The 225,983-nt window shown below is 72.0% G+C and carries 232 protein-coding genes and 2 riboswitches (2 of these 234 cut by a window edge); of the genes, 155 read left to right on the forward strand and 77 right to left on the reverse strand.

What is annotated here, in order from left to right; all coding sequences use genetic code 11:
* Both AB0H12_RS06125 and AB0H12_RS06130 read right to left on the reverse strand, forming a co-directional pair.
* On the reverse strand, positions 1–528 hold the 5' portion of the coding sequence (locus AB0H12_RS06125) for a pentapeptide repeat-containing protein (protein WP_499621205.1). Its footprint begins 504 nt before the window's first position; 528 of the gene's 1,032 nt are visible here — the first part of the coding sequence; its start codon is at positions 526–528; the stop codon falls past the left edge of the window.
* Positions 529–551: 23 nt separating this feature from the next.
* Complete coding sequence (locus AB0H12_RS06130; RefSeq protein WP_499621206.1) at positions 552–1,451, reverse strand: EamA family transporter; 900 nt, start codon at positions 1,449–1,451, stop codon at positions 552–554.
* Between the two features lie 73 nt (positions 1,452–1,524).
* Here AB0H12_RS06130 and AB0H12_RS06135 point away from each other — a divergent pair, with 73 nt between their 5' ends.
* Positions 1,525–2,433, forward strand: a complete 909-nt coding sequence (locus AB0H12_RS06135) for a LysR family transcriptional regulator (RefSeq protein ID WP_499621207.1) — start codon at positions 1,525–1,527, stop codon at positions 2,431–2,433.
* A 306-nt stretch (positions 2,434–2,739) separates the two neighbouring features.
* Here AB0H12_RS06135 and AB0H12_RS06140 read toward each other — a convergent pair whose 3' ends face one another.
* Positions 2,740–3,411 carry a FadR/GntR family transcriptional regulator gene (locus tag AB0H12_RS06140; RefSeq protein WP_499621208.1) on the reverse strand — a complete coding sequence of 224 codons (672 nt, stop codon included), beginning with the start codon at positions 3,409–3,411 and terminating at the stop codon, positions 2,740–2,742.
* A 125-nt stretch (positions 3,412–3,536) separates the two neighbouring features.
* Here AB0H12_RS06140 and AB0H12_RS06145 point away from each other — a divergent pair, with 125 nt between their 5' ends.
* Positions 3,537–4,751 carry a CynX/NimT family MFS transporter gene (locus AB0H12_RS06145; RefSeq protein ID WP_499621774.1) on the forward strand — a complete coding sequence of 405 codons (1,215 nt, stop codon included), beginning with the start codon at positions 3,537–3,539 and terminating at the stop codon, positions 4,749–4,751.
* Positions 4,752–4,882: 131 nt separating this feature from the next.
* Here the strand turns inward: AB0H12_RS06145 and AB0H12_RS06150 are convergent, their stop codons facing one another.
* Together AB0H12_RS06150 and AB0H12_RS06155 are read right to left on the reverse strand one after the other, a co-directional pair.
* The gene (locus AB0H12_RS06150) at positions 4,883–6,259 is read right to left on the reverse strand and encodes a mycothione reductase (RefSeq protein WP_499621209.1); all 1,377 of its coding nucleotides are present in this window, start codon (positions 6,257–6,259) and stop codon (positions 4,883–4,885) included.
* 55 nt (positions 6,260–6,314) lie between these two features.
* On the reverse strand, positions 6,315–6,842 hold the full coding sequence (locus AB0H12_RS06155) for a YbhB/YbcL family Raf kinase inhibitor-like protein (RefSeq protein WP_499621211.1): 528 nt from the start codon (positions 6,840–6,842) through the stop codon (positions 6,315–6,317).
* 196 nt (positions 6,843–7,038) lie between these two features.
* Between AB0H12_RS06155 and AB0H12_RS06160 the strand changes: the two genes are divergently transcribed.
* The 3 genes from AB0H12_RS06160 (at position 7,039) to AB0H12_RS06170 (ending at position 10,215) form a co-directional block, all read left to right on the forward strand.
* Positions 7,039–7,869, forward strand: coding sequence for a polysaccharide deacetylase family protein (locus tag AB0H12_RS06160; RefSeq protein ID WP_499621213.1), 831 nt, complete (start codon positions 7,039–7,041; stop codon positions 7,867–7,869).
* 103 nt (positions 7,870–7,972) lie between these two features.
* A complete protein-coding gene (locus tag AB0H12_RS06165; RefSeq protein WP_499621775.1) occupies positions 7,973–8,461 on the forward strand; it encodes an AMIN-like domain-containing (lipo)protein in 489 nt (162 codons plus the stop codon).
* A gap of 116 nt (positions 8,462–8,577) precedes the next feature.
* The gene (locus AB0H12_RS06170; protein WP_499621215.1) at positions 8,578–10,215 is read left to right on the forward strand and encodes a PstS family phosphate ABC transporter substrate-binding protein; all 1,638 of its coding nucleotides are present in this window, start codon (positions 8,578–8,580) and stop codon (positions 10,213–10,215) included.
* Positions 10,216–10,383: 168 nt separating this feature from the next.
* On the opposite strand, the gene lon is transcribed toward AB0H12_RS06170, so the two are convergent.
* Positions 10,384–12,756 (reverse strand): endopeptidase La, encoded by a 2,373-nt coding sequence (gene lon, locus AB0H12_RS06175; protein ID WP_499621217.1) that lies wholly within the window; start codon positions 12,754–12,756, stop codon positions 10,384–10,386.
* 153 nt (positions 12,757–12,909) lie between these two features.
* Between lon and AB0H12_RS06180 the strand changes: the two genes are divergently transcribed.
* The gene (locus AB0H12_RS06180) at positions 12,910–13,710 is read left to right on the forward strand and encodes an SAM-dependent methyltransferase (RefSeq protein WP_499621219.1); all 801 of its coding nucleotides are present in this window, start codon (positions 12,910–12,912) and stop codon (positions 13,708–13,710) included.
* Between the two features lie 9 nt (positions 13,711–13,719).
* Here AB0H12_RS06180 and AB0H12_RS06185 read toward each other — a convergent pair whose 3' ends face one another.
* The gene (locus AB0H12_RS06185) at positions 13,720–15,630 is read right to left on the reverse strand and encodes a patatin-like phospholipase domain-containing protein (RefSeq protein WP_499621220.1); all 1,911 of its coding nucleotides are present in this window, start codon (positions 15,628–15,630) and stop codon (positions 13,720–13,722) included.
* A 213-nt stretch (positions 15,631–15,843) separates the two neighbouring features.
* Positions 15,844–16,485, reverse strand: a complete 642-nt coding sequence (locus AB0H12_RS06190) for a CatB-related O-acetyltransferase (protein ID WP_499621221.1) — start codon at positions 16,483–16,485, stop codon at positions 15,844–15,846.
* 75 nt (positions 16,486–16,560) lie between these two features.
* Between AB0H12_RS06190 and AB0H12_RS06195 the strand changes: the two genes are divergently transcribed.
* Entirely contained in the window at positions 16,561–17,142 is a 582-nt protein-coding gene (locus tag AB0H12_RS06195) for a TetR/AcrR family transcriptional regulator (protein ID WP_499621222.1), read from the forward strand.
* Between the two features lie 7 nt (positions 17,143–17,149).
* Here AB0H12_RS06195 and AB0H12_RS06200 read toward each other — a convergent pair whose 3' ends face one another.
* A complete protein-coding gene (locus AB0H12_RS06200; RefSeq protein ID WP_499621223.1) occupies positions 17,150–17,572 on the reverse strand; it encodes a hypothetical protein in 423 nt (140 codons plus the stop codon).
* Positions 17,573–17,589: 17 nt separating this feature from the next.
* On the reverse strand, positions 17,590–18,507 hold the full coding sequence (locus tag AB0H12_RS06205; RefSeq protein WP_499621225.1) for an MBL fold metallo-hydrolase: 918 nt from the start codon (positions 18,505–18,507) through the stop codon (positions 17,590–17,592).
* A 93-nt stretch (positions 18,508–18,600) separates the two neighbouring features.
* Between AB0H12_RS06205 and AB0H12_RS06210 the strand changes: the two genes are divergently transcribed.
* Together AB0H12_RS06210 and AB0H12_RS06215 are read left to right on the forward strand one after the other, a co-directional pair.
* Complete coding sequence (locus AB0H12_RS06210; protein WP_499621227.1) at positions 18,601–19,542, forward strand: LysR family transcriptional regulator; 942 nt, start codon at positions 18,601–18,603, stop codon at positions 19,540–19,542.
* Positions 19,539–20,375, forward strand: a complete 837-nt coding sequence (locus AB0H12_RS06215; RefSeq protein WP_499621228.1) for a serine hydrolase — start codon at positions 19,539–19,541, stop codon at positions 20,373–20,375. The genes AB0H12_RS06210 and AB0H12_RS06215 overlap by 4 nt, the downstream gene beginning before the upstream one ends.
* A gap of 24 nt (positions 20,376–20,399) precedes the next feature.
* Here the strand turns inward: AB0H12_RS06215 and AB0H12_RS06220 are convergent, their stop codons facing one another.
* Positions 20,400–21,332 carry an alpha/beta hydrolase gene (locus tag AB0H12_RS06220; protein WP_499621229.1) on the reverse strand — a complete coding sequence of 311 codons (933 nt, stop codon included), beginning with the start codon at positions 21,330–21,332 and terminating at the stop codon, positions 20,400–20,402.
* 70 nt (positions 21,333–21,402) lie between these two features.
* Here AB0H12_RS06220 and AB0H12_RS06225 point away from each other — a divergent pair, with 70 nt between their 5' ends.
* Both AB0H12_RS06225 and AB0H12_RS06230 read left to right on the forward strand, forming a co-directional pair.
* Positions 21,403–22,425, forward strand: coding sequence for a M48 family metallopeptidase (locus tag AB0H12_RS06225; protein WP_499621230.1), 1,023 nt, complete (start codon positions 21,403–21,405; stop codon positions 22,423–22,425).
* Positions 22,426–22,497: 72 nt separating this feature from the next.
* Positions 22,498–23,268, forward strand: a complete 771-nt coding sequence (locus AB0H12_RS06230) for a S1 family peptidase (RefSeq protein WP_499621231.1) — start codon at positions 22,498–22,500, stop codon at positions 23,266–23,268.
* Positions 23,269–23,357: 89 nt separating this feature from the next.
* Here the strand turns inward: AB0H12_RS06230 and AB0H12_RS06235 are convergent, their stop codons facing one another.
* Positions 23,358–23,981, reverse strand: coding sequence for a LysE family translocator (locus AB0H12_RS06235; protein WP_499621232.1), 624 nt, complete (start codon positions 23,979–23,981; stop codon positions 23,358–23,360).
* A 161-nt stretch (positions 23,982–24,142) separates the two neighbouring features.
* Here AB0H12_RS06235 and AB0H12_RS06240 point away from each other — a divergent pair, with 161 nt between their 5' ends.
* Together AB0H12_RS06240 and AB0H12_RS06245 are read left to right on the forward strand one after the other, a co-directional pair.
* Positions 24,143–24,862: a serine protease gene (locus tag AB0H12_RS06240; protein WP_499621233.1), complete on the forward strand. Its 720-nt coding sequence runs from the start codon at positions 24,143–24,145 to the stop codon at positions 24,860–24,862.
* Positions 24,863–24,942: 80 nt separating this feature from the next.
* The gene (locus tag AB0H12_RS06245) at positions 24,943–25,401 is read left to right on the forward strand and encodes a GNAT family N-acetyltransferase (RefSeq protein WP_498780643.1); all 459 of its coding nucleotides are present in this window, start codon (positions 24,943–24,945) and stop codon (positions 25,399–25,401) included.
* Here AB0H12_RS06245 and AB0H12_RS06250 read toward each other — a convergent pair.
* Positions 25,355–26,533, reverse strand: coding sequence for an 8-amino-7-oxononanoate synthase (locus tag AB0H12_RS06250; RefSeq protein ID WP_499621235.1), 1,179 nt, complete (start codon positions 26,531–26,533; stop codon positions 25,355–25,357). The two genes, AB0H12_RS06245 and AB0H12_RS06250, sit on opposite strands and share 47 nt — an antisense overlap.
* A 36-nt stretch (positions 26,534–26,569) precedes the next feature.
* On the opposite strand from AB0H12_RS06250, the gene AB0H12_RS06255 reads away from it, so the two are divergent.
* Positions 26,570–27,811 carry a cytochrome P450 gene (locus AB0H12_RS06255; protein WP_499621236.1) on the forward strand — a complete coding sequence of 414 codons (1,242 nt, stop codon included), beginning with the start codon at positions 26,570–26,572 and terminating at the stop codon, positions 27,809–27,811.
* Here AB0H12_RS06255 and AB0H12_RS06260 read toward each other — a convergent pair.
* A complete protein-coding gene (locus AB0H12_RS06260) occupies positions 27,731–28,630 on the reverse strand; it encodes a quinone oxidoreductase family protein (RefSeq protein WP_499621237.1) in 900 nt (299 codons plus the stop codon). The two genes, AB0H12_RS06255 and AB0H12_RS06260, sit on opposite strands and share 81 nt — an antisense overlap.
* 115 nt (positions 28,631–28,745) lie before the next feature.
* Between AB0H12_RS06260 and AB0H12_RS06265 the strand changes: the two genes are divergently transcribed.
* The 10 genes from AB0H12_RS06265 (at position 28,746) to cobA (ending at position 39,464) form a co-directional block, all read left to right on the forward strand.
* Positions 28,746–29,330: a TetR/AcrR family transcriptional regulator gene (locus tag AB0H12_RS06265; protein WP_499621239.1), complete on the forward strand. Its 585-nt coding sequence runs from the start codon at positions 28,746–28,748 to the stop codon at positions 29,328–29,330.
* A gap of 244 nt (positions 29,331–29,574) precedes the next feature.
* Positions 29,575–29,646, forward strand: a riboswitch (cobalamin riboswitch).
* A gap of 57 nt (positions 29,647–29,703) precedes the next feature.
* Positions 29,704–31,671 carry a putative cobaltochelatase gene (locus AB0H12_RS06270; protein WP_499621241.1) on the forward strand — a complete coding sequence of 656 codons (1,968 nt, stop codon included), beginning with the start codon at positions 29,704–29,706 and terminating at the stop codon, positions 31,669–31,671.
* Positions 31,672–31,682: 11 nt separating this feature from the next.
* Positions 31,683–32,297: a cob(I)yrinic acid a,c-diamide adenosyltransferase gene (cobO, locus tag AB0H12_RS06275; protein WP_499621242.1), complete on the forward strand. Its 615-nt coding sequence runs from the start codon at positions 31,683–31,685 to the stop codon at positions 32,295–32,297.
* On the forward strand, positions 32,294–33,667 hold the full coding sequence (locus AB0H12_RS06280; RefSeq protein ID WP_499621243.1) for a cobyrinic acid a,c-diamide synthase CobB: 1,374 nt from the start codon (positions 32,294–32,296) through the stop codon (positions 33,665–33,667). The genes cobO and AB0H12_RS06280 overlap by 4 nt, the downstream gene beginning before the upstream one ends.
* 65 nt (positions 33,668–33,732) lie before the next feature.
* Positions 33,733–34,848: a cobalt-precorrin-4/precorrin-4 C(11)-methyltransferase gene (locus tag AB0H12_RS06285; protein WP_499621244.1), complete on the forward strand. Its 1,116-nt coding sequence runs from the start codon at positions 33,733–33,735 to the stop codon at positions 34,846–34,848.
* 1 nt (position 34,849) lies between these two features.
* Positions 34,850–35,692 (forward strand): bifunctional cobalt-precorrin-7 (C(5))-methyltransferase/cobalt-precorrin-6B (C(15))-methyltransferase, encoded by an 843-nt coding sequence (locus AB0H12_RS06290; protein ID WP_499621245.1) that lies wholly within the window; start codon positions 34,850–34,852, stop codon positions 35,690–35,692.
* Positions 35,689–36,948 (forward strand): cobalamin biosynthesis protein, encoded by a 1,260-nt coding sequence (locus AB0H12_RS06295; protein WP_499621246.1) that lies wholly within the window; start codon positions 35,689–35,691, stop codon positions 36,946–36,948. The genes AB0H12_RS06290 and AB0H12_RS06295 overlap by 4 nt, the downstream gene beginning before the upstream one ends.
* A 99-nt stretch (positions 36,949–37,047) precedes the next feature.
* A complete protein-coding gene (locus AB0H12_RS06300; RefSeq protein ID WP_499621247.1) occupies positions 37,048–37,839 on the forward strand; it encodes a S1 family peptidase in 792 nt (263 codons plus the stop codon).
* 71 nt (positions 37,840–37,910) lie between these two features.
* Positions 37,911–38,195, forward strand: coding sequence for a hypothetical protein (locus AB0H12_RS06305; protein ID WP_499621248.1), 285 nt, complete (start codon positions 37,911–37,913; stop codon positions 38,193–38,195).
* A gap of 51 nt (positions 38,196–38,246) precedes the next feature.
* On the forward strand, positions 38,247–39,464 hold the full coding sequence (gene cobA, locus AB0H12_RS06310) for a uroporphyrinogen-III C-methyltransferase (RefSeq protein ID WP_499621249.1): 1,218 nt from the start codon (positions 38,247–38,249) through the stop codon (positions 39,462–39,464).
* Here the strand turns inward: cobA and AB0H12_RS06315 are convergent.
* Positions 39,409–40,350 carry a hypothetical protein gene (locus tag AB0H12_RS06315; RefSeq protein WP_499621250.1) on the reverse strand — a complete coding sequence of 314 codons (942 nt, stop codon included), beginning with the start codon at positions 40,348–40,350 and terminating at the stop codon, positions 39,409–39,411. The genes cobA and AB0H12_RS06315 overlap by 56 nt on opposite strands.
* A gap of 114 nt (positions 40,351–40,464) precedes the next feature.
* Here AB0H12_RS06315 and AB0H12_RS06320 point away from each other — a divergent pair, with 114 nt between their 5' ends.
* Entirely contained in the window at positions 40,465–41,319 is an 855-nt protein-coding gene (locus tag AB0H12_RS06320) for an ArsR/SmtB family transcription factor (RefSeq protein ID WP_499621252.1), read from the forward strand.
* Here AB0H12_RS06320 and AB0H12_RS06325 read toward each other — a convergent pair whose 3' ends face one another.
* The gene (locus AB0H12_RS06325) at positions 41,320–41,820 is read right to left on the reverse strand and encodes a hypothetical protein (protein ID WP_499621253.1); all 501 of its coding nucleotides are present in this window, start codon (positions 41,818–41,820) and stop codon (positions 41,320–41,322) included. It abuts the gene before it with no gap.
* Between the two features lie 24 nt (positions 41,821–41,844).
* Here AB0H12_RS06325 and AB0H12_RS06330 point away from each other — a divergent pair, with 24 nt between their 5' ends.
* Positions 41,845–42,426 (forward strand): 4Fe-4S binding protein, encoded by a 582-nt coding sequence (locus tag AB0H12_RS06330; RefSeq protein ID WP_499621254.1) that lies wholly within the window; start codon positions 41,845–41,847, stop codon positions 42,424–42,426.
* 61 nt (positions 42,427–42,487) lie between these two features.
* Here the strand turns inward: AB0H12_RS06330 and AB0H12_RS06335 are convergent, their stop codons facing one another.
* Positions 42,488–43,966: a DEAD/DEAH box helicase gene (locus tag AB0H12_RS06335; RefSeq protein ID WP_499621256.1), complete on the reverse strand. Its 1,479-nt coding sequence runs from the start codon at positions 43,964–43,966 to the stop codon at positions 42,488–42,490.
* 186 nt (positions 43,967–44,152) lie between these two features.
* A complete protein-coding gene (locus AB0H12_RS06340; protein ID WP_499621258.1) occupies positions 44,153–44,674 on the reverse strand; it encodes an HXXEE domain-containing protein in 522 nt (173 codons plus the stop codon).
* Positions 44,675–44,700: 26 nt separating this feature from the next.
* Here AB0H12_RS06340 and AB0H12_RS06345 point away from each other — a divergent pair, with 26 nt between their 5' ends.
* Positions 44,701–45,258 (forward strand): TetR/AcrR family transcriptional regulator, encoded by a 558-nt coding sequence (locus AB0H12_RS06345; protein ID WP_499621260.1) that lies wholly within the window; start codon positions 44,701–44,703, stop codon positions 45,256–45,258.
* On the opposite strand, the gene AB0H12_RS06350 is transcribed toward AB0H12_RS06345, so the two are convergent.
* The 3 genes from AB0H12_RS06350 to AB0H12_RS06360 form a co-directional block, all read right to left on the reverse strand.
* Positions 45,221–46,198: a serine protein kinase RIO gene (locus AB0H12_RS06350; protein ID WP_499621261.1), complete on the reverse strand. Its 978-nt coding sequence runs from the start codon at positions 46,196–46,198 to the stop codon at positions 45,221–45,223. The genes AB0H12_RS06345 and AB0H12_RS06350 overlap by 38 nt on opposite strands.
* 224 nt (positions 46,199–46,422) lie before the next feature.
* Positions 46,423–46,959 (reverse strand): hypothetical protein, encoded by a 537-nt coding sequence (locus AB0H12_RS06355; protein ID WP_499621263.1) that lies wholly within the window; start codon positions 46,957–46,959, stop codon positions 46,423–46,425.
* Between the two features lie 66 nt (positions 46,960–47,025).
* The gene (locus tag AB0H12_RS06360; RefSeq protein WP_499621265.1) at positions 47,026–47,973 is read right to left on the reverse strand and encodes a helix-turn-helix domain-containing protein; all 948 of its coding nucleotides are present in this window, start codon (positions 47,971–47,973) and stop codon (positions 47,026–47,028) included.
* Positions 47,974–48,059: 86 nt separating this feature from the next.
* On the opposite strand from AB0H12_RS06360, the gene AB0H12_RS06365 reads away from it, so the two are divergent.
* On the forward strand, positions 48,060–48,296 hold the full coding sequence (locus AB0H12_RS06365) for a hypothetical protein (protein ID WP_499621266.1): 237 nt from the start codon (positions 48,060–48,062) through the stop codon (positions 48,294–48,296).
* 3 nt (positions 48,297–48,299) lie between these two features.
* Here AB0H12_RS06365 and yaaA read toward each other — a convergent pair whose 3' ends face one another.
* Both yaaA and AB0H12_RS06375 read right to left on the reverse strand, forming a co-directional pair.
* Entirely contained in the window at positions 48,300–49,037 is a 738-nt protein-coding gene (yaaA, locus tag AB0H12_RS06370; RefSeq protein WP_499621268.1) for a peroxide stress protein YaaA, read from the reverse strand.
* A gap of 262 nt (positions 49,038–49,299) precedes the next feature.
* Positions 49,300–49,653 carry a VOC family protein gene (locus AB0H12_RS06375; protein ID WP_499621269.1) on the reverse strand — a complete coding sequence of 118 codons (354 nt, stop codon included), beginning with the start codon at positions 49,651–49,653 and terminating at the stop codon, positions 49,300–49,302.
* Between the two features lie 140 nt (positions 49,654–49,793).
* Between AB0H12_RS06375 and AB0H12_RS06380 the strand changes: the two genes are divergently transcribed.
* Positions 49,794–51,539 (forward strand): proline--tRNA ligase, encoded by a 1,746-nt coding sequence (locus AB0H12_RS06380; protein WP_499621270.1) that lies wholly within the window; start codon positions 49,794–49,796, stop codon positions 51,537–51,539.
* A gap of 44 nt (positions 51,540–51,583) precedes the next feature.
* Here AB0H12_RS06380 and AB0H12_RS06385 read toward each other — a convergent pair whose 3' ends face one another.
* Genes AB0H12_RS06385 through AB0H12_RS06395 form a run of 3 tightly spaced genes read right to left on the reverse strand, consistent with a single transcriptional unit; the run spans position 51,584 to position 53,876 of the window.
* Positions 51,584–52,270 (reverse strand): HAD family hydrolase, encoded by a 687-nt coding sequence (locus AB0H12_RS06385; RefSeq protein WP_499621271.1) that lies wholly within the window; start codon positions 52,268–52,270, stop codon positions 51,584–51,586.
* Positions 52,267–52,968: a DUF8017 domain-containing protein gene (locus AB0H12_RS06390; protein ID WP_499621273.1), complete on the reverse strand. Its 702-nt coding sequence runs from the start codon at positions 52,966–52,968 to the stop codon at positions 52,267–52,269. The genes AB0H12_RS06385 and AB0H12_RS06390 overlap by 4 nt, the downstream gene beginning before the upstream one ends.
* Complete coding sequence (locus AB0H12_RS06395) at positions 52,965–53,876, reverse strand: DUF8017 domain-containing protein (RefSeq protein ID WP_499621274.1); 912 nt, start codon at positions 53,874–53,876, stop codon at positions 52,965–52,967. Before AB0H12_RS06395 ends, AB0H12_RS06390 begins: the two co-directional genes overlap by 4 nt.
* A gap of 126 nt (positions 53,877–54,002) precedes the next feature.
* Here AB0H12_RS06395 and AB0H12_RS06400 point away from each other — a divergent pair, with 126 nt between their 5' ends.
* On the forward strand, positions 54,003–55,034 hold the full coding sequence (locus AB0H12_RS06400; protein ID WP_499621275.1) for a YhgE/Pip domain-containing protein: 1,032 nt from the start codon (positions 54,003–54,005) through the stop codon (positions 55,032–55,034).
* Here the strand turns inward: AB0H12_RS06400 and AB0H12_RS06405 are convergent.
* On the reverse strand, positions 54,930–55,337 hold the full coding sequence (locus tag AB0H12_RS06405; protein ID WP_499621277.1) for a YjbQ family protein: 408 nt from the start codon (positions 55,335–55,337) through the stop codon (positions 54,930–54,932). The two genes, AB0H12_RS06400 and AB0H12_RS06405, sit on opposite strands and share 105 nt — an antisense overlap.
* Positions 55,338–55,386: 49 nt before the next feature.
* On the opposite strand from AB0H12_RS06405, the gene AB0H12_RS06410 reads away from it, so the two are divergent.
* The 4 genes from AB0H12_RS06410 to AB0H12_RS06425 are packed head-to-tail and all read left to right on the forward strand — an operon-like array spanning position 55,387 to position 58,489.
* Positions 55,387–56,172, forward strand: coding sequence for an SDR family NAD(P)-dependent oxidoreductase (locus tag AB0H12_RS06410; protein ID WP_499621278.1), 786 nt, complete (start codon positions 55,387–55,389; stop codon positions 56,170–56,172).
* Positions 56,173–56,213: 41 nt separating this feature from the next.
* Complete coding sequence (locus AB0H12_RS06415; RefSeq protein ID WP_499621279.1) at positions 56,214–56,693, forward strand: DUF4442 domain-containing protein; 480 nt, start codon at positions 56,214–56,216, stop codon at positions 56,691–56,693.
* Between the two features lie 7 nt (positions 56,694–56,700).
* Positions 56,701–57,708, forward strand: coding sequence for an aminotransferase class V-fold PLP-dependent enzyme (locus AB0H12_RS06420; RefSeq protein ID WP_499621280.1), 1,008 nt, complete (start codon positions 56,701–56,703; stop codon positions 57,706–57,708).
* 25 nt (positions 57,709–57,733) lie between these two features.
* Positions 57,734–58,489: a hypothetical protein gene (locus AB0H12_RS06425; protein ID WP_499621282.1), complete on the forward strand. Its 756-nt coding sequence runs from the start codon at positions 57,734–57,736 to the stop codon at positions 58,487–58,489.
* 152 nt (positions 58,490–58,641) lie between these two features.
* On the opposite strand, the gene AB0H12_RS06430 is transcribed toward AB0H12_RS06425, so the two are convergent.
* Positions 58,642–59,076, reverse strand: a complete 435-nt coding sequence (locus AB0H12_RS06430) for a ferritin-like domain-containing protein (RefSeq protein WP_499621283.1) — start codon at positions 59,074–59,076, stop codon at positions 58,642–58,644.
* Between the two features lie 37 nt (positions 59,077–59,113).
* On the reverse strand, positions 59,114–59,557 hold the full coding sequence (locus AB0H12_RS06435) for a hypothetical protein (protein ID WP_499621285.1): 444 nt from the start codon (positions 59,555–59,557) through the stop codon (positions 59,114–59,116).
* A 233-nt stretch (positions 59,558–59,790) separates the two neighbouring features.
* On the opposite strand from AB0H12_RS06435, the gene rimP reads away from it, so the two are divergent.
* From rimP to AB0H12_RS06540, 21 genes are all read left to right on the forward strand, one after another.
* The gene (gene rimP, locus AB0H12_RS06440; RefSeq protein ID WP_499621286.1) at positions 59,791–60,333 is read left to right on the forward strand and encodes a ribosome maturation factor RimP; all 543 of its coding nucleotides are present in this window, start codon (positions 59,791–59,793) and stop codon (positions 60,331–60,333) included.
* Positions 60,330–61,352 carry a transcription termination factor NusA gene (gene nusA / locus AB0H12_RS06445; RefSeq protein WP_230570289.1) on the forward strand — a complete coding sequence of 341 codons (1,023 nt, stop codon included), beginning with the start codon at positions 60,330–60,332 and terminating at the stop codon, positions 61,350–61,352. Before rimP ends, nusA begins: the two co-directional genes overlap by 4 nt.
* Entirely contained in the window at positions 61,294–61,719 is a 426-nt protein-coding gene (locus AB0H12_RS06450) for a YlxR family protein (protein ID WP_499621287.1), read from the forward strand. The genes nusA and AB0H12_RS06450 overlap by 59 nt, the downstream gene beginning before the upstream one ends.
* Positions 61,720–61,807: 88 nt before the next feature.
* Positions 61,808–64,912: a translation initiation factor IF-2 gene (gene infB, locus AB0H12_RS06455; RefSeq protein ID WP_499621289.1), complete on the forward strand. Its 3,105-nt coding sequence runs from the start codon at positions 61,808–61,810 to the stop codon at positions 64,910–64,912.
* Between the two features lie 72 nt (positions 64,913–64,984).
* A complete protein-coding gene (locus AB0H12_RS06460) occupies positions 64,985–65,281 on the forward strand; it encodes a DUF503 domain-containing protein (RefSeq protein WP_230570286.1) in 297 nt (98 codons plus the stop codon).
* Between the two features lie 49 nt (positions 65,282–65,330).
* Positions 65,331–65,780 carry a 30S ribosome-binding factor RbfA gene (gene rbfA, locus AB0H12_RS06465; protein ID WP_123746043.1) on the forward strand — a complete coding sequence of 150 codons (450 nt, stop codon included), beginning with the start codon at positions 65,331–65,333 and terminating at the stop codon, positions 65,778–65,780.
* Between the two features lie 97 nt (positions 65,781–65,877).
* The gene (locus tag AB0H12_RS06470; RefSeq protein WP_499621777.1) at positions 65,878–66,867 is read left to right on the forward strand and encodes a DHH family phosphoesterase; all 990 of its coding nucleotides are present in this window, start codon (positions 65,878–65,880) and stop codon (positions 66,865–66,867) included.
* Between the two features lie 106 nt (positions 66,868–66,973).
* The gene (locus AB0H12_RS06475; RefSeq protein WP_499621290.1) at positions 66,974–68,272 is read left to right on the forward strand and encodes an MATE family efflux transporter; all 1,299 of its coding nucleotides are present in this window, start codon (positions 66,974–66,976) and stop codon (positions 68,270–68,272) included.
* 102 nt (positions 68,273–68,374) lie between these two features.
* Positions 68,375–69,724, forward strand: coding sequence for an MFS transporter (locus AB0H12_RS06480; RefSeq protein ID WP_499621291.1), 1,350 nt, complete (start codon positions 68,375–68,377; stop codon positions 69,722–69,724).
* A gap of 68 nt (positions 69,725–69,792) precedes the next feature.
* Positions 69,793–70,653, forward strand: coding sequence for a tRNA pseudouridine(55) synthase TruB (gene truB, locus AB0H12_RS06485; RefSeq protein ID WP_499621293.1), 861 nt, complete (start codon positions 69,793–69,795; stop codon positions 70,651–70,653).
* Between the two features lie 17 nt (positions 70,654–70,670).
* The gene (locus tag AB0H12_RS06490; RefSeq protein ID WP_499621294.1) at positions 70,671–71,084 is read left to right on the forward strand and encodes a hypothetical protein; all 414 of its coding nucleotides are present in this window, start codon (positions 70,671–70,673) and stop codon (positions 71,082–71,084) included.
* A gap of 46 nt (positions 71,085–71,130) precedes the next feature.
* Positions 71,131–72,072, forward strand: a complete 942-nt coding sequence (locus AB0H12_RS06495) for a bifunctional riboflavin kinase/FAD synthetase (protein ID WP_499621296.1) — start codon at positions 71,131–71,133, stop codon at positions 72,070–72,072.
* Between the two features lie 91 nt (positions 72,073–72,163).
* Positions 72,164–72,652, forward strand: coding sequence for a helix-turn-helix domain-containing protein (locus AB0H12_RS06500; protein WP_230570278.1), 489 nt, complete (start codon positions 72,164–72,166; stop codon positions 72,650–72,652).
* A 17-nt stretch (positions 72,653–72,669) separates the two neighbouring features.
* Entirely contained in the window at positions 72,670–73,122 is a 453-nt protein-coding gene (locus tag AB0H12_RS06505) for a 2'-5' RNA ligase family protein (RefSeq protein WP_230570277.1), read from the forward strand.
* 122 nt (positions 73,123–73,244) lie between these two features.
* Entirely contained in the window at positions 73,245–73,514 is a 270-nt protein-coding gene (gene rpsO / locus AB0H12_RS06510; RefSeq protein ID WP_230570276.1) for a 30S ribosomal protein S15, read from the forward strand.
* Between the two features lie 223 nt (positions 73,515–73,737).
* On the forward strand, positions 73,738–75,975 hold the full coding sequence (locus AB0H12_RS06515; protein WP_230570275.1) for a polyribonucleotide nucleotidyltransferase: 2,238 nt from the start codon (positions 73,738–73,740) through the stop codon (positions 75,973–75,975).
* A gap of 95 nt (positions 75,976–76,070) precedes the next feature.
* Positions 76,071–77,378 (forward strand): M16 family metallopeptidase, encoded by a 1,308-nt coding sequence (locus tag AB0H12_RS06520; RefSeq protein ID WP_499621778.1) that lies wholly within the window; start codon positions 76,071–76,073, stop codon positions 77,376–77,378.
* Positions 77,375–78,133 carry a 4-hydroxy-tetrahydrodipicolinate reductase gene (dapB, locus tag AB0H12_RS06525; RefSeq protein WP_499621298.1) on the forward strand — a complete coding sequence of 253 codons (759 nt, stop codon included), beginning with the start codon at positions 77,375–77,377 and terminating at the stop codon, positions 78,131–78,133. Before AB0H12_RS06520 ends, dapB begins: the two co-directional genes overlap by 4 nt.
* A 37-nt stretch (positions 78,134–78,170) precedes the next feature.
* Entirely contained in the window at positions 78,171–78,626 is a 456-nt protein-coding gene (locus AB0H12_RS06530; protein ID WP_499621300.1) for a tetratricopeptide repeat protein, read from the forward strand.
* A gap of 226 nt (positions 78,627–78,852) precedes the next feature.
* Positions 78,853–79,632 carry a cellulose-binding domain-containing protein gene (locus tag AB0H12_RS06535; protein ID WP_499621302.1) on the forward strand — a complete coding sequence of 260 codons (780 nt, stop codon included), beginning with the start codon at positions 78,853–78,855 and terminating at the stop codon, positions 79,630–79,632.
* 64 nt (positions 79,633–79,696) lie between these two features.
* Complete coding sequence (locus AB0H12_RS06540) at positions 79,697–80,074, forward strand: hypothetical protein (RefSeq protein WP_499621303.1); 378 nt, start codon at positions 79,697–79,699, stop codon at positions 80,072–80,074.
* Here the strand turns inward: AB0H12_RS06540 and AB0H12_RS06545 are convergent.
* Together AB0H12_RS06545 and AB0H12_RS06550 are read right to left on the reverse strand one after the other, a co-directional pair.
* Positions 80,022–80,522 carry a YqaA family protein gene (locus AB0H12_RS06545; RefSeq protein ID WP_230570271.1) on the reverse strand — a complete coding sequence of 167 codons (501 nt, stop codon included), beginning with the start codon at positions 80,520–80,522 and terminating at the stop codon, positions 80,022–80,024. The genes AB0H12_RS06540 and AB0H12_RS06545 overlap by 53 nt on opposite strands.
* A gap of 21 nt (positions 80,523–80,543) precedes the next feature.
* On the reverse strand, positions 80,544–81,095 hold the full coding sequence (locus AB0H12_RS06550) for a GNAT family N-acetyltransferase (RefSeq protein ID WP_499621304.1): 552 nt from the start codon (positions 81,093–81,095) through the stop codon (positions 80,544–80,546).
* 123 nt (positions 81,096–81,218) lie between these two features.
* Between AB0H12_RS06550 and AB0H12_RS06555 the strand changes: the two genes are divergently transcribed.
* The 4 genes from AB0H12_RS06555 (at position 81,219) to AB0H12_RS06570 (ending at position 85,051) form a co-directional block, all read left to right on the forward strand.
* Positions 81,219–82,115: an EamA family transporter gene (locus AB0H12_RS06555; protein ID WP_499621306.1), complete on the forward strand. Its 897-nt coding sequence runs from the start codon at positions 81,219–81,221 to the stop codon at positions 82,113–82,115.
* Entirely contained in the window at positions 82,105–83,316 is a 1,212-nt protein-coding gene (locus AB0H12_RS06560) for a winged helix-turn-helix domain-containing protein (protein WP_499621308.1), read from the forward strand. The genes AB0H12_RS06555 and AB0H12_RS06560 overlap by 11 nt, the downstream gene beginning before the upstream one ends.
* A gap of 63 nt (positions 83,317–83,379) precedes the next feature.
* A complete protein-coding gene (locus tag AB0H12_RS06565; RefSeq protein WP_499621309.1) occupies positions 83,380–84,393 on the forward strand; it encodes an aldo/keto reductase in 1,014 nt (337 codons plus the stop codon).
* 70 nt (positions 84,394–84,463) lie between these two features.
* A complete protein-coding gene (locus AB0H12_RS06570) occupies positions 84,464–85,051 on the forward strand; it encodes a TetR/AcrR family transcriptional regulator (protein ID WP_499621310.1) in 588 nt (195 codons plus the stop codon).
* Between the two features lie 59 nt (positions 85,052–85,110).
* On the opposite strand, the gene AB0H12_RS06575 is transcribed toward AB0H12_RS06570, so the two are convergent.
* Positions 85,111–86,001, reverse strand: a complete 891-nt coding sequence (locus AB0H12_RS06575) for a DUF4097 family beta strand repeat-containing protein (RefSeq protein WP_499621312.1) — start codon at positions 85,999–86,001, stop codon at positions 85,111–85,113.
* A gap of 9 nt (positions 86,002–86,010) precedes the next feature.
* Positions 86,011–86,529 (reverse strand): toxin-antitoxin system HicB family antitoxin, encoded by a 519-nt coding sequence (locus AB0H12_RS06580; RefSeq protein ID WP_230570263.1) that lies wholly within the window; start codon positions 86,527–86,529, stop codon positions 86,011–86,013.
* Positions 86,530–86,694: 165 nt separating this feature from the next.
* On the opposite strand from AB0H12_RS06580, the gene thyX reads away from it, so the two are divergent.
* The 9 genes from thyX (at position 86,695) to AB0H12_RS06625 (ending at position 96,293) form a co-directional block, all read left to right on the forward strand.
* Complete coding sequence (gene thyX / locus AB0H12_RS06585; RefSeq protein ID WP_499621314.1) at positions 86,695–87,444, forward strand: FAD-dependent thymidylate synthase; 750 nt, start codon at positions 86,695–86,697, stop codon at positions 87,442–87,444.
* 6 nt (positions 87,445–87,450) lie between these two features.
* Entirely contained in the window at positions 87,451–87,840 is a 390-nt protein-coding gene (locus AB0H12_RS06590; protein WP_499621316.1) for an ACT domain-containing protein, read from the forward strand.
* A 67-nt stretch (positions 87,841–87,907) separates the two neighbouring features.
* On the forward strand, positions 87,908–89,359 hold the full coding sequence (locus AB0H12_RS06595) for a serine/threonine-protein kinase (RefSeq protein WP_499621318.1): 1,452 nt from the start codon (positions 87,908–87,910) through the stop codon (positions 89,357–89,359).
* 9 nt (positions 89,360–89,368) lie between these two features.
* A complete protein-coding gene (locus AB0H12_RS06600; RefSeq protein WP_499621320.1) occupies positions 89,369–89,989 on the forward strand; it encodes a TIGR03085 family metal-binding protein in 621 nt (206 codons plus the stop codon).
* Between the two features lie 38 nt (positions 89,990–90,027).
* A complete protein-coding gene (gene dapA, locus AB0H12_RS06605) occupies positions 90,028–90,924 on the forward strand; it encodes a 4-hydroxy-tetrahydrodipicolinate synthase (RefSeq protein ID WP_499621322.1) in 897 nt (298 codons plus the stop codon).
* Positions 90,921–92,603 carry a ribonuclease J gene (locus tag AB0H12_RS06610; RefSeq protein ID WP_499621323.1) on the forward strand — a complete coding sequence of 561 codons (1,683 nt, stop codon included), beginning with the start codon at positions 90,921–90,923 and terminating at the stop codon, positions 92,601–92,603. Before dapA ends, AB0H12_RS06610 begins: the two co-directional genes overlap by 4 nt.
* Before the next feature lie 26 nt (positions 92,604–92,629).
* Positions 92,630–93,199, forward strand: coding sequence for a dienelactone hydrolase family protein (locus AB0H12_RS06615; protein WP_499621325.1), 570 nt, complete (start codon positions 92,630–92,632; stop codon positions 93,197–93,199).
* Between the two features lie 268 nt (positions 93,200–93,467).
* Positions 93,468–94,691 carry an MFS transporter gene (locus AB0H12_RS06620; protein ID WP_499621326.1) on the forward strand — a complete coding sequence of 408 codons (1,224 nt, stop codon included), beginning with the start codon at positions 93,468–93,470 and terminating at the stop codon, positions 94,689–94,691.
* Between the two features lie 396 nt (positions 94,692–95,087).
* Positions 95,088–96,293 carry an MFS transporter gene (locus AB0H12_RS06625; RefSeq protein ID WP_499621328.1) on the forward strand — a complete coding sequence of 402 codons (1,206 nt, stop codon included), beginning with the start codon at positions 95,088–95,090 and terminating at the stop codon, positions 96,291–96,293.
* 18 nt (positions 96,294–96,311) lie between these two features.
* On the opposite strand, the gene AB0H12_RS06630 is transcribed toward AB0H12_RS06625, so the two are convergent.
* The gene (locus AB0H12_RS06630; RefSeq protein ID WP_499621329.1) at positions 96,312–97,091 is read right to left on the reverse strand and encodes a lysophospholipid acyltransferase family protein; all 780 of its coding nucleotides are present in this window, start codon (positions 97,089–97,091) and stop codon (positions 96,312–96,314) included.
* A 198-nt stretch (positions 97,092–97,289) separates the two neighbouring features.
* On the opposite strand from AB0H12_RS06630, the gene AB0H12_RS06635 reads away from it, so the two are divergent.
* Positions 97,290–99,749, forward strand: coding sequence for an FtsK/SpoIIIE family DNA translocase (locus tag AB0H12_RS06635; protein WP_499621331.1), 2,460 nt, complete (start codon positions 97,290–97,292; stop codon positions 99,747–99,749).
* A gap of 250 nt (positions 99,750–99,999) precedes the next feature.
* The gene (locus AB0H12_RS06640) at positions 100,000–100,686 is read left to right on the forward strand and encodes a glycoside hydrolase family 12 protein (protein ID WP_499621332.1); all 687 of its coding nucleotides are present in this window, start codon (positions 100,000–100,002) and stop codon (positions 100,684–100,686) included.
* Positions 100,687–100,792: 106 nt separating this feature from the next.
* Here the strand turns inward: AB0H12_RS06640 and AB0H12_RS06645 are convergent, their stop codons facing one another.
* The 5 genes from AB0H12_RS06645 to AB0H12_RS06665 all read right to left on the reverse strand — a co-directional run bounded on the left by AB0H12_RS06645 (position 100,793) and on the right by AB0H12_RS06665 (position 103,574).
* Positions 100,793–101,230, reverse strand: coding sequence for a phospholipase (locus AB0H12_RS06645; protein WP_499621333.1), 438 nt, complete (start codon positions 101,228–101,230; stop codon positions 100,793–100,795).
* A 320-nt stretch (positions 101,231–101,550) separates the two neighbouring features.
* Positions 101,551–101,808, reverse strand: coding sequence for a hypothetical protein (locus tag AB0H12_RS06650; protein WP_499621334.1), 258 nt, complete (start codon positions 101,806–101,808; stop codon positions 101,551–101,553).
* Positions 101,805–102,095: a hypothetical protein gene (locus AB0H12_RS06655; RefSeq protein ID WP_499621335.1), complete on the reverse strand. Its 291-nt coding sequence runs from the start codon at positions 102,093–102,095 to the stop codon at positions 101,805–101,807. Before AB0H12_RS06655 ends, AB0H12_RS06650 begins: the two co-directional genes overlap by 4 nt.
* 61 nt (positions 102,096–102,156) lie before the next feature.
* Positions 102,157–103,011: a MerR family transcriptional regulator gene (locus AB0H12_RS06660; RefSeq protein ID WP_499621336.1), complete on the reverse strand. Its 855-nt coding sequence runs from the start codon at positions 103,009–103,011 to the stop codon at positions 102,157–102,159.
* 62 nt (positions 103,012–103,073) lie between these two features.
* Complete coding sequence (locus AB0H12_RS06665) at positions 103,074–103,574, reverse strand: amino-acid N-acetyltransferase (RefSeq protein WP_308257318.1); 501 nt, start codon at positions 103,572–103,574, stop codon at positions 103,074–103,076.
* A 159-nt stretch (positions 103,575–103,733) separates the two neighbouring features.
* Between AB0H12_RS06665 and AB0H12_RS06670 the strand changes: the two genes are divergently transcribed.
* From AB0H12_RS06670 to AB0H12_RS06705, 8 genes are all read left to right on the forward strand, one after another.
* Positions 103,734–104,198: a hypothetical protein gene (locus AB0H12_RS06670; RefSeq protein ID WP_499621337.1), complete on the forward strand. Its 465-nt coding sequence runs from the start codon at positions 103,734–103,736 to the stop codon at positions 104,196–104,198.
* Between the two features lie 318 nt (positions 104,199–104,516).
* Positions 104,517–105,893, forward strand: a complete 1,377-nt coding sequence (gene rimO / locus AB0H12_RS06675) for a 30S ribosomal protein S12 methylthiotransferase RimO (RefSeq protein WP_499621780.1) — start codon at positions 104,517–104,519, stop codon at positions 105,891–105,893.
* A 47-nt stretch (positions 105,894–105,940) separates the two neighbouring features.
* A complete protein-coding gene (gene pgsA, locus AB0H12_RS06680) occupies positions 105,941–106,474 on the forward strand; it encodes a CDP-diacylglycerol--glycerol-3-phosphate 3-phosphatidyltransferase (RefSeq protein WP_499621783.1) in 534 nt (177 codons plus the stop codon).
* A complete protein-coding gene (locus tag AB0H12_RS06685) occupies positions 106,471–106,950 on the forward strand; it encodes a CinA family protein (RefSeq protein ID WP_499621338.1) in 480 nt (159 codons plus the stop codon). Before pgsA ends, AB0H12_RS06685 begins: the two co-directional genes overlap by 4 nt.
* A 151-nt stretch (positions 106,951–107,101) precedes the next feature.
* Positions 107,102–107,527, forward strand: coding sequence for a helix-turn-helix domain-containing protein (locus AB0H12_RS06690; RefSeq protein ID WP_123746079.1), 426 nt, complete (start codon positions 107,102–107,104; stop codon positions 107,525–107,527).
* Between the two features lie 284 nt (positions 107,528–107,811).
* Positions 107,812–108,675 carry a PspA/IM30 family protein gene (locus tag AB0H12_RS06695; protein WP_499621339.1) on the forward strand — a complete coding sequence of 288 codons (864 nt, stop codon included), beginning with the start codon at positions 107,812–107,814 and terminating at the stop codon, positions 108,673–108,675.
* 16 nt (positions 108,676–108,691) lie between these two features.
* The gene (gene pspM / locus AB0H12_RS06700; RefSeq protein ID WP_499621341.1) at positions 108,692–109,471 is read left to right on the forward strand and encodes a phage shock envelope stress response protein PspM; all 780 of its coding nucleotides are present in this window, start codon (positions 108,692–108,694) and stop codon (positions 109,469–109,471) included.
* Positions 109,472–109,692: 221 nt separating this feature from the next.
* On the forward strand, positions 109,693–110,937 hold the full coding sequence (locus AB0H12_RS06705; protein ID WP_499621342.1) for a uracil-xanthine permease family protein: 1,245 nt from the start codon (positions 109,693–109,695) through the stop codon (positions 110,935–110,937).
* 31 nt (positions 110,938–110,968) lie between these two features.
* On the opposite strand, the gene AB0H12_RS06710 is transcribed toward AB0H12_RS06705, so the two are convergent.
* Genes AB0H12_RS06710 through AB0H12_RS06725 form a run of 4 tightly spaced genes read right to left on the reverse strand, consistent with a single transcriptional unit; the run spans position 110,969 to position 114,251 of the window.
* Positions 110,969–111,991, reverse strand: coding sequence for a quinone-dependent dihydroorotate dehydrogenase (locus AB0H12_RS06710; protein ID WP_499621343.1), 1,023 nt, complete (start codon positions 111,989–111,991; stop codon positions 110,969–110,971).
* A gap of 10 nt (positions 111,992–112,001) precedes the next feature.
* Positions 112,002–112,796, reverse strand: coding sequence for a DNA-formamidopyrimidine glycosylase family protein (locus AB0H12_RS06715; RefSeq protein WP_499621344.1), 795 nt, complete (start codon positions 112,794–112,796; stop codon positions 112,002–112,004).
* Complete coding sequence (locus AB0H12_RS06720; RefSeq protein WP_499621345.1) at positions 112,783–113,418, reverse strand: LysE family translocator; 636 nt, start codon at positions 113,416–113,418, stop codon at positions 112,783–112,785. Before AB0H12_RS06720 ends, AB0H12_RS06715 begins: the two co-directional genes overlap by 14 nt.
* Complete coding sequence (locus AB0H12_RS06725; protein ID WP_499621346.1) at positions 113,415–114,251, reverse strand: ParA family protein; 837 nt, start codon at positions 114,249–114,251, stop codon at positions 113,415–113,417. Before AB0H12_RS06725 ends, AB0H12_RS06720 begins: the two co-directional genes overlap by 4 nt.
* A gap of 34 nt (positions 114,252–114,285) precedes the next feature.
* Here AB0H12_RS06725 and AB0H12_RS06730 point away from each other — a divergent pair, with 34 nt between their 5' ends.
* The 3 genes from AB0H12_RS06730 (at position 114,286) to AB0H12_RS06740 (ending at position 116,484) form a co-directional block, all read left to right on the forward strand.
* A complete protein-coding gene (locus tag AB0H12_RS06730; protein WP_499621347.1) occupies positions 114,286–115,008 on the forward strand; it encodes a class I SAM-dependent methyltransferase in 723 nt (240 codons plus the stop codon).
* A 78-nt stretch (positions 115,009–115,086) separates the two neighbouring features.
* A complete protein-coding gene (locus AB0H12_RS06735; protein WP_499621348.1) occupies positions 115,087–115,677 on the forward strand; it encodes a sigma-70 family RNA polymerase sigma factor in 591 nt (196 codons plus the stop codon).
* Positions 115,678–115,872: 195 nt separating this feature from the next.
* A complete protein-coding gene (locus AB0H12_RS06740) occupies positions 115,873–116,484 on the forward strand; it encodes a sigma-70 family RNA polymerase sigma factor (RefSeq protein ID WP_499621349.1) in 612 nt (203 codons plus the stop codon).
* A 6-nt stretch (positions 116,485–116,490) separates the two neighbouring features.
* On the opposite strand, the gene AB0H12_RS06745 is transcribed toward AB0H12_RS06740, so the two are convergent.
* Complete coding sequence (locus tag AB0H12_RS06745; RefSeq protein ID WP_499621350.1) at positions 116,491–117,822, reverse strand: glutamine synthetase family protein; 1,332 nt, start codon at positions 117,820–117,822, stop codon at positions 116,491–116,493.
* A 36-nt stretch (positions 117,823–117,858) separates the two neighbouring features.
* Between AB0H12_RS06745 and AB0H12_RS06750 the strand changes: the two genes are divergently transcribed.
* The 6 genes from AB0H12_RS06750 (at position 117,859) to AB0H12_RS06775 (ending at position 123,861) form a co-directional block, all read left to right on the forward strand.
* Entirely contained in the window at positions 117,859–118,959 is a 1,101-nt protein-coding gene (locus tag AB0H12_RS06750; RefSeq protein ID WP_499621351.1) for an amidohydrolase family protein, read from the forward strand.
* A gap of 38 nt (positions 118,960–118,997) precedes the next feature.
* Positions 118,998–120,281, forward strand: a complete 1,284-nt coding sequence (locus tag AB0H12_RS06755; protein WP_499621352.1) for a DNA polymerase IV — start codon at positions 118,998–119,000, stop codon at positions 120,279–120,281.
* A gap of 98 nt (positions 120,282–120,379) precedes the next feature.
* Positions 120,380–121,021, forward strand: a complete 642-nt coding sequence (locus AB0H12_RS06760; RefSeq protein WP_499621353.1) for a Crp/Fnr family transcriptional regulator — start codon at positions 120,380–120,382, stop codon at positions 121,019–121,021.
* An 84-nt stretch (positions 121,022–121,105) separates the two neighbouring features.
* Entirely contained in the window at positions 121,106–121,363 is a 258-nt protein-coding gene (locus tag AB0H12_RS06765; protein ID WP_230570232.1) for a hypothetical protein, read from the forward strand.
* A 179-nt stretch (positions 121,364–121,542) separates the two neighbouring features.
* A complete protein-coding gene (locus AB0H12_RS06770; RefSeq protein WP_499621354.1) occupies positions 121,543–122,466 on the forward strand; it encodes a hypothetical protein in 924 nt (307 codons plus the stop codon).
* A gap of 1,011 nt (positions 122,467–123,477) precedes the next feature.
* Positions 123,478–123,861, forward strand: a complete 384-nt coding sequence (locus AB0H12_RS06775) for an SCO2097 family morphological protein (protein WP_033437744.1) — start codon at positions 123,478–123,480, stop codon at positions 123,859–123,861.
* 300 nt (positions 123,862–124,161) lie between these two features.
* Here AB0H12_RS06775 and AB0H12_RS06780 read toward each other — a convergent pair whose 3' ends face one another.
* The 3 genes from AB0H12_RS06780 to AB0H12_RS06790 are packed head-to-tail and all read right to left on the reverse strand — an operon-like array spanning position 124,162 to position 129,037.
* Entirely contained in the window at positions 124,162–126,630 is a 2,469-nt protein-coding gene (locus tag AB0H12_RS06780) for a transglutaminase TgpA family protein (protein WP_499621356.1), read from the reverse strand.
* Positions 126,631–127,896, reverse strand: a complete 1,266-nt coding sequence (locus AB0H12_RS06785) for a DUF58 domain-containing protein (protein WP_499621357.1) — start codon at positions 127,894–127,896, stop codon at positions 126,631–126,633.
* 1 nt (position 127,897) lies between these two features.
* Positions 127,898–129,037, reverse strand: coding sequence for an AAA family ATPase (locus AB0H12_RS06790; RefSeq protein ID WP_499621359.1), 1,140 nt, complete (start codon positions 129,035–129,037; stop codon positions 127,898–127,900).
* Between the two features lie 460 nt (positions 129,038–129,497).
* Between AB0H12_RS06790 and mraZ the strand changes: the two genes are divergently transcribed.
* The 9 genes from mraZ to murD all read left to right on the forward strand — a co-directional run bounded on the left by mraZ (position 129,498) and on the right by murD (position 139,773).
* Positions 129,498–129,929, forward strand: coding sequence for a division/cell wall cluster transcriptional repressor MraZ (gene mraZ, locus AB0H12_RS06795; RefSeq protein ID WP_053715381.1), 432 nt, complete (start codon positions 129,498–129,500; stop codon positions 129,927–129,929).
* Between the two features lie 170 nt (positions 129,930–130,099).
* Positions 130,100–131,047, forward strand: a complete 948-nt coding sequence (gene rsmH, locus AB0H12_RS06800; protein WP_499621360.1) for a 16S rRNA (cytosine(1402)-N(4))-methyltransferase RsmH — start codon at positions 130,100–130,102, stop codon at positions 131,045–131,047.
* On the forward strand, positions 131,044–131,655 hold the full coding sequence (ftsL, locus tag AB0H12_RS06805; RefSeq protein ID WP_499621361.1) for a cell division protein FtsL: 612 nt from the start codon (positions 131,044–131,046) through the stop codon (positions 131,653–131,655). Before rsmH ends, ftsL begins: the two co-directional genes overlap by 4 nt.
* A 64-nt stretch (positions 131,656–131,719) precedes the next feature.
* Positions 131,720–133,630 carry a peptidoglycan D,D-transpeptidase FtsI family protein gene (locus AB0H12_RS06810; RefSeq protein ID WP_499621364.1) on the forward strand — a complete coding sequence of 637 codons (1,911 nt, stop codon included), beginning with the start codon at positions 131,720–131,722 and terminating at the stop codon, positions 133,628–133,630.
* Between the two features lie 57 nt (positions 133,631–133,687).
* On the forward strand, positions 133,688–134,173 hold the full coding sequence (locus AB0H12_RS06815) for a hypothetical protein (protein ID WP_499621366.1): 486 nt from the start codon (positions 133,688–133,690) through the stop codon (positions 134,171–134,173).
* 146 nt (positions 134,174–134,319) lie between these two features.
* Positions 134,320–135,849: a UDP-N-acetylmuramoyl-L-alanyl-D-glutamate--2,6-diaminopimelate ligase gene (locus AB0H12_RS06820; protein WP_499621368.1), complete on the forward strand. Its 1,530-nt coding sequence runs from the start codon at positions 134,320–134,322 to the stop codon at positions 135,847–135,849.
* Positions 135,846–137,306: a UDP-N-acetylmuramoyl-tripeptide--D-alanyl-D-alanine ligase gene (locus tag AB0H12_RS06825; RefSeq protein WP_499621369.1), complete on the forward strand. Its 1,461-nt coding sequence runs from the start codon at positions 135,846–135,848 to the stop codon at positions 137,304–137,306. Before AB0H12_RS06820 ends, AB0H12_RS06825 begins: the two co-directional genes overlap by 4 nt.
* Entirely contained in the window at positions 137,303–138,391 is a 1,089-nt protein-coding gene (mraY, locus tag AB0H12_RS06830) for a phospho-N-acetylmuramoyl-pentapeptide-transferase (RefSeq protein ID WP_230570221.1), read from the forward strand. Before AB0H12_RS06825 ends, mraY begins: the two co-directional genes overlap by 4 nt.
* Before the next feature lie 2 nt (positions 138,392–138,393).
* Complete coding sequence (murD, locus tag AB0H12_RS06835; RefSeq protein ID WP_499621371.1) at positions 138,394–139,773, forward strand: UDP-N-acetylmuramoyl-L-alanine--D-glutamate ligase; 1,380 nt, start codon at positions 138,394–138,396, stop codon at positions 139,771–139,773.
* Here murD and AB0H12_RS06840 read toward each other — a convergent pair.
* A complete protein-coding gene (locus AB0H12_RS06840) occupies positions 139,761–140,081 on the reverse strand; it encodes a hypothetical protein (protein ID WP_499621372.1) in 321 nt (106 codons plus the stop codon). The two genes, murD and AB0H12_RS06840, sit on opposite strands and share 13 nt — an antisense overlap.
* 97 nt (positions 140,082–140,178) lie before the next feature.
* Between AB0H12_RS06840 and AB0H12_RS06845 the strand changes: the two genes are divergently transcribed.
* The 15 genes from AB0H12_RS06845 (at position 140,179) to ileS (ending at position 155,710) form a co-directional block, all read left to right on the forward strand.
* Positions 140,179–141,027, forward strand: coding sequence for a helix-turn-helix domain-containing protein (locus AB0H12_RS06845; protein ID WP_499621374.1), 849 nt, complete (start codon positions 140,179–140,181; stop codon positions 141,025–141,027).
* Between the two features lie 19 nt (positions 141,028–141,046).
* Complete coding sequence (locus AB0H12_RS06850) at positions 141,047–141,223, forward strand: DUF397 domain-containing protein (RefSeq protein WP_499621376.1); 177 nt, start codon at positions 141,047–141,049, stop codon at positions 141,221–141,223.
* Positions 141,224–141,284: 61 nt separating this feature from the next.
* Positions 141,285–142,733 carry a putative lipid II flippase FtsW gene (gene ftsW / locus AB0H12_RS06855; protein ID WP_499621378.1) on the forward strand — a complete coding sequence of 483 codons (1,449 nt, stop codon included), beginning with the start codon at positions 141,285–141,287 and terminating at the stop codon, positions 142,731–142,733.
* A gap of 42 nt (positions 142,734–142,775) precedes the next feature.
* Positions 142,776–143,879 (forward strand): undecaprenyldiphospho-muramoylpentapeptide beta-N-acetylglucosaminyltransferase, encoded by a 1,104-nt coding sequence (gene murG / locus AB0H12_RS06860; RefSeq protein ID WP_499621379.1) that lies wholly within the window; start codon positions 142,776–142,778, stop codon positions 143,877–143,879.
* Positions 143,876–145,273, forward strand: coding sequence for a UDP-N-acetylmuramate--L-alanine ligase (murC, locus tag AB0H12_RS06865; protein ID WP_499621380.1), 1,398 nt, complete (start codon positions 143,876–143,878; stop codon positions 145,271–145,273). Before murG ends, murC begins: the two co-directional genes overlap by 4 nt.
* A gap of 75 nt (positions 145,274–145,348) precedes the next feature.
* Entirely contained in the window at positions 145,349–146,110 is a 762-nt protein-coding gene (locus AB0H12_RS06870) for a cell division protein FtsQ/DivIB (protein ID WP_499621381.1), read from the forward strand.
* 84 nt (positions 146,111–146,194) lie between these two features.
* Complete coding sequence (locus tag AB0H12_RS06875) at positions 146,195–146,707, forward strand: DinB family protein (RefSeq protein WP_499621382.1); 513 nt, start codon at positions 146,195–146,197, stop codon at positions 146,705–146,707.
* A 209-nt stretch (positions 146,708–146,916) separates the two neighbouring features.
* Positions 146,917–148,269: a cell division protein FtsZ gene (gene ftsZ / locus AB0H12_RS06880; protein ID WP_499621383.1), complete on the forward strand. Its 1,353-nt coding sequence runs from the start codon at positions 146,917–146,919 to the stop codon at positions 148,267–148,269.
* Positions 148,270–148,475: 206 nt separating this feature from the next.
* Complete coding sequence (pgeF, locus tag AB0H12_RS06885) at positions 148,476–149,180, forward strand: peptidoglycan editing factor PgeF (RefSeq protein ID WP_499621385.1); 705 nt, start codon at positions 148,476–148,478, stop codon at positions 149,178–149,180.
* The gene (locus tag AB0H12_RS06890; RefSeq protein WP_499621386.1) at positions 149,177–149,875 is read left to right on the forward strand and encodes a YggS family pyridoxal phosphate-dependent enzyme; all 699 of its coding nucleotides are present in this window, start codon (positions 149,177–149,179) and stop codon (positions 149,873–149,875) included. Before pgeF ends, AB0H12_RS06890 begins: the two co-directional genes overlap by 4 nt.
* Positions 149,876–149,945: 70 nt before the next feature.
* Positions 149,946–150,563 carry a cell division protein SepF gene (locus AB0H12_RS06895; RefSeq protein WP_499621387.1) on the forward strand — a complete coding sequence of 206 codons (618 nt, stop codon included), beginning with the start codon at positions 149,946–149,948 and terminating at the stop codon, positions 150,561–150,563.
* Between the two features lie 20 nt (positions 150,564–150,583).
* The gene (locus AB0H12_RS06900) at positions 150,584–150,868 is read left to right on the forward strand and encodes a YggT family protein (protein ID WP_033437765.1); all 285 of its coding nucleotides are present in this window, start codon (positions 150,584–150,586) and stop codon (positions 150,866–150,868) included.
* Between the two features lie 45 nt (positions 150,869–150,913).
* Positions 150,914–151,729: a DivIVA-like cell division protein Wag31 gene (wag31, locus tag AB0H12_RS06905; protein WP_073899667.1), complete on the forward strand. Its 816-nt coding sequence runs from the start codon at positions 150,914–150,916 to the stop codon at positions 151,727–151,729.
* A gap of 346 nt (positions 151,730–152,075) precedes the next feature.
* Positions 152,076–152,282, forward strand: coding sequence for a hypothetical protein (locus AB0H12_RS06910; protein WP_499621389.1), 207 nt, complete (start codon positions 152,076–152,078; stop codon positions 152,280–152,282).
* 320 nt (positions 152,283–152,602) lie between these two features.
* On the forward strand, positions 152,603–155,710 hold the full coding sequence (ileS, locus tag AB0H12_RS06915; RefSeq protein ID WP_499621390.1) for an isoleucine--tRNA ligase: 3,108 nt from the start codon (positions 152,603–152,605) through the stop codon (positions 155,708–155,710).
* Positions 155,711–156,176: 466 nt separating this feature from the next.
* On the opposite strand, the gene AB0H12_RS06920 is transcribed toward ileS, so the two are convergent.
* The 3 genes from AB0H12_RS06920 to AB0H12_RS06930 all read right to left on the reverse strand — a co-directional run bounded on the left by AB0H12_RS06920 (position 156,177) and on the right by AB0H12_RS06930 (position 157,932).
* The gene (locus AB0H12_RS06920) at positions 156,177–156,743 is read right to left on the reverse strand and encodes an RNA polymerase sigma factor (RefSeq protein ID WP_499621784.1); all 567 of its coding nucleotides are present in this window, start codon (positions 156,741–156,743) and stop codon (positions 156,177–156,179) included.
* A 98-nt stretch (positions 156,744–156,841) separates the two neighbouring features.
* Complete coding sequence (locus tag AB0H12_RS06925; RefSeq protein WP_499621391.1) at positions 156,842–157,402, reverse strand: RNA polymerase sigma factor; 561 nt, start codon at positions 157,400–157,402, stop codon at positions 156,842–156,844.
* Positions 157,403–157,470: 68 nt separating this feature from the next.
* A complete protein-coding gene (locus AB0H12_RS06930) occupies positions 157,471–157,932 on the reverse strand; it encodes an SRPBCC family protein (RefSeq protein WP_499621787.1) in 462 nt (153 codons plus the stop codon).
* A 58-nt stretch (positions 157,933–157,990) separates the two neighbouring features.
* On the opposite strand from AB0H12_RS06930, the gene AB0H12_RS06935 reads away from it, so the two are divergent.
* The 7 genes from AB0H12_RS06935 (at position 157,991) to AB0H12_RS06965 (ending at position 165,175) form a co-directional block, all read left to right on the forward strand.
* A complete protein-coding gene (locus tag AB0H12_RS06935) occupies positions 157,991–158,539 on the forward strand; it encodes a TetR/AcrR family transcriptional regulator (protein ID WP_499621392.1) in 549 nt (182 codons plus the stop codon).
* Positions 158,532–158,813: a DUF167 domain-containing protein gene (locus tag AB0H12_RS06940; RefSeq protein WP_499621394.1), complete on the forward strand. Its 282-nt coding sequence runs from the start codon at positions 158,532–158,534 to the stop codon at positions 158,811–158,813. Before AB0H12_RS06935 ends, AB0H12_RS06940 begins: the two co-directional genes overlap by 8 nt.
* A 345-nt stretch (positions 158,814–159,158) precedes the next feature.
* Positions 159,159–160,640, forward strand: coding sequence for a potassium/proton antiporter (locus tag AB0H12_RS06945; protein WP_499621395.1), 1,482 nt, complete (start codon positions 159,159–159,161; stop codon positions 160,638–160,640).
* Positions 160,641–160,758: 118 nt separating this feature from the next.
* Positions 160,759–160,873: riboswitch (SAM riboswitch) on the forward strand.
* Positions 160,874–160,913: 40 nt separating this feature from the next.
* A complete protein-coding gene (locus AB0H12_RS06950; protein WP_499621397.1) occupies positions 160,914–162,233 on the forward strand; it encodes an aminotransferase class V-fold PLP-dependent enzyme in 1,320 nt (439 codons plus the stop codon).
* Positions 162,234–162,256: 23 nt separating this feature from the next.
* On the forward strand, positions 162,257–162,841 hold the full coding sequence (gene lspA, locus AB0H12_RS06955; RefSeq protein WP_499621399.1) for a signal peptidase II: 585 nt from the start codon (positions 162,257–162,259) through the stop codon (positions 162,839–162,841).
* A gap of 73 nt (positions 162,842–162,914) precedes the next feature.
* Positions 162,915–163,850: an RluA family pseudouridine synthase gene (locus AB0H12_RS06960; RefSeq protein WP_499621400.1), complete on the forward strand. Its 936-nt coding sequence runs from the start codon at positions 162,915–162,917 to the stop codon at positions 163,848–163,850.
* Between the two features lie 110 nt (positions 163,851–163,960).
* Entirely contained in the window at positions 163,961–165,175 is a 1,215-nt protein-coding gene (locus AB0H12_RS06965) for a multidrug effflux MFS transporter (protein WP_499621402.1), read from the forward strand.
* Between the two features lie 41 nt (positions 165,176–165,216).
* On the opposite strand, the gene AB0H12_RS06970 is transcribed toward AB0H12_RS06965, so the two are convergent.
* On the reverse strand, positions 165,217–166,104 hold the full coding sequence (locus AB0H12_RS06970) for an oxidoreductase (RefSeq protein ID WP_499621403.1): 888 nt from the start codon (positions 166,102–166,104) through the stop codon (positions 165,217–165,219).
* Positions 166,105–166,201: 97 nt separating this feature from the next.
* Between AB0H12_RS06970 and AB0H12_RS06975 the strand changes: the two genes are divergently transcribed.
* Positions 166,202–166,765 carry a TetR/AcrR family transcriptional regulator gene (locus AB0H12_RS06975; protein ID WP_499621404.1) on the forward strand — a complete coding sequence of 188 codons (564 nt, stop codon included), beginning with the start codon at positions 166,202–166,204 and terminating at the stop codon, positions 166,763–166,765.
* 12 nt (positions 166,766–166,777) lie between these two features.
* On the opposite strand, the gene AB0H12_RS06980 is transcribed toward AB0H12_RS06975, so the two are convergent.
* The gene (locus AB0H12_RS06980; RefSeq protein ID WP_499621405.1) at positions 166,778–167,689 is read right to left on the reverse strand and encodes an AsnC family protein; all 912 of its coding nucleotides are present in this window, start codon (positions 167,687–167,689) and stop codon (positions 166,778–166,780) included.
* A gap of 213 nt (positions 167,690–167,902) precedes the next feature.
* Here AB0H12_RS06980 and dnaE point away from each other — a divergent pair, with 213 nt between their 5' ends.
* The 3 genes from dnaE (at position 167,903) to AB0H12_RS06995 (ending at position 174,006) form a co-directional block, all read left to right on the forward strand.
* Positions 167,903–171,433: a DNA polymerase III subunit alpha gene (gene dnaE / locus AB0H12_RS06985; RefSeq protein ID WP_499621406.1), complete on the forward strand. Its 3,531-nt coding sequence runs from the start codon at positions 167,903–167,905 to the stop codon at positions 171,431–171,433.
* An 82-nt stretch (positions 171,434–171,515) separates the two neighbouring features.
* Positions 171,516–172,751 (forward strand): cytochrome P450 family protein, encoded by a 1,236-nt coding sequence (locus AB0H12_RS06990; protein WP_499621788.1) that lies wholly within the window; start codon positions 171,516–171,518, stop codon positions 172,749–172,751.
* Complete coding sequence (locus AB0H12_RS06995) at positions 172,738–174,006, forward strand: adenosylmethionine--8-amino-7-oxononanoate transaminase (RefSeq protein ID WP_499621408.1); 1,269 nt, start codon at positions 172,738–172,740, stop codon at positions 174,004–174,006. The genes AB0H12_RS06990 and AB0H12_RS06995 overlap by 14 nt, the downstream gene beginning before the upstream one ends.
* Here AB0H12_RS06995 and AB0H12_RS07000 read toward each other — a convergent pair.
* Both AB0H12_RS07000 and AB0H12_RS07005 read right to left on the reverse strand, forming a co-directional pair.
* Positions 173,986–174,603 carry a hypothetical protein gene (locus tag AB0H12_RS07000; protein WP_499621410.1) on the reverse strand — a complete coding sequence of 206 codons (618 nt, stop codon included), beginning with the start codon at positions 174,601–174,603 and terminating at the stop codon, positions 173,986–173,988. The genes AB0H12_RS06995 and AB0H12_RS07000 overlap by 21 nt on opposite strands.
* Positions 174,604–174,849 carry a glutaredoxin family protein gene (locus AB0H12_RS07005; protein WP_499621411.1) on the reverse strand — a complete coding sequence of 82 codons (246 nt, stop codon included), beginning with the start codon at positions 174,847–174,849 and terminating at the stop codon, positions 174,604–174,606. It abuts the gene before it with no gap.
* Between the two features lie 60 nt (positions 174,850–174,909).
* On the opposite strand from AB0H12_RS07005, the gene bioD reads away from it, so the two are divergent.
* The 4 genes from bioD (at position 174,910) to AB0H12_RS07025 (ending at position 177,592) form a co-directional block, all read left to right on the forward strand.
* On the forward strand, positions 174,910–175,626 hold the full coding sequence (gene bioD / locus AB0H12_RS07010; RefSeq protein ID WP_499621412.1) for a dethiobiotin synthase: 717 nt from the start codon (positions 174,910–174,912) through the stop codon (positions 175,624–175,626).
* Positions 175,627–175,732: 106 nt separating this feature from the next.
* Positions 175,733–176,749, forward strand: a complete 1,017-nt coding sequence (gene bioB / locus AB0H12_RS07015) for a biotin synthase BioB (protein WP_499621413.1) — start codon at positions 175,733–175,735, stop codon at positions 176,747–176,749.
* Entirely contained in the window at positions 176,746–176,955 is a 210-nt protein-coding gene (gene bsaP, locus AB0H12_RS07020) for a biotin synthase auxiliary protein BsaP (RefSeq protein WP_499621415.1), read from the forward strand. The genes bioB and bsaP overlap by 4 nt, the downstream gene beginning before the upstream one ends.
* 40 nt (positions 176,956–176,995) lie before the next feature.
* Positions 176,996–177,592: a DUF2567 domain-containing protein gene (locus AB0H12_RS07025; RefSeq protein ID WP_499621416.1), complete on the forward strand. Its 597-nt coding sequence runs from the start codon at positions 176,996–176,998 to the stop codon at positions 177,590–177,592.
* A gap of 6 nt (positions 177,593–177,598) precedes the next feature.
* Here AB0H12_RS07025 and AB0H12_RS07030 read toward each other — a convergent pair whose 3' ends face one another.
* The 9 genes from AB0H12_RS07030 to AB0H12_RS07070 form a co-directional block, all read right to left on the reverse strand.
* Complete coding sequence (locus AB0H12_RS07030) at positions 177,599–178,360, reverse strand: putative hydro-lyase (protein WP_499621417.1); 762 nt, start codon at positions 178,358–178,360, stop codon at positions 177,599–177,601.
* Entirely contained in the window at positions 178,357–179,616 is a 1,260-nt protein-coding gene (locus AB0H12_RS07035) for an MFS transporter (RefSeq protein WP_499621419.1), read from the reverse strand. The genes AB0H12_RS07030 and AB0H12_RS07035 overlap by 4 nt, the downstream gene beginning before the upstream one ends.
* A 256-nt stretch (positions 179,617–179,872) precedes the next feature.
* Positions 179,873–180,652 (reverse strand): 3-deoxy-7-phosphoheptulonate synthase, encoded by a 780-nt coding sequence (aroF, locus tag AB0H12_RS07040; protein WP_499621420.1) that lies wholly within the window; start codon positions 180,650–180,652, stop codon positions 179,873–179,875.
* A gap of 30 nt (positions 180,653–180,682) precedes the next feature.
* On the reverse strand, positions 180,683–181,486 hold the full coding sequence (locus tag AB0H12_RS07045; RefSeq protein ID WP_499621422.1) for a sugar phosphate isomerase/epimerase family protein: 804 nt from the start codon (positions 181,484–181,486) through the stop codon (positions 180,683–180,685).
* A 5-nt stretch (positions 181,487–181,491) separates the two neighbouring features.
* On the reverse strand, positions 181,492–182,244 hold the full coding sequence (gene aroD / locus AB0H12_RS07050) for a type I 3-dehydroquinate dehydratase (RefSeq protein ID WP_499621424.1): 753 nt from the start codon (positions 182,242–182,244) through the stop codon (positions 181,492–181,494).
* A gap of 73 nt (positions 182,245–182,317) precedes the next feature.
* The gene (locus AB0H12_RS07055) at positions 182,318–183,247 is read right to left on the reverse strand and encodes an ROK family protein (RefSeq protein ID WP_499621425.1); all 930 of its coding nucleotides are present in this window, start codon (positions 183,245–183,247) and stop codon (positions 182,318–182,320) included.
* Entirely contained in the window at positions 183,228–184,043 is an 816-nt protein-coding gene (locus AB0H12_RS07060; protein WP_499621426.1) for a hypothetical protein, read from the reverse strand. The genes AB0H12_RS07055 and AB0H12_RS07060 overlap by 20 nt, the downstream gene beginning before the upstream one ends.
* A gap of 71 nt (positions 184,044–184,114) precedes the next feature.
* Positions 184,115–184,795, reverse strand: a complete 681-nt coding sequence (locus AB0H12_RS07065; protein WP_499621427.1) for an LON peptidase substrate-binding domain-containing protein — start codon at positions 184,793–184,795, stop codon at positions 184,115–184,117.
* Positions 184,792–185,481 (reverse strand): NUDIX hydrolase, encoded by a 690-nt coding sequence (locus AB0H12_RS07070; protein WP_499621428.1) that lies wholly within the window; start codon positions 185,479–185,481, stop codon positions 184,792–184,794. The genes AB0H12_RS07065 and AB0H12_RS07070 overlap by 4 nt, the downstream gene beginning before the upstream one ends.
* Before the next feature lie 64 nt (positions 185,482–185,545).
* On the opposite strand from AB0H12_RS07070, the gene nadA reads away from it, so the two are divergent.
* The 3 genes from nadA to nadC are packed head-to-tail and all read left to right on the forward strand — an operon-like array spanning position 185,546 to position 189,011.
* Positions 185,546–186,565, forward strand: a complete 1,020-nt coding sequence (gene nadA / locus AB0H12_RS07075) for a quinolinate synthase NadA (RefSeq protein ID WP_499621429.1) — start codon at positions 185,546–185,548, stop codon at positions 186,563–186,565.
* Positions 186,562–188,184, forward strand: a complete 1,623-nt coding sequence (locus tag AB0H12_RS07080) for an L-aspartate oxidase (protein WP_499621430.1) — start codon at positions 186,562–186,564, stop codon at positions 188,182–188,184. The genes nadA and AB0H12_RS07080 overlap by 4 nt, the downstream gene beginning before the upstream one ends.
* The gene (nadC, locus tag AB0H12_RS07085) at positions 188,181–189,011 is read left to right on the forward strand and encodes a carboxylating nicotinate-nucleotide diphosphorylase (RefSeq protein WP_499621431.1); all 831 of its coding nucleotides are present in this window, start codon (positions 188,181–188,183) and stop codon (positions 189,009–189,011) included. The genes AB0H12_RS07080 and nadC overlap by 4 nt, the downstream gene beginning before the upstream one ends.
* 60 nt (positions 189,012–189,071) lie before the next feature.
* On the opposite strand, the gene AB0H12_RS07090 is transcribed toward nadC, so the two are convergent.
* Both AB0H12_RS07090 and AB0H12_RS07095 read right to left on the reverse strand, forming a co-directional pair.
* Positions 189,072–189,977 (reverse strand): DUF2382 domain-containing protein, encoded by a 906-nt coding sequence (locus tag AB0H12_RS07090; protein ID WP_499621432.1) that lies wholly within the window; start codon positions 189,975–189,977, stop codon positions 189,072–189,074.
* 113 nt (positions 189,978–190,090) lie between these two features.
* Positions 190,091–190,870 carry a carbon-nitrogen hydrolase family protein gene (locus AB0H12_RS07095; protein ID WP_499621433.1) on the reverse strand — a complete coding sequence of 260 codons (780 nt, stop codon included), beginning with the start codon at positions 190,868–190,870 and terminating at the stop codon, positions 190,091–190,093.
* A 29-nt stretch (positions 190,871–190,899) separates the two neighbouring features.
* On the opposite strand from AB0H12_RS07095, the gene AB0H12_RS07100 reads away from it, so the two are divergent.
* Positions 190,900–192,444, forward strand: coding sequence for an ABC transporter substrate-binding protein (locus tag AB0H12_RS07100; protein ID WP_499621434.1), 1,545 nt, complete (start codon positions 190,900–190,902; stop codon positions 192,442–192,444).
* Between the two features lie 64 nt (positions 192,445–192,508).
* On the forward strand, positions 192,509–193,642 hold the full coding sequence (locus AB0H12_RS07105) for an aminotransferase class V-fold PLP-dependent enzyme (protein WP_499621436.1): 1,134 nt from the start codon (positions 192,509–192,511) through the stop codon (positions 193,640–193,642).
* Here AB0H12_RS07105 and AB0H12_RS07110 read toward each other — a convergent pair.
* The 3 genes from AB0H12_RS07110 to AB0H12_RS07120 form a co-directional block, all read right to left on the reverse strand.
* Positions 193,635–194,627: a hypothetical protein gene (locus AB0H12_RS07110; RefSeq protein ID WP_499621438.1), complete on the reverse strand. Its 993-nt coding sequence runs from the start codon at positions 194,625–194,627 to the stop codon at positions 193,635–193,637. The genes AB0H12_RS07105 and AB0H12_RS07110 overlap by 8 nt on opposite strands.
* Positions 194,624–195,232: an RNA polymerase sigma factor gene (locus AB0H12_RS07115; protein ID WP_499621440.1), complete on the reverse strand. Its 609-nt coding sequence runs from the start codon at positions 195,230–195,232 to the stop codon at positions 194,624–194,626. Before AB0H12_RS07115 ends, AB0H12_RS07110 begins: the two co-directional genes overlap by 4 nt.
* Positions 195,233–195,418: 186 nt before the next feature.
* The gene (locus tag AB0H12_RS07120) at positions 195,419–196,732 is read right to left on the reverse strand and encodes a M14 family metallopeptidase (protein ID WP_499621442.1); all 1,314 of its coding nucleotides are present in this window, start codon (positions 196,730–196,732) and stop codon (positions 195,419–195,421) included.
* Positions 196,733–196,903: 171 nt separating this feature from the next.
* Between AB0H12_RS07120 and hisD the strand changes: the two genes are divergently transcribed.
* The 5 genes from hisD (at position 196,904) to AB0H12_RS07145 (ending at position 200,848) form a co-directional block, all read left to right on the forward strand.
* Positions 196,904–198,220 (forward strand): histidinol dehydrogenase, encoded by a 1,317-nt coding sequence (gene hisD, locus AB0H12_RS07125; RefSeq protein WP_499621443.1) that lies wholly within the window; start codon positions 196,904–196,906, stop codon positions 198,218–198,220.
* Positions 198,217–199,320, forward strand: a complete 1,104-nt coding sequence (locus tag AB0H12_RS07130; RefSeq protein ID WP_499621444.1) for a histidinol-phosphate transaminase — start codon at positions 198,217–198,219, stop codon at positions 199,318–199,320. The genes hisD and AB0H12_RS07130 overlap by 4 nt, the downstream gene beginning before the upstream one ends.
* A complete protein-coding gene (hisB, locus tag AB0H12_RS07135) occupies positions 199,317–199,916 on the forward strand; it encodes an imidazoleglycerol-phosphate dehydratase HisB (RefSeq protein WP_499621445.1) in 600 nt (199 codons plus the stop codon). Before AB0H12_RS07130 ends, hisB begins: the two co-directional genes overlap by 4 nt.
* Positions 199,917–200,072 (forward strand): CG2302 family histidine operon protein, encoded by a 156-nt coding sequence (locus tag AB0H12_RS07140; RefSeq protein ID WP_499621446.1) that lies wholly within the window; start codon positions 199,917–199,919, stop codon positions 200,070–200,072.
* Between the two features lie 185 nt (positions 200,073–200,257).
* Complete coding sequence (locus tag AB0H12_RS07145; RefSeq protein WP_230567159.1) at positions 200,258–200,848, forward strand: TetR/AcrR family transcriptional regulator; 591 nt, start codon at positions 200,258–200,260, stop codon at positions 200,846–200,848.
* Here the strand turns inward: AB0H12_RS07145 and AB0H12_RS07150 are convergent.
* Both AB0H12_RS07150 and soxR read right to left on the reverse strand, forming a co-directional pair.
* Positions 200,820–201,335, reverse strand: a complete 516-nt coding sequence (locus AB0H12_RS07150; protein WP_499621790.1) for an RNA 2'-phosphotransferase — start codon at positions 201,333–201,335, stop codon at positions 200,820–200,822. The genes AB0H12_RS07145 and AB0H12_RS07150 overlap by 29 nt on opposite strands.
* Before the next feature lie 51 nt (positions 201,336–201,386).
* Positions 201,387–201,848 (reverse strand): redox-sensitive transcriptional activator SoxR, encoded by a 462-nt coding sequence (soxR, locus tag AB0H12_RS07155; RefSeq protein WP_499621447.1) that lies wholly within the window; start codon positions 201,846–201,848, stop codon positions 201,387–201,389.
* Positions 201,849–201,901: 53 nt separating this feature from the next.
* Between soxR and AB0H12_RS07160 the strand changes: the two genes are divergently transcribed.
* From AB0H12_RS07160 to priA, 5 genes are all read left to right on the forward strand, one after another.
* Entirely contained in the window at positions 201,902–202,597 is a 696-nt protein-coding gene (locus AB0H12_RS07160; RefSeq protein WP_499621449.1) for a thiamine pyrophosphate-binding protein, read from the forward strand.
* Entirely contained in the window at positions 202,594–203,493 is a 900-nt protein-coding gene (locus AB0H12_RS07165) for a transketolase family protein (RefSeq protein WP_499621451.1), read from the forward strand. The genes AB0H12_RS07160 and AB0H12_RS07165 overlap by 4 nt, the downstream gene beginning before the upstream one ends.
* A 9-nt stretch (positions 203,494–203,502) precedes the next feature.
* Entirely contained in the window at positions 203,503–203,973 is a 471-nt protein-coding gene (locus AB0H12_RS07170; protein WP_499621452.1) for a hypothetical protein, read from the forward strand.
* Between the two features lie 107 nt (positions 203,974–204,080).
* Positions 204,081–204,716 carry an imidazole glycerol phosphate synthase subunit HisH gene (gene hisH / locus AB0H12_RS07175; RefSeq protein ID WP_499621453.1) on the forward strand — a complete coding sequence of 212 codons (636 nt, stop codon included), beginning with the start codon at positions 204,081–204,083 and terminating at the stop codon, positions 204,714–204,716.
* 9 nt (positions 204,717–204,725) lie between these two features.
* Entirely contained in the window at positions 204,726–205,460 is a 735-nt protein-coding gene (gene priA, locus AB0H12_RS07180; protein WP_499621454.1) for a bifunctional 1-(5-phosphoribosyl)-5-((5-phosphoribosylamino)methylideneamino)imidazole-4-carboxamide isomerase/phosphoribosylanthranilate isomerase PriA, read from the forward strand.
* On the opposite strand, the gene AB0H12_RS07185 is transcribed toward priA, so the two are convergent.
* From AB0H12_RS07185 to AB0H12_RS07195, 3 genes are all read right to left on the reverse strand, one after another.
* Positions 205,423–206,148: a Clp protease N-terminal domain-containing protein gene (locus AB0H12_RS07185; RefSeq protein ID WP_499621456.1), complete on the reverse strand. Its 726-nt coding sequence runs from the start codon at positions 206,146–206,148 to the stop codon at positions 205,423–205,425. The genes priA and AB0H12_RS07185 overlap by 38 nt on opposite strands.
* Before the next feature lie 49 nt (positions 206,149–206,197).
* Positions 206,198–206,563 (reverse strand): PPOX class F420-dependent oxidoreductase, encoded by a 366-nt coding sequence (locus AB0H12_RS07190; protein WP_499621458.1) that lies wholly within the window; start codon positions 206,561–206,563, stop codon positions 206,198–206,200.
* 79 nt (positions 206,564–206,642) lie between these two features.
* A complete protein-coding gene (locus AB0H12_RS07195; RefSeq protein ID WP_033437808.1) occupies positions 206,643–206,846 on the reverse strand; it encodes a cold-shock protein in 204 nt (67 codons plus the stop codon).
* Between the two features lie 330 nt (positions 206,847–207,176).
* On the opposite strand from AB0H12_RS07195, the gene hisF reads away from it, so the two are divergent.
* The 3 genes from hisF to hisI are packed head-to-tail and all read left to right on the forward strand — an operon-like array spanning position 207,177 to position 208,677.
* Positions 207,177–207,950, forward strand: coding sequence for an imidazole glycerol phosphate synthase subunit HisF (gene hisF, locus AB0H12_RS07200; protein WP_499621459.1), 774 nt, complete (start codon positions 207,177–207,179; stop codon positions 207,948–207,950).
* Positions 207,950–208,327: a hypothetical protein gene (locus tag AB0H12_RS07205; protein ID WP_499621460.1), complete on the forward strand. Its 378-nt coding sequence runs from the start codon at positions 207,950–207,952 to the stop codon at positions 208,325–208,327. The genes hisF and AB0H12_RS07205 overlap by 1 nt, the downstream gene beginning before the upstream one ends.
* Positions 208,324–208,677 carry a phosphoribosyl-AMP cyclohydrolase gene (hisI, locus tag AB0H12_RS07210; protein ID WP_499621462.1) on the forward strand — a complete coding sequence of 118 codons (354 nt, stop codon included), beginning with the start codon at positions 208,324–208,326 and terminating at the stop codon, positions 208,675–208,677. The genes AB0H12_RS07205 and hisI overlap by 4 nt, the downstream gene beginning before the upstream one ends.
* 32 nt (positions 208,678–208,709) lie before the next feature.
* On the opposite strand, the gene AB0H12_RS07215 is transcribed toward hisI, so the two are convergent.
* Complete coding sequence (locus AB0H12_RS07215; RefSeq protein WP_499621464.1) at positions 208,710–209,324, reverse strand: TetR/AcrR family transcriptional regulator; 615 nt, start codon at positions 209,322–209,324, stop codon at positions 208,710–208,712.
* A gap of 96 nt (positions 209,325–209,420) precedes the next feature.
* Between AB0H12_RS07215 and AB0H12_RS07220 the strand changes: the two genes are divergently transcribed.
* The 8 genes from AB0H12_RS07220 (at position 209,421) to AB0H12_RS07255 (ending at position 216,926) form a co-directional block, all read left to right on the forward strand.
* A complete protein-coding gene (locus tag AB0H12_RS07220; RefSeq protein ID WP_499621465.1) occupies positions 209,421–210,962 on the forward strand; it encodes an anthranilate synthase component I in 1,542 nt (513 codons plus the stop codon).
* The gene (locus AB0H12_RS07225; protein ID WP_499621466.1) at positions 210,955–211,434 is read left to right on the forward strand and encodes a Trp biosynthesis-associated membrane protein; all 480 of its coding nucleotides are present in this window, start codon (positions 210,955–210,957) and stop codon (positions 211,432–211,434) included. Before AB0H12_RS07220 ends, AB0H12_RS07225 begins: the two co-directional genes overlap by 8 nt.
* Positions 211,435–211,644: 210 nt before the next feature.
* Positions 211,645–212,454: an indole-3-glycerol phosphate synthase TrpC gene (gene trpC / locus AB0H12_RS07230; protein ID WP_499621467.1), complete on the forward strand. Its 810-nt coding sequence runs from the start codon at positions 211,645–211,647 to the stop codon at positions 212,452–212,454.
* Positions 212,455–212,475: 21 nt separating this feature from the next.
* Positions 212,476–213,699 carry a tryptophan synthase subunit beta gene (trpB, locus tag AB0H12_RS07235; RefSeq protein ID WP_499621468.1) on the forward strand — a complete coding sequence of 408 codons (1,224 nt, stop codon included), beginning with the start codon at positions 212,476–212,478 and terminating at the stop codon, positions 213,697–213,699.
* Positions 213,696–214,481: a tryptophan synthase subunit alpha gene (gene trpA, locus AB0H12_RS07240; RefSeq protein WP_499621469.1), complete on the forward strand. Its 786-nt coding sequence runs from the start codon at positions 213,696–213,698 to the stop codon at positions 214,479–214,481. Before trpB ends, trpA begins: the two co-directional genes overlap by 4 nt.
* 418 nt (positions 214,482–214,899) lie before the next feature.
* Positions 214,900–215,205: a Uma2 family endonuclease gene (locus AB0H12_RS07245; protein ID WP_499621470.1), complete on the forward strand. Its 306-nt coding sequence runs from the start codon at positions 214,900–214,902 to the stop codon at positions 215,203–215,205.
* Positions 215,206–215,210: 5 nt separating this feature from the next.
* Positions 215,211–216,245 (forward strand): prolipoprotein diacylglyceryl transferase, encoded by a 1,035-nt coding sequence (lgt, locus tag AB0H12_RS07250; protein ID WP_499621471.1) that lies wholly within the window; start codon positions 215,211–215,213, stop codon positions 216,243–216,245.
* Positions 216,246–216,251: 6 nt separating this feature from the next.
* Positions 216,252–216,926 (forward strand): response regulator transcription factor, encoded by a 675-nt coding sequence (locus AB0H12_RS07255; RefSeq protein WP_499621472.1) that lies wholly within the window; start codon positions 216,252–216,254, stop codon positions 216,924–216,926.
* Here the strand turns inward: AB0H12_RS07255 and AB0H12_RS07260 are convergent, their stop codons facing one another.
* A complete protein-coding gene (locus AB0H12_RS07260) occupies positions 216,927–217,460 on the reverse strand; it encodes an AMIN-like domain-containing (lipo)protein (RefSeq protein ID WP_499621473.1) in 534 nt (177 codons plus the stop codon).
* A gap of 76 nt (positions 217,461–217,536) precedes the next feature.
* Between AB0H12_RS07260 and AB0H12_RS07265 the strand changes: the two genes are divergently transcribed.
* Positions 217,537–218,904, forward strand: a complete 1,368-nt coding sequence (locus tag AB0H12_RS07265; protein ID WP_499621474.1) for a sensor histidine kinase — start codon at positions 217,537–217,539, stop codon at positions 218,902–218,904.
* A gap of 387 nt (positions 218,905–219,291) precedes the next feature.
* On the opposite strand, the gene AB0H12_RS07270 is transcribed toward AB0H12_RS07265, so the two are convergent.
* Positions 219,292–220,236 (reverse strand): TAXI family TRAP transporter solute-binding subunit, encoded by a 945-nt coding sequence (locus AB0H12_RS07270; protein ID WP_499621475.1) that lies wholly within the window; start codon positions 220,234–220,236, stop codon positions 219,292–219,294.
* 140 nt (positions 220,237–220,376) lie between these two features.
* On the opposite strand from AB0H12_RS07270, the gene dctA reads away from it, so the two are divergent.
* Both dctA and gltB read left to right on the forward strand, forming a co-directional pair.
* Positions 220,377–221,747, forward strand: coding sequence for a C4-dicarboxylate transporter DctA (gene dctA / locus AB0H12_RS07275; RefSeq protein WP_499621477.1), 1,371 nt, complete (start codon positions 220,377–220,379; stop codon positions 221,745–221,747).
* A gap of 361 nt (positions 221,748–222,108) precedes the next feature.
* On the forward strand, positions 222,109–225,983 hold the 5' portion of the coding sequence (gltB, locus tag AB0H12_RS07280) for a glutamate synthase large subunit (protein ID WP_499621478.1). Its footprint extends 664 nt past the window's final position; only the first 3,875 of its 4,539 coding nucleotides appear in the window; it begins with the start codon at positions 222,109–222,111; its stop codon lies off the right edge, out of view.

A 225,983-nucleotide genomic window follows, 5' to 3' on the forward strand; every position in this document is an offset into this window, starting at 1 on the left:
CTCCTGGAACCGGTGCGCGTCGCGCGGCCCGATCCGCGTCCTGGCCCGGACCTCCGGCGGCGGGGTGAACGGCATCCGCAGGTAGGCGCAGATCAGGTTCACGATCGTCTGCCGGTGCGCGGGGTTGCCCTGCGCCAACCGCTCCAGCGCGTACAGCCCGGCCAGCCGCACCGGCGCCTTGTCGCTGCCGAGCTGGTCGGCGGCCTTGCCGTACAGCTCGGTGACGCGGCGCTCGGTCGCGTCGTGGTCCTTCTGCACGAGGTCCAGCTCCGCGTAGCGCTGGCGGCGCGCCGTGAGCAGCAACGCCGCCGCGCCGCCCGTGCCGAGCACGATGCTGGACGCCGTGCGGACGACGTCCAGGCGGACCCCGTCCTGCGGCTCGCCGGACCCCAGCGTGACCAGCAGGACCACCACGGACCCCACCGCCACCACACCGAGCCCGACCGCCCAGAGCACGATCGTCCTGGCCGACAGCACGCGGTGCTCCACGCCTCCAGCCCAGCGGAACGCCGGCAGGTCGTCAATCACCGATGCGGGCGGTACCACCGCACTTACCGGGCGGCTGACCCGACGAGCACCGGTCCGGGCACGCGGGGCGCACGCCGCTTCACCGTCGTGGCCGCCATGCCGATGATCACCAGCGCCGCCGCGCCGAGGCGGACCGCCGTGATCGTCTCGTCCAGCAGCAACCAGCCGGACAACATCCCCGCCACCGGCACCAGCAGCGCGAACGGCACGACGGCGCTCGCCTCGTAGGTCCGCAGCAGCAGGTTCCACAGCCCGAAGCCGAGCAGCGTCGACACCCACGCGATGAACAGGATCGCGCCGACACCGGTCCAGTCCATCCCGCGCAACGCGGCCAGATCCGCGGCCGGGCCCTCGAAGACCAGCGACAACCCGAGCAGGGGCAGCACCGCCAACGCGCTGACCCACACGATGAAGTTGATCGGGTCCGGCGGCCGGGCGTAGCGGGTGGCGACGTTGGCCAGGCCCCACGCCACCGCGCCGAGGACCACCAGCAGGAAAGCCGAGATCGGGCTGCCGACCCCGTAGTCGAACGCGATCACCACGATCCCCGCCGCAGCCACGCCCATCCCCAGCAGCTGCACGGGCCGCGGCCGTTCCCGCAGCAGCACGGCCGCGAACAGCACGGTGAAGAACACCTGGCTCTGCAACACCAAGGACGACAACCCGGCGGGCATCCCGGCCGCCATGCCGACGAACACCAACCCGAACTTGGCTACGCCGAGCGCCAACGCGACCGCGACGACCCACTTCCACGCCACCTTGGGCCGGCCCACGAACCACAGCGCGGGCACGGCGGCGGCCAGGAACCGCAGCGCGGAGAAGAACAACGGCGGGAAGTCGCGCAGGCCCACCTTGATGACGACGAAGTTGATCCCCCAGATGGTGGCGACGAGCACCGCGACAGCGACGTGGCGTGGTTTCACACCCCCGAGTCTCAGCGCTGTCATCGTTTAGGACTAGCGACGAGTGCTGAAGGTTTCAGTTTAGTATTGCTACATGCTGGATCTCGGACGGCTCCGCGCCCTGCACGCGGTGGCGCAGCACGGCTCGGTCGGCGCGGCGGCCACGGCGTTGGGCTACACGCCGTCGGCTGTGTCGCAGCAGATCGCCAAGCTGGAACGGGAGACGCGCACCACGCTGCTGGAACGCCGTGGCCGCGGCGTCGCGCTGACCGACGCGGCCCACCTGCTGTCGGCCACCGCCGGGCAGGTGCTCGCGCTGGTCGAGCACGCCGAGGTGGCGTTGGAGGAGCAGCGCGGCGCGGCCGTCGGCGAGTTGCGGGTCGGCGCGTTCGCCACCGCCGCGCGCGGCCTGCTGCCGGCGGCGTTGGTGCGGCTGGCCGAACGACACCCGCAGCTGGACGTGCGCCTGGTCGAACTCGACCCGCCGGACTGCCTGGAGGCGGTGGCGCGCGGCGAGCTGGACCTGGCCGTCACGCACGACTGGGTGAACGCGCCGCTGGCCGTGCCCGAGCCGGTGTCGCGGGCGCGGCTCGGCGAGGACGTCGCCGACGTGCTGCTGCCCGTCGCGCACCCGTTGGCGGAGCGGGAGTCCGTGGTGCCGGAGGACTTGGCGGGCGAGCGGTGGATCTGCCAGCCGGAGGGCACGATCTGCCACGACTGGCTGGTGAACACCTTCCGCGGCGCGGGCATGGAACCCGACCTGGCCTACCGGATCGCCGAGTACGAGACGCAGTTGGCGTTGCTGGCCAAGGGGATCGGCGTGGCGCTGCTGCCCCGGCTCGGCCGCGGCGCGTTGCCGGACTCGGTGCGCGCGGTGCCGTTCCGGCCGACGCCGACGCGTCGGGTGTTCGCGGTGTGGCGCACGCAGGCCGGCCGCCGTCCCGCCGTGACCGCGACCCTGGCGGCGTTGCGGGACTGCTGGGAGCAGCGGGAGACCGCTTGACGCCCGCGTCGGGCAACAGATAACGATCGGGCATCCCACGGTTGCGGTGGGCGCAATTGCGACGACTATCGAAGTGGGTCGTCGGGGGTAGTGGGTCTGGGCCCGGTCAAGCCATTCACCAGGAGGCCTCCTGCGGAAATCCGCCGCCGTGGGAGGTCTCCGCCCCGTCGTGAAAGCCCTTGCCGGCCTGGCGCGCCCCAGGAGGGCGCACGCCGGTGAGACCCGCCCGCAGGTCGTCGTCAACCTGCGGGACCTCGACCCCGCAACGGCGTGATGGCCTCGGCTGCCTCGGTCGCGGACCGCGGCTCAGTCCTTGTGCCGCTCCAGCAACTCCTCCAGGAAGCCTCCCGCCTCCGCCGCGGCACGGGTCGCGTCACGGTCGCGGACCGCGTCGAGCAGTCCGGTGTGCGACACGTGGTCGTCCTCGTGGTCGGTTTCCACGGTGGCCGTGATGCTGGCCCGGACCGCCTCGGTCAGGCCCTGGTACAGCTCGGCCAGCAGGGTGTTGTGCGAGCACTGCACGAGCATCACGTGGAACGCGGTGTCCCGCTCCACCAGCCGGGCCCACTCCTTCGCGGCCAGTGCGGCGTCCCGCTCGGCCAGCAGCTCCTCGAGCTTGCGGACCTCCTCGTCGGTGCGGTGGGTCGCGGCCAGGCGGGCGCCCTCCACCTCCAGCGTCCGGCGCACCTGCAGCACCTCGCGCAGCTCGCTGCCGCACATCCGGCGGACCGCGCCGGAGATCTCGCTGGTCGCGCGGACGAACGTGCCGTCGCCTTGGCGCACCTCCAGCAGCCCGGCGTGCGACAACGCGCGCACCGCCTCCCGCACGGTGTTGCGACCCACGCCCAGGGCGGTGACCAGCTCCGGTTCCGGTGGGATGCGGCGGCCGACCGGCCATTCACCGGCGGCGATCGCTCCCCTCATCTGGTCGATCACCTGGTCGACGAGCCCGGCCCGCCGAGTAGTGGCCAACGGCACAGCGTCATCCTTTCATCCGAACATCCCATGTCTGCGATAGTAATCCGGTGCCAATCCAGCAGACCCGGCCAGACTGGTCACCGTCGACTGCCCACATTGCCACCGATGGCGATGCCAATGCGACGATCGCCGACCATCCTGGCCGCACTGCCGTGGGTGAGGGGCGTCGGAGCCGCCAAGTTGCCCTGGTCGGCAGCACCCTGTTGGCGATCGGCGTAGCGCTGGCCGCCGCGAACCTCCGCCCGGCCGTGACGAGCCTGGCCTCCGTGCTCGGCGACGTGCGCGCGTCGCTCGGCGTGTCGACCGCGTGGACGAGCCTGCTGACCGCCGTGCCGACGCTGTGCTTCGGGTTCGCCGCGTTCCTCGCGCCCTGGTTGGGGCGGCGGTTCGGGATGGCCCGCGCGGTCGCGCTGTCGTTGTCGGTGCTGACCGTCGGCTTGGTGTTGCGGGTGGTGGACGGCCCGGCGGCGGTGCTCGGCGGCACGTTCGTGGCGTGCGCGGGCATCGCGGTGTGCAACGTGCTGATCCCGGTGGTGGTGAAGGAGTCGTTCCCGGGCCGGGTCGGCCTGGTGACCGGCGTCTACACGGCCGCGTTGGCGGCCGGCGCGGCGGTGGGCGCGGCGTTCACACCGGGGCTGGAGTCGGCGTTCGGGTCGTGGCGCCTGGCGGTCGGCGCCTGGGCGTTCCTGTCGGCGGCGGCGCTGCTGGTGTGGCTGGCGGGCGCTCGGCACGGGTTGGCCGCACGGCCGGGTGTGCGGCCGGCGAGGGTGGGACGGCCGTTGTTCCGCAGCCCGTTGGCCTGGGTGATCACGGTGTTCTTCGGGCTCCAGTCGCTGCTGGCCTACACGGTCATGGGCTGGTTGCCGCAGATCCTCGTCGACGCGGGGGTGGACCGGACGACGGCCGGGCTGCTGCTGGCCATCACGATGGTGCTGGGTGTGCCGGTCAGCTTGATCGTGCCCCCGTTGGCGGCGCGGTGGTCCGGGCAGTCGTGGCTGGTGCTGGCGCTGGGCGTGCTGTCGGTGGCGGGCGTGCTGGGGCTGGCCCTCGCGCCGGGTGCGGCGCCCGGGTTGTGGGTCGTGCTGATCGGCGTGGGGATGGGCATGTTCCCGCTCGCGCTGGTGATGATCTCGTTGCGCACGTCGACCGGCGCGGACACGGCTCGGCTCTCGGCGATGGCGCAGAGCATCGGCTACCTGATCTCGGCCGCCGGGCCGTTCGCGTTCGGGGTGCTGCGCGGTGTGACGGGCACCTGGACGGTGTCGATGCTGGTCCTGGTGGGGTTGCTGGTCGTGCTGACCGGGCTCGGGTGGATCGCCGGGCGGCCACGCACGGTGTAGGTGATAACGCCTCGTCTTCTCGGCGCGATGTGTCGGTTACGGACAGAACGGAGACCCGGTCGCACGAGGGGTACGACCGGGTCTCCATCTTGTGGTCCTGTCTCGTGGTCCTGCCGTCCGCGCCGCGGGGGTCAGTCCGCCAGCGGCAGGTTGAGCAGCGCGTTCTCGACGACCTCCGGCATCGCCGGGTGGATCCAGTACTGCCCGCGCGCCATCGTGCGCGCGTCCAGGCCGAAGCTCATCGCCTGGATCACCGGCTGGATCACGCTCGACGCCTGCGGCCCGATCACGTGCGCGCCCAGGATCAGGCCCGTGTCGGGGTCGGCCAGCACCTTCGCGAACCCGGTCGTGTCCTCCATCGCCCAGCCGTACGCGATCGACGCGTAGGCCTGCGACGCCTTCACGTAGCGCACGCCGCGTTCGACGGCCTGCTCCTCGGTCAACCCGACCGACGCGATCTGCGGCGACGAGAAGACGGCCGCCGGCACGAACCGGTGGTCCGAGGAGATCGGCTCGTCCGGGTGCAGCAGGTTGTGCTGCACGACCCGCGCCTCGTGGTTGGCCACGTGCTTGAGCTGGTACTCCGAGCTGACGTCGCCCAGCGCGTAGATGCCCTCGACGGACGTGCGCTGGCGCTCGTCCACGACCACGCGGCCGTCGGGGCGCACGTCGACGCCGGTGGCGGCCAGGTCGAGCAGGTCCGAGTTCGGCGTGCGGCCGACCGCGACCAGCAGCTCCTCGGACTCCACGACCTCCGCGCCGTCCGGGCCCTCCAGGTGCAGCCGCACCACGCCGTCGACCCGTTCGGCCCGCACCGCCTTGCGCTTGAGCCGCACGTCCCACTTCTGCGCGGCGGTCTCGGTGAACCGGGTGGCGACTTCGTGGTCCTCGTGGCGCAGGAGCAGGTCGGACCGCCCGACCACGGTCACCCGCACGCCGAAGGACGAGAACACGTGCGCGAACTCGGCCGCGACGAAACCGCTGCCCAGGATGGTGAGGCGAGGGGGCAGGGCGTCGAGCCTCATGATCGTGTCGCTGGTGTGGTAGCCGACGGAGTCGAGGTCGGCGACGTCCGGGACCACCGGCCTGCTGCCCGCGGCGAGCACGAACCGGTCCGCGGTGATCACCTCGCCGGTGCCCGTGTCGAGGGTCTTGGGACCGGTGAACCGGGCCGTGCCCTCGTAGACGGTGACGTTGGCGTTCTCCTCGGCCCGCCAGTGGCGTCCGCCCTCGGAGATGGGGTCGATCCGGCCGAAGATCCGGTCGCGCACGTCGGTCCACCGCACGCCGTCCACGTGGGCGTCGACGCCGAGCCGCGCGCCCGAGGCGGGTGCGGCGGCGACGTCGGCGGTGTGCACGAACATCTTCGTGGGGATGCACCCCACGTTCAGGCACGTGCCGCCGAACACGCCCTTCTCGACGATCGCGATGTTCCAGCCGGCGAACCGCCCGTCCGCGATGGAGTTGCCGGAACCGGTGCCGATGATGACCAGGTCGAAGTGCCTCACGTCGTGCTGCAACCCGCGACGTGAGGCACTTGTTCCCAGGGTCGGGTCCGCTCGCTCAGTGGGCGTAGGTCGGCACCAGGATCGCGCGGGCCAGGGTGTGGAACGCCAGGTTGAAGCTCACCACGGCGGGCGAGGCGTCGCCGTCCACGTCCAACTTGTCGACGTCGACGGCGTGCACCACGAAGTAGTACCGGTGCACCTGGTCGCCGGGCGGCGGGGCGGCCCCGCCGAACGCGCGGGCGCCGAAGTCGCTGCGCACGTGGAACGCGCCGGCGGGCAGCGTGTCGTCCGAGGCGCCCGCGCCGGTGTCGAGGGAGGTGACGGACGCCGGGAGGTTCACCACGACCCAGTGCCAGAAGCCCGAGGGCGTTGGCGCGTCCGGGTCGAAGCAGGTGACCACGAAGCTCTTGGTCTCCTCCGGGAACCCGGTCCAGCTCAGCTGCGGCGAGGTGTTGCCGCCCTCGTGCACCTGCGCCTCCGCCAGGGGTTGGCCGTCGGACACGTCGGTCGAGCTGAGGGTGAACGACGCCACCTGCGGCAACAGCGCGTAGGGATCGGGCGCGACGGGGCGTTCGAGGCTCATCAGGTCCTCCACACGTGATCTTGCGGGACAGACCCGCACGACCCTATCTCCGGGGTGGGAGCGCCGCAGCCAGGGTGCGCCGAAGGCCTCGCCGGGTGAGGCTCGAACTCGTGAGCAACCTGAGTGATCCTCGTGGCGTCTCCAATCGAGTGAGCGTCACCTGGATGGGTGACGCCCGTTCGAGGGGGAAGTCCGGATGAGACCCAGGGGAGTGGCGGTCCTGGCCGCCGTCGTCATGGTGCTGTGCGCGTGCACGCCGCAGCCGGAAGGCCGGCAGGTCCCGTCGGCGGCGGCCGTTGCCGCGACGACGACTGCCGCGACGACCACGACGACCACGCCGCCGACGGCCGTGCCCGGCCCCGGCGGGACCACCATTCCCGTGTTCCAGCGGCCGTACGCCTTCGGCACGCCCCAGCGGCACGTGCCGCCGACCGTGGACGGCATGGTGCCGGTGGTCCGGCGGATCGAGACCGACCGGCCGTACGTGTTCGTCACGATCGACGACGGCGCGGTCCGTCATCCGGCCGCGGCCGAGCTGATGCGCAAGAGCGGTGTCGAGCCGACCCTGTTCCTGAACTCGAAGCACGTGGACGGGCACGCCGACTACTTCAAGGGGTTCGAAGGTCTCGCGACGGTCCACGCGCACACGGCGACGCACCCCGACCTGACGGGCACGTCGTACGACTTCCAGCGCGGTGAGATCTGCGGCAACGCCGAGCTGCTCCGGGCGCAGCTCGGGGCGCGGCCGAAGCTGTTCCGCCCACCGTTCGGCAACTTCGACCACACGACGCGCCGGGCCGCCGCCGACTGCGGGTTCACCGCGCTGGTCATGTGGACGGCGGCGGTCAACGACGGCGTCGTGCAGTTCCAGGCCGGTGGTCGGCTGAACGCGGGCGACATCGTGCTGATGCACTTCCGGCACACGTTCGTGGAGGACTTCCTGGCGTTCCTGGAGCGCTGCAAGCTGGACGGGGTGACGCCGGTCGTGCTGGGGGACTACCTGGCCGATCCGCAGGCAACCGTGTGACGTGCGACACGTCTTTGAGGGTGTACCGGCATTCAGCCGGATGAGCCCTTGGAGGACCGCCATGAACAGCCGCTTCAGGAAACTCGCGTTGCTCGTCTTCGCCATGGCCGCGGTCGGGGTCGCGGTTCCGGCCGCGTCCGCGGCGTCGGGCGCGTCGGGTGCGTTCGGTGGGTCTGCCGCGTCCGGTGCGTCTTCGATGACGCAAACGCCGGTGTTGACCGGCGTCCGCACGGGCAGACACGTCGGGTTCGACCGCGTCGTGCTCGACCTCAACGGTCACCGGCCGGAGTTCTTCATCCGGAGCGTCGACCAGCTCTACGAGGACGGTTCCGGCCACCCGGTCTCGTTGCCGGGCGCCTACTTCCTCGAGGTGCGGCTCGCGCCGGCCGCCGCGCACGACGACAACGGCAACCTCACCTACACCGGTCCCCGGAAGTTCGAGACGCCCGCGTTGACCAACGTCCGGGCGTTCGCGATCACGGGTGACTTCGAGGCCAACCTCACCGTCGGGCTCGGCATGCGGCGCGACTCGTGGCACCGCGTGTTCCTGCTCGACTCGCCGACGCGCGTGGTCATCGACGTCGGGCACTGATGGGTGGTTCGAGCGTGCGTGGTTCGAGCGGCGAGTTCCCTTGACGTCCGGTGAAGTCACGGTGAACTCGCGGAGATGACCCGGTTCTCGGTCGGTCCGCCGACCGAGAATTCGGTGTGCAGGTGCTGCAATCCGCGTTGGACTTCCTCGGTGGTCCCGGCCCGGTGCTGCTCGCGATCGGGTTGCTGTTCGCGACGCCGGTCATCGACCGCCTCTTCGTGCGCCGCAAGCGGCTCGGGTTCCGGGTGCTCTACAACTCCAAGATCGGTCTCGGGCCGGAGCAGTTGCACGACGGGACGGACCCGAACTCGCCCCAGCTGAGGGAACTGGTGCGGGTGCTGGACCGGATGAGCATCGTGGTGATCCGGGTCCGCAACACGGGTAGCTACGACATCGACGGCGAGGACTTCGACAAGCCGCTGACGTTCACCTTCGGTGATCGGGTCGTGTGGAACGCCAGGGTGTCCGAGGCAGGCTCCGAGGAGATGAAGGCCGAGATCCGGCGGAGCCTGCAGTTCTTCGGCTCGGAGGCGAGTCCGGCGAAGGCGTCGCTGCCGACGGTGCGGGAGCGGATGGCGCAGCGCGTGGCCAAGTGGGGCGGGCTGGCGGTGCCGGCGAACCCGCCGGGCGAGCCGGTGTGGCACGGCGTGCGGCTGGAGAAGCTCGCGTTGCGGCGCAAGCAGAAGTTCAAGCTGCTGGTGGTGCTGCGTGAGCCGGACGGCAAGTCGAAGGGCGAGCTCGGCAAGGACGTGAAGGTCGTCGGCAGCCTCGGAGGCGCGGGGATCGTGCACGACGAGCGCCCGGAGCGGCTGCTCACCCTGCCCCGGCTGACCGGTGGCCTGGCCGCGTTGCTGGCGGCGGTGCTGGTGCTGGTGCTGGCGTGGCCGCCGAGTTCGAACGACGCGACGGTGGCGTGCGCGTCGGGCAAGTTGCGGGTGGAGGGGTCGAGCGTGTTCATGCCGACCATGGCCACCATCGCCGACCAGTACGAGCGGGCCTGCCCCGGTGCGGAGATCACCACGTCCGCGACGGGGAGCATCCAAGGCGTGCGCGAGGTGGCCGGGGGTGAGGAGGGGGTGGTGGCGCTGTCGGACGGCAAGCAGGAGGTGCAGGGCGTTTTCGCGCAGCAGCTGGCGATCGTGGTCTACCACGTGGTGGTGCACAGCTCGGTCGGGCTCGACAGCATCACGGTGGAGCAGCTGCGCGGGATCTACGCGGGTGTGTACACGGATTGGAGCCAGCTGCGGGGCGGTTCGCCGTTGCCGATCCGGATCGTGGGCCGGGGTGGCGAGTCGGGGACGCGGGAGCTGTTCGAGCGGCGGGTGCTGGGGGCGAGTGAGAGCGCGTTGTCGTCCAACGACTGCCGGGTGAGGGATCGGGCGCCGGAGGCGCCGGTGATCCGGTGCGAGCGGGACAAGAACGCGGACGTGGTGCGGGAGATCGGCGCGGTGGAGGGTGCGATCGGGTACGCGGACGCGCCTTCGGTGGCCGAGGCGCGCAAGACGAACGCGTTGACCGCGTTGTCGTTGGGCGGGAAGGTGTTCGACGCCGCGGCGGGGGTGGAGGCGGGCTACCCGTTCTGGACGGTGGAGTACTTGTACACGCGGTCGGAGCCGGCGGCGGGGTCGTTGGTCGGGCGGTTCGTGGCGTACGTGCGGGAGCACGACGGTGCTCGGGTTCGGATGAAGGATGCCGGGTACCTGCCGTGCGTGACGGCGGATGGCGTGCCGTTGGACTTGTGCAATCTGAGGTGAGGGTTCGGGGGAGGGTTGGGTCAGGGCGGGTTCGGTCCGATGGTCACGCTCAAGGCCGGCCCGACTTGACATGGGTTCGGGTGCTTCAGGCTGGTCGAAGCCATGTCAAATCGGGCCTCTGCGGGGGTGTGGCGGGTCCGTTGTGGTCGGGTTGGGTCGGGTTGGGGGTTAGGCGGCTGCGGTGGTGGTGCGGTTCGGGTTGTTGGTGTTGGTGGCGGGTTCGAGGGCGAGGGTCAGGGCTTCGCGGACGTCGGCGACGAGGTGGACGGTCAGTTCGGCCAGGACGGAGTCCGGGACGTCGTCGAGGTCGGGTTCGTTGCGCTTCGGCAGGAGGACCGTGGTGATGCCTGCGCGGTGGGCGGCCAGCAGTTTTTGCTTCACGCCGCCGATCGGCAGGACGCGGCCCGTGAGGGAGACCTCGCCGGTCATCGCGACGTCCGAGCGGACCGGTCGGCCGGAGAGCAGTGATGCGAGCGCCGTGGTCATGGTGACGCCCGCGGACGGGCCGTCCTTCGGCACTGCGCCGGCTGGGACGTGGATGTGGACGCCGCGGTCCGCGAGCACTTCGGCTCGGTCGTCGTTGGAACGCAGGTAGGAGAGGGCGATCTGAGCCGACTCCTTCATCACGTCGCCCAGTTGGCCGGTCAGGGTGACGCCGGATGCGCCGGTCTCCGCGGAGGCCAGGGAGGCCTCGACGAAGAGCACGTCGCCGCCGGCTCCGGTGACGGCCAGGCCCGTTGCGACACCGGGGACGGCAGTTCTCTCAGCGGATTCCGGGATGTGCTTGGGCGAGCCCAGGTAGGTCCGGAGGCTCGGGATGTCGACGGTGACCGGCAGGGTGGACTGGTCCAGGGCCACGCGTGCGGTCACCTTGCGGAGGATGCGGCCCAGCGAGCGTTCCAGTTGGCGCACGCCGGCCTCGCGGGTGTATTCGCCGGCCAGCTTGCGCAGTGTCGGCTCGGTGATGGTGACGTCCTCGGGGGTGAGGCCGGCGCGTTCGACCTGGCGCGGCAGGAGGTGGTCGCGGGCGATGGTGACCTTCTCGTCCTCCGTGTAGCCGTCGAGCTGGACCAGTTCCATGCGGTCCAGGAGGGGGCCCGGGATGGATTCCAGGACGTTGGCGGTGGCCAGGAAGACCACGTCGGAGAGGTCGAGTTCGACTTCCAGGTAGTGGTCGCGGAACGTGTGGTTCTGGGCTGGGTCGAGGACTTCCAGCAGCGCCGCCGTGGGGTCGCCGCGGTAGTCGGCGCCCACCTTGTCGATCTCGTCCAGCAGCACGACCGGGTTCATCGAGCCCGCTTCGGAGATGGCGCGGACGATCCGGCCGGGCAGTGCGCCGACGTAGGTGCGGCGGTGGCCGCGGATCTCGGCCTCGTCGCGGACGCCGCCCAGGGCTACCCGGACGAACTTGCGGCCCATGGCGCGGGCGACGGACTCGCCGAGGGAGGTCTTGCCCACGCCGGGAGGACCGACCAGGGCCAGGACCGCGCCGGAACGACGTCCGCCCACGACGCCGAGACCGCGGTCGGCGCGGCGGCGGCGGACGGCCAGGTACTCGGTGATGCGTTCCTTGACGTCGTCCAGGCCCGCGTGGTCGGCGTCGAGGACGGCGCGGGCGCCCGCGATGTCGTAGGCGTCCTCGGTGCGTTCGTTCCAGGGCATGTCGAGGACGGTGTCGAGCCAGGTGCGGATCCAGCCCACCTCGGGTGACTGCTCGGAGGTCCGTTCGAGCTTGTCGACCTCGGCCAGCGCGGCCTTGCGGACGTTCTCGGGCAGGTCGGCGCCGTCGACGCGGGCTCGGTAGTCCTGCTCGTCGGTGGCGGGCTTGCCGTCGAGCTCGGCCAGTTCCTTGCGGATCGCGGCCAGTTGCCGGCGCAGCAGGAACTCGCGCTGCTGCTTCTCCACGCCTTCCTTGACGTCCTTGCGGATGGTCTCGGCGACGTCGAGTTCGGTCAGGTAGTCGCGGCCCCACTCGAGCAGCTTCTCGAGCCGCTCGGTGATGTCGCTGGTCTCCAGCAGCCAGACCTTCTGCTCGTCGCTGAGGTACGAGGCGTAGCCGGCGAGGTCGGCGAGGGCGGACGGGTCGTCCACCTGCTGGACCGAGTCGACCACCTGCCACGCGCCGCGCTGCTGGAGGATCGTGGTGACCAGCCCCCGGTACTCGCGGGCCAGTTCGTGGGTCCGGTCGTCGATCGGTGATTCGTCCGCGATGGTCGCCTCGACCCACAGCGCCGCGCCGGGGCCGGTCGTGCCGGTGCCGATGCGGACCCGCTCGGTGCCGCGCACGACGGCCGCGCGCTCGCCGCCGGAGAGCCTGCCGACCTGCTCGATCAGGGCCAGCGTGCCCACCTTGGCGTACTTGCCGTCCAGCCGTGGCACCAGCAGGACCTTCGACTGACCGCCCGTCGCCATCGCGGCCTCGATCGCGGCGCGCGCCTCGGCGGTGGCGTCCGAGCCGCTGAGGCGGATCGGCACGACCATGCCCGGCAGCACGACGACGTCGTCCAGCGGCAGCACCGGCAGCGCCACAGTCTCGCCCATGATCCCTCCAAAGTTGAGTCTGACTGGCTCAACCAAGATGAGCGGGGGTTTGTTTCCGGTAGGTGTTCGCCCAGAGCGAGCGTCCATTCGGGGGTTGTGCCCGGTAGGCGACGCCGCGACGATCACGCGGTCGGCTGACGAGGAGATGTGCGCATGGAGCAGGCGAGCTGGGTTCCGTCATCGGTGGACCTGGACCGGCCGAGCGCGGCCCGGATGTACGACTACTTCCTGGGCGGGTCGCACAACTTCGCGGTGGACCGCGAGGCGGCGAAGTCGGTCGAGCAGATCTTCCCCGGCATGTCCGGCGCGGCCAGGGCCAACCGGTCGTTCCTGCGGCGGGCGGTGCGGTACCTGCTGTCGCAGGGCATCGACCAGTTCCTCGACCTGGGGTCGGGCATCCCGACGGTCGGCAACGTGCACGAGATCGCCCAGCAGACCAACCCGGCGGCACGGGTGGTGTACGCGGACGTCGAGCCGGTGGCCGTGGCGCACAGCACGGCGTTGCTGGCGGACAACCCGCTGGCCAGCGCGATCCAGGCGGACCTGCGCGACCCGGACTCGGTGCTGGGGAACGAGGAGGTCCGGGCGGTGCTCGACTTCGACCGGCCGATCGGGCTGCTGATGGTCGCCGTGCTGCACTTCGTGCCGGACGAGGACGAGCCGGGCGCGGCCATCGCCCGGTACCGGCAGGCGCTGGCGCCGGGCAGCTTCGTGGCCGTCTCGCACGCGAGCTGGGACGGCGTGTCGCAGGAGGGGCGGGAGAGCGGCGAGCAGGTGAACGCCATCTACCGCCGCACGGACAGCCCGTTGGTGCTGCGGACCGGCGCCGAGGTCGCCGCCTTCTTCACCGGGCTGGAGGTCGTGGAGCCGGGCGTGGTGCCGTTGAGCGAGTGGCGTCCGGATTCGGACGACGCCTACATCAGCGCGTACGCGGGGGTCGGGAAGAAGGTCTGACGGCGCCCGTCACTCGGGCGGGGTGAGGCGGAGGTCCGGGTCGATCGGCGGCTCGCCGTCGAACGGGCCGTCGGGCACGGCGCCCAGCGCGTCGAGGGTGAGGCCGATCTCGCGCGCGTTCGGGTCGGTGTCGGGTGGCGTGGTGAACCAGGCGTGCAGGTCCTCGGGGATCCGGTAGCGGTCGGTGAGGTCGCGGTAGAGGGCGGCGCGGTCGCCGGCCTGCTCGGCCAGTTGCCGGTACTCGCGCATGGCCAGGCGCATCCGGATCCAGCGGTGGCGGTCGGTCTTGGTGGCGTCGTCCTCGGTGAACCGGGTGCGCAGGAGTCGTCCGGCCTCCGCGCCGCGTTCGGCCAGGGCGCGGATCGTCTCCGGGCGCATGAAGAGGTTCGTGCCGCCCTCCAGGGCGCCGACGCGGACGTGCGCGATCCGTCCCCGGTAGCCGGGCAGGGCGGACTGCATGGTGTCGCGCCAGTCGAGCATGGTGTTGAGGATCGCGGACGCGAAGTGCTGCACGAGTCCGATGCCGCGCCACGGCGTGCCGCCGGTGGACGCGTCCTGCTCGGGCAGCCAGACGTCCCGGTCGTCGCCCGGCGGGTAGGACTGGAGGCTCAGGCCGAACGTCGGCCAGCGCGGCAGCAGGTTGTCGAAGAAGTGGATCGGGAAGTTGCTGGTGATGCCGCCGTCGGAGAACCAGTGGACGCGCGGCTCCGGCTCGGCGCGCACCAGCGGCACCGCGGCGATCAGGCCGGGCAACGGCATGCTCATCCGGACGGCCAGCGCGACCGGCAGGTTCTTCGGCAGTGAGTTGAGGGTCTCGGCGGGGTGCAGCGGGCAGTGGTGCGGCGTGGCGTCTCGGCCGAGCTTGTCGACGGTCCGCGGCGGGAGGACGGTCCCCAGGCACGTGGGGCAGAACAGCCACGCGGCCGACGGTTCGGTGAACGGCAGGCGGTAGGGGCGGCCCTCGGACAGGTCCGTGGTCATCAGCACCAGGTTGGTGGTCAGGTCGTCGAACGTCAGGTCCGTCGTCCCGGACAGGTCGTCCAGCACGTCGGCGATCCAGTCGCTGAACGGCGGCACGCCGGTCGACGCGGGCACGCCGCACCGTCGGTCCCAGAAGTTCGGCCGGAACGCGCCGGTGCCCGGCACGAGTCCGAAGTGGACGGTGCTGGCCATCCGGTCGAGGAACCGCTTGGCGCTCAAGCCGTACGTGACCGCGACCGCGCTGACGAACGCGAACCCGAGCACCAGCCACCACACGGCGGCGGTGGCGGCGCTCGCCAGGCTCGGCGCCGTCCAGCGCGTGCTCAGGGCGACCGGGATCAGCGGGATGACCAGGAGCAGCCCGGTGCCGATGCGGCGCAGCCACGCGTCCCGGCCGTTCGGCAGGACTCTCAGCACGGTGCCGGGCACCGCGACGAGGGCCGCGACGGTGAGGCTGATCAGCGCCCACGTCGGCGTGGAGCGCCAGTCGATCGAGTGAAACCACAGCGTCGGGCCGGTGAGCCACAGCCCCAGGGCCACGGCGAGGAAGACCCGTGCCCGCCAACCGATCGCGCTGATCAGGGCGAGCAAGAGGCAGGTGAGCGGGCTGCGCCCGGTGGAGTCGCGGCGTTGCATCGAGGCCGCCACGATCCGGTACAGCTTGCGGGTGTGCTCGCTGGGCTGGAAGAGCTGCGCCAGTCGCCAGCCGGGCGCGGCGAACCAGTCGACGACCTCCGCGAGCTTGCGGAAACCGCCCCGGTCCCGGCCCTTCTCGGCGGCGGCGGTGAACGCGGCCCCGATGGCACCGGCCGACGCGCCGCCCAACGACCGGAACCGGTAGTGCCCGGCCAGCTCCACGACCGCCAACGGGTAGACGACGCCGCTCGCCGCGCCGCCCCGCATGGTCAGGTCGCAGTACCGGTTGAAGTCCTCGGCCATGGCGAACCTCCCGGCAACCATGATCTCCCGTCGCCGCCGTGCGTGGCGCTAGACCAATCGGCTGTAGACGCGCGTGTCGAACGCTCACGGCCCGCGTGTCGAACGCTCAGAACCCCCGAATTCCACGTTCAGGTACCGCGCACGGGGACCTGAACGTAGAACTCGGGGTCCTGGCGGTTCGACACGCGGGACCTGAGTGTTCGACACGCGCGTCTACAACCGGGTTCGCGCGATGTGCTCGATCTCGGCGGGTGTGCCGGACATGATCGTGCGGACGCGTTCGGTCACCAGCCCGATCGGCCAGTCCCACCACTTGGCGCGCAGCAACCGGGCCACGTCCTCGTCGGCGTAGCGCTGCTTCACGGGCTTCGCCGGGTTGCCGCCCACCACCGCGTACGGCGGCACGTCCGACGTCACCACCGCACCGGTCGCGATGATCGCGCCGTCGCCGATCGTCACGCCGGGCATGACGATCGCGTGGTAGCCGAACCAGACGTCGTTGCCGACCACCGTGTCGCCGCGCGTCTCCATGCCGGTCATCAGGTCCATCGTCTTCTCGGCCCACGTGCCGCCGAAGATCGTGAACGGGAACGTCGACACGCCGATGTTGAGGTGGTTCGCGCCGGCCATGATGAACGTGGTGCCGGTGGCCAGCGCGCAGAACCTGCCGATGACCAGCTTCTCGGCGCCGTACCCGTAGAGCACGTTGCGGGTCTCGAACTCCAGCGCGTGCTCCGGGTCGTCGTAGTACGTGTACTCACCGACCTCGATCGTCGGCGACGTCACCAACGGCTTGAGCTGGACGACGCGGTCCGCGTGCGGCAGCGGGTGCAGGACGGTGGGGTCTGGGATCAAAGCGAAGGGCTCCTAACGCGACTCGTGTTGCGTTAGAGTGGCACACCTCGCCCACTAACGCAACTGGAGTTGCAGTTGACCTCACGACCGGGTGGACGCTCGGCCCGCGTCCGCGAAGCCGTCCTCGAAGCCGTGCACGCCGAGCTGACCCGGCACGGCTACGCCGGCACGACGGTGGAGAACGTCGCCGAACGCGCGGGCGTGCACAAGACCACCGTGTACCGCCGTTGGGGAACGGTCGACGTGCTCATCGCCGACGCCCTCGACCACACCCGCGAGACCGAGTGGCCGGTGCCCGACACCGGCACGCTGGAGGGCGACCTGATCGCCGTCGCCACCGAGATCGCGGACACCTTCGCCGACCCGCAGCACCGACTCGTGCCGATCGCGATCGTCGTCGCGGCACAGCAGTCCACCCGTGCCCAGGACGCGAAGCGCCGGTTCTACGCGGCCCGGCAGGCCGAAGCCGCCAAGGTCGTCACCCGCGCCGTCGACCGCGGCGAACTCCCGCCGCAGGCCGACCCGGTCGAACTGATCCGCCTCACCTGCGCCCCGCTGTACCACCGGATCTTCATCACCGGCGAGCCTGTCGACCGCGCCACCGCCGAACGCTCCGCCCGAGCCGCCCTGGCCGCCGCCCGAGCCGGCCTGCTCTGAACCGGGATCAAGCGCCGGACAACCGGAGATCACCCTCCCAACTCCGGCACCGCACGCGGCCCGACGGGAACACGAGGTCGAGCGCTATCCGCCCGGTGCGCGGTTCGTGCTCCTGGGCGACCGCGAGCACCTCTTCCCCGAGGTGACGGGCGAACGGCGTCGCACCGCCGATCGGCCCGACCTCGACCCGCCCGTACTCCTGCATGTCATAGCCCTCGTGGGGCGGTGACTCCGCCACGATCAGGCACCAGTCCGGACCGGTCGTGACGTGGGTGCACCCCTCGTGGTCGTCCACCAGCCACACGTCCAGCGGATCGGTCGGCGCCTCCGAACCGTAGTGGTGCCAAGCCGCGATCACCCGCTCCAGCCGTCGACCGACCAGCCGACGGGGGTCCGTGCCGGCGCCGTGCAGTCGGCATTCCGGTTCCATGCGCGAACCGTACGCCGCTACAGCTCGTACCAGCGCAGGATTTCCGGGTCCAGCACGCGGGCCGCGAGACCGATCCGCCGCGCCGTCTCCGCCAACTCCGCTGCCGCCGCCGGGTTGCCGCGCGGTGGCAGGGCGGGATCGTCCAACTGCGTCACCATGTCGTCGTGGTGGCTCGGGACCAGCACCTTGGGCCGGGTCGCCCGCAGCGCCCGCGCGGTGTAGTCGTGCACGTTCGCGTGGCCGCTCATGCCCAGCACGAGGACGTCCGGCCGCAGTCCCGCGACCTCCCGCTCGACGTAGTTCGCCGTGCCGGACAGGAACAGCACCGAGAACCCGCGCACGGTGATCATGTACGCCAGCGAGCCGCCTTCCACGAGGTCGCTGATCGTGGCCGGCGCCTTCGGCGGCGCGGTCAGGCTGCCCGGCGCGAAGTACCCGTACGAGCCGAACTGGCTGTGCAGGCTCCGGAACACCTGGACGGTGAAGCCGTGGAAGTCCAGGTGCTCCCCGCCGGACGCCACGACCACGTCGTCCCCCGGCACGCCCTGCGCCACCAACAGATGCCGGTGCGTCTCGGTGCCGATCACCCGGGAACCGTGCTTCTCCACCACGTACGGGATCTCCGACAAGTGGTCGTAGTGCCCGTGCGTCGCCAGCACCAACTCCGGCCGCTCACCGAGGTGCCGGTCGACCAACTCCCTCCGCACCGCCAGCGGGTGGTCGGCGATGAACCCGCCGTCCTCGTCGAACACCGGCAACCGGCTCAGGTACGGGTCGATCAGCACCCGCCGACCGTCGAACAGCACCTCCCACCCGGCGACGCCCAACCAGCGCAGGCTCACCCCGCTGCGCCCCGACGCGAACGCCACCCCCGGCAGCCCCGCACCCGCCACCGCGACGGCCGCCGACCCGATCAACACCTGTCGTCTGCTCACGCACATGCCACCCACAAGACCAGCGCCCGGCCCCACGTGTCCAAGTCCGATATCACCACGCCTGCGATATGCGGACGGCTATCATCCCAGCTCGTGGACCTCCTCAGGCACCTGCGGTACTTCCTGGCCGTGGCCGAGGAACTGCACTTCGGCCGTGCCGCGGCCCGCCTCCACATGTCCCAGCCACCGCTGTCGCAGAGCATCCAACGCCTGGAACGCGAACTCGGCGTCCGCCTCTTCGACCGCGACGCCCGGCACGTCGCCCTCACCGACGCGGGCCGCCAGATCCTCACCGAAGCCCGCGGCCTGCTCGCCGGCGAAGACCGGCTCCGCGCCCTCGCCGGACGATTCCGCCACGGCGAAGCCGGATCACTGCGCGCGGGCGTCCCACCGGACCTGGGCGGACGAGCGGTGGCCGCGCTCCTCCCCGCGTTCCGCCACCGCAGCCCCGTCGAGCTCAAGCTCCGGGAGATCGGCACCGCCGAACAACTGCGCGCCCTGGCCGACCGAAGCCTGGACGTCGGCGTCCTGCGCTTCCCGTTCGACGTCTCCTGGCTGAGCCTCGGCCCGGTCCTGACCAGCCCACTGGGCGTCCTCCTGCCCCGCGAGCACCCCCTCACCACCACCCCGGACGTCCGCCTGGCCGACCTGAACGGCCTGGCCCTCGTCCTCTTCCCCCGCACCACCGCGCCCGCGCTGCACGACGAGGTGCTGACCACGTGCGCCCGACACGGCTACACACCCACCGACGTCCACCAAGCCGGCAACCCGGAGTTCGCGCTGGGACTCGTCCTCGCCGGCGGCGCGGTCGCCCTGCACGACGGCATCACCCCACCACCGGACGCCGCCTGGCGACCACTGCGCGGCAACCCCATCCTGTGGCGGACCTCGGCCGCCTGGCCACGTGGCCGCCGAACACCCGCCGTCACCGCCTTCGCCGACGCCGTCACCGAAGTCCTGACCGCACAAGGAATGCGCCACGCCGAGGGCACGCTGCCCCGCTACCCCCGCCCGGCCGCGGAGTACCTGTCATGACCGCCGCCCGCGTGCGCGCCGCCTTCGCCGACGCCGGCGTCACCGGCAAGCTGCACGCCATCGACCTCGACCACCCCGACCGCGAACTCTCGGTCGGCGCGGACGACCCCGTCGTCCTCGCCAGCGTCTTCAAAGTCCCGCTGCTCGTCGCCCTGCACCACAGCACGCACGACCTGACCGGGCGGATCACCCTCGACCACGACCGCAGCACCGGCCCCACGGGCATCGGCGGCATGCTCGACCCGGTCACCATCTCCCTGCGCGACCTGGCCTACCTGGCCATCACCGTCTCCGACAACGCCGCCGCCGACGCCCTGGTCGACGTCATCGGCCTCGACACCGTCAACCAGACAGCCCACGACCTGGGCCTGACCCGAACCCGAATCGTCCACCGGGCACGGGACTTCATGCGCACCATGGCCGAAGACGCCGCCCCCGCCGAACCACCGGCCGCCCTCACCGACCCCGTCGTCCTGTCCCGACTGCGTGCCCTGGACCCCGACCAGACCAACCGCGGCACCGCACGCGACCTGACCACCCTGCTGCGACACATCTGGCACCACGGAGAATGCGCCCCGATCCGCCGCACCATGGCCCTTCAAGTCTGGCCACACCGCCTGGCCTCCGGCTTCCCGTTCGACGACGTCCGCGTAGCCGGCAAGACCGGCACCCTCCCGACCATCCGCAACGAGATCGGCGTCGTCGAATACCCGGACGGCGGCCGTTACGCAGTAGCCGTCTTCACCCGCAGCGCGAGCACCGCCTTCACCCTGCCACCGGCAGACGCCGTCATCGGCAAGACCGCCAGACTGGCCATCGAGCACCTCCGCTGACCCTCGCCACCCCACCGCACCCCGTCAGATCCCGTCCAAGAACTCGTCCACCTCGGCCAACGCCCTCAACCGCACCGGCTCCGCGGACAGGAACAGGTCGTGCATACCGCCCTCCACCTGCACCACCCGCACCTGCCGGCCGATCTTCGGCCCCCACACCCGCATGTGCTCCACGTCCAGCACGGTGTCCGCCGTCATCGCCTCGGGCGTCCACCGCTTCGCGTGGAGATGACTGCGCCCCGACCGCAGCACCAGCACCGGCGCCTCCACCTCCAACCCCCGGTGCAGCCGGGCATGACCACGACGGATCGCGCGCAACCACCCCGCGTGCACCGGGAACGCCTCGATCGGCTTCCACGTCGTGTCGAAATCCCACTCCCCGTGGTGGTCGCGGTGGATGCTCTCGCCGTACACCGGTCCCAGGCCGGGCTTGAGCACCAGCTTCGGCGCCACCCGGCCGACACCCCGGATCAACGCCGTCCCCACAGTCCGCACCAGCCACGGCTCGGCCAGGTCCAACCAAGGGCTGTTGAGCACCAACGCGTCCAGCACGTCGTCCGAGCGCCGCTCGTGCGCCCACAAACCCGTGATGAGCCCACCGGTCGAATGTCCCATCACCACCAGGTGCCGGTGACCGTCCTCCTCGCGGATCACGCGCGCCGCGGCGTCGATCTCCTCGAAGTGCTCGGCCAGGTCGGTCACGTAGTTCGCCACCTGCCCCGGCCGCAACGACCGCCCGTACGCGCGCAGGTCGATGGCGTAGAAGTCGAAGCCGCGCGCGGTGAAGTGCTCGGCCACGTGCCGCTGGAAGAAGTAGTCCGCGAAACCGTGCACGTACAGCACCGCGCCGCGGATGGCCGGCTGCGCGCGGCGGCGGACCAGGGTCGCGGTCGTGTCACCGCCGCCCAGGGGCAGCGCGCGGGTCTCGTAGTCGGTGCCGAGCACGTCTGCGTTCACCAGGTCAGTGTGCACGCCGATTCGTCCGATCGGGGAGATGTGGGGCGCGGGTCGTGGCACTGTGGGAACCATGAGCAGCGAGGAGATCGAACGGTCGAGCGCGCGTGTCCGGTTCCCCGGCATCAGCCCGCGTGCGTACGAACACCCGGTCGACCGGGGGGCGTTGGCGGTCTTGCGCGCGGTGCCGGGCATCGGCCCGGTGTTGCAGGCGGTGGCGGGCGCGTTCACGGAGCGCGGTGAGAGGTTGGGTTACCTGGCGTCGAGCATCCGGGTGGGCCCCGGGCAGTACCCGGAGCTGGACCGGCTCCGGCTCGAGGTGGCGGCGACGCTGGACGTCGACCCGGTGCCGGAGCTGTTCGTCAAGCGCGACCCGGTGCCCAACGCCATGACGCTGGGCATCGACAAGCCCTTCATCGTGCTCACCACGGGCCTGATCGAGCTGCTGGACGCAGAGGGTCTGCGGTTCGCCATCGGGCACGAGATGGGGCACGTCCTGTCGGGGCACGCGCTGTACCAGACGATCCTGCAGCGGCTGATGCAGCTGCAGCACGGTCTCGGCTGGATGCCGGGCGGCTACTGGGCGATCACCGCGATCATCGCCGCGCTGCGCGAGTGGTACCGCAAGACCGAGCTGTCCTGCGACCGCGCCGGCCTGCTGTGCGGGCAGGACCCGGCCGCCGCGCTGCGCGTGCACGTCGCCATGGCGGGCGGCATGGACCTCAGCCAGGTCGACACGGCCGAGTTCCTCAAGCAGGCCAAGGAGTACGAGCAGGTCGAGGACGTGCGCGACAGCGTGCTCAAGCTGATCCGCACGTGGCCGCTGACCCACCCGATGGCCGTGGTCCGAGCCGCGGAGCTGCAGAAGTGGGCGGCGGGTGAGGAGTACCGCGCCATCCTGACCGGCTCGTACCAGCGGCGCGAGGACGACCGGCCGACGAGCTCGTTCACGGAGGACATCAAGTCCGCGGCCCGGTCGTACAAGGAGTCGGCGGCCGAGTCCGAGGACCCGCTGATGAAGGTGTTCAACGAGGTCGGCGACGTGCTCGCGGGCGCGGCGGGCAGGGTGCGCAGCAAGTTCACCGGGGCGGACTAGTCCGCTTGGCCCAGCGGAACCGGCCATTCTGGCTAACCTCCTCCTGACGCCTTTGATCAGGAGGAGGGGCCGATGCGGCTTGGCGCGTTGTTGATGACGTTGTTGATGACTCTCGCGGGCACCGCCACGGCGGACGCGGACGTGAGCGCGGACGCGGGCGAGCGCGTGGTGGGCGGTGAACGGGTGTCGATCGCGGACCACCCGTGGGTGGTGTACGTGGCCGATGCCACCGGCAACCAGTTCTGCGGCGGCACTCTGGTCTCGCCGACCAAGGTGGTCACCGCGGCCCACTGCGCGACCACCCGGACGCCCCGCAACACGCGGGTCGTGCTGGGTCGAGAGGACCGCAAGGGTGACGAGGGCGTGGTCGCCCGGCTCTCCGCGATCTGGATCCACCCGGAGTACGTGTCCGCGGACCAGGGCGCGGACGTCGCCGTGCTGACCTTGCGCTCACCGGTGGACTACACGCCTCTCCCGTTGGCGCAGCCGTCGGACGGCGTGCTGTACGAGCCGGGCACGAGCGGTCGGGTGTTCGGCTGGGGTCGGACCAGTGAGCAGGGCCCGGCCTCGCGCTACCTGCTCGGCGCGACCGTGCCGGTGACGGATCACGAGTACTGCCGCACCGCTTACCCCCAGTACGACCCGGACGAGATGACGTGCGCCGGTTACCCGGAGGGCGGTGTCGACACGTGCCAGGGCGACTCGGGCGGTCCGTTCGTGGCCGGCGGGAAGCTGATCGGCGTCACCTCTTGGGGTGAAGGTTGCGCCCGGGAGGGCAAGCCGGGCGTCTACAGCAACATCGCCGCCTACTCCCAGGCGATCGAGGAGCAACTGGTTGCCTGACCAACCGGCGTGCGGGCCTCTCGGGGTCCGCACGCCGACTCGGCCCGACCTCGCCCTCGTCGGGCACCCGACCGGATCGGGACCTCGACCTACAGCACGAGCCCGATCGACATCGTGACGAACACCGCCGCGCACACCGCGTCCAACGCCGTGGTCACACCGGGCCGCCGCAACGAGCCCGCCACCCGCGCCGCCGCCACCACGATCGTCAGCTCCCACAACGCCGCGAGCCCCAGGAACACGGCGGCGAGCATCCCGAGCTGCCACGTCGGGTCGCCCGTGCCGATGAACTGCGGCAGGAACGCCAGCGAGAACAGCAGCATCTTCGGGTTGGTGATGTTCGTCAGGAACCCCTGCCGGAACGGACGGGGAGGCGCGACCGCGGCCACCTCGCCGCCCGAACGCCGCAGCAGCCCGCGGGTGATCGTCACGGCCAGGTAGAGCAGGTACGCCGCGCCGACCCAGCGCAGCCCGGTCAGCACGGCCGGGTAGCGGGCGATCACCACGCCCAAGCCCGAGATCACCAACGCCACCTGGACGAAGGCGGCGGTGTGGATGCCCGCCAGCGCCAGCAGTCCGGCCCGCGTGCCGGACCTCATCGAGGTGCGCAGCAGGAGGAAGGCGTCCACGCCGGGCGTCAGCACGACCACCGCGCAGGCGATCAGGAACGCCGGCAGCTGGGTGAAGTCCAAGTGCACGGAAACCTCCCTCATGTTCCGGACAGAACGCCGTGATCTGTCTCACTGACCGTTGAATCTTCGGTCACGCAGCACTCTAACAACAGATTTTACGGATCTCATACCCGAATCCTGCCCGCAGTGATCTTCCGCTACGGTCGGTGCCCGTTCGGCCACATGACGTAGAGAGGTGCTCCATGCGCATCAGCGCGCCGGTCTTCGCCGTTCTCGTTCTGGTCCTGTCGGCGCTGCCCGCGGACGCGATCGTCGGCGGCCGGGACGCGCCCGCGACGCCGTGGGCCGTCGCGTTGTTCGACGGGGGCACCTTCTTCTGCGGCGGCGCGCTGATCGCGCCGGACAAGGTGGTCACCGCCGCGCACTGCACGGTCGCGCGCACCGCGCTCGGCGTCCGCGACCGGGTGCCTGACGACGTGACCGTCGTCGCCGGCCGCGCCGACCTCGACACCACCGAGGGCCGGGCGGTGGGTGTCGCCGCGCTCTGGCGCCACCCCGCGTTCACCGAGGTGTCCGCGGGCGACGACGTGGCCACCCTCACCCTCGCCACCCCGCTGCCGTACCGGCCGGTCCGGATCTCGGACGCCGCGTCGGGCCAGGCCGCGGTCTACGGCTGGGGCCGCACGGCCGAGCTGAGCCCGCCGAGCCGCCGCCTGCGCGTGGTCGACGTGCCGATCCGCGCGGACGACGAGTGCGCCGCCGAGGTGCCCGACTACCGGCCGGGCGGGATGCTGTGCGCGGGCTACCCGGAGGGTGGCAAGGACGCCTGCGAGGGTGATTCCGGCGGACCGCTCACCGTGGCGGGGGAGTTGGTCGGCCTCGTGTCCTACGGCCGCGGCTGCGCCCGACCGGGCCAACCCGGCGTCTACACGCGCTTGAGCCGCTACCAGAACCAGCTCTAGAGATCACCGCACTACCGGAGCCGCAGCACCGCAGAGCCGACCCCCGGGACCGACCCGGGACCGTGTGGTACCACGGTGGGGTGCGTTCACACCCGTACCCGGCGACGCTGCGACGGCAGTGGTCGGCCGACCTGACCCCCGACCAGCTCTACGCCGTGCTCAAGCTGCGCTCCGACGTCTTCGTCGTGGAGCAGAACTGCGTCTACCCCGAACTGGACGGGCGTGACCTCGAACCGGGCACCCGGCACTTCTGGCTGGAAGCCGACGACCTGCCCGGCCCGCAGGCCTACCTGCGACTGCTGGAGGAGCCCGGCGGCACCTTCCGCGTCGGCCGGGTCTGCACGGCCCGCGCCGCCCGCGGTCGCGGCTACAGCCGTCGGCTGATGGAGGCGGTGCTGGCCGAGATCGGCCAGGTGGAGTGCGTGCTGGACGCGCAGACCTACGTGGCCGACTTCTACGCGTCGTTCGGCTTCGAGCCGCAGGGCGCGGAGTTCATCGAGGACGGGATACCGCACCTGCGGATGCGCCGGTCTCCGTGATCACCCGCACGGCGCGCTCGATCTCGCCCTCGGACAGGTCGGCGCGGGCGGTGAGGCGGAGCCGGGAGATCCGGTCGGGCACCGACGGCGGCCGGAAGCAGCCGACGACCACGCCCTGCGCGCGGCACGCCTCGGCCCAGTCGAACGCCGCCTCCGGCGACGGCGCCTGCACGGACACGACCGCCGCGGTCGGCGTGCTGACCCGCAACCCCGCCTCCTTGAGCCGGAACGCCAGGTCCTGAGCCACTTCCAGGGCACGCGCGGGCCGCTCCGGCTCGTCCCGCAACACCTTCAACGCGGCCAACGACGCCGCCGCGCTGGCCGGTGCGAGCCCGGTGTCGAAGATGAACGTGCGCGCGGTGTCGACGAGGTGCTTGATCACCCGGCTCGGGCCGAGCACCGCGCCGCCCTGCGCGCCGAGCGACTTGGACAGCGTCACCGTGGTGACCACGTCGGGGGCCTTGGCCAGACCCGCCGCGTGCACCGCGCCACGCCCGCCGTCGCCGACGACGCCGAGGCCGTGCGCGTCGTCCACGACCAGCGCCGCGTCGTGCTCGCGGCAGGCGGCGGCCAGTTGGGCCAGCGGCGCGAGGTCGCCGTCGACGGAGAACACCGAGTCCGTCACCACCAGCGCCCGCCGCTTGCCGCGCGTGGCGAGGGCGTGCGCGACCTGCTCGACGTCGCAGTGCCCGGCGACCACGACGTCCGCTTTGGACAGTCGGGTGCCGTCGATCAGGGAGGCGTGGATGTGCTGGTCGGCGACGATCGCGGTGCCGGGACCGGACAACGCGGTCAGCGCGCCCAGGTTCGCCGCGTAGCCCGAGGAGAACACCAGCGCGGACTGCGCGCCGCAGAAGTTCGCGAGCTCGTACTCCAGCTCGGTGTGCAGCTCGATCGAGCCGGTGACCAGCCGCGACCCGGTCGAGCCCGCGCCCCAGCGCAACGAGGCCGCCGCGGCGGCGCCCGTGACCCGCTTGTCGCGGGCCAGGCCGAGGTAGTCGTTCGAGGCGAGGTCGAGGTTCGTCGAGTCCGCCGGTCGTGGCCGGACCCGGCGGGCGAGACCGGCTTTCGCGCGCGCCTCGGCACGCGTGTCGATCCAGTCGAACACCGAGTCACCTGTGCGCACACTCACGCCGGCAGTGTCGCATCCGACGGCTACGGTGCCGGCGTGGACCTCTTCCAGCCGGAGCCTGCCGACCTGCGCTCGTTGCGGGAGAACGCGCCGGTCCACCGCGACGAGCGCACCGGGATGTGGCTGGTCAGCCGCTACGACGACGTGCGCGCCGTGCTGGCCGACCCGCGTCGCTTCCACCCGGACAACGCGTTGACCGCGGTGACCCCGATCCCGGGGCCGGTGCTGCGGGTGCTGGCCCGGGCCGGGTTCTCGCTGCCGCCGACGTTGGCCAACAACGGCACCGAGACGCACGCCGACCTGCGCCGACTGGTGTCCCGGTTCCTCGCCCCGGCCCGCGTCGCGGCGATGGGGCCGCGGATCGCGGAGCTGACCGCGGAGCGCCTGAGCCGGCTCACCCACCGGGACGGACGTGCCGACCTGCACCCGGCGCTGGCCCGCGACCTGCCCGCGATCGTGCTGCTGGAGGTCATGGGCATCCGGGACGTCGACGTCGAGGCGCTCAAGGCCTGGAGCACGGCGTCGTTGGAGCTGTTCTGGGGTGACGTCACGCCCGAGCGGCAGCACGAGCTGGCCCGTCCCGCCGCCGCGTTCCACCAGTGGCTGACGGCGCGGATCAAGGCCGCCGACCCGGAGGGCGACGACCTGTTCGGCGCGCTGCGGGCGCAGGGCGTGCCGATCCGCGACGCGGCCGGGCTCTGCTACTTCCTGCTGATCGCGGGCCAGGAGACCACGACCCAGCTGCTGTGCGCGGCGTTCCACGCGGTCCTGCGGCAGGACGACCTGTGGTCGCGGCTGGACGAGCCCGGCGTGGCCGGCGCGTGCGTGGAAGAGGTGCTGCGCCGTGACCCGCCGGTGAGCACGTGGCGGCGGATCACGGCCGAGCCGGTCGCCCTCTCCGGGGTCGCGATCCCGGTGGGCGAGCCGCTGCTGCTCATGCTCGCGGGCAGCGGCTCGGACCCCGACGTCTTCGACGAGCCCGAGCGCTTCTGCCCGGCCAGGCCGAACGCCCGCAAGCACCTGGCGTTCGGCTTCGGCAGGCACTTCTGCCTCGGCGCCGGCCTGGCGAGGCTGGAGGCGGAGGTGGTGCTGCGGGAGACCGCGCGGCGGTTCCCGGACCTGCGCCTCGCCTCGACCGGGCCGCCGCCGATGCTGGGCCTGCTGTCGTTCCGCGCGCCGTTGAGCGTGGAGGTCGAGCTAGGGGACCAGCACGACCTTGCCGGTCGAGGCCCGGGTCTCCAGCAGTTCGTGGGCGCGGGCGGCGTCGGCCAGCGGTAGCGCTTCGCCCAGCACCGGGCGCAGCCCCGAGGTGAACGCCCGCCGCACCGTGTCGGGGGTGACGGGGTTGCCGAACCCGAGCACCGCGACGCCCTTGCGGAACACGTCGGACGCGGTCACGTCCAGCGGCTCGCCGCTCGCGAAGCCGAAGACGGCCAGCCGGCCGACCCGGTCGCGCAACAGCTCGAACGACTGCCGCGCCACCGCGCCGCCGACCGACGAGAACACCACGTCGACCGGCTCGACCCGGGTCGGCCAGTCCGGCTCGCCGTAGTCCACGACCTCGTGCGCGCCCAGCTCACGGGCCAGCGCCAGCTTCCGCCCGCCCCGCGCGGCGGCCACGACCGTCGCGCCCGCCCGTGCCGCGACCTGCACGAGCAGGCTGCCGACACCGCCCGCCGCCGCCTCGACCAGCACCCGTTCGCCCGCGGCGAGCCGGACCGCGTCGGCGGCGGCCACCGCCGTCGCGCCCTGGAGGTACAGGGCCAGCGCCTCGTGGTCGGACACGTCGTCGGGCACCTCGGTCGCGTCCTCGGGCAGCAGGGCCAGTTCGGCGTAGCCCTCGCCGAGCGCGAAGCCGATCAACCGCCTGCCGTCGGGGCCCACCCCGACCACCTCGCCGCCGAGCGCGCCGGGTGCGAGGTCGTACCAGGGCACCACCCGCGCGCCCGTGCCCGACCGGATGATCGTCTCGCCGTAGTTCACGCCGATCGCCGTGACGCGAACCAGGACCTGGCCCGGCCCGGCGACCGGATCGGGCACCTCCGCCACGCCGAGCACGTCCGCCGGACCGAACTCGTGGAACCGCACTGCTCGCACAACGCCTCCCGACCTTCAAGCGGACCGTCGGTCCGCTTCCTGTGCGTTACCATACGGACTGCTGGTCCGCTTTTGTCAAGCGAGTCGATCGAGCCGCGGGTCGAGGAGGTCCACGATGCGGAAGGACGCCGAGCGCAACCGCGCCGCGGTCCTCGCCACCGCCGCGCGCCTGATCGCCGAACGCGGGCCGGACGGGTTCTCGATGGACGACGTCGCCGCCGCCGCGGGCGTGGGCAAGGGCACCGTGTTCCGCCGCTTCGGCGACCGCGACGGCCTCGTGCAGGCGGTGGTCGACGAGGCCTCCGAGTCGTGGCGTGCGGAGGCGGAGGCGTTGCTGGAAGCGGGCGACGTCCCGCCGGAGGAGCGGGTGATCACGTTCGTGGCGACCCTGTTCGACCACGTGATCGCCGCCCTGCCCCTGGTGATCGCGTTCGAGCGGGTGACCACGCGCAGCATCGCGTGCGACGCGGACGCCAAGCTCACGCACCAGCGACTCGTCGCGTTGATCTCCCAGGTCAAGCCCGGTGCGGACGCCGAGTACCTCGCACACGCCCTGATCGCGCAGGTGCGTGCCGACACGCTGCGCCACATGGTCGACCAGTGCGGTCTGGACGTGGCGCGGGTGCGTGCCGGTGTGATCTCGCTCGCGCGCGGCGTGCTGGCGGGCGGCCCGGCGCCGGCCGCGTCCCCCGTCGGCTGACGAGCTGGAACACCCCGCTCCGGCGGTCGCGCGGGCGGTCTGGCTCCCGTCGGGAATCGGCACCCCGAACACCCCCCGATGAGCGCCGTGGGGACGTTCGGCGCGAGGTCCGCCAAGACACGCCCCGACCTCCGGCCCGGTCCCCGACCCGGTCCGACGCGACCCGGTGTGATCGTCCTCGCCCGCCCGGGACTTGGAGCCCGCCGGCGGAAGTGCGACGATGCCCAGGCTTGAGGGGGTGCGCGAGGAAGCCGGTGTGAATCCGGCACGGTCCCGCCACTGTGACCGGACCGAGGAGCCCGGGAGTCAGGAACTCGACCCCCGACTCATCGACCGGACACGGGCGTGGACACCCGAGGAAGGACACCGCCGCATGGGCGCGCGTTTCCCCTTTTCCGCTGTCGTCGGCCACGACGACCTCCGCACGGCTCTGCTGCTCAACGCCGTGCACCCCGGTATCGGCGGGGTGCTCGTCCGAGGCGAGAAGGGGACCGCGAAGTCGACCGTGGTCCGCGCCCTCGCCGCACTGCTCCCCGAGCTGGACGTGGTGCCGGGCTGCCGGTTCGGCTGCGACCCGGCGACACCGACCGACTGCCCCGACGGGCCGCACGGCCACGGCGCGGAGCGGCGGCCGGCACGGCTGGTCGAGCTGCCGGTCGGCGCGACCGAGGACCGGCTGATCGGCTCGCTCGACCTGGAACGCGCGTTGACCGAGGGCGTCCGCGCCTACCAGCCCGGTCTGCTGGCCGCCGCGCACCGGGGCGTGCTGTACGTGGACGAGGTGAACCTCCTGCACGACCACCTCGTCGACCTGCTGCTCGACGCCGCAGCCATGGGCCGCGCGCACGTCGAGCGCGAAGGCGTGTCCGTGTCGCACGCCGCGTCGTTCCTCCTGGTCGGCACCATGAACCCGGAGGAGGGCGAGCTGCGCCCGCAGCTGCTGGACCGCTTCGGCCTCACGGTCGCGGTCCGCGCCTCGCGGGACGTGCCGACGCGGACCGAGGTCGTGCGGCGGCGGTTGGCGTACGAGGCCGACCCCGACGGCTTCGCCGCCCGCTGGGCCGAGGCCGACCAGGAGCTGGCCCGGCGGATCGTCGCCGCCCGCGACCGGCTCGCGGACGTGGTGCTGCCGGACGCGGAACTGCGCCGCATCTCCGGCATCTGCGCCGCGTTCGAGGTGGACGGCATGCGCGCGGACCTCGTCGTGGCCCGCACCGCGACCGCGCACGCCGCCTGGAGGGGCGCCGACGAGGTGGCCGAGGAGGACGTGGAGGCGGCCGTGCGGCTGGCGTTGCCGCACCGCAAGCGCCGGGACCCGTTCGACGAGCCGGGGCTGGAGGAAGAGCAGCTCAACGACGCCCTCCAGCAGGGCGCGGAAGCCGCCCAAGAGCCCGAAGACGGCCCGGACGACGACCCCGGAGGCCCCGACGACGACGGTGGCGGCTCGGAGCTGCCCGGCGAGCCGCCGCAGTCCACTTCGGACGCTGAGGGCAAGGGCAAGGGGAACGGTTCGGCCGACCGGTCGCACGCCCCCGCCCCGGCGTTCCGCGCCCGGCTGTTGGAGGTGCCGGGGGTCGGCGAGGGCGCGCCGGGCAAGCGGTCACGTGCCCGTGCCCGCACCGGCCGCGTGGTCCGCTCGTCCACAGTGGACGGCGCGGGCCTGCACCTGGTCGGCACGCTCGGCGCCGCCGCGCCGCACCAGGCCGCCCGGGGCCGCAGCGGTCCCGGCCTGGAACTGCGCGGCGCGGACCTGCGGCTCTCCGTGCGCGAGGGCAAGGAGGGCAACCTCGTGCTGTTCGTCGTCGACGCGTCCGGCTCGATGGCGGCCCGGCAGCGGATGTCGGCCGTCACCGGCGCGGTGATCTCCCTGCTCCGCGACGCCTACCAGCGGCGGGACAAGGTCGGCGTGGTGACGTTCCGCGGCCGGGAGGCCCAGGTCGCCCTGCCGCCGACGAACTCGGTCGACGCGGCGGCGGCCCGGCTGCGCGCCCTGCGCACCGGCGGCCGGACCCCGCTGGCCGACGGCCTGCTGCGCGCCCGCCGCGTGCTGGACACCGAACGCGTCCGCGACCCCCGCCGCCGACCGCTGCTCGTGCTGCTCACCGACGGCCGCGCGACGGCGACCGGCACGGGCGGCGACCCGATGCGCGACGCCCTGCGCGCGGCCGGCCTGCTGGCCGCCGACCGGGTGGCGTCCGTCGTGGTGGACTGCGAGCACGGCCCGGTCAGGCTCGGCCTGGCGGCACGGCTGGCGGGCGCGCTGGAAGCGGCGTGCGTGCGCTTGGAGGAACTGTCCGCAGAACAGGTGGCGGGCGTCGTCCGCGCCGCCCGAGCCGCTTAGGAGCGTCGAAAGTGCCTCAAGGACAACCGTCCGTCGTCCCCGACGACGGCCTCAGCACCCGTCAGCGCCGCAACCGGCCGTTGGTCGTGCTGCACACCGGCGAGATGAAGGGCAAGTCGACCGCCGCCTTCGGACTGGCGCTGCGCGGGTGGAACCAGGGCTGGTCCATCGGCGTCTTCCAGTTCGTGAAGTCAGCGAAGTGGAAGGTCGGCGAGGAGTCGGCGTTCCGCGCGCTCGGCCGCCTGCACGAGCAGACCGGCGAGGGCGGCCCCGTCGAGTGGCACAAGATGGGCGAGGGCTGGTCCTGGACCCGCAAGCAGGGCACCGAGGACGACCACGCCGCCGCCGCGCGCGAGGGCTGGCAGGAGATCGCCCGCCGGCTGGCCGCCGGGCAGCACGGCCTCTACGTGCTGGACGAGTTCACCTACCCCATGCACTGGGGCTGGATCGACGTGGACGAGGTGGTCGACACCCTGGCCGACCGGCCCGGCCACCAGCACGTCGTCATCACCGGCCGGCACGCGCCGGACAAGCTGGTCCAGGCCGCCGACCTGGTGGTGGAGATGACCAAGGTCAAGCACCCGATGGACGCGGGCCAGAAGGGCCAGAAGGGGATCGAGTGGTGAACCGGCTGGTGGTCGCCGCGCCCGCGTCGGGCAGCGGCAAGACCACCGTGGCCACCGGCCTGATGGCGGCGCTGCGGCGCGCGGGCGACAAGGTCGCGCCGTTCAAGGTCGGCCCGGACTACATCGACCCCGGCTACCACTCGGTGGCCACCGGCAGGCCGGGCCGCAACCTCGACCCCGTCATGGTCGGCGAGCACCGGGTGGCGTCGCTGTTCGCGCACGGCGCGCGCGGCTGCGACGTGGCCGTGGTGGAGGGCGTGATGGGCCTGTTCGACGGGCGGGTGGACACCGAGGGCATCGGGTCCACCGCGCACGTCGCCAAGCTCCTGTCCGCGCCGGTGCTGTTCGTGGTCGACGCGCGGGGTCAGAGCCGCAGCCTCGCCGCCCTGCTGCACGGCTTCCGCGGCTACGACCCGACCGTGCGGCTCGGCGGCGTGGTGCTCAACCAGGTCGGCTCGGCCCGGCACGAGCACGTGCTGCGCGGCGCGTGCGCCGAGGTCGGCCTGGAAGTGCTCGGCGTGCTGCCGCGCGACCCCGAGTTCGCGCTGCCGTCACGCCACCTCGGCCTGGTCACGGCCGCCGAGCACGGACCGGCCGCCACGGCCGCCGTGGACGCCATCGCCGCCGCCGTCGCGCGGCACGTCGACCTGGACGCCGTGCGCCGGCTCGCCGCCGAGGTGCCCGCGATGGCCGTGCCGACGTGGGACCCGCACGCGGAGGTCGAGCACGTCGACCGCACGCCGACGGTCGCGGTCGCGGGCGGCGCGGCGTTCACGTTCGGCTACGCCGAGCAGGTCGAGCTGCTCACCGCGGCCGGCGCGGACGTCGTCGTGGTCGACCCGCTGCGCGACGAGTCGCTGCCCGAGGGCACGTCCGGCCTCGTGCTGCCCGGCGGGTTCCCCGAGCAGCACGCGGCCGAGCTGTCGGCCAACGAGAAGCTGCGCGCCGCCGTCGCCGCCCTGGCCCGCGGCGGCGCGCCCGTGCACGCCGAGTGCGGCGGCCTGCTGTACCTGGCGAACTCGTTGGACGGCGCGCCGATGTGCGGCGTGATCGACGCGGACGGCTCGATGACGTCCCGGCTCACCCTGGGCTACCGCGACGCCGTCGCGCCGCAGGACTCCGTGCTGGCCCGCGCGGGCTCGCGGATCACCGGGCACGAGTTCCACCGCACCGCGCTGAGCGTCCCGCACGGCGCGAAGCCCGCCTGGCAGTGGCGCGGCCACGACCTGCGCCCGGTGGCCGAGGGATTCGTCCTCGGCCGGGTGCACGCGTCGTACCTGCACACCCACCCGGCGTCCGCGCCGGAGGCCGTGACCCGCTTCGTCCGGGCCTGCGCGAACGAGTCCGCGCGCTCCGAGGCCACTCGTTAGTGGATCGCGCTCGCGCGGTACGGTCCTTGCCCACCAAGCCGAACACGTCGTGGGGAGCAGTTGTGATGACTGGTCGGGTCTCCTTCGTGGGCGCCGGTCCTGGCGCCGCCGATCTCATCACGGTGCGCGGCGCGAAGCGGATAGCCGAGGCCGACGTCGTGCTGTGGTCCCCCGGGGTGATCGAGGTGGAGTGCGTGCGCGAGCACGCCCGCGCCGACGCCGAGCTGGTCGACTTCTCCCGCGTCACCGAGGCCGAGGTGGTCGAGGTGTACCGGCGCGCGTCGGCGGGCAGGCTCAAGGTGGTGCGGCTGCACGCGGGCGACCCGTCGCTGTGGGGCGGTTTGCGCGACCAGCAGGACGCGTGCCGGCGGCTCGGCTTGGAGACCGACGTCGTGCCGGGCGTGTCCCAGGTGTCCGCCGCGGCGGCGGCCGTCGGCCGCGAGCTGACCACTTCGGACGTCGCCCAGTCGTTGCTGCTGGTCGGGCCCGACACCGCCGAGCACGTCGCGGAGTTCGCCGCGCACGGCACCACGATGGCGATCTCCGCGTCCGGCTCCCGGGCCGGCCTGCTGGTCGAGCGGTTGCGCGCGGGCGGTTGCGCCGATGACACGCCGGTCGTGGTGGCGTACAAGGTCTCCCTGCCCGACGAAACGGTCGCGCAGACGACGGTGGGCGAGCTGGAGGCGTGCGTCAAGGAGCACAAGCTCTACCGCACCACGCTGTTCCTGGTCGGCAAGGTGCTCGCGCAGCCCTCGTCGCGCCGCCGTTCACCGGTGGTCGAGGGCGACGAGCCGGTGCGCAGGCCGCGGGCGTCGAAGTGGGCCGCGCGCGCGAACCGCCCGGTGGTGAAGTCGGCCGGCGACTCGCCGTCGGCGGCGGCGTGGTCGGCGGTGCACGACTGGCAGGAGACCGCCCGCACCAAGCGTTCCGCGCCCGCGAAGCCGAAGCCCGTGCCGGTCGGCGAGCCGCTGTTGGAGCTGGTCGTCGACGCGCCGGAGAACATGCCGGAGAACGCGTCGGAGAACGCGTCGGAGAACGCGCCGGTGGAGCACGACGCCAAGCCGAAGCCCAAGCCCGTGGTCGCCGCCGCCGCGAAGCGCAAGCCCACCACCGTGCAGGCGAGCACGACGCCGCGCAAGCTGTCCGGGTCGCGGGCCAAGAAGAACAAGCGCGTGAACTGACATGGACGTCGTCGCGCTGCACCGCTTCGTCACGGCCGCCGGCCGTACGTGGGACGACGTGACCGTCGTGGACGCCGGCGCCGTCGGCCTGCGGCACGCGCTGAACGTGTGCCGGGCCGACCCCGCCGTCGTCGTGTCCGGCGCCGACCCGGCGGAACTGGCCCGCGGGTTGGCCGGGTGGCGGCGCGCGCTGGTGGTCGAGTCGGCCGCCGGTCTGTCCACTGTGGACCCCGCGGACGCGGTCGCGCGCCCGTGGTCCGAGCCCGGCGCGATCCTGTGCCTGGCCGAGCAGAACTTCGCGCCCGCCGGCGAGGGCTGGGCGCTGCCGGACGGCGACTTCGCGCAACGCGACGGCATGATCGCCGTCGCCGAGGTGCGGGCGCTGGTGCTGGCCAGGCTCGCGCCGCGCCCCGGCGTGCTGGTGTGGGACGTCGGCGCCGGCCCCGGCGCGATCGGCGTCGAGTGCGCCCGGCTCGGCGCGGCCGTCGTCGCGGTCGAGCGCGACCCCGTGCAGTGCGTGCGGATCATCGCCAACGCCTCCGCGCACGGCGTGGACGTGCGCGTGGTCGAGGCCGAGCTGGGCGACGCGGGTGAGCTGCCCCGGCCGGACGCGGTGTTCGTCGGCGGCGGTGGCGCGGACGTGGTGCGGCGGTGCGTGCGGTCGGGCGCCCGGCGGGTCGTGGTGGCGACCCCGGACCTGGACCGCGTGCTGCCCGCGCGTGACGCGCTGCTGGAGGCCGGGTACGAGGTCGAGGGCAGCCAGGTGTCCGCCGCGCGGCTCACCGGCGGCACGTTGCTGGCCACCAACCCGGTGACCGTGCTGTGGGGAGTGAAGAAGGCGTGATCGGTGTGTTCGCCGCCGGCGAGCGGGGGCGGCGGGCCGCGGTCGAGCTGGCCGGGTTCCTCGGGCCCGACGCGGTGGTGCCGGACGGTCCGATCGGGCCCGCGTTGCGCGCGTTGTGGCCCCGGCTGGGCTCGGCGGTGTTCTTCCTCGGCACGGAGGCGACCGTGCGGCTGGTGGCGCCGTTGCTGCGCGACGAGCGGGCCGACCCGGGCGTGGTGTGCGTGGACGGCGGGTTCGCCGTGTCGCTGCTCGGCGGCGCGGACGCCCTGGCCGAACGGGTCGCCGACGTGCTCGGCGCGCAGGCCGTGATCACGGCGGCGTCGGCGGGTTCGCCGCTGGACGAGCTGGTCGAACTGCTCGACGCCACCGTGGAGGGCGACCTGGCCGCCTGCGGCGAGGCGGTCCGGTCGGGCGAGCTCGTGCTGCTGGCCAACCCGCTCGGCTTCCCGTTGCCCGCGCTGCCGGACAACGTCGTCTCCCACGGCCACGGGGCGGCGTGGAGCGTCCTGGTGGACGACCGCGTGCCCAAGGGCCCCGCCGACGACCGCGTGGTGCGGGTGGTGCCGCGCACGCTCGTCGTGGGCGTCGGGTCGAGCACGGGCGTGTCGGCGGCGGCGGTGTCGGCCGCGCTGGCGGCGTTGGAGGAGGAGCGCGGGCTGGACCTGCGCGCCGTCCGGGCGTTCGCCACGCTGGACCGCAAGGTCGCCGAGCAGGGCATCGCGGACGCGTTGGAGGACTGGGGCTTCTGGCACGACTCGACCACCGCGCCGCTGCTGTCCTACCCGGGCGAGGAGCTGGCGGTGATCCCGGTGCCGAACCCGGCGGAGCTGGCCATCGGCATCCCGAGCGTGGCCGAGGCGGCGGCGCTGCGCGGCGCGGTGGAGCTGTCCGCCGGCGGCCGGGTGGAGATCGCGGCCGAGAAGGTGAAGGGCGCCGGCGTGACGGTCGCCGCCGCACGGGTGCGGCCACGCGGCCGGTTGGCGCTGGTGGGGCTGGGTCCGGGTGACGCGGACGAGCGCACGCCGCGCGCCGAGGCCGAGCTGCGGCGGGCCTCGGTCGTGGTGGGCAGCGCCGAGTGCGTGGCGCAGGTGCGGCACCTGCTGCGGCCCGGCACCAAGGTGGTGTCGGACGGCGCGGTGCGGCTGGCCGAGGACGGCGCGGCGGTGGCGTTCGTCGAGGCGGGCGCCGGGCCGGATGTTGCCGGGCCGGTTCGCGCCGATGTCGTCCGCGTGACGGGTGTCACTCGTCAACTGTGAAGTGCCGACGAGCCGTCTAAAGGCGGTTGTCGGCTCCGTCGTCTTGGTCCTAGCTGGAGGTGCGCCCGCACAGGGCGTCCCTGCACTGGAAGGATCGACATGGCGAAAACCCTGCGTCGCCTGCTCACCGTCCTGGCCGCGACGGTGGCCGCGATCGGTCTGATGACCACCGCGCCCGCCTCGGCCGAGACCTCCTCCGACACCGGCGTGTCGCCGTTCATCGTCGGCGGCTCCCGCGTGTCCACCAGCACCTACCCGTGGGTCGTCTACCTGGCCACCAGCACCGGCGGCCAGTTCTGCGGCGGCACGCTGGTCAAGGCCAACAAGGTCGTCACGGCCGCGCACTGCGTCAGCGGCCGGAGCGCGTCGAGCACCCGCGTGGTGCACGGCCGCGACGACAAGCAGAGCACGGCGGGCACCGTGGCCACGGTGAGCCGGATCTGGGTGCACCCCAGCTACCGGACCGCGAGCTCGGGCTACGACGTCGCGGTGCTGACCCTGGGCACCAACATCAGCTCCACCTACCTGCCGCTGGCCACCCCGTCCGACACCGCGCTGTACGCGGCGGGCACGAGCGCCCGGATCTACGGCTGGGGCACCACGTCCTCCGGCGGCTCGGCCTCGCGGTACCTGCTCGGCGCGACCGTGCCGGTGACGTCCGACGCGACCTGCCGCACGGCCTACTCCAACTACAGCCCGACCTCCATGGTGTGCGCCGGCTACCCGAACGGTGGCACCGACACCTGCCAGGGTGACTCGGGCGGCCCGCTGGTCGCGGGTGGCAAGCTGATCGGCGCCACCTCGTTCGGCCGAGGCTGCGCGCTCGCCGGCTACCCCGGCGTGTACGCGCGGATCGCCTCGTACTACTCCACGATCACCGCGCAGCTGTAATCACCCCGCGACGGGCCCACGACCGGGTGATTTGCCGGTCGGGGGCCCGTTCGGCGTGTTCGATCCCGGACATGCGCCGACTACTGCTCGTGATGCTGGTCGTGTGGTCCGCCGTGCCGGGTGTGGCGTCCGCGGCGGAAGGTCTGCACTCGTGCTCCACGTCGATCGAGGGCAAGACCGCCTCGGGGCGGTGCGAGGGCCGCGGGTCGTTCCGCCTGGTCGTCTCCTGCGAGAACGGCTCGACCGTCACCAGCTCGTGGCTCACCGTCATCAACGGCTTCGCCAAGACCAAGGTGCACTGCCGGTCGAACGCCCTGCACGCCGGGATCGAGCAGCGCGAGCTGAGGTTCCCATGATGTGAAGCACCCGGGTTGGACAGGACATGTCCGGTGTGGATGCTTCTACCCATGCACGGTGAACAGCACTACCTCGTGGGCCTGGACCTGACCGGTCGGCGGGTCGTCGTCGTCGGCGGTGGCACGGTCGCGCAGCGCAGGCTGCCCAGGCTGGTCGCGGCGGGCGCCAGGGTGGAGGTGATCTCGCCCGAGGTGACCCCGGCGGTCCAGGGCCTCGTCGACGGCGGCGAGGCGGTCTGGCACGCCCGCGAGTACGCCGACGGCGACCTCGACGGCGCCTGGTACGTGCTGGCCTGCACGTCCTCGCCCGAGGTGAACGCGCGGATCACGGCGGACGCCGAGGAGCGCCGCGTGTTCTGCGTGCGCGCCGACGTCGCCGTGAAGGGCACCGCCGTGACGCCGGCGGTCGGCGAGCACGACGGCCTGCTGGTCGGCGTCCTCGCGGGCGGGCAGCACCGCCGTTCCGCCGGGGTCCGCGACGGCCTGCTCTCGGCGTTGCGCGACGGCTCCATCGCCGACCACCACGACCAGCCGGCGGGCGTCGCGCTGGTCGGCGGCGGCCCCGGCGACCCGGACCTGATCACCGTGCGCGGGCGCAGGCTGCTGGCCAGGGCGGACGTCGTGGTGGCCGACCGGCTCGCGCCGCGCGAGCTGCTGGACGAGCTGCCGCCGCACGTCGAGGTGGTGGACGCGGCGAAGATCCCGTACGGCCGCGCGGCGACGCAGGACTTCATCAACACCACCCTGGTCGAGCACGCCAAGGCCGGCCGGTTCGTGGTCCGCCTCAAGGGCGGTGACCCGTACGTGTTCGGCCGTGGCTTCGAGGAGCTGATCGCCTGCGCCGAGGCGGGCGTCCCGGTCACCGTCGTGCCCGGCGTGACCAGCGCGTTCGGCGTGCCCGCGCTGGCGGACGTGCCGGTGACGCACCGGGGCGTGGCGCACGAGGTGGTGGTCGTGTCCGGGCACGTGGCGCCGGACGACGAGCGGTCGCTGGTCGACTGGTCGGCGTTGGCGCGGCTGAGCGGCACGGTCGTGATCCTCATGGGGGTGGAGCGGGCGGCGGCGTTCGCGGACGCCCTCATGGCGGGTCGTCCGGGGGACACCCCGGTGTCGGTGATCCAGGAGGGCGGCACCCGCACGCAGAAGGTCGTGCGGTCGACGCTGGCGTCCCTGGCCGCGGACATCGCCGAGCACGGCATCCGCCCGCCCGCGATCATCGTTGCGGGACCGGTTGCCGCGCTGGCGGACGAGCTTCCGTTCCGCTCCTGAGCGCCAACCCCGCCCCGGCGGCCACGACCACCGCCAGCCCGCCCAGGGCTGCCCACGTCGTGGCGCCGGGGTGGACCAGCGGCTCACCGCGCAACGCCTGCCAGACCAGCACCGCGAACAACCCGGCGTAGCCGAGGGCGGCCACCGCGACCAACCGGGTGCGGACCCGTTCGGCGAGCCCGACCGCCGCGAGGGCGAGCACCAGCAGGACCATCACCTGCAACCCGTGCATCCCGACGAAGTGCGGCACGCGCAGGTCCCCGCCGGTCGTGCTCCACCCCGTGATCGGCATGCCCGCCCCGCCGTCGAGCACGCCGACGCTGTGCCCGCCCACCAGCTCGACTTCCCGCCCACCCGCGTCGACCGCCGTGACGGGCTCGCGCGGACCCACCATCAGGTAACCCGACGCCATGCCGAGGACGGCCAGGTAGAGCCCGCCCCGCACGGCCCACCGCACGTCCGGCCGCCCGAAGCGCTGGAACGACAGCACGAGCGCCAGCACCACGTTGGCCAGGAACATCGCCGGGATCAACGTCGCGAAGGTCTGCTGCACGAAGCGGTTCAGCGGGTCGTCGGAGCCGTTGAAGTGGGTGAACATGCCCCGACCCGCCTGGAGGACGATCAAGCCGACCTCCAGGAGCATGATCCCCGCGATCACCGTCGCCGTCCCGGACGTCCACCTCCGCCCGCGGTGGGGCAGGGAGAGCATCCACGACAGCGTCGCCGAGTAGATCGCCAACGACAACGTGAACTTGAACGGCTTGGCCCACAACGGCACGTCCTGCAGCACCCGCCCGTCGACCACCATCGCCACCGCGCACCCCAGCGCGCCCACCGCCATCACCACGGCCAACCACAGGGTGGGCCGGTGCCAGGTCTTCGTCATGCCGACCAGCCTCGGCCGTCGACCGATCAAGATCACTGGTGCCGGCCGGCCACTGCGCGGTAGGGCCGGCCATGCCCTCGGTGGGACAATGGCGGCGAGTGGAACGGGGACGTCGTGGCGGTGTGGGTGCGGCTCGCCGGGGTGGGGCTGGCCAGGGTGAGGTTCGCCTACTCCCCGGTGTTCGAGACCGTGATGGCGGTCGACGGCCTGCGGACACCGGGTGCGCACGCCGTGCACCTGCCGTGGGTGCGGTGGGCGCGGGAGCGGGTCGAGGGGATCGCCGGGCTGGACGCGTTGCTGGCCCGGCTGGAGGGTCCGGCGAAACCGGCCGACCTGATGCCCGTGCCGGACGTGCGGATGCCCGACCTGGAGGCCGAACTGCGCCACGTGCCCCGACCCGAGGCCGATGTGATCCGCCGCTGCCACGACCGCCTCGTCGCGCCGCACTGGAAGCGCATCACGGCCGTCCTCGAAGCGGACATCGCGGCACGTGCGGCGACCCTGGCCGACCAGGGCGTGGAGGCGGTGTTCCACGACCTCCACCCGGAGGTCACGTGGGCCGACGGCGAACTGGTCCTGCACCGCAAGCCCGAGCACCGCGTCGACCTGGCCGAGCGTGGTCTGGTCCTGTGCCCGAGCGTGTTCTGCTGGCCGAAGGCGTGGATCGCGATCGACCCGGTGGGCCAAGGGGTGCTGCGCTACCCGGCCCGAGGCATCGGCACGCTGTGGGAGGACCGGGAGGCGCCGCACGACCTGGCGGCCCTGATCGGCCGGACCCGCGCCCACCTGCTCACGTTGCTGGAAGCGCCGAGGAGCACGACGGACCTGGCGGCGGCACTCGGCGTCACGGCGGGCGCGGTGTCGCAGCACATCGGCGTCCTGCGAGCCGCCCGCCTGGTCACCACGCGCCGCGAAGGCCGGCACGTGCTGCACATGCGCACCGCTCGGGCCGACACGCTCATGAGCTGATCACGACCCGGGCCAGGGCGTGGCCGAACCGAGCCGGAGCCCGAGCTCCCGCGCGGGCTCCACCACGTGCCCGTGCTCGCACACCGGCACGAGCGACACCTTCCCGCCGCACCCGACGTGCTCCGGCTCGACCGGCGGCGGCCCGTCGGCCAGGTGCCGGTCGCGAGCCGAACTCCTGGTGTGGCACGCGTTCCAGCAACCCGGCGGCGGGGCGGACGACGTCGGTTTCGTGTCCGTGGACTCGCCGTACGTCGAGGTGGACCGGGAGCACGCGCGGACGGCGTTGCCGGGCGCCCGGACCCACATCGCGTTCTGCGTGCGGATGAACCGGGACAACGTGCCCAGCCCGCTGCGCAGCATCGCCAACACCGAGTCCCACCAGACCCTGGACGACGCGGACGCGGTGGGGCACCGGCTGACCGAGGCCCTCCAGCGGGCCGGGCACCGCGCCGTCCACCCGGCCGCCGCGTCCCGCAGGAGATCGACGACTTCCCCGGGCACGGGTGGGTCGTCTCGCACAAGCTGGTGGCGCAGGCGGCGGGCCTCGGCCGGATCGGCATCCACCGCAACGTGATCCACCCGAGGTTCGGCAACTTCATCCTGCTCGGCGCCGTCGTGGCCGACTTCGACGTGGACGAGCACCCGCGGCCGACCGACTTCAACCCGTGCCTGGAGTGCAAGCTGTGCGTGTCTGCGCGCCCGGTCGGCGCGACCTCGAAGGACGGCGCGTTCACCTTCCGGGACTGCTACACCCACAACTACCGGGAGTTCATGAGCGGCTTCACCGACTGGGCGGAGAACGTCGCCGACAGCGCGGACCGCGACGACTACCGCCGCCGCGTGACGCCGGCGGAATCGGCGTCGATGTGGCAGAGCCTGGCGTTCCGCCCGAACTGCAAGGCCGCGCACTGCATGGCCGCGTGCCCGGCGGGGGAGGACGTCATCGGTCCGTTCCTGGACGACCGCGGGGCCTTCCTCGCCTCGGTGGTGAAACCCCTGCAGGACAAGGAGGAGCAGGTCTGCGTGGTGCCGGGCTCGCCGGCCGAGGCCCACGTCCGCAAGCGCTTCCCCCACAAGACCGTCCGCCGGGTGTCGAACGGCCTGTGACCCGCGCACGACAACGGCACCCCGCCCGGTGGACGAGGTGCCGTTGCCGAAGATCGCCGGACTAGTGCTGGGCCACCCGGCGCGGGCGACCCGAGTTGCCGCCGCGGTCGCGCTCGGAACGGCCGCCGCGGAAGCCGCCGAAGCCACCACCGTTGCCGCCGCCGCTGCGCCGTGGCCCACCGCCGCCGCCTCGACGGGCGCGGACCGGGACCTCGGGCTCGACCACGGGGATGCCGCTCGGCACGCGGGCGCCCGTGATGCGAACCAGCTCCTCGTCACCGGGGCGGACCTTGGTCGAGGTCGGGCGGACGCCCGCCCGCGCGGTCAGGCCCTGCACGGTGCGCCGCTGGTCGTGCGTGACCAGGGTGACGACCGTGCCGGACTGGCCCGCGCGCGCCGTGCGACCGGCGCGGTGCAGGTAGTCCTTCGGGTCGGCCGGCGGGTCGACGTGGACCACGAGGCTCACGTCGTCCACGTGGATGCCGCGCGCCGCCACGTCGGTGGCGATCAGCACCGGCATGCTGCCCTCGCGGAACTGGGTGAGGACGCGCGTGCGCGCGCTCTGCGCCTTGCCGCCGTGCAACGCGCCGGCGTGCACGCCCATGGACCGCAGCTTCTTGGCCAACCGGTCGACGTGGTGCTTGGTGCGCACGAACATGATCGTGCGGCCCTCGCGCGCGGCGACTTCGGTGACCACGTTCTGCTTGTCCTCGGCGGACACGAACAGCAGGTGGTGGTCCATCGTGGTGACGCTGCCGGTGGGCGGTGAGACCGAGTGGACCACGGGGTCGTGCAGGTACTGGCGGACCAGCTTGTCCACGTCGCCGTCGAGCGTCGCGGAGAACAGCAGCCGCTGGCCGTCCTGCGGCGTCAGGTCGAGGATCGCCCGGACCTGCGGCATGAAGCCCATGTCCGCCATCTGGTCGGCCTCGTCCAACGCGGTGAACATGACCTCGGACAGGTCCGCCGTGCCCTGCCGCACGTGGTCGGACAACCGGCCGGGGGTGGCGATCAGCAGGTCGACGCCACGGCGCAGCGCGTCGACCTGACGCGGGAACGACGTGCCGCCGACGACCGTGCGGCACCACAGGCCCAGCGAGCGGGCGAACGGGTTGAGGGCTTCCTCGACCTGCATCGCCAGCTCACGGGTGGGCACGAGCACGAGCGCGCGCGGCTTGAGCGGCTTGGCCCGGCCACCGGTCAGGCGGGACAGCAGGGCGAGGCCGAACGCCAGCGTCTTGCCGGAGCCGGTCTGACCGCGACCGAGGAGGTCGCGACCCGCCATGGCGTCCGGCAGCGTGGCGGCCTGGATCGGGAACGGCTCGGTGATGCCCGCCTGCTCGAGCGCGCGCAGCAGCTCGTCGGACAGGCCCAACTCCGCGAACGAGGGCAGCGGGCCCTCGGGCATGGTGCTCTCGACGTGGTCGGGAATGGTGGTCGCCAGCTCCGCGGCGGGAGCGGGACGACGGTTGCCCTGGCCTGGGCGCCTGCTGCTGCGGGACTTGCGGAACTGCGGGCGCTCGGAACGGCCTTGGGACATTGTCGGCAAAACAAACCTCCGGGACACGGCACGTCTCGAGGATTGCTCTGCTTGAGCAGGCGCGATCGCGGGGACGGGCCCGGCGCGCGGATCGCGCCGATAGTGGTTGGGAAGCACCACCGGCCACTCTGGCGGCCTGGGGCACTCAGTGGCGCCACCGGGCGGTGCACCACTCAGTCTAGCTGATCACGCGGCGGAGTTCGTCACCCCGGCGGTGTTCTCGCGCACACGGGTGGCGAGCCGGGCGATCACGTGGGCTCCGCCGACGATCACCGGGAACCACAAAAGGCCACGTGGCGACGGGTTCACCTCGATCCCCGCGCGCCGGAGCCGACGCAGCGCCCACCAGCTGAACGGAGCAACGACGGTCGGTGCGGTGAGCACTCCGGGCGTATAACCGCGGAACAGCGCGCTGCTCGCCACGTGCATGACGGCGTGCAGCCCGAAACCGGTGAGCGCCGACTGGAAGAACTTCGACCTCCCGCAGGTGCGCGCGCCATCCGCCGCCGCCGCGGCGATCACGACCCCGACCACGCCGATGGCGATCGCCGCCTCCGTCGTCGTGGTCGTCGGCACGTGCTTCCGCCCGCGCGTCCAGCGGGCCATGGTCGCCAGCTCTTCGAGGTCGTGCACGACCCACGCGGCGAGCAACCCCCAGGTGACCCTCTTGCCGACCTCCTCGCCGACCGCACCGCTCTTGCTGGGCATGGCAATTACGTTACATGATGTAACGCATGGCAGGACGCCCCCGCAACGCCGAGATCGACCGCGCGCTCACCCGAGCCACCCTCGACCTGCTCCAGGAGGTCGGCTTCGACGCGTTGACGCTCGACGCCGTCGCCGCCCGCGCGGGTGTGAGCCGACCGGCCCTGTACCGGAGGTGGCCGACCAAGCTGCACCTCGTCGCGCACGTCCTGCTGACCGACGTCGTGCCGATGGCCGACCCGGACACCGGCAGCGCGCGCGAGGACCTGCTCCGGCTGGCGACCGCGCTGGTCGACGGCCTGTCGTGGGTGGTGCTCGCGGCGCACGCCGAGGCCAGGCGCGTGCCCGGCCTGGTCGACGGCTTCCTGGCCGACCGGCACGCGCTGGTCGACGAGGTCGTGCGGCGCGGGGTGGCGCGCGGCGAGCTCCGGGCCGGTGTCGACCCGGAGCTCGTGCGCGACCTGCTGTTCGGCCCGCTCGTCTACCACTGGCTGGCGACGGACGGGCGCCGTTCGCCGGACGCGGTCTTCGACCTCGTCTGGCCCCTGTTCACCGCAGTCCGGCCAGGTCCAGCAGCATCTCGGTGACGTCGCGCGGCTCGGCCAACTCCGGTGACAGGCCGTGCGAGGTGAACCAACCGGCCACGTTGCGCACGTCCCGTTCCAGGAACTCGGGCCCGCGCGGGTTCGCCACCAGGTCCACCACCTGCGGCAGGTCGATCACGATCAGCCGCCCGTCGTGCACCATGAGGTTGAACGCGGACAGGTCGCCGTGCCCGAGCCCGGCGGACGCCATCACGCCCAGCGCGTCCACCAGCTGCCGCCAGAGGTCGGGCAACTCGTCCGGCTCCGGCCGCAGCTGCGCCAACCTCGGCGCCGCCGCGCCGTCCGTGCCGACGAACTCCAGCAGCAGCTCGGTGCCGTCGCGCTGCACCGGGTAGGGCACCGGCGCGCCCAACTGCCAGAGCCGGGCCAGCGCGGCGAACTCGGCCACCGCCCACCGCTCGGCGATGAGGTTGCGGCCGAACGCGCTGCGGTTCGCCATCGCGCGCATCTCGCGCGACCGGCGCATGCGCCTGCCTTCGAGGTAGCCCGCGTCCCGGTGGAACAGCCGGTGGTCGTTGCTGCGGTACCGCTTCGCGGCCAGCAAGCACGACCGGTCGGTGCCGGGCATCGCGCGTTCCAGCAGGAAGACGTCCGCCTCCTTGCCGGTCTTCACGATCCCCAGCTCGCGGTCCACCGCGGACAGGTCGGTGACCAGCCACTCCGGGTGCGGCTTCGGGCCCTGGTCGGCGTCGCCCCAGGTGGACCAGCGGTCGCCGTCCTCCGGGGTGTCCGCCGCGACGGCGTCCTCCCGCATCTGGGCGAGGCGGTCCTTGGCCTCCTCGGTGAGCCGGCCGCGACGGCCCGGCTCGACCTCTCCCTCACGGCGGGAGGCGGCCTTCTTCGCTTTTTTGGCACGCCACTTCAGGTCGTCGGCGTGGTCGAACTCGGATTCGAACTCGGTGTGCTGATCGTGCTCGCGCACTGGATGGGCTCCAGGTGAAGAGGGGGTGATCGCCCCCACCCGGCGCGGTGTGGTCTTTCGCGCGGGTTCGCGTCAGGCGCGTGGGGCGAGCGGACGGGTCGGTGCCACGTCCCGGACAGCTGTCGCCATCTGGCACCTCCTCGACTCCGCCGTGGTCTGCCACCACCGGCGCTCTGCGCGTACGGGCACAGGTTGCCCGGCCCCGCGGCACGGCCGCAACCGAATTACCGCGAGCCCAGCCCGCCGCTCTGGCGCGACTCCGCGCGGTAGCTGCCGCGCTCGCCCATCCAGGCCGCGGCCAGCTGGGCGATCACCAGCGAGTCGTGCCGCAGCACGCGTTCGTCGTGCCACTGGGCCGCCCTCGGCGCGACGGCCAGCATCCGCTGCCGGGCCGTGCCGCTGAACTCCACCAACGCGGCCACCGCCTCGTCGACCTCGTCCGGCGCGAGCGGCCGGGGCGTCGCGGTGTCGGGCAGCGAGAGGGCGGTGTCGGTGAATGTCGCCGAGGTGCCGAGGTCGCGGGCGAGCTGGTGCTCCACCGACTCCGCGTTGACCTGCCGCTGCTGCCACGTGGAATCGGCCAAAGCGAGCCGCAGGCCGAGCAACCGGGCCAGGCACACACCGGACCACACCCGCTCCAGCGCTTCCGGCGCGCCGAGCGCGTCGGTCCGCAGGTCCTCGGTGATGCCCCGCAACTGGGCCGGGGTGACCGGTTCCGAGAACGTGGTGCTCGGGGTGTCGCGGGGTGTGTCGGGGGTCACCCGGTCATTCTGGCACCACCCTCGCGAGTGGTGACAATACGTGGGGTTCGGTCACGCAGATGGCCGTCAGCGGTGCGAGAACGACCGGCGGTAATCCTTCGGCGCAACTCCCACCACGGACGTGAAGTGGTGGCGCAGCAGCGCGGCCGTGCCGAAGCCCGAGCGGTGGGCCACGTCCTCCACGGTCAGGCGCGTCTCCTCCAGCAGCTGGCGGGCGCGCAGCACCCGCTGGGTGGTGAGCCAGCGGTGCGGTGTCGTGCCGGTCTCGGCGGCGAAGCGGCGGGCGAAGGTGCGTTCGGACATGCTCGCCCGTTCGGCCAGGCTCGCGACGGTGTGCTCCTGGTCGAGCTGGTCCTGGAGCCAGGCGAGGAGCGGCTGGAGGCTGTCGGCCTGGTGCGGCGTCGGCAGTTCGACGAACTGGCGCTGCCCGCCGTCGCGCTGCGGCGCGACGACCATGCGGCGCGCGATGACCGCCGTGGCGGCTGCCCCGAACTCGCGGCGGACCACGTGCAGGCTCGCGTCGATGCCCGCGGCCGTGCCGGCGCTGGAGACGATGTCGCCGTCGTCCACGAACAGCACGTCCGGGTCGACCTCGGCGCGGGGGAAGCGCTCGGCCAGCGCGGCGGCGTGGCGCCAGTGGGTGGTGCAGCGGCGGCCGTCCAGCAGGCCCGCCGCGCCGAGGACGAACGCGCCGCTGCACACCGACAGCAGCGTGGCGCCGCGCCGGTGGGCGTCGCGGAGGGCTTCGAGGAGGTGCGGCGGGTACTCGTCGCGGACCTTCGCGGCGGCCACGGCGACCAGGTCGGCGTCGGCCAGCGCGTCGAGGCCGTGGTCGGCGATCAGGGACGCGCCGACGTCCGTGCGGATCGGCTCGCCGGGGCGTTCGCCGCAGACCCGGAAGTCGATCAGCGGGACGCCGTCGTCGGTGCGGTCCGCGCCGAAGACCTCGCAGAGCACGCCGAACTCGAACGGGGTGGCGCCGTCGATCAGGACGGCCGCAACGGTGCGCAGCATGCCGTCACAGTACTTGGCAGGATTTTGATGCACAACGGCAAGACTGCCAGTTGTGGCAGATTCTTGCGCACCGCACAGTTAGTGCCATGACTGAGATCCTGTTCGCCCTGGCCGTCGTCGCGCTGGTCGTCTACGGCCTGGAGCGCAACCACCGGCGTCGACTCGGTTTCGGCTCCCGCCTGGCGGGCAGCACGGACACCGAAGACCGCGACCTGCCGCGCGTGGCGGCCGACCTGCACGCCATCGCCGCGCACCCGACGGCGAACCGTCCCGCCGCGCACCGGCGTCAGGTCGCGCCCGTGCGCTCGATCCGTCCGGCCTGACTGTCAGACGACCAGGTCGGCGGTCCGGGTGCCGGTCGGCTCCACCCGCAGCCCGGCCCGGCCCGCGAGCCTGACCAGGCCCTTGAGGTCGGTCGGCTCGGACCGCGACTTGACGATCGCCTGCGCGAGCCGGCCCTTGTGCGCCTTGTTGAAGTGGCTGACCGCGTTGCGCCGCCCCTTGCCGTCCTCCGTGACCACGCGGATCACGGCGGCGGCGGGGATGCGGGCCAGCGAGGTGTACGGACTCGAACGCAGGTCGACGACGAACTCGTCGACGGCGGCCAGCACCGGTTCGAGCGCGGGCCGCCACAACCCGCCGAGCGGACCGACGGACGGCGGCACGCTGCCACCGGACAGCCGGTAGGCCGGAATCGGATCGCCGCCGCCGACCACGCCGAACAGCGCCGAGGCCACCGAGAGGCGCGCGAACGCCCGTGACTTCTCGGCCTTCGTCAACGCGTCGAGGCCGAGCGCGTCGTACAGCACCCCGGTGTACCTGGCCAGCGCGGGCAGGGTGGGTGAGCGGCGCAGTGCGGCGTTGCGCTCGACCTCGCCGGCCTGGCGTTCGGAGAGCCCGAGCACGGCGAGGCTCGCGGGGACGTCGGCGGCGAGCTCGACGAGCGCGTCGACGAGCTTGCCGCGCACCGGCGTGAGCTCCGGGTGCGACAGCAGGTCGAGGTCGAGGGGTGCGCCGGACCCACCAGGGGCTTTGGTCTCCGACGGGGGGAGCAGTACCAACACGAGGGCCCAGCCTATGCGCCCACCACCAGCCACTCCCGCCCCTGCTCCCTCCCGCCACCGTTCCCTGCGCCTGGGCGCAGACCGCTCTCGCGCGCCGACCGGGCCTGCCCGATGCCGGCCGCCACGCCCGCCCGATCCGCCCGCGAACCGACCGGCCCAGTCCTGCGCGCCGGCTGCTCCACCCGGCTCCCGACCAGTCCCCGGCCGGCCGCCCCCGTGACCTCCCCGTGGTGACCGCCCCCCGGCGGCCACTCGCCGTGGGTCAGCCGGCCTGGCCGACGCAGAACTGGTTGCCGTCCGGATCGGCCAGGACGGTCCAGGTCAGGCCCGGCACGGTGTGCTCGCTGATCTCCGTCGCGCCCAGCCCGACCAGCCGGGCCACCTCAGCCGCGCGGTCCTCGACGTGGGCGTCGAGGTGCACCCGGTTCTTGCCGGGCGTCGGGTCGTCGACGCGTTGCAGTCCCAGCAGCGGTCCGCCCTCGCCGCCCACCGCCGCCAGGACCAGGAACTCGCCCCAGTCGTGCTGGATCGAGGTGCCGAGCGCCTTCGTCCAGAAGTCCGCCAGCCGCTGCGGGTCCGTCGTGTCGATCGTGATCATGCCGATGGTGAGCGTCATGGCCCGGCACGCTAGCGACGACCACCGACAATTCCGCCGCGAACTCCCACCGCCCGCGTCCACCGAGCTAACCCGTTGGAACTGATCAGGGCACGTTCACTACCCTTTCCCGGACAACCCGCCCACGAGGAGCACCCACCGTGATCACGAGGATGTCGTCGCTGTTCCTGCGCACCCTGCGCGAGGACCCGGCCGACGCCGAAGTACCCAGCCACAAGCTGCTGGTCCGCGCCGGCTACGTGCGCCGCGTCGCGCCGGGCGGTTACTCGTGGCTGCCGCTGGGGCTGCGGGTGCTGCGGAACATCGAGCAGGTCGTGCGCGAGGAGATGGACGCCTTCGGCGCGCAGGAGATCCAATTCCCCGCGCTGCTGCCGAAGGAGCCCTACGAGGCGACGAACCGGTGGACCGAGTACGGGCCCAACCTCTTCCGCCTCAAGGACCGCAAGGGCGCCGACTACCTGCTCGGCCCCACCCACGAGGAGCTGTTCGCGCTCACCGTGAAGGGCGAGTACTCCTCGTACAAGGACTACCCGGTCACGCTCTACCAGATCCAGACCAAGTACCGGGACGAGGCGCGTCCCCGCGCGGGCATCCTGCGCGGTCGCGAGTTCCTGATGAAGGACTCCTACTCCTTCGACCTCGCCGACGAAGGGCTGGCGCAGTCCTACCAGCAGCACCGCGAGGCCTACGTCCGCATCTTCGAACGGCTCGGCCTGGAGTACGTGATCGTCTCCGCCACGTCGGGCGCGATGGGCGGCTCGGCGTCGGAGGAGTTCCTCGCGGTCGCGCCGACCGGCGAGGACACCTTCGTCCGCAGCACGGAGTCGGACTACGCGGCGAACGTGGAAGCCGTCGTCACGCCCGCGCCCCCCGAGCAGGACCCGGCGGCGCACCCCGCGGCGCAGGTGCACCACACGCCGAACACGCCGACGATCAAGACGCTGGTCGACTTCCTCAACGCCAACACCGACCGCACCTTCACCGCCGCGGACACCCTGAAGAACGTCCTGGTGAAGACGCGCGCGCCCGGCGAGGAGGACTGGTCGCTGCTGGCCATCGGCCTGCCCGGCGACCGCGACGTCGACGTCAAGCGCCTGGAGGCGGCGGTCGAGCCCGCCGAGGTGGCGATGCTGGAGGAGGCGGACTTCGCCCGCAACTCCTTCCTGGTCAAGGGCTACATCGGCCCGGCGGCGATCCAGGACAACGGCGTGAAGTACCTCGTCGACCCGCGCGTGGTGCGCGGCACGGCGTGGGTGACCGGCGCGGACAAGGCCGACCACCACGTGGTCGACCTGGTCGTCGGCCGCGACTTCACCCCCGACGGCACGATCGACGTGGCCGAGGTCCGCGAGGGCGACGCGTCGCCCGACGGCAAGGGCCTGCTGGTCGCCGCGCGCGGCATCGAGATCGGGCACATCTTCCAGCTCGGCCGCAAGTACGCGGACGCGTTCGCGCTGGACGCGCTCGGTCCGGACAGCAAGCCGATCCGGATCACCATGGGCTCGTACGGCATCGGCGTGTCCCGCCTGGTCGCCGTGATCGCCGAGCAGAGCCACGACGACCGCGGCCTGATCTGGCCGCGCAACGTCGCGCCCGCCGACGTGCACGTGGTCGTCGCGGGCAAGGACGAGACGCTGCTCGCGGGCGGCGAGAAGCTGGCGGGCGAGCTGTCCGCGGCGGGCCTCACGGTGCTGCTGGACGACCGCAAGGCGAGCCCGGGCGTGAAGTTCGCCGACGCCGAGCTGATCGGCGTGCCGACGATCCTGGTGGTGGGCCGCGGCCTGGCGAACGGCCTGGTCGAGGTCAAGGACCGCCGCACGGGCGAGCGCGAAGAGGTGCCGGTCGGCGACGCGGTCCAGCACCTGGTGAACGTCGTCAAGGGCTGAGCGCAGCCCCGTCCGGGCAGGTCGAACGAGGACCTGCCCGGACTCTAGGACCGGGTCAGCACCGCTGCCAGCACGGCCGCCGTGTCGGACAGGTCGTCCAGCACGACGTGCGCGCCGGCTTCCCGCAGTTCCGCGACGCCACTGCGGCCCGTCGCCACGCCGATGGCGACGGCGCCGTGGTGCAGCGCGGCGTCCACGTCGTGCGGTGTGTCTCCGATGACCACGGACCGGAACTCGCGGGCGTGCTTGGCCGTGGCCAGCCGCACCGCCTCCAGCACCAGCGCGGGCCGGTGCTCGGACACCGAGCCGTAGCCGCCGATCTCGAAGTCCAGGTGCTCGTCGAGCCCGAACGCCGCCAGCTTGTGCCGGGCGATCTCCACGAGGTTCCCGGTGACCAGCGACTGCACGACGTCCTCCCTCGCCGCCAATGCCTTCAGCGCGGCCAAGGCGCCCGGGAGCGCGTGCCCGCGGGCCGGCAGCAGGTCGCGTTCCCGCGTGGCCACGTCGATCAGCTCGGCGTGCAGCCGGGCCACCAGTTCCTCGGTCGGCTCCAGGTCGTGCGCCGTCAGCAGCTCACGCGTGATGGCGCGCTCGGTGCGGCCGGGGAAGCTGGGCACGTGCACGAGGTCGAGGCCCGACGTCGCGCGGAACGCGGTGCGGTACCACTCGTGCCCGAGGCCCCTGGCGTCGATCAACGTCAGGTCGATGTCCCACAGCACCAGCGTGTTCACGGCAGCCGCACGCTGTCCAGGATGCGCTTCACGTCCTCGTCCGAGGGTCCTTCGGCCACGTGCGGCCCGCCCTCGGCGACGTTGAGCGCGAACACCGCCACCTCGGACCCGTTGCGCACGGCGACCGCGCTGACCGTGGCCCTGGGCGCGTAGCAGGCGCTGGCGGACTGGGGCGTCACCTCGACGCTGAGCCGGACCACCCCGTCGTCACCGGACTCGACGCGCGGCTCGCCGATCTCGGGCGGCGCGTCGTTCACCGTGTACCCGCCGGCGGCGATCCGGTTCACCAGCTCGGTGGCGACCTGCTCCGGGTCGTCGTGGACGACCGAACCGGCCATCGCCTGCGCCTGGATCATGCTGCGGCCCTGGCACTGGAACGGCCGCGACACGTACGTCGTGCTCAGCTTGACCCGCCCGGACGAGCCGGCGCCGCTGGACTCCCAGGACGGCGGCAGCTCGTAGGACAGGCCCGCCTTCTCGTCGTCCACCGCCTGCCAGTCCGGCTCGGCGGTGGTCGACGTGGTCGACGTCGAGGTGGGCCGCGCCGCCTGACCGTCGCCGGAGTCGAGCACCACGATCGCCGTGACGCCGCCGCCGACGACGAGCAACGCGACCACGCCCAGCGCGATCCACAGCGGCGCGCGGCTCGGCCGCTTCGGCGGTTGCTGCTGGTAGACGCCCAGTCCGGAGTAGCTCACCGGCTCAGCGGCTTCACGGAGTCGACCATGCCCTGCAGATCGGCCTCGGCCGGCGACTTCGGCTCGGCCGGGCCGCCTTCGAGGTCGCCGTTCGCCATGAACACGTGGAAGCCCTTGTCCCCCTTGAGGACCAGGACCTTGACCATGCCCTTGGTGGCCAGGCACTCGTCGCCGGACGTGGTGGCGGTCGCGTCGACCTGCACGCCCTCGATGTCGCCCAGCGGGCTCGGCAGCTTCACCGGCTTCGGCTCACCCAGCTTGACCTCGGACTTCGGCGCGGACTTGTAGTACTGCGTGGCGAGCTTCTGGGCGAAGTCCTTGGCCACCGCGGTGAGGTCGGTCTGAGGCACCACGACACCGCCCGCGCCGCCGCGGGTGAAGCCCTTGCCGCCGCAGTCGTACGCGCCGTTGACGGTGAGGCCGGTCAGCTTCACGTCCGGCATGGCCTCGACCGGCGCGCTGCCCGGCGAGGGCGACCAGCCCTTGGGCACGTCGTAGCTGTACGACAGGGCGGTCACCGGCAGGCAGTTCCAGCCCTGCTTGACGGGCTCGCAGGTGGAGTTCGGCGGGGTCGACGGCGTGGTCTTCGTGGTCGTGGTCGTCGACGTGCTGCTCGTCGTGGTGTTCTGCGCGACCGGCGGCGTGTCGTCCGGCCTGGTCAGCACGAACGCGGTCACGCCGCCGCCGACCAGCACGACGACGACCGCCCCGATCACGAGCCACAGCTTGGCCTTGCTCTTCTTCTCGGGCGGGGGTTCCTCACCGCCGGAGAAGACGCCGAGACCGCCGTACGAGCCGCCGTAGTTCTGCGGGAAGACCTGCTGCGGGTAGCCCTGGTCCTGCCGGCCCCAATCGCCCTGGTTGGGCTGGCCGCCCCAGCCGGACTGCCCGTCACCTGGGTAAGTCACGGCCCAAACCGTACCCGGTGCCGCTCGCGGCCCGGACCGCTCCGATCAATTCAGCGCACGTTGACTTCCGTGGGCGGCCGGTCGTAGGCTCTAATTCAACACTTGATGAACTACCTGGGAGGCACCATGGCCGCACTGCACGACCGGCCGCCGTCGGTCATCGCGGTGGCCACCGCCGTCGTGGGCGCGTTGATCGCGCTCGTGCTGGGCCTGCTGACGTTCGGGGTCCAAGCGACGGTCCACCCCGACGCCGTGCCGCTAGCGGTCGCCGTCGGCGCCGACGCGCCACCGCCGCTGCGCGGTGTCGCCGACAAGGTGGCCGGCAGCGACGTGGCGGAAGTCTCGTGGCGGGTGACCACGCCGGAGGACGCGCGGGAGCTGCTGTCCCGCCAAGAGGTATACGGAGTGCTCGAACTCGCGCCCGACGGCGCGACCGTGCTGCTGTCCGGCGCGGTGAACCCGTCCGGCACGCAGGTCGCCCAGCAGGTGCTCGGCGGCGTCGTCCGAGGTGCCGGGATGGAGGCGAAGGTCGTCACGCTCGACCCGGCGTCCGCCGCCGGTCGCACGGCGCCGTTGGCCGCGAGCGCGCTGCTGTGGATCGCCGGTCTGATCGCCGCCGCGGCGTTCACGGTGCTGGCCCGCAAGCCGACCCTGGTCGGCCGGCTCACGGGCATCGCCACCACGACCGTTCTCGGCGTGGCCGTGGTCGCGGGCCTCTTCGCCCTGTGGGACTCGTCCCTGCCCCTCACCACCACCGTGCTCGGCTACCTCGCCCTGGTCGGCGCGGCGTTCGCGCTGGTCCAGGGTGCGCTGCTGAGGCTGCTCGGCATCCGCGCGATGGCCCTGCTCGGCCCGCTGTACCTGATCGCGCCCGCCGTCGCCGGTCAGGTGCCGGAGCTGATCGACCCCGTCTACCGCGCCCTGCTGTGGTCCTGGACCCCGTTCCGCTTCTCCACCGAGGGCGTGCGCGCCCTGCTGCACGGCGGGTCGCTCGACACCGCCCAGGTCTGGGTGTTCGTGGGGCTGGCCGCCGCGGGGCTGCTCGTCCTGCTGCTACCCGGCCAGAAAGCTCAGCCGGACCTTGCGGACGGGGTTGTCGACGTTGGTGTCGACGAGGCAGACCGACTGCCAGGTGCCGAGCGCCAGCACACCGCCTAGCACCGGGATCGTCGCGTAGGGCGGCACGAGCGCGGGGAGCACGTGGTCACGGCCGTGACCGGGCGACCCGTGGCGGTGCCGCCACCGCCCGTCGGCGGGCAGCAGCTCGCGCAACGCGGTCAGCAGGTCGTCGTCGCTGCCCGCGCCGGTCTCCAGCACCGCCAGGCCCGCGGTCGCGTGCGGCACCCAGACGTGCAGCAGGCCGTCGCCGTCCACGTCGGCCAGGAAGTCCTCGCAGGCGCGGGTCAGGTCGTGGACGACCTCGGCCGAGCCGGTGCGGATCTCGATCTCTTCGCTGCGCATGCCTCCAGAGCTTAAATCGCGGTGCGCCACCGCCGCCCGATCAGGCACGATGCCCCACGTGATCCACACCGCGATCGTCACCGGGGCCAACCAGGGCATCGGGGCGGCGACCGCCAAGGCGCTCGCCGCCCGGGGCGTCAACGTCCTCATCTCGTTCCTGCGCTTCGCGCCCGCGCCGGACCCGAGCCTGCCGCGCGAGTACTTCACCGCCCGCGAGTCGGACGCGGCCGACGTGGTCGCCGCCATCACCGAGGCCGGCGGCAAGGCGCACGCGCTGGAGGTCGACCTGACCGACCCACTCGCGCCCGCCACGCTCTTCGACACCGCGGAGAGGGTCTTCGGACCGGTCGACATCCTGGTCAACAACGCCTCCAGCTGGGTGCAGGACACGTTCCTGGCCGTCGAGACCGACCAGTTCGGCCGCGTCCTCCAGGCCGTCACGCCCCAGACGTTCGACGCGCAGTTCGCCGTGGACGCCCGCGCAGGCGCGCTCCTGATCGCCGAGTTCGCCCGCCGGCACATCGCCCGCGGCGGCAACTGGGGCCGCATCGTCGGCCTGACCTCCGGCGGCCCGCTCGGCTTCCCCAGCGAGGTGTCCTACGGCGCGGCGAAGGCGGCGCTGGACAACTACGCCATGTCCGCGGCGGCCGAGCTCTGGCCGCACGGCATCACGTCCAACGTCGTCAAACCGGGCGTCACCGACACCGGCTGGGTCAACGACGCGGTGCGCGCCGAGCACGACGTCTCCCAACCCGAGGACGTGGCCGACGTGGTCGCGTTCCTCTGCTCGGACGCCGCCGCGAAGGTGACGAAGAACGTCATCACCCTGCACTGATTCCACCCGACGGGCTATTACCCGCTGGTAACATAGGTGCCGTGAAAGCATCGCGACTGCGCCGCGGCATGAACCTGTGGCCACCGTTCCTGTTCGCCGGCATCCGCGTGGTCGAGCTGTCCGACGACTACCGCCACGCCAAGGTCCGGATGCGGATGCACTGGTGGAACCGCAACTACGTGGGCACGCACTTCGGCGGCTCGCTGTTCGCGATGACCGACCCGTTCTGGATGCTGCTGGTGCTGCACCACCTCGGCCGCGAGCACCTGGTGTGGGACCGGGCGGGCGAGATCGAGTTCGTCAAGCCGGGCCGCGGCACCGTCCACGCCGAGTTCCACCTGACCGACGAGCACCTCGACGAGCTGCGCACCCGCGCCGCCGCCGACAGCAAGGCCCTGCTGTGGTTCTCCACCGACGTCGTGGACTCCGCGGGCGAGGTGGTCGCCCGCACCCGCAAGCAGGTCTACGCCCGCCGCAAGAACCGCAAATCGGTGGACGACGGGGTCACCGAGAACGTGTGATCACCCCATGCGCTCAGCCTTCGGCACGACCTTCGACGTACCCCTCGGCTACCTGAACACCGCCAGCATCGGCGTCCCGCCCGCCCCCGCCGCCACGGCCGTCGCGGACGCCGTGCGCCGGTGGTCGGCCGGCGCGGACGGCCCGGGCGCGGTCGACGAGCACGTGACGACGGCGCGCAGGGCGTTCGGCCACCTCGTCGGCGTGCCGTCCGAGCGCGTCGCGATGGGCGCGTCGGGCTCCCAACTCGTGTCCCTCGTCGCCGCCGGACTGCCGGCCGACGCCTCGGTCCTCGTCGCGCGCGGCGAGTTCACCAGCCTGACGTTCCCCTTCGCCGCCCGCGGCTTGCGGGTCACCGAAGTCGATCTCGACGAGATCGTCGCCCACGCCGGCGCGCACGACCTCGTCGCGGTCAGCGTCGTCCAGTCCGCCGACGGGCGCATCGTCGACCTGGACGGCCTGCGCGCGACCGGCGTGCCGGTCCTGCTGGACGCGTCCCAGGCGATCGGCTGGCTACCGCTCGACCTGGGGTGGGCCGACTGGGTCGTGGCCGTCGGTTACAAGTTCCTGATGGCGCCACGCGGCTGCGCCTGGCTGGCGTGCTCTCCTGCGGCCCTGGAGCGCACGGTGCCCGTGGCGGCCAACTGGTACGCCGGCGACGACCCCTGGAGCACGGTCTACGGCCTTCCGCTCCGCCTCGCCCCCGACGCCCGCCGACTCGACCTCTCCCCGGTCCTGCTGTCCCAGTTCGGCGCCGCCGTCTCCCTGCCCCTCCTCGCCTCGCTGGACCAGGGGGCGGTCCGCGACCACAACGTGGCCCTGGCCGACGCCCTGCTCACCGGCCTCGACCTGCCGCCACGGGGAACGGCGATCGTCTCCCTCGACCTCCCCGACGCCGCCGACCGACTCGCGGCGGCCGGCGTGCGGTCCAGCGTCCGAGCCGGCCGCGTCCGCCTGGCCTTCCACCTCTACAACACCGTCGAGGATGTCGATCAGGTGCTCACAGCGCTCGCCTGACCCTCTTCCGTTACCGTGGGTCTTTGTGTCGGTTCCTCCCGAATCACCCGAAGAGGTGACGCAGCGGATCCCGCCCATCCGACCGTCGGACACCGCCCCGCTGTGGCGGTCGGAGATCGGGCAGTTGGACTCGCTGCTGAGCTCACCTCCGCCCCCGCCACGCCGCGAGCCCGCCGCTCCCACAGCGCACCCGCGTCGCGGGATGGTGCTCAAGGGCCTGGGCCTGCTCGGCGTGGCGGTGGTGTCCGGCCTGGTGTGGCTGGTCGTGATGCCGAAGAACACCCCGACCGGCACCCCCGCCACCACGTCCGCGCCGTCGGGCGAGTTCTCCTTCGCCGCGTCGTCCGACGTCCCCGAGCCCTTGAAGGACAGCGACTGCGCGGCGCACGCGTACGGGCAGACCAAGACGTTCCTGACCAACACGCCGTGCCAACAACTCACCCGCGGCCTGTACACGACGACCACCCCTGACGGGGTGACGGTCTACACGTCCGTGTCAATCGTGCGGATGAAGACGACCGAGGACGCCGCCACCCTGAAGGACCTGACCACCCGCGACGGCACCGGCAACGTCAACGACCTGGTCAAGGACGGCGCAGTCCGCGTCCCGAACCTGACCACCCTGGCCAACGGCGGCTTCGCCGCCCGCCTCCAAGACCGCGACGTGATCATCATCGAATCGGACTCCGTCAAACACGGCCCCGACGAGACCGCTCACAACCAGCTGATGAAGCGGATCAGCAACGACGCCTTCCGCCTCGCCGCCGACCTCAACGCCTGACCCACCCCGCCGCCCCGCCACGCTCGCCCTTCCCCAAAGGAGGGCTTCGTGTCGTCCCGCCGACCTGGCCCCGCCCTACCGCGCGTGTCAACTTGATCCTCAAGCTCTCGGACCCCGATCAGGGCTCTTGGACCCCGCCGCCCTGGCAGCCCTCACCCAACCCCCGCCCCGGGAAACGCGATCGACGCCGGCGTCACCCCCGCCACCTTCCTCCACCGCGTCGCCCGCACCGCCGACACCGTCAACGCGTCCAACGCCGACGTCCGCAACGCCCCGTCACCGGTCCGCTCCAACACCCCGCGCCAAGCCACGCACGCATCCGTCTCCACCGTGATCAACGCCGCGATCGCCGACGCCGCGCTGTCCACCGGCTGAGGCGGCAGGTACGCCGCCGCCGGAGGCCTGGGCGTCGCGCCGGCATCGCGCAACCACCGCTCCGTCACATCCCGCCGCGCCCGGTGCGCGTTCGCCCCGTCCGCCACCGCCGCCGACTGCTGGGGCACCGAGATGAACGCGCTGACCAGCCCGTACGTCCACACCGCCGCGTGCTCCGCCGCCAACGCGTCCTGCACCGCATCCACACTCACGACAAACCCCCACCACTCGTGACAGCGCCCCCACCGCTCACGACAGCGCCTCCACCAAGCTGGCGCACCCCGCCGCCACCGAGGCGACCAACCCCACCCGGTGCGACTCCACCTTCACCACCAGCTCACCCGCCTGCTTCTGCGCCGCCTGCAACGCCGGCGCCAACGCCTCCCGCGTCGCCCCCGCCTGGGGCGCCACCGAAGCCGACGTCGTCGGCGCCACCGACGACCCCGGCACCCGCGGCGTCGCCCGGTCGACCTCCGCCTGCAACCGCGTCGCGTGCTCGGTCCGCGCCGCGGCGGTCTCAGGCGCTCCGACCGCCGCGGCGAGCGCGGCGTCCGACAGCGCCGCCTTCACCAACTCCGCCAGCGGGTCCGGTGGCGGCGGAGGAGGAGGGGGTGTGGTGCACGCGACTGCCAACGGCGCCGTCGCCGTCGCCAGCAGCACCGCGCGCCTGCTGAACGCCGTTCTTCCGATCACGTGTTCCGATCCTGCCAGAGCCACGCCTCCCCACCACATCGCCCGCACCACCCACCGCCGCCCCACCCACCGCCGCTCATCCCTCCGGGATCCCTCCCCACGCGCCGCCGCCTTCGCCCGCGGCACGTGGGAGGCCGCCGAACGAGATAGTCTGGGCGACCACGGCCGGCGAAGTGCAGCGTCGGCCGGGGTTGCCGTGCCCTCTGCACTCGAACAGAACCTGGAGTCACCACATGTCCAGCCCGCCGCGCGGAGAACTCGCCGCGCAGCTAACACCCGTCGTGCGGGAGGCGGTCGAAGCGATCGGCTTCGACCTCGAGCTGCTCGACGTGAACCAGGCTGGGCGTCGCAGGCTGGTCAAGGTGGTCGTGGACGGCGACGACGGGATCGGGTTGGACGAGGTGGCGCAGGCCAGCCGCGCCGTCTCCGCCGCCCTCGACGCCAACGAGCACCTTATCGCCGGGCCGTACACGCTCGAGGTCACCTCGCCCGGCGCGGACCGCCCGCTCACCAAGCCTCGCCACTGGAAGCGCAACCGGCTGCGCCTGGTGAAGGTCAAGCCGCAGGCTCCTGCCAAGGAGCCGGAGCCGGTCGAGTTCTTCGGCCGGGTCGGCGATGCCGACGACACCGGCGTCGTGCTGCTGGTCAAGGGCGAGCTGCGCCGCGTCGAGTACCGGACGATCGAGCGCGCCGTCGTCGAAGTCGAGTTCAAGCAGCCGCCGGTCGACGAGCTCGCGCTCCTCGAAGGCAAGCACCCGAAGGAGGAGTCGGAGTGAACGTCGACATCGCCGCTCTCAGGGCGATCGAACGGGACAAGGACATCCCCTTCGACACCGTTCTCGAAGCCATCGAGACAGCCCTGCTGACCGCCTACAAGCACACCGAGGGCCACCACGCGCACTCCCGCGTCGAGATCGACCGCAAGAGCGGCGCGGTGCGCGTGCTCGCGCAGGAGCTGAACCCGGACGGCACCGTGGCCGAGGAGTGGGACGACACCCCCGAGGGGTTCGGCCGCATCGCCGCCACCACCGCCCGCCAGGTCATCCTCCAGCGCCTGCGCGACGCCGAGCACGAGCGGACGTTCGGCGAGTTCTCCGCAAAGGAGGGCGAGATCATCGCCGGGGTGGTGCAGCGCGACGCCCGCGCCAACGCCCGCGGCATGGTCGTCGTCCAGGTCGGCGACACCGAGGGCGTGCTGCCGCCCGCCGAGCAGGTGCCCGGCGAGTCCTACGAGCACGGCTCGCGGCTCAAGTGCTACGTCGTGGGCGTGTCCCGCGGCTCACGGGGCCCGCAGATCACCCTTTCGCGCACGCACCCGAACCTGGTGCGCAGGCTGTTCGCGCTCGAGGTGCCCGAGATCGCCGACGGCACCGTGGAGATCCCCGCGGTGGCACGTGAGGCAGGTCACCGTTCGAAGATCGCGGTCCGCACCACCGTCCCCGGCGTCAACGCCAAGGGCGCGTGCATCGGGCCGATGGGCGCCCGGGTGCGCAACGTGATGAGCGAGCTGGCCGGTGAGAAGATCGACATCATCGACCACTCGGACGACCCGGCCACGTTCGTCGGGAATGCCTTGTCACCGGCGAAGGTTGTCTCGGTCAGGGTGCTCGACGAGCGCGCCAAGACGGCACGGGTCGTGGTCCCGGACTTCCAGCTCTCCCTCGCCATCGGCAAGGAGGGGCAGAACGCCCGGCTGGCCGCCCGGCTCACCGGCTGGCGCATCGACATCCGCAGTGATGCGGAGGCCGGCGGGTCCGCTCCGGCGGGCGCATCGGCATCCGGTTCGGCTGAATAGGCAACAGGGGATAGACTTCTCAGTGGTTCAACGTCGGGGATCGGATCTCACGCACATCGGCCCGGTTCGTACGTGCATCGGATGCCGCGCTCGGACGTTGCCCTCCGAGCTGCTGCGCGTGGTGGTCGTGGACGGGGCTGTGGTCCCGGACACACGTCGACGGTTGCCCGGTAGGGGAGCATGGCTGCACCCCGATCCGGACTGCCTCCGCAACGCCGAGAAGCGACGGGCGTTCTCCAGGGCCTTCCGGGTCCAGGGTCCGCTCGACGTGGAACGCGTGCGCGGTCATCTCGAGCAGTGTGGGCAGGAGGTCGCGGGATCGCCCCGTGACCAGCAGGAAGCAAGGAAGCAGGTCGACCCGTCATGAGTCAGCCGTGAAGCTGAAGACATGAACGCGCGACGTTAAGACGAGGTCGACGGGACTTGCCCGCCGGCCTCCCTCACAGAGGAGTGCAGTGGCAGGTAAGGCCCGCGTGCACGAGCTCGCCAAAGAGCTCGGAGTCACGAGTAAAGAACTACTCACCAAGCTCGCCGATCAGGGCGAGTACGTGAAGTCCGCGTCCAGCACCGTCGAGGCCCCCGTGGCCCGACGGCTCCGTGACGCCTACGCCAAGGGCGAGTCCAAGCCCAAGCCCGCAGGCGCCCGTCCGGCGCCGCCGAAGCCCGCGCCGACGAGCGCGGCCTCGGGCGAGACCAAGAGCGAGACGACCCCGCGTCCGCCGGCGCCCGCCGGCAAGCCGGGTCCGCGTCCGGTGCCCGGCCCCAAGCCGATGGCGCCCAAGCCGGTGGCCAAGCCCGCCGCTCCGGCGCCCGCGGCTCCGGCGCCCGCCGCGCAGCCCGAGGCCCCGGCCCCGGCGGCGGCAGCGGCTCCGACGCCCGTCCAGCCGCCCAAGCAGCAGCCGGCCGCCGCGCCCGCGGCGCAGCCGCAGCAGCCCCAGCGGCCCCAGCAGGCGCCCCAGCAGGCGCCGCGGACCAGTGGCCCCGGCCCTCGTCCCGGCCCTCGCGCACCGCAGCAGCAGCCCGCCGCGGCGCAGAACACCCCGTCCGTGGTCCCGCCGCGCCCGCAGGCCCCCAAGCCCGCCGGCCCGCGGCCCCCGCGTCCGGGCAACAACCCGTTCGGCGTGGGCGGTGGCGCTCCGGCGCCGCGTCCGCAGGCCCCGCGCCCGGCCACGCCGGGTGGCGGCGAGCGTCCGTCCGGCCCCAAGCCCGGTGACTCGCGTCCGGCAGGCCCCCGTCCGGGTGGCTCCGGTGGCGGTCCCGGCGGTCCCCGGCCCAACCCCGGCAACATGCCGCCTCGGCCGAACCCGGGCATGATGCCCGGTCGTCCCGCGCCCCGCCCCGGTGGCGGTGGCGGTGGCGGCGGTCGTGGCCCCGGCGGTCCTGGTGGCGGCGGCGGTGGCCGCGGTCCTGGTGGCGGCGGCGGTCGTCCCGGTGGCGGTGGCGGCGCCGGTGGCGGCTTCCGCCCCGGTGGCGGCGGCGGTGGCGCCGGTGGCGGCTTCCGTCCCGGTGGCGGCGGTGGCGGCGGCGGTGGCTTCCGCCCCGGCGGTGGCGGCGGCGGTGGCGGTGGCGCACCGGCCGGTGGTGGCGGCGGTTTCCGCGGTCGTCCCGGTGGTGGCGGTCCCGGTGGTCGCGGCGGCGCCGCGGGCGCCTTCGGCCGTCCCGGTGGTCCGGCGCGTCGTGGCCGCAAGTCGAAGCGGCAGAAGCGCCAGGAGTACATGGACAACATGCAGGCGCCGTCGGTCGGTGGCGTCCGCCTGCCCAAGGGCAGCGGCGAGACGATCCGCCTGCCGCGTGGCGCCTCGCTGACCGACTTCGCCGACAAGATCAACGCCAACCCGGCTTCGCTGGTGCAGGTGCTGTTCCACCTCGGCGAGATGGTCACCGCGACGCAGTCCGTCTCCGACGAGATCCTGGAGCTGCTCGGCTCCGAGATGAACTACAACGTGCAGGTCGTGTCCCCCGAGGAGGAGGACCGCGAGCTGCTGGAGACGTTCGACATCACCTACGGCGACGACGCCGGCGGCGAGGAGGACCTCCAGATCCGTCCGCCGGTCGTGACCGTCATGGGTCACGTCGACCACGGCAAGACGCGCCTGTTGGACACCATCCGCACGGCGAAGGTGGCCGAGGGCGAGGCGGGTGGCATCACCCAGCACATCGGCGCCTACCAGGTGAACACGGAGCTCGAGGGCAACGAGCGCCTGATCACGTTCATCGACACCCCGGGTCACGAGGCGTTCACCGCCATGCGTGCTCGTGGTGCGAACTCGACCGACATCGCGGTCATCGTGGTGGCGGCCGACGACGGCGTGATGCCGCAGACGGTGGAAGCGATCAACCACGCCCAGGCGGCCAACGCGCCGATCGTGGTCGCGGTGAACAAGATCGACAAGGAGGGGGCCAACCCCGCCAAGATCCGCCAGCAGCTCACCGAGTACGGGCTGGTCGCCGAGGAGTACGGCGGCGAGACCATGTTCGTCGACATCTCGGCGAAGCAGGGCATCAACATCGACGGCCTGCTGGAAGCGATCCTGCTGACCGCCGACGCGTCGCTCGACCTGCGGGCCAACCCGGAGATGGAGGCGCAGGGCGTCGCCATCGAGGCGCACCTGGACCGCGGTCGCGGTCCGGTGGCCACGGTGCTGGTCCAGCGCGGTTCGCTCCGCGTGGGTGACTCGATCGTGGCGGGCGCCGCCTACGGTCGCGTGCGCCGCATGGTCGACGAGCACGGCGCGGACGTCACGGTGGCGACGCCGTCGCGTCCGGTGCAGGTCATCGGCCTCACCTCGGTGCCCGGCGCGGGCGACACGTTCCTCGTGGTCGAGGAGGACCGGGTGGCCCGGCAGATCGCCGAGCGCCGCCAGGCCCGCAACCGCAACGCGATGAACGCCGCGAAGCGCAAGCGCGTCAGCCTGGAAGACCTGGACGCCGCGTTGAAGGAGACGAGCGCCCTCACCTTGATCATCAAGGGCGACAACTCGGGTACCGTCGAGGCCCTCGAGGACGCGCTGATGAAGATCGAGGTCGGCGACGACGTCGAGCTGCGGGTCATCCACCGCGGCGTCGGTGGCATCACCGAAGGCGACATCAACCTCGCCGTCGCGGGTAACGCCATCGTCCTGGGCTTCAACGTCCGGGCCGAGGGCAAGGCCACCGAACTCGCCAACCGCGAGGGCGTGGACGTCCGCTACTACACGGTGATCTACCAGGCGATCGACGAGATCGAGCAGGCCCTGAAGGGCATGCTCAAGCCGGAGTACGAAGAGGTCCAGCTGGGACGCGCGGAGGTCCGCGAGGTCTTCAAGTCCTCCAAGGTCGGCACGATCGCGGGTTGCCTCGTGATGTCGGGCGAGATCCGGCGCAACGCCCGGGCCCGCCTGCTGCGCGACAACAACGTCGTGCAGGAGAACCTGCCGATCAGCTCGCTGCGCCGGTTCAAGGACGACGCGACCGAGGTCCGCGAGGGCTTCGAGTGTGGTCTGACGCTCGGCAACTACAGCGACCTGAAGGTCGGCGACATCATCGAGACGTTCGAGATGCGCGAGAAGCCGCGCGCCTGATCGTCTTCAGCCAGGTGCGGGGCCGTCGTAGCCGGCGGCCCCGCACCTCTGAACACCCCTTGGTGATCATCTGTGTTCGTCGGTGCCCTTGAGTTGGACGTGCTGCTCGGAGACGTGCACTCGTTGAAGCAGAAGCGGTCCGTGGTCAAGCCCGTCGTGGCCGAGCTGCGCCGCAGGTTCGAGGTGTCGGTCGCCGAGGCCGGCCACCTGGACCTGCACCGCCGAGCCCTGATCGGAGTGGCGGCCGTCGCCGCCGACGCCGAGCATGTGAGGGACGTGATGGCCGCCTGCGAGCGGCTGGTGGCCGGACGGCCCGAACTGGAACTTCTCTCCGCCCGCCACAGGTTGGTCGGGCCGGAGGACGACTAGCAAGCGTCGCCGGGCAGGCGACGAATCGCAACGACAGGAGGGGAGCGCCGTGGCCGACCAGGCACGGGCTCGCAAGCTGGCCAAGCGGATCTCGCAGATCGTGGCTTCCGCGCTGGAGCACGAGGTGAAGGACCCGCGGCTGGCTCGCGTCACCATCACGGACACGAGGGTGACCGGCGACCTGCACGACGCGACGATCTACTACACCGTGCTCGGCGAGAAGCTGGACTCCGAGCCGGACCTCGCGGGCGCCGCGGCGGCGCTGGAGAAGGCCAAGGGCGTGCTGCGCACCATGGTCGGCCAGCAGACCGGTGTCCGGTTCACGCCGACCCTGTCGTTCGTCACCGACAACGTGCCCGCCGAGGCGCGTCGGATGGACGAACTGCTGGCCAAGGCGCGGGAGCTGGACGCCGAGGTGGCGCGCATCGCGCACGGCGCGGAGCCGGCGGGCGAGCCCGACCCGTACAAGCCTCCGCGCGAGGCCGAGGACGCCGACTAGCGTTCTCGCCGTGCACAACGATCCGAGCTTGAACGACCCGAGCGCGTCTCACGACCCGAGCGCGTCCGACGGTGTCCGCGTGTCCGACGGCCTCCGCGTGTCCGGCGACTTGAGCGCGGACCTCGCGGAGGCCGCTCGCGTCCTGTCCACCGCCACCGACGTGACGCTGCTGGCGCACGTGAACCCCGACGCGGACGCGCTGGGCAGCGCGTTGGCGCTGGGGCTGGTCCTGCACCGCCGGGGCGCGGTGGTCCGGGTGTCGTTCGGCGCGCCGGCCGAGGTGCCGGAGACGTTGCGGGACTTGGACGTGGCGGGGCTGCTGGTGCCCGCGTCCGCCGTGCCCGCCGCGCCGCCGGTGCTGGTCGCGTTGGACACGGGCAGTGTCGGGCGGCTCGGCCCGCTGGCCGATCGGGTGTCCACCGCCGGTGTGGTGGTGGTGGTGGACCACCACGTGTCGAACCCGGGGTTCGGGCACGTGAACGTGGTGGACGACCGGGCCGAGGCGACCGCGCTCGTGGTGCTGCGGCTGCTGGACGTGCTGGGGGTCGAGCTGGACGAGCCGGTGGCCCGGTGCGTGTACGCGGGTCTGGTGACGGACACGCGGTCGTTCCGGCACGCGTCGGCCACGACGCACGAGGTGGCCGCCCGGCTGCTCGCGGCCGGGGTGGACGCCGAGGCCGTGGCCCGGCCGTTGATGGACTCTCACCCGTTCGGGTACTTGGGCATGTTGGCGAAGGTGCTGGGCCGGGCGCGCCTGGAGCGCGAGGCGGCGGGCGGGCTGGGGTTCGCGCACGCCGTCGTGACGTTGGAGGACGCCGCCGGGCTGCGGCCCGAGGAGGTCGAGAGCGTGGTCGACCTGGTGCGGACCACGGCCGAGGCCGAGGTGGCGGCGGTGCTGAAGGAGCTGCGGCCGTCGTCGTGGTCGGTGTCGTTGCGCGCGGTGAGCGCGGTGGACGTGCGAGAGGTGGCGCAGCTGCTCGGCGGTGGTGGCCACCGGCTGGCCGCGGGCTTCACCGCCTCCGGCGAGGCCGATGAGGTGCTGGCGAGCCTGCGTGCCGCCCTGGAGACCGTGACCGCGCGGTCCTGAGCGTTGAACTCGGGTGTTCCCAACGTAGGACTCACGCGTTCTGGGCGTAGGACTCACGCGAGAGTCCTGCGTTCGGGACGCGTGTGTCGGGCATTGAGGGGATCAGGTGGAGGAGCGGGTTCCGGCGCGGAGGGTGGTCGGGTTGGCCGCGCCCGCGCTGGTGGTGCTGGCGGCCGAGCCGCTGTACGTGCTGGTGGACACGGCGGTCGTCGGGCACCTCGGCGCGCTGCCGCTGGCCGGCCTCGCGGTGGGCGGCGTGCTGTTCACGCAGGTCGCGACCCAGTTGACGTTCCTCTCCTACGGCACGACGGCGCGCACGGCACGGCTGTTCGGCGCGGACCGGCGGCGTGAGGCGGTCGAGGAGGGCGTGCAGGCGACGTGGCTGGCGCTGGCCGTCGGCGCGCTGGTGATCGTGCTCGGGCAGCTGCTGGCCGGTCCCGCCGCACGGCTGCTCGGCGGTGGCGGCGAGGTGGCCGACAACGCCGTCGCGTGGCTGCGGATCGCGTTGTTCGGCGCGCCGTTCGTGCTGGTCACGATGGCCGGCAACGGCTGGATGCGCGGCGTGCAGGACACCCGCCGCCCGCTGCGGTACGTGCTCGTCGGCAACGCCATCTCGGCGGTGTTGTGCCCGCTCCTGGTGCACGGCGCGCACTGGGGCCTGGAGGGCTCGGCGGTCGCGAACGTGATCGCCCAGGTGCTCTCGGCCGGGCTGTTCCTCAAGGCGCTGCGCTCGGAACGGGTGAGCCTGCGGCCCGACCGGCGGCGCATGCGGGCCCAGCTGGGCCTCGGCCGGGACCTCGTCCTGCGCAGCCTCGCGTTCCAGGCGTGCTTCCTGTCCGCCGCGTCGGTGGCCGCGCGCACGTCGGTCGGCGCGGTCGGCGCGCACCAGGTCGTGTTGCAGCTGTGGACGTTCCTCGCGCTCGTGCTGGACTCGCTGGCGATCGCCGCCCAGTCGATCGTCGGCGCGGCGCTCGGCGCGGAACGCCGCGAGCAGGCACGTCGGTTCGCCTGGCAGGTGACCGGGTACGGGCTGTGGTTCGGCGTGCTGCTCGGCGTCGCGTTCGCGGCGCTGTCCGGCCCGCTGCCGATGGTGTTCACCAGCGACCGGGCCGTGCTGGACGAGATACCGCACGCCTGGTGGTTCTTCGTGGGCCTGCAGCCGATCGCGGGCGTGGTGTTCGCGCTGGACGGCGTGCTGCTCGGCGCGGGCGACGCGGCGTTCCTGCGCACCGCGACGCTGACCTCGGCGGCGCTCGGCTTCCTGCCGCTGGTGTGGGCGTCCTACGCGTTCGGCTGGGGGCTGATCGGGATCTGGAGCGGCCTGTCGGCGTTCATGGTGCTGCGGCTCGTGCTGGTGCTGTGGCGGACCCGATCGGGGGAGTGGGCTCGCGTAGGCGTGGTGTGACCAGGCGTGATGTGGTGTTCGGCACCCTCAGGAATCGTTAACAACAGGCAACTGTTTCTCGATACTGCGAGTGCTGCCGCACGGAAGCCTAGGAGATTCACCTTGCCGGTCGATCGTGCCACGAAACACGCGTGGCTGATCTGGTCAACCGCCGTCCTCGTCTACATCGCCGCCCTGTTCCACCGGACCTCGCTCGGCGTGGCCGGCCTGGAGGCGAGCGACCGCTTCGCCGTCGGACCCGCCGCGCTCGGCACGTTCACCGTGCTGCAGATCGGCCTCTACGCGCTGATGCAGATCCCCACCGGCCTGCTGGTGGACCGCTTCGGCCCGCGCCGCGTGCTCACCGCCGCCGCCCTGCTCATGGGCGTCGGCCAGACCCTGTTCGCGCTCGCCGAGTCCTACCCGCTCGGCCTGGCCGCACGCGCGGTGCTCGGCGTCGGCGACGCCATGACGTGGGTCAGCGTGCTGCGCCTGGCCGCCGCCCACTTCCCGCCCCGCCGGTTCACCCTGGTCATGACGCTGTCCGCCGCGCTGGGCGGCGCGGGCAACCTGGTCGCGACCGTGCCGCTGACGTTGCTGCTGGACAACGCGGGCTGGACGGTGACGTTCCTGGTCGCGGGTCTCGCCACGGCGGCGTACGCGGCGGTGGTCGCGTGGCGCGTGCGCGCGGTGCCCGACGGCGTGCCGCAGCCCGCGGTCGAACCGGTGCCGTTGCGCGCGGTGGGGGCGAAGGTGAAGGACGCGTGGCGCGAGCCGAGCACCCGTCTCGGGTTCTGGGTGCACTTCACGTCGATGTCGGCGCCCGCCGTGCTCGGCTTGCTGTGGGGTTTCCCGTACCTGGTCGAGGCGCAGGGCCTGTCGCGGCCGTCGGCGTCGGCGGTGCTGAGCACGCTGGTGCTGGTGGCGATCGTGACCGGGCCGGTGATGGGCACGGTGATCGGCAACCGGCCGGAGTGGCGGATGCCGATCGTCGGCGCCTACCTGGCCGCGGCCGTGCTGTCCTGGGCCGTGCTGCTCGGCTGGCCGGGCGGTGTGCTGCCGACGCCCGCGCTGTACGCGGTGTTCGCGGTGCTTGCGCTGGGCAGCCCGGCCTCTGGTGTGGCGTTCGCGCTGGTGCGCGACTACAACCCGCTGCACCGGGTCAGCACGGCGACCGGCGTGGCCAACGTCGGCGGGTTCGCCGCGATCACGTTCACCGCCCTGGTCGTCGGCGTGCTGCTGGACGTGGTGGAGCCCGTGCTCCCGGCGCCGCAGGCGTACCGGATCGCGTTCCTGTCCGTGGTGGCGGTGGTGCTGGTGGGCCTGTGGCGCACGGTGGTGTGGTGGCGTCGAGCGCGCGCCGCGGTGTTCGCCGCCGAGGACCGGGGCGAGTCCGTGCCCGTGCAGTTGCGCCGCCGCCGGTGGGACGTGATCGCGGGCGCAGCCGACAAGCGCGCTCTGGTCGAGGCCTAGGATCCTCGTCCGTGTCCGCATCTTCTCGTGTTCGTCCCTCTGGGCCACCCGTCCCGCCCGGCCTCGTCGTGATCGACAAGCCCGACGGCATGACCTCCCACGACGTGGTGGCCAAGGTCCGCCGCATCCTCGGCACCCGCAAGGTCGGGCACGCGGGCACGCTCGACCCGATGGCGACCGGCGTGCTCGTGCTCGGCATCGAGCGGGCCACCAAGCTGCTCGGCCACCTCGCGCTGGACAGCAAGGCGTACCTGTCGACGATCCGCCTCGGCTCGTCCACCACGACCGACGACGCCGAGGGCGAGGTGCTGTCCACGGCCGACGCGTCCGAAGTGGACGAGGACGCGATCCGGGCCGGTGTGGCGAAGTTGACCGGCGCGATCGAGCAGGTGCCCAGCGCGGTGAGCGCGGTGAAGATCGACGGCAAGCGCGCCTACGCGCGGGTCCGCGCCGGCGAGACGGTGGAGATCCCGGCGCGCCCGGTGACGGTGCACCGCTTCGACGTGCTGTCGGTCCGCCGCGAGGGCGAGGGCGTCACCGAGCTCGACGTGATGGTGGAGTGCTCGTCCGGGACCTACGTGCGCGCGCTGGCCCGTGACCTCGGCGCGGACCTGGGTGTCGGCGGCCACCTGGCGGCCCTGCGCCGCACCCGCGTCGGCCCGTTCGACCTGCGCGTGGCCAAGACGCTGGAGCAGCTGGAGAGCGCGCCGGGCCTGTCCCTGGACCTGGACGCGGCCGTGTCCACCGCGTTCCCCCGCCGCGAGATCGCGCCGCGCGAGGCGGTCGCCCTCTCGCACGGCCAACGGCTGGCCGCGGGCGGGCTGGACGGCACGTACGGCGTGTTCGGCCCGGACGGCCACGTGGTGGCGCTGGCGAAGGACGAGGGTCCGATCGCCAAGCCGTTGGTGGTACTCACGCCGAGCGGCTAGGGCCTACCGTGGACGCCATGTCGAGATGGGTGTGGCCGGCCGCGGCCGGTGTGGTGACGTCGGCCACGGGGGTGGCTATCAACCTCGCCACCGACGGCCGCGCGAACCCGTGGGCTTGGGCGACGGTCGTGCTGCTCACCGCGTTGGGCGTGGTCATCGCCCTGCGCGTGCAAGCTCCGGCCCCGACGCCGCCGGGCGAACCGGCCGAGCGGTCCGAACCGGCCGAACCGGCCGAACCGGCCGCCGCCGAGCCACAGCCGCCCACCGCGAACGTGCGCAACAGCATCAGCGGCACCGTGCACGGCGCCGCGGTGCAGGGTGGCAACCTCGGCCCGGTCACGGTCAACTCGCCGACCACGATCAACCAGAACGCGGTCGCGCGCGACGGCGGCACCGTCCACCAGGCCGGTCGCGACATCCGCCACGACTAGCCGACCTCGGACGGCGCGCCGGGGCCGACCGCCTAGGCTGGCCCGCGTGCAACGCTGGAGAGGGCTCGACCACCTACCCGGCGGCTGGGGCCGCTGCGTGGTGACCATCGGCGTGTTCGACGGCGTCCACCGAGGGCACCAAGCGCTGATCGGTCGTGCGGTCGGGTTGGCCGAGGACAAGGGCGTGCCGAGCGTCCTCATCACCTTCGACCCGCACCCGTCCGAAGTGGTCCGGCCGGGCAGCCACCCGGCGCAGCTGACCAGCCTGCGCCGGCGCGCCGAGCTGGTCGAGGGCCTCGGCGTCGACGTGTTCTGCGTGATCCCGTTCACCGCGGAGCTCTCGCGCACGCCCGCCGACGAGTTCGCGCACGAGGTGCTGGTGGACCGGCTGCACGTGGCGGCCGTGGTGGTGGGGGAGAACTTCACGTTCGGCCACAAGGCGGCGGGGAACGTGACCCTGCTGCGCGAGCTGGGCAAGAGATTCGGTTTCGTGACCGAGGGGGCGGACCTGGTGACCGACGACAGCGTGACGTACTCGTCGACCTACATCCGGGCGTGCATCGACGCGGGCGACGTGGCCGCCGCGGCGCAGGCGCTCGGCCGGCCGCACCGGCTGGAGGGCATCGTGGTGCGCGGCGACGGCCGCGGCAAGGAACTGGGCTTCCCCACGGCCAACCTGTCGACCGCGCGGTTCGCCGCCGTGCCCGCGGACGGCGTGTACGCGTGCTGGTTCGTGCACGGCTCGGGCCGCCGCCTCAAGGCCGCGGTGAGCGTGGGCACCAACCCGACGTTCTCCGGCCGGGAACGGCGGGTCGAGGCATTCGTGCTCGACGTCGACGAGGACTTCTACGGCCAGCGGGTCGCGCTCGACTTCGTGGACCGGCTGCGGGACATGGTGAAGTTCGACAGCGTCGAGTCGCTGCTGGAGCAGATGCACCGCGACGTGGCCACGGCGCGTGACCTCCTGCTGGATCCGGGTGACGCCTGACCGGTTGAACCAGGTGGGTGGAACCGACCGTGCGACACGGCACGACCTGGCAGGATGCCTGTCACGTCCGTCGGTCAGGGGAGAGGCGAAGGTGGAGGACCACAAGATCGTCCAGCGCAATCTCGCGTTGCAGCGGGAGTGGTACGGGGAACCCTTGGGCGACCGGGTGCGCCGGCTCGTGGTCGCGTTCAGCGTCTCCCAGGCCCAGCTCGCGGACGTGCTCGGCATCAGCGCGCCGATGCTGAGCCAGGTCATGAGCGGACGGCGGGCCAAGATCGGCAACCCGTCCGTGCTGGCCCGGATGATCATGCTGGAGCGCAAGGTCCTCACCCCCGACGTCGCGTCCGGCTCGCCCGACGCGTTGCAGCGCGCGCTGGAGGACGTCCGCCAGTCGAAGCCGACCGTGAGCCGCGACTCGCTGCCGGTGAACGGCAGCGCGGACGACGAGGCCGTGGTGTTCCCGTTCCTGCGCCGCCTGGCCGACGGCCGCGAGCTGTCGCAGGCCGCCGACGTGCTCGGCGAGGACTTCCCGGCCCTGGCCGAGCTGCTGCGCCGCGCGGGCAAGGTCCGCGACGCCTGACCCGCCCCGCCCCGCCCGTGAGCCTCTTCTCCGCCATCTTCCCGCCCGCCGACGTCGTCGACGAGCTGCACGACGCCCTCCGCCCGTTCCGCGCCGCGCACCCCCGGCTGCGCTGGCAGCACCCGGCCCGCTGGCACGTCACCGTCCGGTTCTTCGGCGAGGCCGAGCCCGCCGGTCAGCTCGACGGCCTCGACCGCGTGACCGCGCCCGTGCTGAGGCTGCGCGGCAGCGGCACGTTCCGCCAGGTGCTGTGGATCGGGGTGGACGGCGAGCTGGCCGAGCTGGGTGAGGCGGCCCGCGTGCCGCCGGACTGGCGACCGCACGTGACCGTGGCCCGCGGCGCCGTGCTGCCGCACGTGGAGTTCACCGGTCGTGAGTGGACGGTCACTGAGGTCGCCCTGGTCCGCAGCCACCCGGCCGAGGGCTACTCGGTGCTCGACCGAGTGCCCTTGAGCACGGCAAACGGGTAACGCGTCACCACTGCTGGTAACCTCGACATTTGGGTCTGGCTGCGGTCCGTGGCGGCCAGTACCGACTACCCCGCTCACGTGGGGCCGCACGGCACTTAACCAGCACAAGGAGCAATGAGCACGTGGCACTGACCACCGAGCAGAAGAAGACCATCCTCACCGAGTACGGCGTCCACGACACGGACACCGGTTCGGCCGAGGCCCAGGTCGCGCTGCTGAGCAAGCGCATCGCCGACCTGACGGAGCACCTGAAGCAGCACAAGCACGACCACCACTCGCGTCGGGGCCTGCTGTTGCTGGTCGGCCGTCGCCGCCGGCTGCTCAACTACCTCCAGAAGGTGGACATCCAGCGCTACCGCGCCCTCATCGGGCGGCTCGGCCTGCGCAGGTGATCCTTGCCGAGGGGGAGTGACCACCAAGGTCACTCCCCCTCGGCGTTAATCGAAAACAAGACGAGGGAAGCACGCGCGGCGCCCGGGACGACAGTTCGCCGGTCCTCGGTAGTGGCCCCCTGGTAGAGGAAACCCCAGGGGACTTCGATCGAAGACCGGCCTCGTCCGAACCGCGATCCCGCGCCATGAGCGCGCTGTGACCCGCATGACGAGGAGTACCCATATGACGGACATCGAGGTCCACGAGACTTCCGCCACGATCGACAACGGTCGGTTCGGCACGCGCACCATCCGCTTCGAGACCGGTCGCCTGGCCCGCCAGGCGGCGGGCTCGGTCGTCGCCTACCTGGACGACGAGACGATGCTGCTGTCGGCGACGACGGCGTCGAAGCACCCCAAGGAGCACTTCGACTTCTTCCCCCTCACGGTGGACGTCGAGGAGCGCATGTACGCCGCGGGCCGCATCCCCGGCTCGTTCTTCCGCCGCGAGGGTCGCCCGTCGACCGACGCGATCCTGACCTGTCGCCTCATCGACCGGCCGCTGCGCCCGTCCTTCGTGGACGGTCTGCGCAACGAGATCCAGGTCGTCATCACGGTGATGAGCCTGAACCCGGCCGACCTGTACGACGTCGTGGCGATCAACGCCGCGTCGGCGTCCACGCAGCTGGCGGGCCTGCCGTTCTCGGGCCCCATCGGCGGCGTCCGGGTGGCGCTCATCGAGGGCCAGTGGGTGGCGTTCCCGACCCACGAGCAGCTGGAGAAGGCCGTGTTCGACATGGTCGTCGCCGGCCGCGTCGTCGGTGACGACGTCGCGATCATGATGGTCGAGGCCGAGGCCACCGACAACGTCATCGACCTGATCGGCGAGGGCGCGCAGGCGCCGACCGAAGAGGTCGTCGCCGCCGGTCTGGAGGCGTCGAAGCCGTTCATCAAGGCGCTGTGCGACGCGCAGGCCCAGCTGGCGCAGGTCGCGGCGAAGGCCACCGGCGAGTTCCCGACCTACCCGGCCTACCAGCCCGACGCCTTCGAGGCCGTCGAGCAGGCCGCGGCCGGCGAGCTGGGTCAGGCGATGACCATCGGTGGCAAGCAGGAGCGCGAGTCCCGCATCGACGAGATCAAGGCGTCGGTGCTGGAGAAGCTGGCCGAGCAGTTCGAGGGTCGCGAGAAGGAGGTCGGCGCGGCGTTCCGCTCGCTGACCAAGAAGCTGGTCCGCCAGCGCATCCTGCGCGACAAGGTCCGCATCGACGGCCGCGGCCTCACCGAGATCCGGTCGCTGTCGGCCGAGGTCGAGCTGATCCCGCGGGCGCACGGCTCGGCGCTGTTCGAGCGCGGCGAGACCCAGATCCTGGGTGTCACCACGCTGAACATGCTGCGCATGGAGCAGCAGATCGACTCGCTGGCCCCGGAGACGCACAAGCGCTACCTGCACCACTACAACTTCCCGCCGTTCTCCACCGGTGAGACCGGCCGCGTGGGCTCGCCCAAGCGCCGCGAGATCGGCCACGGCGCGCTGGCCGAGCGGGCGCTGATGCCCGTGCTGCCCAAGCGCGAGGAGTTCCCCTACGCGATCCGCCAGGTCTCCGAGGCGCTGAGCTCCAACGGCTCGACGTCCATGGGCTCGGTCTGCGCGTCCACGATGTCGCTGCTCAACGCCGGCGTGCCGCTGAAGGCGCCGGTCTCGGGCATCGCCATGGGCCTGGTGTCCGACGAGGTCGACGGCAAGACGGAGTACGTCGCGCTGACCGACATCCTCGGCGCCGAGGACGCGTTCGGCGACATGGACTTCAAGGTCGCCGGCACCAAGGAGTTCGTCACCGCGCTGCAGCTGGACACCAAGCTGGACGGCATCCCGTCCGAGGTGCTCGGCGCGGCCCTGGGCCAGGCCCGCGACGCGCGCCTGACCATCCTGGAGGTCATGGCCGAGGCCATCGACAGCCCGGACGAGATGAGCCCGTTCGCGCCGCGCGTGACGTCGGTCAAGATCCCGACCGACAAGATCGGCGAGGTCATCGGCCCGAAGGGCAAGATGATCAACTCGATCACCGAGCAGACCGGCGCCGACATCTCCATCGAGGACGACGGCACGATCTACGTCGGCGCGGCGGACGGCCCGTCGGCCGAGGCCGCGATCGGCCTGATCAACGCGATCGCGAACCCGCAGCTGCCGAAGGTGGGCGAGCGCTTCCTGGGCACCGTGGTGAAGACCGCGGCGTTCGGCGCGTTCGTGTCCCTGCTCCCGGGCAAGGACGGCCTGATCCACATCTCGAAGCTGGGCAACGGCAAGCGCATCAACAAGGTGGAGGACGTCGTCAAGGTCGGCGACAAGCTCCAGGTCGAGATCGCCGACATCGACCAGCGCGGCAAGATCAGCCTGGTCCTGGTCAGCGACGACGCGGAGCAGGCCCCGGCCGGCGACGCGCCCGTGCAGGACACCGCACCTGCCGAGGCCAACGCGCAGTGACGAAGAGCGTCAACGGGACGGCCGCGGGTGCTTCGGGCACCCGCGGCCGTCCGCTTACGCGCAGGCCCGGGCACCTGCAGAAGCCGGGCAGCACGATGTCGCTGGAACGCGGTGACGCGGGCGTCGCCGTGCGCCGCAGCGTGCTGCCCTCCGGCCTGCGGGTCATCACCGAGCGCATCCCCGGCGTCCGGTCGGCGTCGGTCGGCCTGTGGGTGCAGGTCGGGTCGCGCGACGAGCGGGTCGAGGTCGCGGGCGCCGCGCACTACCTGGAACACCTGCTGTTCAAGGGCACGGCGAACCGCACGGCGGCGGAGATCGCCGAGGAGATCGACGCGGTCGGCGGCGAGCTGAACGCGTTCACCGCCAAGGAGCACACCTGCTACTACGCGCACGTCCTGGACGAGGACCTGCCGCTGGCGATGGACCTGGTGTGCGACGTGGTGTTCGACGCGCTGTGCGAGCCGCGCGACTTCGAGACCGAGCGCGGCGTGGTGCTCGAAGAGATCGCCATGCGCGACGACGACCCGGAAGACCTGCTGCACGACGCGTTCCTGGACGCCCTGCTGGGCGAGCACGCGCTGGGCCGCCCGGTGCTGGGCACCGAGCAGTCCATCGGGGACATGGACCGCGACGCGCTGTTCGGCTTCTACAAGAAGCGCTACACGCTGCCGCGGATGGTGCTCGCCGTGGCGGGCAACATCGACCACGCGCACGTGATGCGCTTGGTGCGCAAGCAGATCGGCGACCGGCTCGACCGCGTCGGCACGCCTGTCGCGCCCCGGGCGGGCCGGGCGCGCATCCCGGGTTCGCGCAAGCTGGTGCTGCACTCCGACGACACCGAGCAGGCGCACCTGATGCTGGGCGTGCGCGGGCTCGACCGGCACGACGAGCGCCGGTTCGCGTTGAACGTGCTCAACGCCGCGTTGGGCGGCGGGATGAGCTCTCGGCTGTTCCAGGAGGTCAGGGAACGGCGCGGCCTGGCGTACCAGGTGTACTCGTCGGTCGGCCTCTACGCCGACGCGGGCACGTTGTCGGTCTACGCGGGCTGCCAGCCGGACCGGCTCGGCGACGTGGCCGGCGTGGTGCGCGGCGTGCTGTCCACCGTGGCCCGTGACGGGCTGAGCGACGCGGAGGTGGCCCGCGGCAAGGGCCAGCTGCGCGGCGGGCTCGTGCTCGGCCTGGAGGACACCAGTTCGCGGATGTCGCGCATCGGCAAGGGCGAGCTGAACTACGGCGACTACCTGTCGGTCGAGCAGACGTTGGCGCGCATCGACGAGGTCACCGCGGCCGACGTCGCCGCGTTGGCGAAGGACTTGCTGCGACGTCCCGTCGCCGCCGCCGTGGTCGGCCCTTACGCTCACGCCGACGATCTGCCGTCCCAGGTGCACGAGGTGATCTCTTGAGTTCCGCAGAACCACTCCGCGTAGGCGTCATCGGGGCCAGGGGCCGCATGGGCGCCGAGGTGTGCCGCGCGGTCGAGGCCGCCGGCGACATGGACGTCGTGGCCATGGTCGACGCGGGTGACTGGCTGTTCAACCTGGCCGACGCCGGCGCCCAGGTCGCGGTCGACTTCACCAGCCCCGAGGTGGTGATGGACAACATCCGGTTCTGCGTGGACAACGACATCCACGCCGTCGTCGGCACCTCCGGGTTCGACGCGCAGCGGCTGGGCACGGTCGCCGAGTGGCTCGACGCGAAGCCGGGGCTGGGCGTGCTGGTGGCGCCGAACTTCGCCATCGGCGCCGTGCTGTCCATGCGGTTCGCGGAGCTGGCCGCCCCGTACTACGAGTCGGCCGAGGTCATCGAGCTGCACCACCCGCGCAAGGTGGACGCGCCCTCCGGCACCGCCGCGCACACGGCCCGGCTGATCTCGCAGGCGCGTGAGGCGGCGGGCGTCGGCCCGATGCCGGACGCGACCACGCAGGAGGCCCCCGGCGCGCGTGGGACGCTCGTGGACGACGTGCGGGTGCACTCGCTGCGCGTGGCCGGGCTGATCGCGCACCAGGAGGTCGTGTTCGGCACGGAGGGCGAGACGCTGACGCTGCGGCACGACTCGCTGGACCGCAAGTCGTTCATGCCGGGCGTGCTGCTGGCCGTGCGGTCGATCGCGCAGCACCCCGGGCTCTCCGTGGGGCTCGACAAGTACATGGACCTCTGACCCGACCCGGGGCAGCCGACACCGTGAAGCCGACACCGTGAAGACCCGCACCGCAGTGTTCGTGATCACCGCCGCGCTCGCGGTGTACTTCGTGCTGCTCGGCGGCCGGGCCGTGGTGCTGCTCGGCACCGGCGACCCGGTCGGCGTCGGCCTCGGCGTCGGCGTGCTCGTGCTGCCGCTGATCGGCGCGTGGATCGCGTGGACGAACCTCAGGTTCGGCTTCACCACCGAGCGGATGGCGCGGCAGCTCGACGCCGAGGGCGGTCTCCTCGACACGTCCGGGCTGTCGCGCCGCCCGTCCGGCCGGGTGGACCGGGAGGCGGCCGACGCCTGGTTCGAGGAGCGCCGGGTCGACGTCGAGGCGCGCCCGGAGGACTGGCGGTCGTGGTTCCTGCTGGCGCAGGCCTACGACCTGGCCGGCGACCGCGGCCGGGCCCGCGAGACCATGAGGAAAGCGATCGACCTGTTCTCCCTGCCGACGAATCGGGCGTAAGTCGTTCGAGTGAAGCCCGATTCATTCGGTCTTCACGCTCTGTTGCCTTGGATCTTCCGCAGGTGTGGTTACCGTGGGTGCTGTGGCGAAGACCTGCGAGAACCTGCGGCTGACCGTTGCCTGCGTGGTCGTCGTCGTCGCGCTCGGCATCGCGCTCACGCTCGGCTGACCACGCCGGCTCCCCGGGGAAGAATCAGGCGAACCGCCGCCCGTCCCAGGAGTGCCCATGCCCTTCGCTCGGATCGTCCGGGCGGCCCTCGCCGTCGCCGCGGCCCTGGTCGCGACCGGTCTTCTCACCCCGATGGCCACGGCGCGCGCCGCGGTCGGCTGCGACGTCGACTACGACATCACCGACCAGTGGCGAAGCGGGTTCGGCGCGCGCGTCACCGTGACCAACCTCGGCGACCCGCTGTCGGGCTGGACCCTGGAGTGGACGTTCACCGCCGGGCAGCGGGTCACCTCCGAGACGTGGAACGGCGTGTTCACCCAGAGCGGGAGCACCGTGCGGGTGAAGAACGCCTCCCACAACGGTTCGGTGCCCACGGGCAGGTCGGTGTCGGTCGGCTTCAACGGCACCTGGTCGGGCAGCAACCCCGCGCCGACGTCGTTCACCGTGGACGGCGTGCCGTGCACGGGCTCCCCCGTGACCGTGGGCACCACGAGTGGCGCCCCGGCGCCGTCGTCCACGCCGTCGCTCACGACCGAGCCGTCCGCCACGACCACCACGACGACGACCACCACGACGTCGGTGTCCACGACCTCGTCGTCGGCCACGACCGGGCCGTCGGAGTCGTCGGTGGCGGCCTCCGGCACGTTCACCTGGCCGACCGCGTCGCCGAAGCCCGCGGTCGTGCTGTCCGCGGAGGTGAGCCCCGACAGCGGGGTGGACGCGCTGCGCCTCGGCCTGGTCATCAGCCTGCTCGTGGCGGCCGTGGGCATCGCCGTCCTGCTCGTCGTGCGCCGCCACCTCGGACGGGTGGGTGAGCGCCCCGACGAGCGGCCCTGAGGAGGGTCACACGACCGGGTGGTTCACCGTGCGCTCAGCCGAGTGGCGGGGTAGCCGAAGAGGCATGGATCGCACAGCGGTGGACCGCCTCTACGACTGTGACGTGCTGGATCGGCACGGCCGGCCCATCGGACCGGTCGCGGGGGTGTGGCTGGCCGGTGACCGGCCGCTGTGGGCCTCGGTGCGCAGCGACGGCGGCACGACGCTCGTCCCGATCCGCGGTGCCCAGGTGCGCGACCGCAGGCTCGTGGTGCCGGTCGAGAAGCGCGAGGTGGAGGACGCCCCGAAGGTCGGCGACCGGGACCTCTCGGAGGCCGAGCAGGCCGAGCTGCACGACCACTACGGGCTGGTGCTGCCCGAGCAGCGCCTGGTGCGCCACCAGCGCGCCGTCAGTGCACCCACCAGCCAGCCACCGCGGCAGGTGAGGCGGCGAGCACGCTGAACCGGGCGAACCGGCCGGCCACGCTGGTCGAGATGAACAGCCAGGACGACATGCCTGCCAGGCCCGCCAGCACGGTGGTGAACATGAACGGCGGCAGGCCGACCACGGAGCTCACCGCGTGCGTGCCGAACATCCAGTGCGGGTGGCGGTGGCAGCGCACGCGCACCCACTCCAACCTGGCCTTCCACTTGAGCCGCCACGGCGATAACGCCTTGGCCGGCTTCACCTTGCGCCTCATGAACGCGGGCAGGTGCAGCGAGCCGCGGGCGGCCAGGAAGTAGAACATCTTGCCCAGCACCTGGCCGACGGCGACCGCGATACCGATCCACCACCACGAGATGCCCGGTTGCTGGGTGACCAGTCCGATGACGAAGATCTCGATGCTGATGAGGGGTACCAGCGCGGAGCCGAAGGCGACGCTGAACGTGAGGCACAACCACCCGAGCACTTGGTGAGGCTACCCGTGCGGTCACGGCAAGAGCAGTAGGGTCAACCCCCCGGTAACCCTTATTTCCCGCAACGGCCGCCCGCCGGCGTCCAGGGTGCGGACCGTGCCGTCGGCCTCCCAGTCGGCCCTGCCGTAGAAGCCGATCGACGCCTTGTCCGCCTCGGGCACCCACGCGACACCCCTCGTGGCGCCGGCTTCACGCAGGTGGGAGGCGGCCGTGGCGAGGAGCCTGCCGCCGTGCCCGCGCCGTGCCCAGCGCGGTTCCACGAGCACGCTCACCAGCGCCGTCGTCGCCGCGTCCTCGGGCAGCGAGCCGTCCGCGTGCGCTACTTCTTCTTCGGGCGCCATCCCGGCGACGCAGAAACCGACCGTCCACGTGCCCTCGGTGGCGACGAACACCTGACCGTGCCCGACCGCCTCGGCCCACGCGGGAGCGGTCTGGTCGACGTCGATGGCTTGCAGCACCTCGGCGGGGACGATGTCCCGGTAGGCGGTGCGCCAGGTGTCTCGGTGGATGCGGGCGATCTCCGCCACGTCGTCGGGCTGTGCGGTGCGCACGGTGGCGTCGGCCATGGGCGGCACCCTATCCGGCAGGCGGGGCGCGCTCGACGTGCGGAGCCGGGGGAGTCCGATGTCACGGCTCCGCGGCGGAAATCCGCGTGATTCCACCCGTGCCGGCGTGAAAGCGTCGGTGACGTGCGTTGGGCAGCGTTGGGCGTCGTGTACGTGGTCTGGGGTTCGACCTACCTGGGCATCAAGTTCACCATCGAGTCGATGCCGCCGCTGTTGTCGGGCGGCACGCGGTTCCTGGTCGCCGGCGCGGTGCTGGCGGCGGTGGTGGCCTGGCGCGGCGGGCTGCGGATGACGTGGCGGCAGTTCGGCTCGGCGGTGCTGCTGGGGCTGCTGCTGCCCGCCTGGGGCAACGGGCTCGTGGTGCTGGCCGAGCAGTCGGTGGCGTCGGGGTTGGCGGCGCTGCTGGTGGCGTCCGTGCCGCTGTACGTGGTGCTGATGCGGCGGTTCGCCGGTGAACGGCCGCACGGCGTGACGTACGCGGGGGTGGCCATCGGTCTGGTGGGGCTGGCCGTGTTGTTGTCGGACGACATGGGCGATTCGTCGTGGTGGGGACCGTGGGTGGTGCTGCTGGCGGCGTTCGGGTGGGCGCTGGGGTCGTTCCTGAGCAGTCGGCTGGACACGCCGGCGAACCCGTTCGCGCTGTCCGCGGTGGAGATGCTGGCCGGGGGGACGGCGTTGACGGTGGCGGGGCTGGTCGCCGGGGAACGGGTGTCGTTCGGCGAGATCACCACGTCGTCGTGGGTGGCGTGGGGCTACCTGGTGGTGTTCGGGTCGTTGCTGGCGTTCAGCTCGTACGTGTACGTGCTGGGGCAGTTGCCGGTGTCGACCGTGGCGACCTACGCGTACGTGAACCCGGTGATCGCGGTGGTGCTCGGGGTGTGGCTGGCCGACGAGCGGTTCGGGGTGGTGCAGCTGCTCGGCGGTCTGCTGGTGGTGCTGGCGGTGGTGCTGGTGGTTCGGGCCGAGCGGAAACGTCGTACCCCGGTGGGAGTATCCAGCCGTGCAGAAGATGAACGCTGACGTCGCTCGCCGCATCGCCTTGGGCGCACAGGGTTTCGCCGACCCCCGGCCAGCCTCCGCGCCCGACCGGCGGCACCTGCGGAAGGTGCTGTCCCGGATCCGGTTGTTGCAGCTGGACTCGGTGAACGTCGCCGTCCGCGCGCACTACATGCCGTTGTTCAGCAGGCTCGGGGCCTACGCGCCGTCCCTGGTGGACGACGCGGCGTGGTCGCACGGCGTGCGCAAGCCGCGACTGCTGGTGGAGTACTGGGCGCACGAGGCGAGCCTGGTGCCGGTGGAGGACTGGCCGTTGCTGCACTCCGGGGCCAAGCGCCCCGGCTGGTGGAAGAACTACACGACGGTCGCCGAGCGCTCGCCGCAGCTCGTGGACGACATCCTGGCGGTGGTGAAGGAACTGGGGCCGCTCGGCGCGGGCGCGATCGAGAAGGCGTTGGCCGGTGGCGGGCCGCGGGCGAAGGACCACTGGGGCTGGAACTGGTCCGAGGTCAAGAAGGTGTGCGAGTACCTGTTCGGCGAGGGCGTGCTGACGACCGGGACGCGGCGCGGTTTCGAGCGGCTGTACGACCTGAGCGAACGCGTGCTGCCGCCGGAGGTGCTGGCGCGGCGGCTGTCGGTGTCCGCGGAGGAGGGCGCGCGGGAGCTGGTGGCGCGTGCGGCGACGGCGATGGGCGTGGCGACCGAGCCCGACCTGCGTGACTACTACCGGTTGCAGCCCGCGCGCAGTCGGCAGGCCGTGGCGGAGCTGGTCGAGGCGGGGGTGCTGGAGCCGGTCGAGGTGCGGGGGTGGGGCGTGCCCGCGTACCGGCACGTCGAGGCGCGCGTGCCGCGGCGGATCACCGGGCGGGCGTTGCTGTGCCCGTTCGACCCGCTGATCTGGGAACGGGCCCGGACCGAGCGGATCTTCGACTTCTTCTACCGGATCGAGATCTACGTGCCCGCGCCGAAGCGGGTGCACGGCTACTACGTGTTCCCGTTCCTGCTGGACGGCGAGCTGGTGGGGCGGGTCGACCTGAAGGCGGACCGGGCGGCGGGCGTGCTGCGGGTGCAGGCGGCGTACGCCGAGCCGGGCGCGGACGTGGGCCGGGTCGCGGTCGAACTGGCCTCCGAGCTGCGGCACATGGCGGACTGGCTGGAGCTGGACGACGTGGAGGTCGTGCTCAAGGGCGATCTCGCCGGGGTGCTGAAGGCGGTGGCGCGGTGATGTCCACCACCTGGTGGGCTGACAGAATTTGAAATCTGTCATCCCAAGTCTCATAGTGGAGTCATGACGAACTCCACCCACCGCGTGACCCGGCGTCGGGTCCTGGGCACGACCGGTCCCGAGGTGTCGGCGCTCGGCCTCGGCTGCATGGGCATGTCGGACCTGTACGGCCCGGCCGACGAGGCGGAGAGCGTGGCCACCATCCACGCCGCCGTCGACGCGGGCGTGACGCTGCTCGACACGGGCGACTTCTACGGCATGGGCCACAACGAGCTGCTGATCCGCCAGGCCCTGCGCGACCGCAACCGCGACGACGTGGCGATCAGCGTCAAGTTCGGCGCGCTGCGCGACGCGGACGGCGGCTGGCACGGCAACGACGCCAGGCCGGGGGCCGTGCGCAACTTCCTCGCCTACACGCTGCGCCGGCTCGGCACGGACCACGTCGACGTCTACCGCCCGGCCCGCCTCGACCCGGCCGTCCCGATCGAGGAGACCGTGGGCGCGATCAAGGAGGAGGTCGAGAAGGGCCACGTCCGCCACATCGGCCTGTCCGAGGTCGGCGCGGACACGCTGCGCCGGGCCGACGCCGTGCACCCGATCGTCGACCTCCAGATCGAGTACTCGCTGATCTCCCGGGGCATCGAGGAGGAGATCCTCCCCACCGCCCGCGAACTGGGCATCGGCGTCACGGCGTACGGCGTGCTGTCGCGCGGCCTGATCTCGGGCCACTGGACGGCGTCCAGGCGGGCCGACGACTTCCGCGCGGTCTCGCCGCGGTTCCAGGGCGACAACCTCGACCACAACCTGTCGCTGGTGGAGGCCCTGCGCGCGGTGGCCGCCGAGAAGGGCGCGACGGTCGCGCAGCTGGCGATCGCCTGGGTCCTGGCCCAGGGCGAGGACATCGTCCCGCTGGTGGGCGCGCGCCGCCGCGACCGGCTGACCGAGGCCCTCGGCGCGCTGGACGTCACCCTCACCGAGTCGGACCTGACCCGGATCGAGGCGGCGGTCCCGGCCGACGCCGCGGCGGGCGAGCGCTACGCGCCGGCCCTCATGGCGCACCTGGACAGCGAGCGCTGACCGCGGCCGGGGCGGTCGGCCGGTGCGCGCACAATTGACCGGACCAGCCGGCGACACCAGGGAGCACCACGTGGCGGAAGGCGCACTGACCGCGGAGGACATCCTCAGCACCACGGAGGACGTCCTCCGCCGCTTCGGCCCGGCCAAGGCGACCGTGGTGGACGTGGCCCGCGCCCTCGGTGTGAGCCACGGCAGCGTCTACCGGCACTTCCCGACCAAGACGGCGCTGCGCGAGGCCGTCACCCAGCGCTGGCTCGACCGCGCGCACGCGGGCTTGGCGGAGCTGGTCGCCGCCGACGCACCCGCGCCTCAGCGCCTGCGCGCCTGGCTGGCCGCGCTCTTCGAGGCCAAGCGCAGGAAGGCCCTGGGCGACCCGGAGCTGTTCGCCACGTTCTCCGTGCTGGTGAACGAGAACAGCGCCGTCGTCGCCGCGCACATCGCGGCGATGGTCGAGGACCTCACCAGGATCGTCGCCGACGGCGTGGCCTCCGGCGACTTCGCCACCCCGGACCCGGCCGTCAGCGCCAAGGCCGTCTTCGACGCCACGGCACGCTTCCACGACCCGGCCCACGCCGGCGACTGGTCCGCGCCGGACGTCGACGAGTCGTTCGACGCCGTGGTTTCCCTCCTGGTGGCGGGACTCCGGGCCCGCCCGTAGGGAAACCGCGGCGCGCGCATCGGGGGTGCGCACGCCGCGGCTTGGTCCGGGTTCGACGGTCAGGCGGTGGTCGCCGTGGTCACCAGGGCGGTGCCGCTGCCGGTCCGGCCGGTGATGAACAGGGACGGCTCGTCCGCCGGCGGCGTGTCGGAGACGTCGAGGTCGCTGCGCGCCGAGCCCGAGCTGGAGGCCAGGTCGACCTGCGCGGCCACGCCGGGCCGCACGCCGACGCGGACGTCGCCCGAGCCGGTGCCCAGCTGGACCTTGCCGGACGCGGCGTCGGCGATGGTGACGTCACCGCCGCCCGTCCGCACCTGCACGTCGCTCTGCACGGCGCCCAGCCACACGTCGCCGGTGCCCGTGTAGATCACGGTGTTCCCGCCGATCGACGACACCTCGACGTCGCCGCTGCCGGTCTTCGCCCGCAGCCCGCCGAGCATCGGCCCGAGCCTCAACTTGCCCGAACCCGAGTTGACCTGCGACGACGCGTCCGCGCGATCTGCGGTCACGTCACCGGTGCCGGTCTGGACCTCCAGTCGACCCGCCGCGCCGGTCACGGTCACCTCCGCCGAACCGGCCTTGGTGATCACGTGGGAGCCGGCCGGCGCCCGCACCGTCACGCTCAACGGCACGGCGCGCAGCGGCAGCGCCTTGGACGAGTGCACCGTCACCCGCCCGCCCGACAGCTCGAGCCGGGCGTCGCGCACCGCCTCCGCCGGTCCCGCCGGCTGCCCGCGGCCGTTGCCGAACTGGTCGTTCACCCAGCTCAGCAACCCGGACAGGCCCGCGGCCCACGACTCACCCGGCGACGGGTCGTGCTTGACCTCGACGTGCACGCCCGGCTCGTCGACCAGGTGCACCCGCACCCGGCCGGCGAGCAGCGCCACGTCGACCTCCACGGCCCCGTCGACCTCGAAGCTCTGCTGCCGAACGACGACATCCGATTCCATGATCCCCCCTCAGCCCTGCACCCAGCCGCGCACGCGGGAGGACGACGACGATTCGCCGCCCGACTGGTCCTTCGGCGGCCCCCAGTGCTTGTGGCCACCGCGCCGCCCGCCGACCGCCCCCTGCACGGCCTGCGCGACGAACGTGTTCAGCGACATCCCCTGGGCCGCGGCGGCTTGCTCGGCCTTCGACTTCAGCTCGTCCAGCAGCCGCAGGGTGACGCGCGTGGCGTCACCGGCGGAGGGCCGGGGAACTTCCTGCGGCTCGGGTTCGTGTTCCTCCCGAGCGGCCGTGCCGGTGACGACCACCTGCACGTCCCGTCCGTCCAACCGCACGTCGACGACAGGGCCGTCGAGGGCCGCGGTGACCTCCGCGGCCAGGTCGGACAGCGCGTTCATGAGCGCGAGCCGCGCGGCGGGCTCCAGGGCTGCGGACAGCAGGGCCGCGGTGCGCCGGGTGTTGTCGTCCCCGGCGGACGCGGCCGTCGCGAGGTCCTCGCGCAGTGCTGCGATGTACGGCGACAGATCCATGACACCACGATGACGTCAAATCTGACATCAGTCAAGGACATGGGTGACGTCGTTCATGACGTCACTGTGCGCGCCGCGAACGGACGCCGCCCCGTGGGCCGAACGGCGGCGGTGCAGCGCCGGTGTCGGGCAACGGCGCGGACGGCTTCGGTTAGGGTTCGAGCCATGGAGACGGTGGCGCCGAAGGTGCAGTTGATCGCGAAGACGGAGTTCTTCCCCCCGGACGGCGTCCCGTGGTCCACCGACGCCGACGGCGGCGAGGCGCTGGCGGAGTTCGCCGGGCGCGCGTGCTACCAGTCGTGGACCAAGCCGAACCCGGCCACCGCCACGAACGCCGGCTACATCAAGCACATCATCGAGGTCGGCCACCTGTCCGTGCTGGAGCACGGCTCGGTCAGCTTCTACCTGACCGGCATCTCCCGCTCGCTCACGCACGAGCTGATCCGGCACCGCCACTTCTCGTACTCGCAGCTGTCCCAGCGGTACGTGCCCGAGCGCAACGCCGCCATGGTCGAGCCGGACGTCATCGCGAACGACCCGGAGCTGCACGAGAAGTTCCTCGCCGCCGCGCAGGCGAGCGTCGACGCCTACAACGAGCTGCTCAAGGGCCTGGAGGAGAAGTTCTCCGACGTGCCCAGCGCCACCCTGCGCCGCAAGCAGGCGCGCCAGGCGGCCAGGGCGATCCTGCCCAACGCCACCGAGACCCGCATCGTGGTGACCGGGAACTACCGCGCGTGGCGGCACTTCATCGCCATGCGCGCCACCGAGCACGCCGACGTGGAGATCCGCGCGCTGGCCGTGGAGTGCCTGCGCCAGCTGCAGAAGGCGGCGGCCAACGTGTTCGCCGACTTCACCATCTCCACCCTGGCCGACGGCACCGAGGTCGCCTCCAGCCCGCTGGTCACCGAAGGCTGACGGCCGGTGAAGCGGCTGATCGTCGACGTCCAGCCGGGCGAGTACACGGTCGCGCGGCTGCCGGCCGACGCGCCGGTCCCGGCCGGGCTGCTCGACGCGCCCGGCCTGGTCTCGGTGACCAGGACACCCGACGAGCTGTCGATCGTGTGCCCGGCCGAGCGCGCGCCGGAGGCGGAGACCGCGCAACCCGGCTGGCGGTTGCTGACCGTGCGCGGTCCGCTGGAGTTCACCCTCACCGGCATCATGGCCGCCCTGTCGGGTGAACTGGCCGCGGCGGGCGTGAGCCTGTTCGCGCTGTCCACCTACGACACCGACCACCTGCTGGTGAAGTCCGGCGACCTGGCCCGCGCCGTGCAGGCGCTGCGGTCGTCCGGACACGAAGTCACGAAACCGTGAAACCGGATCGGGTGATGCGCGGTCTGAAGTAGCGTTCCGCCCGGTCCGCGGGTTTCGAGGAGTGACGGTGACTGGTCCGACGCAAGGTGTGAGCGCTCAACCCCGCGTGATCGCGGGCAGGTACACCCTGCTCGCCGAGCTGGGACGCGGCGGCATGGGCGTCGTCTGGCGCGCCCAGGACAACGTGATCGGCCGCCAGGTCGCCATCAAGGAGCTGCACCTGCCCGACGGCATCGCGCTGGAAGAGCGCCGGGTGCTGGAGGAACGGGTGATGCGCGAGGCGCGCACCGCGGGCCGGCTGAACGACCCGGGCGTGGTCACCGTGTACGACGTGGTCGCCGAGCACGGCATGAACTACATCGTGATGGAGCTGGTCGAGGCCGCCACGCTGTCCACTATGATCAGCGCGCACGGCCCGATGCCGCAGGACCGGGTCATCTCGATGGCCATCCAGGCGCTGTCCGCCCTGGACTCCGCGCACCAGGCCGGGATCGTGCACCGCGACGTCAAGCCCGGCAACCTCATGGTCACGCCCAACGGCCGGGTGAAGCTCACCGACTTCGGCATCGCCCAGGCCGTGGACGACCCGCGGCTGACCACCAGCGGCAGCCTCATCGGCTCGCCCGCCTACATGTCGCCGGAACGCATCCACGGCAACGAGGCCTCGCCCGCCTCCGACCTGTGGGCGCTCGGCGCGACGCTCTGCTACGCCGTCGAGGGCGCCAACCCGTACGACCGGCCGACCACCGCGTCCACCCTGCACGCGATCATGAACGAGATGCCCCGCCTGACCAGGGCGCACGGCGTGCTCGGCGCGGTGATCACCGGCCTGATGATGCCCGACCCGAACGCCCGGCTGACCGGCCCGCAGGCGCGCGCCATGCTGGAACGCGCGGCGGCCCACCCGACGCCGCCGACCGGGTTCGGCGCGCCGAACCCGACCATGCACTACACCCCGCCCACCGCCGTGCGGAAGCCGTGGCTCAAGGGCCTGCTGATCACCGGCACGGCGGTGGCGGCGGTGTCGCTGCTGGTCGGCGGCGTGTTCCTCGGCCGGTGGTTGTTCACCGAGCAGTCGCCCGCCGCGATGGCCGAGACGGTCACCTACGGGCCGGGCGGCACGATCGAGCCCGCCCAGTTCAAGGCGGGCGCCGGGCAGTGCGGCGACAACCTGGTCGACCCCAACACCACGGTCAACTACACCGACTGCGACGAGCCGCACCGGGTCGAGGTCTACGCGGCGGCGGAGCCGTTCGGGTCGGACAAGATGCCCTACCCGGGCGACGAGTGGCTGCGCGGGTACGCGGAGAACTACTGCACGCTGCACTTCATGTCCGAGCGGGTGCCCGTGGAGGACAAGGAGTCCAAGCTCCGCTACGTCGCCGTCGTGCCCACCTCGGGCGTGTGGGCGGAGGACCCGTCCAACTCCTCGTCCTCGGACAAGCGCTACCGCGACGTGGCCTGCGTGCTGTGGAACAAGGACGGCACCGCGCTGAAGGACCGGCTGTACGCCAAGTAACGTGGGTCCATGGGCGTCGCGCAGGACGAACGCAGGCTGCTGACCGAGCTGTTCGCCGAGGTGGGGCCGGGCGCGCCCACGTTGTGCGACCCGTGGCGAACCCGGGACCTCGCCGCGCACCTCGTGCTGCGGGAACACCGACCGGACGCGGCGGCGGGCATCCTGGTCAAGCCGCTGGCCGGGCACACGCAGCGCGTCCAGGACGCCTACGCGGCCAGGCCGTGGGACGAGCTGGTCGAGCTTGTCCGCGTCGGACCGCCCCGGTTCTCGCCCTACGCGCTCATCGACGAGCTGGTGAACTCCGTCGAGTACTTCGTGCACCATGAGGACGTGCGCCGGGCGCGGGACGACTGGGAGCCGCGTTCACCCGATCCGGTACGAGACGCGGTGCTGTGGCAGCGGCTCGCGCCGGCCGCCCGGCTGATGTACCGCAGGAGCCCGGTCGGGGTGGTGCTGCGCCGCCCGGACGGCGAGGCGGTCGTGGCCAAGCGCGGGGCGAACCCCGTGGTGCTGACCGGGCAGGTCTCGGAACTGCTGGTGCACGTGTTCGGCCGGGCCGCCGCACGCGTCGAGTACGACGGCGCGGACGACGCCGTGCGGCTGGTGCGTGCCCTCGACCGGAGCATGTAGTCGCAGCTTGCCGAGGGTGACGCGGTAGATTTCCGCATATGACCGGAAGTCCTACCGCCTCGCCCGGCCGCCCGTTCGGCCGCGTGCTCACCGCCATGGTCACCCCGTTCGACGCGGAGGGGGCGGTGGACCTGGACCGGGCGCAGCGGCTCGCCGAGCACCTGGTCGAGCTGGGCAACGACGGTCTCGTGGTCAACGGCACCACCGGCGAGAGCCCGACCACCACCGACGCGGAGAAGGCGGACCTGGTCCGCGCCGTGGTCGAGGCGGTCGGCGACCGCGCCACCGTGGTCGCCGGCGCGGGCACGTACGACACCGCGCACAGCGTGCACCTGGCCAAGCAGGCGGAGGCGGCGGGCGCGCACGGCCTGCTGCTGGTCACCCCGTACTACTCGCGGCCCACCCAGGAGGGTGTGTTCGCGCACTTCACCGCCGTGGCCGACCAGGTCGGCGTGCCCGTGATGCTGTACGACATCCCGCCGCGCACCGTGATCCCCATCGAGGTGCCGACCCTGCTGCGGCTCGCCGAGCACCCGCGGATCGTCGCGGTGAAGGACGCCAAGGGCGACCTGCACGCGGGCAGCAAGGTCATCGCGGCCACCGACCTGGCCTACTACTCCGGTGACGACCCGCTGAACCTGCCGTGGCTGTCGGTCGGCGCGGTCGGCTTCGTCAGCGTGATCGCGCACTTCGCCGCGGACCGGCTGCGCGACCTGCTCGACGCGTTCGAGTCCGGTGACGTCGCCGGCGCGACCGCGATCCACCAGTCGCTGCTGCCGCTGCTGCGTCCCTTCAGCGGGATGCCCGGCGTCACCTACGCCAAGACCGCCCTGCGCCTGCGCGGCCTCGACGTCGGTGACCCGAGGCTGCCGCTGGTACCCGCTTCAACCGAGGACATCGAGGCCGTCGAGGCCGAATTGGGAGTCAACGCGTGATCAACCCGAACTCACCCCCGCCCGCACTGCCCGACGGAGGTCTGCGCGTCGTCGCACTGGGTGGAATTGGCGAGATCGGCCGCAACATGACGGTGTTCGAGCACACCGGCCGGCTGCTCGTCGTGGACTGCGGCGTGCTCTTCCCCGAGGACGACCAGCCTGGCGTCGACCTGATCCTCCCGGACTTCCGGGCCATCGAGGACCGGTTGGACGACATCGACGCGCTGGTGCTCACCCACGGGCACGAGGACCACATCGGCGCGGTGCCGTTCCTGCTGAAGCTGCGCCCCGACCTGCCGGTGGTCGGCTCTCGGTTCACCCTGGCGCTGCTCGCGGCCAAGTGCAGGGAGCACCGCCAGACGCCGAGGCTGATCGAGATCACCGACGGCGACCGGCGCGCGTTCGGGCCGTACGAGCTGGAGTTCTTCGCGGTCAACCACTCCATCCCGGACGCGGTCGCGGTCGCCGTCCGCACCTCCGCCGGGCTGGTGCTGCACACCGGCGACATCAAGCTCGACCAGCTGCCGCTCGACGGCAGGCTCACCGACCTGGCCGGGTTCTCCCGGCTCGGCGACGAGGGCGTCGACCTGTTCCTGGTCGACTCGACCAACGCCGAGGTGCCGGGGTTCGTCGCGCCGGAGCGCGAGATCGGGCCGGTGCTGGAGAACGTCGTCCGCAAGGCCAACCAGCGGGTGATCGTGGCGTGCTTCGCCTCCCACGTGCACCGGGTGCAGCAGGTGCTGGACGTGGCCGTGCAGTACGAGCGGCGGGTCGCGCTGGTCGGCCGGTCGATGGTGCGCAACATGGGCATCGCGGCCGAGCTCGGCTACCTCAACGTGCCGGACGGGTTGTTCGTCGACCTCAACGAGGCGATGGAGCTGCCCGAGGACGAGGTGATGTTCGTGTCGACCGGCTCGCAGGGCGAGCCGCTGTCGGCGTTGTCGCGGATGGCGCGCGGCGAGCACCGGCAGATCTCGATCAGGGCGGGCGACACGATCGTGCTGGCGTCCTCGTTGATCCCGGGCAACGAGAACGCGGTGTTCGGCGTGGTCAACGGCCTGGCGCGGCTCGGCGCGACGGTCGTGCACCAGGGCAACGCCAAGGTCCACGTGTCCGGGCACTCGCCGGCGGGGGAGTTGCTGTTCCTCTACAACGCCGTGCGGCCGTCGAACGTGATGCCGGTGCACGGCGAGTGGCGGCACCTGCGGGCGAACGCGGCGCTGGCCGTGGCGACGGGGGTGGACGCGGAGCGGGTCGTCATCGCCGAGGACGGCGTGGTGGTCGACCTGGTCGACGGCAAGGCGGCGATCAGCGGCAAGGTCGAGGTGGGCCACGTCTACGTGGACGGCCTGTCGGTCGGCGACGTCGGCGAGTCGACCCTGTCCGACCGGCTCGTGCTCGGCGAGGGCGGGTTCATCGCGATCACCGTGGCCGTGGACTCCAGCAGCGGTCGCGCGGTCGCGCCGCCGACCGTGTCCGGCCGGGGTTTCTCCGACGACCCGAAGGCGTTGGACCAGGCGGTGTCCCTGGTGGAGATGGAACTGTCCCGCACGGAGGCCGAGGGCATCACCGACTCGCACCGCATCGCGCAGGCCGTGCGCCGCGTGGTGGGTCGCTGGGTGGCCGAGACCTACCGCCGTCGGCCGATGATCGTGCCGACCATCATCCCGGTGAACTGACCACCTGCGCGCGGGGAGGACTTGTCGTGGCCGAACTGGTGTTGTTCCACCACTCGCACGGGTTGACGCCCGGTGTGACGAGCTTCGCCGAACGCCTGGCCGAGGCCGGGCACACCGTCCACGTGCCGGACCTGTTCGAGGGGCGGGTCTTCGTCGACATCGGTGACGGCATGGACTACGTGCAGGCGGTCGGGTTCGGCACGATCGCCGAACGTGGCCGCGCCGCCGCCGAGGGCCTGCCCGCCGATGTCGTCTACCTGGGGTTCTCGCTCGGCGTGCTGCCGGCGCAGCTGCTGGCCCAGACCAAGCCGGGCGCCGCGGGCGCGCTGCTGGTCAGCGCCTGCGTGCCGGTGTCGGAGTTCGGCGACGCGTGGCCCGCGAGCGTGCCGGTGCAGGTCCACGCGATGGCCGCCGACCAGCTGTTCGTGGAGGACGGCGACCTCGACGCGGCGCGTGCCCTGGTGGCGGGCGCGGCGGACGGGGAGCTGTTCCTGTACCCCGGCGACAAGCACCTGTTCGCCGACCGGAGCCTGTCGTCGTACGACGAGGTGGCCGCCGTGCTGCTGATGGAGCGCGTGCTCGCGTTCCTGAACTGACCGCCAGGCGTCGGGAACGCGGTGCTCCGCCCGGTGGGCTTCGTCGGCTTCCCGCCCGGGTCGGGGGATCCGCACTCCCCGGGGTGGTCGGCCACGGCTCCGACGGGCTGGCACCGGTCGCGATCCCGTGCCGCCCGGGGTGGGCGCCGGGAACCACCGGTGCCCACCCGTCCCACCGTCGACCGCGCCGCGACCCGTCACGACCGGGTAGCCGGCAGCTACCGGACAGCGGTCCGGCGCCACGCCGGGCCGTCGCCATGCTGTGGTGGTGAACCGCAGCGAACCGGCCGTGATCGCGGTGTTCCGGCTGCGGGAGTTCCGCTTCCTCTGTGCGGCTGAGCTGTTCTCGATCCTCGGCGACCAGTTGGCCCGGGTCGCGCTGGCGGTCCTCGTGTACGGGCGCACGCAGTCGGCGTGGTGGGCGGCGGTCGCCTACGCGTTGACGTTCCTGCCCGCGTTGCTCGGCGGGGTCCTGCTGTCCTGGCTCGCCGACCGGTACCGGCGGCGGGCGGTCATGGTCGGCGCGGACCTGTCGCGGGCCGTCCTGGTCGCGGCGATGGCGCTGCCGGGTCTGCCGTTGTGGGCGTTGTGCGGCCTGCTCGTGGTCGTGGTGCTGCTGGGGTCGCCGTTCACCGCCGCCCAGGGCGCGTCGTTGCCCGACGTGCTGCCCGGCGACCTGTACGAGCGCGGCTCGGCGGTGCGGCAGATGACGAGCCAGGCCGCGCAACTGGTCGGGTTCGCGGGCGGTGGGGTGCTGGTCGCCGCGATCAGCCCAGGGCTCGCGCTGGTGGGCGACGCGGTGACGTTCCTGCTGTCGGCCGCCCTGATCCGGATCGGCGTGCTGGACCGGCCCCCGGCCACCGCGGCACGGGACACCGCGGGCTCGGCGCGCGCGGTGATCACGTCGATCGCCACCGACCCGCGACGGCGCGTGCTGGTGCTGCTGGCGTGGCTGGTCGGCTGGTACGTCGTGCCCGAGGCGTTGGCCGCCCCGTACGCCGATCGACTCGGCGCCGGACCGGCGGTGGTGGGCGTGCTCATGGCGGCCGATCCGCTCGGCAGCGTGCTCGGCGCCTGGCTGTTCGTCCGGTACGTGCCCGCGCACCACCGCGCCCGGCTCGTCGGCGCGCTCGCGGTCGGCGCGGGGATTCCCTTGGTGCTGTGCGCTTTCCGGCCCGGTCTCGTGCTCACCTTCGCGTTGTGGAGCCTGTCCGGCGCGGCGTCCGCGGCGTACCTGCTGCAGACGCAGACCGGGTTCGTGCGGGCGACGCCCGACACCGAACGGGGCCGTGCCATCGGGGTGGCGGCGTCCGGCCTCGTCGCCGCGCAGGGCCTCGCGGTCTTCGTCGGCGGTTTGTGGGCCGACCGCTGGGATCCGGCGACCGCGACGGCCGTGGCCGGTGCGACGGGTGCGCTGTGCTCGCTCGCGTGCGCGGTGGCGTGGCACCGCGCGAACCAGCCACCCGCGGCAGGCGTGCCCGCGGGTGGCTGATCCGGACCTCACCAGCCCCTGTTGCGCACGGTCCCGCGCCAACTCTTGTTGCGGGCCCAGCTCTTGTTGCGCGCGTTCCGGTTGTCGTTCCGCATCGTGACCTCCTGTTCCGGTGGGCCGTCCGCCCACGGGACCAGGCTGCTCCGCCGCGGCGCGACGAAGCCGTAGCCGGCCTGTTGCTGTCACGCTAGGGTCTGACGCGGCAATCGATCATGACGGCGGAAGGACGGTCGATGGATCAGACCTTCGTGGCCCTGGCTGATGAGCTCGCCTCCCAGGGGTCGTGTCGCTGACGTAGTTCCCGGCTCCTGCTGAGGCGGGCCGGGCGGCGCTTCCCGCGCGCCGCCCCGTCCTCGCGCGTTGTGCCGCGCGTCCGCACTCATCAGGAGCTTTGCCATGCCCGCACGACTTTTCCGCGATCATCCCGACTACCTCAGGCTGTGGTGGGCGGCCGCGGCCACGAACCTCGGCGACGGCGCGCTGCTGGCCGCCGGGCCGTTGCTGGTGGCGTCGCTGACCAAGGACCCCGCCGCCGTGGCCTCGGCGGTGTTCGCCCAGCAACTGCCCTGGCTGCTGTTCGCGTTGACCAGCGGCGCGCTGGCCGACCGGTTGCCCCGCCGGACGTTGATCGTGGTGGTGAACGCGACCCGGGCCGGTGTGCTCGCGGCGCTGGCCGCCGTGGTCGCCTTCGACGCGGACCGGCTGTGGCTGATCTACCTCGTGCTGTTCCTGCTCGGCACGGGGGAGACGTTGGCCGACACGGCGTACGGCGCGCTCTTCGTCGAAACGGTGCCGAAGGACCTGCTGGGTCGGGCCAACGCCCGGTTGACCCTGACCTTCACGCTGGGCAACCAGTTGGCCGGTCCGCCGCTCGGCGCGGTGCTGTTCGCCGTCGGCGCGGCGCTGCCGCTGGGGTTCCACGCGGTGGCGTACGCGGTGACCGTGGTGCTCGTGGCCAAGGTCGCGGTGTCGCCGCCGCTGCCCGACCCCGAGCCGTCGACCCTGCGGGCGGACGTGCGCGAGGGTCTGCGGTGGCTGTGGCACAACCCGTCGATGCGCGTGCTGGCGTTGTGCGTGCTGGTGATGAACCTGACCGGTGTGGGCGCGTTCGCCGTCTGGGTGCTCTACGCCGAACAACGGCTCGGGCTGACCGGGTTCGGGTTCGGGCTGTTCGTGGCGGCGGGCGCGGTCGGCGGGATCACCGGGTCGTGGGTCTACGGGCGGCTGGAGCAGCGGTTCGGGCACGGGGTGCTCCTCCGGGCGGGACTCGTGGTCGAAGCCTTCACCTATCCGGTGTTGGCCCTCACGCGTGACCCGTGGTTCGCGGGTGCCGTCATGGCGGTGTTCGGCGTGCACGCCGTCGTGTGGGGCTCGGTGGCGACCACCGTGCGGCAGCGCAGCACCCCGACCGAACTGCTCGGCCGGGTCGGCAGCGTGTACCAGCTCGCCTCGGTGGGCGGTGCCGCGCTGGGCGCGCTGCTCGGCGGGGTGCTGGCGCGGTGGACCGGTCTGCTGACGCCGTTCTGGGTGGCCGGTGGCGCGGTCGCGGCGATGACCGCGCTGGCCTGGCGCAGGCTGCGCGAGGTGACGCCGGTCGGGTGAGCCGCAGGCCCGTGGCGCTCAGCCCTGGTTCGGGCGCCACGGGCTCTTGCCCGTCGTCGGCCGCGTGGGGTCGTGGAACTTCGGCAGGTCCGGCTCGTCCGGCCGCAAGGGCACCAGGCCCGCGGTGATCGCGCGCATGATCCGCTCGTGGGCCCGCCGCGCGTCGCCCGGCTTGCCGTCCTCCAGCCCGGACAGGTCCACCGGCTTGCCGAAGTGCACCTTGAACGTCGGCCGCTTCCGCAGGCCTCGCAAGTAGGACGTGAGGTAGGGCTTGGCATCGGCCCACCCGCCGACGTGCGTGTTGCCCCAGTAGACGGCCTCGTGCGCGCCCCACTGGCTCACCGGCACGACCGGGATCCCGCCGCTGAGCGCCAACCTCGCCGCACCCGTCTTGCCCCGTTCCGGCCACAGCCCCGGGTCGAGGCTGATCCGGCCCTCCGGGTACATCGCGATCGGGTCGCCGCCGCGCCGCAGCACCTCGACGGTGCGGTGGTAGGCGTCGCCGACGTCCGCGGCCGAGCGGTCGACGCGCACGTGGCCGGACGCCTTCAGCAGGGGCCCGAGGACCGGCGCGTCGAGCAACCCGCCCGCGAGCAGGAACCGCGGCGCGACACCGATCCGGCGGCACGCCGCGATGAGCACGAAGGGGTCGAGGTTGCCGATGTGGTTGGACGCGAGCAGCAGGGGACGTCCCCTGAGGTCCGCCGGGACGTCGCCGGTGACTTCGAGTCGTCCGCTGAGACCGACGACCCCTTGGTCGACGGCGGTCAGCACGCGCCACAGCAGTGGTGTGGACACGACGGGCAGGCTACGGCGTGTCGAGGTGTCTGCGCACCGGGTTCCGGGCAACCATGGGCGTCGAGCAGCGCACGTCACGGACCACTGCGAGATCGCGAACGACCTGCCCGCCGCGGAGCGGCAGATCGAATTCAGCCGGGCGACCGAGCCCGCCGTCTGCGGAGCAGCGGCGATTCGACAGGGACTACCGTATACGCCATGGCCGGCCGACCTGGAACCTCGCGCAAGGGCACGACCCGCAGCACCGGCTCCGGGTCGAAAGCCCGCGCGAGCGCGTCCCGTTCCGGCGGGTCCCGACCGGCCTCGAAGCGGTCACCCGCCAAGCGCGCGCCCGCGAAGAAGTCGTCCGGCTCCGTCGGCAGGGTCTGGGGCCTGCTCGGCCGCGGCGTCGGCTCGGTGGTCCGCGCGGTCGGCCGCGGCAAGGAACTCGACCCCGCGCACCGCCGTGACGGCTTGGCGCTGGTGCTCATCGCGGTGGCCGTGATCACCGCCGCGGGCGTGTGGTGGCAGGCGGGCGGACCGGTCGGCCAGTGGGTCGACGTCGCCGTGCGCAGCTCCGTCGGCGGCCCGGCCGTGATCTTCCCCGTGGTGCTGCTGGTGATCGGCGTGACGCTCATGCGCACCGACCCGAACCCCGAGGCGCGGCCACGCCTGGTGATCGGCTCGATCCTGGTCGCGGTCGGGTTCCTCGGCATGTTCCACCTCGCCGGCGGCCTGCCGATGGACCCGGTCGCCCGCCGTGACGCCGGTGGCGCGTTGGGCTACCTCTCCGGCGGATTCCTCGCGCAGGGCCTCACGTCGTGGGTCGCCGGGCCGCTGCTCGTGCTGATCTTCGCCTACGGCGTGCTGCTGCTCGCGCACCTGCCGATCCGCGACGTGCCCGGGAAGCTCGGCAGCCTCCTGCACCGCAAGCCCGACCAGCTCGACGGTTTCGGCGCCGAGGAGGCGGGGGCCGAGCCCGAGCCGGAGGAGAAGCCGGCCAAGCTCCGCCGCCCGTCCCGCAACCGCCGCCAGGCCGTCGCCGCCACCGCCACCGACGAGCAGCCCGAGCTGCCGCTGGACGAGGAGCCGCCGCCACCGCCGCCGGCGGCCAAGCCGACGCCCAAGCCGAAGGCGACCCCGGAGACCCCGAAACCCGCCGCGATCGCCGTGCGCGCGGTCGAGGGCGACTACCGGCTGCCGCCGCCGACCATCCTCAAGGACGGCGACGCGCCGAAGGCCCGCAGCAAGGCCAACGACGTGATGATCGAGGCCATCTCCGGCGTGCTCGACCAGTTCTCCATCGACGCTCAGGTCACCGGCTTCACCCGCGGCCCGACGGTCACCCGGTACGAGGTGGAGCTGGGGCCGGGCGTGAAGGTCGAGAAGATCACCGCGCTGACCAAGAACATCGCCTACGCGGTCGCCACGGACAACGTGCGGCTGCTGGCGCCGATCCCCGGCAAGTCCGCGGTCGGCATCGAGGTGCCCAACAGCGACCGCGAGATGGTGCGGCTGGGCGACGTGCTGCGCTCGCCGTCCACGGTCAAGGACAACCACCCGATGGTCATCGGGCTGGGCAAGGACATCGAGGGCCACTTCGTCACCGCGAACCTGACCAAGATGCCGCACCTGCTGGTCGCGGGCTCGACGGGTTCGGGCAAGTCGAGCTTCGTGAACTCGATGCTGGTGTCCCTGCTGGCGCGCGCCACCCCGGACGAGGTCCGGATGATCCTCATCGACCCGAAGATGGTCGAGCTGACGCCGTACGAGGGCATCCCGCACCTGATCACGCCCATCATCACCCAGCCGAAGAAGGCCGCCGCCGCGCTGGCCTGGCTGGTCGAGGAGATGGAGCAGCGCTACCAGGACATGCAGGTCAACCGGGTTCGGCACATCGACGACTTCAACCGGAAGGTCAAGTCGGGCGAGATCACCGCGCCGCCGGGCAGCGAACGCGTCTACCGCCCGTACCCGTACATCATGGCGATCGTGGACGAGTTGGCCGACCTGATGATGACCGCGCCGCGCGACGTCGAGGACGCGATCGTCCGGATCACGCAGAAGGCGCGTGCGGCGGGCATCCACCTGGTGCTGGCGACGCAGCGGCCGTCGGTGGACGTGGTGACCGGCCTGATCAAGACGAACGTGCCGTCACGGCTCGCGTTCGCCACGTCGTCGTTGACCGACTCGCGGGTCATCCTGGACCAGCCGGGCGCGGAGAAGCTGATCGGCATGGGCGACGGCCTGTACCTGCCGATGGGCGCCTCGAAGCCGGTGCGGGTCCAGGGCGCGTACGTCGGGGACGACGAGATCTCCGAGATCGTCAACTTCGCCAAGGACCAGGCGCAGCCGGAGTACACCGATGGCGTCACGGCGGCGAAGGCGGGCGAGAAGAAGGAGATCGACGACGACATCGGCGACGACCTGGAGGTGCTGATCCAGGCGGCCGAGCTGATCGTCACGTCGCAGTTCGGCTCGACGTCGATGCTGCAGCGCAAGCTTCGGGTCGGCTTCGCCAAGGCCGGTCGGCTCATGGACCTGCTGGAGACGCGCGGCGTCGTCGGGCCGTCGGAGGGGTCGAAGGCCCGTGAGGTCCTGATCAAGCCGGACGAGCTGGACTCGGTCGTCCACCTGATCCGCGGCGGTTCCGGCTCGGGCGACGACGGGGAAGATTGACCCCTCATTCTGCGCATTGCGTCGGATCGGCGCGTCTTGGCGGGTCGTCGAATTCGGTCGAACGAGTGGGTCGAACCAGTCGAATGCGCTGGAATCGTCCTGCGCGCGTGCACCCCGGCGTTGACCCGAGGACCATTGGGGTGCAATAGTTCGTCCACTCCGCCGCTTTACCAGGTATCCCGCGCGGCAGGTGAATCGAAGCGATTCGACAGCCGCGACGAGTGGGCAACGGTGCCCGGGAAGAAGCGTCATGAACAGGATGCGCTCGGCCGCGGTCGCGGTCGCTTTGGTGGGATCCCTGCTCGGTGCGACCGGTGTCGCGCACGCCGCGGCCTGGTCGTCCAGCGACCAGTGGGCCACGTGGTCGAACGGCGGGTACACCGTCCGCAACAACATCTGGGGCTCCGGCGCCGGGTTCCAGTCGATCTGGGCGAACTCCTACAGCAACTGGGGTGTGTGGGCGAACCACCCGAACACCGGTGGCGTCAAGTCCTACCCCCACTCGGCGAAGATGATCAATCAGCGGCTCAGCGCCCTGACCAGGCTTTCCAGTTCCTTCAACGTGTCCAGGCCGAGCGCGGGCGCCTACGCGACGACCTACGACATCTGGGCCAACAACCACGCCTACGAGATCATGATCTGGATGAACAAGCAGGGCGCGGTCGGGCCGATCGGGTCGAGGCAGACCACGGCTACCGTCGGCGGCCACACCTGGGACGTGTACCGGGGTTCCAACGGCTCCAACGCGGTGTTCTCGTTCATCCGCACGAGCAACACCAACGCCGGCACGGTCGACCTGCTGGCGGTGCTGAAGTGGATCCAGGCGCGCGGCTGGTACGGCGACGTCACGGTCGGCGACGCGCAGTTCGGTTTCGAGATCACGTCGTCGTCGGGCGGGATGAACTTCACCTCGAACAACTTCTCGATCACCAACTGACCTCCGGCCCGGACGGGCCGCCCGAAATTGTCAGACCCTGCCGGCAGAATGAAAGCAGGGGTCCCCTGGGCGGGGACCCCTGCGCAGCATCACGCCGATCGGAACGTCAGCTCGCGCCGAACTCGCGCACGGCCTTGTAGTACAGGTCCGCCGTGCGGTTGCAGGACCAGTTGCCCGCGCACTGGTGGTACAGGTCGGTCTTGAAGTTGTTGTCGATCCTCAGCCGGGTCGTCTCGTTGAACCGCCCCTGGCGCTTGTAGTTGCGGTAGCCGAAGTCGTGCCGGTGGCAGGCCGGCAGGAACTTGAACCCGAACGGGTTGTCCGGCGACCACGAACAACCGTCCGACGACCAGTCGAGCTGGTCGCTGTACGGCCGCTGCGTGCGCAGGGAGCTGAACTGCGACAAGGACTTGCTGAAGAGGTAATCGTCGGTCACGGCGGGCGCGTTGATGGCCGCCTGGCCGACACCGGTGCCGACGCCGACCAGCAGGGCGAGCGAGGCGAGCACGACGGTGAAAGCATTGCGCAGGGATTTCGTGAGCACTGTTTCTTCCCCCTCGGTTTTCGGGCTTGAGGGGTTCTTACCGGTCGAGATCAACGCGCAACAGCCCCGATCGGCTCATACCGCGTCAACGGCGGGTGAACGTTCACCCGCACGTGATCGCCGGGTCACTCGGCCGCTGGGCCGTCCGGGGGCAGACCTCTTGGGCCGTCACGCCCCTTCGCGCGAGCCGAACCGCCTACCGCGCTGCCGGTGCTCGGCCGACGCCGGTTGGTCCGCCGGCACGGCCACAGGCGCCGCCGGCACTTCGCACGGCGGTCGCGGGCCGTTCGGGCACAGGTCGTTCCGGCGAACGGGTGTGATCACGTCGCACGCCGGCGGTAGTACTCCGACACCCAAGGCCCGGCCAGCCCCGCCGCCATGACGTACCCGAACGCCACCAGCCACACGACCGGCCCCACCGCGGCGGCCACCGATGGCACCACCAGGCACTCGGCGACGAAGACCAGCACCCAGAACACCAACCGCTTCACCCCCGACCGCAACGGGTGCCTGCCGATCGAGCGGTCGTACCGGTATCCCGCGCGCAGGCCCACCAACGCGCCGATCAGTGCGATCACGCCACCCTCCGTGTGCAGAAGCCGGTCGGCGACGCGACCGCGGCCGAGGCAAGCGCTTGCGGCTGCCCGGCGACGTCACCGTCCGTTCGCGGGACATGTCCGCCGCGCCCGGCGGGCTCCGCGCCGACGACGCGCACGCCGACGTTCGGCGGCGCGTCGGGCACGGGCAGGCCCGCCGGGCGGGGCGCGCCCAGCGACCTCGGGTGCGCGTGGACCGGTCTGGACCGGTCCGGGTCGAGTGGGCGAGCCGAACCCCTCCGCACCGGCTCGACCAGCTCGATCAGCACCCGTGCTCCATCGCTGGGCACGTCAGGGAGTTCGCACCGCGCTCGGCGGGCCCGAGCGCGGTCATCTGCCCGGCTCGTCGTGGTCGTCGCCCCGGTCGAGGAACCGCTGGATCGTCGGCTCGTCGGGGAACTCGTCGTCCTCATCCGTCTCGATGAGGCGTTCCGCGATGGGCACCGGTTCCTCGACCCACGCGGGTTGGAAGTCGTCGCTCGGCAGCAGTTGGTGGCGGCGGGCGAACTGCTCGGCGGCCTCGCGGATGGACTCGCGCAGCGTGCCGACGACGACCGTCTCGGCGGTGTAGGTCAGCTCCACGAGGAGCGCGCGCATCCGGTCGAGCTGGTCGTCCTGGTCGGCGTTCTCCGCCAGCTGCGGCCACAACCGGCGTTCGAAGACCTCCACGAAGTCGGCCGCGATGCCGTCGGTGGCCGTGCGCAGGTTCGCGAACTTGTCCAGCACGTCCTCGCTCGGGACGGTCAGCGCGGCGAGCCGGTTGCCCGCTTCCAGCGCCCAGCGGCGGACGTGCGGCCACCCGTGCCGCCAGCGGACCAGGCCGAGCTGCACGGCGCGGCGAAGGACGCGCGGCCGGACGTCGCCGAGCGGTACCAGGCGGCTGATGTCGCGGACCTTGATCCGGACCCAGTCGTCCGGTCCCTCCGCCTCGCCGACGCCCAGCACCGCCGCGACGCTCGCGCCCTTCTCCCGCGCCTTCACCAGTTCGGCGATGGCGGGCAGGGAGAAGCCGCGGGACTGGAGGCGCTGGACGAGGGTGAGGCGTTCCAGGTGGGAGGCGTCGTAGTAGGCGACGCGGCCCTGCCTGCGGGGCGGGTGCAGCACGCCCTTGGTCTGGTACATCCGGATCGTGCTGCCCGGCAAGCCGACCCGGACCGCCAGCTCGTCGACCGTCAACTGCTCCACGTCGCCGATCTTGGAGGAGGGCGTCCGCAGAGTCAAGACTATTCGAGTGAACACTCGAACAGTTACAGGTGCAGCAGCATGCGCGAGTTGCCCAGGGTGTTCGGCTTCACGTACGAGAGGTCGAGGAACTCCGCCACGCCCTCATCGGCCGACCGCATGATCTCCTCGTACACCTCGGGGGAGACGGGCGTGCCGTCGATCTCCACGAAGCCGTGCCTGCCGAAGAACCCGGTCTCGAACGTCAGCACGAACAACCGCTGCAACTGCAGTTCGCGGGCGGTCTCGATCAACCGGTGCACGATCCGGTGGCCGATCCCCCGGCCCAACGCGTGCGGCGACACCGCGACCGTGCGGATCTCGGCCAGGTCCTCCCACAGCACGTGCAGCGCGCCACACCCGAGGACCACACCGTCCTCCTCTGCGACCCAGAACTCCTGGATGTCCTCGAACAGCGTGACGAGCGGTTTGGACAGCAGCACCTTGCCGGCGTACGCGTCGATGAGGGCCTTCATCGCCCGAACGTCGCCGGTGCGGGCGCGACGCACGTTGATCGAGTCGTTCACGCGCTCAACGTAACCCTCCGTCGTGGAGGTGGCCTATCCGGCAGTCGACCCGATGAAATCTCCCCAGGCGAGCCCCTGGAGCCGATTCTGCGCGGTTTATCGGCGTGGAACGGCTCGGAACTTCGCTGCCGGAGGTGTCAGGTGCTCCGGAGCTCCGGGATGGGCAACCACCGGTCGTTCCGCGACGAGCAGGAGCTGCTGTTCATGCCGGTCTACGCCGAGGACCGAGACGTGCTGCCCGTCGCGGCCGTCTGCGGCGCCGACGCCTCCGGCAAGTCGAACCTGCCGGGGGGCCTGAAGTTCACGTCCGACGCGGTGCGCGCTCGTTCGCCCGGTGGCGTCCGGGCGGCGGTATTCGCGTCGACCGTTCAAGGTCGACCCGGCGGCGCGAGCACGTCCTGTCCGACCGGTCGGGCGGTGACGTCACGTTCGGCAAGGCGGTCGCCGGGGCGGGTGCCGAGGGGGAGCTGGTGGAAGTCGGTCGCAATCGCGACGAATACATTGCTTCGACCTCTCGAGGATCTCATCCTGCTTTATTCGGTGAGCTCTTCGAGTTGGAGGAGGAGTCGACCGGGACCCGGTGCCGGCGCCGTGCGGCACGGCCCCGGCGATGATCGGGCGTGAGAATTCACCGCGCCGGTCGAATCGGGCTGTTCCGCCGCAGCGGAACAACGTGCTCGTCGTCAGCGACGGCCAGAAGACCAGAAGCCGGTACTTCTCCGGATTGCGGCTGGCCCGGCGTGCGCCGATCACGGTGAAGTGCGAGGTCGGCCCGCGCGGCCCGACTCGGGCCGGACGACCCGGCCACCGACGTCGGTCGCCTCGTCCAGGCGCTGCTGCGCGCCTGACCTGGACAGCACACCCCACGGGCGGACGGGGAGGGGGCGAGCGCCGGTTACGCTGAGCACCGTGTCTTCCCCCACCACGTCCAAGCGCGTCGCCATGCTGACCCTCGGGTGCGCCCGCAACGAAGTCGACTCCGAAGAGCTGGCCGGCCGCCTCACCGCCGGCGGCTGGGAGTTGGTCGACGACGAAGCCGACGTGGTCGTGGTCAACACGTGCGGCTTCGTGGAGTCCGCCAAGAAGGACTCCGTGGACACCCTCCTCGCCGCCGCCGACAGCGGCGCGAAGGTGGTCGCGGTCGGGTGCATGGCCGAGCGCTACGGCGCCGAGCTGGCCGACAGCCTGCCCGAGGCGAACGCCGTGCTCGGGTTCGACCACTACACCGACCTCGCCGACCGGCTGGACGACGTCCTGGCCGGTCACGCCATCGAGTCCCACAAGCCGGTCGACCGACGCACGCTGCTGCCGCTCACGCCCGTGCAGCGACCGAAGGCCGCCGAAGAGGTCCAGGTCCCCGGGCACGGCTGGGGCCCGCGCGTGCTGCGCACCCGCCTCGCCGACACGCCCGTGGCGCCGCTGAAGATCGCCTCCGGCTGCGACCGCCGCTGCTCGTTCTGCGCGATCCCGTCGTTCCGCGGCGCGTTCGTCTCCCGCCACCCGGACGAGGTGGTGGCCGAGGCGGTGTGGCTGGCCGAGCAGGGCGTCCGCGAGGTGTTCCTGGTCTCCGAGAACTCCACCTCCTACGCGAAGGACCTGCCCCGCGAGCTGGGCGGCCTGGAGCTGCTCCTGCAGCGGCTGGCGAAGGTGCCCGGCATCGACCGCGTCCGCGTGTCCTACCTGCAGCCCGCCGAGACCAAGCCCACGCTGGTCAAGGCCATCGCCACGACCGACGGCGTGGCCGACTACTTCGACATGTCCTTCCAGCACTCCAGCGAGCCCGTGCTGCGCCGGATGCGCCGGTTCGGCTCCACCGAGTCGTTCCTCGGCCTGGTCGAGCAGATCCGCTCCCTCGCGCCGCGTGCGGGCATCCGCAGCAACGTCATCGTCGGCTTCCCCGGTGAGACCGAGGAGGACGTGGCCGAGCTGGAGCGCTTCCTCACCGCCGCCCGGCTGGACGCGGTCGGCGTGTTCGGCTACTCCGACGAGGACGGCACCGAGGCCGAGAACCTGCCGGACAAGCTGGACGCCGACACGATCGCCGAGCGCGTCGCCCGCATCTCCAACCTGGTCGAGGAGCTCACGTCCCAGCGCGCCGAGGACCGCGTCGGCGAGGAGGTCGTCGTCCTGGTCGAGACCGAGGAGGACGACGACAACGACTGCGTCGGCCGCGCCGCCCACCAGGCGCCCGAGGTCGACGGCGAGTGCGTCATCACCAACGCCGACGGCCTCAAGGTCGGCGACCTGGTGCGCTGCCGGGTCGACGAGTCCGAGGGCGTCGACCTGGTCGTGACAGCGATCGAGGTGCTGCCGAGGTGACCGAACCCGCGCGCGTGCCGGTGCTGAACATCGCCAACGTGCTGACGATGTCCCGGCTGGTGCTCGTGCCGGTGTTCCTCTACTTCCTGTTCGCCGAGGACGGCCACCAGCCGTGGTGGCGGCTGGCCGCGTTCGGGGTGTTCGCCGTGGCGTCGGTCACCGACCACGTGGACGGCAACCTGGCCCGCAAGCACGGCCTGATCACCGACTTCGGCAAGATCGCCGACCCGATCGCGGACAAGGCGCTGACCGGCGCCGCGCTGGTGGGCCTGAGCCTGCTCGGCGAGCTGCCGTGGTGGGTGACGGTGGTCATCGCGGTCCGCGAGCTCGGCGTGACGCTGCTGCGCTTCTGGGTCATCCGGCACGGCGTGATCCCGGCCAGCCGCGGCGGCAAGGCCAAGACGCTCGTGCAGATCGTCGCCATCGGCCTGTACGTGCTGCCGCTGCCGTCCTGGTTGGACGCGGTCTCGGTGGCCACGATGGCCGTGGCCGTGGTGCTGACCGTCGTCACGGGCGTCGACTACGTCATCCGCGCGTTCCGGCTGCGGGCCAGGGGCAAGCGGGCGGTGGCCGGGGCGTGAGCGCCGCCGACGTCGTCCACACCCTCAAGACGCGCGGCGAGACGGTCGCCACTGCCGAGTCGCTGACCGCGGGCCTGGTGACCGCCGAGCTGGCCTCCGTGCCCGGCGCCAGCGCCGTGGTGCGCGGCGGGCTCGTGGTCTACGCGACGGACCTCAAGCACACGCTCGCGGGCGTGGACGCGGCGTTGCTGGCCGAGCACGGCGCCGTGCACCCCGAGGTGGCCCGGCAGCTCGCCGAGGGCGCGCGGGAGCGCTGCGGCGCGACGTGGGGCCTCGGGCTGACCGGCGTGGCCGGTCCCGACCCGCAGGACGGCGTCGGACCGGGCACCGTCCACATCGGTTTGTCCGGTCCGTCCGGAACGTTCGTCCGAACGCTCACTCTGGGTGGTGGTCGTGACGAAGTCCGCAAGAGTTCGACTGCGGCGGCGCTGACCCTCTTGCTCGACCACCTCAAGATCCCCCGTCGAGTGACGTGAGCAGCGCGTTCCCCGTCACACCCGGACACCCTCGCGGGAACTTACCGACGAGTTCACTCGTTCGCCCTTGGCGGACGTGTCGGGAAGTCACTGCCCGTCGACGGGACGGGTCGGTAACGTGGTGGCACGGCCGGCCGGAAGGAGGCGCGCGATGACCGTGCTGCTACGCGAGGCGATCGGTGATCGGCTCCGCCATGCCCGCACCACCCAACGCCGCACGCTGCGCGAGGTCTCCAGGACCGCCCGCGTCAGCCTGGGGTACCTCTCCGAGGTGGAGCGTGGCCGCAAGGAGGCGTCCAGCGAGCTGTTGGCCGCGATCTGCGAAGCGTTGGACCTGCCCTTGTGGGAGCTGCTGCACCTGGTCGCCTCGGACATCGGCGCCGTCCAGCGCCCCGTGCCGACGCCCGCCGAGCTCACCGAACGGGCGCCCGCGTCCGCGTCGGCGGGTCTGGAGGGCGGCACGATGGTGCCCGCGGTGATCGGCAACGACCTGTCCGACCTGCGGTTGCAGCCCGTGCTGACGCATCGGCTGTCCACTTCTATCAGCAAGCCGCGCAACGCGGTGGTGGCGGCGTAACACCAGTTGACACGTGCCCGAGCCGAGCCGGTCCGACCGGCTCGGCTTTCGGCGCTTGCAACGAGTTGGCAACCCCGCACGGGGTCGCCGCGTCGCCCGGGAGGCGGACGGGCAGGATGACCATGCCGACGAAAGTCGGGGGGTGACTCAGGGTGATCCCGGATATCTCCCCAGGTCGGTGGAAGCAGCGCGGGACACCTGACACGATGGAACCAACACCGGCACCGGGTCGTTGCCAATCACGAGCGCGAGCCAGGGAAGTGCGGAGAAGGCAGGCGTAGGAGATGGCCAACCCTTTCGTGAAGGCATGGAAGTACTTCATGGCGGCTTTTTCGTCCAAGATCGACGAGCACGCCGACCCGAAGGTGCAGATCCAGCAGGCCATCGAGGAGGCGCAGCGGCAGCACCAGGCGCTGTCCCAGCAGGCCGCCGCGGTGATCGGCAACCAGCGCCAGCTCGAGATGAAGCTCAACCGCCAGCTCGGCGAAGTGGAGAAGCTCCAGGCATCCGCACGCCAGGCGCTCGTGCTCGCCGACGAGGCGAGGGCGAAGGGTGACGAGACGCGCGCGGCGCAGTTCGAGACCGCGGCGCAGGGCTTCGCCACCCAGCTGGTGACCGCGGAGCAGAGCATCGAGGACCTGAAGACGCTGCACGACCAGGCGTTGCAGGCTGCCACGCAGGCGAAGCAGGCGGTCGAGCGCAACGCGATGGTCCTGCAGACCAAGCTCGCCGAGCGCACCAAGCTGCTCAGCCAGCTGGAGCAGGCGAAGATGCAGGAGCAGGTCTCGCACTCGCTGCGCCAGATGACCGAGCTGGCCGCGCCGGGCAACACGCCGTCGCTGGAAGAGGTCCGCGACAAGATCGAGAAGCGGTACACCACCGCGCTCGGTTCCGCGGAGCTGGCGCAGAACTCGGTGCAGGGCCGGATGCTGGAGGTCCAGCAGTCGACCACCGAGATGGCGGGCCACTCGCGGCTGGAGCAGATCCGCGCGTCGATGGCGGGCGGCAAGGTCGCCGGTGAGGTCACGAGCGGTCAGCCCGCGAGTGCGAGCGCGAGCATCCAGCAGGAGATCCAGCAACGGGTCCAGCAGACGCAGGCGCAGCCCACCCAGCAGGTCCAGCAGAACCCGCCGGCGAGCCAGAGCTGAGAGGGTGGTGTCCGCGATGGAACCCCGGCGGAAGGTGGCCGGCGAGATCGCACAGGTCATCGGCGGCCAGCTCCAAGGGCAGATCGCGGACCAGGTGAAGCGGCGGTACGCCGCCTGGAACGACCCGCGCGCGAAGCTCGACCGGCGGTACCGCCGGTCGAGCCGCGTGCTCACCTTCTGGCTGATCGTGCTGGCCCTGCTCGCGGTGGTCGGCACGCTCACGCTGGTCGGGGTGCTCGGCGCGGCGCCCGGAGTGGTGGCGGCCCTCGGGTTCGCCGGCACGTCCGTGCTGGCCGTGCGCACCAACTTGAAGATGAGGGTCATCGACGCCGAGCGGCGGCAGCTGCAGGCCGCGCCGACGCCCGAGCCGCTGCCCGCCCGGTCCTCGGCGGCACGTCAGCCGATGGAACGGCTGGAGGACGCCCAGGACACGTTGCGGGAGCTGCTGCGCCAGCTCGACTCCGCGGCGCTGACGTCCATCCCCGCCGACTCGGTCGAGCAGGCCCGCGCGACCGGCGCCGAGGCCGCGTCCGCGATCCGGGCCGTCTCCCGCCAGTTGCAGGCCGTGGAACGGGCGCGCGACACCGCCCCGCCGCTGGACCGCGCCCCGCTGGTCGAAGGGGTGCGAAGACTGCGGGCCCAGCTCGACGAGGGCGTGGACGGCTACTGCGGCCTCGTCGCCGCCGCCGGTCGGGTGCTCGCCGAGAGCACCGCCTCCAACCCGCGGCAGGTCCTGGGCGACGCGACGGACCACCTCGCGGGCCTCGCCTCGGCGTTGCGCGAGCTGTCGCGCTGACGCTCGTCGCGGATCTCCGCACCTCTCGCACCGCCATCTGCACGAACCACGATTGCGTCACGTTGCGTAGCGGAGTTGCGCTAACCTTCAGGCTGCGGTGGCGTACGCTGCTGCGATCGTGTGATTATCAGACCGTTATATAGCCGCGGCCACTACTTGGCGTGGCAGGATCCCTGGGTCGGACAGCGTGGTCCGTCCTGGTCGCCGGGGGAGGTCATTGAGTGGCGTTGTGGACCGTGCGCGGTGATGGCCGCCCCATCGACGGTGACGCCGTCGCGCCGCAGGAGCGGCTGACCTGGCCGCGCACCATCGGTTTCGGCGCCCAGCACCTGGTCGCGATGGCAGGCGCCACGATCCTCGTACCCGCCACCACCGGTCTCCCGGTCAGCACCACCCTGCTGTTCTCCGGTCTCGGCACGCTGCTGTTCCTGCTGATCACCCGCAACCGCGTGCCCAGCTACCTCGGCGCGTCGTTCGCGTTCATCGCGCCGCTGTCCGCCGCCCGTGACGAGGGCATCGCCGCGCAGCTCGGCGGCGTGCTCGCGGCGGGCCTGCTGGTGATCATCATCGGGGTCGCGGTCAAGGCGCTCGGCGTGCGGCTGCTGGAGGCCGTGATGCCGCCGGTGGTGACCGGCGCGGTGGTCGTGCTGATCGGGCTCAACCTGTCGCACCGGGCCACCGACTCGTTCGCCCAGCAGCCGCTGCCCGCCGTCGTCACGATGGGGATCATCCTGCTGTGCGGCGTGCTCGGCCGCGGCTCGTCGTTCCGCTTCTCCGTGCTCATCGGCGTGGTCGTCGGGTGGGCGCTCGGCTTCTGGCTCGGCCTGGTCGACACGGCCGCGGTGGGTCGGGCGGCGTGGTTCGGGCTGCCCGAGTTCCACGCGCCGGAGCTGCGGCCGTCGGTCACCCTGCTCGTGCTGCCGGTGGTGATCGTGCTGGTCGCGGAGAACGTCGGCCACGTCAAGGCGATCGGCGCGCTGACCGGCCGCAACCTCGACGGCAACGTCGGCGACTCGATCATCGCCAACGGCGTGTCCACCGCGCTGGCCGGCGTCGGCGGCGGGTCGGGCACCACCACGTACTCCGAGAACATCGGCGTGATGGGCGTGACCAAGGTCTTCTCGACCGCCGCGTACGCGGTGACGGGGGTGGCCGCGGTGCTGATGTCGTTCTCGCCCAAGGTCACCGCCGTGCTCGCGACCATCCCGGCGGGCGTGGTCGGCGGCGCGACGCTGGTGCTGCTCGGCCTGATCAGCCTGGTCGGCGTGCGGGTGTGGATGGAGAACCGGGTCGACCTGGCCAACCCGGGCAACGCGCTGGTCGGCGGCGCGGCCCTGGTCGCCGGGGTCGGCGACCTGACGCTGGAGCTGGGTGACATGGAACTCGGCGGCCTGGTCTGGGGCTCGCTGCTCGTGGTGATCCTGCACCCGATCCTGCGCTGGCTCCGGACCGCCCGGAAGGCCTAGGTCAACCCGCCGTCTGCGGCGCAGCGGCGGTTCAACGCAGTTCGCGGTTGATGCGGTGCACCAGCCCGGGGCCCTCGTAGATGAACGCGGTGTAGAGCTGGATCAGGCTGGCGCCCGCGTCCAGCATCCGCTTCGCGTCGTCCGGGCTCGCGATGCCGCCGACGCCGATGATCGGCAGCTTGCCGTCGGTCTCCCGGCTCACGAACCGCACCACCTCGCGGGCGCGTTCGGTCAACGGCCTGCCGCTCAGCCCGCCCGCCTCATCCGCCAGGCTCCGGTCGGCGGGCGCGAGGCCGTCGCGCGACAACGTGGTGTTGGTCGCGATCAGGCCGCTGACCTCGTGCGCGGCGCACACCTCCAGCAGTTCGGCGATCGCCTCCTCGGTCAGGTCGGGCGCGATCTTGACCAGGATCGGCTTGCGCGGCTTCGACCCCGCCAGGTCGTGCGCCGTGGCGTTGAGCGCGGACAGCAGCTCGGTCAACGCGCCGCGGTCCTGGAGGCTGCGCAGACCCGGCGTGTTGGGCGAGCTGATGTTGATCGCGAAGTAGTCGCCGTGCCGGTAGAGCGCGCGCAGGGACGTCCGGTAGTCCTCCACGGCGTCCTCGACGGGTGTGATCTTGGACTTGCCGAGGCTGATCCCGAGCGGCACGGACAGCGGGCCGAGGCGGTCGAGCCGGTTGGCCAGCTCCAGCGCGCCGTCGTTGTTGAAGCCCATCCGGTTGATGATCGCCTCGCTGTCGCGCAGCCGGAACAGGCGCGGCTTCGGGTTGCCGGGCTGCGCGTGCCGGGTGACCGTGCCGACCTCGACGAACCCGAACCCGAGCGCGGCCCACGCGGGCAGCGCCCGGCCGTTCTTGTCCAGTCCGGCGGCGAGGCCGACCGGGTTGGGGAACCGCACGCCGAAGACCGTGCGCGCCGAGGCGGGCTTGCGCTTCACGAGCTTCGCCGCCGGGCTCAGCTTCGCCATCACGCCGAGAGTGGTCTCGTGGACCCGCTCCGCGTCCCCGCCGTGCATCCGGAACAACGCCTTGCGCACCACGCTCTTGTAGACCACGGCGGTAACCCTAAGCGATCGGCCCTGGCTGGCAGCGCGGGCACCAGTACGCGGGACGCTCCAGCACGCCCGCGCCCTGCCCGCCGACGCGCACCTTGGTCCCGCAGCGAAGGCACGGCTTGCCGCCCCGCTCGAACACCCAGTGCTGCCGCCCGCGTCCCATCAGGCCGGTCGTGCTCTGCTCCGGGCGCCACGCGTTGGCCAGCAGCAGCTTGCGCGCCAGCCGCACCGCGTCCGCCGGGTCCACCGCCGACACCGGGCTCCACGGCGAGACCCCGAGCAGGAAGCACACCTCGGCCTTGTAGAGGTTCCCCACGCCCGCCATCACGCGCTGGTCGAGCAGGGCGAGCCCCAGTTCGCGGTCCGGGTCCGCGGCCAGCCTGGCGACCACCTCGGCCGCGCGTCCGTCGTCCCAGTCACCCAGCAGGTCAGGCCCCAGGTGGCCCACCAGCCGGGACTCCTGGTCGGTCGGCAGCAGCTCCAGGTCGTGCAGCGCGAACCCCACCGCGACCCGGTCGGGCACCTCCAGCAGCGCCCGCACCTGGTGGCCGGGACGCCGCCACCGCTCGCCAGGCCGGTAGAGGTGCCACGCGCCGTCCATCCGGAAGTGGCTGTGCAGGCTCAGGTCGCCGGAGAACCGGGTGAACAGGTGCTTGCCGACCGAACGCACCTCCAGCACGTCCCGCCCGGCCAGGTCGGCGGTGGCCCACTTCGGGTGGCGGATCTCGCCGCGCAGGAGCCGGTGGCCGGCCAGCGCCTCGTTCAGGCGATGCCCGGCCAGGAAGACCGTGTCACCCTCGGGCACCGCTGTCGAACGCCATCTTGAGGCCGAACCCGACCAGCACGGACGCGGTCAGCCGCTCGGTCCACCGCCGCACGGCGGGCTTCGCCAGCACGACCACCGCACGCCCGGCGAGCCACACCACGACGAGCTGCCACACCTGGCCGATGGCCACGTGCAGGCCGACGAGCAGCGCGCCCCACCCGGCCGACGCCTGGTCGGACGGCAGGAACTGGGGGAGCAGGCTCAGGTAGAACACACCGATCTTGGGGTTGAGCAGGTTCGTGGTGAACCCGATCCGCAACGCCTGCGCCGGCGTGATCGCCAGGACGTCGGCCGGCCCGTCGAACGTGCCGCCGCGCCACGACTTCCACAGCGCCGATCCGCCGAGCCACAGCAGGTACGCCGCACCCGCGTAGCGCACGACGTCGTACGCGAGTTGAGACGCCACCAGGAGTGCGGTCAGCCCGGCGATGCTCGCCGCGCCCCACACCAGGCAGCCGAGCGTGGTGCCGAACCCGCCGACCAGGCCGGCCTTGCGCCCGCCGCCGAGCACCATGCGCAACAGCATCATGGTGTCCAGGCCCGGCGTGATCGTGAGCAGGACGGCGGCGACGGTGAACGCCAAGAGGGCGGCCGTGCTCACGCGTCCACCGCTTCCTCGATCTCCTCGTCGTCGAAGTCGTGGTGCACGGCCCTGCGTCTGCTCCGGCTGATCCGCAGTATCCGGGCCAGCAGCAGGTTGAACGCCAACGCCACCTCACGTGCGCCCGGCGTGCCCCACTCGTGGATCGGCATGCACGCACCCTGCGCCTGCTGCACCGCGAGCCGGTCCGGCAGCGCCACCGGCATCACCAGCGGCCCGAAGATGTCCCGCAGCTCGTCGATGCGGAACTGGTGCTCGTGCGACCTCGGCCGCACCCGGTTCACCACCACGCCCAGCGGCTGCAGGTCCTCGTTGTGCTCACGTTCGGCCTGCACCGCTTCGAACGCCCGCTGCACGCCCGCCACCGCGAACATCGTGGGCTCCGTCACCAGCAGCGCGCGGTCCGCCGCGACCAGCGCCGACCGGGTCAGCTGACCCAGCGACGGCGGGCAGTCCAGCAGCACCAGCTGGTAGGGGTCCTCGTCGTCCTGCAACAGCCGCAGCGCCTCGCGCAGCCTGCCGAGCCGAGTCTCGCCCGGGTCCGGGTGGTTCAGCGACTCCGCGTCCTCCGAACCGGCGAGCACGTCCACCCCGTCGCCCCACGCGCTGGGCGCGATCGCCTTGTCCACCGTGTCGCGGCTCGGGTCCTGGAGGACGTCGTAGATGCTGGCCTCGGTGTCCTCCGGTTCCAGCGTGGAGGTGGCGTTGCACTGTGGATCCAGGTCGATGACCAGCGTGCGGACGCCGCGCCGAAGCGCCGCCGACGCGAGACCGAGCGCGACCGTCGTCTTCCCAACGCCACCCTTGAGGCTGAGCACCGCCACCGTATGCACGTAGTGCAGCCTACGGCCCTTACGCTCTACGTCCATGCGACCGGACGCCGTACACAGGGTGCTCGACGCCGAGCTGACCGCCGCGCGGGCCCGCAGGGGCGGTGAACCGCCGCGCGTGCTCGACGTCGGCGGTGGCAGCGGCGTGTGGGCCGTGCCGCTGGCCGTGGCCGGGTGCACCGTGACGGTGATCGACCCGAGCCCCGACGCGCTGGCGACGTTGCACCGCCGTGCGGCCGACGAAGGCGTGCTGGACCGCGTCACCGCGGTCCAGGGCGACACCGACGCGCTGGACCGGGACGCCTCGGCGGACCTGGTGCTGGCGCACGGTCTGCTGGAGGTCGTGGACGACGTCGGCGCCGCGCTGGCCGCGCTGGCCGCCGCCGTGACCCCGGGCGGCGCGGTGTCGTTGCTCGTGGCCAACCGGTACGCGGCCGTGCTGCACCGGGCCATCGCCGGCCGGCTGGTGGACGCGCGGCGGCTGCTGGACGACGAGGCCGGTCAGCTCGTCGGCACGCGCGACCCGCTGCTGCGCCGGTTCGACGTGGCCGGTTTGGAGGCGCTGGTGGTGGCCGCGGGGTTGAAGGTGGAGCTGGTCCAGGGCCACGGCGTGGTGTCCGACCTGGTGCCGGGGGCCGTGCTGGAGGCCAACCCGGGCGCCGCGGAGGCGTTGGCCGAGCTGGAACTGGCCGCGTCGACCCGCCCGCCGCTGCGCGACGTGGCAGCCCGCTTGCACCTCCTGGGCCGAAAGCCGGCCTGAGTGCGGTAGAACGGAGTCCTCCGCCGCCTACCGCAGAGGACCCGCCATGGGAGACCCGCACTTAGCCGGGGCCGGCTGATGGCCGCCACCGCGCCCGAGGACCTGGAAGACGAGGTGCGCGCCGCCGTCGCCGGCGACCGCCGGGCGGTCGCGTCGCTGCTGGCCGCCGTCCGCCCGCTGGTGGTGCGGTACTGCCGCGCCCGCGTCGGTGGTCAGGAGCGATCGTCCACGTCGGCCGACGACGTGGCCCAGGAGGTGTGCCTGGCGCTGTTGACCGCGTTGCCGACCTACAAGGACCACGGCCGGCCGTTCCTGGCGTTCGTGTACGGCATCGCGGCGCACAAGGTCGCGGACGCGCACCGCGCGGCGTTGCGCAACCGGGCCGAGCCCGTGCCGGAGGTGCCCGACGGCCCGGACGACGAGCGGGCGGGCCCGGAGCAGTCGGCGTTGCGGGTGGAGCTGGCGCAGCGGATGGGTGAGCTGCTGCGCCTGCTGCCGGACAAGCAGCGGGAGATCCTCGTGCTGCGGGTGGTGGTCGGGCTCACGGCCGATCAGACCGCCGCCGCCGTCGACGCCACGCCCGGCGCGGTCCGGGTGGCGCAGCACCGGGCGCTGACCCGGCTCCGAAGAGAGATCGAACGACCCTTGATCACGCAGCGCACCCAGTAGCGGGTCTCCACTAGTCCGATTGGGGGCTAAACGCGGCCATTCGGGGTAACTTCATATGAGTCGCGTCATCCCCGTGTGCGGCCGGCGTCGCGTTCGCATGTGCCCCCGAGGGGCGTCCAGCGCGCGGACGCCAAGGAGCTCGCGATGGCGGCGATGGTGGTTGGTTTGTCGGTTGTTCCGGGACTCAGGTCGGTGATGTCGGTTCAGCGCGAGGACGTCGTGTCCTCCTCGCCGGCACGGGTGGAAGGGGGACCGGAGGCGCACGTCGAAGGGGCGGTCCGCGGCGACCGGCGGGCGGTCGACGCGTTGCTGGCCGCGATCAGGCCCGTGATCGTGAAGTACTGCCGGGCCAGGGTCGGGCACGGGCAGCGGGCGTCGGCGTCGGCGGAGGACGTGGCCCAGGAGGTCTGCCTCGCCGTGCTGAAGGCGTTGCCCAACTACCGCGAGCAGGGCCGGCCGTTCATGGCGTTCGTGTACGGGATCGCGGCGCACAAGGTGGCCGACGCGCACCGCGCGTCGGCGCGCAACCGCGCCGAGTCCGTGCCGGAGCTGCCCGACAGCGCGGGTGTCGAGCCGGGGCCCGAGCAGCGGGCGTTGCAGGGCGAGCTGTCCGAGCGGATGGGTCAGCTGCTCGGCGTCCTGCCTGCCCGGCAGCGGGAGATCCTGGTGCTGCGGGTGGTCCTCGGCCTGTCCGCCGAGGAGACCGCCGAGGCGGTCGGCTCGACGCCCGGCGCCGTGCGGGTGGCCCAGCACCGGGCCCTGACCCGGTTGCGCAAGGCGTTGGACGAGGCCCGGCACGACGCTTGACGGCGTTCAGTGCCGCCAGCGGGTCAGCGCGGCGACCTCCTCCGGTGGGCAGTCGGCCAACCGGGCGATCTCGCCGCGCCGCACGTCGGCGATCGTCGCGGCGAACTCCGCGCCGAACGCCTCGGTCAGCGCCTCGTCCGCCTCGAACGCCGCCACGGCGTCCTCCAGGCACGTCGGCAGGCGCTCGGCCTCCGGCAGCGCGGCCGGGTCGACCCCTACCGGCTCGGGCAGCCGCGCCTGCTCCACGATCCCGGCCAGGCCCGCCGCCATCGTGGCCGCCACCACGAGGTACGGGTTCGCCGACAGGTCGTAGCACTTGACCTCCAGGTCGCGACCCGCGACCAGGCGCAGCGCCGCCTCCCGGTTCTCCAGGCCCCACACGGCGAACGCGCCCGCCCAGTGGTGCGGCACCAGCCGCAGGTAGCTGGCCACCGACGGCGCGCCGATCGCGCACAGCGCCGGCAGCCGGCGCAGCACACCCGCGGCGAACGCGTCGGCGTCCTCGGTCAGCCCGAACCAGCTCTCGCCGCCCTCGAACAGGTTGCGGCCGTCGCGCCACAGGCTCAGGTGCAGGTGCCCGCCGTTGCCGACGCCGTCGGCGGTGACCTTCGGCGAGAACGACGCCCGCAGGCCGTGCCGCAGCGTGATGGCCCGGATCGTCTCCCGCACCAGCACCGACGTGTCCGCCGCGTGCACCGGGTCGTCGGCCGTGGTGGACAGCTCGAACTGGCCCGGCGCGTACTCGGGGTGGAACTGGAGCACCTCGACGTCCTGCTCGGCCAACGCCGACAGCAGGTCCGCGGCGTAGTCGGACAGCTCGACCTGGCGGGCGTGGCCGTAGGCGGGCCCGGTGGTGGCGGGCCGGAACTCGTCGGTGTCGCCCTGCCCGACGACCCACTCCACCTCGAAACCCGCCTGGACCTCGTAGCCGTGCACGGTGAGCCGGTCGGCCACGGCCCGGGCCAGGCCGCGCTCGTCCTGCGGGTGCGGCTCGCCCTGCTGGTCGAAGCGGTCGGCCGGCGCCCACGCCCAGCCCGGCTGGCCCGCCAGCACGGTGAGCCGGTCCAGGTCCGGGTGCAGCCGCAGGTCGCCGACGGGCCCGCCCGCGTGCCGCCCGGCGACGATCGTGTCGTCCAGCAGGAACGCGTCGAACACCGGCGACGCGCCGACACCGTCTGCGGCGGCTCTGGGCAGCCCCGCGAGCGGCACGGACTTCACCCGCGTGATGCCGCTGTGGTCGACCCAGGTCAAGGCGACCGCCACGACGTCCTGCTCCAGCAGGTCGTCCACCATCTCGGCCGCCAGCGCACGTCGGTGTTCCCGCTCCGCGGTGTCCATCGTGCGTGGTTACACCAGGTCACTACTGTTCAACAAGTGGACCATCTGCTGCCGTGCGTGGCGTCGTTGCGCCTCGTGGACCACCACTGCCACGGGGTGCTGGGCGTTGACCTCGACCGGGACGGCTTCGAGTCCAACCTGACCGAGGCCGAGTCCGCGTCGCCGTTGGGCACGTCGTTGTTCGACTCGTCGTTGGGGCTCGCGGTGCGGCGCTGGTGTGCGCCTTTGCTGGACCTGCCGGTCCTCGCGCCCGCCGACGAGTACGTGGCGCGGCGGCGGTCGCTGGGCGCCGCCGAGGTGAACCGGGCGTTGGTGTCGGCGGCGGAGATCTCGACGTTCCTGGTGGACGACGGGGTGTGGCCGGAGGGCTTCGCGGGGCCCGCCTCGTTCACCGGTTCGCGTGAACATCGCGTGCTGCGGCTGGAGCGGGTGGCGGAGGACGTCGTGCCCGAGGGCGCCTCGGGGTTCCCGGCGCGGGTGCGGGAGGCGTTGGACTCGTCGTCCGCGGTCGCGGCCAAGTCGATCGCGGCCTACCGGGTGGGGCTGGACCTCGACCCGGCACGGCCGGCGGACGCCGAGGTGGTGGCGGCGGCGGACCGGTGGCTCAGGTCCGGCTCGACGCGGTGCGCGGACGAGGTGATCAGCCGGTTCGTGGTGTGGGAGGCGCTGGACCGGGGGCTGCCCGTGCAGTTCCACGTCGGCTTCGGGGACGCGGACCTGTCTCTGCACGAGTGCGACCCGGCGCTGCTCACGGGCCTGCTGCGGGCGACGGCGCCGCTGGGCGTGCCGATCATGCTGCTGCACAACTACCCGTTCCACCGCAACGCCGGCTACCTGGCGCAGGTGTTCCCGCACGTGTTCGTGGACCTGGGGTTGGCCACGCACTCGGTGGCACACCGGGCGAGCCGGGTGATGGCGGAGGCGTTGGAGATCGTGCCGTTCGGGAAGTTCCTGTTCTCCACCGACGCGTTCGCGCTGGCCGAGCTGTACTACCTGGGCGCGTTGTTCTTCCGCCGCGCGTTGTCGGACTTCCTCTCGGCCGGTCTGAGGGACCATGCTTTCGCCTTGGCGGACGCGGAGCGGATCGCTCGCCTGATCGGGTGGGAGAACGCGCAACGGGCCTACCGCTTGGAGTAGAGTCTCGAACGGGTGTTCGGTTCTGGACGGGGGTGGTCGTGGGCCGCAGCGCGAACCTGCCGCGCGGTCTGGTCGATCGCTTCCTCGCCCGCGGCGACGTCTGGCCGGACGACACCGGCTGCTCGATGCTGCACGTGGACATGGACGCCTTCTACGCGTCGGTCGAGATCCGCGACCGGCCGGAGCTGGCGCGCAAACCGGTGGTCGTGGGCGGCACGGCGAACCGGGGCGTGGTCGCGTCGGCGAACTACATCGCCCGCGAGTTCGGCGTGCGCTCCGCCATGCCGACCTCGCACGCGCGCAGGCTCGCGCCGCACGCGGTGTTCGTGCCGCCGAACTTCGCCCGGTACCAGGAGGTCTCGCGCGGGGTGATGTCGATCTTCCGCGACATCACGCCGCTGGTGGAGCCGTTGAGCCTGGACGAGGCGTTCCTCGACGTGAGCGGGGCGTTGAAGCGGATGCGCGCCACCCCGGGCCAGATCGCGAAGCTGATCCGCGAGCAGGTCGAGGAGGCGCACGGGATCACCTGCTCGGTGGGCGTGGCGCCGACGAAGTTCCTGGCCAAGCTCGCGTCGGGGATGTGCAAACCGGACGGGTTCATGGTCGTGCCGCGCGACGAGGTGCTGTCGTTCCTGCACCCGTTGCCGGTGTCGGCGCTGTGGGGTGTCGGCCGGCGGACGGCCGAGAACCTGGACCGGGTGGGGTTGGAGACGGTGGCGGACGTGGCCGCGACGCCGTTGCCGCGCCTGCGCAGGTTGATCGGCGTGGCGTTGGCCGAGCACCTGCACGCGTTGGCGCAGGGGCACGACGACCGGCCGGTGGTGCCGTCCACGCGGGAGAAGTCGATCGGCGCGGAGGAGACCTTCGAGGTCGATCACTTCGACCGGGAGTTGCTGCGCCGGGAGCTGCTGCGGCTGTCGGAGCGTTCGGCGGCGACGTTGCGGTCGCGTGGGCTGCGCGGGCGCACGGTGTCGATCAAGGTGCGGTTCTCCGACTTCACCACGATCACCCGGTCGAAGACGTTGCGGGTGGCGACGGACGTGACCCAGGAGGTCTACAAGACGGCGTCGACCCTGCTGGACGAGCAGGTGCCGCCGGGGGCGGTGCGGTTGATCGGCGTGCGGATCGAGCAGCTGGTCGAGGGCGACGACGGCGAGCAGTTGATGTTCGACGCGCCGGAGCGCGGCTGGCGCGAGGCGGAGCAGGCGGCCGACCAGGCGCGGTCGAGGTTCGGCACGGCGGCGATCCGCCCGGCCTCGCTGCTGGGCCAGGGACCGACCAGGTCGGGGCACGACGAGCCCAAGCCGGAGCGCGGCGACTGATCGCGCGTTCGGCTTCCCGCCCCCGTTGCCCGCGCCGTTCGGGTGGTCGCGGGCCTGATCGGGGCCTCGCACGTCGATCACCCGGCACAGTGGGGGGCGTGGATCGGTTCTGGGGTCTGCTCACACCCTCCGAGCACGAGGTGCTCCTGGCGACGGGTGTCGAGCGCGACTACCCGTCCGGCGCCGTGGTCTGCTACGAGGGCGAGGTGACCCGGCACGTGCTGGTCGTGCGCCGAGGCCTGCTGCGGGTGACCGCGACGACGGCGAACGGCAGCGAGAAGGTGCTGGCCGTGCGCGGGGCGGGTGACATCGTCGGCGAGCGTTCGGCGGTGGACGGACGGCCGCGTTCGGCGACCGTGCGGGCTCTGGGCGACGTGCGGGCGCTGGTGCTGTCGGCCGCTTCGTTCGCCGGCCTGTGCCAGCGGTACCCGCGCATCGCGTGGTCCGTGCTGATCGTCGTGGTGTCGCGGCAACGTGACACCGACCGCCAGCGCGTGCAGATCAGCGGCACGGCGACGCAGCGGGTCGCCGCCGTGCTCATCGACGTGGCGTTGCAGCGGGGGATCGCCGACCAGGGCGCGATCGCGTTGAGCCAGGAGGAACTCGCGGGGATCGCGGGCACGTCGCGGGAATCGCTCGTGCGGGTGCTGCGCGGGCTGCGCGAGGAGGGCATCATCAGCACCGGGCGGAGGAAGATCGACATCCACCAGGTGAGCAGGCTCTACGACTTCACCAACTGATTTCCCCTTGTGCGTCATCTGACGCAGAACTCGGGCGGCGGAACTCCTACAAATGAGTCATCAGCCGAGTCCAGAGGGGGAGTCATGAACCACATCGAGGAGCCTGCCAGGTCCCGCCGGCGGTTCACCGAACGCCTCGCGAGCACTCTCGTCTTCACCGCCGTCATGGTGTGGGCGGCCGTGGTTGTCGTCGTCAAGTCCGAGCTCGACGGTGTGGTCGCGCTCGCCGTCTCGTTCGTGCTCGCGGGTGGCCTGGTCGCCGTCTACGACGCCTGGCGCGAGGTCCGCTCCGTCCGCCGCGAGCTGGACGTGGAGATCCACGAGGACCTCGTCCGCCTGTAAGACCACGCGGTGGCCAACGAGGGGTGGCCGCCGTTCGCTGAGGCCTTCCGCAGACGGTCGGGTCTGCGGAAGGCCTCCTTTCATTCTGTCCGCCGGGAAGTTGTCCACAGCCCACCGAGTTGTCCACAGTTCGCGATCTCCCCATCGACCACCCCACCCGAACCGCCGATGGTGGACACATGCGAACCACCATCGACCTGGACGCCCTGGGCGGTCTCTTCCCCCACCGCGTCGCCACTGCGTCAGAGCTCCTGAGCCTGGGTCTGCCGAGCGGGGAACTGGCCGTCCGCTGCCGGCCGCGCGGCCCGTGGCAGCACGTCCTGCCGGGAATCCTGCTCCTGGCCCGGACACCGCCGACGCGTGCGCAACTGGTCCGCGCGGCCCTCCGCTACGGCGGCCCGCGAACCCTGCTCACCGGCGTGGACGCGCTGCAACTGCACGGCTTGCGAGCCCTGCCGGCCACCGGCCCGGTCCAGATCCTCGTCAACCGCGCCCTCGAACCGGCCGCGAAGGTCCGCATCACCCGGGTCCGCTGTTTACCCGACCCGGTCCTGCGCCGAGGCTTCCTGACCGCACCACTGGCCAGGGCCGCCATCGACACCGCGAGGTCGCTGAACCAACGTGACGACGTCCGAGCCGTGCTGACCGAGGTGGTGCGCCACGGCGGAGTCCCGGTAGCCGAGCTCAAGGCAGGACTCGCCAGGTCCTCGGAACAGGCCAGGCAAGTCCTCTCCGAACTGGCCGACGGCGTGCGGTCGGTGCCCCAAGCCTGGGCCAAAGCGGTCCTGGACGACCTTCCCCTGCCACCACCGACCTGGGGTGTCCCCCTGGCCAGCGCGGAAGGTCGTCCCCTGGGCATCGCCGACGCCTGGTGGAACGACCGCGCCCTCGCCTGGCAGTTCAACACCCCAACCCCCGGGGCCGACCTCCTCGAAGCCGCCGGCGTCGTCGTCCTCCACACCACCCCCTCCCGCCTCCGCCAATCACCGACCGCCGTAGCCCAGGACCTACTACGCGCCTCCACCCAAGCCACCACCCGCCCAAGGCCGCTGATCACCCCAACCCACCTCCCACTCCCAAGGAGGCCCCAACCCCACCCCTAACGCCAACCGACCAACCCCACACCGACCAACCCCACACCACCCATTCCCGGCCACCCATTCACCCAACCTCTGGCCACCAACCTCCCAACCGCCGCCGGCGCCCCGACCAGCTGCGGCCGACCCCGACCGCTTGCAGCCGTCCCCGACCGCCCGGCTGCGGCCCATCCCCTGACCACCGACCACCGACCACCGACCACCGACCACCGACCGCGAGCCCGATCCAGATCCACCCGGCGCACGCCAAGCCCGTTCTCATCCTCAGCCTGCCGACCCGACCTCGACCCGACCTCGACCCGGTGTCGACCCCGAACGAGAGGAGAGCAGCGTCCAGTCCAACGTGACCCCGCGCCCTGCCCACCCCTTTTCACCGACCACGGCCCGCAAGCCGGCCACCACCGGAATCGGAGGTGAGGAGCCAATCTCGACCGGCCTCGGCGTCGCAGCCACCATCCATCGCCCGAGAACACTCAACGCAAGGTGGCGAACACCTAGAGCCAACAAGGAGGTGCGTGCGCGTGGGGTCGGTTCGTGGTTCCGTACCCGGCCTGTGTCGCCGCCCGCTGCGGTGGTGCGGGGAGGCGGAAGGCCGGTGGCAGGTTGTGATCTTGGTCTCTGCGGGCTCGGCCAAGGGGGTGCTAGCTCGGTTACAGAGCGTATGCAAAGGGTTCGATCGTGGGACGCGAAGAAGGGTGAAGGGGTGTTGGCGCCCGTTCCGGGGCCGCAGTTGGGTAGTCGTAGGCCCTCGATCACCCTCGCAGGGGAGTGAACATCGGAGCTTTCTCAGGCCTTGACAGTTGACGTCGAGGCACCTTCTGCGACCTCACGGTGGTCTGACCGTTGACCCGTGAGGATGATGGTGACAGAACGAACCGCTTAGGGGCACGGACTGGGTAGTCGCCAAGCCTCGCGAATCGTATCCTGGTTGTGACGCCCCCCGGGCGGGGCGTCCGCCGGGACCGGCGGCAACCGTGATTACCCGGCGCCCGCGACCGCTGTGCCGGAGGAGGAGCCATGCCACTCTCCGAGCACGAGCAGCGACTGCTCGACCAGATCGAGCGCGCGCTCTACGCCGAGGACCCGAAGTTCGCATCCACTGTGCGCGGTGCCAAGCTGCGCAAGCCGTCCCGACGGCGTCGCATCCAAGGCATCGCGTTGTTCGCCGTGGGTGTGGCACTGCTGGTGACGGGTGTGATGCTGCCGAAGCTCGCTGGTATCCCGGTGGTGAGCGTGGTCGGCTTCCTGCTGATGTTCTTCGGCGTACTGCTCACCGTGACGACGTTGCGTCGTGGTGACCAGGGTGCCGAAGAGCCCAGCGAGGAGGGAAGCCGGCCCAGCCGCAGCTCGTTCTCACAGAAGATGGAAGAACGTTTCCGTCGCCGTTTCGAGGACGAGTAGTCCACGCGACAGCCCCGACTGAACGACTGAACAACGCAGACGGCCCGCCCCGGGAACCTCCGGGGCGGGCCGTCTGCGTGCCTGCCCGGCAAGGGACCGGACTCCCAGGCGAGGCCGGCCCTGAGGCCCGACGCAACGGGTGCGGCCCGTGCAAGGAAAGAAGCCCGGTGCAACCCGGTGCGAGGGGAGAGGGCCGGCGCGAGGCAGAGGGCCGGTGCAAGGGGAGGCCCGGCGAAAGGCCGAGGGCCGGGGGAAGTCCCCGGCCCTCGGACCGTCACACCACCGTTCAGCGTCCCCTGATCACTCGTCCGCGTTCTGCTCCACCGGCGGCTTCGGCTGGAGCACCGACCGGGGCAGGACCTTGGCCTTCAGCGCCAACGGCGCGTTGCGGCTCAGGCTCTGGCGCACGTTGTCCACCGCACCGGGCAGCGACGGGTCCGCCGCCGCCTGCGCGCTGTACCAGGACCGCTCCACCGCGCCCACGACCGCACGCAGCCCGTCCCGCCCCTGCTCGTCCAGGTTGTGCGCCCGCACCAACCGCCGTGCCGCCACCCGCACGGTCTCCGTGCGCGGCACGCGCGTACCCCGGTCGACGGACTCCGCGACCAACTCCTGCCAAGCCGCACTCGCGGCATCCGGGCCCAACCCGGCCACCGCGCGCAACCGCTGCTGCCGTCGCCAAGTCCGCACGGCCGCAGGCGTCGCCACCGCCAACGCCACCACCAGCACGGCCGCCAACCACCACGACAGCAGCGCCACCGCCAACGCCAGCACGACCGCCCAACCCACCAACGCCGCCACCAACGCCGCCGGACGCAACCACCCCGGCGAACGCGACCCCGGCCCCGCAGACCCGGGCCCCGCCGACCGCGGCCCGCCGAACCGCACAGCCACCGTCGCCAGCAACGCGAGCAGCCCGACCACCCCGAGCGTCACGAAGTGCCACGTCGGCGTCGACTCCTCCGTCGACGTCGTCCCGTCCTGACCCAACGCGTCCGGCACGGCCGACGCGGACGCCGACGTGCCCGGAGCCACCGTCGTGGTGGTGGTCGCCGTCGCACTCGCGCTGGGGCTGTCCTCCTCGTCGTCCGGGTTCAGGCCGGAGATGTACGGCGGGGTCGCGCCCCGACCGTCCACCAGCGGCGTCGGGTCGAACGTCATCCAGCCGTAGCCGGCGAAGTAGATCTCCACCCACGCGTGCGCGTCCTGCGACGTGATCGTCTGCACGTCACCGGTCGCGTACCCGGCCGTGAAGCCGAGCGCCACCCGCGCCGGGATGCCGACCGCCCGCGCCATGATCGCCATCGCCGACGCGTACTGCTCGCAGAACCCCTCCTTGCCGTTGAACACGAAGTCTTCCAACGCGTCGACCGACGTGCGCGTGGTCGAGGTCTGCACCTTGTACTCGAAGCCCTGCGTGCCGTCGGTGAAGTACCGGTACAACGCGGTCGCCCGGTCGAACTGGTTGTCGTGCCCGGCCACGATCCGCCGCGCCAAGTCCGCCACCCGGCCCTCGACGCCCGGCGCGTCCAGGTACGCCGAGTCGATGTCCACCTGGCCGCCGACCTTGCGCAGCGTGTCCGCCGAGGGCGTGTCGAACACCGTCTCCAGCGTGTACTCCCCGGACTTGCGCGGCCGGACGCTGTAGACCATCCCGCGCTCCGGGTCGAACCTCCAGTTGTCGTCGACCTCCTGGAGGCCGCGCGGTCGCCCGTACACCGGCAGCCAGTTGTCCACCCAGTCCACCGGCTCGATCCGGACCTTGGTGGCCCTGCCGTCGCCCGGATCGCCGGGCTGCTCGGGCAGCGGGCCGTTCGCGGGCACGCCCTCCGGCATGTTCCCGCCCAGCTCCCAGCCCTTGTCGGGCACGTACTGGCGCAACGTCATCGCCCGCAGGTACGCCGAGGTGCCCGGCATGTCGCGCACCCGGAACAGCTCGCGCGGCGCGCCCTGGTTGAGCATGCCGCGCAGCTGCGTCATCGGGTCGATGCCCAGCCCGCCGCTGCCGCCGCCGACCTCCCCGCCGGTGCCCGGCAGCCGACCGACCGTGCCGACCAGGGTCAGGCCCGCGCCCGCCAGCAGCGCGACCACCACGGCCAACCCGGCCACCGCCGTCGCCGCCGGTCCCGACCCGCTCTGCCCGCCACTGGGCAACCTGCCGCGCCAAGCCTCGTGCCGGTGCTGCCCGTCCACGGCCAGCAGCAGCGCGAACGCCCCCGCGCCGAACACGAACGTCCACAGCGGCAGCATCTCGTCGGCCAGCGACGCGGGCACCGCGAACACGCACAGCAGCACCAGCCCCGACGCCGCGGGCGCCGCCAGACCGACCGCCAGGGTGTCCACCAGGATCGCGACCAGCCCGATCGCCACCATCACCAGGCACCGCATGGCCGGGCTGTCCGGCACGGGCGGCACGCCGGTCTGCACCTCGGTCATCGCGTCGCCGAGCACCGCCACCAGGTCCTGCAACGACTGCGGACCGGGCAGCACGACGAGCACACCGCTGCGGGTGAAGATCGTCACCAGCAGGCACGTCAACGCCAGCACCTGCCCGAGGGCGACCAGCGGCGCGGCGGCCCGCGTCGCGCGCAGCAGCACGCCCGTGCCACCGACCACCGCGATCGCCACGGCCAGGTACACCAGCCACAGCACACCGTCGAGCACGCTGGACAACGCCGTCGCGGCGCACAGCGTGGCCAGCCCGGCGACCGCGGGTGTCGCGTTCACCACCCAGTTGTCGTTGCCCACCGCGCCCGTCCTGCCGGTCACCTAGCCCACCTCCGTGCGCACCACGGGGCCGCGGTTGCCCGCGCTGTGGCACAGCTCCTGCCAGACCTGGCCCATCGGCGTCGACGGCCGCGCCACGACCACGCCCCACCCCGCGCCGCTCAGCAACCGCTGCGCGTCGGCCGGGTCGGGCGCCGGCTCCTCGGACGCGGAACCCCACGCGGCGACGTCCATCACGACCGCCAGGCTGCGCATGCCGCGCGGCCGGTTGCGGACCAGCGCGTCCACCACGGCGGGCGTGCTGCCGCCGAGGATCGCGATCACCTCCTGACCCGCGCCGGGGTCCAACCCCGTGGCGGGCTCACGGCGGTGCGACGGCGTCAGCGCGGCCAACGCGTCCAGCACCACCGAGTCGCTGTACCCGCTGTTGCCCGGACCGCCCGCCAGCACCCGGCCGTCGTCGCCGACCAGGCGCACCTGGTGGCCGTACCGGTGCAGGTGCAGGCAGATCGACGCGGCCAGCGAGACCGCCCACTCCAGGCTCGCGCCAGGACCGCTGCCCCGGTGCGCGACCAGCCGGTGGTCCAGGAGCACGGTCGTGCCGCCGCGCCAGGGCCGTTCCTCGACCCGCACCATCAGCTCGTCCCGCCGCGCGGTCGAGCGCCAGTGCACCTTCCGCAGGTCGTCGCCGTGCCGGTAGGGGCGGACCACCGCGTCGTCCTCGCCCTGTCCGGCGCGCAGCCGGATCGAGCCGTCGTCGCCGGAGCCCATGCCCGAACCGGTGGGCAGGCCGGTCAGCCCGACCACCCGCGGCACGACGACGAGCCGGCTGCGACCCGCCATCTCGCGGTCGAACTCGGCGAGGCCGAACGGGTCGGTGATCCGCGCCATCAGCGGACCCACCTGCTGGACGCCGCGCATCACCGGCTTGAGCGGGTAGCGCAGCACGGTCACGACGTTGCGCGGCAGCCGTTCCACCACGAACCGCGGGCGCGCGCCCAGCGCGTACGGCACCGCGTCCTCCAGCAGCAGCCCGCCGGTCGGCAGCCGTCCGGCGCTGCGCAGCTCCACGCGAACGTCCGTCGCCGTGCCCACCTGGACCCGGCTGGGGTTCAGCAGCCGGGTCGCGTGCAGGCCGACCCTGGCCCGCTGCGCCAGCCAGGCCGCCAGCAGCGGCAGGGCCACCACGAACGCCGCCACGCGCAGCAGGTCGCGCTCGTTGAGCACGATCGCGCACAACCCGGCCGCGAACCCCGCGGCCAACAGGCACCGGCCCCGGGTGGTCAGCCCGGACAGGGCTCCGCGCATGTCAGCGGTGGTTGTTCGGGTTGACGTTGTGCAGGAACTGCCCGGTCGGGTCCAGCGCCGCCTGCGGCACCGGCACCCGCTGCAGCAGGTTGCGGACCAGGTCGGCCGACGACCGGCGGGCGGCCTGCGCCTCCGCGGTCATCACCAGGCGGTGCGCCAGCACCGGCACGGCCACCGCGTGGATGTCGTCCGGCACCACGAAGTCGCGACCGGCCAGCGCGGCCTGCGCCCGTGCCGCCCGCACCAGCTGCAACGTCGAGCGCGGCGACGCGCCCAGCCGCAGCTCGGGCAGCCGCCGGGTGGCGCCGACGAGCTCCACCGCGTACCGGCGGATCTCCGGCGACAGGTGCACCCGCCGCACGACGTTGACCAGCCGCAGCACCTGCTCGGCGTCCGACACCGGCCGCAGGTCGGCCATCGGGTCGTGGCCCGCGTGCTCGTCCACCATCGCCAGCTCGGCCTGCGGGTCCGGGTACCCGATGGAGACCCGCGCGGTGAACCGGTCGCGCTGCGCCTCGGGCAGGGCGTAGGTGCCCTCCATCTCGATCGGGTTCTGCGTGGCGATCACCATGAACGGCGCGCCGAGCGGGTAGGTCTGCCCGTCGACCGTGACCTGGTGCTCCTCCATGCACTCCAGCAGCGCGGACTGGGTCTTCGGCGACGCGCGGTTGATCTCGTCGCCCACCACGATGTTCGCGAACACCGGACCGGGGCGGAACTCGAAGTCGTTGTCCTGCCGGTTGTAGATCGACACGCCGGTGATGTCGCTGGGCAGCAGGTCCGGGGTGAACTGGATGCGGCTCACGGTGCAGTCGATGGACCGGGCCAGCGCCTTGGCCAGGGAGGTCTTGCCGACGCCCGGCACGTCCTCGACCAGCAGGTGGCCCTCGGCCAGCAGGGTGACCAGCGCGACCCGGACGACGTCCGGCTTGCCGACGATGACCTTCTCCACGTTGGCGGCGATCCGCCCGACCGTGGCGTGCAGCTCCCCGAGCGCTTCTTCCCGGACCGGCGGCACGTGGTTGGTGTGCGCGGCGCGGTTGTCGGCCCCGCCGACGGGGTTCACCTGGTTGCCCGCCGGCGCGCCGCTGCCCCCGTAGGAGTGTTCTGGCAGCGCGGCTGGCTGTGTACTCGGAGTCACTCGACCTCCTGGAGCAGGGCGCGGCCCTACCGCGACCGGTTCGCGGTGGCGGTGAGCGTTTCACGCAGTGTGTCAAACCAGGGCGAAGCGCCCTACACCGATTGAACAGTTTCGTGCTCGTGGGTTCCACGGCCGGCCGAGCCGGCCGGTTCACCGCACCCCACCACCATTCCCCACCCGGGTCGCCGGCGAACCGGTTTTGCCCGATTTCACTGGGCCATCCGGGTGGAGTTCGGGCAGGTTCGCCTCACCCGCGGAGGTGGTCGCGGTCGGCGTCCCCCACCACGCTCCACGGTGGACATCTTCGCTCTACCTGCGTAAACGCCTCGGCGCAGGCCGTGCAACCACCCGTTTCAGCGTTGACTGTGGTGAAAAGTGGGGTACTGTGGCGGCCGGTGGGGCAGACGGGGGCTCCACTGCCGGTCGGAAGTGAATCTTCCGGCGTCGGGAGGTGGGCGCCGTGTTCCTGGGCACGCACTACCCGAGGCTGGACGACAAGGGCCGACTGACGCTGCCTGCGAAGTTCCGGGACGCGCTAGCGGGGGGTCTCATGGTCACCAAGGGCCAGGACCACTGCCTCTACGTGTTCCCCCGGGCGGAGTTCGAGCAGATGGCGCGCAAGGTCGCGGACGCTCCTTTCACCAACGAGGCCGTCCGCGCCTACCAGCGCTACCTGTTCGCGGGGACGGACGAGCAGCGGCCGGACGGCCAGGGCCGGGTGTCGATCGCACCGGAGCTGCGGCGGTACGCGGGGCTGACCAAGGAGTGCGTGGTCATCGGCGCGATCAACCGGCTGGAGATCTGGGACGCGCAGGCGTGGCAGCGCTACCTCGAGGAACACGAGGACAGCTACGCCACGGCGCGCGAGGAGGTGCTGCCCGGCGTCTTCTAGATCGGCTGGAACGGCCGTTTGCTTCGAGGTTTCGGGTGCCGTGAGGCCTCGGTCCGCTCGGCTTTCGGCCCTGGCGCACCTTCCCCGGCGCCAGGTCCGACGGGCGGGCGGGGACCTGACGACACCCGAATTTCTTGTCTTTGTGAGGGGGGACCATCGAGGGAGGGGACATGGTGGAGCGGGCGCGTCACGTGCCGGTGCTGCTCGACCGCGTCCTGGACCTCCTGGCCCCCGCGTTGGCCGATAGGGACGCCGTGTTCGTCGACTGCACGCTCGGCCTGGGCGGGCACTCCGAAGCGGTGCTGCGGGCGCACCCGCGCGTGCGGCTGGTCGGGCTCGACCGCGACCCGCAGGCCATCGAGCTGTCCCGGCGCAGGCTGGCGCCGTTCGCCGATCGCGTGGAGTTCGTGCAGACCACGTACGACGGGATCGCCTCGGCGGTCGGCGGCGCGAAGGTCGACGGGATCCTGATGGACCTCGGGGTGTCCTCGCTGCAACTGGACGCCGAGGAGCGCGGGTTCGCCTACTCCAAGGACGCGCCGCTGGACATGCGGATGAGCGCGGGCACCGGCATGACGGCGGCCGACGTGCTCAACACGTACTCGGTGGACGACCTGACCCGGATCCTGCGCGACTACGGCGAGGAGCGGTTCGCCCGCAAGATCGCCGGCGCCGTGGCGCGGGAGCGCGAGCGGGAGCCGTTCACCACCAGCGGTCGGCTGGTCGAGCTGCTCTACGACGTGGTGCCCGCGGCGACCCGCCGGACGGGTGGCCACCCGGCGAAGCGGACGTTCCAGGCGTTGCGCATCGAGGTGAACGAGGAGCTGGAGTCGCTGCGCCTGGCGCTGCCCGCCGCGCTGTCGGTGCTGGCCGTCGGCGGGCGGATCGTCGTGGAGTCCTACCAGTCGTTGGAAGACCGGATGGTCAAGCGGGCGTTCACCGCCCTGGCCACGTCGACGTCACCGCAGGACCTGCCGGTCGAGCTGCCCGGGCACGGTCCCCAGCTGCGGATGGTGACCAGGGGCGCGGAGCAGGCGAACGAGCAGGAGATCGAGGAGAACCCCCGGGCCGCCTCCGTGCGGCTGCGGGCGGCGGAACGCATCCGGGAGGCGACATGACGGCGCCGGCGAGGTCCGGTGGCGGTGTGCCGTCCCCGACCAGGTCGTCCAAGCCCCGTGAGCGCGCGCTGAAGGCCGTGCCGGCGGAGCGCCGCCGTTCGGCCGCGGCGGAACGGGCCTACGCGCGGCGTGCGCAGCGCACGTCGTCGAAGCGCCGCACTTCGGTGACCCGTCAGCCGACGGTGGCGCCCAAGGCGCCGTTCGTGGTGATGGTGATGGTCGTGCTGGGCGTCGGCATCGCGGCGATCATGTGGCTGGCGACCGCGGCGACCGCGGACTCGTACCGGTTGCAGGACGCGCGGGCCGAGGAGACCAGGCTCGCCCGGCAGGTCGAGCAGTTGCGGCGGGAGGTCGCGCTGGCCGAGTCGCCGCCGGGCCTCGCCGACGCCGCGACGAAGCTCGGCCTGGTCCCGGCGGGCGATCCGGCGCGGTTGCGGCAGCTGCCGGACGGTTCGATCGAGGTGTACGGCAAGCCGTCCGCGGTGCAGCCGCCGCCACCGCCCACGTCGTCCACCACGCCGCCCGCGCAGGACCCGGCCGGGCAGCAACCGCCCGCCGGCGACCAGACCGGACAGCAGGCGGGCGGGCAACAGCCACCGCAAGGCTGACCGCGGGCTCGCGGAACCACAGGCGTGAACAACCAGTGCGACAGCCGGTACCAGGAGGTCAGTGATGCCGGGGCCCAGCCGGGGCAGACCCGTGCGACGCCCGTTGTCCGTCCGGGGACCCGCTCCCCGCGCGCGGCGCGGGGGCAACAGCCGGGTCCGCATCGCCGTGGGCCGGCTGCTGCTGGTCGGTGCGCTCCTGCTGGCCGGGATCAAGCTGGTCCAGGTCCAGGGCTTCCAGGCGGAGGCGTTGTCCGCGCAGGCCGAGCAGCAGCGCGCGACGAAGATCGACATCCTGGCGCAGCGCGGCTCGATCCTGGACCGCAACGGCAACCAGTTGGCGTTCAGCGTCGAGGCACGCGCGCTCTACGTCGTGCCGCAGCGGATGCGGGCGGAGTGGGCGAAGGCGCTGGAGGACGACCCGGACATCGGCAGCTTCGAGGACCGGATCGCCGACATCGCCGCGTTCATCGAGCAGACGCTGGGCAAGGAGGTCGCCGGGCAGAAGACGGACCGGGACACCATGCTCGCGAAGCTGTCCCAGGACACCACGTACGTGGAGCTGGTGGACAACGTCGACCCGGGCAAGGCCGCCGTCATCACGGAGAAGTACTACAACGTCGGCTCCGAGGCGCGGGCCGTGCGCGTGTACCCGAACGGCGAGCTGGCGTCGAACATCATCGGCGCGGCGAACTGGCGCAAGGACGCGGAGCCGCCCGCCACGCACGGCCTGCTGGGGTTGGAGATCGCGCAGGACAACCTGCTCGCCGGCCGCAACGGGCTGCGCGTCGTGGACACCATGCAGGGCAACGACGACGTGGTCATCCCGGGGCCGGGCCGGTCGCAGGAGCTGGCCGCCGCCACGCCCGGCAAGAGCCTCGAGCTGACGCTGGACCTGGACACGCAGTACGCGTTGCAGCGCATGGTCACCGACTACACGGCCCGGACGGCGGCGCGCAGCGGCTCCGTGGTGGTGCTGGACAGCCGGACCGGCGAGATCCTGGCGATGGCCAACGACAAGACGTTCGACCCGAACGACTTCGGCAAGGCCTCCGACGACCAGAAGCGCAACGTCGCGGTCACCTCGGTGTTCGAGCCGGGTTCGGTGAACAAGGTCGTGACCGCCGCGACGGCCATCGAGGACGGCGTCTACCAGCCGGACAGCGTGCTGCGGGTCGACGGCAGCATCGAGGTCGCCGACCGGGTGATCGGCGACTGGTGGGAGCACGGCCTGCTGGACATGACGTTCACCGGCGTGTTCGCGAAGTCCTCCAACGTGGGCACGTTGATGACGGCGCAGAAGATCGGCCAGGACCGCTACTCGGACATGCTGCGCAAGTTCGGCTTGGGCGAGCGGACCCAGTCCGGGCTGCCCGGCGAGGAGCCCGGGTACGTGCCGCCGTTGAAGCAGTGGTCCGGTTCGACGTTCGGCAACCTGCCGATCGGGCAGGGCCTGAACATGACGTTGCTGCAGATGACCGGGATGTACCAGGCGATCGCGAACGACGGGGTGCGCATCGCGCCGCGCATCGTGCGCGCCGAGGTGTCGGCCGACGGCAGCCGCAAGGAGATCGCCCCGGCGGAGAGCGAGCGGGTCGTGTCGCCGCAGACGGCGAAAACGGTCCGCGACATGTTCCGCGCGGTGGTGCAGAAGGCGCCGGGGTCGGACTCGGCGCTGCAGAGCGGCACGGGCACGCCGGCGGCGCTGCCGGGGTACCAGATCAGCGGCAAGACGGGCACGGCGCAGCAGATCGACCCGAAGTGCGGCTGTTACAGCAGTTCGCAGTACTGGATCACGTTCGCCGGCATCCTGCCCGCCGAGGACCCCCGGTTTGTGGTCGGCATCATGCTCGACAACCCGACCGGGAGCCCGCAGTCGGCCGCGCCCCTGTTCCACGACGTCGCGTCGTACCTGGCGCAGCGCTACCAGATCCCGATGTCGGCCGAGCAGAGCCCGATCGTGCCGCTGGTGCGGTGACGTCCGGTTCCTGCCAACGCCGGTGGCGCCGGGTCGCCGCCGATTAGCGTTTCCGGCATGGCAGAACTCGGCCGGCCGGCCCCGGTGGCAGTGGCGGGCGTCGTGATGGTCGCCTTGGCGGCGTGCGGTTCCGGTTCCGGTGACGTGGCCGGTTCACCACCGGGACCGGTCTCGTCCACCTCGTCACCAGCGCCGTCGCCGACCGGGGGCAAGTCCCTCGTCGAGGTGTGCTCGGACCTGAACGCGTTCGCCACCGCCGCCGGTCCCGTGTTCGACCTGGCCGTGATCGCGCTCGCCGACGGGGAGACCCCGGAGGAACGGCGGACGGTGAACGTCTACGTCAGCAGCATGGCGTTGCACGGTGTGCTGTTCGCGGACCACCCCGAGATGGGCCACCACTTCAGCGCGGTCGCCTTGGCGGCGGCCGACGCGAAGCGCAAGCTGGACGGCGGCGTGCCCGCCGTGGACGCGATCGCGGCGTTGAACGACGAACCGACGACCGCCGCCCGCGAAACCGCGGTCGCTTACCGGGGCGAGTGCTGATCGGCGTCGTTCCACCGCCCGCAACCCGCCTGCACCGCCCCTAAAGTGCAAAAGGATTCAGGTTCAGCGGTGTGGCGGGACGGGAAAACCGGTCCGGAGTGGACGTGCCGGCCGAACACTCTCCGTGCGCCGGTAGCCTTCCGCGCGTGCCTGCCAAGCTCGAGGGCAAGGTCGCGACCGCTCCGCCTCGCCCTTCCCGCACCCAGCCCGTTGCCGTGTCCGAGCTCGCCACGGCCGTCGACGCCCACCTGACCGCCCCGGACCGGGCGCACGTCCAGGTCAGCGGCGTGACGTTGCGTGCCCAACACGTGCGACCCGGCGACCTGTTCGCCGCGCTGCCGGGCACGCGGGTGCACGGCGCCGACTTCGCCGCCCAAGCAGTGGAGCAGGGCGCGGTGGCCGTTCTGACCGACGAGGAAGGCGCGGCCAAGGTCCACGGCGTGCCCGTGCTGGTGCACCCGGACCCCCGCGCGGTCCTCGGGCTGCTGGCCTCCGGCGTCTACGGCGACCCGTCCACCAAGCTCGCGGTGTGGGGCGTGACCGGCACCTCCGGCAAGACCACCACCAGCTACATGATCGAGTCGGCCCTGGTCGCGGCCGGTCGCGCCACCGGGCTCATCGGCACGGTCGAGACGCGCGTCGCGGGCAACCGGCTCGACAGCGCCCTCACCACCCCCGAGGCGCCCGACCTGCAAGCCCTGCTGGCCGCGATGGCCGAGTGCGGCACCACGGACGTCGTCATGGAGGTCTCCAGCCACGCGCTGCGCCTCGGCCGGGTCGGCGGCGTGGGGTTCGCGGTCGGCGCGTTCACCAACCTCTCCCAGGACCACCTGGACTTCCACCCGGACATGGAGGACTACTTCCGGACCAAGGCCGAGCTGTTCGACGGCCGGGCCCGGACGGAGGTGGTCTGCGTGGACGGCGAGTGGGGTCCGCGCCTGGTCAAGGACGCCACGGTCACGGTCGCGACGACGAAGCCCGCCGACTGGACGGCCACCGACGTCACCGTCTCCGCCACGGGCGAGCAGACGTTCACCGCGCACGGCCCGGACGGCCTCACGCTCGACGTCGAGCTCAGCCTCCCCGGCGACTTCAACGTCGCCAACGCCCTGCTGGCCATCGCCTGCCTGCACGTCCGGGGCATCCCGCTCGAAGCCGTCCGCGAGGGCCTCAGGAACGTCCAGGTGCCCGGACGCATGCAGCGCGTCGACGAGGGCCAGGACTTCACCGCCGTCGTGGACTACTCGCACAAGCCGGCCGCCGTCGCCCTCGCGCTCGAAGCGGTCCGCGCCCGCGCCACCGGCCGCGTCATCACGGTCCTGGGCTGCGGCGGCGACCGCGACACGGCCAAGCGCCCCCTCATGGGCGAGGAAGCCGCACGGCGCAGCGACGTCCTGATCGTCACCGACGACAACCCGCGCACGGAGGACCCGGCGCGGATCCGGGCCGCGATGCTGCACGGCGCGCTGTCCGTGCCGGAGGAGGAGCGCGGCGAGGTCGTGGAGATCGGCGACCGCCTGCGCGCCATCGAGCACGCCGTGTCCCTCGCGCGCACCGGCGACGTCGTCGTGGTCGCGGGCAAGGGCCACGAGACCGGCCAGGAGGTCGCGGGCGTCGTGCAGCCGTTCTCCGACGTGGACGCACTGACCGGCGCGATCAGAGGAGCCACCCGGTGATCCAGCTCAGCCTCGCCGAGATCGCCGAGGTCGTCGGCGGCACGCTGCACCAGGCCACCGGCGCCGAGGTGGTCACCGGCAGCGTCGAGTTCGACACCCGGAAGGTCACGCCCGGCGGCCTGTTCCTGGCGCTGCCCGGCGAACGGGTCGACGGCCACGACTTCGCCGCCCAGGCCGTGGCCCAGGGCGCGGTCGGCGTGCTGGCGGGCCGGGAGGTCGACGCGCCCGCCGTCATCGCGCCACCCGTCGACCGGGCCGAGGGCAACGCCTACGTGCTGTCCGGCGACACCGACGGCTCGGGCGCGGCCGTGCTGAAGGCGCTGGCCAAGCTCGCCCGGCACGTCACGGACCGGCTGGCGGACCTGACCGTCGTCGGCGTGACGGGGTCGTCCGGCAAGACGTCCACCAAAGACCTCATCGCCCAGGTCCTCGCACCGCTGGGCCCGACCATCGCGCCGCCGGGGTCGTTCAACAACGAACTGGGCCACCCCTGGACGGCGTTGCGCGTCGACGAGCACACCCGGTTCCTGGTCCTGGAACTCAGCGCCCGGGGCATCGGCCACATCGCCGAGCTGTGCAAGGTCGCCGTGCCCCGCGTCGGCGCGGTCCTGAACGTCGGCAGCGCGCACGTCGGCGAGTTCGGCTCGCGGCAGAACATCGCCAAGGCCAAGGGCGAGCTGGTCGAGGCCCTGCCCGCGGACGGCATCGCGATCCTCAACGCCGACGACCCGCTCGTCGCGGGCATGGCCGACCGCACCAAGGCCAAGGTCGTGTTCGTCGGCGAGAACCCCTCCGCGCAGGTCCGCGCGAAGGACATCGAGCTGGACGAGCAGGCCCGCGCCCGGTTCACCCTGGTCACGCCGCAGGGCGAGGCGGACGTCCGACTGGCCGTGCACGGGCCGCACCAGGTCGGCAACGCCCTCACCGCCGCCGCCATCGCGCTTGAGCTCGGCGCGACCCCGGACCAGGTCGCGCGGAGCCTCGGCACTGCGGCACGGGTGTCCGCGCATCGCATGGCGGTCTCCGAACGTCCTGACGGTGTGACCGTCATCAACGATGCGTACAACGCCAACCCGGAGTCGGTGCGCGCGGCGCTGAAGTCGCTCGCCACCATCTCCCGGGCCGCCACGCCCGCCCGCCGCAGCTGGGCGGTGTTGGGTCCGATGGCCGAACTGGGCGCGGACTCGATCCGCGCGCACGACGAGATCGGCCGGCTCGCGGTCCGCTTGGACATCAACAAGCTGGTCGTGGTCGGTCAGGACGCCCGCGCGATGCACCAGGGGGCGCACCTGGAAGGATCTTGGGGCGAAGAAGCGATTCTGGTGCCCGACGTGACGGCGGCCGTCGAGCTGCTGCGCGACCAGGTGCGGCCCGGTGACGTCGTCCTGGTGAAGGCATCCAACTCATACGGCCTGTGGCGGGTTGCCGAGGCTCTCCTGGAGGCGGTCAGCAAGTGAAGAGCATCCTGATCGCGGCGGCCATCGCCCTGATCACGTCGATCATGCTGACGCCGTACCTGATCAAGATCTTCTCCCGGCAGGGTTTCGGCCAGGAGATCCGTGAAGAGGGACCGCAGAGCCACAAGACCAAGCGCGGCACGCCCACCATGGGCGGCGTCGCGATCCTGGTCGCGATGTGGGCGGGCTACCTCGGCTCGCACCTGGTGAACTCCATGTCGGCGTCCGCGCAGGACCAGACGCCGAGCGCGTCCGGCCTGCTCGTGCTGATGCTGACCACGTCGCTGGGCGTCGTGGGCTTCCTGGACGACTTCATCAAGATCCGCAAGCAGCGCAACCTGGGCCTGAACAAGACCGCGAAGCTGGTCGGCCAGTTCGTGGCCACGATCATCTTCGCCGTGCTGGTCATCCAGTTCCCGAACAAGGACGGGATGACGCCGGCCTCGGTGAACCTGTCGTTCGTGCGCGACATCGCCGTGGTGTCGTTCGGCGTCGTCGGGTTCGTGGTGTTCTGCTACGCCGCGATCAGCGCCTGGTCGAACGCGGTCAACTTGACCGACGGCCTGGACGGCCTGGCCGGCGGCACGTCCGCGATGGTGCTCGGCACCTACGTCGTGATCAGCTTCTGGCAGTTCCGCTACAACTGCTCGAACCTGCTCGTGGCCGGCTGCTACGACGTGCGCGACCCGCTCGACCTGGCGCTCGTGGCCGCCGCCGCGATGGCCGGCTGCATCGGCTTCCTGTGGTGGAACGCCGCGCCGGCCAAGATCTTCATGGGCGACACGGGCTCGCTCGCGCTGGGCGGTCTGGTCGCCGGCCTGTCCATCGCCACGCGCACCGAGCTGCTGATGGTCGTCATCGGCGGTCTGTTCGTGGTCGAGGCGTTGTCGGTGGTGCTGCAGGTCGCGGTCTTCCGGACGTCACGACGGCGGTTGTTCCGCATGGCGCCGTTCCACCACCACTTCGAACTCGCCGGGTGGGCGGAAACCACGGTGATCATCCGGTTCTGGCTGCTCGCGGGCATGTGCTGCATGCTCGGGCTCGGCCTGTTCTACAGCGAGTGGCTGACCGCGGTCGAGAGCTGACGATGGGATTCCTCGCAGGTCGTCACGTCCTCGTGGCCGGCGCCGGGGTGACCGGTCGGTCGGCGGCGGAGGCGTTGCTGGCGGCGGACGCCGTCGTCACCGTGACCGACGGTTCGGCCGACCGCCTCGCCGCGCTGGAGCAGCTGCTGCCCGGCGTGACGCTGACGCCCGGGTTGGTCGAGCCGCCGTCGGGCACGGACCTGGTCGTGACCAGCCCGGGGTGGCGCCCGTCCAGCCCGTTGCTGGAGGCGGCGAAGGCGGCGGGCATCGAGGTGATCGGCGAGGTCGAGCTGGCCTGGCGGATGGGGCTGGAGCTGGCCGACCCTCCGACGTGGCTCGCCGTGACGGGGACGAACGGCAAGACCACGACGGTCGGGATGCTGGAGTCGATCCTGCGCGCGGCCGGGATCGACGCGGTGGCGTGCGGCAACGTCGGGTTGCCCGTGGTGGACGCCCTGCTGGCCGGGCGTCGGGTGCTGGCGGTGGAGCTGTCGAGCTTCCAGCTGCACTGGTCGCCGTCCGTGCGGCCGTTCGCCGGGGTGCTGTTGAACCTGGCCGAGGACCACTTGGACTGGCACGGCACGTTCGAGGCCTACGCGGCGGCGAAGGCCGGCGTGCTGACCGGAGAGGTCGCCGTCGGCGGGGTGGACGACCCCGTGGTGGCGCGGCTCCTGGCCTCGTCGCCGGCCGCCGCGCACGTCGGCTTCACGCTCGGGTGGCCGGAGGAAGGGCAGCTCGGCGTCCACGACGGGCAGTTGGTCGACCGGGCGTTCGGGCCTGCCGACGAGGTGTTGCTGCCGGTCGCCGACGTCCACCCCGGTGGGCCGCCCGGGATCGCCGACGCTCTGGCGGCGGCGGCGCTGGCCCGTGCGCACGGCGTGTCGGCGGCGGCGGTCGCTCAGGGTTTGCGCGACTTCAGGCCGGGGGCGCACCGGGCCGTGCTGGTGACGACGGCCGACGGGATCGCCTACGTCAACGACTCCAAGGCCACGAACCCCCACGCGGCGGCGGCGTCGTTGCGGTCGCACGAGAGCGTGGTGTGGGTGGCCGGCGGCTTGCTCAAGGGCGCGTCGGTGGACGAGCTGGTGCGCGAGGAGGCGCATCGGTTGCGCGGGGCGGTGGTGATCGGGGCGGACCGCGAGGTGATCGCTTCGGCGTTGGCCCGGCACGCGCCGTCGGTGCCCGTGACGGTGTTGGACCCCGCCGACGATGCCGCCGCGTCCATGGAGGACGCCGTGCGCGCCGCGCGTTCGATGGCGCGGCCGGGTGATGCCGTCGTGCTGGCCCCGGCGGCGGCGTCGATGGACATGTTCAGCGACTACGCCCACCGTGGTCAGGCGTTCGCCGACGCGGTGGTGGGGTTGGTCGGTCAGCGCGGGTAGATGCTGTCCGGGTCCTTCAGGTAGGTGTGAGCGGCGTCGACCACCGGGCACGGCCACGGCGTGCGCGTGAACCGGCCGTCGAGCCACGTCGGCGCGCAGCCGAGGCAGAGCCCGAAGACGTCGGCCTGGTGGTTGCCGAGCGTGCCGCGCAGGGCCGCGACCAGGCGCGGGACTTCCGTGCGTGCGACGGCGGCGACGGTTTCGTCGTCGGTTGCGTGCTCGTTGGTCAGCAGCTCGACGGCGTCGAGGTAGCCGAGCATGTCCTGGTCGAGCAGGTGGAAGGCGCGGGCCAGCGCATCGGAGATCATGCGCCAAAGGTGCACCACCGTCAGTCTGCAATATGCCACTTAGGGATATCTCGAAGTTCACCCTTTCGGTGAGCCATATTGCCGATAGCATCGGATCATGACGCAAGGCAACACCGGCCCGGGTGTCCGGAGGCGACTGCTGGCCAAGGCGCTGATCCAGCTCCGCGAACGGGCCGGCAAGAACTTCGACGACGTGGTGCAGGCGCTGGCCTTCTCGAAGTCCAAGATCAGCCGGATCGAAGCGGGCGGCACCGGCGTGTCCATTGTGGACGCGCGGGCGCTCGGCCAACTGTACAACGCGGACGCCGAGACCCTGGCGTGGCTGGAACGGCTGGCCAGGATCGCCAAGCAGCGCGGTCGTTGGCACGTGTTCGGCGATGGGCTGGTCGACTGGTTCTCGGACTTCGTGGTCCTGGAGTCCGAAGCCTCGATGATCAACACCTTTGAGATCGACCTCATCCCCGGCTTGTTCCAGACCGAGGAATACGCCGCGATGGTGCTGCGGGCCTACTCACCGGATGTCCCCGATGAGGTGGTCCAGCGGAAAGTGGCTCTGCGGCAGACCCGCCAGAGGCGGGTCACCGACGGCTCCCTGTCGGTGTGGGCGATCGTGGATGAGGCCGCGCTCCGCCGCACCACCGGCGATCGGAAGGTCGACCGACGCCAGTTGGAACAACTGCTGGCGGTGTCGCTCATGACCAATGTGGTGATCCAGGTGCTGCCCTTCGACAAGGGCATGCACATGGCGATGGGGACGGCTTTCTCGCTGCTGCGGTTCCAGGGCTACCCGAGCATCGTCTACGTGGACAACCTGACCGGCGGGGTCTATCTGGACGAGGCCGCCGACCTGGAGCGGTATAGCCTGGTCCTCGATCACCTCAGGGCCACCGCCCTCGATGTGCGGGAGTCGGCCGAGTTCATCAAGAGGGTGATCGCTGATCTCTAGCTCGTCCTGGGAGCGCGTGATGTGGTCGGAATGGCGCAAGAGCAGTCGTAGCAACGGCGCGGGCGGCAACTGCGTGGAGGTCGCCGCGTCGACTGACGCGTTCCGGGTCCGGGACAGCAAAAATGCTCCCGGGCCGGTCCTCGAGTTCGGCAGCCGGGCCATGGCGATCTTCCTGGCCGGTGTCAAGCGGGGATGAATCTCGCTGACACGCGGCCGATTGGCGGCGTTCGCCGGGCCGCGCGGGAGACGATGGGCGCATGACTGCGGTGGACCGGAAGCCGGTGGGGGAGCGACCGCCCAGAGCACAGCGCAAGCGCGCGGTCGCGGTGCGGACGTCGTTGACCGCTTGGCTCGGCCGTCCCCTGGCGGACTTCCACCTGCTGCTCGCGATCTTCGGCATGCTCACCGTGCTCGGGCTGATCATGGTGCTGTCCGCGTCCGCGCCGGGCGAGGTCGCCGAGGGCGCGTCGGCCTACAGCGTGTTCAAGAAGCAACTGCTGTACGTGGGCGTCGGCGCCATCGTCTTCCTGATCGTCCTGCGCATACCGCTGCGCACGATCCGGCACGGCAGCACGATGGCGATGCTCGTCTGCGTGATCCTGCTCGTCCTCGTGCTGACCCCGCTCGGCTCGGTCCTGGGCGGCGCGCAGTCGTGGTTCACGGTCGGGCCGATCTCGTTCCAGCCGATCGAACCCGCGAAGCTCGCCCTGGCGCTGTGGGGCGCGCACGTCCTGGTGACCAAGCGCGCCCTCCTCGACCAGTACCGGCACCTGCTGGTCCCGGTCGTCCCCGTGGCGATGCTGGTGTTCGCGCTGGTGATGCTGCAACCCGACCTCGGCGGCACGATCACGCTGGGTGTCGTGCTGATGAGCCTGCTCTGGTTCGTCGGCGCGCCCATGCGGATCTTCGGGATCATCGCGATCGGCGCGGTGACCGGCGCGTTGGTGCTCGCGCTCGGTTCGGACTACCGGTTCAAGCGCGTGCAGACGTTCCTGAACCCCGCCGCCGACCCGCAGGGCGACGGGCTCCAGGCGTTGCAGGCGCTGTACGCGTTGGCGGAGGGCGGGTTCCTGGGCAAGGGCCTCACCAACGGCAGCTCGAAGTGGCGTTATCTGCCGAACGTGCACAGCGATTTCATCTTCGCCGTGATCGGCGAGGAGCTGGGCTTCATCGGCTGCGTGCTGGTGCTCGGCCTGTTCGTCCTGCTCGCGGTGGTCGGCCTGCGGATCGCGGCGCGCAACACCGACCCGTGGATCCGCATGGTGTCCGCGACGCTGACGGTGTGGCTGGTCGCGCAGGCCGCGATCAACATCGGCTACGTCGTGCAGCTGCTGCCGGTCACCGGCATCACGCTGCCGATGATCTCCTCCGGCGGCACGTCGGTCGTCACGACGATGTTCGTGTTCGGCATCCTCGCCAACTGCGCACGTCACGAGCCCGACGCGGTCTCGGCGTTGCGGTCACTGGGCCCCGGCCGGGTCGGCGGCGTGCTGAAGCTGCCCGCGCCCGTGGTCTACAAGCCGCCGCCGAAGCGGCGCCCCGTGCGGCCGTCGCCGCCTCCCCGAGGCCGCAAGGCCGCGCCGCCTCCCGTGGACGAGCGGAGGATGGCCGGTCGTCACGCTCCGCCGTCGGAGTACCGTCGTCGCGAATCCCGAAAGGCCGGCCAGGACCGGGACGCGCGGTCCAGGCGGCGTGACGGGCGTTAGCGGTACCGGACACAGCGGTACACAGACGCGAGGAGGATATGCGTGACCGGGGTTCCCCAGCAGGCCGGACCGTGCGTGGTGGTCGCCGGAGGCGGCACCGCCGGGCACATCGAGCCAGCCCTGGCCCTGGCCGACGCGGTCATGCGGCTTCGGCCCGACGCGCGGATCGTCGCGCTCGGCACAGAGCGCGGTCTGGAGAACAGACTCGTGCCGGCCCGCGGCTACCCGCTGGAGCTGATCCCGCCGGTGCCGATGCCGCGCAAGCCGACGCCCGACCTGCTCAAGCTGCCCCTGCGCGTGCGCGGAGCCGTGAAGCACACCCGTGAGGTGCTGGAACGGGTCGGCGCCGACGTCGTGGTGGGCTTCGGCGGCTACGTCGCGCTGCCCGCCTACCTCGCCGCGCGCGGCCGGGTGCCGATCGTGGTGCACGAGGCCAACGCCAAGGCCGGCCTGGCCAACAAGGTCGGCGCGAAGTTCGCCGAACGGGTCGCCGCCGCGGTGCCCGACTCGGGCCTGACCGACGCCGAGATCATCGGCATCCCGCTGCGCTACTCGATCACCTCGCTCAAGCGCGCCGAGCTGCGGCAGCAGGCCCGCGCCCACTTCGGCCTGCACCCGACCGCGCCGACGCTGCTGGTGTTCGGCGGCTCGCAGGGCGCGCGGTCGATCAACAACGCGGTGTCCGGCGCGGCGTCCGCGTTCGCGCAGGCCGGTATCGGGGTGCTGCACGCGCACGGCCCCAAGAACACCGTCGCGGTGCAGTCGGTGCCGGGCGCGCCGCCGTACGTGCCGGTGCCGTACCTGGACCGGATGGACCTCGCCTACGCGGCGGCGGACGCGGTGCTGTGCCGGTCCGGCGCGATGACGGTGGCCGAGGTGTCCGCCGTGGGTCTGCCCGCGGTGTTCGTGCCCCTGCCGATCGGCAACGGCGAGCAGTCGCTCAACGCGGGCGCGGTCGTCGCCGCCGGCGGCGGCCTGCTGGTGCCCGACGACCAGCTCACGCCGGACTGGATCTCGGCGAACGTGGTCCCGCTGGTCTCCGACCGCGCCCGGCTGGCCGCGATGACCGCGGCCACGCTGAGCACCGGTCACCGCGAGGCGGACGAGGTGCTGGCCCGCATGGTGCTCGAGGTGATCAAGAAGTGAGCGACGTCCTGGACCGCGTGCACCTCGTCGGCATCGGCGGGGCGGGCATGAGCGGCATCGCCCGGATCCTCCTCGCCCGGGGGGCTCAGGTGTCCGGCTCGGACGCCAAGGACTCGCGCACCGTGCTCGCGCTGCGCGCGCAGGGCGCGGCGATCGCGGTCGGCCATGCCGGCGCGAACCTCGACCAGCTGCCCGACGGGCCCACGGCGGTCGTGGTGTCCACCGCGATCCGCGAGGACAACCCGGAGCTGGTGGAAGCCCGCGCCCGCGGCACGGTCGTGCTGCGGCGGGCCGAGGCGCTGGCCGCGTTGATGCTCGACCACCGGGTGGCGTGCGTCGCCGGCACGCACGGCAAGACGTCGACCACGTCCATGCTCACGGTCGCCCTGCAGCACTGCCGGATGGACCCGTCGTTCGCGATCGGCGGCGACCTCAACGAGTCCGGCGCGAACGCGCACCAGGGCACCGGCGGCGTGTTCGTCGCCGAGGCGGACGAGAGCGACGGCTCGTTCCTCTACTTCTCGCCGTCGGTCGCGGTCGTGACCAACGTCGAGGCCGACCACCTCGACCACCACGGCACCGTCGAGGCGTACGTGGCGGTGTTCGACTCGTTCCTGGAGCGCATCCAGCCCGACGGCGTGCTGATCGCGTGCGCGGACGACCCGGGTTCGGCGGCGTTGGCGGAACGGGCCGCGAAGCTCGGCATCCGGGTCCGCACGTACGGCCGCACGGCCACCGGCGACGGCTCGGTCCGCGTGGTCGACTACCGGCCCGCCGACTCCGGCGGCGTCGCCCGGGTCGAGCTGGACGGCGAGGTCGTGGACGTGCGCGTGGCCGTGCCGGGCGAGCACATGGCGGGCAACGCCATCGCCGCCCTGATCGCCGCGCTGGAGCTGGGCGCGGACCGCCAGGGCGTGCTGATCGGGCTGGCCGCGTTCGGCGGCGTCCGGCGGCGGTTCGAGTTCAAGGGCCAGGCCAGGGGGGTGCGGGTCTACGACGACTACGCCCACCACCCCACCGAGGTCGCCGCCCAGATCGCCGCCGCCCGGCCGGTCGCCGGCGACGGCAAGCTGGTCGTGGTGTTCCAGCCGCACCTGTACTCGCGGACGCGGCTGTTCGCCGAGGAGTTCGCCGCCGCGCTCGGCACGGCCGACGGCGTCGTCGTGCTCGACGTCTACGGCGCGCGGGAGGAGCCGGAGCCCGGCGTCAGCGGCGCGCTGGTCTCGGGCCTGGTGCCGCTCGACGTCGGCAAGGTGGTCTACGAGCCGTCGTTCGACCGGGTGCCCGCGCTGGTCGCGAGCATGGTCGGCGAGGGCGACCTGGTGGTGACCATGGGCGCGGGCGACGTGACCATGCTCGGGCCGGAGATCGTCGGCGAGCTGGACCGGGCATGAGCGGGCTCGCGAGCGCGTCGTCCGCCAGGGTGCCCGGCGCCCTGGCCACGTCGTCGACCGCCGGCGAGGCGTGACATGAGCACACAGGCGGCGCGTCGGCGGCCGGGCGCTTCCCCCGGCCGGGGTTCCCGCCCGCCGGCGCGCCGTCGCCCTGACCGACGTCCGACGCGGGCGCAGCTGTACCGGCGCAAGGTGGTCCGCCGCCGGGTCGGCGCGATCCTCGCGATGCTCGTGGTGACCGTCGTCGTCTGCACGGTCTGGTTCACGCCCGCGCTCGGCGTCCGCGAGGTCGAGGTGCGCGGCATCGCCAACCTGACCGGCGACGAGGTCCGCACGGCCGCGGCGATCGAGCCGGGCACGCCGCTGGTGCGGCTGGACGTCGACGCGGTCGCCGCGCGGGTCCGGGAACTGCCGCGCGTCGCCGGGGTCGAGGTGGAGCGGGTCGTTCCCGGCACCGTGCGGCTCACCGTGGACGAGCGGGAGCCGGTCGCGGTGGTCATCGCGCCCGACGGCGCGCACCTGGTCGACGTGACCGGCAAGGACTACGCGACCGTCGTGCAGCCGCCGTCCGGCCTGCCGGAGCTGAAGGTGTCCTCGGACGCGGTCGCCGCGGCGGTGTCCGTGCTCACGCAGGTGCCCGGGGCGTTGCGGGAGGATGTGCTCAGCGTCGCCGCGGACTCGCCGTCGGACATCCGGCTGATGCTGAGCGGCGGCCGTGAGGCCCGCTGGGGCTCGCCGGCCGACACCGTGCGCAAGGCCGCCGTGCTCGACGTGCTGATGACCCGCAAGGGCACCGTGTTCGACGTGTCCAGCCCAGAGCTGCCGACCGTTTCCTAAACACCGTGACGTGGTGAAACCCGCCACAGGGCGGATCCGCGAAAGTCGATCGTCCCGTGGTCGTCGCCCGGTGATACTTCGGGTATGACGCAGACGCCGGTGGACAACCGGATCGAACTCCCGTACACCGGCGACGAACGCGCCCTGCTGTCCGGCTTCCTCGACTTCCTGCGCGGGACGATCGAGTTCAAGTGCGCCGGGCTGTCCGACGACGACGCCGCGCGCTCGGTGCTCCCGTCGCAGCTCAACACGGCCGCGGGCATCGTCAAGCACCTGCGGTGGGTCGAGCACTACTGGTTCGAGGTGGCGCTGGCCGGCCGGCCTTCGCGCGCGCCCTACACCCGTGAGGACCCGGACGCCGATTGGCGCGTCGAGCCGGGCGAGACGATCTCGGGATTGATCGCCGACTACGCTGAGCAGTGCACGGTGAGCCGGGAAGTGCTCGCGGGCCTCGACCTCGACCACGAGGTGGCGTTCCGCGGGGACAAGCGGCTTTCCGCGCGCTGGGTGCTGATCCACATGATCGAGGAAACGGGTCGGCACGCGGGACACCTGGACGTGGTTCGGGAGCTGCTCGACGGGATGACCGGCGAGTAGGGACCGCTCACCCGGTCAGGACACAACACGGCGTGGCTGCTGGACCGAGGCATTCGCGATGCATAACGTCCAGCAGGAACATACGGGGTTGACAACACTCTGAACCTCTGGTTGAGAGTTTCAATCCGGGTGGAGATCCGTCCGGGCTGTGACACCGGTGGTCATCCACTCCAGCACATGAGCACGGACACGATCAGGAAGGCGGACCGATGACGCCCCCGCACAACTACCTCGCGGTGATAAAGGTCGTCGGCATCGGCGGTGGCGGTGTCAACGCCGTCAACCGCATGATCGAGGTCGGGCTCAAGGGCGTCGAGTTCATCGCGGTGAACACCGACGCCCAGGCGCTGCTCATGTCGGATGCCGACGTGAAGCTCGACATCGGCCGCGAACTCACCCGCGGCCTCGGTGCAGGCGCCAACCCCGAAGTCGGCCACAAGGCCGCCGAAGACCACCGCGAGGAGATCGAAGAAGTCCTCAAGGGCGCGGACATGGTGTTCGTGACCGCCGGCGAGGGCGGTGGCACGGGCACCGGAGGCGCGCCCGTGGTCGCCTCGATCGCCCGCAAGCTCGGCGCGCTGACCATCGGTGTGGTCACGCGACCGTTCTCGTTCGAGGGCAAGCGCCGCGCCAAGCAGGCCGAGGAAGGCATCCAGGCCCTGCGCAACGAGTGCGACACCCTCATCGTGATCCCGAACGACCGGCTGCTGCAGCTCGGTGACATCGGCGTCTCGCTGATGGACGCGTTCCGCTCCGCGGACGAGGTGCTGCTGTCCGGTGTCCAGGGCATCACCGACCTGATCACCACGCCCGGTCTGATCAACCTGGACTTCGCCGACGTCAAGTCGGTCATGTCCGGCGCGGGCAGCGCGTTGATGGGCATCGGCTCCGCGCGAGGCGAGGGCAGAGCAGTCCAAGCGGCCCAGAAGGCGATCAACTCGCCGTTGCTGGAAGCCTCGATGGAGGGTGCGCACGGCGTGCTGCTCTCGATCGCCGGTGGCAGCGACCTCGGGCTGTTCGAGATCAACGAGTCGGCTTCGCTGGTGCAGGAAGCCGCGCACCCCGACGCGAACATCATCTTCGGCACGGTCATCGACGACTCGCTCGGTGACGAGGTCCGGGTGACGGTGATCGCGGCGGGTTTTGACAGTGGCGGGCCGACGCACAAGAAGCTGGAGCCGCAGGCTCTGTCCAGCCCGCCGCGTGGCACGCCCGTGGCCTCGGCCACCGCGGGTCAGGTGAACCACAACCCGCAGCCGGTGCAGCCGGTGCAGCAGGTCCAGCAGCCTCCGCCCGTGCAGCACCAACCGCAGCACCAGCCGCAGCCTCAGCCCGTGCAGCAGGTGGAGCAGCCGGTCCCGCCGCGGCCGACCGTGCCGCAGCAGCCGCAGTCCGGCCAGGGCAACGGCCAATCCCCGTACGCCACGCCGCAGCCGACCATGCCGAGGTCGCTGTCGCCGGGCGTGCCGGGGAACACCAGCGGTTCGTTGCCGAACCGGGCCGTGCCGGTGACGGACGACCCCGACGACGAGGTGGACGTCCCGCCCTTCATGCGCCGCTAACCCGCGAGTCGAACACTCGCGTCCCGCGTGTCGAACCTTCAGGACCCCCGAGTTCAACACTCAGGACCGCACGCCGCGGACCTGAACGTGGAACTCGGGGGTTCTGAGCGTTCGACACGTGGTGCCTGAAGGTTCGACACGCAGGTCCTGAGCGTTCGACACGCGGGTCCTGAAGGTTCGACACGCGGGTCTGGGAAGCTTGGGTGGTGCGCATCCGTCGTGTCCTGACCACCCGCGAGGGTGGCGTGTCGAAGCCTCCCTACGACTCCTTCAACCTCGGCGACCACGTCGGGGACGCCCCGGCGGCCGTCGAGGCCAACCGGAAGCGGTTGGCCGAGGGCATCGGGCTGGAACCGGACCGGCTGGTGTGGATGGAACAGGTGCACGGCCGCACGGTCGGGGTGGTCGACGGGCCGGTCAGCGAGCCGCTGGAGGCCACGGACGCCGTGGTGACGAAGCAGGAACGGCTCGGGCTCGTCGTGCTCACGGCGGACTGCGTGCCGGTGCTGCTGGGCGACCCGGAGGCCGGGGTGATCGCCGCTGTCCACGCCGGACGCGTCGGCGCACGCGTCGGCGTCGTCCCGGCCACCCTGGACCGCATGGTGGAGCTGGGCGCGCACAAGGAGCGCATCGAGGTGCTGCTCGGCCCGGCCGTCTGCGGCCAGTGCTACGAGGTGCCCGCCGCGATGCGCGACGACGTCGAGAAGCACCTGCCCGGCAGCGCGTCCAAGACCCGCTCCGGCAAGCCCGCCCTCGACCTGCGCGCCGGCATCTGGCAGCAGCTCGCCGACGCGGGCGTCGGCAGGATCGGGGTCGACCCCCGCTGCACGGTCGAGGAGAAGTCCCTGTTCAGCCACCGCCGCGACCCGGGAACGGGACGGCTGGCGGGCGTCGTCTGGATGGAGTCGTGAACCGGCGCGAAGAGCTGGCCCTGTCGCTCGCCGAGGTCCGGGAACGCATCGCCCAGGCGTGCGCGGCCGTCGGAAGATCACCCGATGAGGTCGAGTTGCTGGCCGTCACCAAGACCTTCCCGGCGCAGGACGTGGCCATCCTCAGCGACCTCGGCCTCACCGCCTTCGCCGAGAACCGCGACCAGGAGGCGGGCCGCAAGACCGCCGAGTTCGCCGAACTGCGCCCGGACGCCGCCGCGAAGTGGCACATGGTCGGCTCGCTCCAGCGGAACAAGGCCAAGTCCGTCCTCCGCTGGGCCGACCGGATCGACACCGTCGACTCGGTCCGGCTCGCCGACGCCATCGCCAAGGCCTCGACCGAGCCGACCGAGGTCTTGATCCAGGTCAGCATCGACGGCGACGCGACACGCGGCGGTCACCCGATCGGTGACCTACCGCGACTGGCCGATCACGTAGCACGTTCAGGTGAACTTATTTTTAGGGGTGTGATGACCGTCGCACCCCTCGGGATGTCTCCACAGCAGGCGTTTGCCGCTCTATACGAAGCGGTAACCCGCTTGCGGGTCGATCATCCCGATGCCACCGTGATCTCGGCGGGGATGAGCGGTGACCTGGAGGATGCGATAGCGCACGGATCCACGTGCGTGCGTGTCGGAACAGCGTTGCTGGGCAGCCGGAGACTAGCCTCGCCGTAACTGTCTGGAACCTCTGGGACGGCCGCGACGTCCTTCGGGTAGGGATCTCGGCGGAGGAAGGGCTCGAGCCATGAGCGGGTTTCACAAGCTGAAGGCCTACTTCGGGATGGTTCCCGCCGAGTACGCCGACGACCCGGCCGCCTACGACGACGACCGGCGCTACGCGGACTACCGGTCCGAGTACGCCGACCCGGAAGAGTACGAGGCCTACCCCGAGCAGCGCACCGCCCGTCGCCGTTCGTTCAACGGCTACCGGGCCGAACTGGACGATTCGGACGACTTCGAGCCCGAGCGCGGAGCCCGCCCGCGTCGGCCGTGGAGCCCGGACACGCACGGCGCGCTGGCCGTGGAGCCCCAGCGCGAGCCCGTCGGCAGGCTGCGACCCGCCCCGGAGCCCGCCGGCAACCCGCTCGCCCGCATCACCACGCTGCACCCCCGCAGCTACAACGAGGCGCGGACGATCGGGGAGCACTACCGCGACGGCACGCCGGTGATCATGAACCTCACCGACATGAACGACGCGGACGCCAAGCGGCTGGTCGACTTCGCGGCCGGGTTGGCGTTCGCGCTGCGCGGCTCGATCGACAAGGTCACCAACAAGGTGTTCCTTCTCTCACCCCCGAACATCGACGTCACGGCGGAGGACCGTAGGCGACTCGCGGAGGGCGGGTTCCTCAACCAGGGCTGAGTGGTGGCACAGTTGAGCATGTGGATGCCCTCTGGCTCGTGGTCTACTACGTGTTGTTCTCGTTCTGGCTGCTGCTCACGGCGCGTGTCGTCGTGGAGCTCGTCCGTAGTTTCGCCAGGGGATGGCGGCCTGCGGGCGGGGTCGCGGTGGCGCTCGAGACCGTCTACACCGTGACCGATCCTCCGGTCCGCTTGCTGCGTCGGATCATCCCGACCGTGCGGATCGGCGGCATCGGTCTGGACTTGTCCATTATTGTGCTGTTGCTGGTCGTTATCATTCTGATGCGAGTAGCCGATCCCAGGTGAGGGGACCAGGGATGTCCACAGCCCAGGAGTGCGTGAGGTGATCTGATGCCGTTGACCCCCGCGGACGTGCACAACGTCGCGTTCAGCAAGCCGCCGATTGGCAAGCGGGGCTACAACGAGGACGAGGTGGACGCGTTCCTCGACCTGGTTGAGGGCGAACTGGCCCGCCTGATCGAGGAGAACAACGACCTGCGCCAGCAGGTCGAGCAGCTCGACCAGCAGGTCGAGACCGCGCGTGCCGACCTCGAAGACGCCCGGGCGAAGGTTGCCGCGGGTGTCGGCCCGAGCCGCGTCGTGGACGAGCCCCGCAGGCTCGCTCCGGTGCCGCCCCCTTCGGCGCTGGAGCAGACATCGCCCGGCGGTGGTGGTGACCACCACGTCCAGGCCGCCAAGGTGCTCGGCTTGGCCCAGGAGATGGCCGACCGGCTCACCGGCGAGGCCAAGGCCGAAGCCGACGGGATGCTGTCGGAGGCCAGGACCAAGTCGGAGCAGCTGTTGTCCGAGGCGCGAGCCAAGGCCGACACGATGGTCAACGAGGCGCGCACGCGTGCCGAGACCATGCTGAACGACGCGCGAACCCGCGCCGAGACGTTGGAGCGGCAGGCCCGTGAGAAGGCCAGCGCGCTCGACCGCGACGCTCAGCGCAAGCACGCCGAGGTGATGGGCAACATCACCCAGGAGAAGAACACGCTCGAGAAGCAGATCGACAAGCTGCAGACCTTCGAGCGCGAGTACCGGACGAGGCTCAAGACGATGCTCGAGTCGTCGCTGCGCGACCTGCAGGACCGCGGCCCCGCCGCGCCGTCCGACGGCCGTCAGCAGGGCGGGTACTCGTTCGGGGCGCGCGCCGAAGCCGGCTGATCGGCGTTGCTGATCTAGTCTGCTGGACGTGCTCTACATAGTCCTGCTGTTGGTGCTGGCAGCCCTGGGGTTGCTCGTGCCCGCGCTCACCAGCGCCCAGACGCATTGGGCGTGGTTGTCCGTGGGTGCGAGCGGGGCCGCTGCCGTGGTCCTGGTGCTCGACTGGTGGCTTCGCCGCCGGTCGGGCCCCCGGGCTGCCGGCGCCGCAGTTGTTGATCACCAGGTTAGCGCCGGCGATCAACGGTCGGCGCCCCAGGGTGCCGGGGACGAAGCTCCGGAAAGTCCACCCGATCAGGCACATCTCGAACCTGGTGAGGAGGACACGGACGCAGCCGACGCCTTGATCGTGAGCGAGCTCACGGACGAGGTGCGGGTGCTGGACGAGCGTCCTCGCTACCACCTCGCCGACTGCTCCTGGCTCGCCTCACGGGCGTCGCTGGGCCTGCCGGTCGACGAGGCGCGCCAACTGGGCTTCACGCCGTGCGCGGTGTGCCGCCCGGACGCCGGCCTCGCGGCGCGCAAGCGGACCGCGGACCGGTCGGAAGCCGACTGAGCGCCGCGGCCCGGGGTCGCGTGCGCGGAGAACGCCGCCAGGCCCACGACGGGTCGGGCGGAGCCGCACGAGGGGAACCGCTCAAAGTGGTTTGCGCGGTTCGGCTACCCTGGGTGGCAGCACGGCGTTGATCCGGCCATCACCGGGGAGCCTCCGGAAGAACGGGCGCGAGCCCCAGTAGAACCGGACGGGAGCGGCCCGTCACAGCCGTCGAAGAGTGGCCAGTGCCTTCGCGCCCTGGCAAGCGGGGTGGTACCGCGGTGCGCCTGACCGGCGTGTCGTCCCCGTGAGCCGGTTGGACGCACGCGAGGAGCAGCACGATGGCCTACCCGAAGGCAGGCGAGGGTCCCGTTCCCTCCCAGCCGTCCTTCCCCGCCCTCGAGGAGGGTGTCCTCGACTTCTGGAAGTCCGACCGGACGTTCCAGGCCTCGATCGACGCCCGCCCGGCCGGGGACAACGGGGCGAACGAGTTCGTCTTCTACGACGGCCCGCCGTTCGCCAACGGCCTGCCGCACTACGGCCACCTGCTCACCGGCTACGTCAAGGACGTCGTCCCGCGCTACCAGACCATGCGCGGCAAGCACGTCGAGCGCCGCTTCGGCTGGGACACCCACGGCCTGCCCGCCGAGGTCGAGGCGGAGAAGCAGCTCGGGTTCTCGTCCAAGAGCGAGATCGAGGCGTTCGGGATCGAGAAGTTCAACGAGGCCTGCCGCACCTCGGTGCTCCGCTACACCGACCAGTGGCGCGACTACGTGACCCGGCAGGCCCGCTGGGTGGACTTCGACAACGACTACAAGACCCTCGACCTGGACTACATGGAAAGCGTCATGTGGGCCTTCAAGACCCTGTGGGACAAGGGCCTGGTCTACGAGGGCTTCCGGGTGCTCTGGTACTGCTGGCGCTGCGAGACGCCGCTGTCCAACACCGAGACCAAGATGGACGACACCTACCGGGACCGGCAGGACCCGGCGGTGACCGTCGGCCTGCGCCTGGAGACCGGCGAGCTGGCCCTGGTCTGGACGACGACGCCGTGGACGCTGCCGTCGAACCTGGCCGCCGCGGTGCACCCGGACGTGGACTACGTGACGGTCGAGGCGAACGGCGAGCGCTACCTGCTCGCCGAGGCCCGCGTGCCCGCGTACGCCCGCGAGCTGGGCGAAGAACCGCCGGTCGTGGCCCGGTGCAAGGGCGCCGACCTGGTGGGTCGCGAGTACGCGCCGCCGTTCGACTTCTTCGTCGGCCGGGAGAACGCGCACCAGGTGCTGGCCGCCGACTACGTCACCACCGAGGACGGCACGGGCGTGGTGCACATCGCGCCCGCGTTCGGTGAAGAGGACAAGGTCGTCACCGACGCCGCGGGCATCGAGGTCGTCGTGCCGGTCGACGCGCACGGCCGGTTCACCGCCGAGGTGCCGCCGTACGAGGGGTTGCAGGTCTTCGACGCCAACAAGCCGATCATCCGCGACCTGAAGGAAGCGGGCCTGCTGCTGCGCCACGAGACCTACGACCACCCCTACCCGCACTGCTGGCGGTGCGACAACCCGCTGATCCAGCGCGCCGTGTCGTCGTGGTTCGTCGCGGTGTCGCGGTTCAAGGACCGCATGGTCGAGCTGAACCAGCAGATCAACTGGGTGCCCGAGCACGTCAAGGACGGCCAGTTCGGCAAGTGGCTGGAGAACGCCCGCGACTGGAACATCTCCCGCAACCGGTTCTGGGGCTCGCCGATCCCGGTGTGGGTGTCGGACGACCCGGCGTACCCGCGGGTGGACGTCTACGGGTCGCTGGACGAGCTGGAGCGAGACTTCGGCGTGCGCCCGACCGACCTGCACCGGCCCACGATCGACGACCTGACCCGGCCGAACCCGGACGACCCGACCGGGCAGTCGGTGATGCGGCGCGTGCCCGAGGTGCTGGACTGCTGGTTCGAGTCCGGCTCGATGTCGTTCGCCCAGGTGCACTACCCGTTCGAGAACGCCCAGTGGTTCGAGGACCACTACCCCGGCGACTTCATCGTGGAGTACAACAACCAGACGCGCGGCTGGTTCTACACCATGCACGTGCTGGCCACGGCGCTGTTCGACCGGCCCGCGTTCCGCAACTGCGTGGCGCACGGGATCGTGCTGGGCGACGACGGGCAGAAGATGTCCAAGTCGCGCAAGAACTACCCCGAGGTCAACGAGGTCTTCGACCGCGACGGCTCGGACGCCATGCGCTGGTTCCTGATGGCCTCGCCGATCCTGCGCGGCGGCGACCTGGTGGTGACCGAGCGCGGCATCCGCGACGCGGTGCGGCAGGCCGTGCTGCCGCTGTGGAACTCCTGGTACTTCCTGGCCCTGTACGCCAACGCGGAGGGGGTCGAGGGGCACTGGCGGACGTCGTCGGAGCACGTGCTGGACCGGTACGCGCTGGCGAAGGCGCACGACCTGGTGGCCGGGGTGACCGCGCAGCTGGACGCCTACGACATCTCGGGCGCGTGCGCGTCGATCCGCGAGTTCCTGGAGGTGCTGACCAACTGGTACGTGCGGCGTTCGCGCGACCGGTTCTGGTCCGGCGACCAGGACGCGATCGACACGCTGCACACCGTGCTGGAGGTGGTGTGCCGGGTGGCCGCGCCGCTGCTGCCGCTGACCACCGAGTCGGTCTGGCGCGGGCTGACCGGTGGCCGGTCGGTGCACCTGGCCGACTACCCGTCGGTGGCGGACCTGCCCGCGGACGACGCGCTGGTGGCCGCGATGGACCAGGTGCGGCAGGTGGCGTCCACGGCGTTGTCGCTGCGGAAGTCGAACAAGCTGCGGGTGCGGTTGCCGTTGGCGAAGCTCGTGATCGCTTCCGGCGAGGTGGCGCAGCTGGAGGCGTTCACCGAAATCCTGCGGGACGAGGTGAACGTCAAGGAGGTCGAGCTCACCACGGACGTGGACGCGCACGGCCACTTCCAGCTGGCGGTCAACGCGCGTGCCGCCGGTCCCCGGCTCGGGAGGGACGTGCAGAAGGTCATCAAGGCCGTGAAGGCGGGCGACTGGCAGGAGGTGGACGGTCGCGTCGTGGCCGCCGGGATCGAGCTGTTCCCGGAGGAGTACGAGCAGCGGCTGGTCGCCACCGACCAGGGCGCGACGGCGGCGCTGCCGAACAGCGGCGGGCTGGTCGTGCTGGACACCGCGGTGACGGAGGACCTGGCGGCCGAGGGCGTGGCCCGCGACCTGGTGCGCGTGGTGCAGCAGGCGCGCAAGGACGCCGGGCTGGACGTGTCGGACCGGATCGCGCTGACCGTGCAGCTGCCGCCGGCGGTGCAGGACGCGGTGCGCCGGTTCGAGGCGTTCGTGAAGGAGGAGACGTTGGCCGAGACGATCGAGTACGGCGAGGTCGCCGAGGGCTCGGACGGTGTGGTCGGCGAGGGGCAGAAGGTCCGGGTCGCGGTGGTCAAGGTCTGACGGGGTCCGACGGGGTCCGACGGGGGTCGCTCTGAACGTCCGGGTCTGAATGCTTGAGTCTCAGTGTTCAGGCCCGGGCGTTCGGCGCTCGCCTCGGTCGGGGCACGACGCCTGTTCACGTCTGGGGCGGCGGTCGGCGTAGAAGCTTGAAAAGCATGTCCTCGCCGGACGGGCAGATCAGCGGGATGACGGGGTTCGGCGGTTGGGCCGCGGTCCGTTGTGGGTCGGGTTTCGTGTCATCCCACCGACCTCCCTCCGGGCTACCACTCGCGTCGAGGGGGCGGTTCCAGCCCAATGTTCCCGTTGGGGGAAAGTGCCCCCTTGACACGTGCGGCAGGGCTTTGCCAGGTCGGCGGGATGACACGAAGCCCTCCCTCTGGGGAGGAAGGGCATCAGCGGCGCACTCCGGCGAGGACGTGCTCCGCTGTCCGGGAACAACCCGGCGGCGCACCGCGGGATCGTCACCTCAGCGGACGCCGTCCTGTTCCAACCGGGCCTTCAGCTGGTTCAGGCAGCGGCCCCTGGTCGGGCCGATCGAGCCCCGCGGCATGGACAGGGCCTCGGCCACGGCCCGGTACTCGGCCCGGCCCGCCAGGACGGTCAGGCGCAGCAACTCCTGGCAGCGCCGGGGCATCGCGTTGAACGCGTGCCAGAGGCGGCGGTCGCGGTCGTCGCGCAGGGCTTCCGGCTCCGGCAGCCAGCGGTCGTCCGGCATGTCGACGGCCGAGTCGGTGGACAGGGCGGGGCGGCCGTTGCGGTCGCGCCAGGCACGGTGCGCCTCGCGCCGGGTGGCCACGATCAGCCAGCCGGCCACGGCCCGCGGCTCGGTCAGGCGGTCCAGGTGGCGCAGCAGGCTCAGCCACACGGTCTGCACGACGTCCTCGGCGGTGGCCTGGTCGAGGCCGTTGCCCCTGGCCACGTGCCACACCAGCGGGGTCAGCTCGGCGACCAGGGAGTCCATCGCCGCCCGTGAACCGGCCCGCGCGGCCTCGACCAGCGCCGCCTGCCGCTCGTGCCTCGTCGCCTGCGCCATGATCGCCGCCACGCCGAGGTCATCCGTGCCGGGGTCCTCCGGGATGGCTTCGACCAGTTCGGCGCGCAGGTGGTCGAGTCGGGGATCCAGCTCGTCGGTCATGACGTCTCCTTCCCGCGCTGGGAGCCGCGCACCCGTCGTTCCTCGTTGCCGACCCGCTCGCTGACCCACGCCCGCGCCTGCGACACGTACCGCCGCACGGACGCGCGCCGACAGCCCAGCACGTCGGCGATCTCGTCGTCGTCGAAGTCCCAGAACCGCAGGACCAGCGCGGTGCGCAGGTGGTCAGGCAGGTTCGCGACCGCCGCCAGCGTGCTGACCAGCTCGTGCCACGTCTCGGCGTCCCGCTGCTTGGGCACCAGGATCCGGTACGTGCCGCGCTGCCGGGCGACCACCTCGTCGGTGAGGTCGCCCGGCCGCTCCCGCCGACGGGCCTGGTCCACCAGCAGGTTGCGGATCGTCTTCACCAGCCAAGCACGTCTGGAACCGGGAGCGATCACCGGCCAGTTCCGCCACGCGGCGACGAACGCCTCCTGCACCGCGGACTCGTGGTCCAGGTGCGGCGACATCACCGCCGCGAAGCGGAACAGCCGGGTGCGTTCCCGGTGGTAGAAGCCGCTGAAGGTGGCCGCGTGGTCGTCGGGATCCTCCGGCGTCACGAACCCTCCCCCCTCTGGTCCCGGTAACGGGTAGACGGACGAGACCGGGGGTTGTGGAGGAAATCCGGTCAAGCGGGCTGCCGGGCCGCCCTCTTCCCGACCACGCGCAGCAACCGGACCCAGGCCGACCACTCGGCCGGCCGCACGGGCGGGTGGCCGGCGGCGCGGGCCGCGTCGTCGAACAGGTCCTCGATGAGGGCGTCGTGCAACCACCGCACGGCCAGCGGCCAGGCCAGCCGCATCAGGCCGCGCGGCCGACCGATGAGAGTGTGCCGCAACCCGCCCGGGACCGCTTCCAGGACGTGCGCGCCGATCAGGCCGATGCGCGGGTCGAAGGTGAACTCGGCGCGCTGACCGGGCACGTAGGCGGTGCAGCGGTAGCGCACGAAGGCGTGCCCGCCGTCCGCGCCGACGCCGAGCGGCCGGTCCAGCACCAGGGGCGGCCACCGGTCGGACGGCCACAGCTCGACGACCCGGTCGACCAGCCCCGCGCTGTCGGGGAACAACCGGGTGTGCACGTTCTCGATCATCACGACACCACCTCCGTACGGAACCGTATGGTCCGTCCATACGGTAGCGTACGGAGTCATGGCACGGCGGACGCGCGACGACTGGACCCGGGTGGCCCTGCAAGCGCTGGTCGAGGGTGGGGTCGCGGCCGTGGCGGTGGAACCGCTCGCGGCGCGCATGGGCGCGACCAAGGGCAGCGCCTACTGGCACTTCCCCAACCGGGAAGCCCTGCTCAAGGCCACCCTCGAACGCTGGGAACGCGCGCACACCGAGGCCGTGATCGAGCTCGTGGAGTCGGTGTCGGAGCCGTTGGAGAGGCTGCGGCTGCTGTTCTCCACCGTGCTGGAGGACGTCGAGCACAGCGCGGTCGAGCTGGCCATGCTCGCGGCCAAGGACGACCCGGCGGTGGCGCCGGTGCTCGGCCGCGTCACGGAGCGCCGCATCGGCTACATGGAGGAGCTGTTCGTCGGGCTGGGCTTCGCCGCCGACGTCGCGCGCCGGCGGGCCGTGCTCGCCTACTCGGTCTACCTGGGGCAGGCCCAGCTGCTGTCGTCCACCCCGCACCTGGTCACGGCGCGGCGGGCGTTGCTGGAGGAGACGCTGACGCTGGTGCTGTGCCGTGGCTGACGCGTTCCGGTTCGCGATCAGGGTCAAGCCGGGCGCGAAGCGCGAGGCCGTCGGCGGCCGGTGGGGTGACGGCGCCCTGGTCGTCGCGGTCGCCGCACCCGCCGTGGAGGGCAAGGCGAACGAGGCCGTCCGCAAGGCGCTGGCCAAGGCGTTCGGCGTGCGCAAGCAGGACGTCGAGGTGGTCGCCGGCGAGCGCGGCCGGGACAAGGTCGTGCGGGTCGACCCCGCCCCGGCCGCTGCCGCCGAGGTGCTGGCGCGGCTGCTGGACGGCTAGGCCGCCGGCGTCCGCAGGGCGTGCGCGAGGGCGTCGGGCCCAGCGCGGTCGGACCGCCCGTCCACGCTCGGCGGCTCTGCGCCCGGTGGCCGGGCCGGCGCCGGAGCGGAGGAGCGCGCCGGTGGTGACCAGCGCGATGGAGATCGTTCGCAGCCGCACCGTGACTCCAGCAGGGAGGGGGAGGTGACGGGGCGGCGGACCCCGTCGTCAACACGCGCAGGTTCTGCGTGGTTCGCGCCGGCGACGCTCGGCTGGTGACGCTGCGTGCGGTGCCGGATTCGTCCATTTCGGTATCACCAGGGAGAATGACCCTGTCGGGTGACGGAGCGGCGGCGTGGAGGTCGAGTGGGCGATGTGACGGGCTACTTGGGCATAGCCGCCGCGGTCCTGCTGCTCTCCGTCATCGCGGTCAGGGTGTCGATCCGGCTCGGTCTGCCGTCCCTCCTGCTCTACCTCGGCATCGGGGTGCTGCTCGGCGAAGCCGTGGTGGGCATCCAGTTCGAGGACGCCGACCTGACCCGCTCGCTCGGCACGGTCGCGCTGGTGCTGATCCTCACCGAGGGCGGTCTCACCACCCGGTGGAGCGCGGTGAAGCCCGCGCTCGGACTCGGCATCGCGCTGTCGACGGTCGCCGTCGGCGTGAGCATCGCGGTCACCGGGTTCGCGCTGCACTTCCTGCTGGACATGGACTGGCGCACGGCACTGCTGTGGGGCGCGGTGCTGTCGTCGACCGACGCCGCGGCGGTGTTCAGCGTGTTGCGCGGGGTGGGCGTCGGCAAGCGGCTCATCGGCGCGCTGGAGCTGGAGTCCGGCATCAACGACGCGCCGGTCTACATCGCCGTCGTGCTGCTCGCCTCGCCCGACCCGATCACGTGGACCGCGCCGCTGCTGATGGCCTACGAGCTGGTCGCGGGCGCGGTGATCGGGATCGTGCTCGGCTGGGTCGGCGGGACCGGGCTGCGCCGGGCCGCGCTGCCCGCCACCGGCCTGTACCCGCTGGCCACGGTCGCGGTGTGCCTGCTCGCCTACACCGTCGGCGACCTCGCGCACGCGTCCGGCTTCCTGGCCGTCTACATCGCCGCCCTCGTGCTCGGCAACGCCCGCCTGCCGCACCGGGCGGACACCCTGTCGTTCGCCGAGGGGCTGGGCTGGATCGCGCAGATCGGGCTGTTCGTCCTGCTCGGCCTGTACGCCTCGCCCGGCCGGCTGCTCGACGCGCTGGTGCCCGCGCTGGTGGCGGGCGCGGTGCTGGTGCTGCTGGCCCGGCCGCTGTCGGTGCTGTGCGCGGCGCTGCCGTTCCGCGTGCCGTGGCGGGAACAGGTGTTCGTCTCGTGGTCCGGGTTGCGCGGCGCCGTGCCGATCGTGTTCGCCCTGATCCCGCTGATCCAGGGCGTGGGTGGGGCGCAGCAGCTCGTGGACGCGGTGTTCGTGCTGGTCGTGGTGCTGACCGTGGTGCAGGGCACGACCCTGCCGTGGCTGGCCAAGTGGCTGGGGCTGGTCAAGTCCGGCGAGGCGCACGAGGTGCAGGTCGACTCGTCGGCGCTGGACGACCTCGGCGCGGAGCTGCTCCAGGTCCGCATCCAGCCCGGCTCCAAGCTGCACGGCGTGTACCTGTCCGAGCTGCGGCTGCCGCCGGGCTCGTCGGTGAGCCTCGTGGTGCGGGACGCGAACGGCTTCACGCCGCAGCCGACGACTCGCTTGCAGGAGCACGACCAGCTGCTGGTGGTGTGCACCGAGGCCATGCGCACGGCGACCGAGCACCGCATCCGCGCCGTCGACCGGGCGGGTCGGTTCGCGCGCTGGAAGGGCGACGTCGGCCTGCCGTGAAGTGTCCGGATGGGACGTCCGGCCGTGACGCGCCCGAGGTGCGACACCCCGCCGTGGCGCTCCCAGGATGTGAACGCCCCTCGACGGGGACGCGCGGGCTGGGTTAACTTCGAGGCGAGGTCATGAGTGCCAGCGCTAAGCCCAGGCTTGCTGGCCGGCAACCCTCCTACCGCGGTGGGGTGCCCCTGGTGAGGACCTGGCCTGGCGCGCAGGGCGCCCGGCAAGCGCGGGCTCCCTCTCCGGCGGGGTGTCCCCGGACCCCCGGAGGGCGTCATGACGATCGCAGTTCCCCTCACCACCACCGCCGCGCTGCCCCGTGTCGTCGGCGCGTCGCTGCGCGTGCCGTTGGTCACCGGTGAACGCGTCGAGTACGCCAACCTCGACCACGCGGCCAGCGCGCCGTGCCTGGAGCAGGTCCGCGACGCCGTGGACGAGGTGCTGCCCTGGTACGCCAGCGTGCACCGGGGCGCGGGCTTCGCCTCGCAGGTCAGCACCAAGGTCTACGAGCAGGCCCGCTCGTCGGTCCGGCGGTTCCTCAACGCCCGCGACAGCGACGCCGTCGTGTTCGCCCGCAACACCACCGACGCGCTGAACCTGCTGGCCAGGAGCCTGCCCAGGCACACCGCCGTGATCCTGTTCGACACCGAGCACCACGCCGCGCTGCTGCCCTGGCGCGGCCCGAACGTGCGCCGCCTGCGCACGCCCGACTCGCCCGCGCGGGCCGTGCTGGAGCTGGACCGGGCGCTGCGCGAGGCGCCGGTCGGCCCGCGGCTGGTCGTGGTGACGGGCGCGTCCAACGTGACCGGCGAGATCTGGCCGGTGGCCGAGCTGTCCCGGGTGGCCCGCAGGCACGGCGCCCGGATCGCCCTGGACGCCGCCCAGCTCGCGCCGCACCGGCCGGTGGACGTGCGTGCGCTGGACGTCGACTACACCGTGCTGTCGGGGCACAAGGTCTACGCGCCGTTCGGCGCGGGTGTGCTGGTCGGCCGGTCGGACTGGTTGCAGGCCGCCGACCCGTACCTGGTGGGCGGCGGTGCGACGGCCCACGTCACCGACCACGGCGACCGGCTGGGCGTGGCCTGGTCGGCGGTGCCCGAGCGGCACGAGGCGGGCACGCCGAACGTGGTCGGCGTGCACGCGCTCGCCGTGGCGTGCGACGTGCTGGGCAGGCACTGGGCGCAGACCACCGAGCACGAGCGCGTGCTGCTGGCGCGGCTGCGCGCGGGCCTGGAGACCGTTCCCGGTGTGCACGAGCTGACGCTGTTCGGCTCGGGCCAGGACCGGGTGGGTGTGGTGAGCTTCACCGTCGGCGGCCAGGACGCCGGCTACCTGGCCGCCGCGCTGTCCGCCGAGCACGGCATCGGCGTGCGTGACGGCGCGTTCTGCGCGCACGTGGCCGTGCACCGGCTCGCCCACGGCGAACGTGCGCTGCGTGCGTCGATCGGGCTGGGCACCACCGAGGAGCACGTGGACCGGTTCGTGGCCGCGTTGCGCGCGCTCGTGGTCGAGGGCTCGCGGTGGGAGTACGAGGTCCGGGACGGCCGTTGGGCGCCGCTGGACGACCAGCGCGCGCTCCCGCCGTTCCTGCGTTGACCCCGATACTGGACAATGGCCCGGTGAGCACCGATCCCAACACCGAGCCGGACACGCCGGACCAGCCGGACGCACCGCTGCCGAAGCGACGGGTCCTGCTGCTGGCCGTCATCGCGCCGCTCGTGTTGGCGCTCGACCTGGTCACCAAGATCATCGCGGTGGAGAACCTGGAGGGGCGCGAGCCGATCGAGCTGCTCGGCGGCCTGCTCTACCTGCCGCTGATCCGCAACACCGGCGCCGCGTTCGGCCTGGCCGAGGGCTGGACGGTGATCCTCGCCCTGATCGCGTCCGGCGTGGTCGTGTTCATCCTGTGGATCGCGCGCCGGCTGCGGTCGGTCGGCTGGGCCATCGGCCTCGGCCTGGTCCTGGGCGGCGCGATGGGCAACCTGGTCGACCGGATCTTCCGCGGCCCCGGCCCGCTGCGCGGCGGCGTGGTCGACTTCATCTCGGTGCTCGACCCGTGGGGCAACTTCTTCCCCGTGTTCAACCTGGCCGACTCCGCGATCTGCGTGGGCGGTGGCGTGATCGTGCTGATGGCGTTGCTCCAGCGCGATTACGACGGCACCCGCGTGGAGAAGAAGTCCAGCGAGAAGAAGGCGGGCGCATGAGCGAGTTCGCGAGCGGATCACCCAACGCGGTCGACCCAGCCCTGACCGCACCGAGCGCCGGCGAGGTGTGGGCATGAGCGGCGATTACCGGTCGCTTCCCGTTCCGGACGGTTTGGACGGGATGAGGGTCGACGCCGGTCTGGCCAAGCTGCTCGGCCTGTCCCGGACCGTGGTGGCGGCGTTGACCGAATCAGGTGACGTCGTGCTCGACGGGCAGCCGGCCGGCAAGTCGGACCGCCTGGTCGCGGGCTCCGTGCTGGAGGTCACCCTCCCCGAGCCCGAACGCCCGGTGCAGGTGCAGGCCGTGCCCGTGGAGGGGCTGGTGATCCTGCACGAGGACGACGACGTGATCGTGGTCGACAAGCCGGTCGGCGTGGCCGTGCACCCCAGCCCCGGCTGGACCGGTCCGACCGTGGTCGGCGGCCTGGCCGCGGCGGGCATCCGGATCTCCACGTCGGGCGCCGCCGAGCGCCAGGGCGTCGTGCACCGGTTGGACGTCGGCACGACCGGCGTCATGGTGGTGGCCAAGAGCGAGCACGCCTACTCGGCGTTGAAGCACGCGTTCAAGGAGCGCACGGTCGACAAGCTCTACCACGCGCTCGTGCAGGGCCACCCGGACCCGATCAAGGGCACCATCGACGCGCCGATCGACCGGCACCCCAAGCACGACTACAAGTTCGCCGTGATGGCCAACGGCAAGCCGAGCGTCACGCACTACGAGGTGGTGGAAGCGTTCCGCGCCGCGTCACTGCTCGACGTGCACCTGGAGACCGGCCGCACGCACCAGATCCGGGTGCACTTCTCCGCGTTGCGGCACCCGTGCGTCGGCGACATCACCTACGGCGCGGACCCCGTGCTGGCCAAGCGCCTCGGCGTCACGCGGCAGTGGCTGCACGCCCGCACGCTCGGCTTCCACCACCCGGCCGACAACCAGTGGGTGTCGTTCACCAGCGAGTACCCCGACGACCTCGCCGCCGCGCTGGAATTCCTTCGCGCAGAAGGATATTGAGCCATCCGGGGCGAAACACTTGCGCCCAGCGCGTGACCTCGGACATATCGCTTTCCCCGGATCGTTTGGCTTGCGAAGCTTTTGCCAGACGAGCGTTTGAGGGGTTGGCGATGGACAACAGGTCCCGACTGGTGGCGTTGCTGGGCACCCTGTGCCTGCTCGGACCGCTCTCGATCGACACCTACCTGCCCGCGTTCCCGGGCATCGCCGCGGAGTTCGGCTCGACCGAGTCGCAGATCCAGCTGTCGCTGACGACGTTCATCATCGGTCTGTCGGTCGGGCAGTTGCTCGTGGGTCCGCTGTCGGACTCGTGGGGCAGGCGGCGTCCGCTGCTGGTCGGGATCGGCAGCTACGTCGTGATCTCGCTGTTCTGCGCGGTGGCGCCCAGCGCGCTCGCGCTCTCCGGCCTGCGGCTGCTGCAAGGGCTCGGTGTGGCGGCCGGGTTCGTGGTCGCGATGGCGGTGGCGCGCGACCGGTTCGAGGGTCTCGCGATGGCGCGGTTCATGTCGTTGATGATGCTGGTCAACAGCCTGGGGCCGGTGGTGGCTCCGGTGCTGGGCGGTCAGCTGCTGCGGTTCACCAGCTGGCGCGGCACGTTCATCGCGCTCGCGTTGATCGGGTTGGCCCTGCTGATCGCGCTGGCCGTCGGCCTGCCGGAGACGTTGCCGCGGAACAAGCGGCGTCCGGCGAACCTGCTGCTCACGATCAAGGTGTTCGGCGGGCTGCTGGCCGACCGCAAGTTCGTCGGCTACGCGCTGGCGTCGGCGCTGGCCCTGGGCTCGCTGTTCGGCTACGTCGCGGGGGCGTCGTTCGTGCTCCAGGGCGTGTACGGGTTGAGCCCGCAGCAGTTCAGCCTGGTGTTCGGCGCGAACTCGGTGGCGATCGTCCTGGCCGGCCTGCTCAACACCAGGCTGACGGGCCGGATCATGCCGCGTCCGCTGCTCAAGATCGGGCTGGCGGGTGCGGCGACCGGTGGGGTCGGGTTGCTGGTCGGCGGGCTCGTCGGCGGTGGGCTGGCGACGTTCCTGCCACCGCTGTTCGTGCTCACGATGAGCGTCGGCCTGCTCATGCCGAACGCCGGTTCGCTGGCGATGGCGCGGCACCCGGAGGCGGCGGGCAGCGCGTCGGCCGTGCTGGGCGTGACGACGTTCATGGTGGGCGGCCTGATGGCGCCGCTGGTCGGCGCGGGTGGATCGGCGAGCGTGCTGCCGATGGTGACCGTGATGGCGGGCGCGACGGTGCTGGCAGTGATTCTGTTCGCCACCCTGACCAGGGGCGACATCGGCATCACCAGGGACACCGAACCCGCTGCCGCCCCGGCCTGACCGCGCGGGTCGCGCCACCACCACCGCATCAGGGCCGCAGCTCAGCCGCGCAGCGTGGCGAGCGGGTCGGTGTTGTCGTCGGTGAGGTCGGCGTAGTCCGTGGACGCGTAGTCCGTGGACACCGACAGCTCGCGCCACTTCGCGTCCGACTCGGCCCGGGTCCGCTCCGCCTGCGCGGCGACCCGGATCGCGTCGCTGCCCAGTAGCAGGCGGACCGGCGGCTCGTCGAGGTCGGCGACCCGGAGCACGACGTCCGCCACCTTCGCCGGGTCGCTCGCGGCACGCTCCATGAGCGTGGTCCGCAACGCGTTCACGGCGCCGACCGTCTGCTCGTACGCCGGCGAGACCGGGTGGACGGTCATGGACGAGCCCGCCCAGTCGGTCCGCATGCCGCCCGGCTCCAGCACGGTCACCTTGACGCCCAGCGGCGCGACCTCCTTCGCGAGCACCTCCGAGAAGCCGCCGACCGCGAACTTCGCGGCCTGGTAGGCGGACAGGCCCGGCGTGGACACCCGGCCGCCGACCGACGAGACCTGGATGACGTGGCCCGCGCCCTGCTCGCGCAGCACGGGCAGCGCCGCCGTGGTGACGTTGACGACGCCGAACAGGTTGGCGTCCACCTGCGCGCGGAAGTCCTCGGCGGGCGTGTCCTCGACCGAGCCCGAGTTGGCGTAGCCGGCGTTGTTGACCACCACGTCGAGCCGGCCGAACGCCGTGACCGCGGTGTCCACGGCCACCCGCGCGGCCCGGGGGTCGGTGACGTCCAGCGCCACCGCGCGGACCCGGACGCCGTGCCGTTCGACCAGGTCGGCCAGCTGCTCGGGCCTGCGCGCGGTCGCGACCAGCGAGTGGCCCGCGGCCAGCACCCTCTCGGCGATCTGGCGGCCGAGCCCGCGCGAACTGCCCGTGACGAGGAAGACCTTGCTCATGCCCGTTCCTAACTGACTAGTTGGTTAGCTTCTCCACCAGGTAAGCACTCCGCCGCCGAGCTGTCAACTAGACGGTTAGTCAGGTACCGTGGCCGGTATGGTTGGTGACGCGGAGGCGACCCGGCGACGACTGCTCGACGCGGCGGCCGCGGAGTTCTCCGAGCACGGGATCGCGGGCGCCCGCGTCGACCGGATCGCGGCGGCGGCGAAGAGCAACAAAGCGCAGATCTACCACTACTTCACCAACAAGGACGGCCTGTTCGACGCGGTGCTGAGCGACCTGGCGCGGGACACGCTGCGGGACGCGCCGATCGACCCGGCGAACCTGCCGGAGTACGCGGGCAGGCTGTTCGACCGCTTCGCCGAGGACCCGGTCAAGGAGCGGCTCGCGAAGTGGTACCGCCTGGAGGGCGCCGGCTACGCGGCGGTCGAGGTGGTGGTGGCGAGCACGAACGACAAGCTCGCGGTGATCGCGAAGGCGCAGGACGAGGGGCTGCTCACGACCCGCTTCACGCCGGTCGAGTTGCTGGCGGTGGTCGTGCACCTGTCCGCGCTGTGGGGCTCGATGACCCCGGAGCTGGCCGGGCACGCCACCGGCATCAGCCGGGAACGCCGCCGCCAGGTCGTGGTCGAGGCGGTGGCCGCGATCCTCCGGGACTGACCGCGACGACCTTCAGTCGTCGATGGTCCAGACCAGGGTGTTCAGGTCGGTCTCGGGGCGGGAGCTCCAGCGCACCGAGAAGATCACGGTGTCCTCGGGCAGCACGTAGACGGTGTGGCCGCCGGCCGTCTCGCCCGGCTGCACGCCGATCTTGTGCGGCGGCCGGGACGACAGCGACACCGGCGCCTTGCCGACCGTCTCGCCCTTGTTGGTCATCAGCACGAGGTACATGTCGGGCAGGGCGTTGAACGGCACCTGGCCGATGTTCGCCAGCTCCGTGTGCACGACCACGGCGCGCTCGCCGTCGGCCAGCTTGTACCCGGCCGCGGTGAACAGGAAGTCCGCCGGGTCGACCACCTCGACCAGCTGGATGGTGAACCGGGCGCCCTCCAGGCCCTCGGTCTCCAACGTGCTGCCGATCTTGCCGGTGCGCGCGCGCGGCGCGGGGGCCTGGTCGCCGCGTGCCCAGCCGGACGTGCCCGGCACGCCCCACGTGCTGACCGGCTCGGGCACGCGCACCGGACCGGACGCCACGGGCTGCGGCCCGGTCTGCGGCTGCGCCGGGAACGGCGTGCTCGGCGGCCCCAGCGGACCGGGGTAGCCGGGGTAGGAGCCGGACGGCGTGCCGTGCACCGTGCCCGGCACGGGCGGGTACGGTCCGCTCGGCGTGCCACGGGCGCCCTGGCCGCCCGGTCCCGAGTAGTTGCCCCACGCCACGCTGTTGGCCAGCGCCTTGCGGATGCCGTTCGGGTCGCACTCCACGCCGACGAGCAGCGGCAACCCGCTGCCGGACAACGTGATCAGCCGGGTGGCGGCCTCCCGGGGGTCCATGCCCAGCCGTGCGGCCACCTCGTGCACGGCGGCACGGCCCATCTCGGCGATCATGGCCAGGAGACGGGCGTCGACGGGGTCCGGCGCTACCACACCTCGAACGCTACCCGCCTGGGGAGATCTTCGCGGCATCGGCCCGCCGACGGCGTGTGGTGTTCACCTCGACGCACGCGGAGGGACGTGGGCGTCGCTCCCGGTGACCTCGGCGTGCCGCCATCCGTGTTCCGCGGAGGGCGTTATAGGGTCGGGCGAGTCTCTGCCCGAGCGCTTCGTCCCGGGCCCGCTGCGATCTTCAGGGGGGTTTGGGTGTCCGACTCGTTTGTGCACCTCCACGTGCACACCGAGTACTCGATGCTCGACGGCGCGGCGAAGCTGAAGGACATGTTCGCCGAGTGCGAGCGGATGGGCATGCCCGCCGCCGCGATCACCGACCACGGCAACATGTACGGCGCCTACGACTTCTACAAGCAGGCGACCGCCGCCGGCATCAAGCCGGTGGTCGGCATCGAGGCGTACCTGGCGCCGGAGTCCCGCTTCAACAAGAAGCGCGTGCTGTGGGGCGACCCCGGGCAGAAGGCCGACGACGTCTCCGCCAGCGGCGCGTACACGCACCAGACGATCTGGGCCCGCAACAACGAGGGCCTGCACAACCTCATGAAGATGTCCAGCCGCGCCTCCACCGAGGGCCAGCTGGGCAAGTGGCCCCGGATGGACGTCGAGCTGATCGCCGAGCACTCGGCGGGGCTGATGGCGACGACCGGCTGCCCGTCCGGCGAGGTGCAGACCAGGCTCCGCCTCGGCCACGAGAAGGAGGCCCTGGAGGCCGCCGCGAAGTGGCGCGACATCTACGGCGCGGACAACTTCTTCGTCGAGCTGATGGACCACGGCATCGAGATCGAGAGCCGGGTCCGGGGCGGGCTGCTGGACATCGCCAAGAAGCTCAGCATCCCGTTCGTGGTGACCAACGACTCGCACTACACCTACTCCGAGGACCGCGACGCGCACGCGGCGCTGCTGTGCGTCCAGACCGGCAAGACGCTCGCGGACCCCAACCGGTTCAAGTTCGACGGCACGGGCTACCACCTCAAGTCGCCGGACGAGATGCGCGCGATCGACTCCTCCGACGCCTGGCAGGAGGGGTGCCGCAACACCCTGCTGGTGGCCGAGAAGGTCGACACCACCGGCATGTTCGCCTTCCAGAACCTGATGCCGCGCTACCCCACCCCCGAGGGCAAGACCGAGGCGGACTACTTCCGCGACGAGGTCTGGGAGGGCATGCGCCGCCGGTTCCCGAACGGCGTCGACGAGGTCCACCGCAAGCAGGTCGAGTTCGAGATCGACGTGATCCTGCAGATGGGCTTCCCGTCGTACTTCCTGGTGGTCGCCGACTTCATCAACTGGGCCAAGGCCAACGGCATCCGCGTCGGTCCCGGCCGCGGTTCCGCCGCGGGCGCGCTGATCGCGTACGCGATGGGCATCACCGACCTCGACCCGCTGGCGCACGGCCTGATCTTCGAGCGGTTCCTGAACCCCGACCGCGTCAGCCCGCCCGACATCGACATCGACTTCGACGAGCGCCGGCGCGGCGACGTGATCCGCTACGTCACCGAGAAGTGGGGCGTCGACAAGGTCGCCCAGGTGATCACGTTCGGCACGATCAAGGCGAAGGCGGCGATCAAGGACTCCGCCCGCGTGCTGTACGGGCAGCCGGGCTACGCGGTGGCCGACCGCATCTCCAAGGCCATGCCGCCCGCCGTGATGGGCAAGGACATCCCGCTGGCCGGCGTCTTCGACCCGTCGCACAAGCGGTACTCCGAGGCCGCCGAGGTGCGCGCGCTGTACGAGACCGACCCGCAGGTCAAGGAGATCATCGACACCGGCCGCGGGCTGGAGGGCCTGATCCGCAACGCGGGCGTGCACGCCTGCGCGGTGATCATGTCCGCGGAGCCGCTGACCGACCACATCCCGGTCTGGATGCGCCCGCAGGACGGGTCGATCATCACCCAGTTCGACTACCCGACGTGCGAGACGCTCGGCCTGCTGAAGATGGACTTCCTCGGCCTGAGCAACCTGACCACGATCGACGACGCGCTGAAGAACATCGCGCTCAACGGCAAGGGCGACGTCGACATCTCGACCGTGCCCCTGGACGACCGCAAGACCTACGAGCTGCTGGGCCGCGGCGACACCCTGGGCGTGTTCCAGCTCGACGGCGGCGCCCTGCGCGACCTGCTGCGCCTGATGCGGCCCGACAACTTCGAGGACGTCTCGGCCGTCATCGCGCTGTACCGGCCGGGCCCGATGGGCGCGAACTCGCACACGAACTACGCGCTGCGCAAGAACAAGCAGCAGGAGATCGTGCCGATCCACGAGGAGCTGCGCGAGCCGCTGGCCGAGATCCTGGACACGACGTACGGCCTGATCGTGTACCAGGAGCAGGTCATGGCGATCGCGCGGAAGGTGGCGGGCTACTCGCTGGCCCAAGCGGACCTGCTCCGCCGCGCGATGGGCAAGAAGAAGAAGGAGATCCTCGACAAGGAGTACGAGGGCTTCGAGGCGGGCATGATCGCCAACGGCTACTCGCCCGAGGCGATCAAGACGCTGTGGGACATCCTGGTCCCGTTCGCGGACTACGCGTTCAACAAGGCGCACTCCGCCGCGTACGGCCTGATCGCGTACTGGACGGCGTACCTCAAGGCCAACTACCCCGGCGAGTACATGGCCGCGCTGCTCACCACGAACTCGGACAACAAGGACAAGTCGGCCATCTACCTGGCCGAGTGCCGGCGGATGGGCATCACCGTGCTGCCGCCGGACGTCAACGAGTCGGAGCGCGAGTTCGTCGCGGTCGGCAACGACATCAGGTTCGGCCTGGGCGCGATCCGCAACGTCGGCGCGAACGTGGTCGACGCCATCATCAAGACCCGCAAGGAGAAGGGGAAGTTCGGCGACTTCTCCGACTTCCTGCGCAAGGTCGACGTGCAGGCGTGCAACAAGAAGGTCGTCGAATCGCTGATCAAGGCGGGCGCGTTCGACTCGCTCGGCCACCCGCGCAAGGGCCTGCACATGGTGCACGTCGAGGCGGTCGACGCGATCATGCTGACCAAGAAGGAAGAGGCGCGCGGCCAGTTCGACCTGTTCGGCGACGGTGGCGGCGACGACGGCGCGAGCGTGTTCGACGTCAAGATCCCCGACGAGCACTGGGAGTCCAAGCACCAGCTCACGCTGGAGCGGGAGATGCTGGGCCTGTACGTGTCCGGCCACCCGCTCAACGGCGTGGAGCAGGTGCTCAGCTCCTACTCGGACACCACGATCCCGCGCATCCTGGAAGGCGACGTGCCGGACGGCACGCAGGTCACGCTGGGCGGCATCCTCGCGACGGTCACCCGCCGGGTGAACAAGAACGGCGAGCCGTGGGCGTCGGCGATGCTCGAAGACCTCGCGGGCGGCATCGAGGTGCTGTTCTTCCCCAAGAGCTACATGGTGCACGGCATGTCGGTGGCCGAGGACGCGATCGTTCTGGTCAAGGCGCGGGTGGCCAAGCGGGAGGACCGGATCTCGCTGATCGCCAACGACCTGGTCGTGCCGGACCTGTCGGATCTGGGCGCGCAGGCGCTGAAGCTGAAGGTGGCGGCGTCGCGCTGCGACCCGAAGCTGGTGACGTCGCTGAAGGAAGTCCTCTCCGCGCACCCCGGCACCACCGAGGTGCACCTGAACCTGGTCATCAACAGCAGCCGCAACACGTTGCTGAAGCTGGACGACGCCCTCCGGGTTACGCCCACGCCATCCCTTATGGGTGATTTGAAGGCTCTACTCGGACCGGGGTGCTTGGGCTGATCGGGTGACAAAGTCCGCAATCGGGGACAAGAGGAAGCCTCGGATCGTTTGAGTGAACAGGGTTAACTCAAACGAGGAGGGGATCCCTGTGGGGGAGAAGATCGCCGGTCTCGACGTGCTCGGCGAGGAGTACTTCGCCGATCCGCACGCGTACCACGCCCGGATGCGCGAGCAGGCGGCGGCGTCGGAGATCGTGCTGCCGCGAGGCACGAAGGCGTGGCTGGTCACCCGGTACGAGGAGGCGCGGTCGGCGCTGGCCGACCCGCGGTTCAGCAAGCACTTCGAGCGCTTCCCGGAGGTCATGGAGCGCAACCGGGTCGAAGGCGGTGACGCGCCCGCGTTCGACGAGTCCTTGGTGCAGCACATGCTCAACATGGACCCGCCGCACCACACCCGGCTGCGCAAGCTGGTCACCAAGGCGTTCACCGCCCGGCGGGTCGAGCAGCTGAGGCCGCGCATCCAGGAGATCACCGACCGGCTGCTGGACGAGGCGGGGGAGCGGGGCGACGTCGACCTGGTCGACGCGCTGGCGTTCCCGCTGCCCATCACGGTGATCTGCGAGATGCTCGACGTGCCGATGGACGAGCGCGACGAGTTCCGCGTGTGGTCCAACGTGCTGGTCGCCGGCAACGGGGAGCCGGAGGAACTCCAGCAGGCGGGCGCCCAGATGGCGGGCTACCTGGCGAAGCTGGTCGAGCACAAGCGGACCGCGCCCGGTGACGACTTCTTCTCGGCGCTCGTGCAGGCCGACGAGGACGGCGACCGGCTCGACCCGATGGAGCTGATCGCCATGGCGTTCCTGCTCCTGGTCGCCGGGCACGAGACGACGGTCAACCTGATCGCCAACGGCGTGTACCACCTGCTGCGCAACCCGGAGCAGCTGGACAAGCTGCGCGCCGACCGCTCGTTGCTGCCCGGCGCGGTGGAGGAGTTCCTGCGCTTCGAGAGCCCGGTCAACCAGGCCACGTTCCGGTACACCAACGAGGACGTGGAACTGGGCGACGTGGTCATCCCGAAGGACAGCGTGGTGGTGGTGTCGCTGTCCGGCGGCAACCGCGACGCCTCCCGGTTCCCGGACCCGGACCGGCTCGACATCACCCGGCAGGCCACCGGGCACCTGGCGTTCGGCCACGGCGTCCACTACTGCCTGGGCGCGCCGCTGGCCCGGATGGAGGGCGAGATCGCGATCGGGACGCTGCTGGACCGGTTCGACGTCGCCCTCGCCGCGGACCCGGACGCGCTGAAGTGGCGGCCGGGCACGCTCATCCGCGGGCTCCAGTCGCTGCCGGTTAGCCTGACCCCTCGTGGAGCGCGATGAGCTGCTGAAGCTGGACCAGGCGCACGTCTGGCACCCGTACGGCCCGATGCCGGGCACCCACGAGCCGCTGGTGGTCTCCTCGGCCGAGGGTGTCCGGCTCCGGCTGGACGACGGGCGCGAGCTGGTCGACGGCATGTCGTCGTGGTGGGCCGCGATCCACGGCTACCGGCACCCCGTGCTCGACGCGGCCGTGCGCGACCAGCTCGGCCGGATGAGCCACGTGATGTTCGGCGGCCTGACCCACGAGCCCGCGGTGGCGCTGTCCGCGCGGCTGGTGGAGATCACGCCCGAGCCGTTGCAGCACGTGTTCCTGTGCGACTCGGGGTCGGTGTCGGTCGAGGTCGCGATCAAGATGGCGTTGCAGCACTGGCGCTCGCGGGGCCGGCCCGAGAAGCGGCGGCTGCTGACGTGGCGCGGGGGGTACCACGGCGACACGTTCCAGCCGATGGCGGTGTGCGACCCGGAGGGCGGGATGCACTCGCTGTGGCGCGGCGTGCTGCCGGAGCAGGTGTTCGCGTCCGCGCCGCCGCGCGACCTCGAGACCGCGTACGTGCAGGAGCTGGCGGACCTGATCGAGGCGCACGCCGGTGAGCTGGCGGCGGTCATCGTGGAGCCGGTGGTGCAGGGCGCGGGCGGGATGCGGTTCCACGACCCGCGCTACCTGCACGTGCTGCGCGAGCTGACGCTGGCGCACGACGTGCTGCTGATCTTCGACGAGATCGCCACCGGCTTCGGCCGCACCGGCGAGCTGTTCGCCGCCGACCACGCGGGGATCAGCCCGGACATCATGTGCCTCGGCAAGGCGCTGACCGGCGGCTACCTGTCGATGGCCGCGACCCTGTGCACGTCACGGGTCGCGGACGGCATCTCCCGGGGCGAGGTGCCGGTGCTCGCGCACGGGCCGACGTTCATGGGCAACCCGCTCGCCTCGGCGGTGGCCCTGGCGTCGACCGACCTGCTGCTGGCGCAGGACTGGCGGTCGTCGGTGCGGCGGATCGAGGCCGGGTTGCGGTCGGGCCTCGCGGGCGCGCCCGGCGACGTGCGGGTGCTCGGCGCGATCGGCGTAGTGCAGCTGGACCACCCGGTGGACATGGCCGCCGCCACCGCCGCGGCCGTCGACCACGGCGTGTGGCTGCGGCCGTTCCGGGACCTGATCTACACCATGCCGCCGTTCATCAGCACGGACGACGACGTGGCCGCGATCGCCGCCGCCGTCGTCGTCGCCGCCGAGGCGTCACATGCGCAGCAGGGTTGAGCCCCAGACCAGCAGCAGCACGCCGTAGCCGATCGACGACCACCCGACGACCTGGTCCGACTTCTCGCGCAACGGCTTCACCACCCGCGACAACGGGTACAAGACGAGCGCCACCACCGGGAACACCACCAGTGAGCCCACCAGGCCCCAGGCGCCCGCGAACACGCCCGCCCAGTAGTCCGTCGGGAGGATGATGTCTTCCGCCCACCCGACAGGCAGGCACAGGGCGGCCACGCACATCCAGACGATCGCGATCCGCACGAGGCGCAGTCCCGCGACCTTCCCCGCGGTCTTCTCGTTCAGCACGGCCACGCCGAGCGCGACCCACGCGCCGCCCCCGAACAACCAGCCCACGACGGTCGACACCACGGGGATCGGGCTCACCACCACCCCGACCGGTGGGATCACCCAGTGCCACAACGCGTAGTGCGCGCCGATCGCACCGATCACGACACCCACGACGAGCCCGGTCCACCCCCACCCGCCCAGCGTGTCCAACCAGTGGGGCGGCTTCGGCTTGGGCCGGGGGTTGCGCGGGCGCCTCCGCGTGCTGACGTCCGCGCCGTCGCGGCCCTGTCTTCGCTTCTTGCGGCCCACTCAGGCCTGCCCCCGCACGGCCTCGGCCAGTTGCGCGTTCGTCGGCTCGACCAGCACGCGGCCGTCCGGGAGCGCGATGACGGGGATGTTCTTGCGCCCGCCGGCGAGTTCGATCGCGCGGTCGCGGGCCGCGTCGTCCTGCTCGACGTCGATGTCGGTGAACGGCACTTCGTGCTCCCGCAGCCATGCCTTGGCCCGCCGGCAGTCGCCGCACCAGTTCGCCCCGTAGAGAACGATCTCACTCATAGCGGTGACTGTAGAACGCGGAGGACCGCAACGCTCCGTATAGGCCTAGGGTGAGTCGCCGTGAGCGTCCTCGTGATCACCGGTACCGGCACCGAGGTCGGCAAGACCGTGGTCGTCGCCGCCCTGGCGGCCCTGGCCGCGGCCGACGGTCGACGGGTCGCCGTGCTCAAGCCCGCGCAGACCGGTGTCGCCGACGGCGGGCCGGGCGACCTCGCCGAGGTGGTCCGCCTCGCCGGCTCCGTCACCACCCGTGAACTGCGCCGATACCCGGAACCGCTGGCTCCGGCCACGGCCGCGCGCCGCTCCGGGCGGCCCACGTTGCACCCCAGCGAGGTCGCCTCGGCGGCCGTGGCGCTGGACGAGACGCACGACCTCGTGCTGGTGGAGGGCGCGGGCGGGCTGCTGGTCCGGTTCGACGACGCGGGCTCGACCATCGCCGACGCGGCGTGGGCGCTCAACGCGCCGGTGCTCATCGTCGCGCACGCGGGCCTGGGCACGTTGAACATGACCGCGCTGACCGCCGAGGCCCTGCTGCGCCGCGGCCTGGAGTCGGTCGGCGTGGTGGTGGGCCGCTGGCCCGCCGTGCCCGACCTGGCCACCCGCACCAACCTGGTCGACCTGCCCGAGGCGGCGGGCGCGCCGCTGCTCGGCGTGCTGCCCGACGGCATGGCGTCGCTGGGGCGGTCCGAGTTCGCGGACCGGGCCAGGGAAGGCCTGTCGCCGTGGTTCGGCGGTACGTTCGACCCGGAGAAGTTCGCCGCGCCGCACACCTGCTGACGGTCCGCCCGTGGTGGGACGAACCAGTGACGCACGTCGCTGGGGCGGGCCGGGTCCGGTGCGGCAGACTGCACGGCGGACCACCGCCGGATGACGAGGAGAAGTCGTGACCGCAGCCCCTGAACAGGTCGATGTCCTCGGCGTTGCCCGCGAGCAGGTGCTGGAGCGGGGGGTCGGGCTGACCGAGGAACAGGTGCTCGAAGTCCTCCGACTGCCCGACGAGCGCATCCCGGAGCTGCTGGAGCTGGCGCACGCGGTGCGGATGCGCTGGTGCGGCCCGGAGGTCGAGGTCGAGGGCATCGTGTCGCTCAAGACCGGCGGCTGCCCCGAGGACTGCCACTTCTGCTCGCAGTCCGGTCAGTTCCCCTCGCCGGTGCGGTCGGCGTGGCTGGACATCCCCGGCCTGGTGCGGGCGGCCCGGCAGACCGCGGAGACCGGCGCGTCCGAGTTCTGCATCGTCGCCGCCGTGCGCGGGCCGGACAAGCGGCTGCTGTCGCAGGTGCGCGACGGCATCAAGGCCATCCGCGAGGACGGCAACGACATCCAGATCGCGTGCTCGCTCGGCATGCTCACGCAGGAGCAGGTGGACGAGCTGGTGGACATGGGCGTCCACCGCTACAACCACAACCTGGAGACCGCCCGCTCGCACTTCCCGAACGTGGTCACCACCCACTCGTGGGAGGAGCGCTGGGACACGCTGAAGATGATCCGCACGGCGGGCATGGAGGTCTGCTGCGGCGGCATCATCGGCATGGGGGAGACGCTGGAGCAGCGCGCGGAGTTCGCCGTGCAGCTGGCGGAGCTGGAGCCCGACGAGGTGCCGCTGAACTTCCTGATCCCCAACCCGGGCACCCCGTACGAGAACTACCCGGTGGTCGAGGGCCCCGAGGCGCTGCGGACCGTGGGCGCGTTCCGGCTCGCCCTGCCGCGCACGATCCTGCGCTTCGCCGGCGGCCGTGAGCTGACCTTCGGCGACCTCGGCGCCAAGCAGGGCATGCTCGGCGGCGTCAACGCCATCATCGTCGGCAACTACCTGACCAACCTCGGCAGGCCTGCTCAGCAGGACCTCGACATGCTGACCGAGCTGGCCATGCCGATCAAGGAACTGAGCAAGACCCTGTGACGAGTGGGCTGGGTGCTGTGGCGTACTGCGGTTTTTGCGGCAAGGCGAGCGCGGGGGCCGACCACTCCGCGTGCGCGTCGAGGCTGGGTGTGATCGATCCGCCGCGGTTCTGCGCGGAGTGCGCGCGCCGGATGGTCGTGCAGGTGACACCCGCCGGGTGGACGGCCACGTGCAGCCGTCACGGCGAGATCACCTCCGCGCGGTAACCTGCCCTGCATCTGGTCACGGGTGCAGGGAGGTCGTCGGGTGGCGGAGCAACCGGTGGACGAGCGGGCGACGCCCGTTCGGGTGCCACCCGCGCCGGCGTTCGAGTACTACTACGTGGTGCGACGGCCGCAGGTCGTGGTGAAGCGCGACCTGCTGCCCTCGTTCTCCGTGCTGTCCGTGATCTCGCTGTTCGGGCTGCCCGCGGGGTGGCTGTGGGCGTGGCTCGCACCGCCGCAGAACGTGGTCGCGCAGCAGGACGGCTCGCTGATCCCGGTGACCGGCGAGAGCTACCACCGGCTCGACGGGCTGATGCTGTTCGTGCTGATCGGGCTGGGCGCCGGGCTGCTCACGGGCATCGCGGTGTGGCTGCTGCGGGAGCGCCGCGGCCCGGTGGTGATGCTCGCCGCCACGCTCGGCGCGGCCGTGGCGGCCTACCTGGCGCAGCTGACCGGGATCGGCGCGGCGGGCAGCCGGTACGCCGTCGACGCCGCGCCCGCGGTGGGTGACGTGATCGCCTTGGCCCCGGTGCTGGAGACGTGGTGGGGCTTGCTGGCGTGGCCCTTGGGCACGGCGCTGGCGTACGGCTGCCTGGCCGCGTGGAACGGTCTGGACGACCTCGGCCGTCGGCTGGGGTAGCGCCGGTCAGAGCTGGTAGGCCAGGTCGGGCACGTCGGTGACGAACATGTGCCCCGGCGCGTGGGTGATCGCGAACGGCGGTTTCGACGCCATCACGGCCGCCTGGGGCGTCACGCCGCACGCCCAGAACACCGGCACGTCGCCCTCGTGCGGCTCGGTGCGGTCGCCGAAGTCCGGCTCGTCCAGGTCGTCGATGCCGAGCGCACCCGGATCGCCCACGTGCACCGGCGCGCCGTGGACGGCGGGCATCCGAGCGGTGACCCGCTTCGCGGTGTCGACCAGGTCGGCGGGGATGTAGCGCATCGAGACCACCACCGGCCCGTGCAGGCGGCCCGCCGGGCGGCACTCGCGGTCGGTCACGTACATCGGCACGTTGCGCCGCTGCTCGACGTGCCGCAGCGGGACGTCGGCCTGCTTGAGCGCGGACTCGAACGTGAAGCTGCACCCGATGAGGAACGCGACCAGGTCGTCGCGCCAGTAGCCGGAGGCGTCGGTGGGCTCGTCGACCAACTCGCCGTGCTCCCAGATCCGGTAGCGGGGCACGTCGCGCATCAGGTCGGCGTTGCCCGCGAGGAACGTCGTGGTGCTGCCCTTGTCGGTGACGTCGAGGACCGGGCACGGCCTGGGGTTGCGCTGGGTGAACAGCAGCACGTCGTAGGCCCAGTCCTCCGGGACCGCGATGAGGTTGGCCTGCGCGTAGCCGTCCGCGAGCCCGGCCGTCGGCCCCTGGTGCTCCCGGCGCACCTGTTCCGGTGTCATCGTCGTCATCGCAGTTCGACTCCTTTCGTCTCGGGGAGGCCGAGCAGGGCGAGGACGGCGATGCCGTAGGCGATCGCGCCGAAGATCATCGCGCCGCCGACGCCCATGCCCTGCGCCAGGAAGCCCACCAGGGCGGGGAAGAACGCGCCGACCGCGCGGCCGAAGTTGTAGGTGAAGCCCTGGCCGGTGCCGCGCAGCTGGGTCGGGTACAGCTCGGCGAGGAACGAGCCGAAGCCGCTGAAGATCGCCGACGTGGTGAACCCGAGCGGGAACGTGACCAGCAGGATCAGGCCGTTCGCGCCCGGCGGGATGTTGGTGAACAGCACGATGAGGATCGCGCTGAGCACGGCGAACAGGGTGAACGTCCTCTTGCGGCCGAGCAGGTCGGTCAGGTAGCCGCCGGTGATGTAGCCCGCGAACGCGCCGCTGATGAGCAGCGCCAGGTACCCGCCGGTGCCGACCACGCTGAGGCCGCGTTCGGTCTTGAGGAACGTCGGCACCCAGCTGGCCAGGGTGTAGTAGCCGCCCTGGACGCCGGTGGCGAGGATCGCGGCGAACACCGTGGTGCGGCCGAGCCTGCCCTGGAAGACGGCCTTGAAGCTGCCCTTGGCGGGGCTGGTCTTGAGCGCCTGCTCGGCCTTGGGCGCGTCCTTGACGTTGCGGCGGACGTAGAAGACCAGGATCGCGGGGATCGCGCCGGTCCAGAACAGCACCCGCCAGGCCACGTCCTGCGGCAGGAAGCTGAACACGGCGGTGTAGACGATGACGCTCAGGCCCCAGCCGACGGCCCACGAGCTCTGGATGAACGCCACCGTCCGGCCCCGGTACTGCGGTTTGCAGTACTCGGCGACGAGGATCGCGCCCGCCGCCCACTCGCCGCCGAAGCCGAGGCCCTGCAGGGCGCGGAACACCATCAGCATCTCGTAGCTGGTGGCGAAGCCGCACAGGACCGTGAAGACGGCGTAGGTGATGACCGTGATCATCAGGGTGCGGACGCGGCCGATGCGGTCCGCGAGGATGCCCGCGATCGCGCCGCCGAGGGCGGAGACGACCAGGGTGACGGTGTTGAGCAGGCCCGCTTCGCCCGTGGTGAGGCCGAAGTAGGCGGTGATGGCGAACAGGCTCAGGGGCAGGACCTGGAAGTCGTAGGCGTCCAGGCCGAAGCCGCCGAACGCGCCGACGAAGGCCCGCTTGCCGTTGCGGCCCAGGGTGTGGAACCAGGCGAACGGGCCGTCCTTGGTGGTGTCTACGTCCGTGGTGCTCATGTGGGTCACCTCGCAGCCGTGAGGGTGTGCCGTGGCCCACACGGTAGGGGATTGTTGAACAATCCCACTAGAGGGCAATAGGACGAATCAACACGCCCTCCTGTGCTCCCGATCGCCTGTCCAGCGTCGGCCCTCGCGCACGCTCCCGCACACCCGCGCGAGTCGTCCCTTCACGTCGCGCGTGTCCTACGTTCAGGTCGTGCGCGTCCTACGTTCAGGACCCGCGAGTTCAACGCTCAGGCACGCGGAGCGGCGTTCAGCGCCCTTCCGTGATGGCCCGGCTGACGGCGTTGACCTGCCTGGTCGCGTTGATCAACGCGGCCAGGGCGGGCGGGTCGATCGCCTGGGCGCTGTCGGTCCACGACTCGTCCGGGAGCGGGTGGCTCTCGACCATCAGCCCGTCCGCGCCGATGCCTGCGGCGGCCATGGCCAGCGGCAGGACCCAGTCACGACGTCCGGCGGCGTGGCTGGGATCGATGATCACGGGCAGGCCGGCGCGGTCGCGCACCACCGGGACTGCGGAGATGTCGAGCGTGTTGCGGGTCTCGGTGATGAACGTGCGGATGCCCCGCTCGCACAGGATGACGTCCTCGTTGCCGGTCGCACGGACGTAGTCCGCCGCACCCAGCCACTCGTCGTACGTCGCGGAGAACGCCCGCTTGAGGACGACGGGCCGCCCGGTGGCGCCCACGACGCGCAGCAGTCGGCTGTTGTGCATCGACCGCGCGCCGACGAGGAACCCGTCCACGTGCGGCAGCAGCACGTCCACGTCGTGCTCGTCGAGCGGTTCGGCGATGACCGGCAGCCCGGTGGCCGCACGCGCCTCGGCCAGCAGCGGGAGGCCGTCGACGCCGATGCCCTGGAACCGGTCGGGGCGGGACCGGGGCTTGAACACGCACCCGCGCAGCACGTCCGCGCCCGCGTCGGCCGCCGCCTCGGCGTGCGCCACGTAGTCGGGCTCCACCGAGCACGGCCCGGCGATCACCGGGAACGAGCCGTCGCCGAACCGCGCGTCGCCGATGGACACGACCCTCATCACGTCCGCCCCGGTGTCGCCCGGCCTGGCCTAGCGCCCGTCCAGGACGTGCTTCATGCCCGCGAACACCGCTTTGGCCGTCACGTCGAAACCCTGCGCCAGCAACGCGTCGGACATCACCTCGGCCGACAGCTCCGCCGTCACGCCGTGCCGTTCGAGGATCGCGACGACGTCCTGCGCGTGCCGGGTGCGGCTGCCCGGCGGCAGCCGGTGGTGCAGCGACTCGTGCCGCATGTCGACCAGCGCCTCGGCGCTGATGTCGCACAGCTGCACGGCGAACACCCGGTCGGCGGGCACGGTGTCGAGCTCGGCCGGTTCGGTGCCGCCTCGCACCCAGTGCCAGACGTCGATCACCAAGCCCGCGTTCGCCCGGCCGGTGCCGCGGACCACCTCCCACGCCGTGCCCAGGTCCGGCACGGCGGCGAACGGCATGTACTCCAGCGCGACCTTCACCTCGCCCGCCCGTTCGCACAGCGCCGTGAAACCGTCCGCCAGCGCGTCCAGCGGCGTGGTTTCGAACAGGCCCGCGTTGACGTGGTCGGCGCCGAACGCGCGGGCGATGTGGAACGCGGTGGTCTCCTTCGGCGTCGGCGGCACCGTGTCGGCGGTCGCGACCCAGTCGCTGAGGAACTCCACTTCGGTGACCGCGACGCCGTGCTCCGCGAGGATCGCGCGCATCGCCTCGTCGTCGAGACCGGAGCGCAGCGCGGACTGGTAGACCTCGACGCTCAGCCCGACGCCGCCGAAACCCGCCTCGGCGGCCACCCGCACCCGCTCGCCGAACGGCGCGTCGCCCAGCGTCAACGAACTCACGGTCAGCCGACGAGCGGTCATCTGCATCACACGCTTCCGGGAGTCTGCGGCGCGGTCGTCTTCCGCTGGTCGAAGTCGGGGTAGAACCGCCGAATGAGCCGGAACGTCTCGTCGTAGTCGAGCTGTCCGGACGTGGGGCGGTGTTCCAGGAACGAATAGGTGAGCCGGGAACCGAGCGCGGGGAAGAAGATCCGGGACACGCTGCCGATGGCGCCCATCGCGATGACGATCAGCTCGGTGTCGTCGTCCGCGTCGGTCAACAACGACGCCAGCGCCTTCACGTCGGCCTTCGCCGTGGCCATGGTGGAAATCTTGACCACGTCGGCGCCCGCGGCTTTCGCGTCGGCGACGATCCCGGCGAGTTCGTCCACCGGCGGGGTGACGTCGAAGTCGTGGTAGGAGACGATCACCAGCGCGTCGTGCTCGCGGGCGGCGGCGATCACGTCCGCCACGATCGCGTGCGACGACAGTTCGACGTCCACGGCGTCGACCACGGGTGCGACCGCGCGGAAGAGCGCGAGGCGTTCCTCGTCCGAGCCGGTCCACCCGCCGCCTTCGTGCGCGGCGCGCACGGTGGCCAGCACGGGCAACCCGCGGAATGCGGCGATCTGCTCCAGGACGTGGTCGGGATCGGACTTCGCGAACTGGTCGATCCGCAATTCGGCGACATCGACCGCGGCGGCCAGTGCCGCTTTCGCCGAACGGGCGCAGTCGGTGTCGTCGAAGCTGACCGCGATGACGGGAACACCGCTGTCGAACAACGCCCGCAAAGTGTTCATCGTCGTGCCCGCATCCTCTTGTCCAGTCCCGGCGCCCGGTGAGGCGGTGTGCGACGCATCTTACACCATCGAATCAAGTGTTGAATGGTCGTCCGATTTTGCCGACGGCTTGGACCGCCGCGCCGATGAGGGACGAATCCGGTGCGGTCGCCGCGCGTTCGATCACGTCGCGCCCGGTGGAATCGCGCCACCGGTCGGCCGGAAATCCGTTCGTGAAATCGCGGAGGTAGCGATTGGCCCGGTCGATGAGGCCAGGCACCCCGGATATGCCCGAACCGACCCGGACGGTGTGGTGGGGTGAGGAATACAGGAGGTTCGCACAGGCGCGCGCCAGGTAACGGGCCTCGAGGTCCCAGGCCTCGTGTCCGGGTGGCAACCGGTGCGCGTCCACCCGCCACCGGCCGAACAGGGCGCGGCCGGACGCGAGTCCCTGCAGGCAATCGCCGTGGAATCGACAACTGCCGGGATAGCGGTCGTCCGGTTCGCGCGGCACGTACATGTGGCCGAGTTGCGGCGGATCGGGTCGCTGGGCGCCGCCCGACAACGGGGAGTGGAACGCACCGCCTATGCCGGTGCCCACCGACAGGTAGGCGAAATCCGGTGAGCCGTGGCGCGCCTCGGCCACGACGGCCGAATTGACGTCGAAGTCGAACCACACGGGCGTGTCGAACTCCCCCGCCAGGGTCGACGGCAGGTTCACGTCGGACCACCGGGGTTCCGAACTGCCGATGATCGCGCCGTAATCGCCCTGGTCCGGGTCGGTGACCAGGGGCCCGAAAACGGATAATCCGACGGCTGTCACGTCGTACCGCTCGAACAAGAGCGAGAGGTGCGCGATCAGCGCCGTGACGGTGTGCGCGGCCGTGGTGACCGCGATGCGCCGCCGTTCGACTTCCGCCAACGCCTCGTCGAACACGCCTACGAGGAACTTGGTCTTCCCCGCGTCCACGGCGACGACGACCGGGCCGCGCCGCTCGTCGCGGTCACGTCTGCGGCTTGGCATGCAACAGGGTCTGACCGGGTTGGTTGACCCAGTTGGCGAACAGTTCGAACAGGTGCTCGGAATTCGCGTCGCGACCGTAGTAGCGGTATTCGAGCGACTTGTCGGCGAGTTTCCCGGTACGCAGGTCCCAGGTCGGGAACGTGATCAGCAGATGTGCTTGGTCGATGGTCAGGCCGAGCAGGAACGGGAAGCTCGGGTAGTGCCAGATCTCCAGTCCCGCATTGCCGTCGCACAACTCCTTGAGCCGCTGCACGGTCTCCGCCTCTTCGCGTTCCCAGTGCCCGGGGAAGAACGACTTGTCGGCTCGGGCGAAGTCGATGGTGCGCAGGGTGATGTTCAGCTTGTTCGGGTTCAGGCGCACCAGGTCGCGCAGCAACGCGGTGGTGAAGGTGCCACCGGTGAACGCGAGGATCTCGATGTCGATGACGCGTTGCGAGGACTTCTTGGCGACCAGTTCGCGGACGAACTCGGCGGTGCCGCTCACGTCGTCGGGGAAGTGCAGCCCGGCGGCCGATGAGCCGATGCTGCGTTGGACCACCCGGGCGAGTCGGTCTTCCGCGCCCTGCCCCACCCGGCCGAGCACGACGAACACGGTCGGGAACACAATCAGCGCGGTCACCAGGTTCGGCAGGCACGCCTTGATGAATTCGAGGACCGGGTCGGACTCCACGGATCTCGGGAGCAGGAAGTAGATGACGGTGAGCGCCGCCGCCGCGACGACCGCCAGGAGCAGCTTCAGCCACTCTATGGCGGCTTGATCGTCGTTGTCGCGTGACCGTGCGGCGCTGCTTGCCATGGCGGATATATACCACCGGACGGCACGCCGTCAGGCGCCTTTCGGCGGTCCCGGCGGCCTGAAGGCGGGAGTCAGTTGCGATGAGGTAGTTGGCCCAATTCCGACAACGGCGCGGGCACGGCGCTCAGCGCGTCCAGAATGCCCGCCTCGCGGTGCAGCACTTTCCGCACCAGCCGCAGCCGCCGGGCGGGCGACGTCTCCTCCAGCAGCCGCTGCCGGTCCTCGAACGTCAGCAGGCAGTCGCCGGCCAACGCGTACGCCAGGTCGGCCAACGCCGTGTCCGGACCGGGCGGCCGACGCCCCACGCTCTGGTACGCCGCCTGCCGGTACCGGCCGTGCGCCGCCCGCGCGCTCTCCGCCAACAGCGGCAGCACGGCCTCGACCTCCGGCGGCGCGGCGGTGTCCGGCAGCCACTGCACCGACGCGACCAGGTACGGCGCGCTGTCCTCGTCCACGTCGAGCAGCCGGAAGCGCCGACCGCCCTTCGTGGTCAGGTCGTACCGCCCGTCCGGCAGCCGCCGCGCCTCCTGCAGCACCGCCGTGCAGCCGATGTCGGACAACGCCTCCACGTTCTCCGCGCCGACCTCCCACCCCTGCTTGATCGACACCACGCCGAACGTCCGCTCCGGCACCGCGCCCGTCACCAGGTCGACGGTCAACTGCCGGTACCGCGGCTCGAACACGTGCAACGGCAGTGCCGCCCCGGGCAGCAGCACGGTGCCCAGCGGGAACAGCGGGAGGGTCGTCGTCACGAACCCAAGCTACGGGCGGACGGTGGCCGCAGCACGGCGAACGGGTCCGTGATCCGCATTTCCCCCGACACGAAGCGGAACAGCGCCGCCGGCCTGCCACCGGAGGGCCCCGGCTGCACGGTCCCGCCGGTCGGCTCCAGCAGCCCCCGCCGCGCCAGCACGCGTTGCAGGTTGGTCGCCGACACCTTGTAGCCGAGGGCCGCGGAGTACAGCGAGCGCAACGCGGAGATGGTGAACTCCGGCGGGGCCAACGCGAACCCCAGGTTCGTGTACGACAGCTTCGACGCGAGCCGGCTGCGGGCACGGCGGCAGATCGCCTCGTGGTCGAACGCGGTCGCGGGCAGCGCGTCCACCGGGTGCCACGTCGTGTCCGACGGCACCACGGGGTCGATGTGCGACGGCACCAGGCCGAGGAACGCGGTCGCCACCACCCGCGGGCCGGGCACCCGCGAGGGGTTGCTGAACACGGCCAGCTGCTCCACGTGTGACAACTGTCGCACGTCGACTTTCTCGGCCAGCTGACGGCGGATCGAGGCCTCGACGTCCTCGTCGTCGCCGAGTCCGCCACCGGGCAGTGACCAGCGGTGAGCGTGCGGTTCCCGGGCGCGCTCCCATAGCATGACCTGGAGTGATCCGGCTCTCACCTGGAGCACCGCGGCCAGCACCTCATGTCCCGCCAGTCCCACTCGGCTGATACTATCGGCCACGTTTTCGACCGATAGGCGAAAACCTGGCTCAAGGGAGGAACCCATGGTCGCTACCGCCTATGTGGAGCGAACCTCGGACGGCGCCTACGACGGCATCGCGCCGGACGCCGCCTGGCGTGACGAGGTGCTGGAGCTGGCGCGCGAGCGGGACGCGGTCATCCTCGCGCACAACTACCAGCTGCCCGAGATCCAGGACATCGCCCACCACACCGGTGACTCGCTGGCGCTCAGCCGCATCGCGGCCGCGAGCGAGGCGTCCACCATCGTGTTCTGCGGTGTGCACTTCATGGCCGAGACGGCCAAGATCCTCGCGCCGCACAAGACCGTGCTGATCCCGGACGAGCGGGCGGGCTGCTCGCTGGCCGACTCGATCACCGGCGAGCAGCTGCGCGCGTGGAAGGCCGAGCACCCCGGCGCGATCGTCGTCTCCTACGTCAACACCACGGCCGAGGTGAAGGCGGAGACCGACATCTGCTGCACCTCGTCGAACGCGGTGGACGTGGTGAAGTCGATCCCGGCCGACCGGGAGGTGCTGTTCCTGCCGGACCAGTTCCTCGGCGCGCACGTCAAGCGCGAGACGGGCCGGGAGAACCTGCACATCTGGGCGGGCGAGTGCCACGTGCACGCGGGCATCAACGGCCCCGAGCTGGCCGAGCGCGCGGCGGCGAACCCGGACGCCGACCTGTTCATCCACCCCGAGTGCGGGTGCGCCACGTCGGCGCTCTACCTCGCGGGCGAGGGCACCGTCCCGGCCGAGAAGGTCAAGATCCTCTCGACCGGCGACATGATCACCGCGGCCCGGCGGACGACCGCGAAGTCGGTGCTGGTGGCGACCGAGATCGGCATGCTGCACCAGCTGCGCCGGGCCGCGCCGGAGATCGACTTCCGCGCGGTGAACGACCGGGCGTCGTGCCGGTACATGAAGATGATCACCCCGGCCGCGCTGCTGCGGGGCCTGCGGGAGAACAAGGACGAGGTGCACGTGGACCTGGAGACCGCGAAGCGGGCGCAGGGCGCGGTGCAGCGCATGATCGAGATCGGGCAGCCCGGCGGCGGCGAATGAGCACCCCCTTGTGGGAGGCCCGCGCCGACCTGCTGGTCGTCGGCACGGGCGTGGCCGGTCTGACGGCGGCGCTGCGCGCGCGTGAGCTGGGACTCCGGGTCCTGGTGGTGACCAAGGGCGCCGGCGAGGACGGCAACACCCGGTGGGCGCAGGGCGGCGTGGCCGTCGTGCTGCACGGCGAGCACGACGAGGGCGACACGGTCGACGCGCACGTCCGCGACACGCTGGTCGCCGGCGCCGGGCTGTGCGACGAGGCCGCGGTCGAGGCGATCATCGCGGGCGGACCGGCCGCGGTGGCGCGGTTGCGCGAGCGGGGCGCGGTGTTCGACGCCGCGCCGACCGGTGGCCTGGCCCGCACGCGGGAGGGTGGGCACAGCGCGTTCCGGGTGGTGCACGCGGGCGGCGACGCGACCGGCGCGGAGGTGGAACGCGCGCTGCTGGCGGCGGCGTCCGACGGCCGCGTGCCGGTGCTGGAGAACCACGTCGCGGTGGACGCGGTGCGCACGCCGCTCGGCCAGGTGTGCGGCCTGCTGGTGCTGGACGGCAACGGCGTGCCGGGCGTGCTCGGCGCGCCCGCCGTGCTGCTGGCCAGCGGCGGCCTCGGCCAGCTCTACCAGGCCACGTCCAACCCGGAGGTGGCCACCGGCGACGGCCTCGCGCTGGCGTTGCGCGCGGGCGCGGTGGCGGCGGACGTCGAGTTCGTCCAGTTCCACCCGACCGTGCTCTACACCGGGCGCGGCGCGCGTGGCCGCTGCCCGCTGGTCACGGAGGCGGTGCGCGGCGAGGGCGCGGTGCTGGTCGACGCGACCGGCGCGCGGGTCATGCGCGGCGTGCACCCGTTGGCGGACCTGGCGCCACGCGACGTGGTGGCCGCGGCGATCACCCGGCACATGGCGGCCGGCCCCGGCGGCGTGGACGACCACGTGTTCCTCGACGCCACGGGCATCGCCGACTTCGCGCGCCGGTTCCCGACCGTGCACGCGGCCTGTCTCGCGGCGGGGGTCGACCCGGCGGGCGAGCCGATCCCGGTGACGCCCGCGGCGCACTTCGCGTGCGGCGGCGTGGTGTCCGATGTGGACGGACGAACGGGTGTCACCGGCCTGTACGCGGCGGGCGAGGTGGCCCGCACCGGGCTGCACGGCGCGAACCGGCTGGCGTCCAACAGCCTGCTCGAAGGCCTGGTCGTCGGCACGCGGGCGGCCGAGGCGGTCGCGGCGGACCTGGCGCTGGGCGTGCTGGCCCGCCCGTCGGCGGCGGTCGCGGCGGAGCTGCCGACGGCGCCGGTCGCCGACCGGGACTCGCTGCAGCGGGTCATGTCCCGGTACGCGGCGATCGGCCGTGACTCCGAGGGACTGGCCGTGGTCGGGTCGGTGCTGGACCTGTCCACCGCGGACCGTCGGCTGGACAGCCGGGAGCTGGTCGAGGACGCGGCGCTCACCGTGGCCGCGCGGGCGTTGATCGCGGCGGCGGCGGAACGCGAGGAGTCGCGCGGCTGCCACGTGCGCACCGACTTCACCGAGCGGGACGACGTGCGGTGGCAGCGCAGCCAGGTGGTCCGGCTCAACCCGTCCGGCCAGCCGGTGCTGGCCGATCCGGTGGTGGCGAGAGGAGTGGCATGAGCCTCGATCTGGACGACGCGCGGCGCGTGATCGCGACGGCGTTGGCGGAAGACCTGCGGTACGGCCCGGACGCGACGACCGAGGCGACCGTGCCCGCGGACGCGGTGGCCGTGGCGGAGTTGAGGCCGCGCGCGGCCGGCGTGCTCGCGGGCATCCCGGTGGCGCTGGAGGTGTTCCGCCAGGTCACGGACGTGGAAGTGCTGGAAGAGCGGCGGGACGGCGACAAGGCCGTGCCCGGCGAGCCCGCGCTGGTGCTGCGCGGGCCGGTGCGCGGCCTGCTCACCGCCGAGCGCACGGCGTTGAACCTGCTGTGCCACCTGTCCGGCGTCGCCACGCTCGCCGCCGCGTGGGTGGACGAGGTCGCGGGCACCAAGGCGCGGGTGCGCGACTCCCGCAAGACCCTGCCGGGCCTGCGGCTGCTGGAGAAGTACGCGGTGCGGTGCGGCGGCGGCGTCAACCACCGGCTCGGGCTCGGCGACGCGGTGCTGATCAAGGACAACCACGTGCGGGCCGCGGGCTCGGTGCGGGCGGCGTTGGCCGCGGTGCGCGCGCACGCGCCGCACCTGGCGTGCGAGGTCGAGGTCGACTCGCTCGACCAGCTGGACGAGGCCGTCGCCGAGGGCGCGGAGCTCGTGCTGCTGGACAACTTCACCGCCGCCGAGTGCGCGGAGGCGGTGCGCCGGGCGGGCGGTGTCGCGCTGGAGGCGTCCGGCGGGCTCACGCTGGACGTGGCCAGGGCCTACGCCGAGACCGGCGTGGACTACCTCGCCGTCGGCGGCCTGACGCACTCCGCCCCGGCGCTCGACCTGGGGCTGGACCTGCGGTGAGCCGCTGAACGGACGGGGAACGCGCCCGCGCCCGGGTCCAGGCCCGGGCGCGGGCGGCGTTCAGGAGTCGCGCCGCTTGGTCTTGTCGTCGCGCTCCACGTCGACCCGTTCCTTGCGCACCTCGCCGCGGACGTGCTGCTGCTCGGTCACGGCCTGCTTCTCCAGCCGGACCTTCTCCACCGCCTTGGCCTTCTTGTCCACCACCGGCTCCTGCCGGCGGAGGGTGACCTCGGCCTCCTCGTCGACGAACGCACCATCGGTCGACGCGCCCTCGGCGGGCTCGCTCACCACGCGGACCTCTTCGTGCGTCACCGGCACCGTCACGTCCTTCTGCTCGGTCACGGTGTGCTTGACCAGGCGCACGCGGCCGGCTTCGACGTCGCGGGTGCCGACGTCCAGCTCTTCCTCGTAGCGGGTGACCGAGTCGCCCGTGCGGGCCTCGCGGCGGGCGTGCTTCCCCGCGGCCGCCGGTCCTGCGGCGGTGGTCTTCTCGCCGCGCGCCACGCCGCGTCCCTCGGGACGGGTCTCGCCGGGCATCCCGCCACCGCGCATCTCGCCGCGGCTCAGCCCGGACGTGTGGCCGGCGGCGGGCATGGGCCTGGTCTCCGAGCGCCCGCCCGGCAGCCGGTCGTGGTCGCCGGAGCGGTGCGACGGGATCATGCCGTAGTACTCGTACAGCTCGTCCTGCTGCTTGTCGGACATGTGCTGGTCGGACACGTCGATCCGGGGCGCGTCCTTGACTTGCTGCTTGTCCACGGGCACGGTGACGACGCCGTTGCCCATGGTCGCGTCCTGGATCGGCACGAACGACTCCTTGAGGCCGAACAAGCCGGTGTGCACCGAGGCCCACATCGGCCGTCCGTCCCGATCATCGAGCCACACCTGTTTGACCGAGCCGATGCGCTCACCGTGCTCATCGATCACTTCGCAGTCGTACAGGCGGTCCACTTCGGCCTGGTTGATCATGGCCAGCGTCCCCTTCGCGTGTCGTGATACGTCCCGCAGAGGGCTTCCCGGCACCAAGGGCCACCTACTCGGCTGCCACCCGTTCGTGTAAGGCAACGTCACTCGAAAGAAATTCAGAGCCGACGATTCGCCAGGACGGGCAAGGTGGTCCTCGCCCGCGTGACACTCCCCGTGTCCACAGTGGTCAGGATCATCCCGGGCTCGCCCGCCAACTGCTCGACCACCTCGCCCAACGGCGAGGCGACCGTGCTGTGACCGACACCGGTGGGAGCGCCGCCGTGGTCGGCCCCCGGGTCGGCCTGGCCGCACGCCAGCACCCACGACGTGCAGTCCAGCGCACGCGCGCGCACCAGCAGCTCCCACTGCTCGCGCTTGCCCGGCCCCGAGCCCCACGACGCGCACACCAGCACGGCCGTCGCGCCGCGGTCCGCCAACGCCCGGAACAGTTCGGGGAACCGCACGTCGTAGCACGTCGCCAGGCCGAACGTGACGCCGTCGACCTCGACGACCACCGGCGCGGAGCCGGGCGCGACCGTGCGCGACTCGGTGAACCCGAACGCGTCGAACAGGTGGATCTTGTCGTAGCCGACGTGGTGGCCGCCGCCCGTGACCAGCAGGGTGTTCGCCACCCGGCCGTCCGGCGCCGGCGTGAACATGCCCGCCACGACGACCACGCCGTGCTCGTCGGCGATGTCGCGCACGGCGCCCGCCCACGGGCCGTCCAACGGCTCGGCCACCGGCCCCAGGGGCACGCCGAACCGGCACATCGTGGCCTCGGGGAACACCACCACGCGCGCGCCGTCGGCCGCGGCGCGCGCGGTTCCCCCTCGCACCAGGTCGAGGTTGGCCGCCGGGTCGCTGGACGAGGTGATCTGGCAGAGGGCGACACGCATGTGGCCCACTCTAGGTAGTGTCGGGTCTCGTGCGCGCCCTCCTTCCCCCGCTGCTCGTCGTAGCCCTTCTCGCCGCTGCGGGGTGCACGGGCGCGACGACACCGAGCGCCGAGGGCACGTCGGACAACAGCGCGCTCGTGCTGGCCGACCCGATGGAGCCGACCACGCTCAACCCGCTGCTCGGCTACGGCCGCGAAGGCGTGTCGAAGCTGTACGACGGGCTGGTGGATCACCGCGCGGACGGCTCGGTGCGGCCGCAGCTCGCGGCGGACGCGCCGAAGCCCGCCGCGGACGGGCTGAGCTGGACCGTGACGCTGCGCGAGGACGTGAAGTTCACCGACGGCACGTCCTTCGGGCCCGAGGACGTGGTGGCGACCTACCGGGCGCTGCTCGACCCGGCGTCCGGCTCGACCGAGCGGGCCGCGTACGCGGAGCTGAGCGGCGTGGAGCAGCTGGACGTGCACACGGTCCGGTTCACGCTGGCCAGGCCGTGGGCGGCGTTCCCGCACACGCTCGTGCTCGGCATCCTGCCCAGCGAGGCGCTGGGCGGTCCGTTGCGCGACGTGCGCGCGGTCGGCACGGGCCCGTACAAGCTGGTGGACTGGCGCAAGGGCGACCGGATGGTGCTGGAGGCCAACGCCTCCTACTTCGGCGGCGAGCCCAAGATCCGCAAGCTGACCGTGGTGTTCGTGCCGGACGACAACACGCGTGCCCAGCGGATGCAGGCGGGCGAGTTCGACGGCACCGCGCTGCCGCCCCGGCTGGCCGCGTCGTTCAGCGCCGCCAACGGCATGAGGGTGATCACGCACCGCAGCGCCGACCTGCGTGCCGTCACGTTGCCGGGTGGCGCCGTGACGGGTGACAGCGCGATCAGGATGGCGTTGAACCACGCGGTCAACCGCAAGGGCATGGTGGACAACCTGCTCGGCGGCCAGGGCGCCGTGGTGAGCACGCCGGTGCCGGACGCGCTGCCGGAGTTCGTGGAGACCGGCGCCCGGTTCGCCTACGACAAGGCGCTGGCCGAGCTGCTGCTGGACCAGGCGGGCTGGGCGCGGGGCGCGGACGGCGTGCGCGCGCGCGACGGCGTGGCCGCCCGGTTCACGCTGATGTACCCGATCGGCGACGTGGTGCGCGCCGACCTGGCCACCGCGTTCGCCGCGGACGCCAAGGCGGTCGGCATCGACGTGCAGCTGGCCGGGCTGAGCTGGGAGGCCCTCGCGCCGAGGCTGGGCGCGGACGCCCTGCTGCACGGCGGCGGCACCCCGTTCGACCCGGACCTGATGACCTACCAGCCGCTGCACACGCCCAACCCGTGGGGCTACTCGAACCCGCAGGTGGACGCCGCGCTGGACGCCGGGCGGACATCGCTCGACCCGGCGCAGCGCGCGGCGGCGTACAAGCAGTTCCAGCGCGCGTACGTGGCCGCGCCGGGCATGGTGGTGCTGGCGTCGGTGCGGCACACGTACGTGGTGCGGGAGAACTGGAACGGCTACCAGGAGGTCGTGGACCCGCACGCGCACGGCGCGCTGTCGTGGGGCCCGTGGTGGAACCTGGAGAAGTGGACGCCCCGCTAGCCCCCGTCTTGTTGCATGCTGTTGGCGGTAGTGCACAGGAAATCCGCGGAACCCGGGGGGCGCCATGACGATCTTCCTCGACTCGGCCGGTTCGTCGCTGCCACCGCGCGAGGTGCTCGACGAGGTCATCGGACACCTGCGGCGCGAGGCGGAGATCGGCGGGTACGTCGCCGCGCAGGAGCGCGCGGCCGACCTGGAGGCCGGGTACGGGGTGTTCGCCGAGCTGCTGGGCGCGTCGCCGGACGAGATCGCGTTCACCGACAGCGCGACCCGGTCGTGGCTGACCGCGTTCGACGCCGTGCCGCTGGCCGCGGGCGACCGGGTGCTGTTCAGCGAGGCCGAGTACGCGGGCACGGCGATCCCGATCCTGCGCCGTGCGCGCGAGGTCGGCGCGTCCGCGGAGGCGGTGCCGTCGGACGCGTTCGGGCAGATCGACGTGGACGCGTTGAAGGACATGCTGGACGAGCGGGTGAAGCTGGTCTCGCTGGTGCACGTGCCGACCAACAGCGGGCTGGTGAACCCGGCGCGCGAGGTCGCCGAAGCGGCGCACGAGGTCGGCGCGCTGGTGCTGCTGGACGCGTGCCAGTCGATCGGGCAACTGCCGGTGCGCGCCGACGAGCTGGGCGTGGACCTGATCTCGGGCACCGGCCGCAAGTGGCTGCGCGGGCCGCGCGGCACCGGTGTGCTGGTGGTGCGCCGTGAGGCCGCCGCGCGCATGAACCCCCGGCTGGTCGACCTGCACAGCGCGGAGTGGGTCGCGCCGGACGACATCCGGCTGCGGGACGACGCGCGGGTCTACGAGATCTGGGAGACGAGCGTCGCCGACCGGCTCGGGCTCATCGCGGCGGCACGGCACGCGCTGGCCAAGGGCCTGGACGTGATCGAACGCGAGGTGGGGGAGCGCGCGCGACGGCTGCGTGACGGGCTGAGCGCGCTGCCGGGCGTGACGGTGCGCGACCCGGGCGTGCGCAAGGCGGGCATCGTCACGTTCACCGTGGACGGCGTGGCGGCCACCGACGTGCGCGACCGGCTGGCCCGCGCGGGCGTCACGGTCACCGTGAGCTGGGCGTCGTCCACGTTGCTGGACATGACCAGGCGCGGGCTCTCCGAGGTGGTGAGGGCGTCGCCCCACTACTTCGTCGAGCCCGCGCAGGTCGACCAGGCCGTGGCGGCCGTGGACGCGGCTCGGGTCAGCTGACGCCCTCGGCCAGCTCGATCACCTGCTGCTCGGTGAACCCCGCCGGCACCTGGAGCTGGAACGCCCGGCCGTCGGGCAGCGGGGCTTGGAGCATCCACCGATCGTCGGCGAGGTGGACGAGTTCGCCCCGCCGGCCGTCGACGGACACGGGAACGACCGGTACGGGGCCACCTCCGACGACCTCGCCGTAGTTCGGGACGAGACCGAGCATGGTGCTCACGTGGATGGCGCGGTCCGGGGCTCGCGGGTCACGCAACGACGTCACCGCCCCGTCACCGTCCGGGCCGGCGTCCTTGAACGCGTGCAGCTCCCAACCGGCGGGCGCGACGCTGATGTCCAGGCTCACCCGCTCGTCGGTGTCGACCAGGGTGTCGGCGAGCGAGCGCACTGCTCGCTCGTCGGCGAAGTTGCCCGTGCCGGTGAGCGTGATCCACTGGCCGGGGGCCCGCTCCCAGGTGAGCGACACCGACTGGAACTCCGGCGCCTCCTGGCCGACCCGCTCGACCACGGCAGGCTTGCCGGCGTAGGTGGTGTCCCGGCCACCGCCGGCGCCCGGCCTGTCCCGATGGGTCTTGACGTAGATGGCGCTCGACCGCCCGCCGGGTCGCTGGTCGGCGTCGCGGTACACAGCCGCGAGCCAGCCGGGTTCCGCGGTGAAGCCCGGTCCGGTCACCCCGTCCGGGATCGGGTCCAGCTTCGGCGGCAGCGTCGGCATGGCGAACCCGACCAGCACCGGCGGCTCGCCGACGACCGCAGACGGTGGCGGCGGCGAGCCGGGGCCGCCGGTGGCGACGATCCCGAAGGCGGCGACGGCGGCCGCGGCGGCCGCGATGACCACCGCGCGGCGGCTGTGGTGACCACCGCGCGGCGACGGGGACGTGGCCCGGATCTCGGTCAGCAGCTCGGCGCGGGCCTTGGCCAGCACGTCCTCGGACAGCGTGGTCGGCTCGGGGCCGTGGTCCCGGAGCACGGTGAACTCGTTCATGCGATCTCCTCGGCGGACAGCCGGCGGTCGTCCAGCCGGGCGCGGACCTTGCCGCGGGCGCGGTGCAGCCGGGACCGGACCGTGCCGACCGGAATGCCCAGCGCCGCGGCGATCTCGGTGTAGGACAGCTGCGGGTAGGTCCACAGCAGCAGCACGTCCAGGTCCTCGCGCGGCAACGCGGCCAGCGCGTCGGCCAGCTCGCCCCGCAACGCCCTGGCGTCGACCCGCGCGGCCACCTCGCCGAGCTCCGTGGTCGTCTCCACGTGCCCGGCCGCGCGGCCGAACGCCCGGTACCGCCGCTCCTCGTCCCTGGCGTGCCGGCGCACCAGGTTGGTGGCGATGCCGAACAGCCAGGCCCGCACCGGCGCGCGTCCGGGTGCGTAGCCGGTGCGGCCCCGGAAGGCGAGCAGGAACGTCTCGCTCATCAGGTCGTCCGCGAGCGCGCCCACCCGGCGGGACAGGTAGCCGTGCACGACCGGCGCGTACCGGTCGAAGATCACCGCGAACCGCTCGGGGGTCGTCAACGACTCGGCGATCACGTGCTCGTCGGTGCCACCGGGAGGCGACTCCGTCGGCGGGACGGGCCCGGCGGGTGGGTTGCGCATGGTCATGCTCCCTGTTGCCCGAAGTCGCGATCCGGTTCGCGGAGCTCGGCCGGACCGCCGGACCGCCGGACCGCCGGACCGCCGGACCGCCGGGCGGCACGACGCGGCGCGGGCCCGACGAGGTGGTGAGGGTGTCACCCCACCACGTCGTCGAGCCCGCGCAGGTCGATCAGGCCGTGACGGCCGTCAGCAGGTGCGTCCGGTGATGCGCGGGACGCAGTCGGAGTAGTCGAGGAACAACTGCACCGCGGTGTCGTTGCGCGAGGTCTGCGCGGCGATCAGCGTGTCGCGCGGGTAGAAGCCGCTGGTGCCGCTCGCCGACCTGGGGTACATCTCGAACGTGTAGCTCCAGATCTTGTGGGCGGCCCACATCCAGTCGTCGACGCTGCCGTCGGTGATGTAGAGGTCGCTGGCCTGCTGCGGCGTGTAGCCGTTCAACGACGCCATCCGCCTGCCCATGGTCTGGAACACGGTGGCCTGGGTGGCGTCCAGGCCCGCGGCGGTGTCGTTGTAGGTGTAGCCGTACGGCCACAGGATCAGCTCCGAGAACGTGTGCCAGTCGATGTGCGACTTGATCTGCTGCACACCGCCCACCACGCGGCCGTTCACGAAGTCGCGGACCCGGGCGACCTCCGGCGCGGAGAACGCCGACGTGCCGCGGTAGGTGTCGCTCGACCCGCTGCCGCTGGAGCCGCCGCAGCAGCCCCACTGGTGGCCCCAGTTGCGGTTCGGGTCCGTGCCGGTCGCGGTGGAGTTCGGCTGCCGGTTCTTGCGCCACGCCCGGAACGAGCCGGTCGCGATGTCGTACTCGGCGCCGTCCGGGTTGACGCTGGGGATGACCCAGATCTCCCGGCTGTCGACCGCGCCCTTGATGGCCGCGTTGGACGCGTAGTTGTCCGTGTACCGCTTGATGATGTGCAGGCACATCTCCACGGTCAGGTGCTCCCGCGCGTGCTGGTTGCAGGTGAACAGCACCTCGGGCTCGGACTCGTCGGACGCCGGGTTGTCGCTGATCTTGATCATCCACAGGTCGCGGTTCTGGTACGACTTGCCGATGCTGCGCAGCGTGACGAGGTTCGGGTGGTCGCTGACCGTCTGGTTCAGCTCGGCGACCATCTCGGCGTAGTTGTGGTAGCCGGTGTAGCCGGACGGGAAGTCCTGCGCGCCGAGCTGGGGGTCGGCGAAGTCCGCCTTGCCCAGGCCCGCGAGCTGGGCGTCCGCGTCACCGGCGTTCCTCATCGGCAGACCGGTGGCGCGCAGCAGCCACTGCTGGCGGGGTTCGGCGATCACGGTGAGCGTGTCGCCGTGCTGACCGAGGACGTCGACCCCGGTCCGGGCGACCTTGGTCCTCGCCTCGGGTGTGGTGGCGGTGACCTCGAACACGGTCCGCTCGGGGGTTTGGGCGGTCGCCGGTTGCGCCGAGCCGGGGTGCGCGGGGAGCACCAGGGCCACGCTCGCGACCAGCGCGGCGGCCACGAGGCCGCGCCGCTTGGTGAACATCAAGCCTCCATCATCAGCAGGGGTTGCGACGGAGATGGGGAACACCCGCAAGAGGTGCACACGCAGCGTGGCCCGCCGATCACGGATCGAGGTAGCCCCCGTTTGTCGGGTTCACCACTCGGGACCCGGGCTGACAGTTGACGGAATTGGCGACGCCTTACCCTTGTGGGCATGCTCAACCGCATCGACCTGCGAGGTCGTGTCCCGTCACCCGCCGAACTGCGCGCCGCGCTGCCGCGCGCCGAGGTCGACGTGGACGCGGTGCTGCATCACGTCCGGCCTCTTGTGGACGACGTGCGGAAACGGGGCGTGGAGGCCGTGCTGGAGCACGGCGAGAAGTTCGACAAGGTGCGCCCGGCGTCGGTCCGCGTGCCCGCCGCCGAGCTGGAGCGCGCGCTGTCCGAGCTCGACCCGGCCGTGCGGGCGGCGCTGGAGGAGTCCGTCGCCCGCACCCGCAAGGTGCACGCCGACCAGCGCCGGGTCGACACGACCACCCAGGTCGTGCCCGGCGGCACGGTCACCGAGCGCTGGGTGCCGGTGTCCCGGGTCGGCCTGTACGCGCCCGGCGGCCTGGCCGTCTACCCGTCCACCGTGGTCATGAACGTGGTGCCGGCGCAGATCGCGGGCGTCGAGTCGTTGGTGGTGTGCTCGCCGCCGCAGGCGGAGTTCGGCGGCCTGCCGCACCCGACGATCCTGGCCGCCGCCGCGCTGCTCGGCGTCACGGAGGTGTGGGCCGTGGGCGGCGCGCTCGCCGTCGCGCTGCTGGCGTACGGCGGCACGGACACCGACGGCCGGCTCCTGGAGCCGGCGGACCTGGTGACCGGTCCCGGCAACATCTACCTGACCGCCGCCAAGCGGCTGCTGCGCGGCCTGATCGGCATCGACGCCGAGGCCGGGCCGACCGAGATCCTGATCCTGGCCGACGACACGGCCGACCCGGTGCACGTGGCGGCCGACCTGATCAGCCAGGCCGAGCACGACACGCTGGCCGCGAGCGTGCTGGTGACCACGTCGGCGGAGCTGGCGGACGCGGTGGACGCCGAGCTGGAGCGGCAGGTCGACGCGACCAAGCACCGCGAGCGCGTGCGGACGGCGCTGGTCGGCAGGCAGTCCGGCACCGTGCTGGTGTCGAGCCTGGACGAGGGGCTGCGGGTGGCGGACACCTACGCCGCCGAGCACCTGGAGATCCAGACGGCCGACGCGCGCGAGGTCGCCGCCCGCGTGCGCGCGGCCGGCGCGATCTTCGTGGGCGCGCACTCGCCGGTGTCGCTGGGCGACTACTGCGCGGGCTCCAACCACGTGCTGCCCACCGCCGGGTGCGCGCGGCACTCGTCGGGGCTGTCGGTGCAGACGTTCCTGCGCGGCATCCACGTCGTCGACTACAGCGAGGACGCGTTGCGCGAGGTGTCGTCGCACGTCGTGGCGCTGGCGAACGCCGAGGACCTGCCCGCGCACGGCCAGGCGGTCACGGCGAGGTTCCGCGGATGAGGCCGATCGGCGACCGGGTCGAGATCGGCGACCTGCCCCTGCGGGACGACCTGCGCGGACGCACGCCGTACGGCGCGCCTCAGCTGGACGTGGCCGTCCGGTTGAACACGAACGAGAACCCGTACCCGCCCACGCCCGCCCTGGTCGAGGACGTGGTGCGGGAGGTGGCCGCCATCGCCGGTGAACTGCACCGCTACCCGGACCGGGACGCGGTGGCGTTGCGCGAGGACCTGGCCGCCTACCTGGCGTCGTCCACGGGCGTGCCGCTGACCTCGGCGAACCTGTGGGCGGCGAACGGGTCGAACGAGGTGCTCCAGCAGATCCTGCAGGCGTTCGGCGGGCCGGGCCGGTCGGCGCTGGGCTTCGAGCCGTCGTACTCGATGCACCCGATCATCGCCGCGGGCACCCGCACGGAGTGGGCGCCGACGCCCCGCCGCGCCGACTTCTCGCTGGACGTGGAGCGCGCGGCCGAGATCGTCGCCGAACGCGCGCCGGACGTGGTGTTCGTGACCAGCCCCAACAACCCGACCGGGCAGAGCCTGCCGGTGGACGACCTGCGGGTGCTGATCGAGGCGTCGCCCGGGATGGTCGTGGTGGACGAGGCGTACGCGGAGTTCTCGTCGCGGCAGAGCGCGGTCGTGCTGCTGGACGACTACCCGGCGAAGCTGATCGTCAGCCGGACCATGAGCAAGGCGTTCGCGTTCGCCGGCGGCCGGCTGGGCTACCTCGCCGCCGCGCCCGCCGTGGTGGACGCGTTGCAGCTCGTGCGGCTGCCGTACCACCTGTCGGCGTTGACGCAGGCGGCGGCGCGGGCCTCGTTGCGGCACGCCTCCGAGACGCTGGGCTCGGTGGCCAAGCTGGCGGCCGAACGGGACCGGGTGGTGGACTCGCTCGCGGGCCTGGGCTTCTCGGTGGTGCCGAGCGACGCGAACTTCGTGCTGTTCGGGTGGTTCGAGGACGCGCACGCCACGTGGCGGTCGTACTTGGAACGCGGTGTGCTGATCAGGGACGTCGGCATCGCCGGACATCTGCGGGTGACGGTCGGCACTCCGGAGGAGAACGACGCGTTCCTCGCAGCGAGCAAGGAGGTTGACCGGTGAGCCGGGTCGGCAAGGTGGAGCGGACCACCAGGGAATCGTCGGTGTACGTCGAGGTGGACCTCGACGGCACCGGGCAGGTCGAGATCGGCACGGGGGTGCCGTTCTACGACCACATGCTGACCGCGCTGGGCGTGCACGGGTCGTTGGACCTGGTCGTCCGGGCGAAGGGCGACGTGGAGATCGACGCGCACCACACCGTGGAGGACGTGGCGATCGTGCTCGGGCAGGCGTTGCGGGAGGCGTTGGGCGACAAGGCGGGCATCCGCCGGTTCGGCGACGCGTGGATCCCGATGGACGAGACGCTGGCGCACGCGGCGGTGGACGTGTCGGGCCGGCCGTACTGCGTGCACGTGGGCGAGCCGGAGCAGTTCACCACCTTCACGATCGGCGGCAACTACCCGTTCGTGCTGAACCGGCACGTGTTCGACTCGCTGGCGTTCCACGCGGGGATCGCGCTGCACGTGCGGGTGGAGTACGGACGTGACCCGCACCACATCGCCGAGGCGCAGTTCAAGGCGATCGCGCGGGCACTGCGCGCGGCCGTCGAGCCGGATCCGCGGGTGGGCGGCGTGCCGTCGACCAAGGGCGTCCTCTAGATGCCGAAGGAGTACGTGGTCATCGGCCTGATCGCGCTGGCCGGGTTCCTCGGCGGCGGCGTCTACAGCACGTGGAGGACGGCCCGCGGTCTGGCGATCGTCCTGCTGGTCCTGACCGTCGTCGCCGTGGGCGCCGCCGTCGCCTGGCTCCTCTGACCTGCCCGCACACGTCCGAGCGTTGAATTCAGGCCCCCTGAACGCAGGACTCTCGCCGCGTGGACGCAGGACTCTCGCGAGAGTCCTGCGTCCAGGGCGCGAGAGTCCTGCGTTCGGGATGGGTGGGTTCAACGTTCGGGGCGGTTGGGCGCGGGCGGTTTGGCTGTCTGCGTATGGTTGGTCACATGTCGTCACCGGCCGAGGCCGCCACCACCACCGGTCGCACTCGGGAGCGGGCCGACGCGGCCCGCAACAGGGCCCGCGTGCTCGCCGCCGCGGAAGAGGTGTTCGCCGCCGCGGGTGGTGCGGTCGGCGTGACGATGGAGGACATCGCGCGTGCCGCGGGCGTGGGCCGGGCGACGCTCTACCGGCGTTACCCGGACACGACGTCGATCGCGCAGGCGCTGCTGGACGAGCACGAGTCCGACATCCAGGACCGCATCCTCACCGGCCCGCCGCCGCTCGGTCCGGGCGCGTCGCCCGACGAACGGCTGGCCGCGTTCTACCGGACCATGGTCGGCCTGCTGGAACGGCACCTGCACCTGGTGCTCGGCGCGGAGACGGGCCGGGCGCGGTTCCGGGCGGGCGCCTACGGCTTCTGGCGGCGGCACGTCGCCTCGCTGGTGGACGGCGCGCCGGCGGCCGTGGTGGACGCCTTGATGGCGCCGCTGGCCCCCGAGGTCTACCAGTACCAAAGACAGGTGCGCGGCCTCGGCCCGGACGAGGTGGTCGCGGGCCTCGACTGGCTCACGAGGCGTGTTCTCGCAGGTAGTTAGGCGGCACGGCGGCCGTCAGCCACACGCCGTTGGCGCTCACCCGGAACTCGTGGCCGTCGGCGGCCATGGCCGCGGCGTCGACCACCAGCACCACCGGCTTGCCCCGGCGCGACCCGACCCGGACGGCCGTCTCCACGGTCGCGGACAGGTGCACGTCGTGCCGCGCCATCGGCCGCAGCCCGTCGCGGAAGATGTCGGGCAGGAACCGGCCGACCGTCCCGTGGTACAGCTCGGCGGGTGGCTCGGCCGCGGGCAGGTCCAACGACACCTCCACGGTGTGGCCCTGGTTGGCGCGGATGCGCCCGTCCTCGATCGCGAACCGCTGCTTGTCGTTGTCCGCCACGACCTCCAGCACCTGCGCCTCGGTCACACCCAGGGCGCGCACGAACTCCTCCAGGTCCACCCATCCCGCCGGGTCCAGGGTCAGCCCCAGCCGTTGCGGGTCGTGGCGCAGGGTCTTCGCCATCCGCTTCGACAAGCGGACCATCTGCTTCTTCTCTTGCACGACCTCCAGTGCAGCACGCGGCACAACCGGATTTCACGTGCCGCCTTCCAGGGCGGGCTTGAGCTTGGGCGCGCCGGGCCCGTCGGCGGCCTGCTCGTCGTCGAGGTTGTGCAGGGTGCAGCTGCGCAGCGACAGGCACCCGCACCCGATGCACGACGTCAGCCGGTCGCGCAGCCGCCGCAACGCGTCGATCCGGGCGTCCAGCTCCACCTGCCAGCTCGCCGACAGCCTGCTCCAGTCGGTCTTGGTCGGCGTGCGGTTGTCCGGCAGGGTCGCCAGCGCGTCGTGCACGTCCTCCAGCGACAGTCCGACCCGCTGCGCGGTGCGGATGAACGCCAGCCGCCGCAGCACGTGCCGCGGGTACCGGCGCTGGTTGCCCGCCGTGCGCTCGGAGGTGATCAACCCTCTTTCCTCGTAGAACCTCAGCGCGGTGTGCGGCACCCCGCTGCGTTCGGCCACTTGGCCGATGGTCAACATCTCCGGCAGCTTGGTCACGTGCCCATCCTACGTCTTGACCTCGACCTAAGTCGAAGTTGTTTCGTGGGTTCATGGCAGTCAAGGGCAAGTCGGACTTCGCGGACATCCCCGCGTTGTTCCGGCGGATGACAGGGGACGAGAAGCACGAGTGGGCGGCGGCGTCCACGCTGGACGTGCTGTGGGTGCTCTACGACCGGGTGCTGGACGTCGCGCCGGACCGGGTGGACGACCCGGACCGCGACCGGTTCCTGCTGTCCAAGGGGCACGGTCCGATGGCGTACTACGCCGTGCTGGCCGCGAAGGGCTACCTCGATCCGTCCACTCTGGACGGTTGGACCGCGTGGGACTCGCCGTTGGGCCAGCACCCGGACCGCGTGCTGGTCAACGGCGTCGAGATCAGCAGCGGCTCACTCGGACACGGCCTGCCGATCGCCGTCGGCACCGCACTCGGCCTGCGCGTCCAGGGGCGGACCGCGCGGACGTTCGTGCTGGTCGGGGACGCGGAGCTGGACGAGGGCAGCAACCACGAGGCGATCGCGCTCGCCGGTCGGCTCGGTCTGGACCGGCTCGTCACCGTCGTGGTGGACAACGCTTCCGGCACGCACGGCTGGCCCGGCGGGGTGGCGAAGCGGTTCGAGGTCGAGGGCTGGCAGGCGTCCACAGTGGACGGACGTGATCACGGCGCGCTGCACGAGGCGTTCACGCAGGACCACCCCGCCCGTCCCTTGGTCGTGGTGGCGGAGATCGGCAAGGGGGAGCAGGGATGACGTCGATGCGCCAGGTGTTCGTGGACACCGTCGAGGACGTGATGAGGCACGACCCGCGGGTCGCCGTCGTGCTGGCGGAGATCTCGCGGGACGCGTTCGCGCCGCACGAGCGGGTGATCAACGTCGGCATCCGCGAGCAGGCGATGGTCGGCGTGGGCGCGGGGCTGGCGTTGAGCGGGCTGCGGCCGGTCGTGCACACCTACGCGCCGTTCCTGGTCGAGCGGCCGTTCGAGCAGATCAAGCTGGACTTCGGCCACCAGGACCTGGGCGGCGTGCTCGTCAGCATCGGCGGCTCCTACGACGACCCGGTGTGGGGCCGCACGCACCAGGCGCCCGGTGACGTGGCGCTGTTCGGCACGCTGCCCGGTTGGGCGGTGCGCGTGCCGGGCCACCCGGAGGAGGTGGGCCCGATCGTGCGGGACGCGCTCGCGCGTGACGACCGGGTCTACATCCGGCTCTCCCTGCGGCAGAACACCTCTCCGCACCCGGTGGTCGAGGGGTTCACCGAGGTGCGGCGCGGCAGGCAGGGCGTGGTGGTGGCGGTCGGGCCGATGCTCGACACCGTGCTGGAGGCCACCCGGGACGCGGATGTGACGGTGCTCTACGCGACCACCGTGCGGCCGTTCGACGCGGCCGGGCTGCAAGCGGCGGTGCGCCGCGCCGACCGGGCGGACGTGCTGCTGGTCGAGCCGTACCTGGAGGGCACGTCGGCGCACCTGGCGGCCGAGGCGCTGGCGGACGTGCCGCACCGGCTGCGGTCGCTCGGCGTGCGGCGCGACTCCGAGCTGCGGGCCTACGGCACGGCCGAGGACCACGATTCGGCGCACGACCTCGACGTGCTCGGCGTCGCCGCGGCCGTGCGTCGGATGTTCGGCCACCCGGCCGCTGCGGCATGATCTCTGCCTGTGAGCGTGCCGAGAACCCTGATCTGGACACCCGCGCCGACCGCGGAGCTGCAGCTGAACCTGCACCGCGCCGCCGCGGGGCCCGCGGCACTCGTCCCGGTGGCGTCCGGGACGGTGCTGCTGCCGCGCAGGCAGATCGGGTTCCCGGCCGCGCTCCGGCTGGCCGAGCAGGTCCGGGAGACCGGCGCGGCGGCGCTGCTGCTGCGCTGGTCTCCCACCGCCGAGGTGTGGACCGACGGTGAGCGGGCAGGCTCCACGGGCTCGGCACGCCGGCTGGTCGGCCTGCTGCGCTGGTGGCGGCTCGACGCCCGACCGCGGCCCGCCGACCTGCCCGCCGACGTCGCCGAGGTGCGCGCGTTGGTGGACGAGGGCCGCGCCGACACGTGGGTGACCGCCCTGCCGAACCGCGCCGGGCTGCCGATCAACACCGTCCTGCCGGTGGTCCCGGTGACGCAGGGCGGGTTGGCCTGACTCCCGCTCCCCGGCCCGGCCCCCGCGAGGGCGCGAACGATCGACTTCCCGGCGAGCTCGCCCGCCGTCTGCGGAGCAGCGGCAATCCAGCACAGTAAGCTGGTCAGGTGCCCAAGGTCGTCGTGCTGGACTACGGATTCGGCAACATCCGCTCCGCCGAGCGCGCCCTGCAGCGCGTCGGCGCCGACGTGGAGGTGTCGTCCGACCACCGGGCCGCCCTCGACGCGGACGGCCTGGTGGTGCCCGGTGTCGGCGCGTTCGCCGCGTGCATGGCCGGGCTGGACGAGATCAAGGGCGGCCGGCTCATCGGTCAGCGGCTCGCCGGCGGACGTCCCGTGCTCGGCATCTGCGTCGGCATGCAGATCCTGTTCGAACGGGGCATCGAGCACGGCGTGCTCACCGAGGGCTGCGGCGAGTGGCCGGGCACGGTGGAGCGGCTGGAGGCCCCGGTCGTGCCCCACATGGGCTGGAACACCGTCCGCACCTCCGAGGACACCAAGCTGTTCGCCGGCCTGGACCCGGACACCCGGTACTACTTCGTGCACTCCTACGGCGTGCGCAAGTGGGAGCTGCCCGAGTCCGACACGCTCCGCGCGCCGCTGGTGACGTGGGCCGAGCACGGCGGCGACGAGTTCGTCGCGGCGGTGGAGAACGGTCCGCTGTGGGCGACCCAGTTCCACCCGGAGAAGTCCGGCGACGCGGGCGCGCACCTGCTGGAGAACTGGCTCAAGAGCTTCAACTAGGCTGAACGCGTGACTTTCACGCTGCTCCCGGCTGTTGACGTGGCCGATGGCCTGGCCGTTCGGCTCGTGCAGGGCGAGGCCGGCACCGAGACCAACTACGGCGACCCGCTGGACGCCGCGCTCGCCTGGCAGCGCGACGGCGCCGAGTGGGTGCACCTGGTCGACCTCGACGCCGCGTTCGGCCGCGGCAGCAACCGCGAGCTGCTGGCCCGCGTGGTCGGCGAGCTGGACGTCCAGGTCGAGCTGTCCGGCGGCATCCGCGACGACGCGTCGCTGGCCGCCGCGCTCGCGACCGGCTGCGCGCGGGTGAACCTGGGCACGGCCGCGCTGGAGGACCCGGTGTGGTGCGCGAAGGTCGTCGCCGAGCACGGCGAGAAGATCGCTGTCGGCCTCGACGTGCGGATCACCGAGCAGGGCCACCGGGTGGCCGCGCGCGGGTGGACGAAGGACGGCGGCGACCTGTGGGAGGTGCTGGAGCGGCTGGACCGCGACGGCTGCGCCCGCTACGTGGTCACCGACGTCGGCAAGGACGGCACGCTCCAGGGCCCGAACGTGGACCTGCTGCGCGAGGTGTGCGCGCGCACCGACGCGCCGGTCGTCGCCTCGGGCGGCGTGTCCAGTGTGGACGACCTGGTCGCGCTGGCGGCGTTGTCCCGCGACGGCGTCGAGGGCGCGATCGTGGGCAAGGCGCTCTACGCGGGCGCGTTCACGCTCCCGGAGGCGCTGGCCGCGGTCCGCGGCTGATCGCGTCCTCGATCTCGCGGACGATGTGGGCCTCCGCGGCGGCCTCGGTGACCCCCGTGCGTTCGAGGGCCTTCGCCGCGGCGCCTTCCTTCTCGGCGAGCAGGCCGAGCAGCAGGTGCTCGGTGCCGACGAACGCGTGGCCCTGGCGCAGCGACGCCCGCACGGCCAGTTCCAGCGCCTTCTTGCAGTGCGCGGTGAACGGCTGCGGGTCGGGCCGCTGCCGGACCGTGCCGTCCAGCTCGCTGAGCACCGCCATCCGCGTGGTGCCCTCCGACGCCTCCAGCTTGGCGATGGTCTTGGCGGCCAGGCCGCCGGACTCGTCGAGCAGGCCGAGCAGGAGGTGCTCGGTGCCGATGTGCCCGCTGAACCGGGCGTGGTGGCGGGCCAGCACGACGACGCGTCGGGCCCGGTCGGTGTAGCGGTCGAAGCTCGGCTTCAGGTCCGGTGACTCCTTGGGCACGAACCGCTTCTGCGCGGCCTGCTTGGTGACGCCGAGGCTCTCGCCGATCTCGGCCCAGCTCGCGCCCGCGCGCCGCGCCTCGTCCACGAAGTGCCCGATGAGGTGATCGCCCAACTCGTCGAGCTGGCCGCTCAGCTCCACGGCGGCGGCCAGTCTGCCCAGCACGTCGGTGTGTTCCGCCGCGACGGTGACGATCAGGTCCGTGAGTTGGACCGGGGGAGCTACCACCCGTCAACTGTAGGTTGACGCAACGCGACGGGTCAACTTCGGGTTGACGCTAGGCGGGCGTGATCTCGATGCCGATCGTGCCGTCGCGCCCGCGGCGGATCCGGCTGCCGAACAGGGTGAGCCTGCCCATCACGCCGTACTTCTTCGCGATGAGGGACCGCACCCGGTCGCTGCCGGGCCCGTCGAGCAGCCGCGCGGTGGCCGGGAGCTGCTCGCCGGTGGGCTCGCCCCGGAAGTTGCACGGTCCGACGCGCACGTCGCCGCTGCGGCGGATGCGCTTGACCTTGCCCGCGTCGGCGACGGACCACGCGTACAGCGTGCCGTCGGCGCCGGCCACCCAGACGGGTGTCGGCACGGCGGTGCCGTCCTTGCGGAAGGTGGTCAACAACAGGTACTTGGCGGCTGCGAGGTCCATGACCGGCAACGTTAGCCGCGACATGCGGAAGAGCCCCGCTCCCACGAGGGGAACGGGGCTCTTCACGAGCAACGCGAGGTCAGATGACCGTCACGTTCGTCGCCTGGGGGCCCTTGGCGCCCTGGCCGACATCGAAGCTCACCCGCTGGTTCTCCTCCAGGCTGCGGTAGCCGCCGCTCTGGATCTCCGAGTAGTGGACGAACACGTCCGCGCCACCATCCTCGGGGGAGATGAAGCCGAAGCCCTTCTCCGAGTTGAACCACTTCACGGTGCCCTGCGCCATCTTTGTACTCCTCATACAGCTACCAACGGGGCGAACGCACCCGCTGGGGCCGGTCCAAACGCTGACCCTGAGGAATCACACGCTCAAACAATGTTTCGCGAGCGTGGATGACACGAACACAAAACTTGCGACCTCCTCAAGTGAACCACACTTTCGCCGCCACGTCGCCCACCAACGGCTGTGAATCCCACGTTCAGGTGTCGCGTGGCCCACGTCCAGAACGCGTGTGTCCTGCGTTCAGGTCGCGTGTGTCCCGCGTTCACGACCCCCGAGTTGAACGCTCAGGCACCGGAAGCGGGCCGCTCAGGGCGTCCACGTAGGCTTTTGGCCATGTCGGTCGCGGTGCGCGTGATCCCCTGCCTGGACGTCGACCGGGGCAGGGTCGTGAAGGGTGTGAACTTCACCAACCTCGTCGACGCGGGCGACCCGGTCGAGCTGGCGCGGGCCTACGACGCGGAGGGCGCGGACGAGCTGACGTTCCTCGACGTGACGGCGTCGTCCAGCGACCGCGAGACCACGTTCGACGTGGTCCGGCGCACGGCCGAGCAGGTGTTCATCCCGCTGACGGTGGGCGGCGGCGTGCGCGGCGCGGACGACGTGGACAAGCTGCTGCGGGCGGGCGCGGACAAGGTGAGCGTGAACACGGCCGCGATCGCCCGGCCCGAGCTGCTCGGCGAGCTGTCCCGCCGGTTCGGCGCCCAGTGCATCGTGCTGTCGGTGGACGCGCGGCGCGTGCCCGAGGGCGAGCAGCCCACCCCGTCGGGGTTCGAGGTCACCACGCACGGCGGTCGCAAGGGCACCGGCATCGACGCGGTCGAGTGGGCGGCACGGGGCCAGGAGCTGGGCGTCGGCGAGATCCTGCTGAACTCGATGGACGCCGACGGCACCAAGGCCGGGTTCGACCTGGAGCTGATCCGGCTCACCCGCGCGGTGGTCGACGTGCCGTTGATCGCCAGCGGCGGCGCGGGCGCGGTGGAGCACTTCCCGCCCGCCGTGGCCGAGGGCGCGGACGCGGTGCTCGCGGCCAGCGTGTTCCACTTCGGCACGCTGCGCATCGGCGACGTGAAGCAGAGCTTGCGCGACGCGGGCGTGGTGGTGCGCTGATGCCGGACCCGCGCAACGCGCCCACCGAGGTGCGCCTCGCGACCCTGATCGGCGCCGCCGGCGGCCTGGCGTTCGTGCTCATGGGCCTGATCCAGTGGCAGGTCGAGAACGACTCCAGCTGGATCAGGTTCCCGGTGATCGTCGCCGTGCTGGAGCTGCTCGCGGTCGGCGGCCTGGTGGCGGGCCTGCGCCCGGCCCGGCTGACGGCGGCGCTCGTCTTCGGTCTGGTCGCGTTGATCCACCTGCTCGCGGTGCTCAACCAGGGGCCGGTGTGGATCCGCGTGGTCTCCGGCCTGCTGTCCGCGGCCCACGTCTTCGGCGTGGTGATGCTCAACACCAAGCCCGCCCGGGCCCACTTCCTCGGAGGACAGCGTTGACCAGCGCGCTCGACCCGTCCATCGCCTCACGGCTCAAGCGCACCGCCGACGGCCTGGTGTGCGCCGTGGCGCAGCGGCGCGGCACCGGGGAGGTGCTCATGGTGGCGTGGATGGACGACGAGGCCCTGCACCGCACGCTCACCACCCGCCGCGCCACGTACTACTCGCGCAGCCGGCAGCAGCTGTGGGTGAAGGGCGAGACGTCCGGGCACACGCAGCACGTGCACGAGGTGCGGCTGGACTGCGACGGCGACGCGGTGCTGCTGGTCGTGGACCAGGTCGGCGCCGCCTGCCACACCGGTGACGCGACGTGCTTCGACGCCACCGTGCTGCTCGGCCCGGCCGACTGATCGGGCTCCGGCCGACGGCCCTGGTCGACCGCTCAGCCCAGGTCGCCGGTCAGGTAGCGCTGGAGGTTGGGCGCGATGGCCTTGACCATCGTCTCCACGTCCGCCGAGGCGACCGGCTCGAACTTCAGCACGTAGCGCACCATGCCCATGCCGAAGATCTGGCTGGCCACGAGGGTGGCGCGCAGCTCGGCGTCCGGCACGTCCAGGTGCCCGACGACCCGCTTGAGCAGGGTGCCCACGAAGAAGCCGCGCAGCACCTCGGCGACTTGGTCGTGCGCCGTCACGCTGCGCACCATCGCGGCGAACGGGCCGCCGCCGATGGGGTCCCAGATGCCGATGAAGTTGCGCACGATCCGCTCGCCGATGTCCTCGTCCGCCCCGTCGAGGATGCGGTCGACCAGCACGTTGACGTCGACCGGCACCTGGAGCACGGCCTTGGCGAACAGGGCCTCCTTGCCGCCGAACCAGTGGTTGACCATGGCCGCGTCCACACCGGCCCGCGCCGCGATGGACCGGACGGTGGCGCCCTCGTAGCCGCGTTCGACGAAGATCTCGCGGGCGGCGGCCAGCAGCGCGGCCTTGGTGTCCTCGCCGCCCGCACGTCGACCGCGGCGCTTGGGTTCGGTTTGGTTCGAGCCGGTGTTCACGCCATCATCATGCGGTAGGCCCCACCCTATTTCAACATATGTTGAAATAGGGCCCGGTCGAACCTCCGCACAGGCGCAACCGGCACAATGTCGCCCATGGTGAGCGTCATCGGTGCAGGTGCGGGTCTGGGCGAGGTCAGCCCGACGCGCGAGGAGTTCCGCGAGCTCGCCGCCCAACGGCGGGTCATCCCGGTGGTGCGGCGGCTGCTGGCGGACGCGGAGACGCCCGTCGGGCTGTACCGCAAGCTCGCGGCGGACCGTCCGGGCACGTTCCTGTTCGAGTCGGCCGAGAACGGCCGCTCCTGGTCGCGCTGGTCGTTCGTGGGCGCGCGCAGCGCGGGGGCGTTGACCGCGACCGGCGGCGAGGCGTTCTGGCTCGGGCCGCACCCGGTGGGCCTGCCCGAGGGCGGCGACCCGCTGGTGGCGCTGCGCGAGACCATCGAGGTGCTGCGCACCGACCCGCTGCCCGGCCTGCCGCCGTTGACCGGCGGGATGGTCGGCTACATCGGCTACGACGCCGTGCGGCGGCTGGAGCGGCTGCCGTCGTTGGCCGAGGACGACCTGGAGGTGCCGGAGCTGGTGATGCTGCTGGCCACCGACCTGGCCGCGCTGGACCACCACGAGGGCACCGTCACGCTCATCGCCAACGCCATCAACTGGGACGACTCGCCGGAACGCGTGGACGCGGCGTACGACGACGCGGTGGCCAGGCTCGACGCGATGACGCAGGACCTGCAGAGCGCCGCGCCGCCCACCGCCGCGGTGTTCGCCCGGCCCAAGCCGGAGTTCGTGCGCCGCCGCTCGCAGCAGGAGCACTACGCGGTCGTGGAGAAGGCCAAGGAGGCCATCCGGGCCGGTGAGGCGTTCCAGGTCGTGCTGTCGCAGCGGTTCGAGATGCGCACCACCGCCGACCCGCTCGACATCTACCGCGTGCTGCGCACGTCCAACCCGAGCCCGTACATGTACCTGCTGCGGCTGGACGACTTCGACATCGTCGGCTGCAGCCCGGAGTCGTTGGTGACCGTGCGCGACGGCAAGGCCACCACTCACCCGATCGCGGGCACCCGGTGGAGGGGCGTCGACGACGAGGAAGACGCCTTGCTGGAGAAGGACCTGCTGGCCGACCACAAGGAACGCGCCGAGCACCTGATGCTGGTCGACCTGGGCCGCAACGACCTGGGCCGGGTGTGCAAGCCGGGCTCGGTGACCGTGGTCGACTTCTTCAAGGTCGAGCGGTACAGCCACGTCATGCACATCGTGTCCACGGTCACCGGCGAGCTCGCGGAGGGCCGCACGGCGTTCGACGCGGTCGCGGCGTGCTTCCCCGCGGGCACCCTGTCCGGCGCGCCCAAGCCGCGCGCGATGGAGCTGATCGAGGAGCTGGAGCCCACCCGGCGCGGCCTGTACGGCGGCGTCGTCGGCTACCTGGACTTCGCCGGCGACGCGGACACCGCCATCGCCATCCGCACCGCCCTGGTGCGCGACGGCGTGGCGTACGTGCAGGCGGGCGGTGGCATCGTGGCCGACTCCGACCCGGTCGCCGAGGACAACGAGTGCCTGAACAAGGCGGGCGCGGTGCTCTCGGCGATCGCCACCGCGCAGACCATGGCCCCGGCGGTGGACCCGGCCCGTGTCTGAGGAGACGACCGCAAGGCGTCCACTGTGGATCGTGGTGGCGCTGCTGCTGCTCGCCGCGGTGGCGTTGTGGGGCGCTTCCGCCATGCCCTGGGACGCTTCGGCGGACCGAAGCGGCGGCGACGTCGTGCCCGCGCTGACCCCGGTGGCGCTGCTGTGCCTGGCCGCGATCGCCGCCGTGGTGGCGTTGAGCGGCTGGGTGCGGCGCGTGCTCGGCGTCGTGGTGCTGCTGGCGGGCGCGGCGGCGGCGTTCCAAGCAGTGGACGCCGACGGGCCCGTGACCGGCCGCGGCCTCGTGCTGCTCGGCGCGGCGCTCGCGGTCGCGGCGGGCGTGCTGCTCCTCGTGCGCGGATCGGCCATGCCACGCTTGGGCGGCGGCTACCAGACGCCCGGCGCGGCCAAGCGGACCGCCGACCCCGAGCGGGAGCTGTGGAACGCGCTGGAGCGCGGCGACGATCCCACGGAGCGGGACTGACCCCGTGCTGACGACCGGCTGACGCGCCGGCTCCGCACGTTTGCGCACGTCGGCTCGCAAGGGCCCTGGTCAACTGCGCGAACGCGCCTACCCCGGTGGCCCGACGGGGTTCGCTGCGGGGTTAGCATCCTCGTGGCGGGAAGGGGAGCATGACGTGCGGGAGCTTGCGACTGAACCGGAAGGTTTGACGGAGTCGAGCGAGGTGCGCGGATGACCGTGCTCGAGTCGATCATCGAAGGCGTCCGCGAGGACCTCGCCGAGCGCGAGGCGGCACTGCCCTTCGACGTGCTCAGGCAGAAGGCGGCGAAGGTGCCGCCGCCGCAGGACGTGATGTCGATCCTGCGCGGACCGGGCGTCGGCGTGATCGCCGAGGTCAAGCGGCGCAGCCCGTCCAAGGGGCAGCTGGCCGACATCCCGGAGCCCGCGGAGCTCGCCGCGCAGTACGAGCTCGGCGGCGCGCGGGCGATCAGCGTGCTGACCGAGGGGCGCCGGTTCGGCGGGTCGCTGGCGGACTTCGACGCGGTGCGCGCGGCGGTGGGCGTCCCCCTGTTGCGCAAGGACTTCATCGTCAGCCCGTACCAGGTGCACGAGGCGCGCCTGCACGGCGCCGACCTGGTGCTGCTGATCGTGGCGGCGTTGGAGCAGAACGCGCTGGTGTCGCTGCTCGACCGGGTGGAGTCGCTCGGCATGACGGCCCTGGTCGAGGTGCACACGGCCGAGGAGGCCGACCGCGCGTTGGAGGCGGGTGCGAGCGTCATCGGCGTGAACGCGCGCAACCTGCACACCCTGGAAGTGGACAAGGACGTGTTCGGGCGGATCGCGCCCGGCCTGCCCTTCGACACCATCAAGATCGCCGAGTCCGGTGTCACCGGACCGGGTGACCTGATGGCGTACGCGGGCGCGGGCGCCGACGCGGTGCTGGTCGGCGAGAGCCTGGTGACGAGCGGCGACCCCAAGGTCGCGGTGAACAAGCTGGTGACGGCCGGGTCCCACCCGGCGTGTCCCCGGCCGAGCCGGTAAGACCCGGTAGGAGGAGAGCGCATGGCGCGCGGCCAGTTGGCTCCGACACCCCACGACCCGGACGAGCGGGGCCACTTCGGGCCGTGGGGCGGCCGGTTCATGCCGGAAGCGCTCATCGCCGCGGTGGACGAGCTCGCCGCGTTCTACGAGAAAGCGCGCGTCGACCCCGAGTTCCTCGACGAGTTCGCGCGCCTGCTGCGCGACTTCGCCGGGCGGCCGTCGCTGCTCACGGAGGCGCCGAAGTTCGCCGCCCACGCGGGCGGCGCGCGCATCTTCCTCAAGCGCGAGGACCTCAACCACACCGGCTCGCACAAGATCAACAACGTGCTGGGCCAGGCGCTGCTGACCAAGCGGATGGGCAAGAAGCGGGTCATCGCCGAGACCGGCGCGGGCCAGCACGGCGTGGCCACGGCCACCGCCTGCGCCCTGATGGGCCTGGACTGCGTCGTCTACATGGGCGAGGTCGACACCGAGCGGCAGGCGCTCAACGTGGCCCGGATGCGGCTGCTCGGCGCGAAGGTCGTCCCGGTGAAGACCGGCTCGCGCACGTTGAAGGACGCCATCAACGAGGCGCTGCGCGACTGGGTCGCCAACGTCGACGACACGCACTACCTGCTCGGCACCGCCGCCGGGCCGCACCCGTTCCCGGTGCTCGTGCGCGACTTCCACCGGATCATCGGCATCGAGGCGCGCGAGCAGATCCTGGACAAGGCGGGCCGGCTGCCCGACGTGGTGGCCGCGTGCGTCGGCGGCGGGTCGAACGCCATCGGCATCTTCCACGGCTTCATCGACGACCCGTCCGTGCGGCTGGTCGGGCTGGAGCCCGGTGGCGACGGCATCGAGACCGCCCGGCACGGCGCGACGTTGACCGCGGGCACGCCCGGGTCGCTGCACGGCGCCATGTCGTACGTGCTGCAGGACTCCGACGGGCAGATCGCCGAGGCGCACTCCATCTCGGCGGGGCTGGACTACCCCGGCGTGGGGCCCGAGCACGCGTTCCTGAAGGACAGCGGACGGGCCGAGTACCGGCCGGTGACCGACGCCCAGGCGATGGAGGCGTTCGCGCTGCTGTCGCGGGAGGAGGGCATCATCCCGGCGGTCGAGTCGGCGCACGCGCTGGCCGGCGCGCTGGTGCTCGGCCGCGAGCTGGGGCCGGAGGGGCTGATCCTGGTCAACCTGTCCGGGCGCGGCGACAAGGACATGGACACCGCGATCAAGTGGTTCGGGCTGGGGGTGGAGTCGTGAGCAGGCTTGATCCGGTTTTCTCGGCTTGTCGGGCGGAGTCGCGGGCGGCCCTGATCGGGTACCTGCCCGCCGGGTACCCCACGCTCGAGGGCTCGAAGGACGTGCTGCGGACGATGGTGTCGTCCGGGTGCGACCTGGTGGAGGTCGGCCTGCCGTTCTCCGACCCGGTGATGGACGGTGTCACCATCCAGCGCGCGGCCGAGCAGGCGTTGCGCGGCGGGTTCCGGGTGCGCGACCTGTTCGGCGTGGTCGAGTCGGTGGCGTCGGCCGGTGGGCGCGCGGTCGTGATGACGTACTGGAACCCGGTGCTCGCCTACGGGGTGGACCGGTTCGCGCGCGACCTGGCGGCGGCCGGCGGGCTGGGTGTCATCACGCCCGACCTCGTGCCCGACGAGGGCGCTGAGTGGATCTCGGCGACGGACGCGCACGACCTGGACCGGATCTTCCTGGTCGCGCCGTCGTCGACGGAGGAGCGGATCTCGTTGACGGCCCGGTCGTCGCGGGGGTTCTTGTACGCGACGTCCGTGATGGGTGTGACGGGCGCGCGCGACGTCGTGTCGTCGGCGGCTCCGGCGCTGGTCAAGCGGGTGCGTGAGCACACGGACATGCCGATCGGCGTCGGCTTGGGCGTGCGGAGCGGCGCTCAGGCGGCGGAGCTGGCGGCGTTCGCGGACGGTGTGATCGTGGGTTCGGCGTTCGTGTCGGCCGTGCAGGACGACACCGTGGCGGCGTTGACCGAGGAGTTGGCCAGTGGGGTGCGCCAGGCGGCAGCGGCCGTGTAGCACGCACGTTCGAGTGAACTAGTCCGTTCGGCGGCTTCCGGGCGTCGGAATTGTCGGTGCGCGTCGGCATCCTGGGCTCGTGATCAAGCTCGTCCACGACCCGGCGTGCGACACTGGCGTGCGTCGGGCTGCCCCGGAGGTGATGTCGCATGGCTCTGCAGGCGGACTACGAACACGACGTCGGTCATCCCGCTCCCTGGTTCCGCCAGGAGGGACCCTGGACCCTCGACGAAGTCCTCGCACTACCCGAGGACCTGTCGCAGCGGGTCGAGCTGGTGGACGGGGCGCTGATCGTGAGCCCTCTCGGAAACCTCCTGCACCAGAGCCTCGTCGGCGACGTGTACTTCGGCTTGAGGACTGCTTGCCCACCTGACTACAAGGGCTGCCCGGCTTCAACCTCGGCCTGTCGCCCAGCCGGATGCTCATCCCCGACTTCGGCGTCGTCGGTCGCGGACGCACCGGCTTGGTGCTGCCCGTCGAGGATCTGATCCTGGCCGGTGAAGTGCTCTCGCCGAGCACGCGACAGCAGGATCTGACGCTCAAGCGAGACCTGTACGCGGCGGGCGGAGTGCCGTTCTACCTGCTCATCGACCCCGCGGAGGGTGAGCCCGTGGCGACGGTGTTCGAGTTGGAAGAAGACAGGTACGCGGAGACCGCCCGCAGCGAAGGCGGGTTCTTGAAGCTCGAACGACCCTTCCCGGTAACAATCGCGCTGTCGCCGTAGGGCAGATGGCCGCACCCACTACGGTGGTGGCCGTGGTGACGACTTACCTCGCGACGATCCCCAGCCCCGACCAGGGCGTGTGGCACCTGGGACCGATCCCGATCCGCGCCTACGCGCTGTGCATCATCCTCGGCATCATCCTGGCCATCTGGTGGGGTGAACGCCGCTGGGTGGCCCGCGGCGGCCTGAAGGGCGAGGTCACCGACATCGCCGTCTTCGCGGTGCCGTTCGGCCTGATCGGCGGACGGCTCTACCACGTGGCGACGGACTACGACAAGTACTTCGGGGAGGGTCGCAACCCGCTCGAAGCCCTGGCCATCTGGAACGGCGGCCTCGGCATCTGGGGGGCTATCGCGCTCGGTGGCGTCGGCGCGTGGATCGGGTGCCGCCGCAAGGGCATCCCGCTGCCCGCGATGGCGGACGCGCTCGCGCCCGGCATCGTCGTCGCGCAGGCCGTCGGCCGCCTCGGCAACTACTTCAACCAGGAGCTCTTCGGCGGTCCCACCACGCTGCCGTGGGGTCTGGAGATCTACAAGCGGGAAGACCCGGAGACCGGCTTCGAGGACGACCTCGGCGGCGTGGCGGTGGACCACACGCCGATCGAGATCGTGCACCCGACGTTCCTCTACGAACTGCTGTGGTGCCTCGGCGTCGCGCTGGTCATCGTGTGGGCCGACCGGAAGTTCCGGCTCGGCCACGGCCGGGTGTTCGCGCTGTACGTCGCGGGCTACACGGCCGGCCGGTTCTGGATCGAGCTGATGCGCACCGACCCGGCCACCGAGGTGTTCGGGCTGCGGATCAACGTCATCACCTCCGCCGTGGTGTTCCTCGGCGCGGTCGTCTACTTCGTGCTCGCCGGGAAGAAGGGCGACCGCGAGGTCATCGTGCGCGAGGAGCCCGCCGCCGCCGAACCGCCCGAGTCCGATTATGCGAGCACGGACGAGGACAAGCCGGCGGCGGACGCCGAGGAGACGACCGTCCCCGACACGAAGGCCGCGCCCGACAAGCCCGCGGACACCGGCGACAAGCCGGAGCAGTAGGCCGCCGTGCGCATCCTCGTCGTCGAAGATGACGACCGGGTGGCGCGCGGACTGCTCACGGCGCTGCGGCACGCGGGCTACGAAGTGCACCGGGTGGGCACGGCCGCCGCGGCGCTCACCGCGCCGCCGGCGGACGTCGTGCTGCTCGACCTGGGCCTGCCCGACGGCGACGGCCTCGACGTGCTGCGCGAACTCCGCCACCGCACCGGCACCGCGATCATCACCGTCACCGCGCGCGGCGAGGAGCGGGAACGGGTGCTCGGCCTGCGGCTGGGCGCGGACGACTACGTGGTGAAGCCGTTCGGCACCGCCGAGCTGCTGGCCCGCATCGAAGCCGTGCTCCGCCGCACCCGCGCGGCCCGTGCCGCCGCACGCGAGCACGAGATCACGCTGGGGCCGCTCACCCTGGACCCGGCCGGTCGCGAGGCCAGGATCAACGGCGAACCGGTGCCGCTGACCCGCAAGGAGTTCGACCTGCTCGCCCTGCTGGTCGGCCGCGCGGGCACCGTCGTCAGCCGCGACCTCATCGTGGACCAGGTGTGGCAGGCGCACTGGGAGGCGCCGTCACGCACCCTGGACACCCACATCGCCGCCCTGCGCGGCAAGCTCGGCGACGCGTTGCGCATCGAGACGATCCGGGGTGTGGGCTACCGGGTGGCAGCCCACACCCCGGATCGCTGATCACCACACGTGGGCGACGTCCACCACGACCCGGCCGGGGAGCGTGAACACCCGGAACGGCAGCACGGCGCGCACACCCAGGCCCACCGTCGTCTGGCCCTCGAACGACCCGGCCCAGGCGACCTGCCGGAACGTCTGGTAGCCCGTGACGTTCACCAGCTCCGACCCGTTCGGGTACGTGTAGGTCGGGTTGCCGTCCTGGTCGTAGGACGGCGAGTTCACCGTGATCTGCAGCTTGCCCGCGCCGCGCAGCGGCACCGGCTTGCCCGACCCCTCGTGGGTCACCTCGGGCACGTACTGCACCGTGTAGCCGTCGTTCTCGCCTCCGGTGAAGTCGAACACCAGCCGGTCGTAGCACTCCTGCTGACCGGCTCGGATGTTCGACAGCAGCCCGGTCGTGGTCTGGGACGCGTACTTCGGCCCCGACCCCCAGTCGACCGGCGTGCAGGCGGTGGGCGCCGCGGACGCGGTCAGCGGCGCGACCACCGCGATCGCCGTCATCGCCGCGAGTAACAACGCAACCTTGCGTAACATGCTCATTCCCCCTTCGTCGGGCCGGAACAGCCCGCAGCCGACATGACGCACGTCACCCATGGGAGGTTGCCTCCGCGTGCTGCGCCGCCTGCTGGTCCTCATCGTGCCGCTGCTGGTCGCCCTGGTCGCGGCCCTCGGCGTGCCGCTCGCGTTCGCCGTCGTGCAGCGGGAGAGCCAGGAGACCTACCTCGACCGCCTGGGTGACGCGAGCCGGTTCGCGTCGTTGGCGGAGAGCGCCCTGGCGTCGGACCGCCTGACCGCGCTGCGCGAGGAACTGGTCCGCTACGACCAGCTCTACGGCATCTCGGCCGCCCTCGTCGGCACCGACGGCACGGTGCTGGAATCGTCACGCCGCCCGTTCGCCTTGGACGACCCGCACGTCGAGGTGGGCCTGAGCGCGGCCTTCGGCGGGTACCGCGGCGAAACCGACCAGTCGGTGTGGCCGTGGGAGCGCGTGAACCTCGTCGTGGTCGAGCCGGTGGGCCGGGACAGCGAGGTGGTGGCCGCCGTGGTGACGATCTCCCCGACCGACGGCCTCAGGGCGGCGATCCTCCGCCAGTGGGGCGTGCTGGCCCTGATCGGCCTGGTGCCCATGCTGGGCGTGGTGGCGGTCGCGTGGCCGATGTCGCGCTGGGTCCTCCGCCCGGTCCGCACCCTGGACGAGGCAACCGCCGCCGTCGCGGGCGGCCGGCTGGACGTCCGTGCGGACGAACTCGGCGGCCCCCCTGAGCTGCGCAGACTCGCCGCGAGCTTCAACGCGATGGTCGACGTGGTCGGTCGGGCCCTGCGCAGGCAACGGGCTTTCGTGGCGGACGCCTCCCACCAACTCCGCAACCCGCTGGCCAGTCTCCGCCTGGCCGTGGACAACCTGGAGCCCCACGTCACCGACGACGCCGGCCGCGAGGCGCAACGCATCGCGGTGGACGAGGCCGAGGAGATGGGCCGCGTCCTGGACACCCTGCTGGCCGCCACCCGCCTGGACAGCGCCTCCGCCGCCGAACCTGTCGACGTGGACACCCTGCTGGCCACGCACGTCCCCGGCTGGCGCGCCCTGGCGGGCGACATGCGCCTGGAGGTGTCCGTCCCGCCCGGCCTGCGGGCCCTGGAACCACCCGGCGGCCTCGGCAGCGTGCTGGACGAACTCGTCGGCAACGCGATCCGCCTCTCCGGCGGCACGCGGGTGAAGGTCTGGGGCAGGGCCGCGGACGGCGGCGTGGAACTGCACGTGACCGACGACGGCACGGGCCTGTCGGACGACGAGCGAGCCGACGCGCTGAGCCGGTTCTGGCGCGCGCCACGCCACCAGAACATCGCCGGCACCGGGCTGGGGCTGGCCATCTGCGCCGAGCTGATCGAGTCGGCCGGCGGTGAACTGACGCTCCACCCCGTCGAACCGCACGGCCTGGACGCCGTCATCCACCTCAGCGCCCGACCCGCCGCCTGACGCGAGCCGCCGCCTGACCTGCCGCCGGCTGAGCCGCCTGCCCCGCCCGATGCTCGTCCGGTGCCTGACCGCGCCCGCCCGGTGCCCGCCCCGTGCCTGCCTGATGGCCTGCCTGCTGCCTGGCCGTCCTACCTGGCGTTCGCCTGACCGCCTGCCTGACCGCCTGCCTGACCGCCTGCCTGACCGCCTGCCTGACCGCCTGCCTGACCGCCTGCCTGACCGCCTGCCTGACCGCTGACGCTCGCCGTGGGTGCCGCCTCCTCCTATCCCGGCAACGTCAGTGGTCTGTCGAAAGTTTCTCCATTGACGGTCAGTTCGCTCCATCGGGTGATCATCGGCAGGTCGGTGCAGCCTCAGCCACGGGCGGCGGCATGAGGTTTGGGCTCGTCAGCGCTTGGTCGCCCGGAACCAGCGTTCGGCGCCCTTGTGCAGTGGGACCTGACCGGTGGCGATGCCTGTCCGCACGTTGATCCGGCTGGCCTCCGGGTGGCCCGCGGCGATCCTGGCCGATTGCGTGAACACCGTCCGCGTCACCACCTCGACCACGTCCTCGTCCAACGACGTCCGCGCCAGCAGCAGGTTGGGCACGGCGAACGTGCGGCACGGGCCCAGGTTGCCGTAAGTCGTGGCCGGGATGGTGGCCGGCACGTACGGGCCCGGGTAGGCCTCGGCCAGGCGTTCCGCCTCGGCGGGCAGGTCGAGCAGGCGCAGCGGGAACGCGGCGAGCGTGTCGGAGATGGCCGGCGTGGGAATGCCGGTCAACGCGAGGAACGCGTCCAGCGAGCCCGTCATCAGCTCCTCGGCCGCGTCGGCGTGCGCCATCCGCCGCGCGTCCACCTCGATGCCCAGCAACGACAGCAGCCTGGTCGCGGTGAACTCCGTGCCCGACTCCGACGGCCCGAACGAGACCGTCCGCCCGGCCAGGTCCGACAACGTCCGCAGCGGCGAGTCGGCGGGCACGGCGACCTGCATGAAGCTGTCGTAGAGCCGCCCCACGGCGCTGATGCCGCCGGGGTCCTCGGAGCTGAGCAGGGCCCCGGCCACCAGCGGATCCAAAGAGGACAGTCCGAGGTGGACCTCGCCCTCGCGGAGCAGCCGGACGTTCTCCACCGACGCGCCGGTGTGGCGCTCCACCACCCGGGTCGCGGGCAGCTCGTCGGCCAACGCCGCCGCCAGCGCGCCGCCGATCTCGCGGAACACCGCACCGTCCGGCCCGGTCGCGAGCACCAGTTCGCCGAGCGCGGGCGGGCTGCTCGACGTGCACGCCGACAGCCAGGCCGGCACGCCCGCCGCCAGGGCGGCTCGCAGCACCGAACGCCGGGACACCAGCACGAACAGCAGGGTAACCCCACCACCGGGTGAACGGAGTGTTACGTCAGAGGGATCTGAAGTTTCCGGCGGGCTCCTTGTCGCGGCGACGGCCTGTGCTCAGGATCACCAACCAACTCCCAACGGTCCCCCTTGGAGGAGACGTGGTCAGCGCGCAAGCCCGTGAGCGCAAACCGATCTACAAGCACCTCTACTTCTGGGTGCTGGTGTCGATCGTGCTCGGCGTCATCGTCGGGTACGCCTTCCCGGCGCAGGCGTCGGGCATGAAGTGGATGGCCGACTTCTTCATCGCGCTGGTCAAGGTGGTCATCGCGCCGACGATCTTCTGCACGGTCGTGGTCGGCATCGCGGGCCTCGGCAACCTCGCCAAGGCGGGCGGCCTGGCGCTGCGGACCATCCTGTACTTCACCGCGATGACGACGGTGGCGCTGGCGATCGGCCTGATCGTGGTCAACCTGGTGCAGCCGGGCCACCACGGCGCGTCCATCCCGATCAACGACGGCGCGGCGGAGAAGACGCTCGCCGACGCCAAGACCGCCGAGACCGGCGTGACGGGCTTCATCCTGGGCCTGGTGCCGAAGTCGTTCCTCGGCGCGTTCACCGACGGCCAGCTGATCCAGGTGCTGGTGGTCGCGATCCTGGTCGCGGTGGCCGTGGCGGGCATGGGCAAGCGCGGCGAGAAGGTCGTGTCCGCGTTGGACACCACGGCCAAGGTGATGTTCGGCGTCATCAAGATCGTCATGTACGCGGCGCCGATCGGCGCGTTCGGCGGCATCGCCTACACGATCGGCAAGTTCGGTGGTTCGATCCTGGGCAAGCTGGCGTGGCTGATGGGCTCGTTCTACGCGACGTGCCTGCTGTTCATCCTGGTGGTGCTGGGCGGCGTGGCGCTGTACGCCGGGTTCTCGATCTTCAAGTTCCTCCGCTACATCAAGGACGAGCTGCTGATCGTGCTCGGCACGTCGTCGTCGGAGACGGTGCTGCCGCGCATGTTGGTGAAGCTGGAGGCGGCGGGCGCCGACAAGTCGGTGGTGGGCCTGACGATCCCGACCGGCTACTCGTTCAACCTGGACGGCACGTGCATCTACCTGACCATGGGCGCGATCTTCATCGCCCAGGCGACGGGCACGGAGGTGGGTCTGGGCACGCAGATCGGGCTGCTGCTGTTCATGCTGCTGGCCAGCAAGGGCGCGGCGGGCGTCACGGGCGCGGGCCTGGTCACGTTGGCGGCGTCGCTGAGCGCGTTCGAGGGCAACAGCGCGATCCCGGCGGTCGGCATCGCGCTGATCGTGGGCATCGACCGGTTCATGTCCGAGGCGCGGGCGATCACGAACGTCATCGGCAACGGCGTCGGCACCCTCGTGGTGGCCCGCTGGCAGGGCCAATTGGACCGCGACCGGTTGCGCGAGGTGATGGACAACCCCGGGCAAGTGGACGTGGACGCCCTGATGGAACAGCAGCACGGTGACGGCGACGTCACGGAGCGTGAACCGGTGGGCGCAGGCACCCACTGAGACGCGCACGGGAGCCCCCGGTCGTCGCCCACGAGGCGGTGGCACGGGGGCTCACCTGCGAGTTCGTCCGGAATCGTGGCGGCGGGCGCAGTGTCGGCCGGCTCTCACCAGCGCGCGCGAGGGCCATCCCTCCGTTATGCTTAACAACGCGTAACAAGACCGGCCGGGGTATCGCTCGAACCGGCCGAATCGTTACCGGTCGCCGATCGAGATCACCCGAAGGATGGTGTGGATCCGTTTCGCGACTGTTAAAGTCTCGTCAACACGCGGGCCATCGTCGTCCCGTGCCCAGCACCCGGATTCCAGGACCTGGACACGAGGACTCGTTCTTTCACCAAGGACGACGAAGGAGGTCTGCGCAGTGATCTTCTCCGCCATCCCGTCCCCGCAGGGGCTCTACGACCCCGCCGCGGAACGTGACGCTTGCGGTGTGGCGATGGTCGCCGACATCCGAGGCCGGCGCTCGCACGACATCGTCGTCGACGCGCTCACCGCGCTGGCCAACCTGGAGCACCGGGGCGCCGCCGGCGCCGAGCCGACCAGCGGCGACGGCGCCGGGATCCTGGTGCAGCTGCCGGACGCGTTCCTCCGGCAGGTGCTGGACTTCGAGCTGCCGGAGCCGGGCGCGTACGCGGCCGGCATCGCGTTCCTGCCCGCCGACGAGGAGCCGCGCGCCAAGGCCGTCGAGCTGACCGAGCGCATCGCCGCCGAAGAGGGCCTGGTGGTCCTGGGCTGGCGCGACGTGCCGACCGCGCCCGAGCACGCCGGCGTGGGCCCGACCGCCCGGTCGGTGATGCCGCACTTCGCCATGCTGCTCGTCAAGGGCGAGACCGACCGGCGCGACGTCGCCCTGGACCACCTCACGTTCGCCCTGCGCAAGCGGGTGGAGCACGAGAGCGCGGCGGCGGACGTCGGCACGTACTTCCCGTCGCTGTCGTCCCGGACGATCGTCTACAAGGGCATGCTGACCACGGGCCAGCTGCCCGCGTTCTTCCCCGACCTGCGCGACGAGCGGCTGGCCAGCGCGATCGCCCTGGTCCACTCCCGCTTCTCCACCAACACGTTCCCGTCGTGGCCGCTGGCGCACCCGTTCCGGTACGTCGCCCACAACGGTGAGATCAACACGGTCCGCGGCAACCGGAACCGCATGCGGGCCCGTGAGGCGCTGCTGGCCTCCGACCTGATCCCGGGCGACCTGACCAGGCTGTTCCCGATCTGCCACCCGGAGGGCTCGGACTCGGCGAGCTTCGACGAGGTGCTGGAGCTGCTGCACCTGGGCGGCCGGAGCCTGCCGCACGCGGTGCTGATGATGATCCCGGAGGCGTGGGAGAACCACACCTCGATGGACCCGAAGCGCCGCGCGTTCTACGAGTTCCACGCGAGCCTGATGGAGCCGTGGGACGGCCCGGCGTGCGTGACGTTCACCGACGGCTCGCTGGTCGGCGCGGTGCTCGACCGCAACGGCCTGCGCCCGGCCCGCTGGTGGCAGACCGCCGACGGCCGCGTGGTGCTGGCCTCGGAGACCGGTGTGCTCGACGTGCCCGCCGACCAGGTCGTGGCCAAGGGCCGGTTGCAGCCCGGGAAGATGTTCCTGGTCGACACGGTCGAGGGCCGCCTGGTCGAGGACGACGAGATCAAGTCGGAGCTGGCCGACGAGCTGCCCTACGACGAGTGGCTGCACGCGGGCCTGCTGGAGCTGGCCGACCTGGCCGACCGCGAGCACGTGGTGCAGAGCCACGAGTCCGTGGTGCGCCGCCAGCTCACCTTCGGCTACACCGAGGAAGAGCTGCGCATCCTGCTCGCCCCGATGTCCACCAACGGCGCCGAGCCGCTGGGCTCGATGGGCACCGACACGCCGGTGGCGGCGCTCTCGCAGCGCTCCCGGCTGCTCTACGACTACTTCGTGCAGAACTTCGCCCAGGTCACGAACCCGCCGCTGGACTCGATCCGCGAGGAGATCGTCACCAGCATGTCGCGGGTGATGGGCCCGGAGCAGAACCTGCTGGAGCCCGGCCCGGTCAGCTGCCGGCACATCAAGCTGACCTACCCGGTGATCGACAACGACGAGCTGGCCAAGCTCATCCACATCAACGACGACGGCGACCTGCCCGGCTTCGCGTGCACCGTCCTGTCCGGACTGTACGAAGTGGACGGTGGCGGCGCGGCGCTCGCGGCGGCGATCGAGCGGGTGCGCCGAGAGGCGTCCGAGGCGATCGCGAACGGCGCCCGCACGCTCGTGCTGTCCGACCGCGACTCCGACCACCGGATGGCGCCGATCCCGTCGCTGCTGCTCGTCTCCGCGGTGCACCACCACCTGGTGCGCACCAAGGAGCGGCTGCGCGTGGCGCTGGTCGTGGAGACCGGTGACGCCCGCGAGGTGCACCACATCGCCGCGCTGCTGAGCTACGGCGCCGCAGCGGTGAACCCGTACCTGGCGTTCGAGACGATCGAAGACATGATCAGCACCGGCGCGGTCACCGGCATCGAGCCGCGCAAGGCCGTGCGGAACTACGTGACCGCGCTGGTCAAGGGCACGTTGAAGATCATGTCGAAGATGGGCATCTCGACCGTCGGCGCGTACACGGCGGCGCAGGTGTTCGAGGCCGTCGGCCTGTCCGAGGAGCTGCTGGGCGAGTACTTCACCGGCACGGTGTCGAAGCTCGGCGGCGCGGGCCTGGACGTGCTGGCCGAGGAGGTCGCGCTGCGCCACCGCCGCGCGCACCCCGACAACCCGACCGACCGGGTGCACCGCAGGCTCGAGGTGGGCGGCGAGTACGCCTACCGCCGCGAGGGCGAGCTGCACCTGTTCACGCCGGAGACGGTGTTCCTGCTCCAGCACGCCACCAGGACCGGCAAGCAGGACGTGTACAAGCGCTACACCGACGAGGTGGAGCGGTTGTCCCGGCAGGGCGGCACGCTGCGGGGTCTGTTCTCGTTCGACGCGGAGGGCCGCACGCCGGTCCCGATCGACGAGGTCGAGCCGATCTCCTCGATCGTCAAGCGGTTCAACACCGGCGCCATGTCCTACGGGTCGATCTCGGCCGAGGCGCACGAGACGCTGGCCATCGCGATGAACCGGCTCGGCGGCCGGTCCAACAGCGGCGAGGGCGGCGAGGACCCGGAGCGCCTGTACGACCCGGAGCGCCGCAGCGCGGTCAAGCAGGTCGCGTCCGGCCGGTTCGGCGTCACCTCCGAGTACCTGGTCAACGCCAGCGACATCCAGATCAAGATGGCGCAGGGCGCGAAGCCGGGCGAGGGCGGTCAGCTGCCCGGTTACAAGGTGTACCCGTGGATCGCGCGGACCCGGCACTCGACGCCGGGCGTCGGCCTGATCTCCCCGCCGCCGCACCACGACATCTACTCGATCGAGGACCTCGCGCAGCTGATCCACGACCTGAAGAACGCCAACGAGCAGGCCCGCGTGCACGTGAAGCTGGTCAGCGAGGTCGGCGTCGGCACGGTCGCGGCGGGCGTGGCGAAGGCGCACGCGGACGTGGTGCTGATCTCCGGTCACGACGGCGGCACCGGCGCGTCGCCGCTGAACTCGCTCAAGCACGCGGGCACGCCGTGGGAGATCGGCCTCGCCGAGACCCAGCAGACGTTGCTGCTCAACGGTTTGCGCGACCGGATCACCGTGCAGGTCGACGGCGCGATGCGCACCGGCCGCGACGTGGTGGTGGCCGCGCTGCTCGGCGCGGAGGAGTTCGGCTTCGCGACCGCGCCGCTCATCGTCGAGGGCTGCGTGATGATGCGGGTCTGCCACCTGGACACCTGCCCGGTCGGCATCGCCACGCAGAACCCCGAGCTGCGCAAGCGGTTCACCGGCCAGGCCGACCACGTGGTGAACTTCTTCCACTTCATCGCCCAGGAGGTCCGGGAACTGCTGGCGTCGCTCGGCTTCCGCACGATCGACGAGGCCGTCGGCCACGCCGAGCTGCTCAAGACCGACGAGGCGATCGAGCACTGGAAGGCGGCGGGCCTCGACCTGACGCCGGTGTTCGAGGTGCCGGAGACGCCCTACCGCACGGCCAAGCGCAAGGTCCGCGAACAGGACCACGGCCTGGCGCAGGCGTTGGACCGCACGCTGCTCCAGCTCGCCGACGCGGCGCTCAACGACGCCCGCCCGGTGCGGCTGGAACTGCCGCTGCGCAACGTCAACCGCACCGTCGGCACGCTGCTCGGCGCGGAGGTCACCCGCCGGTTCGGCGGCGACGGCCTGCCCGACGACACGATCCA

The sequence above is a fragment of the Actinosynnema sp. NPDC023794 genome (genome assembly GCF_040639675.1).
GTDB classification, from domain to species: domain Bacteria; phylum Actinomycetota; class Actinomycetes; order Mycobacteriales; family Pseudonocardiaceae; genus Actinosynnema; species Actinosynnema luteola.

Excerpts from the sequence above, each read along its gene's own strand:
- AB0H12_RS06135 (WP_499621207.1), top strand. The coding sequence starts at position 1,525 with ATGCTGGATCTCGGACGGCTCCGCGCCCTGCACGCGGTGGCGCAGCAC.
- AB0H12_RS06155 (WP_499621211.1), bottom strand. The coding sequence starts at position 6,842 with ATGAGCCTCGAACGCCCCGTCGCGCCCGATCCCTACGCGCTGTTGCCG.
- AB0H12_RS06160 (WP_499621213.1), top strand. The coding sequence starts at position 7,039 with ATGAGACCCAGGGGAGTGGCGGTCCTGGCCGCCGTCGTCATGGTGCTG.
- AB0H12_RS06165 (WP_499621775.1), top strand. The coding sequence starts at position 7,973 with ATGGCCGCGGTCGGGGTCGCGGTTCCGGCCGCGTCCGCGGCGTCGGGC.
- lon (WP_499621217.1), bottom strand. The coding sequence starts at position 12,756 with ATGGGCGAGACTGTGGCGCTGCCGGTGCTGCCGCTGGACGACGTCGTC.
- AB0H12_RS06180 (WP_499621219.1), top strand. The coding sequence starts at position 12,910 with ATGGAGCAGGCGAGCTGGGTTCCGTCATCGGTGGACCTGGACCGGCCG.
- AB0H12_RS06185 (WP_499621220.1), bottom strand. The coding sequence starts at position 15,630 with ATGGCCGAGGACTTCAACCGGTACTGCGACCTGACCATGCGGGGCGGC.
- AB0H12_RS06200 (WP_499621223.1), bottom strand. The coding sequence starts at position 17,572 with ATGGAACCGGAATGCCGACTGCACGGCGCCGGCACGGACCCCCGTCGG.
- AB0H12_RS06215 (WP_499621228.1), top strand. The coding sequence starts at position 19,539 with ATGACCGCCGCCCGCGTGCGCGCCGCCTTCGCCGACGCCGGCGTCACC.
- AB0H12_RS06225 (WP_499621230.1), top strand. The coding sequence starts at position 21,403 with ATGAGCAGCGAGGAGATCGAACGGTCGAGCGCGCGTGTCCGGTTCCCC.
- AB0H12_RS06230 (WP_499621231.1), top strand. The coding sequence starts at position 22,498 with ATGCGGCTTGGCGCGTTGTTGATGACGTTGTTGATGACTCTCGCGGGC.
- AB0H12_RS06235 (WP_499621232.1), bottom strand. The coding sequence starts at position 23,981 with ATGAGGGAGGTTTCCGTGCACTTGGACTTCACCCAGCTGCCGGCGTTC.
- AB0H12_RS06240 (WP_499621233.1), top strand. The coding sequence starts at position 24,143 with ATGCGCATCAGCGCGCCGGTCTTCGCCGTTCTCGTTCTGGTCCTGTCG.
- AB0H12_RS06265 (WP_499621239.1), top strand. The coding sequence starts at position 28,746 with ATGCGGAAGGACGCCGAGCGCAACCGCGCCGCGGTCCTCGCCACCGCC.
- AB0H12_RS06270 (WP_499621241.1), top strand. The coding sequence starts at position 29,704 with ATGGGCGCGCGTTTCCCCTTTTCCGCTGTCGTCGGCCACGACGACCTC.
- AB0H12_RS06285 (WP_499621244.1), top strand. The coding sequence starts at position 33,733 with ATGACTGGTCGGGTCTCCTTCGTGGGCGCCGGTCCTGGCGCCGCCGAT.
- AB0H12_RS06290 (WP_499621245.1), top strand. The coding sequence starts at position 34,850 with ATGGACGTCGTCGCGCTGCACCGCTTCGTCACGGCCGCCGGCCGTACG.
- AB0H12_RS06300 (WP_499621247.1), top strand. The coding sequence starts at position 37,048 with ATGGCGAAAACCCTGCGTCGCCTGCTCACCGTCCTGGCCGCGACGGTG.
- AB0H12_RS06305 (WP_499621248.1), top strand. The coding sequence starts at position 37,911 with ATGCGCCGACTACTGCTCGTGATGCTGGTCGTGTGGTCCGCCGTGCCG.
- cobA (WP_499621249.1), top strand. The coding sequence starts at position 38,247 with ATGCACGGTGAACAGCACTACCTCGTGGGCCTGGACCTGACCGGTCGG.
- AB0H12_RS06315 (WP_499621250.1), bottom strand. The coding sequence starts at position 40,350 with ATGACGAAGACCTGGCACCGGCCCACCCTGTGGTTGGCCGTGGTGATG.
- AB0H12_RS06335 (WP_499621256.1), bottom strand. The coding sequence starts at position 43,966 with ATGTCCCAAGGCCGTTCCGAGCGCCCGCAGTTCCGCAAGTCCCGCAGC.
- AB0H12_RS06340 (WP_499621258.1), bottom strand. The coding sequence starts at position 44,674 with ATGCCCAGCAAGAGCGGTGCGGTCGGCGAGGAGGTCGGCAAGAGGGTC.
- AB0H12_RS06345 (WP_499621260.1), top strand. The coding sequence starts at position 44,701 with ATGGCAGGACGCCCCCGCAACGCCGAGATCGACCGCGCGCTCACCCGA.
- AB0H12_RS06360 (WP_499621265.1), bottom strand. The coding sequence starts at position 47,973 with ATGCTGCGCACCGTTGCGGCCGTCCTGATCGACGGCGCCACCCCGTTC.
- AB0H12_RS06365 (WP_499621266.1), top strand. The coding sequence starts at position 48,060 with ATGACTGAGATCCTGTTCGCCCTGGCCGTCGTCGCGCTGGTCGTCTAC.
- AB0H12_RS06375 (WP_499621269.1), bottom strand. The coding sequence starts at position 49,653 with ATGACGCTCACCATCGGCATGATCACGATCGACACGACGGACCCGCAG.
- AB0H12_RS06400 (WP_499621275.1), top strand. The coding sequence starts at position 54,003 with ATGGCCGCACTGCACGACCGGCCGCCGTCGGTCATCGCGGTGGCCACC.
- AB0H12_RS06405 (WP_499621277.1), bottom strand. The coding sequence starts at position 55,337 with ATGCGCAGCGAAGAGATCGAGATCCGCACCGGCTCGGCCGAGGTCGTC.
- AB0H12_RS06410 (WP_499621278.1), top strand. The coding sequence starts at position 55,387 with ATGCCCCACGTGATCCACACCGCGATCGTCACCGGGGCCAACCAGGGC.
- AB0H12_RS06420 (WP_499621280.1), top strand. The coding sequence starts at position 56,701 with ATGCGCTCAGCCTTCGGCACGACCTTCGACGTACCCCTCGGCTACCTG.
- rimP (WP_499621286.1), top strand. The coding sequence starts at position 59,791 with ATGTCCAGCCCGCCGCGCGGAGAACTCGCCGCGCAGCTAACACCCGTC.
- AB0H12_RS06450 (WP_499621287.1), top strand. The coding sequence starts at position 61,294 with ATGCGGAGGCCGGCGGGTCCGCTCCGGCGGGCGCATCGGCATCCGGTT.
- AB0H12_RS06490 (WP_499621294.1), top strand. The coding sequence starts at position 70,671 with ATGTCGAGATGGGTGTGGCCGGCCGCGGCCGGTGTGGTGACGTCGGCC.
- AB0H12_RS06515 (WP_230570275.1), top strand. The coding sequence starts at position 73,738 with ATGACGGACATCGAGGTCCACGAGACTTCCGCCACGATCGACAACGGT.
- AB0H12_RS06520 (WP_499621778.1), top strand. The coding sequence starts at position 76,071 with ATGTCGCTGGAACGCGGTGACGCGGGCGTCGCCGTGCGCCGCAGCGTG.
- AB0H12_RS06535 (WP_499621302.1), top strand. The coding sequence starts at position 78,853 with ATGCCCTTCGCTCGGATCGTCCGGGCGGCCCTCGCCGTCGCCGCGGCC.
- AB0H12_RS06540 (WP_499621303.1), top strand. The coding sequence starts at position 79,697 with ATGGATCGCACAGCGGTGGACCGCCTCTACGACTGTGACGTGCTGGAT.
- AB0H12_RS06550 (WP_499621304.1), bottom strand. The coding sequence starts at position 81,095 with ATGGCCGACGCCACCGTGCGCACCGCACAGCCCGACGACGTGGCGGAG.
- AB0H12_RS06560 (WP_499621308.1), top strand. The coding sequence starts at position 82,105 with ATGAACGCTGACGTCGCTCGCCGCATCGCCTTGGGCGCACAGGGTTTC.
- AB0H12_RS06565 (WP_499621309.1), top strand. The coding sequence starts at position 83,380 with ATGACGAACTCCACCCACCGCGTGACCCGGCGTCGGGTCCTGGGCACG.
- AB0H12_RS06575 (WP_499621312.1), bottom strand. The coding sequence starts at position 86,001 with ATGGAATCGGATGTCGTCGTTCGGCAGCAGAGCTTCGAGGTCGACGGG.
- AB0H12_RS06580 (WP_230570263.1), bottom strand. The coding sequence starts at position 86,529 with ATGGATCTGTCGCCGTACATCGCAGCACTGCGCGAGGACCTCGCGACG.
- thyX (WP_499621314.1), top strand. The coding sequence starts at position 86,695 with ATGGAGACGGTGGCGCCGAAGGTGCAGTTGATCGCGAAGACGGAGTTC.
- AB0H12_RS06600 (WP_499621320.1), top strand. The coding sequence starts at position 89,369 with ATGGGCGTCGCGCAGGACGAACGCAGGCTGCTGACCGAGCTGTTCGCC.
- dapA (WP_499621322.1), top strand. The coding sequence starts at position 90,028 with ATGACCGGAAGTCCTACCGCCTCGCCCGGCCGCCCGTTCGGCCGCGTG.
- AB0H12_RS06625 (WP_499621328.1), top strand. The coding sequence starts at position 95,088 with ATGCCCGCACGACTTTTCCGCGATCATCCCGACTACCTCAGGCTGTGG.
- AB0H12_RS06635 (WP_499621331.1), top strand. The coding sequence starts at position 97,290 with ATGGCCGGCCGACCTGGAACCTCGCGCAAGGGCACGACCCGCAGCACC.
- AB0H12_RS06640 (WP_499621332.1), top strand. The coding sequence starts at position 100,000 with ATGAACAGGATGCGCTCGGCCGCGGTCGCGGTCGCTTTGGTGGGATCC.
- AB0H12_RS06670 (WP_499621337.1), top strand. The coding sequence starts at position 103,734 with ATGGGCAACCACCGGTCGTTCCGCGACGAGCAGGAGCTGCTGTTCATG.
- rimO (WP_499621780.1), top strand. The coding sequence starts at position 104,517 with ATGCTGACCCTCGGGTGCGCCCGCAACGAAGTCGACTCCGAAGAGCTG.
- pgsA (WP_499621783.1), top strand. The coding sequence starts at position 105,941 with ATGTCCCGGCTGGTGCTCGTGCCGGTGTTCCTCTACTTCCTGTTCGCC.
- AB0H12_RS06690 (WP_123746079.1), top strand. The coding sequence starts at position 107,102 with ATGACCGTGCTGCTACGCGAGGCGATCGGTGATCGGCTCCGCCATGCC.
- AB0H12_RS06695 (WP_499621339.1), top strand. The coding sequence starts at position 107,812 with ATGGCCAACCCTTTCGTGAAGGCATGGAAGTACTTCATGGCGGCTTTT.
- pspM (WP_499621341.1), top strand. The coding sequence starts at position 108,692 with ATGGAACCCCGGCGGAAGGTGGCCGGCGAGATCGCACAGGTCATCGGC.
- AB0H12_RS06730 (WP_499621347.1), top strand. The coding sequence starts at position 114,286 with ATGCGACCGGACGCCGTACACAGGGTGCTCGACGCCGAGCTGACCGCC.
- AB0H12_RS06735 (WP_499621348.1), top strand. The coding sequence starts at position 115,087 with ATGGCCGCCACCGCGCCCGAGGACCTGGAAGACGAGGTGCGCGCCGCC.
- AB0H12_RS06740 (WP_499621349.1), top strand. The coding sequence starts at position 115,873 with ATGTCGGTTCAGCGCGAGGACGTCGTGTCCTCCTCGCCGGCACGGGTG.
- AB0H12_RS06745 (WP_499621350.1), bottom strand. The coding sequence starts at position 117,822 with ATGGACACCGCGGAGCGGGAACACCGACGTGCGCTGGCGGCCGAGATG.
- AB0H12_RS06765 (WP_230570232.1), top strand. The coding sequence starts at position 121,106 with ATGAACCACATCGAGGAGCCTGCCAGGTCCCGCCGGCGGTTCACCGAA.
- AB0H12_RS06770 (WP_499621354.1), top strand. The coding sequence starts at position 121,543 with ATGCGAACCACCATCGACCTGGACGCCCTGGGCGGTCTCTTCCCCCAC.
- AB0H12_RS06775 (WP_033437744.1), top strand. The coding sequence starts at position 123,478 with ATGCCACTCTCCGAGCACGAGCAGCGACTGCTCGACCAGATCGAGCGC.
- AB0H12_RS06785 (WP_499621357.1), bottom strand. The coding sequence starts at position 127,896 with ATGCGCGGAGCCCTGTCCGGGCTGACCACCCGGGGCCGGTGCCTGTTG.
- rsmH (WP_499621360.1), top strand. The coding sequence starts at position 130,100 with ATGGTGGAGCGGGCGCGTCACGTGCCGGTGCTGCTCGACCGCGTCCTG.
- ftsL (WP_499621361.1), top strand. The coding sequence starts at position 131,044 with ATGACGGCGCCGGCGAGGTCCGGTGGCGGTGTGCCGTCCCCGACCAGG.
- AB0H12_RS06810 (WP_499621364.1), top strand. The coding sequence starts at position 131,720 with ATGCCGGGGCCCAGCCGGGGCAGACCCGTGCGACGCCCGTTGTCCGTC.
- AB0H12_RS06815 (WP_499621366.1), top strand. The coding sequence starts at position 133,688 with ATGGCAGAACTCGGCCGGCCGGCCCCGGTGGCAGTGGCGGGCGTCGTG.
- murD (WP_499621371.1), top strand. The coding sequence starts at position 138,394 with ATGGGATTCCTCGCAGGTCGTCACGTCCTCGTGGCCGGCGCCGGGGTG.
- AB0H12_RS06840 (WP_499621372.1), bottom strand. The coding sequence starts at position 140,081 with ATGATCTCCGATGCGCTGGCCCGCGCCTTCCACCTGCTCGACCAGGAC.
- AB0H12_RS06845 (WP_499621374.1), top strand. The coding sequence starts at position 140,179 with ATGACGCAAGGCAACACCGGCCCGGGTGTCCGGAGGCGACTGCTGGCC.
- AB0H12_RS06850 (WP_499621376.1), top strand. The coding sequence starts at position 141,047 with ATGTGGTCGGAATGGCGCAAGAGCAGTCGTAGCAACGGCGCGGGCGGC.
- ftsW (WP_499621378.1), top strand. The coding sequence starts at position 141,285 with ATGACTGCGGTGGACCGGAAGCCGGTGGGGGAGCGACCGCCCAGAGCA.
- AB0H12_RS06870 (WP_499621381.1), top strand. The coding sequence starts at position 145,349 with ATGAGCACACAGGCGGCGCGTCGGCGGCCGGGCGCTTCCCCCGGCCGG.
- AB0H12_RS06875 (WP_499621382.1), top strand. The coding sequence starts at position 146,195 with ATGACGCAGACGCCGGTGGACAACCGGATCGAACTCCCGTACACCGGC.
- ftsZ (WP_499621383.1), top strand. The coding sequence starts at position 146,917 with ATGACGCCCCCGCACAACTACCTCGCGGTGATAAAGGTCGTCGGCATC.
- AB0H12_RS06895 (WP_499621387.1), top strand. The coding sequence starts at position 149,946 with ATGAGCGGGTTTCACAAGCTGAAGGCCTACTTCGGGATGGTTCCCGCC.
- wag31 (WP_073899667.1), top strand. The coding sequence starts at position 150,914 with ATGCCGTTGACCCCCGCGGACGTGCACAACGTCGCGTTCAGCAAGCCG.
- ileS (WP_499621390.1), top strand. The coding sequence starts at position 152,603 with ATGGCCTACCCGAAGGCAGGCGAGGGTCCCGTTCCCTCCCAGCCGTCC.
- AB0H12_RS06920 (WP_499621784.1), bottom strand. The coding sequence starts at position 156,743 with ATGGCGCAGGCGACGAGGCACGAGCGGCAGGCGGCGCTGGTCGAGGCC.
- AB0H12_RS06930 (WP_499621787.1), bottom strand. The coding sequence starts at position 157,932 with ATGATCGAGAACGTGCACACCCGGTTGTTCCCCGACAGCGCGGGGCTG.
- AB0H12_RS06935 (WP_499621392.1), top strand. The coding sequence starts at position 157,991 with ATGGCACGGCGGACGCGCGACGACTGGACCCGGGTGGCCCTGCAAGCG.
- AB0H12_RS06950 (WP_499621397.1), top strand. The coding sequence starts at position 160,914 with ATGACGATCGCAGTTCCCCTCACCACCACCGCCGCGCTGCCCCGTGTC.
- AB0H12_RS06960 (WP_499621400.1), top strand. The coding sequence starts at position 162,915 with ATGAGCGGCGATTACCGGTCGCTTCCCGTTCCGGACGGTTTGGACGGG.
- AB0H12_RS06965 (WP_499621402.1), top strand. The coding sequence starts at position 163,961 with ATGGACAACAGGTCCCGACTGGTGGCGTTGCTGGGCACCCTGTGCCTG.
- AB0H12_RS06970 (WP_499621403.1), bottom strand. The coding sequence starts at position 166,104 with ATGAGCAAGGTCTTCCTCGTCACGGGCAGTTCGCGCGGGCTCGGCCGC.
- AB0H12_RS06975 (WP_499621404.1), top strand. The coding sequence starts at position 166,202 with ATGGTTGGTGACGCGGAGGCGACCCGGCGACGACTGCTCGACGCGGCG.
- AB0H12_RS07005 (WP_499621411.1), bottom strand. The coding sequence starts at position 174,849 with ATGAGTGAGATCGTTCTCTACGGGGCGAACTGGTGCGGCGACTGCCGG.
- AB0H12_RS07030 (WP_499621417.1), bottom strand. The coding sequence starts at position 178,360 with ATGACGACGATGACACCGGAACAGGTGCGCCGGGAGCACCAGGGGCCG.
- AB0H12_RS07035 (WP_499621419.1), bottom strand. The coding sequence starts at position 179,616 with ATGAGCACCACGGACGTAGACACCACCAAGGACGGCCCGTTCGCCTGG.
- aroF (WP_499621420.1), bottom strand. The coding sequence starts at position 180,652 with ATGAGGGTCGTGTCCATCGGCGACGCGCGGTTCGGCGACGGCTCGTTC.
- AB0H12_RS07045 (WP_499621422.1), bottom strand. The coding sequence starts at position 181,486 with ATGACCGCTCGTCGGCTGACCGTGAGTTCGTTGACGCTGGGCGACGCG.
- aroD (WP_499621424.1), bottom strand. The coding sequence starts at position 182,244 with ATGAACACTTTGCGGGCGTTGTTCGACAGCGGTGTTCCCGTCATCGCG.
- AB0H12_RS07055 (WP_499621425.1), bottom strand. The coding sequence starts at position 183,247 with ATGCCAAGCCGCAGACGTGACCGCGACGAGCGGCGCGGCCCGGTCGTC.
- AB0H12_RS07060 (WP_499621426.1), bottom strand. The coding sequence starts at position 184,043 with ATGGCAAGCAGCGCCGCACGGTCACGCGACAACGACGATCAAGCCGCC.
- nadA (WP_499621429.1), top strand. The coding sequence starts at position 185,546 with ATGGTCGCTACCGCCTATGTGGAGCGAACCTCGGACGGCGCCTACGAC.
- AB0H12_RS07080 (WP_499621430.1), top strand. The coding sequence starts at position 186,562 with ATGAGCACCCCCTTGTGGGAGGCCCGCGCCGACCTGCTGGTCGTCGGC.
- nadC (WP_499621431.1), top strand. The coding sequence starts at position 188,181 with ATGAGCCTCGATCTGGACGACGCGCGGCGCGTGATCGCGACGGCGTTG.
- AB0H12_RS07090 (WP_499621432.1), bottom strand. The coding sequence starts at position 189,977 with ATGATCAACCAGGCCGAAGTGGACCGCCTGTACGACTGCGAAGTGATC.
- AB0H12_RS07095 (WP_499621433.1), bottom strand. The coding sequence starts at position 190,870 with ATGCGTGTCGCCCTCTGCCAGATCACCTCGTCCAGCGACCCGGCGGCC.
- AB0H12_RS07105 (WP_499621436.1), top strand. The coding sequence starts at position 192,509 with ATGACGATCTTCCTCGACTCGGCCGGTTCGTCGCTGCCACCGCGCGAG.
- AB0H12_RS07110 (WP_499621438.1), bottom strand. The coding sequence starts at position 194,627 with ATGAACGAGTTCACCGTGCTCCGGGACCACGGCCCCGAGCCGACCACG.
- AB0H12_RS07115 (WP_499621440.1), bottom strand. The coding sequence starts at position 195,232 with ATGCGCAACCCACCCGCCGGGCCCGTCCCGCCGACGGAGTCGCCTCCC.
- AB0H12_RS07120 (WP_499621442.1), bottom strand. The coding sequence starts at position 196,732 with ATGTTCACCAAGCGGCGCGGCCTCGTGGCCGCCGCGCTGGTCGCGAGC.
- hisD (WP_499621443.1), top strand. The coding sequence starts at position 196,904 with ATGCTCAACCGCATCGACCTGCGAGGTCGTGTCCCGTCACCCGCCGAA.
- AB0H12_RS07130 (WP_499621444.1), top strand. The coding sequence starts at position 198,217 with ATGAGGCCGATCGGCGACCGGGTCGAGATCGGCGACCTGCCCCTGCGG.
- AB0H12_RS07140 (WP_499621446.1), top strand. The coding sequence starts at position 199,917 with ATGCCGAAGGAGTACGTGGTCATCGGCCTGATCGCGCTGGCCGGGTTC.
- AB0H12_RS07145 (WP_230567159.1), top strand. The coding sequence starts at position 200,258 with ATGTCGTCACCGGCCGAGGCCGCCACCACCACCGGTCGCACTCGGGAG.
- AB0H12_RS07150 (WP_499621790.1), bottom strand. The coding sequence starts at position 201,335 with ATGGTCCGCTTGTCGAAGCGGATGGCGAAGACCCTGCGCCACGACCCG.
- AB0H12_RS07160 (WP_499621449.1), top strand. The coding sequence starts at position 201,902 with ATGGCAGTCAAGGGCAAGTCGGACTTCGCGGACATCCCCGCGTTGTTC.
- AB0H12_RS07165 (WP_499621451.1), top strand. The coding sequence starts at position 202,594 with ATGACGTCGATGCGCCAGGTGTTCGTGGACACCGTCGAGGACGTGATG.
- AB0H12_RS07190 (WP_499621458.1), bottom strand. The coding sequence starts at position 206,563 with ATGGACCTCGCAGCCGCCAAGTACCTGTTGTTGACCACCTTCCGCAAG.
- AB0H12_RS07195 (WP_033437808.1), bottom strand. The coding sequence starts at position 206,846 with ATGGCGCAGGGCACCGTGAAGTGGTTCAACTCGGAGAAGGGCTTCGGC.
- hisF (WP_499621459.1), top strand. The coding sequence starts at position 207,177 with ATGTCGGTCGCGGTGCGCGTGATCCCCTGCCTGGACGTCGACCGGGGC.
- AB0H12_RS07205 (WP_499621460.1), top strand. The coding sequence starts at position 207,950 with ATGCCGGACCCGCGCAACGCGCCCACCGAGGTGCGCCTCGCGACCCTG.
- AB0H12_RS07220 (WP_499621465.1), top strand. The coding sequence starts at position 209,421 with ATGGTGAGCGTCATCGGTGCAGGTGCGGGTCTGGGCGAGGTCAGCCCG.
- trpC (WP_499621467.1), top strand. The coding sequence starts at position 211,645 with ATGACCGTGCTCGAGTCGATCATCGAAGGCGTCCGCGAGGACCTCGCC.
- trpB (WP_499621468.1), top strand. The coding sequence starts at position 212,476 with ATGGCGCGCGGCCAGTTGGCTCCGACACCCCACGACCCGGACGAGCGG.
- AB0H12_RS07245 (WP_499621470.1), top strand. The coding sequence starts at position 214,900 with ATGCTCATCCCCGACTTCGGCGTCGTCGGTCGCGGACGCACCGGCTTG.
- lgt (WP_499621471.1), top strand. The coding sequence starts at position 215,211 with ATGGCCGCACCCACTACGGTGGTGGCCGTGGTGACGACTTACCTCGCG.
- AB0H12_RS07260 (WP_499621473.1), bottom strand. The coding sequence starts at position 217,460 with ATGTTACGCAAGGTTGCGTTGTTACTCGCGGCGATGACGGCGATCGCG.